Below are 230,686 nucleotides of genomic sequence, written 5' to 3' on the forward strand. Positions count from 1 at the left end.
AGCCATTTATGCTTTAGTAAGAGCCGAAACCGACAGGGATATCGCCATCAGCAACGTCTGGAATGCTTTATTATTAAAAGCTGCCGCGTTGGGTGATTTCACTGTCTTTGAAAACGAATTGTAAGATTAATATCAACTATAATCAAGATTATCTCAATGAATTTAATAAGATTTGCATTAAGAAAACCCATTACGATTTTAGTGATTGTTGCTGGACTGTTTTTCTTCGGAATACGATCAGTCAACTCCATTAAAGTCGATATTTTTCCCAAACTGGATTTACCGGTAATCTATGTTTCCCACCCTTTCAGCGGATACACACCGCAGCAGATGGAAGCGTTTTTTGCCAAACAATACATCAATATTTTCCTTTTCGTTAACGGAATTAAAAGTATTGAAACCAAAAATATCCAGGGACTGACTTTAATGAAAATTAATTTCTATCCCGGAACCAATATGGCGCAAGCCGCCGCAGAACTGAACTCGTTTTCAACCAGAATTCAGGCCGCGTTTCCGCCAGGTTCCAACCCGCCGTTTATCATTCGTTTTGATGCTTCAACTCTTCCGGTCGGACAATTGGTTTTAAGCAGTGATAAAAGATCTAACAACGAATTGCTCGATCTCGCGAACGTATATGTTCGTTCCACATTTACTTCTATTCCCGGAATTGTTTCGTCTCCGCCTTTTGGAGGAAATATTCGTACGGTAGTCATTAATGCCAACCCGGATTTGCTCCGTCAGCATAATATGACGCCGGATCAGCTTGTGGAGGCATTAAGATTAAATAACCAAACCGCACCTTCCGGAAATGTAAGAATCGGAGATAAATACTACATCACTCCGACCAATACGATGATAAAAAATGTAAAAGATTTTGAAAATATTCCTTTGTATAAAGGCAGTGTTCAGAACCTTTATTTAAGAGATGTCGCGACCGTTACCGACGGAGCGGATATGACTTCCGGTTATGCTTTGGTGAATGGCCGTCGTTCGGTTTATTTAAGTATTGCTAAAAGTGCCGATGCTTCAACCTGGGATGTGGTTCAGAATCTGAAAAAACAGTTACCGCAGATTCAGTCCAATCTTCCGGATGATGTGAAAGTCAGTTTTGAATTTGACCAGTCAACTTACGTAATTAATTCCGTTAAAAGTTTATTGAGCGAAGGAACAATCGGAGCTGTCCTCACAGGATTAATGGTCATTTTATTCCTCGGCGACATCAGAGGGGCGTTGATTGTAATTCTCACCATTCCGACTTCCATTATTTCGGCGGTTTTATTTTTAAACCTTTTCGGTCAGACCATTAATATTATGACGTTGAGCGGACTTGCCCTCGCCATAGGAATTCTCGTCGATGAAAGCACCGTTACCATAGAAAATATTCACCAGCATCTGGATATGGGAAAACCCAAATCGATCGCCATCTGGGATGCTTGTAAAGAAATTGCCTTTCCAAAATTGCTGATCTTATTTTGTATTCTGGCAGTTTTTGCTCCGGCATTTACAATGGGCGGAATTCCGGGATCATTATTCTTACCATTGGCTTTAGCAATTGGTTTCAGTATGATTGTCTCTTATTTTCTTGCACAGACTTTCGTTCCTATCATGGCTAACTGGATTATGAAAGTGAAACATCACAAGGGAAAAGACGGTCACAATTTATCAGATTCCGAAGAATTAAAAGCTGCCGGATTGAGTGATGAAAATGACACCTGGAGCCAGAAAGAAATTTTACTTCAGAATGAAGACAGCAACCGCGACGGAAAAGTTAGTTTGTTTGAAAAAATAAGATTCCGTTATCTGAAATTTTTAGACAGAATCATGCCTTATCGTAAAATGGTGGTTTCAGCTTATATTTTATTAATGATAGGAATGATTGCTTTATTTCTAAATAGCATCGGACGAGATGTTTTACCGCAGGTGAACGGAACACAATTCCAAGTAAGAATGAGAGTTCCGGACGGAACCAGAATTGAAAAAACCGAGCTTCAGACTCTAAAATTATTAGACGGAATTGAAGAAATTGTCGGAAAAGACAATGTTTCCATCACCTCTGCATACGTAGGAACACACCCTACTCTTTTCTCGGTAAGCCCGATTTACCTTTGGATGGCAGGTTCTCATGAAACGGTTTTACAGGTGGGTTTAAATGAAGATTATCATACCAATATGGATGATTTAAAGGATAAAATCAGAGAAAAAGCGAAAACCATTAATCCTGATATGAAATTATCCTTCGAGCCGATTGAATTAACTGAAAAAATTCTCAGCCAAGGTTCTCCGACTCCGATTGAGGTGAGATTATCGGGAAGAGATAAAAGCGTAAATGAAAATTATGCTAAAAAAATCGTAGAAGAATTAAAGAAGATTCCTTATTTGAGAGATGTTCAGATTGGTCAGTCTATCAAATATCCAGCCTTAGATATTAATGTTGATCGTGTCCGCGCTGCTCAATTGGGAGTGGATATGTCGGATGTCTCGCGTTCTTTGGTAGCATCAACTTCATCATCAAGATTTACGGAAAAAAATATTTGGACGGATGAAAAAGGTGGTTATAGCTACAATGTTCAGGTTCAGATTCCTGAAAATAAAATGAACAGCAAAGAAGAAATTGCAGGAATTCCATTACAGAAAAATTCCAACAGACCGAATTTGGGAGATGTTGCAACCATCAAAAACAGTTTCACCTATGGAGAAACCGACAACTTGGGAGCAATGCCGACTTTGACAGTGACTGCAAATCTTAATCACACCGATTTAGGAACTGCTTCAAAAGATGTACAAAAAGTAATTGATAATATGGGTGAACTTCCAAGGGGTTTAAATATTCAAATGATTGGTTTAAGCCAGACTTTAAATGAAACCTTAAGCAGTTTACAAAGTAGTTTGATTATCGCGATTGTTGTGATTTTCTTAATGTTGGCCGCGAATTTTCAGTCATTCAAAGTTTCTGCGGTTGTATTGGCAACAGCGCCTGCAGTTTTGGTTGGATCTTTAGCTTTATTAATCATCAGTGGATCAACGCTTAACCTTCAATCTTATATGGGAATCATCATGTCGGTAGGAGTTTCGATTTCGAATGCTGTATTGTTAATTACGAATGCAGAACAATTAAGAAAACATAACGGAAATGCATTACTTTCCGCAAGAGAAGCCGCAGCATTGAGGTTAAGACCTATTGTAATGACCGCATTAGCAATGGTCGTGGGAATGATCCCGATGGCGCTCGGATTGGGAGAAGCCGGAGATCAGGTTTCACCTTTGGGAAGAGCCGTAATCGGAGGGCTTGTAGCTTCTACTTTTGCCGCTCTGTTCATCCTTCCGCTGGCATTTGCCTGGGGACAAGGAAAAGCGACCACTCAAAGTGTTTCTCTTGATCCGGAAGATAAAGAAAGCATTCACTTTATGCCTGAAATTGTAAAATAATAACCTAACTATTAATGATAAAATATGAATCGATTATATAAATATTTAATTCCGACAATATTGGTTTTCAGCTTACAGAGTTGTGGACATGAGGAAAAAAAGGAAGCGAAAAAATCCGCGGAACCTTCTTCACCGGAAATCGAAGCGGTGAATCCAAAGCAGGAAGATTTTGCTTCATCAACAGCAATTCCGGGAGAATTGCAGCCTTATCAGAAAGTTGATGTCTATGCGAAGATCAGCAGTTTTGTTAAAAAATTATACGTTGATGTCGGAAATGAAGTAAAAGCAGGACAATTGTTGGCAACTTTAGAAGCTCCTGAGATCAATTCCCAACAAAGTGCAGCTTCATCAGCCTTAAAATCAAAAGAAGCCTTATATATTGCAAGTAAAGCAAAATATGACCGTTTAAAAGAAACTAGCAAAACACCAGGGACAATATCCGCACTTGATCTGGAACAGGCTTTAGCAGCACAAAAATCAGATTTGGCACAATTGGAAGCAGCAAGAGCATCATATCATGAAGTTGCTGATGTTAAAAATTATTTGCAGATCAGAGCACCATTCAGCGGAAATATTGCGACGAGAAACGTAAGTGCGGGAGCGTATGTTGGTCCCTCAGGAAAAGGTTCAGATTTACCTATGTTCAGTCTGGTCCAGCAAGACAGATTACGCTTGGTAGTGAATGTTCCTGAATCGTACACCGGATTATTGAATAAAAATGGCGATATTAAATTCTCTATTCAATCCATTCCCGGAGAAACGTTTACGGCAAAAGTAGCGAGATTTGCAGGAGCTTTGGACAACAAACTTCGCTCGCAATGGGTAGAAATGGACGTTTATAACAAAGACAAAAGATTATTGCCTGGGATGGTTGCCAATGTGATTTTACCTTTAAGTGAAAACAATAAATCTTTGTCTGTCCCTTCCACAGCCGTTTTAAATTCCACTTTGGGCGTTTTCGTTATTAAAGTTGAAAAGAATATTGCGCATTGGGTTCCAGTAACGGCAGGAATTGCTAACGGAGAAGTCACGACAATTATCGGAAATATTTCTACAAATGATATAATTATTAAGAATGCATCCGAAGAAATTCGTGATGGGCAGAATATTAGAGTTAAACTGCTTAAATAGGCTTGTAATCAATGTTTTATTAACAAAATTTAGGACACTCCTTTCTTTGACATTCATCAGAAAAAATCCTTTGATAGGAATAATCTATAATAATTATGTTAAAGAATCTTAATAAAAAAAACCGCGGACTCGCCTAAAATAGGCGGTTGCGGTTTGTTTTTTTTTAACATACGTAAATAATATGTTAAAATGTGTTAAATAAAGAACCTGACAATTATCATATCAGGAGTCTTTTTATCGGAATCTCTATTTTTGTAATGCTTTTGAAAAATAACGATTCCTTTTAACACGGATAATCAAATATATATGAAGAAAAGAGTTTTGTTTTATTTAGTTGCTGTAGTTTCTACAATGTCTCTACAGTCTTGTGTTACAAATTATGTAGTTTCAAAACCAGCAACTTATACTAAAGAATACAAAACAGATGCCAAACTAGCTTCTTTCGATCCTAAGAAAGCTGAGCTTGATAAGCAAAGATTAATTGATTCTTTCCTTGCTGAAAAAGCGGCATCTATTGCCAGTGCGAAAAACGCGGTTAAAAATTCTGAGATTGCAAAAGCAATCAAACACAATACAACAATTGACAACATTTTATCTGAGGCAGCTACTTATTTAGGGACACCTTACAGATATGGAGGAACAACAAGAAACGGAATTGACTGTTCTGCTTTCGTTCTTTCAGTTTTCGGTGCAGCAGCAGGTCTTAGTTTACCAAGAGTAGCATCTTCTCAGGCACAGGAAGGAGAAAAAGTAGAAAAAGAGAATCTACAGAAAGGAGATTTGATTTTCTTCTCTCACGGCAGAAGAATTTCTCACGTAGGAATTGTTGAAAGTGTTTCCGAAGACGGAGAAGTTAAATTCATCCATGCTGCCACATCAAAAGGAGTAATGGTTTCTTCTCTTAATGATTCCTACTGGGGACCAAAATACAGATTCGCAAAAAGAATCATTAATGAAAACGGAGAGGCTTACAATAATCTGGCAGCAGTAACTCCAGTATCAAACGGAACAAGTTTTTAATTTTAAATAATTGATTTAAATAATGAAAAGCCTTCAAAATTTTGAAGGCTTTTTTTTCTTTGTTCCTGATGAGATTTTATGGAAGCTTGTTTTAACTAGGATTTACTTTACATGAAGTAAAGTTTTAACCTCCTTAACTATTCTTATCTATTTCTATATTCAATTTATATAGAAGACCATGGATTTCAGAAAGTGAAAATTTAGCCTTTTTAAGCCTGTTTTGGGAAGGATCTATCAAATAGTTAACCGATGTCCTCAAATCTGATTTTTCCATGTTGGTATTATCAAAAACAGCTCCGGAAAAGTCACAATTATTAAAGACTGCATTTGAAAGATCACATTCGGTAAAATCAACTTCTATAAGCTTAGAATCTTTAAATACTATTTTCTTTAAGGATGTCTGGTAAAAAACAGAATTATTTAGGGAGCAACCTTCAAATCTAAAAGAAAGCCCGAATTCATTGCAGTCATTGAACTGGAGCCCGAACATTTTACATCCTTTGAAATTCACATCCCGAAAAGCGGTTCCGACGAGTTTTACCATACTTAAATTACAATTTATGAACTCGCAATCATTAAAGTTGAATCCGGAAAGATCCAGGTATTCGAAATTACAATTCCTGAAAGTACAATTTTCGTATTCGCCTTTTTCTAAGGATTTTTGGATAAAGTCTGTGCTCTCAAAATTTTCGTCCGAGATGTATGGGTGCTTCATTGAAATTTTAAAGTAAAGTTATTTTTATTTCACGCAGATTTTTCGGATAGAGCAGATGAAAAAAAGCATGATTATAAATTATTCCTTTCGTCTTCGCTTTTACACCAGACTGTTTTTGTCCGAATAGTTCAGCTTAAAGAAAATAAAAGTCATAATAGAAAAGGCAAGCAATGAGCTTCCTCCGTAACTGAAATACGGCAAAGGAATACCTACAGTCGGGAAAAGCCCCATAACCATTCCTAAATTGATGGTAAAGTGCATTAAAAGGATGGAAGCAAAACAATATCCGAAAACCCTGTTAAATGAGGATTTCTGCTGTTCTGCGAGATAATATATTCTTCCTATGTAAATCATGTAACATAGAATCAAAACAGTACTTCCTACAAAGCCCCATTCTTCCCCTACTGTACAGAAAATATAATCGGTTTCCTGCTCCGGAACAAATTTCCCCTGAGTAACAGATCCTTCACGGTACCCTTTTCCCAAAAGACCTCCTGAACCAATTGCCGTCTTCGAATATAGTAAATTGTATCCGGAAGTATCTCTGAATGCTTTCTCTCCTTTAAAAAGAACCTCAACTCTTTCTCTTTGGTGTTTTGGCAATTTTTCTAAAATATAAGGAGAACCAAAAGCCAGACCACACAAAACAAGAACAGATCCTACAATACTGGAAATTGAAATAACATTCCATGACATTTTATAATAATTCAGTGCAATCCAACCTCCTACAATAACCAATATTGCAATCACTACATAAATAGGAGGAATCGCGAGGGAAATCAAGAAAACTCCTGCAAAAAGAAATCCGACAGCGAATAGCATCCCGCTTAAACCCTCACGATATAATGCAATGAAAAATGCTATAAAAACCAACATGGATCCCACGTCCGGAATGGCCAATACAACAGCTGCAGGAATTCCTATAATAGCTAAAGTGGTGAGTAATGATTTTCTATTATTTAAATTAAATTCTGGTCCTGAAACGTAATTCGACAGCATAAGTGCCGTTCCGATTTTAGCAAACTCCACAGGCTGCATGGTAAAGCTTCCGAATTTGTACCAGTTTTTTTGTCCGAGGATTTCTTTCCCAAACGGAAACAAACCAATAAGGAGCAGAACACCTCCGATATAAATGATTCCTGACATATTTTCGAAGAATTTACTTCTTCCTACAAAAATAATCAGTCCTACAAAGAGAGAGATACAAAAGAAAATAAGCTGTTTCTCGCCCAGCTTTTGATCAACACTGTAAATATTCGCAATGGCAAAAATACAAAGCAGAAAATACAAGCCTAGACCCAGTTTATCTATTCCTTCTGTCCACTTCATTGTTTTACCTTTTTAGTGTTGTTAGTACTCTTTGTTTTTACTTCTGCTTTCTTTTGCAATTTGGCCTTTTGCTCTTTAATTAACTTTAGGCTGTCCTGCATTCTTTTGAGCTTTATGGAATCCGGTTTAGGCTCTTTATACAACCCTTTACGCTTCAAATCAGCAATCCACTGTCTTTTATATTCGGGCATGAAGCTGGAGGTTACCATTTTTTTATACAGATAGTCTCTTTTTATATCTCCGGTCAGATATTTTTCAGCAATTAATGTACAGGCTGGTCCTGCCCATGTAGCACCGAAACCAGCATGCTCCATTACGGCTGCCACAACAATTTTCGGTTTGTCTGCAGGAGCAATTAAAACAAAAATTGAATTATCTTTTCCCTGAGGCACCTGCGCCGTACCTGTTTTAGCTAACTGAGTAAAATCCTGAGATTTCAGACCTGCAGCCGTTCCACGAAGTACAACAGCCTCCATTCCTTTCAAAACGGGTTCAAAATGTTTTTTATCTACTAATGTCTGATGTCTTACCTTAAATCTTGGATCGGGGTTTGGCTTGCCATCAATAGATTTAACAATATGAGGTGTATAATACCAGCCACGGTTGGCAATGGCCGCTACATAATTAGCCAATTGGATTGGAGTTACAAGAACATCTCCCTGCCCCATTCCGTTGTAAATAGCTCCTGTAGGCATTTCGTCCCAATTTTTAAAATCAGTCCTCTGTGATCCACTTGCTTTCATAATGGCTTTAAAACGTCTTTCGTAGAAATCTCCCGAAGGAATCCTTCCTTTTGCTCCAACCGCAAAGTCATTATTTAAGAATTCTCCCACGCCGAAGCTACTCATGATCTTTTTCCATTCATCAACCCCTTTTGAAGGATTTCCCGGATATTTTTTAATAATTGCAATGAATGCATAAGTGAAAAAGCAGTTACTCGAAACCTGAATAGACGGGATAAGCGGATCTGCTCCTCCATGACCTTTAATCCTTTTTCCTCTGTAGAAAAAGCCGCCACCACAAGGGAAAATCGTTTTTTCATCCATCACCCCCATCTGCATGGCAGCTAAAGCTGTAAGTAATTTAAATGTGGATCCGGGAGGATAAGCCGCCTGAAGTGAACGATCAAAAGTAGGTTTATTTTCGTAAATCGTATCTTTCGACAGAGCGTAAAGATTTTTAGATTTGTTAGGACCTGTAAAAAGATTCGGGTCAATATCCGGCCCTGTAGCCGCCACTAAAACCTCCCCATTATTAGGGTCTAATGCAACGATAGCACCATGCTTATTGACCATCATCTCTTCTGCTAATCTTTGAAGATCGTAGTCTATAGTGAGCGTAATATCTTTTCCTGTAACAACTTCTTTATCTAAAGAACCTTGCTTATACGGACCTACATTTCGAAGTTTAATATCTTTTTGGATATACTTCATTCCTTTTACTCCGCGCAATTCTTTTTCATAAGATTTTTCAATTCCCGTTTTTCCGATGAAGTCGCCCGGCAAATAATAAAGAGAATCTTTTTTAATTTCGCGTTCATTGACTTCACTTGTATATCCTAAAAGGTTTCCAGAGGTAGAGACTTCATATTGACGTTGAGGTCTTGATACAATACTGAACGCCGGATATTTAAAAATAATCTCCTGAACTCTCGCAATATCTTCTCTGCTCAAATCTTTCATGAAAGTCATCGGAGTGAGCTTGGAATAATACTTTTCCTTTTTAATTGACTCTATTCTTTTGATAAAATCAGGCTTTGTAATTTTCATTAAACTGCAAAATCCTAAAGTATCAAAATCAGGCTTCATCAATGCCTGTGTAAATGAGATTTCATAGGCAGGCTGATTTCCCACCAAGATCTTCCCATTTCTGTCGAAAATGACTCCTCTTTGAGGAATAACATATTCGATTTTAATAGAAGTATTGGCTGCATTCAGCGCATAACGATCTGTAAACAACTGTAAATAAGAAAGCCTAGCCACGAAAATCAGGGCTATAACTACAAGGACGGAAAAAATCTTTAAATAACGCGTATTCAAACTTTCTGTTTGATTTTAAATATTAATGCATATATAACTATAAATATAAACGAAATTATACTTGTTACCAATACATTAAGTAATATTTCAAAAAATCTGCTCAACTTAAAGAATTCAATATACTGTACTAAAAGCTGATGTAAAAAGATACTCGAAAAAAGAAACAGCAAAAACTGCGCCCATTGAAGGGACTGGAAAGAGAAAAAATCTGTAGAAGTATCTGTAGAAGTTCTGAAAATTAGGGTTCTGAAATAGGCAATCGAAGTGGTTGCAAATGCGTTGATCCCTCCTGTCTGTAAGAAAGTATCGATTGCAAGACCTATTAAAAAACTTAAAGCTAAAAACTGAAATTTATTTCTAAAAAAAGGATAGAACATCACAAACACCGGATACAACACCGGAGTATATTTACCGAATAGCGTAATCCTGTTCAATACAAAAATTTGTAATGCAACCAGAAAAATCATGATTAATATATCCGTAAATAATGTTCTGCTAATCATTTTCCTTTTTTATTACAGCTTGCATTGTATCCTGAATCTTTTGAACCTCAGCTTTTTTCAGGTTTTTAACCACATAGACTTTGCTCAGGGCTCCCATTTTCTCACTTAATTCAACAGAAATGTCCCAAAACCCCGTCTTGTTATCCACTGAATACCCTGCAATAGTTCCTATCATTACTCCTTTAGGGAAAATTGCCGATTTTCCGTCTGTAACTACAGTATCGCCAATCTTTAAGGCAACATATTTGGGAACGTCAGCAAGATGCATTATTCGGGAATTGTCACCGTTCCATGTTAAAGTTCCGAAATATCCTGAGTTTTTTAATGCAGCGTTGATTCTGATTTTATTCACACTTAAAACAGATTGAACCAAAGCATAGCTATCTGTAGAGTTAATCACAATACCTGCAATTCCTTTAGGTGCCATTACTCCCATTTGCGGAAATACACCATCTCTTTTTCCTCTGTTAATGGTAAAATAGTTATTTCTTCGGTTAATACTATTGAAAACAATCTCACCGTCTACGAAAGTATAAATCTGTCCGCCGCCCAAAGTATCGTGAACTTTTCTGAAAACAGGATTTTTTGCTCCCTGCTTCCCGTAAAGCTCCATCATTAAAGATTTGTTCTGAGCAACAAGATCTTCATTGATTTGCTTTAACTTAAGATATGAAACTCCTTCATCGATATACCCGGAAAACCAGGAATTCAATGCGGCTGACTGACCCGCAATCCAGGATCTTTGCATTGCGTTTCTAGAGAATATCAGAACCAGAGCAATAATTTGCAGAAATATAAAGAAGACAAAAAGTGCGTTCTTCGAAAATAATCTCAGCAAAAATCCCATTCAGATGTGTTCGTAAAAAGTTAAAATTATTTTATTAAGAAATTGAATTTATCCATATTCTTAAGCGCAATACCCGTTCCGCGAACAACCGCTCTCAACGGATCTTCTGCTACAAAAACAGGAAGACCAGTCTTTTTATGCAATCTGTCTGCAAGACCTCTTAGTAATGCACCACCACCTGCAAGATAAATACCTGTTTTGTAAATATCCGCTGCCAATTCAGGCGGAGTTAAAGAAAGTGTTTCCATTACAGAATCTTCAATTCTGATGATCGATTTATCCAAAGCTCTTGCAATTTCCTTATATCCAACCATAATTTCTTTTGGCTTACCTGTAATAAGGTCTCTACCCTGAACCGGAATATCTTCAATATCAACTTCCAGATCTTCAACTGCAGAACCCACTTCAATTTTAATTCTTTCAGCAGTTCTTTCTCCAATATAAAGATTGTGATGTGTTCTTAAGTAATAAGCAATATCATTCGTAAAAACGTCGCCTGCAATTTTTACAGATTTGTCACAAACAATACCTCCTAAAGCAACTACAGCAATTTCAGTAGTACCTCCACCTATATCGATAATCATATTACCCTCAGGCTTCTGAACGTCGATTCCAACCCCTATTGCCGCAGCCATTGGCTCATAAATCAAACGTACTTCTTTAGCATTTACTTTTTGAGCAGAATCTCTTACCGCTCTTTTTTCAACCTCAGTAATCCCGGAAGGAATACAGATTACAATTCTCAATGCCGGCTGAATAAATTTACCCTTAATTCCAGGAATCTTTTTAATAAACTCCTTAATCATATGCTCAGAAGCATGAAAATCTGCAATTACCCCATCTTTCAACGGACGAATTGTCTTAATATCCTCATGAGTTTTCCCCTGCATATGTTTTGCCTGCTCTCCTACAGCAATCGGCCTACCCGTAGAACGTTCAATTGCTACAATTGACGGCTGATCTATAACAATTTTATTATTATGGATGATAAGGGTATTAGCTGTACCAAGGTCTATCGCAATTTCTTGCGTAAACATATCGAATAAACTCATATTTTACTTCTGATTTTTTTTAAAGATTTACAAAGATATAAATTTAACACTACCAAAGGAATTCTCCAAGCATATAATTTGGTTAAAATTTTATTAAATTTTCTAACCGCTTATTAACTTTTACTTTAGATATTTACGAACTTTGAACTCAACCAGATTTAAGGTGATTTAGAGTAAGAAAGGGAAAAGACGGAAGCCTCAGTATTTAACATAATAAAAATCTATATCACAAACAATTTCGAGCTATCTTAAAACTTTTAACATTCCGCGTAAATTCTCAGTTTAATTTTTGATTATAAGAAATAGTTTTTTACGATAATTATCATATATACTATCAGAGGATGATTAATTAAAAAAAACGTAAATTTGCTGCGCTTATGTTACAGTATTCCAACATCCATCAAACTGCGAATTTCTCGGTACTTTCCATTAGCTTTGAAAAGGCTGATGTGGAAACCAGGGGAAAGTTTGCCTTCTTTGATGAAAACATCAAAAATTTTGTCACCCGAATTCATGATGAGAACCTAGGGGATGCATTTGTAGTATCCACCTGTAACAGAACCGAAATCTATACCACTTCACCCAATTATCTTTTAATTGCTGAAGAGTATTGCAAAACGATTGGAGTTAACCTGATGGACTTCTTACAATTTGCCAATATTTTAACTAAAGAAGAGGCTTTAACCCACCTGTTCAGGGTTGCAGCAGGTCTAGAAAGCCAAATCATTGGGGATTTCGAAATTATCGGGCAAATCAAAAAAGCGTATAACCGTTTTAAAAAAGAAAGACAAAACTCGAATCCTTTTTTAGAAAGAGCCATAAATTCCGCGATTCAGATTTCTAAAAGAATCAAAAACGAAACCGGAATCTCTAACGGGGCAGCTTCCGTATCTTATGCGGCGGTTCATTATATTTTAAATAATCAAAAGAGAATTGCTGAAAAAAACATTCTGCTTTTAGGAGTAGGTGAAATTGGACAGAATACGGTTGAAAATCTGGTAAAGCACGTTTATCAGCCAAAAATTAAAATTGCTAACCGAACTCAGGAAACAGCCGCAAAAATTTCAGAGAAATACAATATTCCTCATATCGATTATGCTGATTTTGATAAAGAGCTCAGCGGAACCGATATTCTTATCGTAGCAACCGGAGCAAGACATCCGATTGTTAACAAATCTCATTTCCCGAATGGAAAAGAAACTTTAGTTATTGACCTTTCTATTCCCAATAACGTTGATAAAAACGTGATGGAAAATGAAAATGTAACATTAATTGATGTTGATGAGCTTTCGAAACAGATTCAGGAAACCATTCAGCAAAGGGAAAAAGAAATTCCAAAGGCAGAAAAAATTATTAAAGAGCTGACAAAAGATTTCCTTGAATGGGAAAAAAAGAGAAAGCTGGCTCCCAACATTCATCATTTCAAAGCGGTTTTAAAGAATATGGAGCGCAATGAAATGCACAATTTTTACAAGAAGAACAAGTACATAAACATCACGGATATGGAACTTTCCGATAAAATGATTCAGAAAATTACCAACCGTTTTGCAAAATATATCATCGATAATCCTTTAAAAGCCGAAGAAATTAGTAAATTAATGCACGAAATATTAGTTGAACAACCAAACAACGAATTCAATGAAAAGCATTAGAATCGGAACCCGAAACTCCGCATTGGCACTTTGGCAGGCAAGAGAAGTTGCGAGGCATCTTCAAAACAGCAATTATTTAACGGAAATCGTCCCTATTGTCTCTTCAGGCGATAAGAACCTTACTCAGCCGCTTTATTCTTTAGGAATTACGGGTGTTTTCACAAGAGATCTTGATGTTGCATTATTAAATGACGAGATCGATATTGCCGTGCATTCCCTGAAAGATGTTCCTACACAATTACCTCAAAACATTGAGATCGTTGCTTATCTGGAAAGAGATTTCCCACAGGACGTCCTGATCAGAAAAGAATCTGCACGAAATAAAGAATTCCATGAACTGAAATTAGCAACCAGCAGCTTAAGAAGAAGAGCTTTCTGGTTAAAAAACTTTCCTAATGCTGAGTTTTCAGATATCCGCGGAAACATTCAAACCCGTCTTCAGAAATTGGAAGAAGGAGATTTTGACGCCACGATTTTATCCTTAGCCGGAATTAAAAGAATGAAAATGGATATCGATTATGAAATGCTGCCATTTTTAATTCCTGCTCCGTCGCAGGGCGTTATTGCCGTTGCCGGACATTCCGATAAAAAAGACATCAACGATATTTTAAAATCAATCAATCACACTCCTACCCAAATCTGTGTAGAAATGGAAAGAAATTTCCTGAGCACTCTTGAAGGCGGATGTACAGCTCCCATCGGAGCTTTTGCTGAAATTTTTGAGGATCAGATCCGTTTTAAAGGAGCCCTTTGTTCTTTAGACGGCAAAAACTGTATCGCAACAGATGAAAGCTTCATCTATAATGAAGAAGAAAATTTTGGAGAAAAATTTGCAAAAGTTGTTCTCGAAAATGGCGGAAAAGAACTCATGACGGAAATTAAAAGTCAGATTTAATTGATCTTAAATTCCTGAATAATGAGAAAGTATTTCACCATTCTTATCATTATGTTTTGTGTCTTAACTTTAAAAGCACAGAATCAGTTTGCCCAAAAACTTTCTGATGCCGCTTTAAGTTTAACAAAAGACAAAGTCACCTACGATCCCGCTTATTTTACGATCAAATATCCGAATGGAGATATTCCCTCGGATAAAGGAGTATGCACAGATGTTATTATCAGAGCCTACAGAAAATTGGGAATTGATCTTCAGAAAGAGGTGCATGAAGATATGGTGAAAAATTTTTCAAAATATCCTAAAACATGGGGCTTGAAAAAGACCGACACCAATATTGATCATCGCAGAGTTCCTAATTTAAGGGTATTCTTTGCCAGGTTCGGAAAATCAAAATCAATAGAAACCAAACCGGAACTGTATATTCCCGGAGATATTGTAACCTGGATTTTACCCGGAAATTTAACGCACATCGGTATTGTGGTCAACAGAAAATCGGCAGACGGAAAACGATATTTAATTGTTCATAATATCGGAGGAGGACAGGTTATTGAAGACTGTTTATTTAAATTTACCATTACCGGACATTATCAATATCAGAAATAAAGAGTATGAAAAATAGTATTAGCTTTCTATTTATATTGATAATAGGTTTTGCAGCAGGACAGAAAAACGAACTGAAAATCATTAATAAACCGATCAGCTATTCCGAGGAAAGAGTTCGATTAAGTTTAGAATATCTGAAGGAACATCACGGATTGGTTCAAAAAACGCCAACAATAGTTCCTAAAATGATCGTTCTTCATTATACTGCAGGCGGAAATGTAGAAAGTAATTTCAAATATTTTAATAAAACAACTCTGGAAAGCGGAAGAAGTACTTTAAAGAAGCAAAGTACACTAAATGTTTCTTCCCAATTCATTATTGATCGTGACGGGACAATTTATCAGTTAATGGAGCCTACTCAATTCGCAAGACATACCATAGGATTAAATTACTGTGCAATAGGAATTGAAAATATCGGAAGTAAAAAGGAACCGCTTACAGAAAAACAAGTTGTAGCTAATGCACAACTCGTAAGATATTTAACTCAGAAATATAAAATTGAATATCTTATCGGCCATTCGGAGTATGGTATTTTCAGAAACTCAAAACTCTGGAAAGAATCTGATCCCAAATATTTCACGGGAAAAGAAGATCCGGGAAAAGATTTTATGAACAAAGTGAGATTTCAGGTCGCCGATTTACATTTAAAAGATCAACCTTAATGAAGATTTTATTTACCAAAACCATAGATCCAGCTGTTATATCCAAAGAATTAGGAGAGGATATTTTAGTTGACTGTGTCGAGGTAATTAAAACAAATCCTATAAAGGTAAAACCGTTTGATCTGAAAAATTATTCATTGATTTTTACAAGCGCAAAAGGAGTAAATTCCTTTTTTAAAAACGGATTTAAGCCCAACGAAAATTTTACCGCAAAAAACTACAATAAAATTTACTGTGTGGGTGAAAAAACAAAACGTGAATTAAGAAAAAACGGCTTTGGTACTTTTAAAATGCTGAAAAATGCTGACAACCTTTCAAAATTTATTATAGCTCACTGTCAGCATGAAAAATTTTTACACTTCTGTGGAAACATAGCACTGGATGTGCTTGACGAAAATCTTCCTTTACAAAACATCAGCTATAAAAAAGTCATCATTTACAACACAGAGCAAATCAATCCGTTGATAAATGAAAAATATCATGTCACTGTATTTTTTAGTCCGAGCGGAGTTCGTAGTTTTGCAAATCGAAATTCCTTTGATGATACTACTCTTGTTTCAATTGGTGAAACCACGGCCAATGAATTAAGAAAGTATACTTCAAACCCGATTTTAGTTTCAGAAGGAAACAATCTGATGTGTGTTTTGAAACTGATTAAAAAGGAAATTCTAAACAAAAATTGAATATTTAATTGTCTTTTTGGCAATATCAGTCTATTATATTATGATTAAGAACGACCTATACTTAAAAGCACTTCGCGGAGAAACCGTAGAAAGACCACCAGTTTGGATGATGAGACAAGCGGGAAGATATTTACCGGAATTCATTGCGCTGCGTGATCAATATGATTTCTTCACAAGATGTCAGACTCCGGAACTGGCTTCTGAAATTACAGTACAGCCGATCAGAAGGTTTCCGTTGGATGCTGCGATTTTATTTTCTGATATTTTGGTGGTTCCGCAAGCAATGGGAATTGACTTTAAAATGAAAGAATCTGTTGGTCCGTGGCTGGATACTCCGATCAGAACAATGGAGCAGGTTCAGAATGTTGTGGTTCCGGATGTGAATGATACGTTAGGATACGTTTTTGATGCCATTGAACTGACTTTGCAAAAATTAGACAATGAAATTCCATTAATCGGTTTTGCAGGTTCTCCCTGGACAATTCTTTGCTATTGTGTAGAAGGAAAAGGAAGTAAGGCATTTGATATTGCTAAATCTTTCTGTTTCCAGCAACCGGAGGCGGCTCATTTATTACTTCAGAAAATTACGGATACTACCATCGCTTACCTGAAAAGAAAAGTGGAAAAAGGGGTTTCTGCGGTTCAGGTTTTCGATTCTTGGGGAGGAATGCTTTCTCCGGCTGACTACCAGGAATTCTCTTGGAAGTATATCAATCAGATCGTTGAAGCTTTAAGTCCTTTAACTCACGTTGTTGTTTTTGGTAAAGGATGCTGGTTTGCTTTGGAAGATATGACGATGTCTAAAGTTTCGGCTTTAGGAGTTGACTGGACGATTACCCCGGAAATGGCAAGAACAATGACGAACCATACCATGACGCTGCAGGGAAATTTTGATCCTGCAAGATTGCATTCTACACCTGAAACTATTAAAAAGATGGTGACAGAAATGATTAACCGTTTCGGAAAAGACAGATATATCGCGAATTTAGGTCACGGAATTTTACCGAATATTCCTGTAGAAAATGCAGAAGCGTTTATCAGAGCGGTTGTGGATTGGAAACCCAACATTTAATTCTAAAATATTTTCCCACAGATTTCGCAGATCACACTGATTATTTATTCTGTGAAATTTGTGTAATCTGTGGGAAACCCAAATAAAATCCCTTTCAGTAATTGAAAGGGATTCTTCTATGAGTAAAATATTAATTGACTTCTGTAATGAAATCTTCTTTTGATTTTCTCACCTTAGTAAGGTTTACCAACCAGTCGTTTGATGCATCTCTGTAACCTAACGGTAGCAATAGAACGCTTTTTAGCCCTTTTTCTTTTAAATTTAATACTTTATCCACTTCTTCCGGAGAAAAGCCTTCCATTGGTGTAGAATCTACCTCTTCGAACGCCGCAGCGATAATGGCTGCACCAAATGAAATATAAGCCTGTTTCGCGGCATGAGTAAAGTTTTCTTCAGCAGATCTTTGTGGGTATGTACTCAACAGCATCTGTCTGTAGTTTTCCCAGCCTTCGTTCTTAAAGCCTCTGATATCATTTGTCAGATCAAACATTTTATTGATTCTTTCCTCTGTATACGTATCCCAAGCCGCAAAAACCAAAAGATGAGAACAGTCTGTAATCTGTGGCTGATTCCATGCGTGAGGTTTAATCTGTTCCTTGATTTCCTGATTGGTAACCACGATGATTTCAAAAGGCTGAAGTCCGCTTGACGTAGGTGCTAATCTTGCTGCCTCTAATATTTTATCCACTTTTTCCTGTGGCACTTTTTGACCGTTCATTGCTTTAGTTGCAAATCTCCAGTTCAATTTTTCAATTAATTCCATGCATTAAATTTTGACTGAACAAAATTACTCCATGCGACATGATATTCAGATACTAAATTTTAAATTTGTTATATTGTCAACATCTATTATCAATAAATTAATACCATAATAAAATGACAGAAAACACTGAATTTGATATTGAAGAATACAAAAGACAATCTGAAACACAAAGGCAAACTATCAATAATGAAGTATACGATGAAATATTAAAAAGTGCGAAATTCTTTTTACAAAAAAGAAAAAACAATATCGTAAGTGAAGAAATTGTTACTGCACTGGAAAGGATGGAAGAAGCATCCAGAATTCCTAACCTGAATGAAATAACGGACATCTATCTTTTTGAATCTGAATTCGGATTAAACTCCAGAGAGCTTTCCGAAGAGTTTCTTTATATTATTCTTATTATGATCGCTCAGCATTACAAGGATGAGCAAATGCACTATCTTGAAGAAATCATTCTGACCGACGGTAAATTCCGGGGCTCAAATGCACTTCAGTTTTATCTGAAAATAGGAACTTCACATAAAGAAAAAAGGGAATATGTTTTAAACTTCATTGAAAGTAATATAGATAAATTCCCGGAAAGTCATAAAAATATGGTGGCCATGTTTATCAAGGGATTCCTTCAAGGCGACAGACACGCCAAAACTATTTTTGATAAATTAAATATTACAAATCCTGAAGTTCATTTTAGAAACCCTCCAACTCAAACACAAAGAAAGCCTAAACCGGCAAAAGTATATCCTAAATGGTGGGAATTCTGGAAATAGCAAATAAAAAACACCTCCGAAATCAGAGGTGTTTTTTTTATTTTATTTGGAATTAACTTAGCATTCGCTGTGCTTTTTTCACCCCTTCTACGAGCGAATCAATCTCATTGAAAGTATTGTAAACTGCGAAGCTGGCTCTTACCGTTCCTGCGATATTAAAAAAACTCATGATGGGCTGTGTACAATGGTGTCCCGTTCTTACGGCAATTCCCATTTTATCAAGGATCATTCCTACATCAGAAGAAATTCCTACTCCTTCAAGGTTAAAAGAGACAACCCCTGTTCTGTGGGCTTTTTCCCCATATATTTTCACTCCTTCGATTTCCAAAAGCTGTCTTTGCGCATATTCCAACAAAGCATTTTCATGATTCTGGATATTCTCCTGTCCTACTTTTTGAATAAAATCAACTGCTACTCCCAACGCAATATTTCCTCCAACATTCGGAGTTCCCGCTTCAAATTTAAAAGGAAGTCCTGCATAAGTTGTTCCGTCAAAAGAACATGTTGCAATCATCTCTCCTCCTCCGTGAAACGGCGGCAGATCTTCAAGAACCTCCTGCTTTCCGTATAAAATTCCCGTTCCCATCGGAGCGTACATTTTATGACCTGAAAACACAAAGAAATCACAATCTAACTTTTGAACATCAATGGTAAAATGCGGTGCAGACTGAGCCCCGTCAATAACAATATAAGCATTGGAATTTGCTCTTGTTTTAGCAATAATTTCTTCAATAGGATTTACAATTCCCAACGCATTTGAAACCTGATTAACCGAAATCACTTTCGTTTTTTCACTTAAAAATTCATCTAACTTATCTAATTGAAGAATTCCGTTTTCATCGATAGGGATTACTCGTAATTTCGCCCCGGTTCTTTCACAAAGCATTTGCCATGGAACAATATTCGAGTGGTGTTCAAGATAAGAGATGATAATTTCATCATCTTTCTTCAATTTCTGAGTTAAAATATAAGAGACAAGGTTTAATCCTTCTGTTGTTCCTTTTGTAAAAATAACTTCGAAATCATGCTTAGCATTGATGAACTTCTGAATTTTTCTTCTTGAAAGCTCCATTTCTTCTGTTGCTAATTGGCTTAATGTATGAATTCCCCTATGCACATTAGCATTAATCTCTGTGTAATATGTATTCCAAACCTCTAAAACCGAATTAGGTTTTTGAGATGTTGCCGCATTATCTAAGTAAACTAAAGGTTTACCATTCACCTTCTGATCTAATATAGAAAACTGACTTCTGATTTCCTGAATGTCAAACATTTATTAAAATTTTAAATTAAAACGTCCTTATTTAGAACTCTTCAAATTTACGGCTTTTTCTTAATACTTGCTGTTAAACAAAAGCAAAAAGCACTTCTGTTTGAAGTGCTTTTTATATTTCAAATATTGATTAAAATTCAATATCTACTTCTAATTTTTCAGCCAAAAGCTTAGAAATTTTTTCTTTCAGAGGTTCAATATCGATGTTCTGCATCGCATCGTTGGCAAAAGCATATAAAAGCAATGCCTGAGCTTCTTTTTTAGAAATTCCTCTCGCTCTCAGATAGAACAATGCATCTTCATTCAGCTGTCCTACTGTACAACCGTGAGAACACTTCACATCATCCGCAAAAATCTCCAGCTGAGGTTTTGTATCGATCGTTGCTCCTTCGCTTAATAAAACGTTATTATTTTGCTGATAAGCATTCGTTTTCTGAGCAATTTTATCTACAAATACTTTTCCATTGAAAACCCCGTGAGATTTCCCGTCGAAAATACCTTTGTAATTCTGGTAACTTTCACAATTCGGCTGATTATGGTGAACCGCCGTGTGGTGATCGACCAACTGATCTTTCCCGATAATGGTGATCCCGTTCATGAATGAGTTGATATTCGACCCGTTCTGAATGAAATCCAGGTTGTTTCTTACCAATTTACCTCCGAAAGAGAAAGTATTCACAGTCGTTAAACTGTCTTTTTCCTGTTTTGCGAAAGTATTGTCAATTAAATAAGAAGTATCATTATCGTTCTGTAACTTATGCCAATCTGCTTTTGCATTCGGATACGTGAAAATTTCAGTTACAGAATTTGTTAACACATAGGTACTGTCAAAATTATGATGACTTTCAATGATCTCTACTTTTGCACCCTCTTCTACAATTAATAAGTTTCTTGTATTATAGAATGTATTTTCTTCCTGATTCTGAGAAATGTAGAAAACATGAATCGGTTTTTCAATCACTACATTTTTAGGAACTTTCAAGAAGAAACCATACTTACAATAAGCTTGGTTCAAATTGGTAAAAGCTGATTTGTCGCCAGCAATTGTATTGAAATATTTGTCGAAAACATCTTTATGCTTCTCATCATTCAATGCGTAATTGAATGAAAGAAACTCAACATTTTCAATTGAAACTTTTGATAATTCTTTATGAAGTTTACCGTTTACGAAAGTGATCCAGTCAAAATTTTCTTCGCCCAAATGCAACTGATCCAGCTGCTCTTTGGTGATATTGTGACTTTCTTTAGGGAAAAAATTATATTCCTTTTCAGTAATCTCCTTTAAGCTGGTATATTTATATTCTTCGTCTTTTTTTGTCGGAAAACCAACACTCTCGAATCGCTGAAGAGCTGCTTTTCTTTCTTCATCTAAAAATCTGTGATGAAGACTCTCCAAAAATTCATTATGGTTTTCTGTAATCTGTTCTTTTAATGCCATTACTGGTATATCTGTGGTTTGCACCATTTTTCCTTTTATTTGAGCTAAAATATTGTCATTCCGGAGAATGAGGAATCTAATTGTATGATTAGAGATTCTTCATTTCGCTACGCTTCATTCAGAATGACAACGAAAAATTTTTAATCTCTGTGACAGTTGATTTCTTCTTAGTTAAGAAGCCAGTCATACCCTTTTTCTTCAAGTTCCAACGCAAGAGATTTGTCACCGGTTTTGATGATTTTTCCGTTTGCCAGAACATGAACGAAGTCAGGCTGAATATAATTAAGCAATCTCTGATAGTGTGTAATCAAAAGAACTGCGTTTCCTTCATTTTTGAACGCATTTACACCGTCTGCTACGATTCTCAATGCATCAATATCTAATCCTGAATCGGTTTCATCAAGAATAGCCAATTTCGGATCCAGCATCATCATCTGAAAGATCTCATTTCTTTTCTTTTCACCTCCTGAGAATCCCTCATTTAATGATCTTGAAAGGAAATCTTTTTTGATTCCAAGCTTTTCAGATTTTTCGCGGATTAAAGCCAGCATTTCTTTTGCAGGCATTTCTCCCAATCCGTTTGCTTTTCTGTTTTCGTTCATCGCCGCTTTGATGAAGTTCGTTACAGAAACTCCCGGAATTTCTACCGGATATTGGAAAGAAAGGAAAATCCCTTTGTGCGCTCTTTCTTCAGGAGCATCTTCGATGATATCCTCACCTCTGAAGATGATTTCTCCGTCTGTAACCTCATAATCTTCTTTTCCTGCGATCACAGAAGAAAGAGTAGATTTACCGGCTCCGTTCGGCCCCATGATAGCATGAACTTCTCCCGGCTTTATTTCAAGATTGATACCTTTTAAAATTTCTGCGCCATCTTCAATTTTGGCGTGCAAGTTTTTTATATTTAACATACATTCAAATTTATCGCAAGGTCAAACTTTGAGTATATCCTTTGTAACACTAAACCACAATTAACAAAGGCATTAACGCTAGCGAATGAAATATTATTTTATTCTTTTTTTAAACATTAAAATTGAAATCAACCTTAATGTGTTGTTTGTCATTTCGACGAAGGAGAAATCTATTTTTTTAATAAAGATTCTTCACTTCGCTTTGCTTCGTTCAGAATGACAAGACGCCAAACTGTCTGAAATTGAAATTTTATCCTACAGAACCTTCTAAAGAAATCTCAAGTAACTTCTGAGCTTCAATAGCAAACTCCATTGGTAATTTATTTAAAACTTCTTTACTGAAACCATTTACGATCAAAGCAATGGCTCTTTCTGTATCGATACCTCTCTGGTTACAGTAGAAAATCTGGTCTTCCCCGATTTTCGAAGTCGTTGCTTCGTGTTCCAGCTGTGCAGAAGGATCTTTGATCTCGATATAAGGGAAAGTATGTGCTCCACATTCGTTCCCCATCAGCAAAGAGTCACACTGAGAAAAGTTTCTTGCTCCTTTTGCAGTCGGCATTACTTTTACCAACCCTCTGTATGAGTTGTTTGACTTTCCAGCAGAAATCCCTTTAGAAATGATGGTAGACTTTGTATTCTTTCCGATGTGGATCATCTTTGTTCCTGTATCTGCATATTGGTGATTATTGGTCACCGCGATTGAATAAAACTCTCCAACCGAGTTATCTCCTTTCAAAATACAAGAAGGATACTTCCACGTTACTGCAGAACCAGTTTCAACCTGTGTCCAGGAGATTTTTGCATTCTTTTCGCAAAGCCCTCTTTTCGTTACAAAATTGAAAACTCCCCCTTTTCCTTCTTCATTACCCGGATACCAGTTTTGTACGGTTGAATATTTAATTTCAGCATTATCCATTGCGATCAGCTCAACAACAGCTGCGTGAAGCTGATTTTCGTCTCTTGATGGTGCTGTACATCCTTCAAGATAAGAAACATAACTTCCTTCATCCGCAATCACAAGCGTTCTTTCAAACTGGCCTGTTCCTGCCTGATTGATACGGAAATACGTAGACAATTCCATCGGACATCTTACTCCTTTTGGAATATAACAGAAACTTCCGTCAGAGAATACTGCAGAATTCAGTGCCGAATAGAAATTATCTCCTCTCGGAACTACTTTTCCAAGATATTTTCTTACTAAGTCCGGATGATTTTTGATCGCCTCAGAAATAGAACAGAAAATAATTCCTTTTTCCATCAATGTCTCCTGAAAAGTCGTCTTTACCGAAACTGAGTCCATTACAATATCTACAGCAACTCCTGAAAGTCTTTTCTGCTCTTCGATATTGATCCCTAATTTTTCAAAAGTTTTGATCAATTCAGGATCTACTTCATCAAGACTCGCCAATTCTGGTTTTACTTTCGGAGCAGCATAATATTTGATTGCCTGAAAATCAGGTTTCTCATATTTAATATTGGCCCATTCCGGTTCTACCATTTTCAACCAGATTCTGAAAGATTCCAAACGCCATTCTGTCATCCATTCCGGTTCCTCTTTTTTCGCAGAAATCGCACGGATGATATCTTCATTTAAACCAATCGGGAAATCTTCGTAATCGATCTTTGTTTCCCAACCGAATTCATATTTTTTATTTTCTAGATCGACTCTTAGATCGTCTTCAGTGTACTTTGACATTAATTAAATAATTAAAAATTAAATGATTAAAAAATTAGCTTCGTTTTTTAACATCAGTTTTAGAGAGATAATCAATAAATTTTGATAATTGTCTTGAAACCAATTTACAATCATTAATTAAATCTTGTGTGTCCTCCTCATATAAAACCGAGCAAAGATGTAACATATTTCTTACTTCTCCACAACTGCCTTTAGAATATTTTAAAAATCTAATAAACTGGGCATTATTGTTATACTCGCTTCCTTCCGCAATATTATTTGAAATTGACAAAACCGCTCTTTTGATTTGGTTACTCAATTCAAATTCCCTCTTATATTTATCTTGATTTAAAAGATTAAAAACATTTTTTGTAAGATTAACAGCTAATTGATAAACTTCAAATTTTTCGAATTCATCCGCCATTTACTAATTTTTTAATCCTTTAATCTTTTAATAACTATAAGCTGAAAGATTCTCCGCACCCACATGTTCTTGATGCGTTCGGATTGTTAAAAACAAATCCCTTTCCATTCAAACCTCCTGAATATTCCAGAGTGGTACCCGCTAAATAGAGAATTGATTTTTTATCTACAATAATTTTAATGTCATTGTCTTCAAAAACCTGATCTGTGTCTGTTTTTTCGTTGTCGAACTTCAAAACATATTCTAAACCAGAGCATCCTCCGCTTTTCACCCCCACTCTTATATAGTCTTCAAAAGGTTTAAAACCATCTTCTGTCATCAGTTGGATGGCTTTTGCTTTTGCTTGATCTGATACTTTTATCATTGTATTTATTTAGAATGATTTAATAATGCAAAAATACGAACTAATTTCCGCAATCTCAAATTGAAGATATCTATTTTAATGATTCTGTTAGTAATAAGATTATTCTTAACAGCTTGGGTAATGTTAAAAAATATATAATTTTTTCCTTTCAAATCTGCAGATTCCGTTTTTGATTTAACTTTAAACAATATTTTTTATCTATTAAAAAAATTAGCAGTGAAACAGAAACTACTTGTTTTCCTTGTATTGTTTTCAGTAATAAAGTCTTACGGACAGACCACGAGATATATTTATGAAACTTCGGTAAACCCCGATTCGATCAATCTGGTAACGATGAAAACGGAGAGAACTTTCCTGGATGTAAAAGCAAACCGATCATTATTCATTAGCGAAAATAAATTAATACAGGATTCTTTATTTGCATCTTTTAAACCTGAAGAAAACAGAAAAAAAGAAGAGAAAGATCTTTCAAAATCCGAAAAGATAAAAAGACCAGAAGCAACTTTCTTTGAATATTTCATCACGAAAGAAATTCCTGAACAAAAAGTTTATTACCATGACAAAGTAGGTATAAAGCAAATTTATTATCAGGAAGACCGTCCGATACAATGGGAAATCACCAGTGACACTGGAAAGCAGAATGGATATTTGGCTCAAAAAGCGGTTGCGAATTTTGGAGGAAGAGTCTGGACCGCATGGTTTACAAAAGACATTACTATTTCAGACGGACCTTATAAATTTTCGGGCCTGCCCGGACTTATTGTAAAATTAGAAGATGATAAAGGAGATTACAGGTTTGATCTTGTAACGAAAATGATTCTTCAAAATGCCTTTGAAGAACCAATAAGCGCTGATGCGAAACAAAGTACCAGAATTAATTTTAATGGTGACAAGGCTGCCCTGAAATTGGAATTTTCGAAAAACAGAAAAAACATGGCCGGAAATGGAGACGGAATGCAAAATTTCCGAGGTGGAGGACGACGAGGCGGCGGTATGAACGGAAGCGGAATGCCTGGAGGAATGAGTGGAATGCAAGGCGGTATGGGACACCATGGCGGAATGGATGAGGGAATACAACAGATGCCAAGTATGAATTCAAATGGCAACAGTTCTCCAATAATGAGCACAGCCCCTCAAAACCCAATTGAATTAAAATAAAAAATATAAATCAATGAAAAAGTTAGGAATGATAGCTTTAGCGTTATTCATGCAGACAGCTTTTGCACAAACCAACAGATTTGTGTACCAGGTGACCATGAAACCTGATGCTTCCAATAAAAATGATGTGAAGACCGAAAATGCCTACCTGGATATTTCGGCAGAAAAGTCTCTTTTCTATTCTGAAAACAGATTTAAAAGAGATTCTATTATGCAAAAAGCCTTTCAAAGTGGAGGCGGAAGGGGAAGTTTCAACAGAGATCAGATGGAAAGTCTGAGATCGAACATCAACTACTCTATTGAAAAAGATAAGGAAAATCAAAAGACAATTTATAAAGACAGATTAGGTCGGGATATTTATGTATATGAAGAAGACCGTCCGATTAATTGGAAAATTTCTTCTGAAACGACCAAAATCGGAGATTATAAAGTTCAGAAAGCCGAAACAGAGTTCGCAGGGAGAAAATGGACTGCTTGGTTTACTACAGATTTACCGTATCAGGATGGCCCTTATAAATTCAGCGGACTTCCGGGACTTATCGTTAAAGCCGAGGATGACAAAGGGGATTATTCATTTGATTTGATGAAAAACTATAAAATCTCAGAAATTCCTGCTTTAAATCAGTTTGGAAATGTGATTAAAGTAAAAAGAACTGATTTTGTAAAACAACAGGAGAAGTTTAAAACAGATCCGATGTCATTCATGAATCAAGGCGGCGGTGGAGGAATTTCTGCTCCGATGAGAATTGGCGGAGGCGGTGGAAATCAAAACCCCGGTGATATGAGAAAGAGAATGGAAGAAAGAGTAAAAGAAGAAGCTAAAAGAAACAGCAATCCGATAGAACTGCAATAAATAAAAAAATCCTGAAGAAAATCTTCAGGATTTTTTTATTTTTGATTAATTACCTAAAATTTGATTAAAGGTATTCCCCTGTCGTATATCTCCGGTATTATATCCTTTCATAAACCATTCTTTACGCTGAGCGGAAGATCCGTGCGTGAAGCTTTCCTGATTTACATATCCCTGTGATCTTTTCTGGATATTATCATCTCCCACCGCTTCTGCAGCATCTATCGCAGACTGAACATCTCCCGGTTCCAATATATGTTCTCTATTATCCGTTTGTTTTGCCCAAACCCCTGCATAAAAATCTGCCTGGAGTTCTGTAGCAACTGAGACTTTATTCACCTGTGCTTCAGAATAATTTCCGCTTGTTCTTACTTTGTCTGTTTTACCCAGAGTACCCAAAAGATTTTGCACATGGTGTCCCATTTCATGAGCCATCACGTAGGCAATGGAGAATTCCGTTACTTTGGCTCCGAAGCGTTGTTCCAGTTCTTTAAAAAAACTCATATCCATATACACCGTCTGATCTACAGGACAATAAAAAGGTCCCATTGCAGATTGAGCCGTTCCACATCCGGATTGCGTGGTATTTTCAAATAAAACGACTCTTGCAGGAGTATATTTTATTCTGTTTTCAGCGAAAATTTTAGTCCAGGTTTCTTCATTTTCGGCGGTTACCATTTGAACAAATTCTCTCACTTTAAGTTCATTCGCATTAAGTTCCCGTTGCTCTGTCTGTGCTCCTCCATTTCCCATATTTCCTGAAGAAAGAATGGAGGAAGGATCTCCTCCCAAGAAAAATACAATTGCTGCAATGATAAGCGTACCAAGACCTCCTCCTACAATTGCTCCGCCACTGCCAGAACCTCGCCTGTCTTCTACGTTACCGCTTCTATCGTCTGTCCATTTCATATTTTAGTTTTATTTTATATGTAAATTTAAAATAATATCATTACTAAATAATTACTTTTGTGAAAAATTAAAACTAAAGTGAAAAAAAATCTAATTTTCTTTTTGTTATTGGGAATCGTAAGTTTAAACTCATGTAATGAAGAATCTAAGGAAGATGAAGTGAGCAGTATCGACAAAAACGCGTCTATTGAAACAGAACTTTCAGTAAAGCATATCGATACCGCAGATGTTCTCATCACCAAACACAAGATCTGGAAAAATAATAAACTTTTTAAAGAGATTATTAAAACAGATACCATTCCTTCCTTAGGAGACACGCTTGTTACTGCAGAAGACAATGATGGCTATGAGCAAAGTGCGAAAACCAAAAAAGATTACGAATTTTATATAACCGTTCAGTAATGAAAAAATCAAGTTCTATAAAATTGCTTTTTGTAACGGGACTTCTTGCTTCATGTACCCAAAACAAACCTGAAGATCAATGGAAGAATGAGAAAAAAGTATACATGAGATCTGATTCTACGGCCTCCTATACCAGAAGCCACGGCTTTATGCCCGGATATTTTTGGTATCATGCATTCAGACCTTACGGTTCTTTTCACAACGGTTCTTATCAAAGGGCTGGATATTACAGTGATGCCATCAGCTCCAAATCAAATGTAGGCAGAAGTACTTACAAAGGAAATGTGGTAAGAGGCGGATTGGGCAGAAGCGGATTTAGAGCATCTTCATAAGTATGGAAAGAATTACATCGGGTTTCCGGAAAAACTGGGAGCATAAACTTGAGAATTTAGGCTTCGGATATCATTCTTTGGAAGGTCTTTATTGGGATGAAAGCCATTATTATCAATTCTCATCAGAAGAAATCAACACCATAGAAAATGCGACTGCCGAGCTTTGGCAAATGTGTCTTGAAGCGGTGGATTATATTATTGAAAAAAATCTTTGGTACCGGTTCAATATTCCGGACTGGTTTAAAGACTATATCATTACAAGCTGGGAAGAAGATCATCCTTCTATCTATGGCAGATTTGATTTCGGTTTTGATGGCAAGAATCTAAAGCTTTTAGAATTTAATGCAGATACTCCAACATCGCTATATGAAGCATCCGTAGTACAATGGTACTGGCTTCAGGAGATGTTTCCGTACAAAGATCAGTTCAATTCCATTCATGAAAAGCTGGTTGATTACTGGAAGTATCTTAAAAACTATATGAATCCTCATTATATTTATTTCGCATCGCTTACCAATATTGAAGATGTAACCAATGTGGAATATTTAAGGGATTGTGCCACTCAGGCCGGTTTTGATACTGAATTTATCGCGATTCAGGATATCGGATGGGCGGAAGATATTGAGGAATTTATTGCCGGAGATAAAACCATTATGGAATATATTTTTAAATTATATCCTTATGAATGGATTCTTGATGATGGTTTTGGAGAAAAGCTCGTTAAAAACGGTTTCAGATCTCAATGGATAGAACCTGCATGGAAATTACTGCTTTCATGTAAAGCGATCCTTCCCATTCTTTGGGAACTGTATCCGAATCATCCTTATCTCCTTGAATCATATTTTGAGCCAAAGCATCTGAAGGATTTTGTAAAAAAGCCGATATATTCCAGAGAAGGAGCGAATGTCACTTTATTTAAAAATAACATTCCTTTAGAACAAAACAGTGGCATATATGGAAAAGAAGGATATATTTATCAGCAGCTTTTTGATCTTCCTAATTTTGATGAGAACTATCCTATTATCGGAAGCTGGGTCATTGGTCAGGAACCTGCCGGAATTGGAATCAGAGAATCGGTTAATTTAATTACCAATAATCAGAGTCGATTTATTCCCCATCTTATAGATTAAACAATAAAAAAGGAGCTTAAATTAAGCTCCTTTTTCTTTTTATTATCAATTAAGAATGTCCAAATCCGATGTTTCCTTTTTTTCCGGATAAATTCTTCTTAAAATCGATCATTCTCAGCGCAGTAACCGCCGCTTCCACTCCTTTGTTTCCAAGATCTCCTCCACTTCTTGCAATGGACTGCTCTTTTGTATCGTCTGTCAGTACACAGAATATGGTAGGTGTATCGGTAAGAACATTACAATCCTTAATACCCTGAGCTACTGCAGAGCATACAAAATCAAAATGAGGAGTTTCTCCGCGAATCACACATCCAATTGCAATCACTGCATCATATTTTCGTTCTTTACAAAGCTGCATACTCGCATAGTTTAACTCAAATGCTCCGGGAACTGAGAAAAGGCTAATATTCTCTTTTTTCACTCCTTCTTTTTCAAGAATTTCCAGTGCTGCATCACGAAGATTGTACGTTACAAAATCATTCCACTCAGAAAAAACAATGCCGATTGAAAATTCATCGGCATTCGTTATATGAAGTGGCTTGTAATCGGAAAGATTAACTGTTGCCATGTTTTAATAATATTTAGTCATTTCAATATAAGAATCAGACATTCCGTTGTCGTAGTCCTGATATTTTTCGTCAATTGTAGCAAAATACTTTTTAGCTTCAGCATTTTTCTTAAGACCTAATGCTACAATTCCTGCTTTTCTTGTGAAATAATAGCTTGTGTAAGGATCATCAGAGGCAGAAGAAGCTTTATCTAATAAGGTAAGTGCTTCATCATTCTTGTTAAGACCAGATTTTGCATCTGCCATTGCTCCATACTTCATGGCCATCAATGTTTTATTGTCTGAAGAGAATTTATCTAAAAGATCATATGCCTCCTGAAACTTTCCTTCTTTAAATTTCAATAATCCTGCATTGTAAGCAGAAAGTTTTCCTACTTTAGTTCCGGAATAGTTTTCATACGTTCCTAAAAACCCAGGATTAGCAGCAGATTTACCACCAAGAGCTTCTTTATCTTTTCCTTCAGCAGCATATTTCTGTGCAGCAAGGTAACTTTTCACAGCTTCTACGTTCTTTGGAGCTTCTACAAATTGCTTATAGCCAAAAAAACCTAAAACTCCCAAAATCAAAACTCCGAAAACGATTCCTATTTGTTTTGAGTATTTTTCAAGAAATCTTTCAGTGTTTAAAGCTTCTCTGTCAAGATCTTTAAAAAATTCTACTGTTTCTTTACCTTCTTGCTCATTGTGAGCATTCTTTTCCAATTTTGCCATAAGTTTTTAAAAATTGAACTGCAAATTTAATTGTTTCTTAGTGATTTACAAAATACTTTGTGCGTATTATTAATAAAAGTGAATAAATAGTATATGGAGGAAGTAAATTGCTAATCGCCATTTATAAAAAAAGCTTCATAAATCGCGTTTATGAAGCTTTAATTATGTTTTGAAAATTTTTAGTATTCTAAAATATGATAGATTTCTGCGTCGAACTTTTTCAGTTTTTCATCTCCATTCAATCCTTTCAATCCGATCAGGAAACTGAATTGTGAAACCTTTGCACCTTGTTTCTCAACTAATTTCGCAGCGGCTTCTGTAGTTCCGCCTGTTGCTAAAAGGTCATCGTGAATCAAAACTCTTTGTCCGGGCTTTATCTGTCCTTCACGGGTTTCAATGATAGCACTACCGTATTCGAGGTCATATTTTTCTGAAATAATCGGTGGCGGAAGCTTTCCTGCTTTCCGGATTAAGATAAACGGAACTTCCAAAGCAACCGCAATGGCAATCCCGAATAAATACCCGCGGCTTTCAATTCCGCAAACAGCATCTATTTTCCCTTTGCTGAAAGTTACCAAATCCTCTATTACTTCTTCATACAGTTTTGGATTCAGAAATATCGGCGAAATATCTTTAAACTGAATTCCTGGAATGGGAAAATCAGGGATATTTTCAATTGTCCTTTCAAGTTTCTTTATAAGGTCTTGTGAAGCCATTTACGGGTTTATTTTATAGCTGGAAATCTTCCAGTCGCCATTTACATTTTTAAGCCCGAAAGTTACCTTCAATGAAGTTGTTTTTCCGTTTTTATCGGTAACATCGTAGGTTGCATTTACACTTGCCGAATTTGTGCTGGTTCCGTTAGTCGTAATATTTTTAACGCTTACATTTTTCACTGCTCCGAATCCTGAATTCGGATTTGAAAACGATTCATAGCTTCCCCAGCTTGGATTGCTTGATGCATTATAAGCTGCTTTAAGGTTTTGTGAGCTTACATTATTTAAAAAGCTGTTTACTGTAGATCTTGGATCAGCTGTCGGCTGTTTAGGAGCTGCAGGCGTTGCAGGTGTGGCCGCCGGATCAGTAGGCGTTGTCGCTGGTGTTGCTCCAGGATTATTCGGATCTACTACAGCAGGATCCTGATTAACCGCAGTAGAGTCTACTTTAGGAACTTCCGGAACTTTCAATGCTGCAGGATTAACATCCAGTCCGATCTTAGACATCTTGAAGGTCTTAGCAGTTGTTTTTACCGAAACAGTGATGTCAATTTTGCCATCAATTACTTTAGCGGCAGGAATTGATGAAAACTTTAAATTAAATCCTTTAAAATTGTTATCCTGCATCAGGTTTTTAGCCGTTGCCAGCTTCACTCCGTTGCTGAAGACTTCAAGGGTTGCTTCTAAACCTGCTCCTGTAAAAGATACCGGATTTCCAGCATTATCTACCAATCTCGGAACAATTTGCAGAGCAGTCGGCGCTCCGGTTCCGTCATCTCCTGTAGGTCTTGTAAGAATGCTTAATGAGTTTGCTCTTACATCATTCGGATCACTTTCTTTTGCTTTATCATCCCCGAAAATATTCATTTCACCTAAAGAAGGCGGTGCTGTACTTGCCCACTCTATCCCGTTTTTCTGAGCCACTTCATCTGCCATAGCCATAATTTCCGGAACTTTTTTGCCGTTAATTAACTGTCCCAGAGCTTTAAGCTCATTGATATCTCCATCTGCCTCTACTCCAAATGTTTTTAAAATATATAAGGCTTCATTAAATTTAATCTGCTTGATGGTAGGCAGACTTGAAGTCATATCATTAATACTGGACTGTAATGTTTTTGTATTCGTTGCATCTACATGATCTTTTTTACATGCCGTAAACAGCAATAAACTGAGAATTAGTAGGAAAGAAAACTTTTTCATTTTTTTCTGGTTTGCTGCAAATTTAGTAAAACCATTTATTAATGAAGGTTTTATTTTTTATTTTGTTTTTCTTTTAAATCATCTTTAAAAAATGAACTGAAAATGTTCTGCATATTTGGGAATGATACATCCTGCCAGTAATTTGATGAATAGTTGCTGTTGTTTTTATTAAACTTAACTTTTCCTTCCACATCATCATTATCACTAAAATCTAACTCTGTAGGATAAAAGTTTTTATAAGAAATCAGTTGATTATAATCTGGCTCACTTTTATGTTTTAGCTTTAAGTATCCGATTTCATTAGACTCTAAAAAATCTCTGAGTGTTTTTTGCGAGTCTTTTTCATAGGAGTGATTGATAAGCGAACTCATGTCGTACAGTCTGTAACCAAAAAATGCAATCTCTTTTTCTTTAAGTGCGCTTCCACTGATTTCGATTTCGTCCTTTGTATTTCCCTTTAATTCTTTGATAACAGCATTCTTATTTTTATATTCTGTAATATTTCCTACACTCATTAATCTTGGCAAATCTAAAAATGCATTGTAGTCAAGATTTCCTGTTTGTTTTCTGTCGGTGGATGGATTTTCCAATCTGAAAATTCTGTATTGTTGTACGTCTTTGCTTTTCAGCTTTTTGGTTTTGTTATCAAAAACATAGGTTGCAACCCCGTCAACATAACAATTCAGCTTACCGTTGACCGTTACATAAGCATTAAAGTTTCCTTTTATGATGGCGTATTTTGCAGGCTTGTTATTTTTAATAACGACCGCTTCGATATCTTTTACTCTGTCATTAAGCTTCACAACGTCTTTGTTTATCTCATCGAATGAGAGGTTTGCCACAGCAATATTGTCGTAAACAAGCTGAAATTTTGCTTGTTCAGGAGTTATGGAAGATTTCTCAATTTTTCCATCGATGTCGGAAGTTGCCAGAATATTTCCGTCCTTTCCAAAGACAACAACTTTGGGTAATGGCTGTCCTGTTTTTTCAGAAACAAAACTGATAGTTTGAGCATTAAACAAACTGAATAGGATGATAAATAACAGGTTTAATAGAAACGTTTTTTTCATGGGTTTAATTGATTTATAAGTTAGCTCATTAAATCTATTTGTAAGACAACAAAACTTTTAAAATGGTTGCCTGTTTAATTTTAAAAACAGCTAATGCAAAAAAAAAAGACTGATTATAATAATCAGTCTTTTTTGTCTTTATCTTGTTACAAGTTTTCCTTAGAAAGGATACTCATAAATTTCAGATTCGTGTAAGAATGGGTTTCCTGTAGGGATCAATTTCAATTTAGACAATGCTGAAAGCACAGTAAACATAAATAATCCGGCTACGAATAGGATAGCTCCTGCCACTAATAAGAATACTTCAGGAGTGTTCCAGTATGGACCTACCGTTCCCGGCATTACCATGTTGAAGTAATCTAAGATGTGACCACAAATAACTACTACAGCCATTGTTGTAACCACTTTATAGTTTCTCTTGATGCTGCTACTTACTAATACTAATAAAGGTAATAGGAAGTTTACAATAAGCATTGGTAAGAACGTTGGAGAATAGTGTTGGAATCTTCCAAAGAAGTAATTAACCTCTTCCGGAACGTTCGCATACCAGTACAACATGAACTGAGCGAACCATGTATACGTCCAAAGCATACTTGTAGCGAAAAGGAATACTCCTAAATCGTGCAAGTGATTATCATTGAACTGAGGTAAGAAACCATTTTTCTTTAGGTAAACACTTAAAAGGATGATTACTGCGATACCACTTGAAAGGCAGCTAACCATTGAATACCAGATATACATTGTAGAATACCAGTGAGGGTCAATAGACATCAACCAGTCCCAAGCCCAAGCTGCAGAAGCAAATCCGAAGAATGCGATATACCCTACTGCCCATCTGTAAAGCATTTGGTAATCTACTTTAGATTTTGTCTCATCTACTTTCTTAGACTGAGCTTTCAGTTTCCATGCAAAGAAAGATGCTCCCAATACATAGATGAAAGTTCTTACAGCATAGAAAGGTATATTTAAGAATCTTTTCTTTTCAAATAGGATTACGTCGAAGTGAGCAGATTCCGGGTCTGTCAATTCAGGATCCATCCAATGGAATAAGTGACCATTATGAGTGATATTTAAAATCATTAAGATAATTAAAATAGCACCACCCCAAGGAATATAAGAAGCAATAGCTTCCATTACTCTTGTAATAATGATTGGCCATCCTGCGTGTGCAGCGTGCTGAATAGAATAGAAGAATAATACACAGCAGCTAACTCCAAAGAAAAATACAGCTACGAAATGTATTGCTGCTAAAGGCTGGTTGTGAACCTGCAAAGTAGCGTGCTCAAGGTGAGCAGCTTGATCCTGAGGTCCTACCATTTCACTTGAATGTGTAGGTGCAGTATGACCAGAAGCATGAACAGCCTCCATCATTTCTCCTATTTTTTCAGTAGAAAGTCCCTTATTCATAAAGAAACCAATACCAAATAGAACTAAACCTACAACAAGAAGGATTATAGAAGTTGATTTTAATTTTGGTGAAAAACTATACATTTCTTTTCTTATTTTTTAGTTTCGGTAGTCGTTTCAGTTGTTGCCGGTGCCGCTGCTGCCGGTGCTGCCGCTCCTTTTTTGAAAGCACTCATCACATACATAGCTACTCTCCATCTATCTCCTGCGTTCAATTGACCCGCGTAAGATCCCATGTTGTTTCTACCGTTCGTTAACACATAATGAACAGATCCTACAGTAATGTCTCTGTCTGCATAATTTGGTACACCAGAATATGCTCCACTTTGTACGATAGGTCCTTGTCCGTCCCCTCCTACACCGTGACAAGCAGCACAAGTTTTTTCAAATAACAGTTTCCCTCTTTCGATATCTTTTTCTGCATTGGCAGGATTCAAAGGAGAAGATGTTACTGTTTTTGAAGCTTCATAACCCGCGTTGTACTCGTCTGTTGTTTTTGGAAGTAAACTTTCTTCAAAAACTCCGTCTTTATTTTGAGGTACGGATCCTTCTACCGGAGAAAGACCTGTTGCACCATTATTTTTAACAAATGCCGGAATTTCATTTTCATGATCTGAATAAGCATCCTGAGCTTTCATCAATGGATCGTAAGCTACTGGAAAATACATATCAGGGAAATACACCAATGGGGTGTTTTCTTTCGGTCCGCAAGAGTTAAGTAAAACTGTTGTTAAACCTAAAACTGCTGTAATTCTTAATACATTCTTTTTCATTTTAAGCATCTTTAACAGTTATTTCTTCAACTCCAGTTTCAATTAGCAACTGCTTTACAGATTCTACATCTTCAGTTACGAATTCCATCATGAATTTATCATCCGTTGTTCTTGGATCAGGATTTTGTGCAGGAGCTCCAGGATACATTTTATTTCTTACCAAGAAAGTTAATGACATCATGTGAGCAGCACAGAATACCATAAGCTCAAACATTGGAACTACAAATGCAGGCATATTGTGAGCCCAGTCAAAAGCTGGTTTACCACCAATATTTTGAGGCCAGTCATGATTCATCACATACCAAGTTACAGTAGCACCGATGGTAACACCGTAAAGCGCGTAGATGAATGCAGCATCAGAAATTCTTGTTTTCTTTAACCCTAAAGCTTTATCTAGTCCGTGAACCGGGAATGGAGTATAAACTTCGTTTATTTTAATTCCTTTATCATTGAATGCTTTAACGCCGTTCATCAAATCGTCGTCGTCAGCATAAAGTCCGTATACAATTTTAGTGGTGCTCATCTCCTTCTTTTGCTTTATAAGTTTCACCTGAGATTTTCAAAATCGATTTTAATTCAGCCTGTGCAATTACAGGGAATGTTCTTGCATATAATAAGAATAATACAGAGAAGAACCCGATTGTTCCTAAGTATACACCCACATCAATGATCGTTGGCTTAAACATTGTCCAAGATCCTGGTAAGTAGTCTCTAGAAAGGTTGATAACGATGATATCAAAACGCTCGAACCACATACCGATGTTGATGATCAATGCAACGATGAATGTCCAGATAATGTTCGTTCTTAGTCTCTTGAACCAGAAAGAAGCAGGAACAACAAGGTTACAGATGATTAGTGACCAGAAAGCCCACCAGTAAGGACCTACTGCAGCACCCGGAGAAAGATACGTAAAGTCTTCGAATCTAGATCCAGAATACCATCCGATGAAATATTCAGTTGCATAAGCTACAGTTACCATACCACCAGTTAAGATAATTACGATGTTCATAATTTCAATATGATACATTGTAATATACTCTTCTAAGTGACACACTTTTCTAGCTACCAACAATAGTGTTTGTACCATTGCAAATCCTGAGAAGATCGCACCAGCAACGAAGTAAGGAGGATAGATTGTAGAGTGCCACCCTTTAATTACTGAAGTCGCGAAGTCGAAGGATACGGTAGTGTGTACTGAGAATACAAGTGGAGTTGCCAAACCTGCAAGAACCAAAGAAAGTTCTTCGAATCTTTGCCAGTGTTTTGCTTTACCACCCCATCCGAATGCAAGGAATGTATAAATTTTCTTAGTCCAAGGAGTTTTAGCTCTATCTCTGATCATTGCAAAGTCAGGGATTAGTCCCATGAACCAGAATACAGTTGATACTGAGAAATACGTAGAGATCGCAAATACGTCCCAAAGTAGCGGAGAGTTAAAGTTCCCCCAAAGAGAACCGAACTGGTTTGGTAAAGGGAATACCCAATATCCTACCCAAACTCTACCCATGTGAATTACCGGGAAGATTGCCGCCTGTACAACCGCAAAGATCGTCATTGCCTCTGCAGATCTGTTTACAGACATTCTCCATCTCTGTCTAAATAATAATAATACTGCTGAGATTAGGGTTCCGGCGTGACCAATACCTACCCACCATACGAAGTTGGTGATATCCCAACCCCAGTTAATAGTTCTGTTAAGCCCCCATGCTCCAATACCTGTTCCGATAGTATAAGCGATACATCCGAATCCATAGATGAATAGAACCAAGGCTGCATATAATGAGATCCACCATAATTTACCTGCTCTTTCTTCGATAGGTCGTGCAATATCTTCTGTGATATCGTGATAAGTTTTGTGACCAATAATTAGAGGTTCCCTTATCGGAGCTTCGTAATGTCCTGACATTTTTTACCTATTTATTATTTAAACTTTATTTTTCTACTCTGTTTCTTACTTTAGTGTGATAGAACACATTTGGTTTTGTTCCGATCTCTTCAAGTAAATAATATCTTCTGTTGCTAGAGTACAATTCTCTTACTTCAGATTCTTTGTCATTCATGTCTCCAAACGTCATTGCTCCTGTAGAACAAGCCTTAGAACAAGCTGTTTGGAATTCTCCAGCTTTCACTTTTCTTCCTTCTTTCTTCGCTTCAAGAATAGTTGCCTGAGTCATTTGGATACACATAGAGCATTTCTCCATTACCCCTCTCGTTCTTACAACTACATCTGGATTTAATACCATTCTTCCTAAATCGTTGTTCATGTTGAAATCGAACTTGTCGTTTAGGTTGTATGTAAACCAGTTGAAACGTCTTACTTTATATGGACAGTTGTTCGCACAATATCTTGTACCAATACATCTGTTATATGCCATATGATTTTGACCTTGCTTACCGTGTGAAGTAGCCGCAACCGGACATACAGTTTCACATGGAGCGTGGTTACAGTGCTGACACATTACCGGTTGGAAAATTACATCCGGATTTTCAGCAGGATGGTTTAGGGCACCTCCTTCTTTGTTGAATGCAGTTCCATATAATTCAGGAACAGCCAATCCATCTTTTAATCCTTCATAAACTTCCACTTTTTGTTTAGCAGAATAGTAACGATCAATTCTTAACCAGTACATATCTCTAGACATTCTGATCTCATCTTTTCCTACAACAGGAACGTTGTTCTCAGCCTGACAAGCAATAATACATGCTCCACAACCTGTACAAGAATTCAAGTCGATTGATAAGTTAAAGTGAGGTCCGTCTGTATCATCGAAAGCATCCCAAAGATCAATTTTTCTTGCAGGAAGTGCTCCACTGATGGTATGATATTCCAATGGTTTATTCCATCCATTGTGTTCATCATCAAATGCTACGTTTAAGTAATCAGCCAAAGGAACTTCTTTAGCAATTTCATAACGTCCCATTAATGTATTTTGAAGCTGAATACCTGCAAATTCGTGATCTTCTCCTGTTTTTTCAATCTTAGCGTTAGAAACAACTAAGTTAGAACCGTCAAATAAAGGATAAGCGTTTACACCTGTTTCAGCAGTAGCTCCCGAGTTTTTCTTTCCATAACCCAATGCAAGACCTACAGATCCGTCAGCTTGTCCCGGTTGGATGAATACAGGAACGTCTTTTATTGTTACTCCATTTACAGTAAGGTTTACGATAGAACCATCTAACTGCATTCTCGCGTTAAGATCGTTATCAATACCTAATCTTTCTGCATCTTTCGGAGAAATTGTCAAGTAGTTATCCCAAGACATTCTTGTCAGTGGATCCGGTAATTCTTGCAACCAAGGGTTGTTTGCCTGAGTACCATCTCCCATAGAAGTCTTAGTATACAATACCAATTCTAAATCAGAAGCTTTGAAACCATTCAATTCAGCAACGGCCTGAGCAGCGTTTCCTCCTGCATAAGACAAGGTCGTAGCATTTGGAGATACGTTGATCCCATTATATAAAGCTTTGTTGAAAGAAGTTCCTCCTAAAATAGAAGAAGCATTCGCTTTTAAATAATCATAATAATTATTAGCAGCATTGTTTTTACCATTTTTCCAAACCAATAAAGACTCTTCAATCTGTCTTGATTTGTAAATTTTCTGGATTGTTGGCTGCATTAATGAATATACACCTGTCTGAGGCTCTATATCTCCCCAAGACTCTAACCAGTTAGCAACTGGAATAACAGCCTTAGCTGCTTTGTACATTTCATTTTTCTTATCAGCAACTGCGATTACATAAGGAACTTTAGTTAAAGATTTTTTGAAATCTTCTCCTTTATGATAAGAATAAATCGGGTCAACATTGTTAGCGATCAATACACCAACCTGCCCAGCGTTTACCCATCCAAGGAATTCCTGGAATCTTGCTTTATCAAAATCTTTTAGGAAGTTCGCTTTACCTGTGAAAGCAACTGAACCTAATTTTTGGTTAATTAAGTGAGCTAAAACCTGAGCACCTTTAGAACCATCAGCAAAAACAACAGCTTTACTGCCTTTTGCCTGTAATTCTTTAGCGATTTCGTTAGCCGTTTTATCTGATGAACCACCACCAACGATTGCATTGTAAACTTCAACCAAAGTTTTGTTCACTGCGCTTGGCTTTAATCTGATTCTTTCGTCAGCATTAGCACCCGTTAAAGACATGTTAGATTCTACCTGAATGTGTCTTAACATGTTTGGTCCCGGCTTTCTTGCTGCTGCGTAAGAAGTTTCTAAGCTTCCTGCATTATAATCTCCTAAGAAATCAGCGTGGAAACCAACTACCAATTCAGTTCCTTTAAGATCGTAAACAGGTAATGCTCTTGTTCCGAATACTTCCTGAGCTGCGTCTAATGCTGCAGCATAAGGGAAAGCATCATAAGTTACCAATTCTGCTGTAGGATATTTTGCTTTGAATTCAGCAAATAATTTTTTGAAAGTAGGGGATGCAAAAGAATGTGACAATAACACAATTCTTTTACCTGCAGCTTTCGCTTCTTCCAACCCTTTAATTACAAAACTGTCTACTTTATCGAAAGTCTCGTCTTTTCCTTCAAATTTAGGTTGCTTTACTTTATCATTATCATAAAGAGAAAGTACACTCGCCTGAGCTCTTGCATTTGTTTTTCCTAAATCGCCAGCAGCTGGATTCGGCTCAATTTTGATAGGTCTTCCTTCTCTGGTTTTTACTAAAACACTAGCAAAGTCAAAACCGTCGAAATATGTTGAAGCGTAATAATTTGGAACCCCCGGAATAATATCATGTGGTTTTACCACGTAAGGAATCGTTTTAATTACCGGAGCTTCACAGGCAGCCAATGTTACCGCTGCTGTAGAGAAACCTAATAATTTTAAGAAATCTCTTCTTGAAGTACTGGAACCGTTCTGTTCCGCATCTCCAAGGAAATCTTCTACAGGAATTTCTTCCTGGAACTCTTTCTGAGCCAGCTTATTGTTTAAAGCCGGATCTTTAAGTTCGTGAATACTTCTAAATTGTATTTTGTTTGAAGCCATTTATACTTCTAATTTTTAGTTATTAATAATGACATTTACCACACTCAAGACCTCCAATTGCATCTACAGTAATCTTACCACCGTCTTTAGGGTATTGTTTTTTCAATTTGTCATGTAGATTTTTGAAGTATTCTTTATTATAACCGTTGTTCATATCAACCTCAGTAGTTCTGTGACACTCGATACACCATCCCATAGTGAAATCGTTAGCCATCTGAACAACATTCATTGTATCAATCTTACCGTGACAAGCTTTACAAACAACATCAATTTTGTTCGTAGGATTCTTTTTGTTGAAAGAATTGATAATCGCTTGTTCACCTGCTACTACGTGCTGAGAGTGGTTGAAGTAAACAAAGTCTGGCATGTTGTGGATTCTTGTCCATTCAACCGGCTGAGTTTTCCCTGTATATTGTTGTTTTACCGGATCCCAACCTGTTGCAGCATAAATTTTCTGGATTTCTCCGTCATAGAACGCTTTATCTTTTCCAGGCTCCATATAATGTTCCGCGTTGTATTCACCAATTGCTTTGTGGCAGTTCATACAAACGTTCATAGAAGGAATCTCAGATACTTTACCATATTTAGCACTTGAGTGACAAAGCTGACAGTCGATTTTCTGTTCTCCTGCGTGAATTTTGTGAGAGAAGTAAATTGGTTGTTCTGGCTTATATCCTTTATAAACCCCAATCCACATAATCCAGTTCCAAACACCATAAGTAGCCAATAAAGCAAGGATCGCGATCAACCCCTTACCTACATAATGGTATTTTTTATAAACTTCGCTGAAAGATTTTACTCTTGTTTCGTTTAGCCCTGCCAAGTCTTCAGACTGACCTAGTTTCACAAGCTGTCTTAGTTTTACTAAAATCCAAACTAATAAAGCTGCTATTGCTAAAAGGGAAATGATTACAACGTTTGTTGTTGTATTGCTCGCAGGAGCTGCTGTTGCTTCCGCACCTTGTGTTGCTGTTTTTTTATCAGCTGCAGGCTCCGGAGCCGGAGGATTAGTTGTGTATGCTAAGATGTCATCAATATCCTTATCAGAAAGATTTGGAAAGAGCTGCATCTCAGTCTTATTAAATTTTTCAAAAATCTCATTGGCGTATTTATCGCCAGATTCTCTGACTTCCTTGTTGTTTTTGATCCACTTGTGAAGCCACTCTGTATCTTTGCCGCCTTCCGTCTTAACTCGTTCTACCACTCCTTTCAAAGGTGGACCTACAACTTGTTTGTCTAGCGCGTGACATGCAGTACAATTCGCTTTGAAAAGTTTCTCTCCGTTTTTAGGATCGCCGTCTTGCCCGTAAATTGAAGCACTGGTTGATAACAATAAGCCTATTGCAACCAACGTTTGTTTATAATGCTTTCTCCAACTAATCATTTAAATTATCTTATGTTAGTAAAATATTGAACATTCAATCAATTCCGCAAAAATAATATATTTAACAGAAATTTAACGGCATATAGAAAGGGGAAAATATCATTTCAGTTTAATTTGTATTGATTCTAAATAACTCAGTTTGGTATAATTTTTTATTTGTATAAATTTGCTGAAACAACTTTTAAATGAAAAATTTGATCAAATTATTTTCGATATTATCCCTGCTTAGTTTTTATAATATTGATGCACAACAGGTTGTAAAAAAAGATACTTTATCCGGTACAGAGCTTATTATGAGTATGGATCCCAGAGTGAATGATGCATTGACGAACCTGGAAGATAAATGTTCTAAGGTTTCTTACGGTAAATCTTCTAACGTTATAGATGATGATACCCCATCAAGACCAACAAAAATTCTGGTTCCCAACAGGGAACTTACGAATGCTGAAATCTGCAGAAAGAACCCTAGAATTTTAGGGTACAAAATACAAATCACTACCGTAAAAAGTAATGATGAAGCCAACGAAATCAAAACTTATTTCAGAAAGAGATTTCCGAATTTAAAAGTGGAAACAGACGCTTCTTTACGACCTAATTATAAAATTTTAGCCGGAAGTTATTTCAGTAAGCAAAGTGCCGCTTCCGATCTTTCTAAAATAAAAGAATATTTCAAATCTGCCGTTGCTGTACAATACAGAATTTTCTGTGCAGAAGCTAAATAATTAAGTACATGAAAACATAAAAGCTGAGAAATTTCTCAGCTTTTTTTTATTGATAAAATTGATTCAGAAAGTCAAAAAATTCTTCCATTCTTAAATAGTTATTATACCCGAGATAAACCAGCAGTACGCTCATAATTGCCGTAAGCAATGACATCATTTTCGGAGAGGATTTGTAGGCGTAGAAAAGCCATCCCAGCAACAAAACATACACAAAAACAAAATGACCTCCATAGATATAGGAAGTATGGAGTCCAAATCTCATAAAGCAGTGTATGATAATATCTATAACAAAAGAAATTACAATAATCTGAACAAATTTATTTTTAAAATTTTTACAATAACTCCACACCAGAAGTCCCAAAACAGTAAAGACAAATAAATAGGATATCGGGGATGAATACACATCCATAAACAAGCCTTTATAATGAAAACCTTTCATATTATGCTTATCTCTGATGATAAAGCCCGGAAAAAGCATATTACCCCCAAAAAAGAAAGAAACGATCATATCCCAAACTGAAGCAGGCTCAGCATTCGAAAACTTCTCATACTGACTGCTGGTTTTGGAAAAAATATTTTCATATTTAAATTCAATTCTGTTTAGATAAAGCAAAACAAAACAAATCACTGTTACCAAGCCTCTTATAAAAGCATCAAGAAGTTTTTTCCAGCTTTTAAACAAATTCTTTTCAAAAAATACAGGAATAAAAACCTTTACCAGATTCGTGATGGTAAGCCCTCCAATAGTAACACCAGCCGCAACCAATGCCAGTGGAGAGATTTTTCTCTCATTTTTAAGCCTTGTCGCTGCATAATAATTGAAAAGCACTAATAAAAACAGTGTATAGGTAAAGTTTTCAGGAGTAAAAGAGAGCAGAATAGCTGTAGAAAATACAGAAAAGAAAGCAACCAGTAAAAGGTTGATCAATAATGGAAGCTGGATAATATTTTTTAAATATTTAAAAATCTGTACAATGCTCAAGCTCACCATCAGATTGCTCATCCAGGCTAAAACCAATCTGAAAGTGTCATCTTTCTTTCCATCCGAAAAAAGAAAAGCAAGTTCACGCAGCCAATTAAAAAAATAATAGGACAATGGGTGACGTTCAAAGCTTCCCCCTGTCATCACGATAGACCGATTGTCAAAACTAAAATAGGCATCCCAGGGAATTCTGTCATCAAAAATAATGGTATAATTCAACGCTATATAAGATCCTAAAATCCCATAAACACACAGAAAGAAAAGGAAAATACCCAGTTCTGTAAAAGTGGAAGGAAAAACTATTTTAAAAAAACTATAAAGTTTTGATTGTATGGACACTGTTAAAATTTTTGCAAAAATAAAAAAACACAATCTGAATTGGCTAACTATTTTTACATTCTCATCAATTTAAACAATGTAAGCTTATAATCTGAGTCATTAAGAACTGCAGGACAACATAGAACAACCCGACACATCATCATATTTTGTTGGTCTTTTCGCTGAAAATTCGGGGAATTTTTCCTCATAAGGATTTTCCAATGCTATGATTAATTTTTCAAGCAAAGCAGTTTCTCCTTTTTCAATTTCTTCAATACATTCGTAAAGAAGGTAATTTCTCAACGTGAATTTAGGATTGCTTTTTCGCATTAATGCTAAAGACTCATCTCTTGAAATTTTGTTTTTTTGAATTCTCAATTCATATTGGCTGATGAAATTTTTAATTTTTGAAAAAGCTTTATCGTCCAATACAGTATATGAAATTCTTTCAAATTCATCTTTCAGGTCGTAATGTCCTACCTTTTCCAAGAGATTGAAGAAAAGTGTATAATCAAGCTGAAATTCCTGCATCAAGCCCTGCCAATTGATAAGAAACTCTTCATCACTTTCCCATAATTCATCAAATCCAAATTTATTACACAACATCTTGTCGTGTCTCTTCCAAAAGTAATCTCCGAATTTATTCAGGGTACCTTCTAAAAACTTTTCATCTTTTATAGTGGGATGGAGCGCATTGGCCAGCTGCCAAAGATTCCATTGAGCAATCTGCCCTTGTTTTCCAAATGCATATCTTCTTCCCGGAAGATCAGTGGTGTTGGAAGTGAAATTCAGATCATATTCATCCATCATTGAAAACGGGCCATAGTCTATCGTAAGCCCAAGAATTGACATATTATCCGTATTCATTACTCCATGTACGAAACCAACTCTAAACCATTCTACCATAAGGTCTGCGGTTCTTTCCGCTACATTCTCAAAAAAGTCCTTATACTTTTGGTTTCCTTCAGACTGAATTTCAGGAAAATAATTTTTTATGGTAAAATCCAGAAGCTCCTGCAATGTTTTATATTCCTGCTGAGCAGATAATAATTCAAAATGCCCAAACCTTAAAAAACTTTCTGCGGTTCTTATAACTACCGCTCCTTTTTCTTCTTGAGGATTTCCACTATATAAGATATCTCTTACCACATTTTCCCCTGTAAGGCTCAAACTTAGCGCTCTTGTTGTAGGAACACCCAAATGATACATTGCTTCACTCATCAGATATTCACGAACAGAGGATCTGAGTACTGCTCTTCCGTCTGCATGTCTGGAATAAGGTGTTGCACCGGCACCTTTCCATTGTATTTCAGTTTTTTTTCCGGACGGACTTTCAATTTCTCCCGCATAAATTGCTCTGCCATCTCCCAGCTGTCCTGCCCAGTTTCCAAACTGGTGTCCAGCATAAGCCGTTGAGTAGGGTTTAATATTATCTGGTAAATGATTTCCCACCAAAAAGCCGAGATCTTTTTCCTCGTATCTTCCCAATCCTATTTCTTCAGATAGTTTTTCATTAAAAATAATAAGTTTAGGATTTTTAAATTCTACAGGCACAACTGTTGAGAACAACACTTTAGGTGTCATTCTCTGCATCGGATTTCCTGAAAAATCTCCTGGAAAAATCTCTGTAAACGGCTGTTTTATATTGGTAAGATTCATACATCAAAGGTATTAATTTGATTACAAAAAAGCCTCCCATTTCCGGAAGGCTTTATCTAAATTATCTATTTATTATTAAAATCAATTTCTTCTCCTTTATTGAGATTTTCATTTACATTCTCATCTTTCTTTTCAGGATTCTTTTTCGGAGAAGGTTCCGCAGGTCTCGGATTTTTGATTTCATCCAGGGTTTGCAGTCCGCCGTCATCACCGTACCCACTTCCTAATCCTTTAAGGTTAGAACATCCGTCTTTCCATTCTGAAGGTTTTACAAATTTATCCTGAGGAGAAATTCCTAAACTTTTATCCGCCCATACTTTCTTCATATAGATCGCCCAAATAGGGAGTGCCATTTTTGCTCCCTGCCCTTCTCCCGTTCCGAAGAAGTGAGTTGCTCTGTCTTCCCATCCTACCCAAGCTCCTGTTGCCAGTTTCGGAGTGATCCCCATAAACCAACCATCGGAGTTATTCTGGGTTGTCCCTGTTTTTCCCGCAATTTCAACATCTTTCGAAATCCCTTTTCTTCCTAGTTCTCCAGAAGCGGTACCATACTGCGCAACCCCTTTCATCAATTCGATCATTGTATAGGCATATAAAGGATTCATTACTTCTTTTGGCTCTACATTTACTTCTTTGATTACTCTACCGTTTGCATCTTCTATTCTCCAGATCATTTCCGGTTTGTTGTAATTTCCGTAATTCGCGAAAGTACTGTATGCTCCTACCATTTCGTAAATGGTAATATCCGAAGCTCCTAATGCCATTGGTAAGCTGGTTGAGATTTCTTCAGTAACCCCTAAATCTCTTGCCGTTTGTATTACACTTTGTGTCCCTGTCATTTCAGCCAAACGTAGTGCAACCGGGTTTTGAGAATGCGCCAAAGCATCTTTCAAGGTAAGCATCCCTCCTCTTCCCGGAACGTGATAGCTTCCTTTGTTGAAACTTGCATTAGAGATCGTAGAACATGGTGTTAAGCCTAATTTCATGATTGCAGTTGCATATACGAAAGGCTTAAATGTAGACCCAACCTGTCTTTTCCCTTGTTTAATATGGTCATACTGGAAATGTTGCCAATCAATACCTCCTACCCATGCTTTAATTTCTCCGGTTCCAGGAACCACAGACATCAAACCTGCCTGAGCAATCTGTTTGTGCCATTTGATAGAATCCCAAGGAGACATTTCCACTTCTTCTTCTCCAGCCCAGGTAAAACGGGATGTTTTAACAGGTTTTTTAAATTCTGCTATAATGGCCTCATCTGAAAGACCATCTGCTTTCAGCAGTTTATATCTTCCCGTTCTTTTCATCGCCTGAACCATCAAATCATTAATCTGCGTACTATTAAGATAATAGAAAGGCCTGTCTTTTCTTCCTCTTTGTTCAGCATCAAATCTCTTCTGAAGATCCGTTAAGTGTTCTTTAATTGATTCTTCCGCATATTTCTGCATCTTAGAATCAAGCGTCACATATATTTTAAGACCATCTCTGTAAAGATTTAACTTTTTGCCGGTCTCTTTTTCATAATCGTCAAGATACTGATTGATCTCTTTTCTAAGATAATGTTTGTAGTAGGCAGAATATCCTTCTGTAATATCTTTGATAGGATGGAAATCTACGGTAATAGGAGTCTCTATCGCTTTATCATAAGTTTCTTTATCAATATAACCTGTTTCCAGCATCTGAGAAAGTACTACATCTCTTCTTCTCTTTGCTCTTTCAGGATTTTTCATTGGGTTATTTGCTTTTGGTGCTTCTAGCATTGCAACAAAAACAGCAGCTTCCGGAAGTGTAAGTTCAGAAGTTTTTTTATTAAAATAAACTTTTGAAGCCATTTCAATTCCATTGGCATTATATAAAAAGTCAAACTTATTGAAATACAGCGTTACAATCTCTTCTTTAGTATATCTTTTCTCCAAACTTACTGCAACTACCCATTCTTTCAGCTTTTGAACAGCTCTTAGTATAGGATTTCTAGAAGGTTCTTTTGTAAATAGAAGTTTGGCCAACTGTTGAGTAATTGTAGAACCTCCACCTCTGTCACCACCATATCTTATAGCTCTTAAAATAGATTTTAAATCAATTCCGGAGTGTTCTTTAAAACGCTCATCCTCTTTTGCCTGTAATGCATACACCAAAAACGGAGGGAGATCCTTATAAAAAACCGGCTGTGTTTTTTCTTTTTCAAATTTACCTAAAACAACTCCGTCTGAAGAAATAATTTCAGATGCTACATATATGTTAGGATTTTCAAGTTCCTTTACATCCGGCATTTCTCCCAAAAACCCTTGAGATACAGCAAAGAAAAGTCCTGAAATTCCTAAAACAACGACAACTAATCCTATCCAGATTACTTTCACCCACTTTTTCCAAGTAGTGTCTTTCTTTTTTTTAGGTGGAAGAGGAAATGTTTTTCCTTTACTTCCATTGTTTTGTTTATTTTCTTCCATGTATGATTACGGTTTAGCCGTTTCTATTTTCACTCCAAGATCCTCTATTCCAGGGAGATTATCATTTCTCATAGCCTGAATTACTCCAATTTCATATTTCCCTTTTTCCGGAAACTTATAGTTCAGTTTATATTGGAAAAAGATTTCCTTCGTATCACCAAAACCTGTACCAAGCCATTCTCCATTGGGTTTGGCCAGTACATAATTCAACGTATCCACGTCTTTTTTCTTGTTTTGAAGGTTGGTAAAATTCACAATAAATCTGATATTACTGTATGGATACTCATTATTATTCCTTACCACAAAAATAATATTTTTAGGATTTTGCGGATCTGAAATTTCCAGATTAAATTTCTGCTCCTGCTTTTTACCCCATTTATTATTAACAGAATTCATGATAACATCTTCTCCCGAAGAATTACAACTAAACAGAAAAATAAAAGCTAATAATCCTAAAATTTTACGCATTGTTATCTTTTTTGGGAGGAAATTTCTTTTTGAATTTTTTCTTATTCGGGTTCGGCTTTTTCTCTGCATCAGAATTTGGTGCTGCTACTTTTTCCAACTGAGGTTTTGGCTGCTGATTTTTCGGCTGCCTTGGCTGGTTGTTCGCATTAGAATTCTGCTGTCTTTCAGATTTTTCGGAACGATCACGATCTTGTCTTTCAGGCTTATTATTCGGTCTTTTCTGACCCTGCCCTTGCTGATTTTGATTGTTTTGATTGCTAGCGTTTGATCGGTTCTGATTTTTATGCCTGCTGTTCCCCTTATTTTTCTTCTCGAATCGATCTACATTATTTTCCTGAATCAAATCAATACTTTTCATTGAAGTTTCAGGCTGTTTCAGATCTTCAAGCGGCAGTGTTTTTTCGCCTCTTTTATTTTTAGAGATTAATTTCTTTACCAGATCGATATCGAAATCATACCAGGCAATAGAATTTTCAACGTAGGCAAACCACATTTTCTTTTTGAAAACGTCAATTTTAATACAAAACGCTCTCCCTTTCTCTGTATCTAATGTAGTAGATGACGACGGAAAATTGCTTAATGCATCAAGATAGCTGTCTAATTCATAGTTAAGACAACATTTCAGCTTTCCGCATTGCCCTGCTAATTTCTGAGGATTGATACTAAGCTGCTGATATCTGGCAACATTTGTATTTACCGATCTGAAATCAGTAAGCCAGGTCGAACAGCACAGTTCTCTTCCGCACGAGCCAATTCCGCCTACTTTTGCAGCTTCCTGTCTGAAGCCAATCTGCTTCATGTCAATTTTAGTTCTGAAAGCCCCTGCATAATCTTTGATCAACTGCCTAAAATCGACTCTATTATCCGCTGTATAATAAAACGTAACCTTTGAAGCATCTCCCTGATATTCAACGTCTGTAACTTTCATTTCAAGTCCCAGTCTTTGAGCAATCTTTCTTGCTTCTATCTTTACGCTATCTTCTTTTTTTCTTACTTCCTGCCAAACTTCAATATCTTTTTGGTTTGACTGTCTGTATATTTTAAGTGCAGATTCTTCAGAAACTTTTTTCTTTTTCATCTGAATCTTAACCAATTCTCCGGTGAGGCTTACCACACCTATATCGTGTCCGGGACTAGATTCTACTGTGACTACACTACCTATATGTAAAGGGATATTATTTACATTTTTATAAAACGATTTTCTATCATTTTTAAATCTAACTTCAACAAAATCACACCTATTAGATGCCGGGTTCTGTATATTAGATAACCAATCGAAAACACTTAATTTATAACTATTACCACAGGTATTTACATTTTCACAACCATTCGCGGTTTTTTTAGGACCACACGAATGCGCAGAATCGCCGGATGTTTTACATCCACAACTCATATAACAATTATTTATTCTTGCAAATTTATAGATTTTTATTTTTATCCGATTCTAAAAATAGTAAATATTAAAATCAGTATTTGTTTAATTTTAAACTTAATTCAATCTAAAGAATAAAACCATTTACAAAACACTAAAAAGCAAAAGATTACATATCGTTAAGCAGCACATATTATTTTAAACATAGTTTTCTTTTGGCATATTGTTTAAATAATTAAGAAATATTAACAGACGTAAGTAAAATAATTTTATATTTGGGTTATATAATAATAGTCTATGAAAAAAATATTAGTATCAACCGCTTTATTGGCAGGCGTTCTATCCTATGCAGGGGGATTTAGAGTTTCTTTGCAGGGGGTAAAGCAATTGGCCATGGCACACACCAGTGCCCATGCTGAAGATGCAAGTGTTGCATTTTTCAATCCCGCAGGAATGTCTTTCATTCCTTCAAAACTAAGTATAGTTGCCGGAGCATTTGGAGCAAGCAACAAAGTGACTTTTCAAAATCTGAATACATTACAAAGCACGCAAACGGACAACCCGATGGGAACCCCTCTTTATGCTGCTATCACTTACAAACCAATAGAAAAACTGTCCGTAGGCTTTAGTTTCACAACTCCTTTTGGAAGTACTATAGAATGGCCAAATGACTGGGAAGGAAAAGAAATGGTTCAAAAACTTGAACTGAAAAGCTTCTATTTTCAGCCCATGGTTTCGTACAAATTTAACGACTGGTTAGCTTTTGGAGCAAGCTATATTTATGCAAGAGGACAAGTAGACTGGGATAAAGCCATTACACAATTTGGCGGGCAAATTAATATTAAGGATAAAAAAGCAACCGGACACGGTTTCGGATTCGGGTTCTATTTCAGACCTGACCCAAAATTGGACGTAAGTATTGCTTACCGCTCTCCTGTTGATATGAAAGCAAAACACGGAACAGCAACCTTTGAATTCCCATCAGCTTCTATCTATCCTTTACTAGGACTGGATGCTGCAAAAAGAACAGATGGCTTTACAGCAACCTTACCTTTAGTAGAGGAATACACAATCGGTTTAACTTATAAGATCACTCCGAAATGGCTAGTTTCCGCAGATTTCAATTACCACGGATGGGAAAGATACAGCCAGCTGACGTTGGATTTTGCAACAGCTCCAATCGGAAATCAGGCTGACCCAACTGTTTCGGTTTCTCCTAAAAACTTTAGAAATTCCAAAACGTTCAGACTGGGAACTCAGTACGCTTTTACGAATATGATCTACGGTCGTTTGGGTGCATATTATGATGAATCTCCTTATTCTGATGACCACTTCATTCCGGAAACACCATCATTCAACACTTATGTTGTGACAGGTGGGGTTGGATTCAAATTAAAACAATTTGGAGTTGATGTTGCTGGAGGCTATGCAATGCCACAGTCAAGAAATGTAAACAATGCTAATCTTGGCTTCTACGGACAGGCAAAAGCAACCGCATTCTATTTAGGTCTAGGTTTATCTTACAACCCTTTTTAATTGAAAGACTATGAAAAAAATTATAATTTCAACGTTCGCTATTTCCGCACTTCTTTTCACAACAAGCTGCGAAGATGATTTTGATACAGATGTAAAGGATATTCCTGTAACAGCCGGAGAAGCGAATTTCTCTAAATATGTTTCTTTGGGAAATTCATTAACATCAGGATATAGAGATAATGCTTTGTATATTGACGGACAAAATGAATCTTACCCTTCCATGATTGCTCAACAAATGAAATTAGCCGGAGGTGGTGAATTCAAACAGCCTCTAATGGCCGATAATCTTGGAGGAATTCCCTCTGCTGGTATACCTAATAAAAAAATACTTGCAGTAGTTGCCGGCTCATTAGCACCAGTTGATGCTCCAGGTACCGGAACCACTACTTTAGCCAATATATATAGCGCTGGACCATATCAGAATATGGGCGTGCCTGGAGCTAAAGTTGCACATTTATTGGCACCGGGATATGGAAATCCGGCAGGACTACCTGCAACAGCGAATCCTTATTTTGTTAGATTTGCATCTTCCTCTTCCACTTCAGTTGTTGCTGATGCTTTAGCCCAAAATCCAACCTTTTTATCATTGTGGATTGGAAATAATGATGTTTTAGGGTATGCAACCAGCGGAGGTGACGGAAGCAATCCTATAACACCTGTAGACGGAAGTGTTGGAGTAGGCTTTAACTCTACTTATACTGCATTAGTAAATACATTATTCCCAAATGGAACTACAAGAAAGGGGATCGTAGCCAATATTCCAAATGTAACTTCAATTCCGTTTTTTACCCGAGTTCCATACAATCCAATCCCACCAGAAAGATTTAATACAGCACCGACTGGAAGCCCATCTAATCAAAATGCAAATATAGATGCCCTTAATACACAGGTTTTTGGGCCATTAAAACAAATTTTAACAGCATTAGGACAAGGAAGCAGAATCCAGTTATTATCAAAAACTCAAGGTAATCTTGTTCTATTAAAAGACGAGTCTTTAACAAACTTATCGGCACAAATAACTACAGCATTGGTATCTGCAGGAGTTCCCGTCCAACAAGCCGGTCTAATGGGACAATTATATGGCCAGGCAAGACATAGTACTGATCAAGACTTAATCCCCCTTACTACAAGCTCTGTTTTAGGAACTACTCCAAGTTCTCCATTAGCCATTGCGCCTTTTGATAAATATGGGACTACTTATCCTTTAGAAGATAAGCACGTATTAAGAGGTAAGTTTAACGGTGTGAATGGAGAAGTTGAAGAAGTTTTAACAGCTACTGCAGCATTTAACGCCACTATAAAAAGTGTGGCAGATTCCAAAAACTTAGCATTTGTTGACATGAATGCAAAAATGATAGAATTAAATTCTAAATCTGGAATCGTCTGGAACGGTGTTAGATATACTGCAACCTTTGTAACGGGAGGAACCTTCTCATTAGACGGAGTTCACCTTACAGGTAGAGGATACGCCGTTGTTGCAAATGAATTCATCAAAGCTATTAATGCGAAATATAAATCTACTCTTCCACAGGTAGATCCTAACAAATATTCGGGGGTAAAATTCCCATAATAATTGGTAAAATAAAAACTTAGAAACCACAGGAGCAAATCTTGTGGTTTTTTTTTAAATTTGCAAAATCTTTAAAAAGTAAAAATGGCCGATCAGTTAAGTTATCTATTTTGTACAAGGACAAGCAAGGACTTGGCAGAAAAAATTGCCCAACATTATGGGCAGGAATTAGGAAAAATCAACTTTCAGGAGTTCAGCGACGGAGAATTCGAACCTGTTTTGGACGAATCCGTAAGAGGAGGAAGAGTTTTCTTAATCGGATCTACATTCCCTCCAGCAGACAATCTTTTAGAACTTCTTTTGATGATTGATGCCGCGAAAAGAGCCTCTGCCAAAAGCATTACAGTAGTACTTCCTTACTTCGGGCTTGCAAGACAAGACAGAAAAGACAAACCAAGAGCTCCTATCGGTGCCAAATTGGTTGCCAATCTTTTAACCGCTGCAGGAGCAACGAGAGTAATGACAATGGATCTTCATGCAGATCAGATTCAAGGGTTCTTCGAAATTCCGGTAGATCACTTATATGCTTCTACAATTTTCGTAGATTATATCAGAGACCTGAATTTAGAAAATCTTACGATTGCTTCTCCGGATATGGGAGGTGCAAAAAGAGCTAAAAACTACGCCGGACATTTAGGTGCTGAAGTAGTAATTGCTTACAAAGAAAGAAAGAAGGCAAATGTTGTAGAAGAAATGTTCCTTATCGGAGATGTAGAGGGTAAAAACGTTATCCTTATCGACGATATGATCGATACTGCAGGAACACTTTGCAAAGCTGCAGATATCCTTATCGAAAAAGGAGCAAAATCAGTAAGAGCAATGGCAACTCACGGAGTACTTTCAGGAAAGGCTTACGAGAATATTGAAAACTCAAAATTGTTGGAAGTTATTGTAACTGACTCAATTCCTGTAAAAAATAATTTGTCATCCAAAATAAAAGTGCTATCTTGCGCCCCATTATTTGCAGACGTTATGAAGATGGTTCACGAGCACCAATCTATCAGCAGTAAGTTTGTTATTTAATTAACAATCAGACATTTGCAAATTAAAAAAAGAAACAATTTTTTAAATTTTTATAAATGAAATCTATTACAATTCAAGGTACAAAAAGAGAAAGCGTGGGCAAAAAGTCTACAAAAGCTTTACGTGATGCTGAATTAGTTCCTTGTGTTGTTTATGGAGGAACAGCTCCTTTAAACTTCTCTGCTGAAGAGAAAGCTTTCAAAGGTTTAGTTTACACTCCTGAAGCACACACGGTATCTATTGAAGTTGACGGACAGGTAATCCCTGCAGTTCTTCAGGATATTCAGTTCCACCCAATTACTGACAGAATTCTTCACGCTGACTTTTACCAATTAGCTGATGACAAGCCGGTAATTATGGAAGTTCCGGTAAGAATTACTGGTCGTTCAAAAGGTGTTGTAGCTGGTGGTGTTCTACGTCAGTCTTTCAGAAAACTGAAAGTAAAAGCGATCCCTGCAAACTTACCTGATGAGGTAGTTGTAGATGTTACTCCTTTAAGAATCGGTAACAAAATCTATGTAGGAGGTCTTAAGCCTGAAGGATATTCTTTCATGCACCCTGACAACGCAGTTGTTGTAGCTGTTAAGATGTCTAGAAATGCAATGAAAGGTGGTGCAGCAGCTATGGATGATGAAGATGAAGAAGAAGTTGTAGCAGAAGAAGGAGCAGCTCCGGCAGCAGAAGAAACTGCAGCAGAATAAGAATTCCTTATTACGCAAAATATAAAACCTGTCTTTATGACAGGTTTTTTTATTTTATATTACCATTTAATCACTTCTCCAAGAACGATTATCTTTTTTATCTGAGCGCTTTTTTCCCTTTTCAATATTATAGGCAAAACCAATACCCAGAGTTTGCTTTAGCTGTGTTTTTTGAATCTGATTATGATCATACAGCAAATCCAATGTGATATTTGCAGAAATATATTTGTTAATTTTCATACCCAGCACACCGTTATAAGAAAGGACAAGCCTTGTCGGATGATCCAGATAGTTGGAAAAGACAGATCCTGTGCTTACCAAATTAACATTCTCCATGACTTTCAATTTGTAAATCGCCGAACCTAAGAAACCAAACTGAAACAAACACGAATCACCATCATTTTTTAAACCATAAGTACCCGCATACTGAAGATCAGGATCTAAAACGAAGGTCCATCTGGCATTGGTAGGACGAAGTGTTACGGTAAGATCATCATTGGGTCTGTACGTAATACCTGCCCCTAGGTTTACATATCCCGGAGCCATAAAACTTGAAATTTTGGCAGCCGACGGATTATTCCCGTCCTCATACCCAGAAGCAAATTGAGTCTGCAAACTTGCTCCTCCCGAAAAATACCAGTGTTCTGCAAATCCTTTTCCAAAATTGGTAGAAATATTCACGACATCCTGTGTTTTTCTTGTTCCTATTCCTTTTGTGTTATTTTGTCCGAATCCTAAAATAATAATATTCTCCCATAGTACTTTATCTTTTTCATAGGTAATATTATAATTTGCTCCGGCTAACCAGCCTACATTATTGGCTCCTCCGCCTACCCAGTTTGAAAAAGCAGCCTGATTCAGCATTAATGTATTCTGCCCTTGAACCGACCATACTTTTACCGTATCCAAAACCGGTAATTCTTCTTCCTTTACATCTTTTATTTCCTGTGCTGAAATTAAAGCTCCCATTAAAACAGAAATTCCGGACAAAACCTTTCTCATAATAAATACAACATTTCTATCTGCATTACAATAGCAAAAGAAATACCTTTATCCTCAGCACACTCTTCTACTTATTGATTTTTTTTAATAAATAAATGACAAAATTTTTATAAAATTAAAAAACCAGTCTCTTTTGTCAAAATAAAAGGAGATAAATAAAATTTTTCGACAAAATTTCCGAAATTTATTAATGGCTTTTTATTTGAGAGTCATTTAGTATGTTAAAGAATATCATCCACAAAAAAGCAATTATAAATCCCCTACTCATGCTATCCGCAATGTGGTTGGGCTTTCTTTTACAAACTATGGGCTTTTTTTCCAATTGTACCGGAGCCATCATTCCGCTTCTTCCGGAAGGACTTGTCGGAATTATAACCTCTCCTCTACTTCACGGAAATATTGATCATATCGTAGGAAACTCTATTCCTATTGCTATTTTAATGTTCCTGTTATATCAGTTTTATCCTTTAGTAGCTAACAAAGTATTTATTTTAGGTTGGGTTTCTACAGGCTTACTCCTCTGGATCTTACCTCCTATTGATATCTTAACCGGAGATTATATGTACACCTGTACAATCGGAGCCAGCGGCGTTGTTTATGTTTTAGCTTTTTTCCTGTTTTTCAGTGGTGTATTTAAGTGGAACATGAAATTACTAACCATTTCACTTCTTGTGGTTCTGTACTACGGAAGTTTAATTTGGGGAATGGTACCTGAAGAATTATTTTACAATCTTGAGGAGCCCAGTAAAATTTCGTGGCAGGCGCATCTTTCCGGTGCTATTGTAGGAGTGATACTTGCCTACACATTCAAACAAGTGGGTGACAAAAAAAAGAAATACATCTGGGAATTTCCTAATTATTACAACGAAAAAGATGATAAGCTTTGGCAGGAATATAAAGAAAACCATCCTGAAGATTTTTTAGATTTACCCTACAAAAAAAATGATGATATCTGGGAACATTTAGAAGAATTAAGAAAAAAATAGCTCATATTTCGTTACATTTGAATAAAATAACACACAAATGGATACGGAAGAAAATCTTTTTTCTATCGCCCTTAGAGAATGCTCTAATATCGGTGATATTAATTTTCAAAAACTGATCCGGGTTTTTGGCAGTGCAGAAAATGTATGGAAAGCTCCATCAAAAGAACTTCAGAAAATAACAGGAATCGGGAGAAAAACAATTTCAGACATTGGGAATATAAAACATCTTAAATTCGCTGAAAAAGAAATTTCCTTTTGCGAAAACAACAATATACAAATCAACCTCCGTCATCTTGATCAGCTTCCTTTTCTATTAAAAGAATGTGAAGATGCTCCTGCAATACTGTATCAAAAAGGAAAAATTAATCCTGCCCTGCATCCTGTAAGTATTGTGGGTACACGAAAAATAACTTCGTATGGAAAAAGCTTTATTGAGACTTTTTTTGAAGAATCCAGAAAACACAAGTTCATCTCTGTAAGCGGACTGGCATTAGGTACCGATAAAGAGGTTCATGCAGAATCCATCCGCCAAAAAATTCCTACTGTAGCAGTTCTTGCTCATGGCTTTCATACCTTATACCCTTCCAGCCATAGAAACCTTTCTGATAAAATCTTATCGGAAAATGGTGCTCTTTTTACCGAATTCAACTCATCAAGAAAACCAGACAGAGAAAATTTTATCCAGAGAAACCGCATTATTGCAGGAGTATCTCCTTCAACAATTGTTGTAGAAACCGCTTTTGGAGGAGGCTCTATTAGCACAGCGACTTTCGCCAACAATTATAACAGAGATGTTTTTGCTCTTCCCGGAAAAATTACTGACAAATTTAGTCAGGGATGTAATCATCTTATTTTCCAGAATAAAGCAACTGCCATATCTACCATTCAGGATCTGATCAATCAAATAGGCTTTAACTCTTCTAAAGAAAAAATAGAAGAATTATTTCCTAGCACAGAAACGACCATACAACTTTCTGAAAATCAAGAATTAATCTATAAAGCAATTACTTCTCATCCGCAAATTTCTTTGGATGATTTGGCTGATAAAATAAACCAGCCCAGTCATAAAATTTTGACAACTATTTTGGAGTTAGAGCTTTTAGGGAAGGTAAAATCACTTTCCGGGAGACAATTTGTACCGCTTTAAGATTTAATGATTTCTTAATATTGCATTATTTCAGACATAACATTTAATTTTTAATAAAATTTAAACAAGAATTATCATTTTAATAATATTTCGACACATTATTATTAAATTTTTAACAATCTTTAATCAAGGTATTGTGAATCTTGAAAAAAAAATTAAATTTGTTGGCAATAATATTCAACCTTAATATATGGAACAATATAATATTGACCAGAAAATCCAAGAGTTTATTGCTAAGATTGAAGCAAAAAACCCTAATGAACCAGAATTTTTACAAGCTGTAAAAGAAGTCGCTGTAACTGTAATTCCGTTTATTATGACCAAAAAGGAATATACAGGGATGAAGTTGCTAGAGAGAATGGCTGAAGCTGAGAGAATAATCATTTTCAGAGTTCCATGGGTTGATGACAAAGGTGAAATTCAGGTAAACAGAGGTTTCAGAATTCAAATGAACTCTGCGATTGGACCATATAAAGGAGGAATCCGTTTTCACCCGACTGTAAACCTTTCCGTTCTTAAATTCTTAGCTTTTGAGCAGGTATTTAAAAACTCTTTAACTACTCTTCCAATGGGTGGTGGTAAAGGAGGTTCAGACTTCGATCCGCAAGGGAAATCTGATATGGAGGTAATGCGTTTTTGCCAGGCTTTCATGACGGAAATGTGCAAGCATATCGGCCCTGAAACAGATGTTCCTGCAGGAGACATCGGTGTTGGAGCCAGAGAAATCGGATATTTATTCGGACAGTATAAAAAAATCAGAAACGAATTTACAGGAGTTCTTACAGGAAAGGGTCTTGCTTACGGGGGGTCACTGATCCGTCCTGAAGCTACAGGATATGGTGTTGTTTACTTCGCAGAGCAAATGCTTAAAACGATCGGGCAGGATTTCAAAAATAAAATCGTAACGGTTTCAGGTTTCGGAAACGTAGCTTGGGGAGTTATCAAAAAAGTATCTGAACTAGGAGGAAAAGTGGTAACGATTTCCGGACCGGACGGATATATCTATGATAAAGACGGTATCGACGGAGAAAAAATCGATTACTTATTAGAATTAAGATCTTCAGGAAACAACAGAGCTGAAGATTACGCTAAAAAATACCCATCTGCAGAATTCCATGCCGGAAAACGTCCTTGGGAAGTGAAGTGTGATGTTGCTATCCCTTCTGCCACTCAGAACGAACTGGATCTGGAAGATGCTAAAGTATTGGTAGGAAACGGTTGCGTTTGTGTAACTGAAGCAGCTAATATGCCTTCAACTTTGGATGCTATTAACTATTTCTTAGACAACAAAGTATTGTTCTCTCCAGGAAAAGCTTCTAATGCTGGTGGTGTTGCGACTTCTGGTCTTGAAATGACTCAAAACTCAATCCGTCTAAACTGGACATCTGAGGAGGTAGATGCAAGACTGAAAGAAATCATGATTGGAATCCACAAAGCATGTAGAGACTACGGAAAAGAGGAAGATGGCTATGTAAACTACGTAAAAGGTGCCAATATCGCCGGATTCGTGAAAGTTGCAGAGGCAATGTTAGCTCAAGGAGTGGTATAAAAAATATAAAGGTTGGGAATATTCCCGGCCTTTTTTGATATAACCTGTTCCCGGGATTATAAATGGGAAAAAAGTAAAAAGTGAAAGGAGAAAGCGTTGAATTAATCAACGCTTTTTTATTTATGCCTTTATATTTTTCATCATACTTTCTACAAATTCGTAGGCTGCAGGACAAATAATGGTATTTTTCAGCATCAGATTATTGATCTGGTAGATCTTTTTACGATCTGTATGAGGATATTCTCTACATGCTTTTGGCCTCACCTCATAAATAGAACAGGTATTATCATCATTCAGAAAAAAGCAGGGAAGATTCTGTAGCACTTTATCATTATCCTCATCCACACGCAAAAATTTAGCCTCAAAGTCGGCGGTTTTCATCCGGAGATGTTTAGCAATACGTTCAATATCCTTTTCAGTATACAAAGGCCCGGTTGTTTTGCAGCAGTTCGCACATTGCAAACAGTCTATTTTTTCAAAAACTTCATCATGGGTATCCTGAACAATATAATCAAGATTTTTAGGCGGCTTTTTCTTTAATCCGTCTAAGAATTTTTTATGTTCTTTCTGCTTTTGTATTGCCTGTTTTTTATAAAAATCCAAATTCATTATTGTTGTACTTCTATTGCAGAAGGAAGCTCTGTTTTTTGATATTCATTTATTTTATCCAGATCAAGAATCGTTGACAGGTTATCTTTACTTGGAGAATACATCGGAACAAATTTAGCTCCGAAAATGATTTCCTCCGAAACATAAGAAGTCCTTTGCACTACCGTATTGGAAAAAACTTCATCAAAAGCTCTTACCTGAATAATGATCTCAATGTCCGTATTTTTAAAGTCTTCTTCCGTAAAACCATAAAATGGCGAGTTTTCATCAATTTTATGGACAATAGTCCAGTTCAATGCCAATGTATTGATCTTACTCAACTGGATCTCCAACCTGTAAAAATTACTTTTGGGAACGCCATTTTCAATAACTTCAATTGCCGTTGAGACAATTACATCCGCATCCGATAGAGCATTATTCTTGTAAGGAGCAAGCCTGAACATCAAAGCGGTCGTATCCTGAAAAGGGGCAATAACGGCATTGTCTGAAAATCTTAAATATGCCCTAGGTCTTGAAAACCTCCCATAAAACAAACCTGTTGCAATGGCAAAGGTAAGCAACCCTAAAAAAGCTTCAAAAGTAGCTACTAAACTTGCCATAAAGCCTACCGGAGCAATTCTTCCATATCCAACAGTAGTAAAAGTCTGAGAACTGAAAAAAAACACATCAATAAATTCGTTTAGCGGATCACTTTTGTCAATTCCTGTAAGGTGCTCTACTCCAATCAGATAATAAATGAATGCAAAACAAAGATTTACAACAACATAAGCAATCACCAAATAAGACAAGAAACGGAACGATGACAGATTCAGCATAGTGTGATACCAGCTGAGCTTATTAAAAACATTCACTCCTCTTCTTTTGACGTTGGGAAAACCGTCTTTGTTAATGAACCTTCCGGAAGCATTGCTTCCAAAGCCACTGTTTTCCGTATTTTTCTGGCGAATTTTTTGCCTGAATCCTCTTGCCATTGTTTAAATTTAATTTTGTTTACTGATAGCTGTGTTAAAAACCCTCTTCAATTTTGCAAAGATAAAATATTGTTTTCATGAAATTTATCAACTCCCCCAATGAATTTTTCAATTGATTTTAAACTAAATTTGACTTATGAAAAAATTGGAAACCCGAAAAGACATTGAACAGCTTGTCAATTCCTTTTATGCGAAAGTGATTAAAGATGAGAAGATTGCATCATTTTTCACAGACATCGCAAAAGTGGATTGGGATAAGCATCTTCCTAAAATGTATTCGTTCTGGGAATCTATACTTTTCGGTCAGATGACCTATAAAGGGAATCCGATGGGAGCACACTTTCCCATCAACGAGATCAAAGCTATGGAACAGGAACATTTTGACCAATGGCTTAGCTTATGGACACAGACTGTTGAAGAAAACTTTGCGGGAGAAAATGCCGATTTAGCAATTTATAAGGCACAAAACATTGCTAAGCTGATGGCTTTTAAAATGGAACTTGCAAGAAGACTTTAATAAAATTAAGGCACTATTACCGTAAAAATATAAGCCGCAAGGTTTACCAGCAAAACTGTTCCGTAGAGAATATTGGTTTTTCCCCTGCTTAAGGAAAGCATTACAATAAATACCGACAGGGAAAGCAGAATGATATCTTTTTTATCTAATCCTAACACCAAAGGAATATCATACATAATGCAAACTACTGAAACTGCAGGAATCGTTAATCCAATACTTGCCAATGCAGAACCTAAAGCAAGGTTTAAACTTGACTGAATCTGATTACTTTTTGCAGCCCTGATTGCAGCAACCCCTTCAGGAAGCAAAACAACAGCAGCTATAATAACTCCTACCAAAGATTTAGGAGCTCCTAAACTCTGCACCATATTTTCAATGGATGAAGATAAACCTTTTGCCATCATCACCACAATAGCCAAACAGATCACAAGAAAAACAAAGCTAATCAAAGTCTTAGTCAGCGAAGGAATATAATGTTCTTCAGGATGTTCTTCGGGAATGATAAAATAACTCCTGTGCCTTACGGTTTGTACCATTAAAAAAACTCCATAAATAACGAGGCAGGCAACAGAAACAAAAGTAAGCTGGGCATTGTTATAAAAAGGACCATTAACACTTGAAGTAAAATTAGGCAACACCAAGGTAAGCACAAGAATGGAAACAATACTTACAAGATATGTTGTGGCCGAAGTCCTGGCAAAAAACTGTTCATAGTACTTCACTCCTCCAACTAATATACAAATTCCTAAAATTCCATTCAGAATAAGCATTACCGCAGCAAAAACAGTGTCTCTTGCCAAGGTAATAGCCTGATCTCCTCCAGCAACCATTAATGAGATTATTAAAGCCACTTCAATGATGGTGATACAAAGTGCTAAGATAATGGTTCCAAAAGGCTCTCCAACTTTGTGAGCTACCACTTCCGCATGATGTACCGCTGAAAGAACAGCACCAATCAATAAAATCCCCCCAATTGCATCATAAAGAGCTCCTTGCCCCAGCAATCCGGAAAAATAATATCCGACTGCCAGAATGGGGAAAATATAGGTATAATGTAATAGTTCTTTTAGTTTCATAAGTGTCTACAAATTACAAAAAAACAGCAGATTTTGAAATACCGGAATGAAAATATAATAGAGTTTTAATGACACCAGCAATGAAAGTCCTGAAAATCGGTCAGCATATGAAGCAGAAGCCCAATGCCAATAATTCTTATATTTCCTTTAAAAAACAGCATCAGAAAATATACTGCAATCGCATAATAGGAATGCAAAAAATGAAAGCCTATACTGCCTCTGTTCGGATCGAAAATAGGATCTGCAAACAGATGGTCGAGATCCACCAGCATCGTAGCCAGGAAAATCAGATATACCTTCTTCCAGTTTTCCCGATAGAAAACAAAAGCAATAATCCCCGGAAAAATCAGGTGCAAAAAATAATGGGTTAACGTTTTCCAAAAGAAGCAATCCATCAGATTCTGCCTTTTAAATAATCTTGCCTCACATCTTCATCCAATTTTTCAATTGCATACCGGAGACAAGTTCGGGGCATTTCTCTGTAATATTGATCCAGGTAATTAAGCAGTTCCTGTTCATTTTTCTGTCCCATTTCTCTCAATAACCAGCCATTTGCTTTATGCATCAGGTCATGGGGATGTTTTAAATTCAGTGTTACAAATTCTTTTGTAAGCTCATAAGCTCCTTTTTTCACATAATGCATCGTTCCTACCACCGCAATTCTTTTGTGCCACATTTCTTCGGAAACAGCTAGTTTTCTTAATAAATCTTCCTGCTGATTTTCAAACGCATATCTACCGAGAATTTTATAACAGCTTGAATCTACAAGATCCCAATTGTTGACATATTTCAAATGGCTTAAGTAAAACTCAATGATTTCCTCTTTTACCGCTTTATCTTTCGTTTTTTCAAATTTAGAAATCAGCATAAACAAAGCTGTCAGGCGATGCTCATGATATTTTGATGAAAGCAGGGTACTTAGATCCTCTAGTGAAATTTTAGTATAATATTCTTTAGCCACAGATCTCTGATCCGGAACTTTCACTCCTAAAAACAGATCTCCTTCACCATACTCTCCTTTTCCGGTTTTAAAGAACTTTGGAAAAAATTCAACTTTTTCCGGAATGGATAAAACAGCTAGGGCTTCTTCTATTTCTTTTAGCATATTACTCACTTATTTGCAATATATTAATGAGACTCATCTAAAGCAATACTTTCCTGTTCTTTCTCTTCAGACTCTATCTTTTTCGGATTAGCCACTTTTGCAATCGTAAGTCCCTGAACAATAATAGAGAAAACAACGACACAATAAGTGATACTTAAAATAATTTCGCTGTATTCACTTTTGGGAATAGACATCGCCAAAGCAATAGAAACTCCACCGCGAATTCCGCCCCAAACCAATACTTTTACCGTTTGAGGATTGAACCGGGTTCTTAAAGACATAAATTTCGTAGGTCCCCAAATGGAAATAAATCTTGCGATCAGAACAACGATAATAGCCACCAATCCAGGAATCATAAAGTGTTTCAGGTCTTTGATCATTAAAAGCTCGAACCCGATAAATAAGAACAATACCGCGTTCAATATCTCATCAATAAGTTCCCAGAACTTGATCAGATAATCCTGCGTTATGGACTTCATTTTAAATTTCACATTAAAATTCCCCATGAATAATCCTGCAGCGACCATTGTTAAAGGCCCTGAAATATGCATTTGTCTGGCAATAAGATATCCTCCCATTACGACAGAAAGCGTCACCAAAACGGAAATAATATAATCATCAACTTCCCTCATTAATCTGGATGTTACCCAACCCAGCAAAACACCTAAGAGCAATCCACCTCCGGCTTCTTTCATCAATAAAAGTCCAATATTTTCAATCCCTAAATCCACTTCTTTTCCAACCGCCAACTGCAATACAACGGTAAAAACCACAACCGCCATACCATCATTAAAAAGGGATTCTCCCGCAACTTTAGTTTCTAAGGATTTGGAAACATTCGCCTGTTTTAATACACTTAACACTGCTACAGGATCGGTAGGAGAAATCAATGCTCCAAAAACGAGGCAATAGATAAACGGCATCTGCAATCCTACCAAAGGCAGCAGATAAAACATTCCGAAACCAACAATAAATGTTGAAATCACCACTCCTGCCGTAGAAAATATCACAACAGGCCGCAACTGTTCTTTCAGATCATTTATATTAATATGGATTCCTCCTGCAAAAAGAAGGAAATTAAGCATTGCTCCCATCAGAACTTCTGTGAAGTCAATGCTGTTCATAAGATTATTAAGATGTCCGAATGTTCTCGGAAGAAAATTTTCTCCGAAAAATACCAGTATTATAGACACCACAATGGCAATCACCATGATCCCAATTGTACTTGGGAGTTTAAGAAATCTGTAATTAAGATATGCAAATATTGATGCTAAAACGATTAAAGCTGAAAATGAATAATATAACTCCACTAAGCTGTTTTTTAAAATTTTATGTTAATTTCTCAAATAGAGAACTTTGGTATACATTTTATTGTTTTCTTTCTCCCAGATATCCAGCATTCCGCCTTTCACCTCTTTTGAGCTTCTTGTATAATCCATCCCGATATTCATCATGTTCAAAAGAATATATTCATCGCCGACAGAATTGACGTTGTAGGCCGTTTTTTCTGTTTTCCCGTCTCCGGAATTCCTTATTGCATCTGCCAATAATCTGAACTGGCTTAAATGATAAACAAAATTGTTCACATCCTGTTTTGAATCATAAGAACGCAGCAGGATCAGAAGCACATCCAGATTGGTGGGGTCTTTGTAATAAAGCACTTTTCCTAAGCTGACACTGTTCTCCCAATCTTTATTTTTAAAGGCTTCAGCAAGACTTTTAAAGCTTTCATCTTCCGTCGAGATAATATCTCTAAAATTTCTTCCATAATAAAGATGTTGTGCTTCTATGGAATCTATAGATTTTGGGAGTCCCTTAAATTTAAAAATAAGTTTCTCGTAATTATATGGAGACCTAGGATCATTACTGTTTTTCTCAATATTCTTAAAATCAATCTTGAATTTCTGACTAAAACCAGAAACTGAAAAGAGAAAGCAATAAAGGAGAAAAATATATTTCATTAAGGCTGGTTTTCTTCCTCATCATTATCAAAATATTCAAAAAGGAAATCGTTGTAAGGGAATCTTGAGATATGAATTTTCATCACCTCATCGTAGATCATCTTTTTCATTTCCGGGAAGTTTTCCTTCGTTAAAGCCGAAATAAATACCGTAGGATATTTTGATTTTGCCATCCATGTATTTTTCCATTCATCCAGAGAGATATTCTTTTTGGTTGACGGAGTAAGATCATCTTCATCTTTTTTCTCATAGCTGAAATCATCAATTTTATTGAAAACCATGATCATCGGTTTCTGATGCGCATTGATCTCCATTAAAGTCTGATTTACAGATTCTATATGATCTTCAAAGCTTTCGTGAGAAATATCCACGACATGAATCAGCAGATCCGCTTCTCTTACCTCATCCAATGTTGATTTGAATGATTCTACAAGCTGAGTCGGTAATTTTCTGATAAATCCTACTGTATCTGTTAACAAAAACGGCAAATTCCCGATCACCACTTTTCTTACTGTAGTATCAAGAGTTGCAAACAATTTATTTTCAGCAAAAACCTCAGACTTTGACAAGGCATTCATCAAAGTAGATTTTCCGACATTGGTATAGCCTACCAAAGCCGCACGCACAACCTTTCCGCGATTGTTTCGCTGGGTCGCCATTTGCTTGTCGATCGTTTTCAACTTATCTTTTAATAAGGTAATCCTGTCACGAATGATACGTCTGTCGGTTTCGATTTCCGTTTCCCCGGGTCCTCTCATTCCGATCCCCCCTTTCTGACGTTCCAAGTGAGTCCACATTCTGGTCAGTCGAGGCAAAAGATATTGATATTGTGCAAGTTCCACCTGAGTTCTCGCATAGGAAGTTTGTGCTCTCTGAGCAAAAATATCGAGAATAAGGTTGGTTCTGTCTAAAATTTTGACCTCAATTTCTCTTTCCAGGTTTTTAAGCTGTGAGGGAGATAATTCATCATCGAAGATTACCGTTCCTATTCCATTTTCTTTTACGTATTCTTTTATTTCCTGGGCCTTTCCACTTCCAATGAAGGTTTTAGAATCAGGTTGTGTTAATTTTTGAGTAAAGCGTCTGTCTACCGTTCCTCCTGCAGTATAGGCCAAAAACTCCAGCTCATCCATGTATTCCTGTAGTTTTTCTTCATCCTGATGCTGAGTTATCACCCCTACCAAAACTGCTTTTTCGTAATTATGTTCTTTCTTTTCTAACATTAAGTTCTATCTATGTTTATGAGATTTACAAGTTACCATTTTTTAAGAAAAAAAACAAAATGAATCTTCGAATCCTCACTCTTTCACGTACATGTAAAACAAGGATAGTATTGATTTATAGAAAATTACTATCTTTACACTATGATTTTCTGTTCTTACCACAGAATGTGAAATCTATAAAAACTAACACCAAGTATCATGATTACCAATATTAAATGTATGATTATTGATGATAATGAACTGGACAGGCTGTTTCTGTTTCATCATCTGAAACAATATGAAAATATTGAAATTGTAGTCTCTTTTAATTCGGCAGAAAAAGCCATTCCCTATCTTGAGCTCCCTATCGATGTTCTTATCATTGAAGCCAACCTTAAAGGAATGAACGGGCTGGAATTCAGAAAGCTTGCCCACAAAATACCGGCCTGCATTTTCATCAGTTCAAACTCGGAACTTGCCATTGATGCTTTTGAGCTGGACACCTTAGATTTTATCTCCAAACCTCTGAAAACGGAACGCTTTCATTATTCAATACAGAAACTTTTTGATTTTATTAAAATGAAGGAAAAATGTGAATGCTTTGATGCTTTAGTAGGAGAAAACAGCATTAAAATAAAAGAAGGCAGCAATATTTATCAGGTGAATATTACAGACATTCTTTATCTGGAAGCCTTAAAAGATTACACCCGAATTGTCACTTCGGAAAAAAAACACTGCATTCTGGATTCTCTCGGAAATCTGTTACATAAAACCACTTTTGATTCTTTCATCAGAATTCACAGAAGCTTCGCCGTTCCCCGTCATTTAATCCGAAGCAAAAATGCGCATGAAGTGGAACTTACCCATCAGATAAAGCTACCTATTGGCAGGTCTTACAAAGAAAATCTTGCTTTTTTCCATCCTTAGCTTAATTTCCATTTCACTTTTTGTCGTTGGTCGATTATTCTTGTCGTTGGTCGATTTTTTAAATATCCGGTTTTGATATATGGTAATTTAGTCTTCCCAAAAATTTGTTCAGTTTTTGGACAAAATCATTTATTCAATAACCACAAAAACTAATGTATATGGAAAGAACATCTATTCAATGCTTCTTTTTCATACTTCTTCTTGTTCCCATTTTTCTGCTAAAAGCACAATCGGCAGTTTTGGCTACAGGAGCAGATGCAACAGGAGGCAACGGCTCGGTTTCCTATAGTGTGGGACAAATCGATTATCTCATCAAGGGAAGCAATCGGGAAATTTCTGAAGGCGTACAACAGGCTTATGAAATCACCTCACTTTCAACAAATGAAACCCCATCAACCGAAAAAGACATTTTACTTTATCCCAATCCATTCAAAGATTATCTGTACCTAGATTTTACAACAAACAATTTCAAAGGTGCAGAATACCAGATTTTTGATGCTCAAGGAAAATTGATCAAAACCGAGAAAATTATTCAGTCTAAATCTGAATTTAATTTTTCTTTTCTCCCTTCTGCAATGTATATCATCAGAATTAATCAAAACGGAGAAAATATAAGAACATTCAAAATCATAAAAAAATAACACCATGAAAAAAATATTATTTCTGCTTGGAATTGTGTTAGGTTTTCATATAGCCTTTGCACAAGTTCCGGAAAAAATGAGCTACCAAGCCATCATTCGAAATGCTACCGGACAGGTTTTACCCAACCAGAGCATCGCCATTAAGGCGAGTATTTTACAAGGTTCTCCTGCGGGAGCTGCCGTTTACTCCGAAAGACTTACCGGAAACACCAACACAAACGGACTGATTACCTTAGAAATAGGATCCGGAACTGTACTTACAGGAACTTTCAATACCATAAACTGGTCAACAGGGAGTTATTATTTAAAAACAGAAACCGATTTAGCAGGTGGAACAAATTACACGATCATAGGAACAAGCCAATTATTAAGCGTTCCATATGCCATGTTTGCAAAATCAGCAGGAGCTGTGAGTGGCGGAAGCTTTGTAATTCCCTATGTGAATACGTTTAATAATGCAGGAAACCTATTCTCAATTACCAATGATGGTGATGGAACCTCAATAGAAGGTGTTAACAATACAACGACTTCAAATATTGCAGCCATAAGAGGTATTGTAAGCAACATAGCTCCCGGAGGATTTTCTTCAGGTATCCGTGGAATCAACAATGGTACAGGAGGATTAGGAGTCGGAGTTTATGGAAGCCAGGCAGGAAGCGGATGGGGTGTTTACGGGGTGACTCCTAACGGATTAGGAGTCTACGGAAATTCAAGCGCCAATGGGTATGGTGTTTATGCCAACAGTAATACAGGAACGGGGCTAAACGCAACCAGCAATACGGGTATTCCGGCCAATTTTTCAATTTACAACAATGCCAACAACAATAATGTAATCGTAGCCAACTCCGTAGGAAACGGAACAGTTGTGAACGTCAGTACGACAGGAAGTGGAGCTGGAGTGAGAAGCTCTACAGGAGCAGGATTCGCCGTTCACGGCCTTACTTCTACCCTAACTTCCGCAGGCGTTGTCGGAGATAACAATGGTGGTGGCGAAGCCGTGGTAGGTAGAACAACAAGTGATATTGCGGGAGCGGTAGTAGGGAGAAATGACGGCGGAGGTTATGGCGTACGAGGTTTTGTCGCCACTAATACTTCAGGTACAGGAATCGGAGTTTACGGACAAGTTGGATTAAGTAACAGCACAGGACGTGCAGGACGTTTTGAAAATTTAAATGCAACCAATACCATTAATAATACCTTTGAAGTAGAAACAAATGGCAATGGGAATATTCCTGACAACACCCAAGGAAACGCAGCTTCTTTTTTAGTAAACAATACCAATAGCGTCGGAGCAGCAGTAAGAGGTGAAGTTAAAACCATTTTCGGGAATTTTGGAGCTGCCGGAATTTTTGGTAAATCTTCCGGAACTGGAGGTTTTGCCGGGTTATTTCACGCTTCCAATACTTCAGGGAACGGACCAGCTTTGGTTGCCATTACTGACGGTAACGGAAATGCCATTACTGCTAACGCCAGCAAAGGAGGAAACGGTGTGGAAACCAATATTGACGGATCCGGAAATGCTCTTTACGCCTGGGTTCCAAGTTTTGCTACCGGACGAGCAGGAAAATTCAATATTTTCAACGATGCCAATACCAGTGATGTAATTACCGTTACCACTGTTGGAAACGGGATTGCCGGAAACTTTAAGGTTGACAAAACCACAGGAACATCTCCTGCTGTAAGAGGCGAAGTGAATTCAATGTTTGCCAATTTCGGAACAGCAGGTATATACGGGGTTTCCTCAGGAACAGGAGGTTATGCAGGATTATTCCATGCCAGTAACCCTGCCGGAAACGGCCCTGCTTTGATTGCAATTGCTGATGGAAACGGAAACGGAATTACCGCCAATGCATCTAATGGAGGTGATGGTGTAGAAGCTACGGCAGACGGAACAGGAAGTGCAATCTTTGCATGGATTCCTAATTTTGGTACAGGCCGTGCTGCAAGATTTGTCAACTACAATACAGCGAATACAAACCCAGCGCTTACTGTAGAAACCCATAGCGCAGGCTCAATCGCTATATTCAGATCCGGAAATCCGGGATCTGTAAATGTTGCCAGAATCGGGAATGACGGACGAGGTTTTTTTAACGGAGGAACTCAAAACAGTGGCGCCGACGTTGCCGAGGTATTTGATGTGGCAGGAAGCTCTTCTGAGTATGAACCCGGTGATATTTTAGTTATTTCCACAAATTCTGACAGAACAGTAGAAAAATCTTCCAAACCTTATTCAAGTCTCGTGGCGGGAGTTTACGCTACAAAACCGGGAGTACTTTTAACCGAAGAAAATATAGATGCAGATCTGTTCGGAAAAGTACCCATGGGAGTAATTGGAGTAATCCCTACAAAAGTATGCCTTGAAGGAGGAAAAATTAAAAGAGGAGATCTTTTGGTAACTTCATCAAAATCCGGAGTAGCGATGAAAGCCAATCTTAAAAAAGTGAGAATAGGACAGGTTCTTGGCAAAGCACTTCAGGATTATGACCAAAACGGCATCGGAAAAATCAAAGTATTGGTAAACATTAAATAAAACGATCATGAAATCATTATATATCATCTCTTTTTTAGCGTTAAGTATAAACATTTACGCTCAGCAAGAAAAAACTGTTTCGGAAGTACAGGAAGCTCCCTACTACAAAGAGTCCAAAGAACTTGAAGCCAAAATGATGAAAGAGGCTCAGGAAAAAGCTCTTCAAAAGCCTTCGTCAGTAACACTTACATCTGAACAGGGACTGGAAGTAAAAAAGCAGCCTGCTAAACAGGAAACTGCAAACAACTCCGGAAAACTCCTGCCCAATACAGCCAGTTTTGAAGAAATATTAGCAACTATTCCCGGACGACAAGCCCGAAAAACAAATATTCCCAAGAACACAAATAACAATATAAAAGGATTGGTAAGCAGCCCAGATTTAACTTTAGAAGACATCAAAAAGACCATTCCTAAAAACTAATGCCCAATAGATTTTTCAGCAATAAGAAGAAAGCCCGTCAATAGATGGACTTTCTTTTTTATATGGTTTCATTAATCCCAATCTGCTGCTACAAATTTCATGATATTTCCTTTACCATCAGATAATGTCAGAAAATGTCCTTCCACTTTATATTTTGTCATGGTCTCAAATTTTTTCTGAAATTCGTTTTCCAGCTCCATATTCTGACAAGCTTTCATTGTGGAAAGTAATCCTTTAATGTTTACATTTCCATTATTTTTAAACTCAGAATAGAATGATATATTATTACATCCCATAAATGCCGTGGCACGGATTCTTCCTTTTTCCAGTTTTCCGGTCAAATCAATTTTAGCTTTGTAGTTAACCAAATCAGCTTTAGTAAAATGCCCAAAAGAAACCAACATCCATTCTCTCTGAATCTGATAATTTCGAGTGTTCATCTGTGTATTTTCCTTAGTTACAGAAGAACAATTCAACAATATCCCTAAAAATAAAACAGGTAAAACCGAAAATAATATTTTTTTCATAGAAAGCCTCCTCCCATTTTCATACCAATCCGGGACAGAATATCGTAAAAATTAGTAAATTAGCGACACAAAAATTATTTTATAAAATGAAAAGAATACTTCTACTATTCACTTTCTTATTGAGTTTTGCTCAAATGAGGGCCGATGAAGGGATGTGGCTCTTAATGCTCATCAAAAGACTTAATGGTGTTGACATGCAAAAAGAAGGTTTGCATTTGACTCCTGAAGAAATTTATTCCGTTAATAATTCCAGTTTAAAAGACGCTGTCGTAAGTTTTGGTGGTTTCTGTACAGGAGAAATTGTTTCTGATAAGGGTCTTATTTTTACGAATCACCATTGTGGTTATGGAGCCGTTGCCGCTGCTTCTACTCCGGAAAAAGACTATTTAAAAAATGGTTTCTGGGCGATGAAACAGAAAGACGAGTTTAATGCAAAAGATCTATATGTTAGATTTTTGGTTAGAATGGATGATGCTACGCAAAGAATCAATTCTAAGCTTAACAATAAAATGACCGGAGCAGAGAGAAAAGCTGTTATTGATGCTGAGACAAAGGCAATTCAGACGGAAAACTCTGAGAACGGAAAATACACTGTAGTAGTAAGAGATTTCTTCAACGGAAATGAATTCTATTATTTCGTATACCAAGATTATAAAGATATCAGATTAGTAGGCGCACCACCTTCATCATTAGGAAAATTTGGTGGAGATACTGATAACTGGGAATGGCCAAGACATACTGCTGACTTCACTGTTTTCAGGGTATATGCAGACGCTGCAGGAAACCCTGCTGAATTCTCTCCAAACAACGTTCCTTTGAAGCCTAAGCATTTCTTACCGGTTTCTCTTAAAGGTGTTAAGCCTGGTGATTTTTCTATGATTTTAGGGTATCCTGGAAGAACCAACCGTTATTTAACATCTTACGGAATCCAGCAAATGGTAAATAAAGATTATCCGGCTTGGGTAGAAGCTTCTAAATTAGCAATGGATGTTATGAAGAAGTACATGGATAAAGATAAAGCAACCCAGCTAAACTACGCTTCTCAATATGCTTCTGTAGCCAACTACTGGAAAAACAGACAAGGAACTATAGATGCCGTTGACAAAAACGGAACAATCTCTGATAAACAAAATATCGAGAAAACATACAGAGTATGGTCTATGCAGGCTGGAAACGAAGAGTATGACGGAGTTTTAGAGGATATAGACGCTTATTACAAGCAAGTTTCCGACAGAAATGTTGAAAGAAACTATGCAACGCAACTTACAAGAAATGCAAAATACATCAGCTTAGCTTTACAGGTAGGAAGTGTACTTAAAGCATATGCTGCTCAGGATATGGCAGGAAGGCTTGCTATGAAAGCAAAAACAGAAGCTGCTCTCAAAGCCGCTTATGAAAACTTCAACCCTTCTTTGGAAGGAGAAATGCTAAGCTCTATGGTAGCTCTTTACCAGGCAAGAGTAACGAATAAAAATGTTGCTTCTGCAACACTTTTAGGATTGGATGCCAAAAACCTTTCTAACGTAGCTTATTCTTCTATTTTTGCTAATAAAACATCAGCAACCAACTTCTTATTGAATCCTGATGCTTTAAAACTTGATGCTGATCAACTTTGGAAAATTGCAAACGGTGTTGTAGCAGACCAAAAGCTGGTAACAGAAAGCTATTCTAAAGTAGATGAGAATTTTGCGAAAAACAATCGTTTATTCTTAGCTGGTCTTATGAAAGCTATGCCAGGAAAAAAATTCTATCCGGATGCTAACTCTACCATGAGATTAACTTATGGAACAGTAGATAAATTACCAATCAGAACAGACAGAAACTATTTCGGAATAACCGATAACTACTATACTGATATGACAGGTTTAGTAGGGAAATACAAAAAAGGAGATGAAGAGTTTGATCTTCCTCAAAGAGTGATCGATCTTTACAACCTAAAAGATTTCGGACAATATGCAGATGCTAAAGGATATATGCCGGTAAACTTCCTTTCAAACAATGATATTACGGGTGGTAACTCTGGTTCCCCTGTAATTGACGGAGACGGAAACCTTATTGGTATTGCTTTTGACGGAAACAGCGAAGCATTAAGCGGCGATATCGTTTTTGAACCGGAATGGCAAAAAACGATCAACGTAGACGTTCGTTTTGTTCTTTGGACAATTGATAAATATGCCGGAGCAAGAAGACTTATTGACGAATTAAAGCTTGTAAGAGACGAAAATACACCTGCAGATACAAAAACAAAAAACTCAGGAACAACGACTCTTCCTACAAAAACTAAGAAAAAATAATCTTTTTTGATTATAATTTATAAACCGTGAAATATTCATTTCACGGTTTTTTTATTTTTGAATTAAAATTTAGACAATTTTAAATGAAAAATCAGTCTGTACAATTTAATGCAATCATTCAACAAAACGGAGAAATGAATGCCGCTTTTGTAGAATTTCCTTTTTCGACAATAGAACTTTTTGATAAGAAAGGACAAGTAAAAATAAAAGCTCTTTTTGATGATAAGGTAGAATACCGTGGAAGTCTGGTAAAAATGAAATCAGACTGTCATATTTTAGGCTTAACACAAGAAATCAGAAAGCAGTTAAATAAAACATTTGGCGACAATGTATCCGTTTCTTTAATTGAGGATAAAGAAGAACGAACTGTTGAAATAGCTGATGATATTTCTTCGATTTTTAATGAAAACGAAGAAGCCAAAATTCTATTTGACAAAATGAGCTATACCCACAGAAAAGAATATATCCGCTGGATCGAAGAGGCTAAAAAACCCGAAACAAGGGAAAACAGGAAGATAAAAATGATTCAGATGATTCTAAATGGAAAGAAAGGAATATAATTAAATTCATCAAAAAAGTCCGGGGCAACTTCGTTGCCCCGGACTCAAATAAGTATTATGAAATAGAAATTCCAAGATAATTTAAATAAGAGTCCAGCAGGGATTTATCAAAAACCGGTTCTTCTATTCCGGATCCCTCCAGAAATTTAATAACATTCGAGCAATCCCAGATATAGGTATTCTGATAAAGCTCTACTGTTGACAAACCTTCATGCATATTATCTTTAAACAAGCTTGTAAGCGGATACAATCTATTTTTACTGTCATTTTCCCATTGTTTTCTCCAGTCTTTATAGGAAATTCCTTTCATCGTAAACGGATAATACTTTTTAATTAAACCAAAGAAATCTTCTAAAGTAAGATTCGTTTCCGGTCTTGCAATCAGGTTGAATTTTTTTCCTATAGCATCTTTATTCTTGGTAATATGGGCCATTGATTTTGTCATGTAATCAACAGTAATCAGTCCTTCTCTAAGCTCTGTCAGCATTGGATATGACTTAAATTCAATACAGTTTTTCACCAAGCCGGACCACCATTGATAAGGAGCACTTGCCCCTGTTTCACTGTGACACATAGCATAGCCAAGACGATACGTAATTAATGGTAAACCTTGTTTTGCCGCGAGGTCTGCAATAGCTTCCATTACATATTTACTTCTTACATATCCTATATCCTTACTTACCGAAATAATATTCTGTTCAATATCATCGCTTTCAAGCATCACTTTTTTTCCGGTAAAAATATGTCCCCAACTATATACAGAAATAGTCGATAATAAAGCCAGACATTTTGTTTTTTCTGCTCCTGCAAGACGGATGATTTCTCTTAACCCTTCCACATTTGGTGCTTTCATATAAGAGTAAGGTTCTATAAAATTCACAGAACTTCCGGAATGGTAGATAAGATCTAATGCTTCCGCCAATTCTTTGAACTTTTCATCAGAAAGACCTAATGAAGGCTTCGCCAGGTCTCCAATTACAGGGATAATCCTTGAGACCTGCTCCATTTTTCTTGAAATATGAAACTGCTGAAAACATTTATTAATTTTTTCCAAAGCATGGAATTCATCCTGCGCCCTTACCAAACAATAGATATCCGCTTCTGTAGTATCTAAAAGTTCCTGCAGTAAATGAATTCCGACAAATCCCGTTACTCCGGTCAGGAATATAGACTTTGGGTTTTCCAATTGCTTAGGATCAAAAGTACCTTCAAAAACTGTCCCCGGATTGAGATACACATCATTTTGAAGTTCTACATAAGGTTCTACATCTTCCACCGGAATAGCCTCTCTTTCTGCTTTTGCTCTTGCAATTAAAACATTAGCAAAATCCTGCAAAACAGGATGTTGATATACGTCCCGGATATATACTTTTAACCCTAACTTTTCCTCCAATGTCACTGCTGCAATCGCTACCAATAATGAGTTCCCGCCAATATCAAAGAAATTATCTGTAATATTGATTACCGGTCGCTCCAATTCTTCCGCCCAGATATCCGCAATGATTCTCTCCGTTTCATTGGTTGGAGGTTCGTGGGAAATAAGCTCTTTAGCCTCCTTATCTGCCAGTTCTTTTAAAAAATGAGTATCCGTTTTTCCATTTGCGGTTAATGGAATTTTATCAAGAAAAATAATCTGTGCAGGGATCATATAGCCCGGTAATTCTTCCTTCAATTGATTCCTGATGGATGGCATATCTTTTTGAGCCCCTTTATTTAATACTATAAAAGCGACAAGATATTTATTCCCTCCATGATTATCTTTTGTGATCACGCATGCATCTTTTACATCTTCTATTCCAATTAGAGCTCTTTCAATCTCTCCTAACTCAACACGGAAACCTCTAATTTTCACCTGATTATCTATTCTTCCTAAGAACTCAATATCTCCTTCCATAGACCATCTTGCCAAATCTCCCGTACGGTATATTTTTTCGGCCTCATTAAATGGGTTGGTAATAAATTTCGCATTCGTCAATTCCTCATTATTAAGATATCCTTTGGCTAGCAAATTTCCTCCAATGTATAATTCTCCGGTTGCCCCAATAGGTAATAACTCTAAATTCTCATTTAAAATATAAGCCTGAGCATTGGCAATCGGTTTCCCGATGGATGAAATATACTGCCCGTTCATATCTTTCACTTTTTTAAACGTTGCATACACCGTACATTCTGTAGGCCCATAATAATCGACAAGCTCATAATTCAGCTCAGAGGTTAAAACTGGCTTTAGTTTTTCTCCTGCAGTAAAAAGATATTTTAAATTTAAATCATTATAACTTTTTGTTTTTTCCACCACAGAAGGAGCAAGAACAGTCGGTACGAAACCATGCGTAATTTTATTTTTCCGATAATAATTTACCAAAGCCGAAGCTTCTGTACGTTCTTCATTGTCCGCTATAAAAATGGTAGCTCCGGAGGTAAGCGATGACCACATTTCCCATACAGAGATATCAAAAGCCAGCCCTGCAACAAGACTTAGCTTTGAAGTATGATCCACATGAAAATACTGATTATGCCATGTTACCAAATGCTGAATACTGCGATGAGAAACCATCACCCCTTTCGGATTCCCAGTAGAACCCGATGTATAAATCGTATAAGCCAAAGCTTCCTGATGAAGTGTATTATTTGTAGCATCTGTACCCCAGCCAGACAGATCATCCATTGTGTCAAAAACAAAAGTTTCTGTATTTATATCTTTAATTAGAAAATCTGCCAACGAGCTGTTGGTAATTATTAATGGAGCAGAAGTATCGGAAAGTATGAATTCCACCCGTTTTGCAGGATAAGCAGGATCAATCGGGACATAAGCCGCTCCGGTTTTGATGATTCCGAGTATTGCTACAATCCATTCCAGTGACCTGTCGAGCCAGACAGGAACATACATTCCTTCCTTGATTCCTTTGGTTAAAAGGGCATTCGCAATCTGGTTACTTCTTTCATCTAATTCTTGATAGCTAATCTGCTGATCCTGAAATACTCCCGCTACATATTCAGGGAAACGGCTTACCTGTTTTTGGAAAAGAGAAAGCAGTGTTTCTTCTTTTGGATAATCCCAGCCTGTTTGGTTGAAATCGTTTAAAAGTCTTTCTTTGTCTTCCTGTGATAAAGAAATTGCGACACCAGTTCCAAGTGTCTGTGTTGTTGAAAATGTGTTCATGTTTAACAGAATGATTTGGTTAAAATACTATGTCAAAAAGATCTGATAAAAAGTTTATCTGATGAATTAAGGGCGCAAGAAACCTGCACATTTATTCACAAATATGTTTTCATGGTAGTTTTTTATGTTGGGGAAGATAACTAGACGGTAATGATTCTATTAGGGATAGGAAACAAACAATTATTTGTGACTAATTAAACAATAATCCTTGTTTTACTAATTATAAATAATAGATTTTAACTAAAGATTAATAAATTCTTTTTCATAATTGCAATATTTTAAAAATATGATGTTCAAATTTAATATAATAATTGTAACAAACAAGCAATTTTATAAAAATTTTTCCCGAGAAGGAGATTTAACTAATAAAACAAGCAGTTAAAATACAAACACTTACATCTGTTCAACCTATAAACCCTAAGTTTACACATGTTTAAACATTCCAAAATTCTCTGTCCAGGCTTCTGTATTGTATTGCTTCAGAAACATGATGTGACTGAATATTTTTCGAAACCTCAAGATCTGCAATGGTTCTGGCTACCTTCAAAATTCTGTCATAAGCCCTAGCTGAAAGATTCAGCTTTTCCATGGCCATTTTTATTAAACCAAACGAAACCTCATCCAGTTCACAAAATTCTTCTAATTCTTTAGAACCCATTTGAGCATTATAACTGATTTTTAAATCTTTATACCGCTCATTTTGAATTTCGCGCGCTTTGAGTACCCGCTGTCTTATTTCTTCACTTTTTTCACCTTTTCTTTTCTCTGCCAATTGCTCAAATTCCACTTTCTGCACTTCAATATGAATATCAATCCTATCCAATAATGGTCCTGAAAGCTTATTCATATACCGCTGCATTTCAAAAGCAGAAGAGGTATTATTCGGGTCATCAGGAAAAAATCCGCTCGGGCTGGGATTCATTGAAGCAACCAGCATAAAGCTTGAAGGATAGTTTACCGTGAATCTGGCTCTTGAAATCGTTACTTCACGGTCTTCCAAGGGCTGTCTCATAACCTCCAGGACCGTCCGTTTAAATTCGGGCATTTCATCTAAAAACAAAACGCCGTTATGAGCCAATGAAATTTCTCCCGGCTGCGGATAACTTCCGCCACCAACTAAAGCTACATCCGAGATCGTATGATGAGGTGACCTAAAGGGGGCGCACTGTCATTAATGAAGTCTCAGCTCCCATTTTTCCTGCAACAGAGTGTATTTTGGTGGTTTCTAATGCTTCTTTCAGTGTTAGTGGCGGCAAAATACTGGGAACTCTCTTGGCCAGCATGGTTTTACCACTTCCGGGTGGACCAATTAAAATAATATTATGTCCTCCTGCTGCGGCAACTTCCATTGCTCTTTTGGCCGCTTCCTGTCCCTTTACTTCAGAAAAATCAAATGGAAAATGATTGATCTTTTCCTGAAATTCTTTTCGGGTATCCAGAACCGTCTTTTCTAAAATCTTTCCTTCATTAAAAAAATCAATGACTTCCTTAATATTTTCTACGCCATAGACATCCAGATTATTTACGATGGCAGCTTCGCGTGTATTTTGTTTAGGCAATATAATCCCCTTGAAACCCTCTTCTCTTGCCTGAATCGCTATAGGCAGCACTCCTTTTATTGGCTGCAGACTGCCGTCCAGAGACAATTCTCCCATAATAATATAATCCTGAATATTTTCGGCAAGAATCTGGTCCGAAGCGGCTAAAATCCCGACAGCAATACTGAGATCATAAGCAGAACCTTCTTTACGAAGATCTGCGGGAGCCATATTAATGGTAATCTTTTTTCCGGGAATTTTGTATCCTACATTTTTTAAGGCGGCAGAAATTCTGTAGCTGCTTTCTTTAATAGCATTGTCAGGAAGACCTACCAGATGGTATCCTACTCCTCCTGTATCTACATTCACTTCAATGGTAATAGTTTGGGCCGCAACTCCATGAATTGCGCTTCCATAAATTTTAATCAGCATGTTTGTGTTTTAATGTAAAAATAAAAATATTTTCCTGATTTTAAAATATGAATTTTAATTATTTTTTAAACCATCAACCCTATAAGCAGCTTATTATCAGAAACTTGAAATAAAAAAAACGGCACAAAACCTTGTGCCGCATCCAACTAACTATTTGAAAAAAAACCGTCTCTTAAGCTCAGAGCATTTATTTTTTTATAAACTTATTTTTATACGTTTTTCCTTCCACACTTTTAGAAACAATAAGATAAGTACCCGCGGACAAAGCATTCACATCAATCGCCTGAGTGTAGTTATGATCTTTTTTTTGTAATATCAGTCTTCCGGACATATCAATAATGGAAACTTCAGTGTATTTTTCTGATTCTTTTCCTATATATAGAAACTGAGTGGCAGGATTGGGATAAATGCTCAAATTATTTTCTTTAGGTTTTACCTCCCCAGTTCCTAAATTACAGAAGCTCCAGCTTCCGAAATTAAGCTGTATAAATGCCATATCACTTAACATTTCGCACATATTCGGGCAGTATTCCGTACAGGCGTAAAACCCATATTTTCCGGATGCAGTGGCTGTATACGTATCTCCTGTAGCTCCATTAATAATGCACGGATCTGTAGGTGATGGAGGATTACTTCCGGGAACGCATTTAAACCATGTATGGAGACCATACACCGCAGGGAATCCGTTCTCAAAAACCACAGAAGCTCCCGAACACACATTATATTCTCCTGGTGCCACTTCTTCATAAGTTCCGGGGGTAAAATTCGCAATCAGGAATGGAAGACCATACGCATAACCGTCCGCTAAGATCGGATCACTTTCCGCCACACAATCATTCTCTGAAACTTGTACTTTAAAATAATACAGCATATCTGTAGAACCGTTGATGGTCAAGGTTTGCGAGGTTGCACCGGGAATCGCTACCCAAGGATTGGGATTAGGGGTTTGCCAATCCCACATTTGCTTATACCATTGATAGCTTCCATACGTTTGAGTGGTGGATAATGTTTCGGTTTCCGTTGTACAAAACACGACCTTATCCTGGAACATTGCTCCCAATCTCGGGCTTGTAATAGTCGGAGTACATTGTTGTGATTTTACAATGAAAAAAAAGGAAAAAAGTGCTGTTAAAAAGATCAATTTTAATTTCATATGTATAATATTTAATGAGTTTTTATCAATCTTCCCATAAAAAATTAGACGTGTTTATTTAAGAACTATATTTTATAGTTCCTCCGTTTAATATTTTGATATGAGATCGTATTTAGTCTATGATCAGTCTTATTCCGAATTTTACGTTGAAATTCAGAGGCTTTTCTTTATAAATGGTTTGCAATGAGCTGTTATCCTTAAAATGATAGCTTACTCCGGGCTCAGCATAAATTCCAATATTTTTTATCACTTTCAATTGCAGACCGGCCGCTGTATTTACGGATACCTGAACAGGTTTTTCACCAATTTCTTCTTTGGTAACTTCTTTCACCTCTCCATCAACGATATATTTAGTTTTGATATCTCCTGAAGCCGCTTTTTCAATCAACCCTCCTCCTGTAATATAGCCTGTAAATGCTCCTTTCTGAATTACATTATAATTTATCTGCACCGGGATCCCTACATAATGAATATTTTGCTCACTGCTTATAAAATTCGATCCGCTTCCTGAGGTAAGTTCTGCAGAGAGCTTAGTATAATTTATTCCCGTACCTACAGACCATTTTCTACCAATCCTTTTAGAAACAGAAGCTCCAAAGGTAACCGGGGTCTTATGCTTAATTTTGGCATCCACTTTTTTATCCTGATTAGCCAGCAAAATTGCCATTAAAGGATTTTCTTCATATTCCGAAGTCCAGATTTCTGGTAAGCTCAGGGTAGCTCCGTTTAAAGTAGCATATCCTGGAAATTGCTCGGTTGAACTGGAGGCTGTATTTCCTGCAAGCAATCCTATCGCCCAGGATTTTTTGCTGTTCTTGGCAAGTTTTATTTTTTCGGCGTCTTTTAACTTCTGTTTTTTCTCTCTTTCTTCTTTGGTAAGAAGCTCGTACGTTTCGGTTTCTTCGTTTACCGACTTTATTTCAGTATTTTCATTCTGTTTCGGAGAAGAGCTTTGTACATATTGATTAGGGTTTTCCTCCCAATTGTATGTTGGGCTTTCAATGCTCTTCTTTGCTTCTCGTTTTGTCATTTTACCTGAAACCTTATTCAAGTTTTTTAACGCAAAATCATGACTCAAATCACCTGTATCATTTCTCTCTAAAGTTGTTCCGTTTTCCAAAGTATTTCCCTCATATTGACGAGCAGAAGAAGTCTTTTTCGAAGATTTTTCTTTCACCTGAACAACATTTACATCTTCTTTTTTATCATTAAAAACAAGTAGCTTGCCCACAATAAAGAATAAGATAATAGCCGCAGCAGCAGCACAGATACGATAAAGTAGAGATCTATGATGCATTGTTGAAACAGCTTTATCCTGCGCTTTCAGATCATCATTCATTATAACAGGAATAATATTCTCCGTCTTATCTTCCACAAACAATTCGTTTCTGATATCATCCCATAATCCATCCGGAACATCTTCAGCATGATCTTCCATTTTTCTGCGCAAATCATTTAGCCATTCGTTATTACTCATAGTGCGCTGTTTTAGACATTGTATATTCTTTTATTTTCTGGGCAAGCATTGCTTTTGCTCTATGAAATTGTGAGGCGGAAGAATTTTCTGCGATTCCCAATATCTCCGCAATTTCTTTATGACTTTTCTTCTCAAAAACAAAAAGGTTAAAAACCGTTCTGTAACCGTCCGGAAGAGAACGAATCATCGTCATGATGATATCTTGTGAAATTTCTTCCAGGTTGGGATCTTCATCATTTTGTTCATCCGCAATTTCAAAATCATCCGAAACCGTTTTTAAATTTGGGTTCTTTTTTATATGTTTTAAAGATTCCGTAACTACAATTCTGGTAATCCAGGCTTTCAAAGAACCACTTCCTCTGTATTCAAAAGAACCAATCGAACGGAACATCTGTATAAAACTATTCTGAAGCACATCATGAACATCGTCCTTATCAATAATATATCGGGAACAGACATAGGCAAGACCACCTGAATACACTCCGAAAAGTTCTTTCCAGGCCGCTTCTTCCTTCTGCAAAAGGCGGGATACCAAAATCTGCTCCTTATTTTCTTTCATTTACTCATTCAATAGCTGCTCGGTTTACTTATTGATTTTCAGTAAGCAAAAATAGGCAACCTCAGTTCGAGGTTTTGCCTATTTTATAAATTATTCATTCGTTTAATTCTTAATACTAATCGGAACCTCATATTTTATAGTTTCATAAGGAGTGAGCTCAACTCCGTCAACCGTTATTTTTTCTGCTTCCATAGCAAACCTCATCGACCAGTCGTATCCTACGAAAAACCCTTTCTGTTTTGTTACCAGTTTCACTACCGTATTTTTAATTGTTCCATCTACAGGAATCTGCAAAGTCAAACTTTTGGGTTCAAATGTTAATTCCACTACATTCTGATCTGTATTTAACTTTGAGCTATAATTCAGTTTATATTCAATTTTTCCTAAACTGGCGATCGCAGCATCAGCTTTAGCAGGATCTTTCACAACTGACTTCACAATTTCCTTTACCGGAAAATCTTTGAAGGTAATAATGGAATCTTTCGCCGTAAAGTCAATAATTTTTTCATTGAACTTTCCTCCCTGCGAAGTCACCAGTCTCGCCCTGTAACTCCCATTGACATCATTCAAAGTCAGAGGGATCGGCTCATATTTATCGTCATTACAAGACGTTAAAGAAAATCCCAAAAACGCAATGATAGCGATCATTAAAGATTTAAGTACTGTTAATTTCTTCATTCTTTTTAATTTTTTAGCATTACACATTATTCATTGGAGTACTCATTTATATAAATCCGGTTTTTAGGAAATCTTGCGTGAGAATTAGCAAAAACCCAAGCTAAAAACAATAACACGCTGATTTACAGATTATTTATTTCACTGTCTTTTCATTTCCAAGTTTCATTATTTTAATACATTTGTTAAAACATATTTTTTGAGATGGATTTCGAACAGATCAAATTACATTTGAATGCTTATAAAGAAAATGATCAGGTAATTGATGCTGCAAAGTATTTGCTATATTCTTTCGGCCTGGAACATGAAAACTTTGCAGGATTTGGTTTACGGGAAGCAATTCCGAACTTAGTTCTTTTAACGACAGAAGGTGAATTGGGAGAGCCACAAACAGTAATGATTCCTCCTAACTTATTCGATTTTGAGCTGAATCTTATTTTAAATGTAATTGCTCACGAAATGCTCCATGTAAGGCAAAAAGCTCCGGAACAAACTGTGGAGGACAAAAATGAAAGAGAATTTCAGGCGTATTATGAGATGCTTTTCCATAAAAATTTTCCAAAAATTCCGGACGCTTCAGATTTTCATAAAAAGATTTTCGGAGAGAAAGCATTTGAATACTATAAAAGAATGGGAGAAGGCTCCGAACTGCAGAAAAAATATGCCACACAAAAAGCAGAAATAGAACAATTAATCAATGTATTACCATGATCATAAAACCCGAAATTTCCTGGACAGATTTTGAAAAAATAGACATAAGATGCGGAACCATAATTTCAGCGAACGATTTTGAAAAAGCCAGAAACCCTTCTTATCAATTAGAAATCGATTTTGGAGAATTAGGAATAAAAAAATCCTCAGCACAGATTACTACATTATATAAAAAAGAAGATCTGATCGGAAAACAGATTTTAGCAGTTGTCAATTTTCCAAAGAAACAGATTGCCAATTTCTTTAGTGAATGCCTGGTTTTGGGAGTATATGGCGAAAATAAATCGGAAGTAACATTGCTTACAACATCACTTCCGACTAAAAATGGGTTGCAGGTAGGGTAAATCTACTTATTGATGTAAAGTTTTTGTTCCTAAATTGGTAATTTGTCCGAATACGACGGATACATTATTGGTATTTTCATCTACATATCCTGTTGCATTATCTGCATCGTAAGAAACAGTATAAGTTCCTTGCTGCAGTCCGGAAAACATGAAAAATCCGTCAGGATTTGGTATTGCCGTTGCAATCGTATCCGAAGCCACAATAGCATGTACGACAGCATCTGCAGCCTGAGGCTGTACAAAGCCTTTTATCTGTCCGTTTGTTAGTTCTGAAAACGTTCTGATGACCGGTTTCAAAATATAAGATCCGTTTCCGGTTTTTACAACAGATCTTCCCGCATCAAAATCGATCCATACGGTATAAGCACCATTGGCGGCTAATGTCTGATGCCAGTTGAACTTCAGTCCGCTTTGCTGAGCCGAAGGAGTTTGTAACGGGTAATTAACTCCATTCACAACCAAAGAATTATTAGGCCCCAAGATCATTCTCATCTGGGAAACTTCACCCGTGGGCAATACTGCCTGACCTAAAACGGTATCTGTTCCATTTTTAAAATTAAGAAGATTATAAACACCAGGACTAGGAAAATTAAGAGCAGTCCATTCACCGTTATTATTGATTTCTATTCGCTGAATATCAATATTAACAGCATCATACGTCGCGGGACCATCAGTAAGTCTCACATTCACTGTAGCAGTACCACTTCCCTCAGAATCATTGCACGAAGCCAAGAAAAGCAGACCTATACTGCTTCCTATTATCAATAACCTTTTCATAAAATAATATTTTGTTCTATTAAAACGTTTTTGATAATTCATTTATTATGTCTTATCTTTCAGTTTAAAAACAAAAAAATGATACAGAATATCCCTCTGGAAAAAATTTTATTTATTGATATTGAAACCGTTCCAGGGTTCAGCACATGGGAAGATATGCCCGAAACCGAACAAATGCTTTGGGATAAAAAGACCAGGTTTCAGAGAAAGGATGAAGTTTCTGCAGCAGAATTTTATCCTGAAAGAGCTGGAATTATGGCTGAATTTGGAAAAATTGTCTGCATTACCATCGGCATGCTTGAAAAAAATGACACTTTAAAAATAAAAAGCTTTGCAGGTGATGACGAAAAGAAAATACTGCTTGAGTTTGGCGAAATTTTCAACAGCCCGAGGTTGAGAGAGGTTATTCTGTGTGCCCACAATGGTAAAGAGTTTGATTTCCCGTGGATCGCAAGAAGATATTTAATCAACGGAATTCAGCCTCCTACTCCATTTCAGATGTACGGAAAGAAACCTTGGGAAATCCCCCATATCGACACTATGGAACTGTGGAAATTCGGGGACTATAAAAATTTTATTTCGCTTGAATTATTGGCACATCTTTTCGGAATTCCTACTCCAAAAGACGATATCGACGGCTCAATGGTTTCATCAATCTATTACATAGAGAAAGACTTGCAAAGAATAGTTGACTATTGTGAAAAAGATGTCTTAACTTTGGCAAATATTTTCCGGCGTATGCGTCAGGAAGATTTGTTGAAAAGGTATACCAATTTAGATTAAAAAATGAAATTTACAGACGATCAGATTGCTGACATCGGTGAAGAAATCATTAGCGTATTAAAAACAGTATATGACCCTGAAATTCCTGTAGACATCTACGAATTAGGGCTTGTTTACGACGTACAGATTTCTGATGATGCTGATGTAAAAATTATCATGACACTTACGACTCCGAACTGTCCTGTTGCAGAAACGCTTCCACAAGAAGTAAAAGACAAAGTAGCGGAAGTTGAAAACGTGAAGAGTGTCGATTTAGAGCTTACTTTCGAGCCAAGCTGGAACAAGGATATGATGAGTGAGGAAGCGAAATTTGAGCTGGGAATGCTTTAAGTTCGGATAAAAAATAAAACAGGCTGCCAATTTTGACAGCCTTTTATTTTTGTTAATTAATTGTTGATCCCTTTGCCCATTGTCATTCAGAACGGAGTAAAGAATCTATTTAAACAAATAGATTTCTCCTTCGTCGAAATGACAGAGGAACGCTAAATTTCTCTTGCAATCTCTTTACCTTCTCTTCTGCTCCATTCACTCCACGAACCCACATATAAATCCGGAATTTTAAAACCTGCATAATCCAGCGCTAAAATAGTGTGACAGGCCGTCACTCCGGAACCACAGTGAATAATCAGATGTTCAGGCTTCCCTTCGAGTAATTTCAAATATTTTTCCTTCAGAATTTCAGGCTTCAGGAAATTTCCGTTTTCATCCAGGTTTTCAGAAAAAGGAATATTAATCGCTCCCGGAATATGACCCGCCACTAAATCGATGGGCTCAGATTCTCCTTTATAGCGATAAGCATCTCTTACGTCGATTACCGTCGAAGAATGATTTATCAACTCATTTTCAACAACTTCCAGGCTTGAAGTTGGCAGAAGCCAATTCTCTTTTTTGATGAATTGAGCCTTTTCAAAAGCTTCTTCCCCCGAAGAAAATTCTAAACCCTCTTTTTCAGCATGTTGGAATCCACCATCTAAAACCTGGACATTTTCAAACCCAAAAGATTTCAGCATCCACCAAGCTCTTGCCGCAGCATTGGAACCATTTTTATCATCATAAACGATAAGATGGGAACCTTCTGAAACTCCAAGATTAGAAAGTGTTTCTGCAAATTTTTCAACACTGGGGAGAGGATGCCTTCCTCCAAAAGCTGCATCTTCTCCAATATTTGCCAAATCTTTATCCAAATCAATGAATCTCGCTCCTTTGATGTGTTTGTTCAAATAATTTTGATAGACATCTTTTCCTACTCTTGCATCCAGGATTATTAAGTTTTCGGTTGGAAGATTTTTTAATTCTAAAGGAGAAATTATTGGTGACATCGTGTTTGTTTTTGAAGTTTAAAGTTTGTTTTGACTGACAAAGCGGGTTCAAAACCCGCTTTGATTAATTTTTTATTTGAGATCCTTCGGTTTCGCTCAGGATGACATTAAGACTCATGAATATTTAACATTTTAGAAATGAAAAATATCCTTCGCTTTATTATAAGAACTTTCGAAGTTTAGTAAATTCAATTTATGATCTACTTTTTCTACGCTCATGAAGTTGATCACCTGCTCGGTCGGCATATTCCCTACCAGATCATCTTTGGCCATCGGACAACCTCCAATTCCTTTGATCGCACTGTCAAATCTTGTACAACCCTTATCATAAGCCGCTTTTAATTTCGAATAAGAATCTTCATATCGGTTATGAAAATGCCCTCCAAAGTTAATTTCAGGATATTTAGACGGTATTTTTTCAAATAAAAGAGCAATGGTTTCCGGAGTTGCCACTCCTGTGGTGTCAGAAAGTAAGATATCTTTAATCCCAATTTCTGAAAATCGCTGCGCCCAGACGTCTACATCCTGCCATTTCCACATTTCTCCATAGGGATTTCCAAAAGCCATAGAGAAATAGATATTCAGTTGTCTGTTTTCACTTTTTACAAGCTCCAGCATTTTAATAATTTCATTAAAAGCTTCTTCTTGGTTTTTATTGGTATTTCTATGCTGGAACGTTTCAGAAATAGAAAATGGAAACCCGATAATATCTACCGATTGATGCTTTAATGCTTTTTCAGCTCCTCTGTAATTGGCAACAATTGCAGAAACTTTAGTATTGGATCGGGATTTATCGATATTTTCAGCAACCTCATTAGAGTCAGCCATTTGGGGAATTGCTTTTGGAGATACAAAACTCAGACAATCCAATACATCAAAACCAACATCCATTAAAGAGTTGATATAATCTATTTTTTTATCGGTAGGAATAAATTCTCCCCAACCCTGCATTGCATCGCGCGGACATTCAGTAAGAAACATTTTTACGTTAGATTTTCTCAAATATAATAAAACTAAATAATTTGATATAACACACTCACAAATCTAACATTATTTTGATTCTCAAATATTTATATCCGATTTAAAATTTCAATAGCTGATATTCATCCCCAAATAAATTATTCTGAGCATCAAAATTGCTAACTTTGCCGGAAATTTATACTAATAATGAGTACAATAGAATTCAACCAGGTGTGGAAAGAAAAGTTACTGAACCGTTTTCTTAGCTATGTAAAAATATACTCAACCAGTGATGCAGAAAGCGAAACAACCCCTTCTACGGAAAGACAGTGGGATATTGCAAAATACATTACTGAAGAGCTGAAAACGATTGGTCTTGAAGATGTTTCAATTGATGACAATGGTTATATCATGGGATATGTGCCTTCAAACCTTGAAAATGATGACCAACCTACCATTGGATTTATTTCACATTATGATACTTCACCGGATTTCAGCGGAGAAAATGTACAGCCGCAGGTTTGGGAAAATTATGACGGTAATGATTTGATTTTAAATAAGGAAACAGGTTTCAAGCTGTCGCCTTCAAAATTTGAAAGTCTAAAAAAATATATCGGTCAGACCCTGATTACTACAGACGGAACGACCCTTCTTGGAGCAGATGACAAAGCAGGTTGCGCAGAAATCGTTACAGCTGCTGAATATTTAATGGCTCATCCTGAAATCAAGCACGGAAGAATTGCAGTTGGATTTACTCCTGATGAGGAAATCGGAAGAGGGGCACACAAATTTGATGTTGCCAAATTTGGAGCTGAATTTGCGTATACAATGGACGGTGGAGAAGTTGGGGAACTGGAATATGAAAACTTCAACGCAGCAGGAGCGGTTGTGAAAATCCACGGATTGAGTGTTCACCCTGGTTATGCCTATGGAAAAATGATCAATGCGGCTTTATTGGCTTCTGAATTCGCTCAAATGCTTCCTGCCAACGAAACTCCGGCTACAACGAAAGGTTTTGACGGATTCTATCACTTGATGGATTTAAACGCAGATATTTCTGAGGCTAAATTGCAATATATCATCCGTGATCATGATGCAGATAAATTCGAAGCAAGAAAGAAATTCATGGAAGAAAAAGTAGCTGAATTCAATCAGAAACATGGAGAAGGAACTGCTGAAATTGAGATTAAGGAACAATATAGAAACATGAAGCAACAGTTTGAAGGAAAAATGCACATCATCGATCTTGCAGCAGCAGCCATGAAAGAAGCGGGAATTGAGCCTAAAATCAAAGCCATCAGAGGAGGAACCGACGGAGCACAGTTGTCTTATATGGGATTGCCTTGTCCGAATATTTTTGCAGGAGGAATCAATTTCCACGGACCTTACGAATATGTTGCTTTGGAAAGTATGGAAAAAGCAATGGAAGTGATTTTGAATATTGCGAAAGCGTAAAATTTTAATTTAAATAAATTAAAATCCAGCTCAATGAGTTGGATTTTTTATTTAGATGAGGTTATCACTTTTTTATAACAATTTTCTCCTTCATGATAGCCAAAACAAAGTCCCACATTTCCATCAATTTTTTCAAAATATGTTGTAAAAGTCATATCAACATCTTTAACATCATTTGGGAAAGCAACTAAATCTTTATCTAGATTAAAATAGAAACTATCAAAATTAATTGAATTACCATCTAATTTGTATACAGACTCATAACCTAAAAGTTTTATTTTCTTTTTATCATAAATGACCCTCCTATATTTACCTTCTTTTTTAATTATTAACGTATCAAAAGTATTTTTATAAGAAACTGGAGAGTACTTTCCATAAACTTCATTTTGGTCAATTCCTTGACAAGAAATAATGAATAAGAAAAGAGAGTATATAAGTAATTTCATCCAACTAATTTTCATTTACAAATTAATTATTTAAATCAAAAAACCACTACAAAACTGCAGTGGTCTCACAATATTTAAAATTAAATAAAATTTAATCGTTTTGCTGGTTCCCTAAAAAAGCATCCCAACCTTGTGCTGTTAAAGCCACCAGCTGATTAGAACCTCTTGCTACCATAAAATTACCTTCTTCTTTTTCAACGGCATGCCCGATAATGGTAAAATCAGGGTGATTTTTAATTTTGTCAAAATCATTCGGAGAGATAGTAAACAGCAATTCATAATCTTCACCACCACTTAATGCGGCCATTACAGGATTCAAATTAAAATCATCCGCAGTTGAAATTGTAAGATTATCCATAGGAACTTTCTCTTCATACAATCTGAAACCTACTTTTGACTGATCTGAAAGGTGCAGAATTTCTGAAGCTAACCCATCTGAAATATCAATCATAGAAGTTGGTTTGATGTCCAACTGCTCTAAAATCCCTTTTACATCCGTTCTTGCTTCCGGTTTCAGCTGTCTTTCCAGAATATAGTCGTAGCCCTCCATTTCAGGCTGCATATCCGGATTCGCTAAGAAAACAGCATGTTCTCTTTCCAGAATCTGAAGCCCCATATAGGCTCCTCCAAGATCTCCCGTTACAACAAGCAAATCATTAGGTTGTGCATCGCTTCTTTTTACAATATTTTCCTCGCTTTCTAACCCGATTGCCGTGATGCTCATCACAAGACCCGCATTGGAACTTGTAGTGTCACCTCCGATAAGATCAACTTTATATCGTCCGCAAGCTGCCTGAATCCCTGAATAGAGCTCTTCTAAAGCTTCCACCGGAAAACGGTTAGAAACAGCCAGGGAAACCAAAATCTGAGTTGGAACTGCATTCATGGCTGCAATATCACTAAGATTTACAACAACCGCCTTATACCCCAAATGCTTCAAAGGGACATATCCTAAATTAAAGTGTACCCCTTCTGCCAAAACATCTGTTGTAACAACAATTTTTTTATTTCCGGGATTAATAACAGCGGCATCATCTCCCACTCCAAGCTCCGAAGATTCGTTGGATAAAGGGAAATATTCTGTGAGGTGTTTTATCAGCCCGAATTCTCCCAGTTTGGAAATCGGTGTTAATTCCTGTGATTTATCTTCAAACATATTTTTAATTATAAGTAATGAGTAATAGATAATGAGCAATATTGGCTATTGAACTCAAAACCTTAATCTTTTAAACTAATTCTGCCGGATCAATATTATTCGGATGGAAAGGCAGTTTTTTGAAATCCTCTCTTGTCAGAACAACAGTTTCCGGAGATTTATACTTATTCATCGCTTCTACCACATCGTCCGGCGGTGTTGTCATTTTTCTCAGCATCATATCGATCCAGACTCCCGTAGCTTCCGCAGTAGCACAGTGCTGCCCGTCCGGAGTATAAAATTTGTGAAGAAATCTGTAAATAGATGAGTCTTCAGAACATCCATCAATTTCAACACTTACAATCACGGTTTGATCTGCATAGATCTCCTTGAAAAAAGAATATCTTTCATGCAAAATTACAGGCCCGATTCCCCATCTGCTCATTTGTGTCACACCCATTTTTTCTTTGGTCATAAAAGCCATTCTGGCCTGAGCGCAATATTGGACATATGATGAGTTTGCCAAATGTTTGTTGGCGTCAAGATCACTCCAACGCACCTCGAATTTATGGTAAAAAATCATTTAAAAATCAGTTTTAGAATCATTAAATTATATTCTTCAAAATTACTCAAATAAGATGGTTTATAAAAATTGTAGTTTTGTAAAAATAATCTTGCGCATAAGATTAATAAAACTATGAAACGAATTATCATTATCGGAGGCGGTGCAGCAGGATTTTTCTGTGCAGCGAATCTTGACGAAACGCAATATAAAATTACCATTCTCGAACAAAACTCAGATGTTCTTCAGAAAGTAAAGGTTTCAGGAGGAGGAAGATGCAATGTAACCCATGCCTGTTTTGACCCAAGAGAACTTGTTCAGTTCTATCCTCGCGGAAATAAAGAATTACTAAGTGTTTTTACTAAATTCCAACCGGGAGACACGATGGACTGGTTCGATCAACGAAAAATTTCGTTGAAAATAGAAAATGACAACAGAATCTTTCCGGAAAGTAATTCATCGCAAACCATTATCAATACTTTTCTGAATGAAACTCAGAAAAAAAATGTTGAAATAAAAACAAAATGCTCCGTCAAAGAAATTGAAAAACAGGATGAAATATACATCGTTAAAACGAGTTTGGGAGATTTCGAAGCCGATTTTGTCATCTATACAACAGGTAGCTCCCCCAAGTCGCTGAAAATGATAGAAAATCTAGGCCATAAAATTATCGATCTGGTTCCGTCACTTTTTACTTTTAATATTAAGGATCCTTTATTGAAAGATTTAGCCGGAACAAGTTTTGAAATGGCTGAAACCTCTATTCCTAAATTAAAAACACAGGAGAGTGGTCCTTTATTGATTACGCATTGGGGACTTTCCGGGCCGGCAATTTTGAAAATTTCAGCTTGGGAAGCGATTAATTTGGCGAAAATGAAGTATAATTTCGAGATTGAAGTTAATTTTATTTCTAAAGATCCAGAGGATGCTGAAAAACTTTTCCAACAGTTTAAACAGTCAAATCCTAAAAAAACGATTGGACAGTCTAAAATTTTTGAAGTCACCAACAGGTTTTGGCAGAGAATTCTTGAAGTTTCCAATGTTGATCTGAATAAACAGGTTGCCCAAATTTCAGGAAAGGAAATGCAGAAAATCATTGAAAATTTATGTAAAAAGAAATTCAATGTGACCGGAAAATCGACTTTTAAAGATGAATTTGTAACCGCAGGAGGTGTTGATTTAAAGGAAATCAACTTTAAAAATATGTCCTCAAAAATTTTGCCTAACTTTTACGTTGCAGGAGAAGTCCTGAATATTGACGCTGTAACCGGCGGATTTAATTTTCAGGCTTGCTGGAGTGAAGCTTGGCTGATTGCACAAGACCTGAATTTAAAATAATCAAATACAATACTGTCATTCTGAATGAAACAACGTGAAATGAAGAATCTCTATAAAATTAGATTCTTCCTTCGTCAGAATGACAAACTAAATTCATAATTTAGTAAAAACACAAATTGCAAATGCTTTCAGTCAAAAAGAATGTCTTAAGTATTTCTAAAATCCTTTTGATCTTAGGATTCGGATATTTTTTTTGGCTGATGCTGAAAATTACATTAGAATATATTCCTTTTAGAAAAGATGTAAGTTTTTTGATGATCAAACAAACAGAAGTTATTGAAAGACCGGAATACTTATATTTTTTCTATACTCATGTTTACACAAGTATTTTTGTGCTGTTGAGTGGATTTTCAGCTATTCTCAGAAAAGATTTCAGACTAAAAAACTTTCATAAAAATGCAGGAAAGATTTATATTTTTCTGATTTTACTTTTTGCAGCACCGTCTGGAATTTACATGGGAATTTTTGCCAACGGTGGAATTTACTCTAAAATCTCATTCGTTATCTTAGGTTGTCTGTGGTGGTTTTCGACTTTTAAAGCCTATCAATTAGCCCGACAAAAAAACTTTAAAGAGCATAAACAATGGATGTGGCGCAGTTTCGCATTAACCGTTTCTGCGATCACCTTAAGAATGTGGAAAGTAATTATTGTATATTTATTTCACCCCAATCCAATGGATGTTTACCAGATCATTGCCTGGATGGGATGGATTCCCAATATTATTTTAATTGAATATTTAATCACAAAAAAATGCATATGAAAATTTTAAAATTAACTTTAATTTCCCTGTTTACCATAAGTTTGGTAAGCTGCAAAAAAGAAGCAAAAGTAACAGATCATTCAAATGACAGCCTTACTGCAAAGAAAGATTCGGTAGTTGTTCCTGAGATCCATAAAGAGTATTATGGAATTTATATGGGCGATTTTGCCGGAAAAGAGATGATCACTCCGGAAATCGGAGAAGAATATGAAGGCGATGTTTACAAGAAAATCTCCTTAAAAATTAATAGAATAACAAAAGACAGTGTTTACGGCCAAAGTATTGTGAATGGAAACCAGCGCCCTTTCCGTGGAGTCTTTAATGAAGAAACAAAATCGTTTGTTCTGGACGAACCGGGAAATGATAAAACCGATGGGAGATTTGAAGTTAAATTAAACAATGATAGTCTTACCGGAAAATGGAATGCTTTTAATAAATCTGCCGTAAAAGCCCCTTTAAAAACACTGAAACTGATCAAAAAAGAGTTTGTTTACAACCCCAACTTCATGCTGAATGAAGACAGCGATTTAATTGACTGGGAAAACCCGAAAGATTTCGTTGAAAAATATACCGATGAAGAAACAGGAAAAACAGAAACCTACACTGCTTCAAAAAACAGGATTGCTTCTGATGCGGTTTTCAAGATCAATGCCTCCAAGCAAAAGCTCACGGAAAAAGACCTTAAAAATCTTAGAAAGCTGGATATGGAGATCATCAAAAATTCCGTTTTTGCAAGACATGGCTACGCTTTTAAAAAGCAGACCTACAGAAACTTTTTTGAGCAGACAGACTGGTATATCCCGGTTTCCAACAATGTAGACAAAGATCTTTCTCCAATGGAAAAGGATAATGTTGCCTTACTCAACCGCTTCATAAAATATGCGGAGGATAAATATGATAGTTTTGGAAGATAGCTTCTAAGATCCTTCGACTGCGCTCAGGATGACACAAAAAATAATACTCTCCATTTTCAGGGCTAGTATAACGTCTGTCATTCTGAGCGCAGTCGAAGGGTCTCATCTATTGTCAGTCTTATTTTTCTAATTTAACCAAAATATAAAGCAATAAGCATCCGACAGCATAGCATAAAATATCAATCCAGGAAAACGAATTTCCAATAACGATATACATAATGCTTCCGGACCGGAAACCTAATTTTTCCGCAATATTAAAATACTGGGCAAATTCAATAAGACAGGAAAAAACAAGAATCCCAAGAATCAGTTTTTCATTATCTGTAATGTTGAAAAAGCTTTTGATAAGTGTATATAGGAGTATGACAACAATTACATCTCCAAGATAAGCTCTTACAAAGAAAATATCTTTTAATCGGGTTGCAATTAAAACTTCTGTCAGGAAAATTATAACACTAAACAGAAAATATTTTAGATTAAATTTTAATTTCATCATTTTAAATATTGATGATAAAAAATCGGCATTCGAATGAATGCCGATGTATAAATTCCGGTAACAAATATATTATTTCTTCACTTTCACTGTACATCCTATCGCAACAGTTTTTGTCATTTTTATCGGCTCATTTTTAATCAGCGCATTTACTGCATCCTGAACATAGTATTCTGAAACATCATTAGGATTTTCATAATTATTGTCGATAGCGCCAATATACTTTACGATATTTTTCCCATTCTCTTTCTGCAGAAGAAAGACATGAGGGGTTTTTGTGGCTCCATATTGAGGAAAAATCTTCTGTCCTTCATCCACTAAATACGGGAACGTAAATCCTTTTTGCTTTGCTCTCTCAATCATTTGTGTATATCCGTCTTCAGGCTGTACGGAGGGATCATTCGGATTAATAGCGATTACAGGATACCCTTGAGATTTGTATTTTTTATCTAATGCTATAATCCTGTCTTCATATTTTTTTGCGTAAGGACAGTGATTGCAGGTGAAAACAACAATAAATCCTTTTGCCGATTTAAAATCACTCAGAGAAACCATTTTTCCATCAACATTTTTCAGCTTAAAATCGGTTGCTTCATCTCCTACTTCGTACCCTTTTACCAAAGATTTACTTTCTTTTCCGTGTTCCTTTTTACCATGATCTGTTGTGGTAAAGCTTAGGAGTCCTAATCCAACAACAAAAGCTATTATTAAGATGTTTAAGTTTTTCATAGTATTTTGTTCAATTTAAATGTTTAGCAATTGTATTTTCTAAGTCTTCTTTACTCATTTCACCGTCATTAAAATGTACTTTTTCACCATTTTTATAAAAGATCGTTACAGGGATATTTCCGTCCCAGTTCTTTTCAAAACGGGGAATCCAGGTATTCATTCTTTTAATATCGTCCAGTAAAATGACTTCTGCCCCAAGATTTTTATTTTTTATAAATTTTAAAACCCTCTCTTTATCTACAGCTCTGTCTAAAGAGACCAAAAGCATTTTAAATTTCGGGTCATTTTTGTATTTGTTATTCACTTCCATAAAGTAAGGAAGCTCTTTTACACATGGAGCACAAGTAGTCGCCCAAAAGTTTACCACCAGCAATTTATCTCTTTCTGACTGAATTCTCTTTTCGAGTTCTTCATATTTCACAGAGGAAACATCAGTTTGATTTTGCGCAGAATACCAATGTGTGCCCAACAGTAAAATAACAAAGTAAATTATCTTATTCATACTCAAAATTAAGAAAATCAACAAATTAGTCTACAGAGACTTCCTGTTAAATTTTGTTAAGAGTTTTGAGGATATTTTAATTTTCTTCAAAAATAATCACTATATCAGGAAGGATAATTATTTTTGTGGAAAATTATTGTATGAAAAAAAGGATATTGCTGCTGATAACTTTGTGTATGGTTTCTTTTGCTTTTGCACAGGAGACTCCAGAAACAAAAACGACTCCGGCTCCTGCTCCGGCAACTATTATCAATGTGGAGTCACTTCCTCATTATGTAGAACTGAAAAAGAGGATCAACCTTACGGGTGTAGTAATGACCGCAGATAAAGAACCGGAATTTCCTGGTGGAATGGCACTTTTCCGCAGAAAATTTGCTGAAAATATGGAGGTAATCTACGCAAAGGGCAAAAAGATAGATACCCGCGTTTATTTTATCGTTGAAAAAAATGGCTATATCAATAATATTGCCGCCATAAGCAACAATAAAGATCATGCAAAAGCAGCAGAAGCAGCACTAAAGAAAATGCTGGTTCGCTGGAAACCTGCTTTAGTGGCAGATAAACCTGTTCGTTTTCTTTACAGCTTCCCGCTTTCTTTGCAGAAGTATTAAAATGAATCAAATACCTTAATAAAAAAAATGATTGGATTATCCTCCAATCATTTTTTTTATCGAATTAAGCTTCATTAAAGCTTCTATGGGTGTCAAGGTATTGATATCTATTTTGGTCAGTTCCTCACGAATATTCTCTAAAACAGGATCATCCAGCTGAAAGAAAGACAACTGCATATTTTCTTCCGTCACTCTTTTGATGCTTTCTGATGAACTTCCCTGAGTGCGGCTTGCTTCCAGTGTTTTCAGGATTTCATTGGCTCTGTTCACCACTTTTGCGGGCATTCCCGCCAGTTTCGCCACATGAATACCGAAGCTATGCTCACTTCCGCCCGGAATCAGCTTTCTTAAAAAGATAATATTTCCTTTATTTTCCTGAATAGAAACGTGGAAATTTTTCACTCTTTCAAAATTCACGGTCATTTCGTTCAATTCGTGGTAATGTGTTGCAAATAATGTCTTTGCCTGTGTCGGATGCTGATGAAGGTATTCTGCGATGGCCCAGGCAATAGAAACTCCGTCATAGGTAGATGTTCCGCGACCAATTTCATCCAATAAAATCAAACTTCTTTCCGAAATATTGTTCAGGATATTGGCCGCTTCATTCATTTCAACCATGAAAGTGGATTCTCCGGCAGAAATATTATCCGTTGCTCCTACTCTTGTAAAAATCTTATCTAAAATCCCGATTTTCGCATGTTTTGCAGGAACAAAGCTCCCAATCTGAGCCAGCAGGCAAACAATCGCCGTTTGACGAAGAATCGCCGATTTACCTGCCATGTTCGGTCCGGTGACCATAATGATCTGCTGAGAATCTTTATCTAAGAAAATATCGTTCGGGATGTATTTTTCTCCTAAAGGAAGTGCATTTTCAATGATCGGGTGTCTCGCTTCTTTTAAATCGATCGCAAAAGTTTCTGTTAAAACAGGCTTGGTATAACTCTCAGAAACGGCCAGTTCAGACAATCCAACCGCAACATCTAACTGTGCAATAATATTTGAATTTTCCTGAATCTGATCAATATAAATCATGGTTTCGGCGCATACATTTCTGTACAGCTCATTTTCCAGCACTCCTATTTTCTCTTCGGCTCCAAGAATCTGATTTTCATATTCTTTCAGTTCTTCCGTGATGTAGCGCTCGGCATTAACCAATGTCTGTTTTCTCAGCCAATCACCCGGAACTTTATCTTTATGGGTATTTCGAACTTCAATATAATATCCGAAAACATTATTAAAATCTATTTTAAGGCTCGAAATTCCTGTTCTTTCGATTTCTCTCTGACACATTTCGTCTAAGAAACCACGTCCTTTAGACTGCAACCCTCTTAATCGGTCAAGCTCTTCAGAAATCCCTTCCTTAATGACATTTCCTTTTGCTAAATTAACAGGAAGCTCATCATTCAGATGATTTTGAAGGCATTTAATTAATTCATCCTGATCGTACAACGGATCCAGCCAAGCCAGAACATCCGCATGAGGATGAAGCAAAGCTTTGATTTTATGAATATTAATTAAACTCTGGCGAAGATATCCCAATTCTTTAGGTGAAATTTTTTCTGCCGCCAGTTTTCCCATCAGTCGATCCAGGTCAGAAATCGATTTCAACAGTTGAGAAATTTCATATTTAAGTTGATCGTTTTCGTTCAGAAAATCAATTAAAGCAAGCCTTCTGTTGATTTCACTGACTGATTTCAACGGCAAAATAATTCTTCGTCTCAATAGTCTTCCTCCCATCGGAGTAGATGTTTTATCAATGATATCCAACAAAGATTTTCCCTGCGGATTGCTTGGATAAACAATTTCAAGGTTTCTCAATGTAAAATTATCCATCATCAGGTAATCTTCCTGAGGAATCACCTGAATTTTAGTAATGTGGGATAATAAATTGTGATGGGTATCTTCAACAAGGTAAGCAAAAATGGCTCCTGCTGCCGTAATCGCCAACGGCTGGCTTTCAACACCAAAACCTTTTAATGAATTGGTTTTAAAATGATTGGTAAGTTTTTCGTAGGCAAAATTATATTGATATGCCCAATCTTCAAGCTTGAAAGCATTTTTATTTTTAAGCTGTTCAGGAATCTGAACACTTCTCTGGTAAATAATCTCACTCGGGTCAAACGTATTGACAATATGAAGCAGCTTTTCCAGGTTTCCTTCGCTCACCAAAAATTCTCCCGTAGAAATATCCACCAAAGCAATCCCGAACCTCTCCTTTTCCTTATGAAGGGAAAGCAGGAAATTATTCTTTTTTGAATTAAGAACCTGGTCATTGAACGTAACTCCTGGTGTCACCAATTCTGTAACACCACGTTTTACAATTCCTTTAACCATTTTGGGATCTTCCAGCTGATCGCAAATTGCAACCCTCATTCCCGCTCTTACCAATTTTGGCAAGTAAGAGTCTACAGAATGATGTGGAAATCCAGCCAGTTCGATGTGATCTTCACCATTGGCTCTTTTTGTTAAAACAATGCCTAAAATCTGAGACGTTCTCACCGCATCCTGCCCGAAAGTTTCGTAAAAATCCCCCACTCTGAATAGTAAAAGAGCATCAGGATATTTCGCCTTGATGGTGTTATACTGAGTCATTAACGGAGTTTCTTTCTTCGCTGCCTTTGCCATTAAAATCTGTCTTAAAAAATTAGGATGGTAAAAGTAAGAAATAAAATAGTAGAAGGAAAGCTTTTGAAAAACTACATTTATAATCTCCCACAGATTTCACGGATTTGCACAGATGTTTATGTTTTACTTTGTTTTAAAAAAAGAAAAAAATATATGCAATAATCCGTGAAATCTGTGGAAAAAAAAATTATTAAGAATGTCTCGCCAAAGCTTTTGAACTCTTTTTATACGCCCATTTTTGTTTATAATTCACCCATTTAGCTTTAAAAATCTTTCGCATTAATTTATCCGTGTATCTCATAATGAAAACATGATACAGCATATTGGCAAAAACATTCGGTTTATTCGGAAGGGCACGAAGTGACATTGAAAATCCAGGCTCTAAATATCGGTTGAAATGCCAGAAAGCTCCCGGAATAAAAAGAGCGTCTCCATGTTCCATGAAAATTTCAAAACCTTTTGCCTGTTTCAACGCCGGAAATTTTTCATAGTCAGGATTCTCATAATCAACATCGTAGATGGTGTGCACCGATAACGGAACTTTATATAAAAAAGCTGACTGTTTCTGATCGAACAATAAAATTCTCTTCTTACCTTCAAAATGGATATGAAGAAAATCTCCCAAATCTACATCATAATGCATTAAAACATGCGCCTCACTTCCTCCAAAAAACAAAGTAGGAAGTCTTTTAAAAAATTTCATCCCCAAATCCGGGTATGTGAAATTCTTCAATAATTCCGGAAGCCGGTCTGTGATGATATAAAAGAAAATTCTAAGATCCGAAGGCTTGCTTTTTATGGTATCAATATAATCCTTCATTTTCATTTTGGTAACGGGAGCATCGCTGCTTTTATTCGCATCAGCGGGCTTGTTATCATACAAAGGAACTTCCTGTTCACCGGCTTTCTCACGGATAAAATCAAAGTTCCATTTATCAAAAGCATCCCATCGGCTCGCAAAATTTTTAATCAGAAGCGGCTTGTGCTTTTTGAAATAATTTTTCTGAAAATCTTCTTTACTAATATCTGTAACAACATCTACACTTTCGAGAATCATTTGGTGTGGTATTTTTTAATGCGAAATAAAAGTAGTGTTTTTTTGAAACTCAGAAAAATTTCATCATTAATTTTATTTATCATTACCAGCAATAATCCTAGGCTTTTAGCTACAGAAATATAATAATATTGAAATTATTCCTCCAAAAATAATCACAGCACAGCCTTGAGGACTTTTTGATTTTCTTGTATTGCGACCAAATGTACTCACGTAATGTCCACTTACCCATTTTCCATTCCTGAAATATCCTTTTCTGTAATACCCCATTTATATTAATTTTCAACAAAGAAAAAATCTATGCCATGAAAAAAATTATGGTTTTCCGTAAAGTCAAGATAAAACGAAAAATTTATATTTGTAAGAACAACAAAATCTATGAGAGTTTACGACACCAAACATTTTCTAAAAATCCTTTTCAGCCTGCACAAAAGCGATACTTTGAAAATCCTTTTTCCAAGCATGATTATTGTAGGCCTGTATTCGTGGGGAATTGAATATTTAGAAGTCGAATATCTTCATCTTACTTCAAAATCAGGAATCAGTAATGTCGGGATGATTCATTCCTTGCTTGGTTTTGTACTTTCTTTACTATTGGTTTTCAGAACCAATACTGCCTATGACAGATGGTGGGAAGGAAGAAAACTCTGGGGAAAACTGGTAAACGATTCCCGAAATTTTGCTATAAAAATCAATTCCATTCTTGAAAATGACAGAAAAGATGCCGAACAGATTGCAAGGTACTTAAAGTTTTTTCCTCATTTCTTAGCCAAGCATCTTTCTAAAGATTCTACGAGATTGGCTCTGGACGAAGACTATTCGGAGATTGAACGGTCTATAAAGAACCATGGACCTAATGAAATCATTAGCCTTCTGACCTATAAACTGAATCAGCTAAAAAAAGAAGGGAAAATTTCTGATGTGGAAATGCTGTATCTGGATACACAACTCAGCGGTTTCTTAGAAGTTTGCGGTGGATGTGAGAGAATTAAAAACACTCCGATTCCTTATTCTTACTCTTCTTTTGTCAAAAAGTTCATCATTCTGTATGTCATGGCATTACCGGTTGCCTATGTGATCAGCATTGGTCTTTTTATGATCCCACTTACTGTTTTTGTCTATTATGTTTTGATGAGTTTAGAGCTTATTGCCGAAGAAATTGAAGATCCTTTCAATAATGACGAGAATGACATCCCTATGGAAGCACTGGCACAGAATATTGAAAGAAACGTTCATCAGATCATGGGATTAAACAAACTTCCCTAGTTTCAAAAATCGGGTTTAATAAAAAACTGTTATTTTTGATTTTTTAATCTCTACAAAATAATACATTGGTACAAAAATTAAAACTGGAAGAACTCAACAGAATAGATGTGGAAACATTTAAAACGGTTGAAAAAATTCCTTTGGTAGTTGTTTTGGACAACATCAGAAGCATGCACAATGTAGGTGCTACTTTCAGAACTGCAGATGCTTTTTTGATTCAAAAGATCGTTCTTTGCGGTATTACTCCGCAACCTCCTCACCGCGAAATTCATAAAGCGGCACTGGGAGCTACAGAAAGTGTTGACTGGAGCCATGAAAATGATATCAATACTGCCATTAATGATTTAAAATCGCAGGGTTTTGAAATTGTGGGAATTGAGCAAACGACAAGCAGCCAAATGATCACCGATTTCACCATAGATAAGTCTAAAAAATATGCCGTTATCTTAGGAAATGAAGTAGAAGGAATCAGTGATGAAGCCCTTCCTAATATCGATTCTTTCCTGGAAATTCCCCAATTGGGAACAAAGCATTCTTTAAATGTGAGCGTATGCGGAGGAATCGTAATGTGGGAGTTTGCGAAAGCCCTAAAATAAAAAAACTGCATATGCCTAAAAGACAGTGCAGTTTGAAATAAATCTAATAAAAAGTAAAAATGAAAGGCGACAAAGATACTTCTTTTTCCTTTACAAACAAATTTTAACATCACTTTTCAAAAAAAATCATCAAAAAAAAGCGATATACAGAAAAATTTTAGTTTAATTTTTTATAAATTAGCACCATGTTTATCAAGGATTATATCTCAAAAGACTTTCCATGTTTTAGCCTGACTGATTCAATAGAAGCAGCTAGGGATTTATTAGAAGACTTTGGATATACTCATGTTTTCATCAAAAAATCCCATCATTTTTACGGAGCCATTGCCATAGACTTTCTTTATGAAGAAGAAGAGGGTACTTTAAAAGACCTGGAACACCAGATAGAACGTTTTGCGATATCGGAAGACAGCAATATCATGGACAGTATCCGTCTGTTTCATACTTTTAACACTAATGTGGTTCCTGTTATCAATAAAAATGAAAAATATTTAGGATATATAAGCTGTGATGATATTTTCCAGGATTTATCAAAATATCCGCTGTTTTCTGAAACGGGAGCGATCCTTACCATAGAAACTCCGGCGAGAAAATATTCCATGACAGAAATTGCCAATATTATAGAAAGCAACAATTCTAAATTTTACGGAGGATTTATCAGTTTTATGTCGGATGAAGTGATTCATGTGACGATAAAGATCAGCAATGAAAACCTGGCTTCGATAGACGCCACATTCGACCGATATGATTACCGAATTGTGGAAAAATATTATTCGGATGAAAAATCGGACCTGTATAAGGACAGATTCGGCTTTTTCCAAAAATTCATAGAAATCTAAGCATGAAAGCAGCCATATATTCTCAGAAAAAAGATCTTGACACCTTTTTATATCTCAGTAAATTTATTTCAGAGCTGGAAAGCAGAGGTGTAGCATCTGTTCTTTATGACGAAATGGCTGAAGCCCTTCAGTTTTCAAAAATTTTCGAGACTTTTAATTGTAAGCAAGATCTTCTAGAGAAAAAAGTGGATCTTTTTTTCACATTTGGAGGAGACGGAACGATTGTAAACTCTTTAACTTTTATTGAAGATTTAGAAATTCCTGTTGTTGGGGTAAATACCGGAAGACTCGGTTTTCTGGCAAGCTTTACAAAAGAAGAAGCGTTCAGGGAGCTGGATGCCATTTTAAAAGGAGATATTAAAACCAGCCGAAGATCAGTAATTGAAGTAGTTTCTCCCGGCTTAGAAGAAGGTTTTTTCCCTTATGCATTAAATGATGTGACCGTTTCCAGAAAAGAAACGACTTCCATGATTACTGTAGATTCATACATTAATGATGAATTTTTAAATGTATTCTGGGGAGACGGGGTAATTGTTTCGACACCTACAGGTTCTACGGCATATTCATTAAGCTGCGGCGGGCCGATCATTTCTCCCAATAACGAAAATTTTGTCATTACTCCTATTGCACCTCACAATCTTAATGTAAGACCTTTGGTGGTTAATGACAGGGTAGAAATCAAGTTTAGGGTAGAAAGCAGGGTTCCCCAGTATTCTCTTTCTTTAGACTCAAGATTAATACATATAGAAACAGATAAGGAAATTATTATAAAAAAGGCATCTTTCCAGCTTCTTCTGGTGCAGCCCAACAATTTAAGTTTTTACGAAACCATCCGTCAAAAGCTACTTTGGGGCCGAGATAAAAGAAATTAGTTATTGAGCAAAAATGATTACCTTTACAACAATTTTACAAGATCCTAATAATTTATATAAAAAGTAAAACATGAGCAGAATTTTTCCGGCAGGAGTTGCCACAGGTCAATTAGTTACCGATATTTTTCAATATGCTAAAGAAAATAAATTTGCATTACCGGCAGTAAACGTAATTGGTTCCAGCAACATTAATGCAGTTATGGAAACTGCAGCGAAATTAAACTCTCCTGTTATTATTCAGTTTTCAAATGGTGGAGCTGCTTACAACGCAGGAAAAGGATTAAACAACGATGGGCAGAGAGCAGCGATTTTAGGTGCTGTTGCAGGAGCTAAACATATCCATACGCTGGCTGAAGCTTACGGAGCAACTGTAATTCTTCACACAGACCACTGTGCAAAAAAATTATTGCCTTGGATTGACGGATTGATGGATGCTAACGAAGAGCATTACAAACAAACGGGAAAATCTCTTTATTCTTCTCATATGCTTGATCTTTCTGAAGAGCCTTTAGAAGAAAACTTAGAAATTTCTGCTCAATATTTCGAAAGAATGGCTAAACTTCAGATGACTCTTGAAGTGGAAATCGGAGTTACAGGAGGCGAAGAAGATGGTGTTGACAACTCAGATGTTGACAACTCAAAATTATATACTCAGCCTGAAGACATCGCTTACACCTACGAAAAATTGAAGGCGATATCCGACAACTTTACAATTGCAGCCGCATTTGGTAACGTACACGGAGTTTATAAGCCAGGAAACGTAGTTCTTACTCCGAAAATTCTTGACAATTCTCAGAAATATGTTCAGGAGAAATTCGGAACAGCGGCTAAGCCGGTGAACTTCGTATTCCACGGAGGTTCTGGTTCTACTTTGGAAGAAATCAGAGAAGCCATCGACTATGGAGTAATCAAAATGAATATTGACACTGACCTTCAGTTTGCTTATACAGAAGGAATCAGAGATTATATGGTAAACAATATCGAGTATTTGAGAACTCAGATCGGAAACCCTGAAGGAGAAGAGAAACCAAATAAAAAATTCTACGATCCGAGAGTTTGGATGAGAAAAGGTGAAGAAACTTTCTCTACAAGATTGGTTCAGGCATTTGAAGATTTAAATAACGTAAATACTTTAAAATAAAAATTGGTAAGAAGTAAAATGTATAATGTAGTAAGTTCAGCACTTTCTCTTTTATACATTTTACTTTTTTCATTGTACATTAATATATTATAAAATGGCAGCATTCGACTGGTTTAAAAGAAAAGCAAAAAACATTACGACTTCTACTGATGAAAAAAAGGATGTTCCCAAAGGTCTTTGGCACCAAACTCCTTCTGGAAAAGTAGTTGAGCATGAAGAATTAAAAAGAAACAACTATGTTTCTCCTGAGGATGGATTTCATGTAAGAATTGGAAGTGCAGAATTTTTTGATATCCTTTTTGATGAAGGTAAATTCACTGAGTTAGATGCTAACGTTGAAAGTATAGATATCCTTAATTTTAAAGATACGAAGCCTTACGCAGACCGTTTAAAAGAAGTAAAAGCGAAAACAAAGCTTACTGACTCTATCAGAAACGCCGTAGGAACTGTAAAAGGAACTGAAATGGTAGTTTCTTGTATGGATTTTGCTTTTATCGGAGGATCTTTGGGTTCTGTAATGGGAGAAAAAATCAGAAGAGCGGTAGATTATTGTATTCAGCACAAACTTCCTTACATGATTATCTGTCAGTCAGGAGGTGCAAGAATGCAGGAAGCAACGTATTCTCTGATGCAGTTGGCAAAAGTACAGGCAAAATTGGCTCAGCTTTCAGAAGCGGGACTTTTATACATCGCTTACCTTTGTGATCCTACTTTTGGAGGTATTACGGCTTCTTTTGCTATGACAGCGGATATTATCATGGCTGAACCGGGAGCTTTAATCGGTTTTGCAGGACCTAGAGTTATTCGCGAAACAATTGGTAGAGATCTACCGGAAGGATTCCAGACTTCTGAATTCCTGCAGGAAAAAGGATTTGTGGATTTCATCGTGAAAAGAACTGAAATTCAGGACACCGTAGCTAAAACAGTAAATTTATTGGCAGTACGTGCTTAAAATTTGTAACAAAAATACAATCATCTCTCTCTAATTAGGGAGAGATTTTTATTGATGAGAACTTTTAAAATATTCTTTGATACGATCCGGAGTATGAGTTTCAAAAAGATCATGCGTCTTTTGTCACTCGTTCTGCCCCATCCTCTTTTTTCTTTATTAAGTTTTCATGCCACCATACAAGCGTACACCATTGCTCAGAAAAAATTCCCTAAAACCGCTTCTAATAATGGTATCGGAAATGCTTTCAGACATGCTTTGTGGTGCTGCTTTATCATGATGTACTGCTGTAAAGTTTCTTCTCCTCAAAAAGCACTGGAATTCTGTAAAAGAATGACCGATATGCACGAAGAATTATTTCCCAACCAGCCATTGGAAACAAAAATGGATCTTCATAACAATAAAATCGGGATGGATTATTTTATGGAATTACTGCCCGGAATCCACCGTCAGTTCTTTGAAAAAAGCTTTTTCATAGATGGCCTGGAAAAGAAAATGAAGGAGGCAAAAGTCTTAAAAAATCTGGATGATGATTTTGATGGCTTTCTGGTTTATCTTTCTGATGTTAAATCGTAAAGATATTAAATTGTTAGGATGTAAATCTGTACATTTGTTTTTTATAGAACGAAATAAGCAGCTTAACGAATTAACAACTTTACAACTTAACAAAAAATAAAGATGGTTCTCAGCAGAATTTGGTCGGCATTTATCATTGTTGCCATTGCTATTGCAAGTATAAAATACATTTCCTCAAGTCACTACAAAACCATTTTTAACGATATGGTAGTGGGAAAAGGAGGCGATACGGTACAGATTGCAACACAGAAAATAAATACACTTTCTCCGATTGTCCGGGACAGTTTGATGAAAAAGCCCGATTTTGCTGACAACAGAATCCACTATAAAACTGATTCACTAAAACAAAATGTAAAAGTATATCGTGTTCAGGAAGCTGATGGCGTAATCGGAACCTCTGAAACAGCAGTGAAGATATGTTTGGGGTTGATCGGGATTATGACGTTATTCATGGGATTCATGAGTATTGCTGAAAAAGCAGGCGGAATCAATTTATTGAGCAGGTTAATACAGCCCTTTTTCTCAAAACTATTTCCTGAAATCCCTAAAAATCATCCTGCTTTCGGGCATATGCTGATGAATTTCAGTGCCAATCTCTTAGGTTTGGATAATGCAGCAACTCCTTTTGGCTTGAAAGCCATGGAAAGTCTGCAGACTTTAAATCCGAGTAAAGACACGGCAAGTAATTCTCAGATCATGTTTCTTTGCCTTCATGCAGGAGGAATGACGCTGATTCCGGTTTCTATTATTGCTATTCGCGCTTCGATGGGATCAAAAACTCCTACCGACATTTTCCTACCGTGTATGATTGCGACGTTTGCCGCGACTTTAGCTGCAATGATCATAGTTTCGCTCTATCAGAAGATTAATTTATTAAGACCTGTCGTTCTTGCATATGTTGGGGGAATTTCGGCTCTTATCGCTTTACTGGTTTTATATTTAACTCAATTAAGCAAAGACGAGTTGGATGATTTCAGCAAAGTACTCAGCAACGGATTAATTCTTTTCATCTTCCTTGCCATTGTGCTTGGAGCCGTTTATAAAAAAATCAATGTTTTTGATGCCTTTATTGAAGGAGCAAAAGAAGGTTTTACAACCTGTGTAAAGATTATTCCGTATTTGGTAGGGATGTTGATCGCCATCTCCCTGTTAAGAACTTCCGGAGTTTTTGATGTGATTATTGACGGAATGAAATGGGTAGCCAATGCCGCAAACTTTGATCCCCGATTTGTAGACGGTCTTCCAACTGCTTTAATCAAGCCATTATCAGGTTCTGGAGCAAGAGGAATGATGGTTGATACCATGACAACCTTCGGAGCAGACAGCTTTCAGGGAAAATTGGCAGCTGTTCTTCAGGGAAGCTCAGATACGACGTTTTACGTAATTGCTGTGTATTTTGGAGCGGTAGCCATAAAGAATACCAGATACACCGTAATTGCCATGCTTTTGGCGGATCTGGTGGGTGTTATAACTTCTATTGCGCTGGCTTATCTTTTCTTTGCATAAAGTTAATAATGAAAGCCTACATTCAAACTGATACAACAGGGGAATTTTATAATGTGAATGCCTTTATAGCATATGAAGGGTTCAAAAACTTTGGTTATGAAATAGAAAAATTTGTTGATGCAGACGATATTTCAGATAACAATCCGGAAAATATAATTATAGGAGGAATCGGAAATGTAAGAAAGAGGCTTAAAAACCTAAACATAATTCGTCCCGATAAGGAAATTGATTATCCTGAGGAATTAAAACCTTTTTTGAAAAGAAAAATTTGGGAATCAACAATTAATCAAATTTTCTCAGATAAAAACAACTGGAATATTTTCATTAAGCCCAAAACAGAAACAAAATTGTTTGCCGGAAAAGTTATTCAAAATGAAATGGATTTTTTAGGCATTATTAATAAAGAAAAAGACATTGAAGTACTTTGTTCTGAGCTTATTGATTTTAAAACAGAATGGAGATGTTTTATTCGATATAAAGAAATCTTAGACATTCGAAGATACAAAGGAGACTGGGATACAAAAATAGACATAAAAATTGTTGAAGCCGCCATAAATTCATTTACATCACAACCCAATTCATTTGCTTTAGATTTTGGTGTAAATACAAAAGGGGAAACAATATTAGTTGAAGTGAATGATGGACATTCTTTAGGAACTTATGGTCTTTCGTCCATTAATTATGCGAAGTTTCTTTCCGCCAGATGGAGTGAGCTCACCCAAACAGAAGATTATTTAAACTTTTAAAAAAAAAATCAATAATGATTACAGATAAAGAATTTACATTAAGACTAATACGCCAGTTAACTCAAGCATTAGAAAAACTTATTTTGGATAAGCCTGAAGAAAGTTTAATGCAGAAAGAACTGGATTTTGAAACTTTGATGAGGGATATTTTCAAGTTTGATTTTACCACTCTTTCATCAAAAACAAAAGAAGAGATTATTGAAATCGTCAACGAAAGGCAGGAAAGAGATCACAAGGATTATTATGAAATGTTGGGAAATCTTTTCTATTTTAATGGAAAAGCGAATGGAAATAAGGACTTTTTGGACAAGGCAAAAACATTCTACGAGTTGTACCTTCAGACCAGTGGGATTTTTGCTTTGCCAATTATCAACAGAATTAATGAACTTAAGAATTAAAAGCTTTATATAACAACGACTCGGGGCGGCCTTAAAAGGCCGCCCCGAGTCGTTAATTCAACAATTCTAAAATATTCTTCTTTTCCAGAGTAAAGTTTTGATGAGATTCATTTTCAATCGTAATGACTTTAGCCTCATTAAGCATCTTTTTTATTTCACAGAGCATATCTTCATTTGCTTTCGACACATCAAGAGTATTAACCTTGATAATTCTTTCACCCAAATTCAATTCCGATAATTGATTATTTTTCAATTTATTAACAATAATCAGATTGCCTTTATTCACGGTAAAAGAAATTCCGAAAGAATTATATTCGGACTTATTTCCGTTCGGATTCAGAATAATCTTTTTATTGATAAAGTCCAGAACTACTACATAATTTTCCATGAATTTAGTTCCTACTAAGTTGACAGTGTCTAAACTGCTGTCTATAATCTGATTTCCGACGTTTATATTACCAAACTGAACTTCCATTACATCAACCTCTTTTTCTCCCTTGCTTATACTATTTAAAGACTGCGCAAGTAAACCTTCAAAAATCAGAAAATCATGATCTTTTATCTTGTTATAAGATTGCTGATTAAGAGAAAAGCCCATCCCTGAACCCGTATCAAAAACATAGTCTAAAATTTGTCCTCTTATTTTCACTTCAATTTTGGGAACACTTGTAAATTTTTCTTCTGTAAATGGGATATTTACTGAGCCAGAAGACAAATCAGCCTCTGTTTTATCAGATACAGTAAGCGTTTTATTTTTAAAATCAATTTGCCACATCTTATCTTTCATCATATTCGCACCTAAGATCCCACTTATCTTTTTGCAGGCACGAGAGCTTATCCAGCTGATATCAGCAAACGAAAAGTTGACATTTTTAATATTTAAATCTGCTACCTTTAATGTATTAATCATGAAGACATCCATTTTAGATTTCGCATTATTCGCATCTATTGCCTCAAATATAATGTTGCTTTTTTTAGCATTAATTTTATCCTTCAGTTCATCTGAAATAATAGTAAAAGCCCCGGTATCGAATATAAAATGATGTTGATCATTCTTTATCGTTACATTTAAGACAATCTTTCCTTCTATTAATTCAAAAGGGATTACGGTTGCTTTGAAGAAAAACGGACAAAGTAATAATAAGATGATTAAAGAGTTAAATTTCATATTTCTATTGTGATTTATTCATGGTATAAGCAAATATAAGCACTCTCTCTATTTCTCCAAACAAAAAACCGTGGCAAAGGCATTACACTTTAACACGGTATTATAAAAAATTAAATTATTTATTTTCTTAGAAGGTAATCTTATACGTTCCTGTCGAAGAAACATTAGCTTTTTCAGCCTTTACATATTTTTTTACCCAAGCAACTGAAGTGGAAGAAACACAAGGATCTGAAATTCCTCCTGCTCTTCTTGCAGAAACCACATTTCCTGCTTTATCTACGGTATAAGCGATCGTAATGGAACCGCTTGCTGTACAGCCGTGAGAAGGTTGCGCTCCTCCTCTTCCCATCGTTCCCGGAATATATCCTACCAACTTCCTGTCAATTCCCACTTTACTGTCTCCGTTTCCGTCACCACCCAAAGGATCTCCTGCATTTCCTATGCCTGTTCCGTCTCCCTGACTTCCTGCTTTCGTTCCCCTTCCTCTGATTAAATTTCCAATGGCTGCTGTTCCTTTTCCGTCTCCGTTCCCGGTTTTTGAATTTGCTGTAACCGCACCGGATTTTTTAGTATTTTTAGAAGCACTTGTACTTGTAGCAGATTTTTTATTATCCGCCTTTGACTCCTCTTTTTTCGGAACCGTTACTTTAGAATTATTTCCTGTAATAATTTTATCCTTAGCCTCTGATTTTTTGGTTTCAGGTTGTGGTTCAGGCTTTATGATGGTTTTTGTTTCAGGAACTGCCGTTTCTACAGGTTCAGGAGTAACTTCTTCCGTAGCAGCAGCCAGACTTCCCGGCTGATCTGCAGGTTCTTCTACCCCATTTCCGTTTCTGTTATCCCCGAAATTGACCAGCATTGTCGTAACAACCTCCGGTTCCGGATCCAATTCAGGTTTTAATTTATATAAAAAAACAAACAACAAGATCGCAGACCAGATCAGAACAGAAAGCAATGCGCTTTTTATCCGGTCTCTGTTTTCTTCCTGTTTATTTATAGCATAAGTCTTCATCGTAAAATAATCTTTATTCGTGATTATTTATCCTTTACTGTTGCAATTGCAATATTAAATTTGTGTTTTTCCGCAATTTCCATCGCAAATACCACATCTTTATGCATTGTATTTTCATCCGCTCTTATCGTAAAAGATTTGTTTGTTTGACCAGCCAGTTTATCAACAACGATTTGCTCTAGCTGATCTTTATTGACAGGAGTATCGTCTACGAAATAAGAACCGTCAGGTTTTATACTTACCGTTAAAGGATTAGGAATATTGTCTTCTACCGCTCCCGTTTTCGGAAGCTTTACATCTATCGCACTTTGATTGGCCGCCGAAGACGTTACCATAAAAAAGATCAGCATCAGCAGGATAACATCGGTCATCGCTGCCAAACTGAACTCGGGATTCGCTTTATTTCTTCTCTGAATTTTCATCTGGAAAGATTATAAAGGTTTGTTGATAAGATCTAAAAATTCACCAGACATATTCTGAGCCTTCAATACAAACTTATCAATTCTTGTTAATAACAAATTATAGAAGAAGTTAGCCGGAATTGCCACTGCAAGACCTACCGCAGTTTGTCCTAAAGCCGTATAAATTCCTTCAGAAAGTGTTTTCGGAGAGAAAGACCCTGTTGCGTGCGAAAGGTTAAAGAACGCAATAATCATCCCGATTACCGTTCCTAAAAGTCCCAACATAGGAGCAATACTCGGAACTACCGCCAAAAGATTAAGGTTTTTTTCCATATTCGCAACTTCAACCTGAGCCTGAGATTCCATGGCACTCACAATATCAGAAACAGGACGCCCTAATCTTGAAATTCCCTTTTCTAAAATTCTTCCTTCCGGAGAGTTTTGTCTTTTACAATAGTCTGAAGCAGATTCTATTTTGCCTTCTTTAATGAAGTCTTCAATATTATCCATAAAATTGGAATCCGTTTTTGAAGTCAACCTTTTAATAAAGAAAAAACGTTCAAAAAACAGATACACCGAAAACACACCAAGTGTTAGTACGGTCACCATCACTATTTTAGCGAAAGCACCTCCATGAAACATGATCTTCCAAAATGAAAATTCTAAATCTTCTGTGTTCACTGCCGGTGTAGCAATTTGTGCAAATAAAATCTGAGTAAGTTCCGTTAACAGCATTAATATGTAGTTTTATAATGGTTTTAAACGACAAAAATAATAGAATATTATTAATTGATGTCTTAAAAAATGCTTAAAAACAACTTAAAATTAAGTTGCTTTTTACAAACAGCAAAATTCTTTCCAAAAAGTATTGAAAAGAATTTTTAGTATAAAAAATATTAAGATATAAGGATATTAATCCTCGTCTACCTCAATATCATCTTGTTTAAATTCGCATTTAAGTCTGAAAGGTATCGGAGTATCTGAACCCGTGTAAAAATCATCAATTGTTCCTTTCCAGATCACCTGAAGTTCTCCTTCTTCATTCTTTTCAAATTGAAGCTCGTTATCATAGATGAAAGCCTCTTCATCATCAAAAAGATCTACTTCTGTGTAGCTGTCTTCATCAGAATCATTAATTTGAATTGTTTTCCCTTCTATTTCCGCAGATTCGATAGGGAAATCGAAGACCTCAAGCGAAAGTTGTGGAAAATTGTACTGCAGAGAATCATCGTCAACGTGATCCAAACTGTCATCCGTAATAACTTCAACCTCTAAAAAATGTTGTTGGTTGCTATAGACCGCTTTGCAATAAGTATTTCTGATATTGTATTTTAGCGTTTCGTCCGGATGGTAAATTTTTAAAATCCCTTTCATTATTTCTTAAAAAAAGAACTGTAATAGTATGATTGTTAAACGTTTTCAGCAAAGATAAAAAATAGATTGAATGTGAAAAATATTTTGAAAAATATTTTTGCAAAATCCTCCTTCAAAACACCCTTTTTTGTTATTATTAATTACTTTTGTTTTTCAAAGATTCTGAAAATGAAAAACATTGTATTTAAAAGCATCGTCGGTTTGGGATTACTCATGGGTGTGGCCTCTTGTAAGAAGTCGGATTCACCATTAACAAAAGTAACTCCCAGTAATTTAGATTCTATCGCGTCGAACTATTATGAACAATATCTGAAGCTTTACCCTCTTGAAGCGACTTCCCAGGGCGATCTCAGATACAATGACCAATTGCCGATCAATATAGACAAAGATTTTATTTCCGGTGAAGTTTCTTTTTATAATTCAGTACAGAAACAGTTGGAAAATGTTGATTATAAGAATCTTTCTGATGAAGACAAAGTTGTATATGATGTACTTGACTTCATGCTGAAAGACAGAATTGAAGGATATGCCTATCACCCAGAATATATTCCGTTTACCCAGTTTGGAGGTTTACCTTTAAGTTTCCCTCTTTACGGAAGCGGACAGGGAAGCCAGCCTTTCAAAACAGAAAAAGATTATAGCGACTGGCTAAAAAGAATGGAAAAATTTCCGGATTGGATGAATGCTGCCACGGACAATTTCAGAGAAGGAATAAATAATAAAATGGTATTGCCTAAAAAGCTGGTTATTAAAATGATTCCTCAAATGAGAGCGGAAGAGATCATTACCACAGATTTGGATAAAAATATTTTTTACGGACCCATTAAAGACTTCCCGAAAAGCTTCACTAAAGAGCAGAAAGATAAATTTTCAGGGCTTTACAAGGAAACTATTTTAAAGAAGATTATTCCTGCATACACCAAAATGGGTGACTTCTTAGAAAAAGAATACTTACCTAAAGCAAGAGAAACTGATGGATACAACAGTCTTCCAAATGGAAAGGAAATTTATCAGTATTACGCAAAAAGCTGGACAACCACCAACAAATCTCCTGAGGAGATCAACAAAATAGGTCTTCAGCAAGTGGCTATGCTTCGTGCGGAAATGGAAAAAGTAAAGCAACAGGTTGGCTTTACAGGGGCTTTGGAAGAATTCATCAGTTTTGTAAAAACAGATCCTAAAGCAATGCCTTACAAGACTTCCAAAGAAGTTTTAGGTGCATTCAATGGAATTTTGACGAAGATTACCCCGAAGCTTAAAACCATGTTCTCTGTAACTCCAAAAACTAAATTTGAGATCAGACAGACCGAGAAATTCAGAGAAGCCAGTGCAAGCGCAGAATACATTCAGGGAACTCCGGATGGAAAAAGACCCGGTATTTTCTATGTTCCACTTCCTGATCCTTCCAAGTTCAATGTTACTTCAGGAATGGAATCTTTGTTCTTACATGAAGCTATTCCGGGGCACCATTATCAAGTTTCCTTACAACAGGAAAACACCAAGCTTCCCAAATTCATGAGATTCGGATGGTTTGGAGCATACGGAGAAGGATGGGCACATTATTGTGAAACATTAGGCCCTGAATTTGGATTGTACACAGATCCTTATCAAAAAATGGGGTATTTGAGTGATCAGATGTTAAGAGCAGTAAGACTGGTCGTAGATACCGGTTTGCATACGGGAAAAATGACCAGAGAAGAAGCTATTAAATATTTCCTAAGTAATATTTCTTATGATGAAGCCGGAGCAACCGCCGAAGTTGAGAGATATATGGCTATGCCTGGACAGGCTTTAGGATATAAAATAGGCTCGTTAAGAATTCGTGAACTTAGAGAGAAATACCAGAAAGAACTGGGCCCAAAATTCAATTTGGCAAGCTTCCACGATGAAGTTTTAAGCCAAGGATGTCTTCCTTTGGATGTACTGAACAGAAAAATGGAGCTTTGGGCAAAAAAGCAGAAGTAATCCTCATTAAAAATATTAAAGTCACAAATTAATTTTTGTGGCTTTTTTGTTTGATTTATTTCATAAATTCATTCAGCAAAAAATTTAGACGATATTTTAAAGCTTTAATTCAATAGAAAAATGATAACAGAAGGTCTACAATCGCTTTATACAAGAGATTTAAATAAATTAAAACTGGAAATTGAGTCTTATCAAGACGAAGCATCAATTTGGAAAACAGATAAAAACATTTCAAATTCTGCGGGAAACCTGTGCCTTCATTTGGTCGGAAATCTTAATCATTTCATTGGAGCTCAATTAGGGAATTCAGGTTATATCAGAAAGCGTGAGCTTGAATTTTCATTAAAGGATATTCCAAGAACTGAGCTTATTGAAAAAATTGAAGGAACATTGGAAATTGTGGCTTCAACATTCAATACACTGTCTCGCGAAGATCTGGAAAAAGATTTTCCTCTTGAAGCTTTAGGATATAAAATGACCACTGAGTATTTCCTGATCCATTTATTTGGTCATTTAAGCTATCATCTGGGACAGATCAATTACCACAGAAGATTGTTGGATGGGGAATAGTTTTTAACCACCCCGTCAAAAATTCTTCGAATTTTTGACACCCCTCCGAAGGAGGGGAATTTTATGGTAACAATTTATTTCTCTTTTTCTTTAAACATCATTTTGGTAATGAAGTCTTTCTCTCCTTTTCCTCTTGCAGGAGAATATTCTCTTCCGTAAAAAATAATCTGAAGGTGAAGCTTATTCCATACTTCTTCTTTCCAGATACTTTTAGCGTCTTTTTCCGTTTCTACGACGTTTTTCCCGGAGGTAAGCTTCCACTGCGTCATGAGCCGGTGAATGTGTGTATCGACCGGAAAAGCAGGAAATCCGAAGCCCTGACTCATCATCACAGAAGCCGTTTTATGACCAACTCCCGGAAGCGCCTCTAATTCTTCATAAGTTTGAGGTACTACTCCATGATGTCTTTCCAACAGGAGTTCTGCCATTCTTTTCAGGTTTTTGGCTTTTGTATTCGCCAGTCCGATTTCTTTGATCAGTTCTTTGATTTCCGAAACCTCCAATTTTGCCATTTTTTCAGGAGTTCCCGCCACTTTAAACAGGTTTGGAGTTACCTGATTTACTTTTTTATCGGTAGTCTGAGCAGATAACGCTACGGCCACCATCAAAGTATAAGGATCCGTATGATCCAGCGGAATCGGAACTTCAGGATATAGTTTTTCTAATTCGGTCTGAACAAGCTCGGCTCTTTGCTTTTTTGTCATTTAACTATTAAATTTGAACAAAATTAAATCATTATGCTGAAAGTTGGAGATAAACTACCACAATTTGAAGGAATAAATCAGGATGGAGAAACGGTACAATCGGAGAAATTAATCGGAAAAAAATTAGTTATTTTCTTTTATCCTCAGGCAAATACGCCAACCTGTACTGTGGAAGCCTGTAATTTGAGTGATAATTATTCAAAATTGGAAAAGGCAGGATTTCAGTTATTGGGAATAAGCGGAGACTCTGTGAAAAAGCAGAAAAATTTTCACAATAAATTTGCTTTTCCTTATGATCTTATTGCTGATGAAAACCGTGATATTATTGAAAAATTCGGGGTTTGGCAGGAGAAAAAAACGTTTGGTAAAACCTATATGGGAATTGTAAGAACCACCTTTATTTTTGATGAAAAAGGAGTTTGTACGAGAGTCATTGAGAAAGTAACTTCAAAAACAGCGGCTGAGCAGATTTTGGAGGGATAATTTTTGATTCTTTGTCATTCTGAACATAAACTAAAGGTTTACGAACGTAGTTCAGAAGTGGAGGAAGAATCTATAATAGTAACCAGATTCTTCCTCCGTCAGAATGACAAACTCATAGTATGATTATTCTGTTTCGTAATACCTCAACTCCTCATTTTCCCCCGGAAGAGTTACATGTTTCTGGAATTTTAACCCCAGTTTCTCAATTAATTTCTGAGAAGAAAAATTGCCTTTTGAAGTAATTGCAGAGATCTTTTTTAGTCCAAAATCATCCATTCCTATGGATTTGACTTTTGAAGCGGCTTCATACGCATACCCTTTTCCTTCAAACTCATCTAATAAAGAAAATCCGATATCTACCACATCCAAGCCTTCTCTTTCGAAAATTCCTACCCCGCCAATTTTGTGATTTCCTTCTTTGGTCAGTACCAAATAGTTTCCGTAGCCCAATCGTTCAAACTGTGGAAGAAACTTTTCTTTGATATAGTTTTCTGCATCGGCAACCGTTTTTATATGACGATCTCCGATGAACTGAATAAACTTGGGCCTGTTGTAAAGATCAAGAATGAATTCTCCGTCTTCCAAAGACATTGGACGGATGATCAACCTTTCTGTTTCGTAGAAATTATCTGCGTTTGGAGGAATTTGTTTTTTTAGGCTCATCTTTCGGGGGATCTTTTTTTTCTATTTTTAAAAGTCTCGGATTATTCTTACATTTTTTATTATAAAGCTCTATATAAGTTCCGTTGTCTTGTATATTGGCCACTTCACCTGTCGCCTTATTCACAGTGATATTAAAATGCTTTTTCTGGTAAGGGCATTCGTTTGAGGTAAGTTTTCCAACTTCCAGATAATAGTTTTTACCGTCTTCCGCATAATTTCCTGCCAGGTCATTAAACTCTTCATCTACAAAGTATCCTTCATCTGTGAGCTTAATTGCCGCCTCTTCTACATTGTCTATTTTACCTATAAACTTTCTGAGCGAAGGGAGATCTGTTATATATTCTATTTTACCTGCTGAAGAATAAACAACATAAAAGAAGCCGTTTTCATCAGGAAATAAATTAAAACCTGAGGATTGCGGTATGTACTCCTTCTTCGTTCCAACAGCTCTTACTTCCTGGTTTTTGCCATAATTATTATGAACTAAAATCCAGAAATCTGTTTTCTGATTGGGAATAATACTCTGTAAAATATTAGAATAGCCTGTAAAATGTTTTTTCTCCTGAGAATAAGCGTTTATCCCCAACATCAGAAAAGAAAATATACCAAATTTTAAAATTGCTTTTATCATAGCTAAATAACAGACACAAAGTATGCCATCTTAATTACATAAAACGTTCCCCTTTTTTGAAGTTTTTAAGATCTAAAACGTAATCTTTTATCAGCTGATCATGCTCTCTTGGGCAAATTAGCAGCACTTTATCTGTATCTACAACGATATAATCCTTCAATCCGTCTATCACAACCATCTTATTGCTTTTGGCATGAATGATATTGCCTTCTGCATTATACGTTAAAAGGTGTTTTTGATTAACAGAGTTTCTATTTTTATCTTTCTCTGTGTTTTCATACACCGAGGTCCATGTTCCCAGATCACTCCATCCCAAATCTGCAGGAATTACATATACATTCTTTGCTTTTTCGAGAATCCCGTTATCGATGGAAATTTTCTGAACTTTTGGATAAATAAGTTCTATACAGCTCTGTTCATTACCCGCATTATAATCACATGCCATGAAATGCTGTGTCATATCCGGAAGATACATTTCAAAAGCATGGTGAATACTTTTAACATTCCAGATAAAAATTCCCGCATTCCAAAGGAAATCTCCGCTCTCTAAAAAGCTTTGTGCAATTTCCAGAATGGGCTTTTCAGTAAATGTTTTTACTTTAAAATAATCTGCATTTTTCTTTTCTACGAACTGAATATAGCCATATCCTGTATCAGGTCTCGTAGGAGTGATTCCCAATGTTACCAGATACTCATTTTCAGATGCCAACTCAAAAGCAAGCTCTAATTTCTGTAAAAAAATATCTTCTTTAAGAATCAAATGATCGGCTGGTAAAACTACCATGGTCGCATTAGGATTCTTTTCAGCGATTTTGTTAGCCATATAAAGATTACAGGCCGCCGTATTTTTCATCAATGGTTCTCCCACAATATTTTCTTCCGGAATTTCCGGTAATTGCTGATGGGATACACTTACATATTCTTTATTTGTAATGACAAATATATTTTCAGCAGGGATTATTTTACTGATCCTGTCATACGTCTGCTGAATCATTGTTCTTCCCGTTCCTAAAATATCCTGAAACTGTTTGGGGAATTTTTGTGTACTTAAAGGCCAAAATCTGCTTCCGATTCCTCCCGCCATTATCACACAATATTTATCTGACTGTAACATGTTCACATACATTTTTCTACTCTGGCTAAAGGTCTGAAAGAATACTTTCTCCCGGTAGCCAAATTCTTACAAAGATAGTTTTTTTTAATAAGTCCTTCCTGCAGATATTTTTGATTTTGATAAACAAAAAAGCCTCCTTTCTCTATTTCTTCAATATAGCAAAAATTGTCATCTGCATGTCCTGCATGAAAAAACTTTACTAAATCCGGACTTGCCATAAAATTGGCTTTGGGAGATTTTGAAAACTTTATAATAATGGGTTTCAACGCATCCTCATATACTTCAATACTCTCCAAAAGCATTTCTCTAAAAGTGGTTTTCCACTCATTTCCATGAGGTGATATCCTTCTTCCAAACTTTTCAAAAGCAATAAGATGTGCCAGCTCATGAGTAAGCACAAAGAAAAAAAGCTGTGGCGATAATGTGGAATTTATTGTAATTTCATGGGAATTATCATGCAGCTTCCTATAATCTCCCAATTTCGAATTCCGCTCTCTTGTTATCTTTATATGAATATAATAATCTGAGAACCATTTTCTTAAATAAGTCCGTGTATTTTGAGGTAAATATTTTTCTAATGTTTCAATAGACATTCTACAAACTTAGTGGAATTCCGGCATAGAAGTTCAATAATTTTAAACTGAATAAATAATTATATTTTGCCTGAGCTACAGAACCTTGTGCATTCGCATAGTTATTTCTGGCAACATTCAGATCAAAAATAGTTGTTCTTCCGGCGGCATAGCTTTTTTCAGCAAAATCCATAGAAAGTTTTGAGCTTTTTTCCGCTTCTACTGCAGCTAAATAAGCTTCGTAGTTGGCATCAACATCAAACTGTGCCTTCTGAACACTTTGTCTTACCGACTGCTTTTGCTGCTCAAGTGAGTTCTTGGCAACACTTTCATTAATTTTTGACTGCTCTACCTGAAGTTTTGTAATTCCTTTATTAAAAATCGGAATATTAACAGAAAGGCCGGCTTGCTGTCCAAAGTTGTCTTTATACTGCTCAAACAAATTCCTTTCATAAACAATATTTTTTGACTCATCTATTCCAGTGATATCTGTATTAAGAAGGTTGTTGTAGAAAGATCCGATTCCCACACTTGCCGTTACTGTAGGCCAGAAAGCTGTTTTTGAAACTTCAGTCTGAGCTTCCGCAGATTTTATTCTGCTTTCCGCTGCTTTTATCTGAGGCTGAGATTCATAAGCTGTTGTCAAAACCTCATTCACTGATTTTAATTCCGGAGTCAGTTGGTCAGGAACACTTACATCCTCAACATCAAAGTTTTTATAATCCTGCAATTGTAAAAGCTGAGCCAAAGCGAATAAGCTTCGCCCAACATTAATTTCAGCCGTTTTCAGATTTTGTTTTTCTCTTGCCAATGCTGCTTCAGCCTCTGCTAAAACAGTCTGCGCCGTTGTACCTACCGATGTCGTTATTTTCGCCTTGTCATATTGCTTTTTGGCATTCGCAACCGTACTTTCAGAGATTTTTACAATTTCCTTATTCAACAAGGTCGTTAAATATTGCTGTGCGATCTGCAACGAAATATCGTTCTTTATTGTTTCTACATCATATAAGCTTGCTTCCAGATCATACTGGTTTTTTCTGACTGTTTTATCCAGCCTTCCGTTGTTATATACCAAAACTTCAGCTCCTAGATTTGCATTGTTTCGAAAGACATCGTTTCTTAAACTCCCTGTCCCGAAAGAGGTCTGTCCGAAACTAACAGTATTTCCTATACTTCCGGAAACAGAAGGAAGATAATTTTTTTTGGCAATTTTTAGGTTGGCTTCCTGATTTTGTTTCGAGTATTCATTTTGTATTACCTGAAGATTATGTTCTACTGCATAGTTTACACACTCTCTCAGTGACCACCTTTTCTGAGACTTTAGCCCCAAACAACTTAATCCTAAAATGATTACCAAAACTTTTTTCATAATTAATTCAGCTTTTATGACATTAGACGCGAATATGTAAAAAAAGTTACAATTAAAAAAAATTAATGTCCCTTTTTAAAAAACTTTTGAGAATTTTGTATCATGACAAACGAACAATACCAAGAAGCCGTAAACTGGCTTTTCGTGCAAGCTCCTAATTATCAAATCGATGGTCAAAAAGCATATAAACCTGGTCTACAAAATATAGTCAGACTTTGTGATTTCTTTGGAAATCCTCAAGAAAAAATAAAATGTATTCATATCGGAGGAACGAACGGAAAAGGTTCTTCAAGCAATATGCTCGCTTCTGTGCTTCAGGAAGCTGGTTATAAAACCGGACTTTACAATTCTCCGCACCTGATCGATTTTACAGAACGCATCAAGGTAAACGGTGAAAACTGTGATAAAAACTTTGTCTTTGATTTTATTCAAAAACTGAAAAATCTTCCCGAAGATATTAAACCTTCCTTTTTTGAATTTACTACGGTTATGGCTTTTGAATATTTCTATCAGCAGAAAGTTGACTTTGCGATTATCGAAGTTGGATTAGGCGGAAGACTGGACTCAACAAATATTATTAAGCCATTAATTGCCGCCATTACTAATGTTCAGCTCGATCACCAAAACATTCTAGGTGATACCATCGAAGAAATTGCAGCAGAAAAAGCAGGAATTATTAAAAAGCACATCCCTATTATTTCAGGGGACGAAAATAATTTGGTAAAAAACATCATTAAAAGCAAGGCAGATCAAGAAAAAGCACCATTTATTGATGCCACCTTATTAAAGACTGACCTTACTTCAGATCTAAAAGGCAATTATCAGGCTAAAAATATTAAAGTCGTTCTGGCCTTAATAGAAGAACTAAAAAAATTAAATCTATCTATTTCTGATAAAAATATTGAAGACGGTCTTCTACATGTTCATCAAAACACCAATTTTATCGGTCGTTGGTTTGAGTTCTCTAAAACCCCACTGACAATTTGCGATACTGGACACAATCAGGCCGGACTAGAGTATGTTTTTGACCAGTTAAATTCCATAGATAAGCACAAACATATTATTTTAGGCTTCGTCAATGACAAAAAAATCGATGAAGTCACCAAAATTTTACCCGAAAATTCTGAGTTCTATTTTGCCAAACCAGCCATTAACAGAGGAAGAGATCCCAAAGATTATGAAGATCTATTGATTGGCGCAAAAATTTCTTATAAAATTTTCGATTCTGTACAGGAAGCATATCTATCTGCAAAAGAGCAATGTACAAATGAGGAAATGATTTTTATCGGCGGAAGTAACTTTGTAGTGGGAGAATTTTTAGAAAAAAATTTGGAGGTTTCCAAATAAGTCGTATATTTGCACCACTCTAATCGAGGAAACAACGATAAAGAGGGTTCTTAGCTCAGTTGGTTCAGAGCATCTGGTTTACACCCAGAGGGTCGGGGGTTCGAATCCCTCAGGACCCACAGAAAAGGAAACGAAACCTTTAAAAAAAATTCGGGTTCTTAGCTCAGTTGGTTCAGAGCATCTGGTTTACACCCAGAGGGTCGGGGGTTCGAATCCCTCAGGACCCACAGAAAACTCTCTTTTTCAAGGGAGTTTTTTTATTTATATAAATTTTAATGTAAAAAGGCTTTCAGATTTCTTTTATTTAAGTTTATGACCTCCTTTAGAATAATCACTTATTCTGTCCCGGTGCATAGGGTTTTGCCGATTTAGAGCCTGTTACCTTTTTAACCTGTCCGGGAGGTAAACCATGATTACCATTAGACTTGACTGCAACGCAGGATGTAAGAAACATTCCTAATAAAACCATTGCTCCTATTTGTTTCAGTGTTTTCATTATAAATACTTTTTAATAAAGTTATAAAAAATCATGCCATTCATTATAGTATCAGTAATTGTAAAAAGAACAGAAGATTTTGCCCGAATCAAATTTTTTTGACGATTTTTTGTACATCAAGCTCTTCCAGACATGCCCAATCTCCTCGGAAACACTCTTTATCTCCGAAAACAGAACACGGCCTGCACGTTAAATCTTCTATCTGAACAACATCATCTTCACTTTGGCCGAATCCTAAAAAACCCGCATAAGGATGCGTCGATCCCCAAACAGAAATACATCTTGTTCCCATTAGACTTGCCAAATGCATATTGGCAGAATCCATAGAGATCATCAGCTCCAGCTCGGAAATCTTATTCAATTCTTCTGCAAGACTCAGTTTTCCTGATAAACTGTAAGTATTAGGGATTTCCCTCTCCCACTTTTCCAAAGTTTCAGTTTCTTTTTTACCTCCGCCAAAAAAATAAACCTTATGTTTTTGAGCCAAAATCCTTGCTAATTCATAAGATTTTTCTAGTGGAAGCATTTTCCCTTGGTGTTGGGCAAAAGGAGCAAAACCAATTCCTGATTTATTTATTGGGGCCGGTCTCAATTGGTGTGACAATTCAACTTTAAAACCCATTTCGCGGAAAACATCTGCATAACGTTCAACCGTTTTTCTCAGCTGAACTTTATTCAGATTCCAAACGTCTGTTAACCGTTCCTTTTCCTCCTTTCCTTTATTGATTTTGAAGACTTTTAAGCCTTTTCTTATGTAAATTTTATCTAAAACCTTCGTTCTGATAACATCATGAAGATTGGCTATCAAATCAGGCTTAAACTCTTTAATCAGTTCATTCGCCAATCTGTTCAATCCAAAGAAACCTTTATAATCGTCCAGATTGATTCCTTTAAATATAACATTTGGAATGCCGGCAAATAAGTCTTGAAAATTCTGTCGTGAAACCATTATAATTTCCACATCCGGATTTTGCTCTAAAAACTCACGGAAAACGGGAGCTGTCATTGCAACATCACCAAAAGCAGAAAAACGATATGCTAAAATTCTTGTCACAATTAGGATTTCAACTGATAGGCAACTGCGTAAAATTTAATCTGCTTTGTCATCGCCATCAATCCGTTAGCACGAGAAGGAGAAAGAAACTCCTGCAGACCGATTTCAGAGATAAACTCGAAATCAGAATCTAAAATTTCCTGTGTAGAATGACCACTGTAAATGCTCACTAAAAGAGAAACAATTCCTTTCGGCAAAATACCGTCAGAATCAGCATTGAAAAACAATTTCCCATCTTTGAACTCTGCATCAATCCAAACTTTACTTTGACAGCCTTTAATCAGATTTTCGTCAGTTTTTTTATCATCAGAAAGCCCTTTCAGCTCCTTTCCAAGGTCAATGATATATTCATATTTCTGCTCCCAATCTTCAAGAAATGCAAATTCGTCGATAATTTCCTGCTGTTTTTCCTTAATGGTCATTTCTATACTTTCTTTTGTGCAAAGATACTAAATTTAGACTTTTTAAATTTTATGTTAAGTTTGGGACTGAATACATTAAATTATTATCAAATATTTTGATTTATACGGATTTAGTTTTTAAAAACTTTCAGTGGCCTTTTGAAAAACTTCCAGCAATTTTATCTCCTCATTTTCCCAACAAAGTATATTTGCAGCCCTTTCAAGTTCCGGCAGATAGTTTTTTCTTCCTTTATTCAAAACGGTATTTATTGCTTCTGCAATACTTGAAGGCTCATGGTTTTTAATGATCTCTCCCACATCAAACCGATTTTTAATCGTAAGCATTTCAGGAAGACTTGATAAAATTAAAGGAACTCTTGCCTGAATACAATCCAGAACTTTATTTGGTAAAGAATAAAAATAACTTTCTCCCCCATTCTCTTCAATACTCATCCCGCAATCTGCAGTCAGAGTAATTTTTCTTAAATCATCAGGATGTAACTTTCCTAAAAACTGGACTTTATCCTGAAGGTCTTCCTTAATCACCAGTTCTTCATATTCTGTTTTTCTTGGTCCGTCTCCCGCAATCTGAAAAACAACATTTTCTACATCATGCATAGCCAAAATTGCCTTATCAATCCCCCGAAACGGATTAATTGCTCCTTGGTATAAAAGAATTTTAGGATTGTTATCTGAAATCTCCTGATTAAAATTCAATTTCCTTGGCGCATTCTGAACAACAACAGGATTAATTCCATATTGAGCTTTGAACCAGACGGCATATCCTGAACTTGCTGTAATCATCAATTTGATCTTCGGAACAATAGTCTTTTCCAGATATCTCCATAATTTTTGTGACATTTTGCCCTGAATTGCAGGCATTTCGGAAAAAATTTCATGACTGTCAAAAATTAACGGAATATTTAACTTTTTTGCAATCAGATAGTTCGGAAGCAATGCGTCCAGATCATTGGCATAAAGAATAGTATTTTTATTTGCTTTTTTCTTTAGCTGATGGTATAATTTCCAGTTGAATTCTAAATAAGCTGTTTTTAAACTTTTTGATTTTAACTCTATTCTGGAAAATGGATAAGGCCGCGACATCTCTTCAGCTCCGTTCCAGTCGTTTCCAATGAGCTCAATATCGTACCCGTTTTCGTATAACGTTCTGCAAACCTTTTCTATACGCTGATCCGTATATAAGTTGCTGAACGCTGAAGTAATCACTTTTTTATTACTCATTACTTCTTTTTATCCGTCAAAAGATGGTAAATTTGTATAAAGCAAATCAGTCCGTTGGGAATAATCACCGGCCAGAGCATTCCGCTGAAAATGCCATAAATGACAAAACAGATACAACCTATCATATTCACAATTCTGATTTTTCTTATATCTTTCAATATGAAACTCAGCACAATAAAAAGTGAAGCGGAATATCCGATATAAGTAGCAATTTCGGGAATCATGAGAAAAATTTTCAGGATAACAAACTTAATCATTTTCAATAAGATAATAAAATTTTTTCTGCCATAAAGTCATTTATTGATTTTTGGTAAAATATTTGTAATTTAGATAGTGAATAAATGGCAATGTTGCTTTTATTCTAATGAGATATATTATGGATTATAAGTTTTCACAAGGTTTGAGCCAGGTGTTCAAACAAAGCAAGAGCGAAGCTAAAAGGCTCAAAAGTGAATTTCTTAATACAGAACATCTACTTTTAGGTATTATAAAAACGGAAAACTCTGCAAAAGAAATCCTTCAAAACCTTAATGCGGATTTAACACAAATCAGAAGAAAAATTGAAACTTTAAATACAGCAAGTCTTAATCCTATTTCTGAGGAGGTTACCAATATTTCTTTCACGAAGATGGCAGATCACGCCATCAAGCGTGCGGAGTTAGAATGCAGACAATATAAAAGTAATGAAATTAATACCGTTCATTTGCTTTTAGGCATTCTTTATAAATATGAGGACCCTACTTCAAATATTTTAGGAGCTTACGACATCGATTATGAAGGAGTTTCAAGAGAATATCAGACTATGCTTAAAAATTCCGGACAGGCACCACAAATGAGTGCTTATGATGACGACGATGAAAGAGAGGAATTTGAGCAGATGAGAAAGCCTACAGGAAATTTAGGTTCTGCCAAAAGTAAAACTCCTACATTGGATAACTTTGGTAGAGACTTAACTTCTTTGGCAAGAGATGGAAAATTAGACCCTGTAATCGGCCGTGAAAAAGAAATTGAGAGGGTTTCTCAGATCTTATCACGTAGAAAGAAAAACAATCCGCTTCTTATCGGGGAGCCCGGAGTTGGTAAATCTGCGATTGCGGAAGGTTTGGCATTAAGAATTCAACAGAAAAAAGTGTCCAGGGTTCTTTACGGAAAACGTGTGATCACTTTGGATTTGGCAAGTTTAGTTGCCGGAACCAAATATCGTGGTCAGTTTGAAGAAAGAATGAAGGCCATTATGACGGAACTGGAGAAAAACAGAGATGTCATCTTATTCATCGATGAGCTTCATACCATTGTAGGTGCAGGAAGTTCAACAGGAAGTTTAGATGCATCCAATATGTTTAAACCGGCTTTGGCAAGAGGTGAAATTCAATGCATCGGAGCAACAACTCTGGATGAATACCGTCAGTATATTGAAAAAGACGGCGCCTTAGAAAGAAGATTCCAGAAAGTAATGGTGGAACCTACTTCTATTGACGAAACCATTCAGATTCTGAATCAGATCAAAGATAAGTATGAAGAGCATCACAATGTAATTTATACTCCTGAAGCGATTGCAGCGTGTGTCAATTTGACATCAAGATACATTACCGACCGTTTCTTACCGGACAAAGCCATCGATGCGATGGATGAAGCAGGATCCCGTGTTTATATCAAAAACATGAAGGTTCCTACTGAAATCATTGATTTCGAAAAGAAAATTGAAGAAATCAAAGAATTGAAGCAGAAAGCGGTAAAAGCTCAGGATTATCTTGAAGCAAGAAAGCTGAAGGATGAAGAAGAAAGACTTCAGATGGAACTCAATGCTGCCCAGGACAAATGGGACAAAGATGTTAAAGAGAAAAAAGAAACCGTGACAGAAGAAAATGTAGCGGAAGTGGTTTCTATGATGAGCGGAGTTCCTGTAACGAAGGTTGGTAAAAATGAGCTTGATAAATTAGCTCAGATGGATGATAAACTAAACGGAAAAGTAATCGGTCAGGAAGACGCTGTAAAAAAAGTTGTGAAAGCAATTCAAAGAAACAGAGCCGGTCTAAAAGATCCGAACCGTCCGATTGGTACATTTATCTTCCTAGGAACAACCGGAGTCGGTAAAACCGAGTTAGCCAAAGTAATGGCAAGAGAATTATTTGATTCTGACGAAGCATTGATCAGAATTGACATGAGTGAATACATGGAAAAATTCGCGGTTTCAAGATTGGTGGGTGCGCCTCCAGGCTACGTTGGATACGAGGAAGGTGGACAACTAACAGAAGCTGTAAGAAGAAAACCTTATGCTGTGGTTCTTCTGGATGAGATTGAAAAAGCTCACCCTGATGTATTCAACATCTTGCTGCAAATTTTGGATGAAGGTCACGTTACCGACAGTTTAGGAAGAAAAATAGATTTCAGAAATACCATTATCATCCTTACTTCAAACATCGGTACAAGAGATATTAAAGATTTCGGAGACGGTGTAGGATTTGGTACTTCAGCTAAAAAATCAACTTCTGATACAAGAGCAAGAAGCACTATAGAAAATGCCCTTAAAAAAGCATTTGCTCCTGAATTCCTGAACAGAATTGATGATATTATTATCTTTAACTCTCTTGAGCAGACAGATATCAAGAAAATTATCGATCTTGAACTGAGCAAATTGTACGGAAGATTAGAAAAATTAGGTTATAAAGTTGAATTAACTGATGAAGCTAAAGACTTTATTTCTGAAAAAGGCTGGGATAAAGATTTCGGAGCAAGACCATTGAAACGAGCGATCCAGAAATATATTGAAGATTTATTGGCAGAAATGCTTGTGAATAAGCAATTAAGCGAAGGAGAAACTGTAATTCTTGATCTTAACGAAGCAAAAGACGGCTTGATTGGAAAAGCACCAAAAGGAAAAAAATCTTCGGCTGAAAAGTCTTCTCAATCGTAAATAAATAATTTAATCATATTAAAAAAGCTCCAGGATTTCCCCTGGAGCTTTTTCATTTTCAGTAACATAATTAATTTATTTTTTCACTAAATAATGATTAATTAATAAAAATCATTATTTTTATTGAACATAAAATTAATTAATATGAAAATGAGAAAAACATTTTTACTGTTAAGTATTCCATTACTTACCAATTTATCCTGTGCCAATGAAAATGTAGCTACTTCTGCTATACCTGAAATTTCTAAACCCGAAGCGGTTCAAAAATTCAACCTAGCTATCAAAAAAGTAGCCATGGAAAAAGAACCGGCACCTGAAAGACCTAGGACTTCAGCTGAACTGAGTGATTACAAGAAAGACATGCTGATTCCGGCAGCCAAAGATCTTATAGCAAGTACAGGGGTAACTTATTCCGAAATTGAGAAAAGAACAGAAAACGACAGGGAGAAGATTCTAAAATGGGCTGTAGAAGTCTATGGAGAATACAACAAGGAAATCAACCAAAATTACAAATCACAAAACTAAAGCCATGAAAAAACTAATTTTACTTGCCGCATTTTTCTCTTCTTTTTGCATTTCAGCACAAGACCTTTATATTCAAAATTATACGGATACGGTTATTCAATTTGTTGTATGGAGATTGAATCCTTCAAATATCGCAGGAAACTGTAGTCCGAATCTTCAGTCAACGAGTTCCGGAGGCCTGTCTACATTAACCTATGCTCCGGTAGTCAATACAGTTCCTGCTGAAGCTTATTATTACGGGGATATTAATACTTCCAATACATTTAATGCAAGTTATCCATTGACACCTTTAATTGATGCATGGACGTATGACAGTAATTATTCTACTCCTTACACCCTTCCTTCAAATCCTGTTCCTACAGCCTATATTACGGGCTCGCAATGGGGAGGTATTAAACTGGGGGTACAGGATCACTTCGGAAATAATATCGGAGGATATTATTCTTTGGGCCATTTTTGCGGATCAGCAACACCCGTAACAGCTTTTTCAGGAGTAATTCAGGGAAGCTATTTCCAATTTGGCGGTGCAGATTGGGTTGTTCTTTATTAATTTCTACCACAGTCTGATATAATAACATTGAGAGCCTAAATCCTACACAATTTTTAACAATAATTAATATCATGAAAAAAACTTTTTTACTGTTAAGTATTCCATTACTTACTATTTTATCCTGTGCCAACGAAAATATGGCCACTTCTGCAACACCTGAAATTTCTAAACCTGAAGCTGTTCAAAAATTCAACCAGGCCATTAAAAAAGTAGCCATGGAAAAAGAACCGGCACCTGAAAGACCAAGGACTTCAGCTGAACTAAGTGATTATAAGAAAGACATGCTGATTCCGGCTGCCAAAGATCTTATAGCAAGTACAGGAGTAACTTATTCCGAAATTGAAAAAAGAACAGAAAACGACAGAGAAAAAATTCTAAAATGGGCTGTAGAAGTCTATGGTGAATACAACAAGGAAATCAACCAAAATTACAAATCACAAAATTAAGTTTATGAAAAAATTATTTTTACTGGCAGCAGCATTTATATCTTTTTCTCTTTCAGCACAATCATTGCCACCTGTTTATATACAAAACTATACTCCCAATTATGTTGAGTTTACTCTTAATAAATCCAATTTAGGGAATGTTGGAGGGGGATGCACTCCCACCCTGGAATCAAGAGATGCTATCAATGATTTATTAAAGCTAGGATTTACAAATAATCCTTCAGTATCAATTGATGCCAATTATGATGGCAATGTAAACAATACTTTTGCATTCAATACTGCTGTTCCTACCACTCCTCAGGTTGGAAGGTGGATTGTGAATGCTAATTATGCCGCTCCATTTACGGCCCCTTCAGGTGTTCTTACAACCTTCAGTACAGCGACCACATGGACTGGAATTAAATTCGGTATAAAGGATCAATCCGGAGTTAATACCGGAGGATACTATTACCTGGGACAATTTTGTGGAAGTTCAACCGTCATTTCAGATTTAACGGGAAATGTTATTCCTGCAAATATGTCAGGCGGAGCTTTCTTTACCGCAGGCGGAGCAACCTGGATTGTGATTTATTAACGTTTAGAAAAATACAATTAAAAAAATCCCGAAGTAATTTCGGGGTTTTTATATTCAGTTGTATTAAAGTCCAACTACGAATCCAATATTCGGAACTAATCCGCTTGAAAAAATACTTTCATTTTCTTTATAAAGAACATTATACATCAAGCCTAACTGTAGATAAGAATTGTTCCCGATTCTCTGCATATAGCCTCCTCCAAGATACAGTGCATCTTCATTCGTATTCGCTTTATAATCGTAAATCTTATCTTTATAATTGATGAAATAATGCTGATAGTTCGCACTTAAATAAAATGTTCTTGCTACATAGTAATTCAGAAACGGGCCGACTCCGAGCATCGTTGAACTATAAGCATTGGATTTCTGCCACGAAATACTTCCCAAAACTCCGCCTTCAAGATCATTGGTAAGCTTATATCCAACCCTTGGTGTTGCAGAAAGATTAAAATAGCTATTGCTTCCGAAGCCCAATCCGATTCCGCCTCCGAAAGTCCATCTATTATTGCTTTCCGGTGAAGTTCCGACCGCGACTTGAGAAAATACTGAACCCGAAATGAGTAAGAATAAAGGAATAATAAATTTTGTCATATTATATTGTTTTTATCGATGCTTAAAATTATAGTTTTTTTACGAATTTATTTAGTTGTATTTTTGCGGCGTCAAACTAAGAACTCCCGTTAAGAGTTTCGTAAAATTGAAATACAATGAAAGTAGTAGTAGGCCTTTCCGGAGGCGTAGACTCAAGTGTAACAGCTTATTTGTTACAGCAACAGGGCCATGACGTAGTGGCTTTGTTTATGAGAAACTGGAATGATGCATCCGTTACGTTGGAAGACGAATGCCCATGGATCGAAGACAGTAATGATGCTCTAATGGTTGCTCAAAAGCTTGGAATTCCTTTCCAAGTGATTGATATGAGTGATCTTTACAAAGAAAGAATCGTTGATTACATGTTCGATGAATATCAGAAAGGAAGAACTCCGAATCCCGATGTTTTATGCAATAGAGAGGTAAAATTCGATGTTTTTATGAAAACAGCGATGTCTTTGGGTGCAGAAAAGGTAGCAACCGGGCATTACGCAAGAGTTGATTCAACAATTGATGAAAATGGAAAAGAAATTTTTCATTTGTTAGCCGGAAAGGATAATAATAAAGATCAATCTTACTTTTTATGTCAATTAAGTCAGGACCAGTTGTCGAAAGCAATGTTTCCGATCGGAGAACTGACAAAGCCTCAGGTAAGAGAAATTGCAAAAGAAATCGGACTGGTAACGGCTGATAAAAAAGATTCTCAGGGATTATGCTTTATTGGAAAAGTAAGCCTGCCTCAGTTCTTACAACAACAGCTGGTTCCTAAAGAAGGCGAAATTGTAGAAATTTTCAAAGATTCTCCGCTTTTCGCCCAAGAAGCTCCTGAACTTTCTTCAAAACAGGAAGAGCTTGAATATTTAAGCCAGAAAATCAATTATAAAAAATCCGACGGGAAAGTAATCGGAAAGCATCAAGGCGCTCAATTTTTCACGATCGGACAAAGTAAAGGGTTAGGAATCGGCGGACACAAAGAAAGCTGTTTTATCATCTCTAGAGACATGGAAAACAACATCCTTTTCGTAGGAGAAGGACATCAGTTTCCTGGATTGCTAAAAAGAGCTTTAAAGATCGATAATTCTGAATTGCACTGGGTTCGTGAAGAACTGAGACTGAAAAATGGAGAATCGATGGAAGTAATGGCAAGGTTCAGATACAGACAGCCTTTGCAGAAAGCGACCTTACACCAATTTGAGGATGCATTTTATGTTGAATTTGAAGAGCCACAGTCTGCCATTGCAGAAGGACAGTTTGCAGCATGGTATGATGGCGAAGAATTATTGGGAAGCGGTGTGATTGCATAAATTTTATTTGTCTTTCTGATGACAAACTTTATAGATTCAAACGTCATAGGTTTTAAAAACCTATGACGTTTTTTATGACGTCACAAATTCCTAGCCCCGATTGGGCGGCATGTTTGAGTTCTTTTTTGGAATCGGCGGCGGCTTTGCCGCCGCCGATTCCAAAAAGAAAATAACGAAGCGGGATAGCTTCAAATAAATAGTTTATCGTCGTAATGAAACAGCTCTAAAACCTTAAATATTACTATCGTCGATTCAATTTTACCATTCATCTATAAAAAAGACTTATACTTCTATAAGCCTTTACTGATGACTTTTTCAGGCATGTCAATTGTTTATTCTATAGCAAGAAGAACAAAAACAGAATATAAATCTTAAAATTTGATTATTATGAAAAAGTTAGTTTTAGCAGCTGGTTTATTTATCGCATTCGCTGCCAATGCACAATACAGACAAGAAGGATTCAGAAATGATAAAATAGAATATCGTCAAAACGATTTTGGAAGGCTGAAATTATCTCCACGACAGGAAAGAGAGATCTTTGCTTTATCAAAACAAAGACTGACCGCAAGAGAATATGACGCAAAACTGAGAAGAATTCTTTCAAGAGAACAATATGCACAATATCAGAGAAATGATTTTCGCAGAGGAGAGATAGCCTTTAATAAACCTTTCAGAAGATAAGAAAACTGAATTGATAATAAGCCCGAAGCAATGGTTTCGGGTTTTATTTTTTCAAAAATCCTGTAACATATTTTAGAATGTTATACTTACTTAATAGATAACAATTTAAAATATCAATTATGAAAACTACTTTAAGAAACCAACACATTATTGCCAACCAGATTTTGATTGCGTTTGTATCTGCCATTTTTGGATATAATTTGTATCAGGCAATTGTACATCCTGAAAAATCTCAACTTATATTGAGCATTATTTTATTAGCTTTTACTTATTATGCCTGTAAAAAATACGGCTATAGAATCAAGAATAAAAAAGAAAAAATTTAACCTTATTCTAACTTAATATAAATCCCAAAGCATTTTTTGTTTCGGGTTACTTTTTATTAAAGTCAAATAAATTATTTCATTTTATAGTTTAATTTATTTGAATTAACAAACAGTATTACAATTAATTCCAATATTAAAATCATAATTAAAAACCCGACAGGTTTTGCTAATAAAATTCCTTTGATCAATTTTATAACTCCTACAAGGAAAATAGAAATCATAAAGTAAAAAGTGGCTTTTGAAATGCTTTCTCCGAATACTTTTAATGCAAAGACTGAAGCATAAAGTCCGAACACGAGAATTAAATAGAATTTGAGAAAATGGGGTCCTTTCAAAGAAATCGGATCAAAAGTATGGTTAACTGTAAAAAGCCAGATAAAGCTTATAACAACCGGAACGGTGTGAATGATTATTTTTTTCATAATAATTTATTTTGTTTAACCACTGCACCCTCCACATCCACCGCACCCCCCGCCGCATCCGCTACATCCTCCTCCATTTCCACAACCAGATCCACAACCGCTTCCATCCGATTTTGTCATTCTTTTTCCTGGATCCTGAACTAAAGAAATAAAATATGTGACGAAAAAAATAACTCCCAGTATTAATGTTTTGATAAAAACTTCCATAAAATCATCAGAAAAACAAATGATTACAAATCCTACAACTGCTAAAAAAAGAAATTTTAATTTCCGGACTCTTTTTTTCTTTATTTCATCAGGATTCCAGATATCTTCCGGTGGTTTCTGCTGAAAAGTATTTTCGTAATTTTTCAGTGTATCTTCCAGCCAATTCTTATGTTTTATGTTTTCTACGACTCCTCCTGCTGAAGGATGATGATGAAGCTTCTGCTGCAGAATATTCGGACAAAATTCTTCCCAGTAATTCTGAGTATAGATTAAATGCATATGCCAGACTTTGTCTACAATTTCACTGGGTGAGGCTCCGCTTGGGAAAGCGCAACAGAGATAAACAAATTTTTTGTATTCTTCTATCGCTTTTTTCGTAAAGTTTTCCGTCCAGTTCTCTTCTTTTGCTAATTTTTTTGAGAGAGGAAAATCAGCATCGGGATTATCTAACGAAAAACCCTGGAGCCTAATCCAAAGCGGATCATTCTGTAATAAGATTTTTGTTTCCATTGCTTCAACTTTTAGTTTCTACTCAAATTTCTATTAATTTTATAATATAAAAGTCTCACAATAGTCTTTTTTAGTTTTAAAATAATCTTATATTAGTCTTACAAAATATTAAAATGAAAAAAGAAGATATTCAGCATTTAGAGAAATTAATGAATTTCTTGAGCCTGCACTTTTTAAAGAAAAATCATTGGGAGGACGTTTCAAAAACCGAATGGTCGTACATTGTTGCAGAGCTTAATGATTTAATTATTAATGAAAATTCAGAAAAAAATATAAAGAAAAATCCGGATTTGTTGGGATCCAATTATCTTTACGAACATTTGATTATCAATAAATTAAAGAAATATTACCAAAACGAAAATACAATTTTAAGCAAACCCAATCTGGCGAAATTAAGTCTGATTGTCAAAGTTTTAGGTTACTCAAATTATATAGATTTCATTAATTCGAATACAGAATTGTTCAATTTTAATGATCTTAGAATTGATATGAATAATGTAAAGCAGAATACGGAATTGCTGGACAAATTGGTCGGCTGTTGGTACTCTTATAACAGAAACCTTCCGGAAAACCCTTTACAGGCAAAAGAAGACAGAATCTGGCGTTCTGCAACAGAAATCTACAAATCCGAAACTTCCGGCGAGTATTTCATAGAAAGAAGTGGCGGTGACCGTCATAAATATTTTGGAAAAGTGACCGCCTATTCAGATTATGTTTTCATCATTATGAACAGCAATACGTTCATTCGGCAGAGACATTTTATTTCAAGGATAAAAGACATCAATGAAAAGCTGAAGAATCCAGAATATAAGCTCCATGAGTTGCATTTTATAAGTACATGTATTAGTTTTAACCAAGAGCCTATAGCCCTGTTTGAAATATTCCAGAAAGCAGACAGAAAAAACTTCATTCCTGACTCAATAAGTTTCCCTTTTGACAGTGATGAAATCCCGAAATCAATTATAAAACAACTTGAAGATACGGAAGCTAACCGGATAGATTATAAATAGTTATTGGTTGTTAGTTGATGGTAGTTAGTTGATAGTTTTCAAGTGTTTTTATTTAATCATTATTATGTTGCTTTTCAAATTAACTTACCAGCCAATCTTTAAAATCCTTGACACGATCACGGCTGACTGTAATCTCTTCCTGTGGCTGAAATTCCAGTTCAACCTTGTAATTAGGGGAAGTATGAATATTTTTAATGTAATCTGAATTAATAATAAACTGCCTGTTCGCTCGGAAGAATTTCTTCTCATCCAACACATCTTCCAGCTCATCCAGTGTAAAATCTGAAGGAAAGGATCTTTCCTGGGTTTGGAGATAAACTATTTTATTTTCACTGAAAAAGCAGCTTATTTCGTGAGTCTGCACAATTTTCAGGTTGTATCCTATTTTCACCAAAATCCTGGAAAGTGTCGTCTTTTCTTTTTTAATTAACTGCTTAATTTCTTGCGAATTGACAGAGTTATCTGAAGGAATAAATGATTTGTATTTTTCGATTGCTCCGGCTAAGTCTTCATCCAGAATAGGCTTCAGAAGATAGTCTATGCTGTTTAATTTGAAGGCTTTTAAAGTGTATTGATCAAAAGCTGTGGTATAGATGATAAATCCCTTTGTAGGAACTTTCTCAAAAATATCGAACGATAAACCGTCTCCCAAAACAATATCTGAAAATATCAAATGTGGATGCTCATTTTCTGAAAACCATTGAACGCCTTCTTCCACAGATTCTATTTTCCCAATTAATTCAATTTCAGGAAATTCATTAAGCATTCTTTCCAATTTCCTTGAAGCCGGTTTTTCGTCTTCGATAATAACTGTTTTGATCATTGAGCTCCCGATTTTAGTTTAAATTTCCGAAATAAAATTACTTAAAAATACTGGTTTTTAAAACTTAATCGGTTCTTTTGATTTTCTCATCTCCTTTTCGATCACATTTTTTTCCCACTGAGAATCCAACAGAAATAGTTTTACTGCTTTTACTGTTAAGATAATTCCCCAAATTGCCAGAATAATTGATCCGTTCCATTGTGAGATATTGAAAATTCCTTTCTCGAAAATATCATCAAAGTAAATGATAAAAGCAACGATTCCGAACCATAAAATGTTTTTGTAGAATCTTTTTAAATCCTGTACTCTCTGTTGTGACTGATTGTAGTTCATAGTATTCATTTTTAAAAGGTTATTATTTTTAATTAAAGTGATTTTGTTCTGCTTTTTTCTTCTTCCATCAGTTGTTTTATTTTTCTTTCTTCCCAGTCTTTACCGATTCCGAAAGTGTTTACCGCATGAGCTAAAACTCCGATTCCCCAACCTAACATCGGCCAGTAAAACCATAAATGTTCAGGAGACGTAATGATGTTTAAAACAAATAAGAAAGGAATGACAAGACAATAAGAACTGAGATTTCCGTAGAAACTTTTAAGGTCTTTTACTCTTTTTGATGCTTTTTCGTAAGCCAACACTTCTTTTTGATAAGATAAATTTTCCATAATTATAATTTTTAAATGTTTAACTGTTTGTTTTTGTTGATACAAATGTAGGTCTGCAAAACGCCTCAAATCAATTTTATCTTACCGAACCGTAGAAAATGGTTCCTGAATTGTAAAAATCCCGACTCAACGGAGAATCGGGATTTTAATTATCATCTGTTTTTGATTTATTTTGCCTTAATAAATAAAGGGAATCAATCTTTTTGTTTCTTTTCTGTATTGAAGATATTCGTCGCCAAACTGTTCAATCAGAGCCTGTTCTTCTACTTTAATCCTGTAATTGAATGCTAAAAACGGAGGAATAAAAGCTACGGCAAATGAAATCCAGTTGTTCAGAAACAAACCTAGTCCTACAAAAGTCAGCAATGCAAATGTATAAGAAGGATGTCTCATGTATTTGTAAAAGCCTTCTTTCTTAATTTTATGATCTTCCTGGATACTCACATCTACCGTAAAATATTTACCTAAAGATCTGATAATGACCCATCGGAAAAGAATTCCGATTACAATACAGCCTTCACCGAGAAAAAATATCCACTCTCCCTTGCTGATAGGAAATTTGAACATGTTTGAAATAAAAACAGCCAAAAAAATCGATGGAACAATCACCAACCACAGAATATTTAATGTCGATTTATCTTTCTTCTTAGCGTTTTGGGTGGATGTAAATACTTTTTTGTAGTACAACTCACTTAGAAACCAAATTGCCATCGAAATATAAAATATGACCGTAAGCTCTTTCATGTTATTTTTCTTTATCCATGAGTTCTTTTATTTTTTTCTCTTCCCAACTTTTTCCAAGCACAAAAGGCGGTAAAAAAACGCTTAATCCGTGCGCGGCAAGACCAATCCCCCAAAACAAAGGTAACTGAAACATTTTCCAGCTCCATTGTTCCTTATCATCAGTATCAAAAAACTGAAGGGCGATAACAAGCAAATTCGTAAAACAGTATACCATCAAATGGATATAAAATCCTTTGATCTTTTTTACACGTTTCTCCGCTTCTTTGTAGCGAATATCGTTTTCGTCTATATTTATCATCTTTATCTGTTTTTATGTTGGTCTTTTTCTAATATTTCCCGTATTTTTTTCTCTTCCCAGGTTCTTCCGATTGAGAAAACACTTATTGCATGAGCAGCAATCCCTATTCCCCATCCTAACATCGGCCAGTAAAACCATAAACGTTTAGGAGAAGTAATAAGGTTAAGAATTATTAAAAATGTGATTACTATGATATATGAGAAAAGATTACTATAGAAACTTTTAATCTCTTTCACTCTTTTTTGTGCTTTTTCATAGGCCTTATCTCCAGATTCATTTTTTTCACTGACTACATTAGGTTTACTTAAAAGCATCGGAAGTTTTACTTTAAAGTAATCATCTGATTTTTCAATAAAAACATTTCGCTTCGTCAACAAAGAATACCGCTGAACAATATTAGCCAATCCGATTCCTGCGCTTTCTTTCATCTGTTCTCTTACCTGAAGGTTGTTTTCGATACAAAGCGTATCGTTTTCAGAAAATACTTTTATAATCAACGGCTTTGAAGAAGTGGCAAAATTATGCTTGATGCAGTTTTCCAACAACAGCTGTAGAGAAAGCGGAACCACAAACTGTCTTAAATCTTCGGTATCGATATTAAATTCGAAGTCTACGCTGTCCTCAAATCTTGTTTTTAAAAGCTCACAATAAGTTTTCGCAAATTCAATTTCGTCTTCTACCGTTACTAATTCCTTGTCTTTCTGCTCCAGAACATATCGGTAGATCTTTGACATGGAAGCGGTAAATTTCTGTGCCTGCTTCGGGTTTTCATCAATTAAAGAGCTTAGTACATTCAGGGAATTAAATAAAAAATGCGGGTCCAATTGGTTTTTAAGACTTTCAAACTGGGCATTAGCAGATCTTGCAATCAGCTTCTGTTCTACGACTTCTTTTTTTGAGGTCTTTTTCAGTTCCTCCATAAAACTTTTGGCATGGAGAAAAGCCGAAATCAACAGGGCTATATTGATGGTAAACCAGTTGATGAAATTATATTTTCCAGAAAAATATTCCTTGGCCGTAGCCGCTTTTTGAATAACCACAAAATTCAGGTAATTGCAGAAATACACCAGGATAATATTGGCAATCAGGATTGAAATAATACTTATCACCGCTCTTTTTGTTGTCGCTTCAGACCAGGGAAACTTTTTATTGAGAAAGTCATTAATTGCCCAGTTTCCGAAACCTAAAACGAATGAATAGATAAAGGAAATAAGAATGGTAAGAACAAAGTTTTCAATATTTCTCTCGTCTGTAAATACAAAGAAGAAAAACATTGAAGTTGCCAATGATATCCAGAATAACGTTATGATATTTTTACGTTTCATATTTAAAAATTACCTGATTTCGAATCAGTGATATATAAAATTTGGTCCTCTGGAAAGGAAGACCAAAGTACTATTTTTTATCTCCCATACTCAGAAAATATTCTGCCTCAGATTTTCCCCAATTAGGATCCAAGGTCGTTTTTGGCTTATAAGCATTAAATTTTTCTAAAGATACTTTAAAAAGCTCCAGCCCTTTAGCTTTACTTCCGCCGTATTGCTCCGGAGTGAAATATACATCTTCTGCTTTTATTAAAGCCACTCTTGGATTGGCAGGATCAAAATCTTCTGCTTTTTTCAATTCGTTTGCAGCCTGCGTTCCGTAAGTCATATACCTTTGTTGCGGATTGACCATCATTTTCAGAGAAAAGACCATTTTTTGCAGCAAATGGATTTCAGAATTATTTTTTTCTGCGCTTTCCGCAGCATCTATATATTTTTGTGCCTGATCTGCCACCTCATCAAGACTCTCCATTTTACCTTCTCTCATCAACACTCTTCCTTTTTGAATATACGAAAATGCGGTATAATAATTGGGAAGCCATTTTCCTTTTTCTTTATCTCCGATTCGTTGGAAATCATTGGCAAGGTTCTGAAAATCTTCTGCAGATTTGCAGGTCTCGATTTTAGCGATTTTTTCTGTCATAATTTTCTCATAACCTGCCTGAGCAAAAGTGATTAAACTCACACAGCTTAAAGCAGCAGTTAAAATGTATTTTTTCATAGTTTCTAAATTTTTTGAAGATTATTTTTATTTAAATGTAGTTGTTTTTTACAGATTATTGTTAATGGCATCCTGTGTTCTGTCTACTCCAAAGCTAATGAATGCGCCCACAAAAACAAATGTATTTACCGGAGGAACTACAGCAGAGCTTTGATTTCCGTTTCGGGAAAAGTTATAGCCATAGATATTTTTTGATCCCAATATATTGGAAACACTCAATACAAGAACGGTAAAGGCTTTTGAATCTTTTTTTCCAAGGTTCGGAAGATAATTAAAGCTGAAATTCAGGGCACTGTAATCTTTTAATCTGCCTTCATTTCTTATAAAGTTCACTTCTTCACCATTTACTGTTTTTGTAGCAATATCATAATAGGGTCTTCCTTTGGAGTAGCTGTAAGAAAGATTGGTTCCGAATTTCAGTTCAGGAAAAAATCTTTTTGCTACCACGGAAAGAGTATGTTCTGATGCAAAATTGGGTTTTAAACTCATCGGATAATTCATAAAATCTCTTTTTGAATCCAGATAAGAATAGCTTATCCAATAGTCAATATTTTTGAATGTTTTTTTGTCTCTCCAGAAAAGCTCTAATCCTTTTGCAAAACCATATCCGTTATTGTTTACAGCAGTCTGAACAGATTGATATTGCCCGTTTATTTCTCCGATATTCTGAACTTTGACCAATTCATTATATTTTTTATAAAAAGCTTCCAGTCTTAAGCTTCTTCCTTCAGACGCTCTCTGAATCTGGAAAATATAATGCTGAGACTGCTGAAAATCAAGATTTGAAGGTGAATTGATGTACTTGCTTTCAGGATTTTGATAAAACAGACCATAAGCGAGAGAAGTAGTCCAATCTTTTGCTAAGCGGTAAGCTAATGCAAAACGTGGTGCTATGTTGGCTTTACCCAGGAAAGAAGAATATTCTCCTCTTAGTCCGATTTTTGCAGAAAACTGGTTACTGAAACCTAAATCTGTTTCTACAAAAGCTGCCGAGATCAGATCTCTGTAATTTTTTTGAATGTCCTGAAAGTTTAATTGTTCACTGGCATTATTCAGCTCAAAGCCTCCTCTCACTGCACTTATTTTATTAATTTTTCTTTCTAGAACGGCTTTAAGGTTAATATAATTTCCAGCATTCAGAAGCTCCGTTTTTTCAGATTCAAGAGTATTTGTTTCGGTGGAGAAATTAAGGTTTGATCTGTTGTAAGAATAGGAGGTTCCCACATTCAGAAGATATTTTCCGAATTTTTGTCTGAAAGATAAATTATGATAGGTGTTTTTTCCTTTTAAACGAACCAAAGCGAAATCATATTCCGATTCAAGGCTTTCCGTTTTCACCCCCATTTTATTGGTATTATACATCCCGTAATATTTGAAAAGACCTCCGGATTTGGTTTTTATTCTAAAATTGGCATCTCCGTTGAAACCTTGCGGAGCATCTATAAAATCGGTGTTAAAATCAAAGACCTTCTGCATTAAACTTAATAAAGAATATCCTGCACTTGCCCCGTAAGAATACGTTTTTTTATCATCTAATTTTTGGAAACCCGCGTTTAAAAAGATGGGTGAAATTCCGAAGTCATAAGAGCTCTGATCCGGAAGATCCACACTTTCAAGCATCAATGCTCCGGAAAGAGCCTGCCCGTACAACGCAGAATAACCTCCGCTTGAAAATATATTTCCTTTAAAAAGAGAAGTATTAAACTGATCTCTCCCTGCAATTCCCGGAATTGAATTGGAGAAATAATTATTGATCAAACTTCCGTCCATAAAAATCTTAGACTCGGTTCCGGTTCCTCCACGAATAAACAATCCTTCCGACTCTCCTACTTTCTGAACACCCGGAAGATAATTCAACGCTGAAGAAATCTGTCCGTCTGCTCCTGCAGTAGTATAAATATCTATAGGAGTTAAAAGTGCTGTTGCTCTTTTTTTATCGCTTGCTTCAATGGCCCCTGCAGAAACAACAACAGCATCTATTTCGTTGATCTGCTCTTTTAATTCCGCATTCACTACGACATTCTGATCACCGATCTCAATATTTTTATTGACTTCGATATATTTAGGATGGGTAAAACTCAGCACATGATCTCCTTTTTCTGAGGTTTCAAACGAGAAATTACCTTCCGCGTCGGTTGTTGCTCCGTCATAAGTATCTTTTAAAATAACATTCACCTCACTCACTCCTTTATTTTTAAAGCTCACTTTTCCTGAGATTCTGGTTTGGGCAAAACTTAAAGTAAGTGATAAAAAAAAGGCGAGAAATGATAATTTTGTTTTCATAGCTGTTTTTATTTCGATTCAAAAGTAGGATGAATTTTTGAAGTCTATAAATTTTTGTTGCTGAATGGTTGGTTTTTGATTCTGAGTTGTAATTTTAGGTTTAACGCAGATATTTTTTTTGATTTTTGAACAATTTTTATTCAAGGAAGTGAATGAGTCTTTTGTCCTTCTGACGAAGGAAGAATCTCTATTTTGTTCTTTATAGATTCTTCAATACGCTTTGCTGCTTTCAGAATGACAAATCTAATGTGGTAAACTTTAACCACCCCGTCAAAAATTCTTTCGAATTTTCGACCCCCTTCCAAAGGAGGGGAATTTTTATAACTATTTGCTTTACTAATGCCCTTTTTAATGAATAGGAATACAAAAATCTACAAGCATTTTTCCTTCGGGATGTTCTTTGAAATTGGTGTGATAAATTTCGAAAGGGAAGACTTTCCGAACGGCATAATTGTTTTCTTTCATCCATAAAAAGAGAGAAACCCAACATTGTTCGAAGTCATGTAAGGTAACCTCACCACTCCCGATGATGAATTTTCCAGCTTCAATCGTTTCCGGGAAAACTTCACCTTCCTGCTTCTTTAAAGGTTCATCCAACAGCATACAGGCATGAATTCTTACTTTATCCGGTGGCGTGACTTTAAAACTGTCGTGGTAAACGGAAAGCATTTTTACATTCTCTTTGGGAAATAGTCTTTTCGTTTTCGCCCAATCAATCAGAATATTGTAAGAAGGCTCAACATTAGCAATTCCCAGACTCATTACAGCTGCCAAATTCATTTCCTGAAGTTCGGTTACTTTAATTTTTAAATTCATATTTCTCCAATTTAATAGGTTTTCGATATTGCAAATGTATTGGTCGAAAACCGTATCAATTTGTCCGTTCTTGCTTTCTTTATTCTGGATCTTATGAAAATTTTCAGGTGCCAATTTACGGAATTCCGAGGGCGATTTTCCGTAATATTTTTTAAAGGTTTTATTAAATGCCGAATGATTGGAAAAACCGAACTGATGATAAATATCCTTCACAGTCAAATTCTTTCTTAAAGCTAAATAAAAAGCGCTTTTTTCAATTCTTTTCCGGGTAATATAATTCTGAACTGTTTCGTCTGTGATCATCCGGAAAATCCTATGAAAATGAAACGGGGAATACGCTGCAATCTCTGCAACTTTTTCTAAGGAAAGCTCTGTATCAAGATTATTATCAATAAACTGAATGGTTTTTACGATTCTTTTTTTGTATTCTTCCACGTCAAAGTGTTTCCAGCAAAGGTACCAAGATCGGGTGAAAATTATTTGTCATTTATTGCTGGTTGAAAAAAAGAATGAAAGCCATAAAGTGTTTCGGGAAATCTTTTTTAATTTTATAGAAAAATCATTTACAATGAAAATACAAACAATGTCATTATTGCTAGGGAGTGTATTTTTGGCAGCTTCTTGCTGTACTACAAAAACGTACACTATAAACCCTAAAAGTGGAACACAAACCGACGGGACTGCAAAGTTTACCCAGAAAAAAAATGAAGTGGTTATGAAACTGGATGTAAAAAATCTTACTCCTGGAATACACGCTGTACACATTCATGAGAAAGGAGACTGCTCTGCAGCTGACGGAACTTCTACAGGAGGACATTGGAACCCTTCAAAGAACGATCACGGTAAATGGGGAGCTGAGCATTTCCACATGGGAGATATCGGAAATTTAACTGCTAATCAGGACGGAGTGGCAACGCTTACTTTCAAAACTGAAAAATGGTGTTTAGGATGTACTGATGAATCTAAAAATATCATTGGTAAAGGTCTTATCATCCATGCTGCAGCAGATGATTTCCATACCCAGCCTACAGGAAATGCCGGAGGAAGAGTGGGATGCGTAGAGATTAAATAATTGCCTATAATAAGTAAAAAAATAACCGCTAATTTCTTAGCGGTTATTTTTATTTATTGCTTTGTAGTCATATCTGCGAGAATGTTCATTGCTTCCTGAAGGTAAGTATCTTTTCTAAGGTTCTTCACCCATAGTTCAGATTTCTTCTTGAAGGCTTCATCTTTTTTCTCTCTTTCTATTTCTGCAGGGAACATCGTAAATTTAAGTCCGTTATCGAATTTCGTAAGCACTTTGAATTTCTCGATCTGAGCTTTTCTCTGCTTCATCAGTTCATTGAACTTATTGATATTCAATGTGATCGTTTCTTCTTTATCCAATTTCTCTCTCCATTGTGCAGATTCAATCAGCAACTGGTAATTTGAATTTTTTGCCATTCTTGCTGCACTTGCTTTTTCTAAAGCCTGAATATCAAAATAGTTCAGCTTTTCGAATTTCGTAGCAGGAATTTTATCCCAAGCTAAAGCATAATCATCATATCTCTCTCCTATCTCAGCATAGGTAAAGAAGTCTTTCATCTGAATATCAGAAACCACACCTTTTCTTTGCGTTGATTCCCCAGTAATTCTGTAGAACTTCTGAATTGTCAGTTTTAAAGATCCGAAATCGTCTTCTGTATTTAAGAATCTGTTCAGGTCTACAAAAGTCTGAACGGTTCCTTTTCCGAATGACTGTGGAGATCCGATCACTAAAGCTCTTCCGTTATCCTGCATTACTCCCGCAAGGATTTCTGAAGCTGAAGCAGAAAGCTCGTTCTGCATGATCACTAATGACCCTGTCCAGATTGGTGATTCATTTTTATTTTTCAGCGTCTGGATTTTCCCGTTTCCGTCTTTTACCTGAACATATGGACCTGCATTCATGAACAGTCCCATAATATCTCCTACTTCTGTTAAAGATCCTCCCCCGTTATTTCTTAAGTCTAAAACAATCCCTTCGATGTTTTGCTGCTTAAGCTTAATAATTTCGTTCTTGATATCGTCAGAAGCATTTCTTCCTTTATCGTTTTCAAAATCCGCATTGAAGCTTGGCAAGTTGATGAAACCGTACTTTTTACCGTTGGGAGCATTTACTACGATACTTCTTGCAAAAGTGTCCTCTATCGCCACTTCTTCACGGATCATGGTTACATCTTTTATCGTTCCGTCTTTTTTCTGAACCGTTAAAGTAACCGGAGTTCCTTTTTCCCCTCTGATCAGTCTTACCGCTTCATCAGAAAGCATTCCTACCACATTTACAGCATCTTCTTTCGGTTTTGATTTTACTTTTAAGATTTTATCACCTTCCGAAAGCTGTTTTGATTTCCAGGCCGGAGCTCCAATGGTAAGAGCACCTAAATAAAGATTTCCTTTTTTCTCCTGAATAATCGCTCCGATTCCAATTACTTTTCCTGTAAAGTTGGTATCAAAATCTTCTTTATCTTTTGGAGAATAATAGTTGGTATGCGGATCAAAAACTTCTGTATAAGCATTCATGTATACTGAGAACCAGTCCATTTTCTTTCTCTTTTTAAATCTTGTAAAGGTTTCTTTCACAAGATCTTTTACCTCATCTGTAGCCTGCTTTATTTTCATTTCCGGAGAAAGAGGCTTGTATTTGATGGTATCTTTTAAGTTGTATTTCTGAACAGAATCTTTTTTCTCTTTCTGAGCTTCTTCCTTGCTGTTCATCGACTCAACTTCCTGCAGGATGTTGTATTTGATGAATTTTTTCCATTCATTATACTGTTCTTGCTTATTAGCCGGTACTTTCTTTAATTTTGGCTCAAGAGTTAGCGTTTCGTCTTCTTCCAGATTGATTGGCTTACTGAAAATATCCTGAGTGATCTTGTCGATCTCATCTACTCTTTGGTACAATCTGTCAACCGTCAGTTTATAAAATGTTAAATCTCCCTGATTAAGATAATCGTCCAATTTAGTTTCATGCTTACTAAACTCGTCCATATCCGACTGCAAAAAGTATCTTTTCGCAGGATCGATCATCTCAAAATAATGCTTGTACACATCTTTGGAATAAGCATCATTAATGGGTTTCGGGCTGTAATGTAAGTAAGATAGGGTGTTTTTTACACTCACCATTATCGTCTGCATTTTCTCATCATCATTTTTAGGCGAATTGAAGCAAAACATTAGACTTGTCAATGGAATTAGTAGTAAAAATTTATTCAGCTTAAAATTTTTCCACATAAACTGTCTGTTTTTATTAATTTTTTATAAATAGTAGAATGATTAGTAGTAACAAATAATTTTCTGTTACAAACTATCAAATTTAGCACCTTATTTATAAATATCGAATACTTTTAGTTTTTTTTGTTAAAATAGTTATTATTTTAGACTTTCACACCCTGCTTTCCGGTAAAATTATTTTGAATAATAAAGATACCGCCATTATTTATTGGATCACAATACTTTTTGTTCTCACTGTATGAGCTGAAAAATAGCCTAACGCTCCGTTTGTGATATTACTTGGAGGGTTAGCCGGTGTAACGCCTCCTCCGGGTCCACCGGAAAGCTGAAGAAGTGCAGAATAAAAAGTATATACAGGATCGTCTATACACTGCATTTCAACATGAATCGTATCACCTACAACCACTTTTATATCATCTGCATTGGCATCATCGTTAGGAAGAATCAAAGGTCTTTGATTTGGCATTCCATTATTTACATTATCAGAAAACTCCGAAAAGAATTTTTTTGGATTATTATTTACCGTATAAATAAAAAGATAACGGTTTCCAAGTGGAGACGGATCGGTAAAGAGAGGCAAAAGTGTATAACTTGTTTCACCTCCCACCTTGAAAGAGTCCTGTTCCAGACCATCAAATGAAACGGCTTCAGGCATTATACTCTGTGCAGAATATTGTTTTCCTTCAGCATTTATTTTTAAGGTATAAGTTCTTCCTGACTGTCCTACAAAATTAGAAGTTTTATAGGTTCCATTTCCTGCGTACTGCAACGTTTCGGTTTGTCCGGTATTATCACTTAAAACAACCTGCGCATTTTCCACTGCAGGATACTGATTGGCTTCCGTAAAAGCCACTGACTTTGTAATTTTCACAAAATACGGACCTGCCTGATCGGTTACATTTCCTTCGATCACAATTTGGCCACTTTGATCCTCCAAATTAAGATCAATTTCCTTTTCACAAGAAATTACTAAAGAAAGTGACAATATGATTAAAAATATATTTTTCATGAATTAAAATTTGAAATTATACGTGATGTTGGGTACCCAACGGAATAATGATGTCTGCATAGCACGGGTCGTTCCTGGTTTATCCGGATTGTCTTCGAAATTGATAGTATAAGCATTTTCCCGTCCATAAACATTATAAATTCCAAAAGACCAAGAACCTTTGAAACGCTTATTAGATCCTGCACTCGGTTCATATGTTGCACTCAGATCCATTCTGTGATAAGCCGGCATTCTGTCTGCATTTCTGCTGCTGTATTGGAAAACAGTCTGTCCGTTCAGTTCGTATTTTCCGGTCGGGAAAGTCACTGCATTTCCTGTGCTGTATAAAAATAATCCTGAAAAAGACCATTTCGGATTCAACTGATAGGTTGCAACCACCGAAAGATCATGGGTTTTGTCCTGTCTCGCATTATACCAGTCATCATTATTGATCCCGTTGATTTTTCTTTCTGTTTTTGACAAAGTGTAGGAAATCCAGCCCGTTAATTTTCCGCTTTTCTTTTTAGCTATTAATTCTAATCCATAAGCTCTTCCTTTTCCGAATAACAGCTCACTTTCTACATCTGCTGCCGTATCAAATGAAATCTGCGCTCCGTTTTTATAGTCGATCTGATTTTGCATGGATTTGTAATAAATCTCAGCATTTACTTCATAATTATTGTCGTTGAAATTTCGGCTATAGCCTATGCTGACCTGATCTGCAATTTCCGGTTTTACTGTGTAGCTGCTTCCGATCCATTGATCCGTAGGATTTCCGCTTCCGCTGTTGCTTAATAAGTGAAGGTTTTGGGTATTTCTGGAGTATCCTCCTTTTACGCTGCTGACTTCATTAATTCTGTAATTGGCAGTAATTCTCGGTTCAAGATTCACGTAAGTTTTTCCGAATTTTCCTTTTTCTAAAAATTCAGAACCGGTGAGAACTCCATTTTGATAAGTATTAAAGGTATCGCCTCCTAAAACGCTGAACATTGAAAGCCTCGCCCCGTAATTAACCGTTAATTTTTCGGTTGCTTTAAAATCATCATTAATATACAGTGCGTTTTCCCATGAATATCTCGGATTTCTCGGAAAACTGCTCACACTGGTTCCGGAAGCACTGCTTGGTGTAATGGTATGATAAATAGACTGTAAACCAAATTTCACTGAATGTTTATTTCCTGCAAACCATGAAAAATCCTGTTTCAGGTTCCAGTCCTCAATTTGAGAGTCCAGTCCGAAGGTATTATTGTTACTACTTACGCTTACATTATAATTATAGTTACTGTAAATCAATGAAGTATTGGAAAATAATTTACTGCTGATAATGCTGTTCCATCTTAAAGTAGCCGTTGTATTGCCCCAGTCCGTAGAAAAGGTATCGCCTAAACCAAGTACATCTCTTCCGAAATATCCGGATAAATACAACCTGTTGTTTTCATTGATCTGATAATTGGCTTTTAAATTCAAATCATAAAAATACAATTTACTGTCTTTATAGTCATCCGTAGTTTTTAGAAATAAATCGGCATAGGTCCTTCTTCCTGAAACAATAAAAGATGATTTTTCTTTTTGAATCGGTCCTTCAACACTCAATCTGCTACTGATCAATCCAATTCCTCCGTTTACGTTATATTCTTTATTGTTTCCATCTTTCATTTTGACATCCAAAACTGAGGATAGCCTACCTCCATACTGTGCAGGACTGTTTCCTTTAATAATGCTTACATCTTTCAGGGCATCACTGTTGAAAGTACTGAAAAAACCCAATAAATGGGAAGCATTATATACCGCAGCTTCGTCAAGCAAAATAAGATTCTGATCAGTCGCTCCTCCTCTCACGCTGAATCCGCTGCTTCCTTCTCCGTTACTTTTAATACCCGGTAAAAGCTGTATTGTTTTCATCACATCTTTTTCGCCAAACAAAACAGGAAGTTTTTCAATATTTTTAATGCTTAAAGTTTCTGTTCCCATCTGGGCAGAACTCAGGTTTTTATCTTTTTTAATTCCAGAAATAACGACTTCATCAATGGTTTTTACTCTTTCTTCTTCTCCGGCAACCAGCTCAATATCCTGTTTTATATTATCTTCTACAGAAATACTTTGCCGAAAATCTTTAAAACCGGGATTCGAAATCAATAAATGATAAGTTCCTTTGGGGAGAGAAAGAGAATAAAAGCCATATTCGTTAGCAACAACAGAAATATTGGGATTTTCTGCTACTTTTACAGTCACTCCAATAAGCAGTTCCCCGTTTTTCTTATCTTTTATCGTTCCGCTTACTGAATATTGCTGCTGAGCAAAAGCAACTGTACAAAAACAAATTGCCGCCGCCGAAGTAGCTGCCTTTAAAAAGGATATTTGCATTAGTTTATTTTTTGTGAGTATATATTTACACTTATTTTTTTGATTAGTTTTTAAATTGCATGGATTGTTACAATAATCCTGTATTACTGCAATACAAAACGCTTAAATCGTCAAAATATTTCTCTCTTTTTAGATTATTTCAAAAATATACATCCAGAATTAGCCCTTCAAGACTTCATTAAAATTATCATGAATTATGTATTTTAGGTTGTATATTTGTTAAAATTATTTTTTTAATATGGAAAGACCACTTATTCTGGTTACTAATGATGACGGAATTACAGCACCTGGTATCAGAAATCTTGTAAGCTTTATGAACGAAATCGGAGAAGTCGTTGTTGTAGCTCCCAATTCTCCACAAAGCGGTAAAGGTCACGCTATCACCATCAATTCTACCCTAAGTTACGAAGAAGTACATCTGGATGGTCCTCAAAAGGATTTTTCGTGTAGCGGAACTCCTGTAGACTGCGTAAAAATGGCTCTTGATAAAATCTTACCGAGAAGGCCGGATATTGTTGTTTCAGGGATCAATCATGGCGCCAATTCTTCAATCAATGTTATCTATTCAGGGACAATGTCTGCAGCTGTGGAAGCGGGTGTAGAAAATCTTCCTGCAATAGGATTTTCTTTACTGGATTTCAGTTGGGAAGCCGATTTCACTCAGGCAAAAGAATATATTCAGAATATCGTCAGAAAAACATTGGAAAACCCAATGCCAAAAGGAATTGTTTTAAATGTAAACATCCCTAAGCTCTTAAAAGAAGAAATAAAAGGCGTAAAAGTCTGCAAACAGGCCCACGCAAAATGGGAAGAAAGTTTTGATGAAAGGGTAAATCCGCATGGCAAAAAATATTACTGGTTAACAGGATATTTCAACAATATGGATGAATCTCAGGATGCTGATGAGACTGCTTTAGCCAATGGATATATTTCCATTGTTCCGGTAAAATTTGATTTAACCGCTTATGAGTATATGAATACGCTGAGTGAGGTAATGAATTTTGATTAAAATATAAAGGCGTAAATAATTTTACGCCTTATTTTTTGTTTTTTTATGTGCTTTTGTCTTGAAACAAAAGAACGAAAAATTCAAGACTTCGAAACTTCCACTAAAAATTAATTCTGCTCTCTAAAAATTCTAAAACTCGCACGAATTGAAAATTGATCCTCTCTGATTCAATATTTGTCTCGCGCTCAAACAGTAGAATTTTTTTAACGTTCACAGAATTAACTTTCTTAACGCTCCACTTTCCTAGGTCGTTAACATAATCTGTGTAAATCTGAGAAATCTGTGGGAAATTTAAAATAAAACCCTATCCTCTTTTCTCAATTCCTCCAAATATTTGCTTTTATCATCCCTATAGAAAAGATTCATCGTCTCAAAAGGAATTAATTTTAGATCCTTGTTTACAATATGAACGCAGGATTTCTTTACTGCACGGACATCAAAATCATGAGCATCCATAAAGTTCATAATAATGATTCTGAACAGATTATCATAATCCAGATTCGGAGCGGAAACTTCAGGAAGACAACACAATAACTGATTTACTTTAGGCTGCACTTTATCTACAGAAATTCCGGTACTGAAAATATCTAAAAGCTGCATCTGCAATCCCGTATCCTGTTCGTAGACAATCGTATTTCGGGTTTCATTATTCAGTAAATCAGCAGGATTGATGTATCTCGTTAAAGGAATGGTTTCACCTTCCAGTTTTAAAATATATCCCATTGCCAAAGCATCCGGATTGCAGGGAACCGGAATAATATCGTCTGAATTCAGTAAAGGAAACTGGTTCAGAATCTCCTGTCTTACCTCCGTCAATGTAATTTTTTCATGAGCAGAATCTTCCTTGTTTCTACCTGCAATTTCAACAGGCTGGAAAGTAATTCCGCGTACGCATTTCTGTTTTAAAGCAAACTCAATGATCTTACCAATTTCGTCTATATTTTTATCTTTCTGAAGAACGATAACAAGCGTTGTAGAAAGATTTAAAGCATTTAACTTCTCCAAAGCCTTCAATCGAACATCTGTTAAATCTTTTCCTCTAAAATCCTTTAGAACTTCGGGTTTAAAAGAATCAAACTGAAGATAAATTTCAAATTCCGGAGCGTATGTAGCTAATTTTTCTGCAAAACCCGGGTCATTGGCAATTCTTACTCCGTTTGTATTCAGCATTAAATGTTTAATCGGTTTCGACTTCGCAATATCCATGATTTTGAAGAATTCCGGATGAATCGTCGGCTCTCCTCCACTTATCTGTACCACATCCGGTTCTCCTTCATTTTTTACAATGACATCAAACATCGCTTCAATCTCTTCTAGGCTTCTGTGGCTTCCGTAATGTGGTGATGACATGGCATAACAAGTTGGGCAGGTAAGATTACACCGATCTGTCACTTCCACAATAGAAAGACAGCTGTGTTGCTCATGATCTACGCATAGACCGCAATCATAAGGACAACCGTATTCTACATCCGTTCCGAAATGTAAAGGCATTTCAGAAGCTTTATTGTAGTTTCTAATGTTTTTATAATAGTGAACATCCGAAGCGATTTTAGTTTTGAAAAATCCGTGATCAGGACATCTTTTCGTCATAAAAACGGCTTCATCCTCAATGATAATCTTTGCGCCTACTCTTTTCAGGCATTCAGGACAAAGACTGATCGTATAATCGTAATAGGTATAATTTCTTACCGGCATAATTCCTTTTTTTACAAGCTAAAACCACAGATACAGCCTCCAGCAATAAAAGTAAGGATTCCGATGAGGATTCCGATTAAGGGAACTTTAAAACTGTATTTTTTTCCAGTACTCGAAGCAGACATTATTCCTAAAATGACAGCAATTAAAATTGAAATAGCAAATGTGGCGAGACCTATGCAAAGGAAAATTATTCCCATTCCGGCAAGATCTCCTCCTCCAAGATTACCGACTTCTAATAATTTCATGTGTATTTTTTTTCAATAGATAAATATAATAAATGACCACTAATAAACATACGATTTGTATCGTACTCAAATTCAAAATGATATTAAATTTTGGTTTAATGAAATCCAGGATAAATCTGAACGAGAAATAAAAAAGCATAAAAAGCTGGAATAAAACTCCTGATCTGTAGGCATAATTCTTTTGAAAATATTTCAAAAAAATGAAAAGAATCAATAAAAATATCATCTCATATAAGGCAACAGGATGTCTATTGATATGATCTCCCAGATTCATTCCAAATATGGAATCAGTTGGTAATCCGTATGTTTCTTCATAAATTCCTGTACAAAAACAACCTATTCTTCCTATAAACATTGCCACAATTAATGGATAAACCATTTTATCCCCGGTGCTTTCTTTTTTACCTATCATTTTTTTCATCAATTCAACCCCAACAAGACCACCTGATAAACCTCCTACAATGGTATTATTCAGCCAGATATATATCCATAGATTTTGAGCTTTCATTAGATCGTAAGGTCTTTCTAATGAACCAATGAAATGTGAACCAAGCAGTGCCCCAAGAGTTGCAGCAATCAGGATAAGTAATGAATTTACACTACTGAATTTCTCTTTATCTTTTCTTTTTGCAAAAGTATAATACCTCATCCCTATAAAAATCCCTAAAGATTCTGTAATGGGATGCAATAAAACCTCTTTACCCAAAATGTGAAAAGTAAACGGAAAATCCATGGTTCCAAAAATATTGTTTTTAATTAAGACTTTAATACTTTTCTATTGTCGATTCTTATTTTATTTCCCGCAGATTTTCACAAATATTCACGCGAAAATGACTTAGGAAAATGGAGTATTAAGAAAATTAATTCTGTGAACGTTAAAAAAATTCTACTGTTTGAGCGTGAGACAACATTTGAACCGAAGAACAAATACTGAATTCACGCGAGTTTTAGAATTTTTAGAGAACAGAATTAATTTTTAGCGAAAGTTTCCAAGTCTTGAACTTTTGTTTCTTTTGTTTCAAGACAAAAGAAAATTAACTCATAAATTTTATAAAATCTTTCTAAATCAAATTTCAAATCAATCTTTTTCCTAAATTTAAGTAAAATAATTTCCAAATTATGAGAATAGAATATGATATAAAACTGGGTTTTAAAGACGTAATGTTTCGTCCGAAACGTTCTACCTTAAAATCACGCTCAGAAGTTAACTTAGACAGAGAATTTACCTTCAGACATACTAAAAAGAAATGGAAAGGCACTCCCATCATTGCTGCCAATATGGATACGGTGGGAACTTTTGAAATGGCTGTGGAACTGGCAAAAGAAAAGATCATTACTGCCATTCATAAGCACTATACTCCTGAAGAATGGTCCTATTTTCTGAATAGCCAGTCTGAAGAAATTTATCAGTATATCGCACTAAGTACCGGAACCGGGAAAGCTGACGAAGAAAAAATAAAAACGATTCTCGAAAAACACCCAAAAATCGAATTTCTCTGCATAGATGTAGCCAATGGGTATTCTGAGCATTTTGTGGAATTTGTGAAGAAAGCAAGAGCTAACTTTCCTGATAAGATTATTATCGCCGGAAATGTGGTAACCGGAGAAATGGTTGAAGAACTTTTATTGGCAGGTGCAGATGTCATAAAAGTAGGAATCGGTCCCGGTTCTGTATGTACGACGCGTGTAAAAACAGGAGTCGGTTATCCTCAGCTTTCTGCCATTATAGAATGTGCAGACGCAGCGCATGGTCTGAAAGGTCATATCATTGCAGACGGAGGCTGTAAAGTTCCGGGAGATGTTGCCAAAGCATTTGGTGGTGGAGCAGATTTTGTAATGCTCGGAGGAATGTTTGCTGGTCACGATGAAAGTGGTGGTGAAATCGTAGAAGAAAATGGTAAAAAATTCAGGTTATTTTACGGGATGAGCTCTAAAACAGCCATGGACAAGCATTCGGGAGGTGTTGCAGAATATAGAGCTTCGGAAGGAAAAACCGTAAAAGTGGCTTATAAAGGACCTGTTTCGGAAACGGTAAAAGATATTTTGGGAGGAGTCCGCTCTACTTGCACTTATGTAGGTGCATCTACTTTAAAGGAACTGTCTAAAAGAACAACTTTCATCCGAGTTCAGGAGCAGGAAAACCAAGTTTTTAATTAATGTTTTTAAAAAGTAGAGTTATTAATTAGCGCCTGCTTCTAACTAACTGATAATAAAAGAAAAAGATTCTCATGATATTAGTTTTTTTGGCTTTAGTTTACAACAAAGGTAAATCTATCATGAACACAAAAAAATACCTCATGTGAGGTATTTTTTTGTAAAAAGCGACATAAAAGTTGTCTTTTTTGCTATTTTTTTAAGTTAACAGTCCTCCGTCAACATTTAATGTTTGTCCTGTAATATAAGAAGACATTTCACTTCCTAAGAAAACACAAGCATTGGCAATATCTGCAGGTTTTCCTAATTTTTTCATAGGAATTGCTTCATTCCATTTTTGAGTGGCTTTTTCATCTAAGGCTGCCGTCATTTCAGTAGCAATAAATCCAGGAGCAATCGCATTGCAACGAATGTTTCTCGAACCTAACTCCAACGCCACAGATTTTGTAAATCCTATTACTCCTGCTTTAGAAGCCGCATAATTTGCCTGTCCTGCATTTCCGCTGATCCCTACTACAGAGGTCATATTGATGATAGATCCTGACTTTGCCTTCATCATTGGCTTAATAACCGCTTTGGTAAGGTTGAAAACAGAATCCAGGTTTACTTTGATAATGGTATCCCAGTCATCTTTAGACATTCTCAACAACAAGTTGTCTCTGGTAATACCCGCATTGTTAATCAGAATATCAATCTGTCCGAACTCAGCCATTACTTCATCTACTAATGTCTGGGCCGCATCAAAATCTGATGCATCCGACTGATACCCCTTAATTTGAGTTACAGAACTTAAAGTTTCTTCTAATTCTTTCGCTTTGTCTACAGAACCGGCGTAAGTGAATGCAACCTTTGCCCCTTGCTGAGCAAACATTTCAGCGATTCCTCTTCCGATTCCTCTTGTAGCTCCCGTAATTAGCGCTACTTTTCCTTCTAATAGTTTCATATTTATTGACAATTATTTCTTTATTATAACCTATTAGTCTTTATTTTTTGAAAACAGACCAATATGTAATTATTTTACAGAGATAAAATTTAAATGACCGCAAAGATATTATAATTTGTTATTCAATACATTTTATCTCGTCAAATTATAGAAATTTTAAGTCTTTTTATGATTAAATAACTTTATTATAGATTATTATCTGTTTCAGAATCTGTAAAATTCAGATATTCAATAGATTTATCTTTTGTCAGTTTTATACCGTCCTTATCCACTGAAAACTTGTCATATATCACATCTTTCAAAGGTTCATTCTGATAATTGGTAACTCCATATTTTTTTTCTTTCTGTACAACAATTTCATTATCAGGAAGAAAAGCATTGATATCATCATAAATAAAAGGAACAATCTCTTTTCCGTTTTCATCTATGATCCCATATAAATTGTCATAGTTTTTGCAAACAATAGCAGGAAACATATTTTGTGGATAATAAAAAATTCCATTTTCTTTTATGGAAGCCACTTTTTTAAGTTCCTCATATCTTTTATCCGTTACTGAAAACTTATAGAATACCCCTTCTTTTTTCACAATTAAACTATTAGGAAAAATCTTTTCAATCTGATAACCTGGTTCCAGAACATCTTCTAAATTTTTATCCAAAAGCCTTTGCTCATTCCCTTTTATTAGGTAAATAAAATTATTCTCGGCTATTTTAATTCCTTCAATATTGTCATATTCTTTCGGAATAATAATCTCTCCATCAATACGTATCACCGCCATTTTAGGATTTTTAAGACTTTTCTGAGTGCTGAATAAATCGTTAAACAATGATTTTACATAGTCGAAATCTGTAGAATAAATTTTTTTCGCTTCCTTTGAAAAGATGTTTATTTTTTCATTTTTAATGAAATAAATATACCGTGTTCCTAAAAACACTTCATCGTAAATTTCCTCAGCAAGACGATTCTCCTGAGCGTCTATAATTCCGTATTTACCGGTTGCAGGATTTTTTGTGACTAAGAAAGGATAACCTCCGATATTATCTACATTGCTGTTAGATATAGTATTTAATATTACTCCATCGTTATCAATGATTTCTCCTTGTCTTTCACCTGTAGGGATGTAAACCTTATTCTTATAAAAATGAAGATTTTCTTTGAACTCTCTGTCGCTTTTTAATTTTCCTTCGGAATCATAAATCTGCCATATATTATCTTTTTTTACAAAAAAACGGTTGTCTCCTGCAAATTTTATTTTATCAGTATAAGGAATGATTTCTTTTCCTTCGTAGTCATAAATTCCTTCTTTTCCGTTTTTAGATACGATAAGTCTTCTTTTAATACTCCAGGAAGGGTTAATTTTGTGGGTATCAAAGGGAATTAACAGCCTTCCTTTCTCGTCCACTAATGCCATATTCTCTTTCTTCGGATCTTTATCTTTAATTTTTACAACAAATCGGTCTTTATAGAGATGAGATATTTCGTTTTTAGCCGGAGCAGTATAGGTAATCACTCCTGTAGAGTCTACAATACCATATTCTGTGGATTCTGCATTGATAGCTATGCCATATCCGTTTGAGTAAAATTTGACTTCCTTGCCAAGTTTTTTTGATAAAAGTATCTGGGTGTATTGATCTGTTTGCTGTGCTGTACAAACAGTTGATAACAATACAAAAACTAGTGTTTTCAATTAAAATTAAATAGCATTATTTACAATAAGAACAATTTCCCCTTTTAAAGTTTTTGTTTTGGAGAACTCAATTAATTCATTGATCGTCCCTCTTTTAGTTTCTTCGAACTTTTTCGAAATTTCACGGCTTAAACTAACTTTGGTTTCTTCACCAAAGAACTCTTTAATCTGTTCCAAAGTAGTGTTTATCTTATGTGGACTTTCGTACAAAACGATCGTCTTTTTTTCTTCTGCAAGCTGTTTAAGCTTGGTTTGTCTCCCTTTTTTTTGTGGTAGAAAACCGGCAAACAGAAATTCATTATTTGGAAGTCCTGAAACCACCAAAGCCGGTACAAAAGCCGTTGCTCCCGGAAGACAAATCATTTCAATGTTATGATCTGATCCTGCTTTTGCCAATAAATATCCCGGATCTGAAATTCCGGGGGTTCCTGCATCCGTAATAAGAGCGATATTCTGACCGTTTTTAAGGTCTGTAATCACTTTTTCGGTCGCCTGATGCTCATTATGTAAATGATAAGATTTTAAAGGCTTAGAAATCTCGAAATGTTTTAATAAAATTCCTGAAGTTCTAGTGTCTTCACATAAAATATAATCAACCTCTTTCAGTACGTTTACTGCTCTGAAGGTCATATCTTCCAAATTTCCGACGGGTGTCGGAACAAAATAAAGAATACCGCTCAAAATTATAAAAATTTATTTTCTACCAATACCCATAATCTCTGAGCATATTCATCCACCTTTTCCCATTTTTTATCATAGTAAAGATCACTCAGATATTCCTTCGCCTCTTCCAGATTTTTGAAGCTGTTCAGGTCTGCAACCACTTCATTCAGTTCAGATTGGCTTCCTCCGAACAGCATTTTTGAAAAAGCAATCCTGTCATTTAAATCCAGTTTAAATTCAGGTTTTGATTTCTCTTTTTCTTTTTCCATATATTCTGTTGAAACATTCATTTTCAACAGGCTTCCCGTATCTTCTTTTTTTACTTCAACAGGCTTTTGCTGAAAATTTTCCGGTGTTTCCAGATGATCATCATCAAAAAGCGTTTGTACTGCTTTCAATCCTCTGATATTGGCCAACCTTATCTTTTTGTCCTGGTGATATTTTTCCAGGTTTTCAAAACTTTCATCAGACGCAGGCTTTTCTTTTTCCGTTGCAGAAGGAGGTGTTTCAAAATCTACTATTTTGCCTCTTCTGTTGTCTTCTTCAACAACTATTTCTTCTTCTTTCTCCTCTTCTGCTGTCGAATCTTCATGCTTTATCTCTGTCAGAATATTTTCTACATTGGAAGTTTCTGTGATCATTTCACCCTGCTCTATAGCAACATTTGAAACGACAAACTGATCTTCATCCTCTTCAATCAGAATCGCTTCTTCTTCATACATCTCCGTATCAAAAATACTTGGAATGGTTTCTGAAATTTCTGAAGATTCTTTGGTTATTGTTTCTTCAGCGAAATTCTTTTCTTCCTCATCATACTTATTTTCAGATTCCTCGATTTCGTTCAGCTGGTTATTAAAAATAGCTTCTTCCTCAGTAACTTTCTGATGAAACATTTCTTCTGAAATATCATCTGCATTATCAGGTTTTGCTTCGGCAAGAATTCTCTCTTCATCTACAAAATCCAAGGCACTCTCATGATATTCCGAAAGGCTATTTTCTTCTATTTCTTTAAGTTGCTCATCATAAACGGCTTCTTCATTTGTTTTTTGATCATATGCAGAAGCTGAACTCTCATTAGTATTCGCAGGTTCAAGATTCTCACCTACAAAGCTTATTATGTTTTCGTGATACTCATTTTCAGCAATTTCATTCAGCTGATTATTAAAAATAGCCTCTTCTTCCTCAATATTCTCTGCAAAAACCTCTTGTTTTTCATCGATTTCATTCAATTCATTATTGAAAATAGCTTCTTCTTCAATAATTTCATTGTTGTTAAGCTCATTATTTTCTGAAACAGAAGACGTATTTTCTGTAATGAAGTACTCAATATTTTTTTCGAGCAACCTTAAAAATGAAATTCTGTTGGCAAGCTCATCCACAAGATCCTGCTTAGAAAGCAGCTCATCTACGTTATTTATTTTCTCCAAAATATCAATGATATTCTTGGATTCAAAAAAAATTTTTTCCTTTAAATCTTGGATGTTTTGCATATTAAGAATCTTATTAAAATTGCTTACTTTTGATCTTAAAAATATACGGCTAATTTAACAAATGTTTTTAGAAAATACAATTAATCACTCCAAACAAAGCGGTTGGATGGAAGTTATTTGTGGCTCAATGTTTTCCGGAAAAACCGAAGAGTTGATCCGAAGGCTTAGAAGGGCAGAAATGGCGGGGCAAAATGTGGAAATTTTTAAACCAAAACTGGATACTCGTTATTCTGAAGAAGACGTGATTTCTCATAATCAGAATAAAATACGAAGCACACCTGTAGAAAATCCTAACGAAATTCTTTTGTTGGCGTCCAATTGCGATGTCATCGGAATAGATGAAGCCCAGTTTTTCGATCAGGGGATTGTAGATGTTGCCAATCAGTTGGCCAATAGCGGGATCAGGGTTGTTATTGCCGGATTGGATATGGATTTTTTAGGACGTCCGTTTGGACCAATGCCTAATCTTATGGCAACCGCAGAATATGTAACAAAAGTGCATGCTATTTGTAAGAGAACAGGAAATCTGGCCAATTATTCCATGAGGATTTCTCAAGGTAATAATTTAGTTGAATTAGGTGAAACAGAGAGTTATGAAGCAGTAAGCCGACGTGTTTTTATTGATGAAGTACTTTCGAAGAAGAAAAATAGTTAAATTAGACATAAGATTAAATTTTAAATCTTAAAATATATTTTGTTGAACATAACAGTACAAATCAGCTTATAAAATAAGTTGATTATAAATAGATGCTTTATGATTGACAAGCAAAAGCAAACACAAAATACCAGCAGAAAGGGCACCAATGAACTATACAGTAAATCAAATTGCAGACATCACCAATGCTAAAGTAATTGGAGATAAGAGTTTAGTTATCAAAAACATAGCTTTTGATAGCAGAATCATATATTCCACAAAAAATACTGCATTTATTGCCATCAATACCCATAAAAATTCGGGTGAAAAGTTCATTGAATCTGCTATTGACAGAGGAATCAATATTATTATTTCTGAACATGAATATGATCAATTTGAGAATATAACATGGATTATTGTTGAGAATTCTGTCGATTTTCTTCAAAAACTGGCAAAATTTCATTTTGAAAATGCCCATTTAAAATCTATCGGAATTACCGGAAGTAACGGGAAAACGATTTTAAAGGAATGGCTGTATCAATGTCTGTGGAATGAATTTCCAACAGTTAAAAGCCCGAAAAGTTTTAATTCTCAGATCGGACTTCCTCTTTCTCTCCTTCAAATCAATACTTCTCATGAACTGGGAATTTTTGAAGTCGGAATTTCCAAACCAAATGAAATGGATAAGCTGGAAGCTATTTTCCATCCGCAGATTGGTTTATTGACCCATATCGGGACTGCCCATCTTGCCAATTTCCAATCGGAGGAAGAACTTATTGACGAAAAAATAAAACTTTTCAAACACTCTGAAGTCATCATTTACAATGGAGACAATTCACTGGTTGATAAAAAAATAAAGGAATTATATTCAAGTAAAAAATTAATTTCTTACGGTTTTAAAGAAAACAATCAGATTTCTTTTAAAAACAATATTTCAAAAGACGAAAATGTTATTGTGCAATATTTTGGTGAAGAAATCTCTTTTCCGGTTCATCAAAGAGACGAAGCGACGTTAACCAATGCTCTGGCTCTTGTAACTGTCTTAAAGGAGTTAGGGGTCGAAAATCAAAAGATCGTCGAAAAAATCAACGCTCTGAAGGCCGTTGAAATGAGGCTTGAAGCTATTGAAGGAATTAAAGGAAATATTATCATTAATGATTCTTTCAATCTTGATCTGGATTCATTAAAAACGGCACTGCAATTTTTAAACGAATACAATAAGCCGAAGAAATCTTTGGTACTCACCGATATCGTTGGTGTTAATTCCAATTCTAAAGAACTATACGAAGAAGTTTCCGAGTTGGTCAATGAACAGAATTTTGATTCTGTTTTCTTAATCGGGAATGAAATATCAAAATTCAGTGAATTATTTAAATCTAAAACTTTTACTTTCATCAACACTCAGGAATTAATTGAAAGTAAACATATTACTGAAATTGAAAATCAGATCATCCTGTTAAAAGGAGCCAGAAAATTTGAAATTGAAAAGCTTAAAGATATCCTTGAACTGAGAAAGCATGATACGGTTTTAGAAATCAACCTGAATGCTATTTTACATAACATCAATTATCATAAGTCTTTGCTTAAATCCACCACTAAAATGATGGCCATGGTAAAAGCAAACTCTTACGGCTTAGGAAGTTACGAAATTTCTGAATTCTTACAGCACCACCATATTGATTACCTAGGAGTTGCTTTCGTAGATGAGGGTGTAGAACTTCGTAAAAAAGGAATTACGGTGCCTATTGTTGTTATGAACCCAGAACAGCATAGCTACGAAACAGTAATAGAATATAATTTAGAACCTGAAATCTATAGTTTCAGGGTTTTGGAATTATTTTATGAAGCGGTTCAGAAATCGGGTTATGATAAAAAATATCCTATCCATATTAAGCTGGAAACAGGAATGCATCGTCTTGGTTTTAAAGAGTATGAATTGGAGCAGCTAAGTGAAACTTTAAAGCACAAGAATGTTAAGGTTCAAAGTATTTTCAGCCATCTTTCGTCTTCAGATATGCCTGAAGAGAAGGAATTTACTCAGCATCAGCTGGAAAGCTTTGAGAAAAATTCAGGATATTTAATTGAAAAATTGGGCTACACTCCTATTCGACATATATTAAATTCTTCTGGAATAACAAGTTATACTGACCATCAATACGATATGGTTAGAATAGGAATTGGAATGTTAGGAGAATCACCAAATAGTGAAATACAAAAACAACTAAGATCGGTTGTCAGTTTTAAAACAGTAATTTCTCAAATTTCTTCAGTAGAAAGTGGAGAATCAGTTGGTTATAGCAGACGATTTAAAACCGACCATAGAACAAAAATTGCCACCATTCCTGTAGGATATGCAGATGGAATTCCAAGATTAATCGGAAATCAGGTAGGAAATGTGGGAATTAATAAAACTTTAGCCCCTATTGTTGGAAGCATTTGTATGGATATGATGATGATTAATATAGATCATATTCCCAATGTAAAAGAAGGAGATACGGTAACCGTTTTTAATGCCTATCCTAGTCTTAAAGAATTCGCAGGCTACTGCCAAACGATAACCTATGAAGTACTAACCTCTATTTCACCCCGGGTGAAACGGATCTATATAAAAGATTAAGCCTATGCGAAAAATCCTGATCATTTTATTTGCATTTCAGCTGATTTTGTTTCAGTCTCAGATCAAGAAAGATTTAGTGATTCCGAAGAATCCAAGAATTGGACTTTCCCTTGCTGGTGGCGGAGCTAAAGGATTTTCTCATGTGGGAGTACTTAAAGTATTGGATTCTTTGGGAGTAAAAGTAGATTATATTGCCGGAACCAGTATGGGAGCCATTGTAGGAGGACTATACGCTTCCGGATATTCCGGAAAAGAGATTGAAAAGATCGTGATGGATACAGATTTCTATTCATTGATCATGGATCCTAAAGCAAAACGTCAGGAAACTACTTTTTATAACAAATCCGTAGATAAATATCTTTTATCCATTCCTTTAAAAAACGGAAAAATCACTCTTCCGTCTTCCATCAGTACGGGACAAAAAAATGTTTACTTACTGAAAGAACTTTTTAAGAACGTTTCGAATATTGATGATTTTTCCAAACTTCCGATTCCTTTTATGTGTGTTGCCACCAATCTCGAAAGCGGAAATATGCAGATTTTTGAAAAAGGAGATCTCGTACAATCAATAATGGCAAGTTCAGCCTTTCCATCTTTAATGGATCCTGTAAAAATAGGTGACAGCATTTATATAGATGGAGCCATGAGTGTAAACTATCCTTCAAAGCCTTTAAAGGACAAAGGAATCGATATTGTAATCGGCGTGGATCTTAACCAAGATCTATCAAAAAGAGAGGATTTAAACAATATTATAGCGATTTTAAATCAGGTCATCGATTTCGGTATTAAAAAAGATACCAGAAGACAGTATAAATACACGGATATTAATATTAAACCTGATCTGAAAGGAATGACCGCCACAAGCTATGATGATAAGAAAAAAATTCTTGATAGCGGCTATGTGGAAGGACTTAAATATGTAAATATCCTGGATCAATTACCCAAACGTCCATTTGAACGTCTCAGACAGCAAATAAACCCCATTTATTCCAACGTTTATAAGATTGACAGCGTTTCCATAGATGGAGGGAAAATATACGGTAAAAACTATGTTCTGGGAAAAATGGGACTACGGCTCCCCTCTCTGGAAACTTACGGAAGTGTCAACAAAAAAATTGATAAGCTTGTTGCCACCAATAATTACCGTTTCATCAATTATGATATCGTTCCTGAAAACGATGCCAATTATCTTAAGCTATACGTAACAGAAGATGAAAGTCGCCATTTCTTGAAATTCGGACTTCACTATGACGAAATTTTCAAAACAGGATTACTCTTAAATTATTCAGCCAAACGGCTTCTTTTTAAAAACACCAATTTATCATTGGATGTGATTGTAGGAGACCAGCCAAGATATTACTTAAACTATTTTATAGATAACGGCTATATTCCCGGCTTAGGAATTTATTCATCCGGAATGAGCTTCACACTAAGAGATATTAATAATTACGATATAGACAAATGGGAATGGCTCCGAAATGAAATATACATCCAATCAATCTGGAAAGATAAATTCGCGATCGGAGGAGGGTTAAGCCACGATTATTTCGAAGCAGAATCGAATGGTACAAATAAAAGGTATAACCGATTCCTCAATCCTTACATCTTTTTAAAAAGCGATACCCAGAATGATAAAGACTTTCCTACCCGCGGAATTTATATCAACGCCGAAGGTAAAGTTATCGACTTATTAAAATCTGAAGTCGATAAAAGACTGGTTCAGATAAAAGCAGACATCAGACTCAATATCCCTTTAACAAAATATTTCAGTTATCGTCTTAATTTATATGGAGGAATTACAATTGGAGAAAACCTTCCTCAATTCTATCAATACAGATTAGGGGGCATTTTCGAACAAAATGTAGTTAATTTTAAAAGCTTTGCAGGTTTTAATTTTGCTCAGCTGAATACCAATAATTTAATTTTAATTTCCAACGATGTCCAGTTTAAGTTTAATAAAAACTACTTCGTCAGTGGAAATTTCTCTTTTGCAAATCTATCCAATGATATTAGTTTCGAAGACGCTGTAAAGTTAAATTACAGTTCACTGGGAATTACAGCAGGTTATAAATCTCCTTTCGGACAGATAAAAATTAATTTTAGCCATTCACTTAAAAATAATCAAAAAGGCATATTCAGTGTAATTTTGGGACACTGGTTTTAAAAACAATGATACAATTCTTTTACGAAAACTTACCGGAATCTGTAAATACAGATTATAAAAATTGGCTGGAAGACATTATTCTTTCAGAAGGAAAAAAACTTGGCGAAATCAATTATATCTTCTGTGACGACGAATATTTATTGAAAGTAAACCAGGATTATTTACAACATGATTACTATACAGATATCATTACTTTCGACTATGTGAAAGGCAAAACAATAAACGGAGAGATTTTCGTATCTTTGCAGCGCATTTCAGATAACGCTTCTACTCTATCCAAAGATTATGAAGAAGAGCTGAGAAGAGTTTTAGCTCACGGTATACTTCATCTTTGCGGATACAAGGATAAAACTGAAGAAGAAGAAAAAGGAATGCGGGGAAAAGAAGATCATTATTTAGCAAAATACAATTATAAACAAAGCTAAAGAAACCGCAATACAAGCTATTTTAGCGCGTATTTTTAAACAATGTTTCACGTGAAACATTTATAGAGAAGATTAAAATTTAAGGCTTAAAACAAGCAATAAAAAATGATATCAGAAATATATGATGTAATCGTAGTTGGTGCCGGTCACGCAGGATGTGAAGCAGCAGCTGCAGCAGCCAATCTGGGTTCAAAGACTCTGCTTATAACAATGAATATGCAGACAATTGGACAGATGAGCTGCAACCCTGCGATGGGAGGAATCGCAAAAGGACAAATTGTAAGGGAAATCGATGCAATGGGAGGTTATTCAGGGATTGTAGCAGACAAATCTGCCATACAGTTCAAAATGCTAAACCTTTCCAAAGGACCCGCAATGTGGTCCCCAAGAACACAGAACGACAGAATGCTTTTCGCAGAGGAATGGCGTTTAGCATTAGAAAATACTCCAAATCTTGATTTTTTTCAGGATATGGTAAAACAGCTTATTATAGAGAATAACAAGGTAGTAGGAGTTATTACTTCATTAGGAATTGAGATAAAAGGACGCTCAGTAGTACTTACAAACGGTACTTTTCTTAATGGTTTGATCCATGTTGGAGATAAACAGCTAGGAGGTGGAAGAATGGGTGAACCAAGAGCTTTTGGTATTACTGAACAGTTAGTTTCTTTAGGCTTCGAAGCCGGAAGAATGAAGACAGGTACTCCACCGAGAGTAGACGGAAGAAGCCTGGATTATTCTAAAATGGAAGAACAGAAAGGAGATAAAAACCCTCAAAAATTCAGCTATTTAGATACTCCTAAGTTAACCAAACAATTAAGTTGCCATATTGTTTATACAAACGAAACGGTACACGATATTTTACGTGAAGGATTCGACAGAAGCCCTATGTTCAATGGTACTATTCAAAGTTTAGGACCAAGATATTGTCCGAGTATTGAAGATAAAATCAACCGTTTTGCAGAGAGAAACAGACATCAGTTATTCGTAGAACCGGAAGGCTGGAGAACTGTAGAAATCTATGTAAATGGATTCAGTTCATCACTTCCTGAAGATGTACAGATCAAAGCAATGAAACATATTCCGGGATTTGAGAATGTAAAAGTATTCCGTCCTGGCTATGCTATTGAATATGATTACTTCCCTCCTACTCAATTAAAGCATACCTTAGAGACAAAATTGATCGATAATTTATACTTTGCTGGGCAGATTAATGGTACAACTGGATATGAAGAAGCGGCTGGACAAGGTCTTATTGCAGGGATCAATGCTCACAATAAAGTAAAAGAAAAGGATGAGTTTATCCTGAATAGAGATGAAGCTTATATTGGGGTTTTAATTGATGATCTGATTACAAAAGGTACGGAAGAACCTTACAGAATGTTTACCTCAAGAGCTGAATACCGACTTCTTTTAAGACAGGATAATGCAGATATCAGACTTACTCAGAAGGCTTTTGATTTAGGTTTGGCAAAAGAAGACAGATTACAAAGAGTAAACGAAAAAGTAGCTAAAAGTGAGGAACTTGAGAACTTCCTTCGAGAAACTTCTTTAAAACCTGGAGTGATTAATCCTATTCTTGAAAGTATTGAAAGTAGTCCTGTTGATCAGGCTTACAGAGCTGCCCAAATCCTTACAAGACCTAATATGACATTAGAAAAGCTAGATGGAATTGACTTCATCAATGAGGTTTCTTCTACTTATGATGACGAAGTAAGAGAGCAGGCTGAAGTAAATATTAAATACAGAGGTTATATAGAAAAAGAAAAAGAGAATGTAGCCAAACTAAACCGTTTGGAAAACATCAAAATTCCTGAAGATTTTGATTACACAAAAATCTCAAGTTTGTCTGCCGAAGCCAAACAAAAAATGTCAAATGTGAGACCAAAAACTATTGCACAGGCAGGAAGAATCAGTGGGGTTTCACCTGCCGATATAAACGTTTTACTGGTCTATTTAGGACGTTAAATATAAAATGTTTCACGTGAAACATAGATAAAATAAAGGCGAAAATTAAGGTATTTATGAGCATATTATAAACTCTGAATATCTTAATTTTTATATTTAAAGAAAAAAATTCAATGAAAATTAAAGATCATTTTCTTTCACAGGAAATATTTGAAATTAAAGAAACAGAAACAAAAGGGGTATTTAAGACCTCCCCTATTCCATCGAATATTTCAAAATATTATGAAAGCGAAGATTACATTTCCCATCATCAGGATTCAGGAAGCTTAAAAGAAAAGCTATATAAATTTTTACAGTCATTCAATTTACAGTATAAAAAAACAATACTTCTGGACAGAATTAAGAAAGGCTCAAGAGTATTGGATTATGGATGTGGTGCCGGAGAATTTGTAAAATTTATAGAAAATGATTTTGAAACGTTCGGTTTTGAACCAGATTCCGATGCTAGAAAAGCTGCCAAAAATAAGATTTCAAAAGCAACTATCTTCGATAATATTAATACCATCGAAGATCAGAGTTTGGATGCCATTACGCTTTGGCATGTTTTCGAGCACATAGAAAACCAGGATGAAATGCTTGAAATTTTTAATAGTAAATTAAAGGAAAAAGGACTTTTGATTATTGCTGTTCCCAACCCTACTTCTTACGATGCAAAACACTATAAGGAATATTGGGCAGCTTATGATGTACCAAGACACATCTATCATTTCTCAAAAAAAGGAATGGAAAATCTTATCGCTAAGAAAACAAATTGGAAAATGAGAAAAATCAAACCATTGGTTCTCGACTCATACTATATCTCAATGTTGAGCGAAAAATATAAAAAATCACCTCTTTTTTGGTTAAAAGCAACAATCTACGGAACGATTTCTAACGTAAAAGCTCTTTTTTCGAACGAATATTCAAGTTTGATATATATTATCGAAAAAAAGTAGAAAATCGATTTTTGGCCTATTTCTAAAGGTCAATTTTTCATATATTTAGTATAAAAAGTAAAAAACTCAGAAAAATTTCTGAGTTTTTTTATTTTGTTAGCCAATTCCCCTACTCAATCTTCAAATTAAAATTTTTCCAAAAAATATAAAAAATGAAAAACCAAACCCTAATTTCAAAATATGGGTAATATGTTAATAACAGTCTAAATAATGGAAATAGAAAAAATTTCATTTCTATAACTAAGAGCCTGAGAATCGCATAGATTATTTTTGATTAATTTCTATACGATACAGAAGAAAGAAAATAATATAATTTTTAAAAAAAATGTTAAGAATTTTAAATTTTATGCTTTTTCGAAAATTAGGAAGATTATATCTACCTATAATCAAGAGTCTAAACTAAGTCTCTGAGAATCTTACAGATTTTTTTAATTAATAATTGTTCAGTGGAACAGACCCAAAGAATTTAAATATTTTAGTTTTATAGAAAACTTAATTCAATTTAAAAAATGATACTTTCATAAGTCAAACTAAGCCTCTGAGAATCGCATAGATTTATTAAATTAATAATAATACAGTACGACAAACAGAGAAAGTATAAAAATTTTCAAGAATATAATCTTTAGTATAAAGCAAACATCAAAAAGTAAAGACATGCCAAAGAAATTCTGGTAAATTTGGGATAAAAAGCAAAAGTCTGCTATAATAGCAGACTTTCAATAATATATCTTTTTCTTTTTAGTTATTAATTGCAGCAACTCCAGGAAGTTCTAAACCTTCCAAACTTTCAAGCATTGCTCCACCTCCGGTAGAAACATAACTTACTTTGTCACCATAACCAAACTGCTTTACGAAAGCAACACTGTCACCTCCTCCTACTAAAGAAAAAGCTCCCTGTCTCGTAGATTCTGCAATACTATCACCTAGAGCAACTGTGCCTGCTGCAAAGTTTGACATTTCAAAAACTCCGATCGGTCCATTCCACAGAATAGTTCTTGAATTTAAAAGTACATCATTAAACTGATCTCTTGATCTTGGACCTGCATCCAATCCCATCCATCCTTCAGGAATAGCATAGATATCCACTTCTTTTCTTTCAGCATCATTACTGAAACTTTCAGCGATGATAGTATCAGAAGGAAGATATACTTTTACATTATGTTCTTTAGCTTTTCCTAAAATCTCAAGAGCTAAAGGCAATTTATCTTCCTCAACCAGAGAAGTTCCGATCTTACCACCAAGAGCTTTAATGAAAGTAAATGCCATTCCGCCACCGATAATTAAATTATCAACTGCTGGTAAAATATTTTCTATAATTGTAATTTTAGTAGAAACTTTGGATCCACCAAGTATCGCAGTTACAGGGCGTTCACCACTTTTTAATACTTTATCAATTGCCTGAAGCTCTTTAGCCATTAATAAACCGAAAAATTTAGTTGAAGGAAAGAATTTAGCAATTACAGCTGTAGAAGCATGTGCTCTGTGCGCTGTTCCGAAAGCATCATTTACATAAGCATCTCCTAATTTAGAAAGTTGTTCTGCAAACGCTTCATCTCCTTTCTCCTCTTCATTATGAAAACGTAGGTTTTCCAATAAAAGGACCTCTCCAAGTTGAAGCTCTGCGGAAGCTTTTTCAGCTTTCTCTCCTATACATTCGTCCACAAACTTAACTTCCTGTCCTAAAACATTAGAAACTTCATCTACTATATGTTTTAATGAAAATTCATCTTTAACTTCACCTTTTGGTCTTCCCAAGTGAGCCATTAAAATTACAGATCCTCCGTCCTTAAGAATTTTATCAACCGTAGGTTTTACAGCTACTATTCTTGTATTGTCTGTTACTTTCAACTGATCATCCTGAGGAACATTAAAATCTACCCTTACCAGAGCCTTTTTACCATTAAAATTGAAATCATTGATTGTTTTCATATATACTGTTTATTTTCTATAGTTATGATACCTGCATTCCAGAACTTCTCCCGTTCGGGAAATTCTGAAGAGCTGATTTCATAAACAACGTTGAATTTTTCTTTTCACAAATGTAAGATTTTAAAATTCTTGAAAAGCTGCAAGCCGAAAAAAGTTTTCAGAAAAGTTTCCCGCAAACCCGACATTTACTAATCAACAATTTTTTTTCTTTTAAAAAAAAGAATACGCTATTGTTGTTGAGTGATGTGAGTTTAGGGGATAACTTTTTGGCTAAAACTTGATAACATGAAGTTTTTATTCAATTCACATTTTATTTACATTATAATTTCCTGTAAATGTGATTTTTCACTTCGTTACTAACAAATATTAATAACTTTTCCCCAATCCTCTTTATTAATAACCGATTTATGGAAAAACTAAAGATTAGTTAGAAAAAAGTTTTTGAAAATTTAGAGTTAAAATTTTTGAAGCAAATTTCATTACAAATTTTAAAGAACAAAAAAAATATTATTTTTAACAAAGTTATCCACACTTATTCACAATACTTTTAACAGTTAATAAGAATTTAACTAACAAATCGTGAATAAGTTTTGAATTTGATAAATAAAAAATATAAATATGGTGAAAATCAATGTATTGGTTCTTTTTTTAACTGTTTTCATGTGTTTTGGACAGGAAAATTATACTGTAACGACCTCGAAAATAAAAGAGGCAAAAATCTATTACAGTGGCGGAATTGTAAAGCAATCTTTTTCCGCTGATGTATTTCCGGGTAAGAATTATATCATAATTAAAGAGTTTGGAAGAAACTCAGGAATAGACATTTCTTCTTTTAAACCAGATAAGAAAATTACACTGATCCGATATGAATCTTATAATGATAATGCTTATCAATATTCAGATAAAATTGGAAAAAGCAATGATACAGATGCTGTAAATGACAGTATCGAATTTTACAGAAAATCCTATAAAAAGATTGAACAGGACTTGTCTTTAATCAGAAATTCAATAGGAATTGTTCAGAAAAATCAAGGTTTGCAAAGTCCTAATTCTGCTGATATATTAAAAATGATAGAATTTAATCAGAAAACACTTAAAGAATTTTATACTGAAGAAACTTCTTTAAATGCCAAACTTAATGCGACTCAAAGTAAAATCTCTGCTTTAGAAAACAGAAGAAACATTTCTTCGAAAAATTCAGGGCTTTCTAATATTCTTGTTTTGCAGGTGACAAGTGATAAAAAACAACATGTAAATTTTGAAGTAAATCAGAATATTCAGGGTGCAAGTTGGCATCCTTATTATGTAATTAAATCAAACGGAATCCAGTCGCCGTTAAAAATTTTGTACAAAGCGAAAATACAGCAGAATACTGGTCTTGAGCTTAAAAATATACCTATAAAACTGATAAACGGAAGCTTTAGCTCGGAAGATAAACCTTATGAGCTTGATCGTTGGTTTTTAAGAACAGAAAGAGATTATTATATTTCTAATCAGGCATTTCAAAGAGAAAAAAGTTCCGATAATGAAAGAGCAAACTCAATACAGGAAGTTGCTGTTATCGGTAATTCAAGAATTTCTCAGAAAACTATGAAAACTGAAATTAATTTAAATAAAGATACCGTCATTCCTACAGATGTTGAAGTTTCTGAAGATATAAATGAATTTAATGTAACGACAGGCTATAAATATTTTGCGACTCCGAAGCTGGAAAACAAAACATTTCTTTTGGCATATATTAAAGATTATTCAAAATATAATTTTCTTCCGGGAAACGCGGATATTTTTATGGACGACATGTTAATTGGTTCAGTAAATATTGATACCAGTCAGCTTACTAATGAAATGTTGATCAGCCTTGGAAGTGATTCTAATATCCTTACAAAAAGAGAATTGATTAATAAACAAACTAAAGATTTAGGTGAAAAAGAAAAAATTGAAAGCTATTCTTATGAAATTACGGTTAAAAATAATAAAGATACTACCATTAGCCTTGAATTGAAAGATCAGATTCCCCTTTCCACAGCTGAAAATATAAAAATAGAATTAATAAATACTGATAATGCGGCGTACGATAAAAGCTCAGGATTTATTATTTGGAATTTTAACATAAAACCTAATGAAACTAAGAAGATTAAATTCGGATTTAACGTAACTTTGCCAAAAGATTTAATTACGGTAGATATAAAATAAAAGTAAAAATGAAAAGAAAAATTGCTATTGCAGCAGATCATGCAGGTTTTGAATACAAGCAGATCCTTATCAAGCATCTGGAAGAAAACTTTGAAGTTCAGGATTTCGGGACTTTTTCTACAGACAGTGTTGACTACCCAGATTTTGTACATCCTGCTGCCACTTCAGTGGAAAACGGAGAAAATGAACTTGGAATCTTACTTTGTGGAAGTGGAAATGGAGTTCAAATCACTGCTAACAAACATCAGAAAATCCGTTGTGCACTTTGCTGGATGCCGGAAATTGCAGAGTTGGCGAGACAGCATAATGATGCTAATATGATTTCTATCCCAGCAAGATTCATTTCAAAAGAACTAGCGATTGAAATTGCAAATAGATTTCTTTCTACAGATTTTGAAGGGGGAAGACATCAGACCAGAGTTGATAAAATTGCAGTTTGCTAAAACAATAAAGGCTTGTAAATCATATTACAAGCCTTATTTATTTTTTATTTTATATCTTTGCAATGCCCAATAGAATTTACCAGTCTATTATTTCCTACAGAATCCTTTTTAAGTATTAAAGAATATTTAATAGAAGGTTTTCTCCCCTCTTCTCCAATATTTGTAGTAATTTTATACAAATCAAACTTCCATTATAAATGATTGGAAGGAAAATTGATGATGTAGAATTACAGAATAAATTTAAAAATGAATACCAGAATTATCAGAATTGTAATGATAATTTCAAAATAGTTTTAAATGAAAATTAGGACTATCATGAATTAATAAGAAAATTAATATGCCAAAAAAAAGAAAATATATAAGTCAGAAAAATGATCATAAACTACAGGAGATCGGAAGATTAATCCTGCGTTTTATGAATGAAAATTCCACAAAAATCTATAATTACAAGCAGATTGCCGATGGAATAGATTATAAAAACCCAAGACAGAGAGAGCTTGTCATTCAGGCTTTACACAAACTTCAGGCTTCCGAAAGAATCAAAGAAACCGAAAAGGGAAAATATATCGTCAACCTCAATATAAAAGGAACATTAACCGGAATTATCGATTTCAATCAATCCGGAAATGCATATGTAAATGTTGAAGGTTTAGATGACGATATCTTTATCCATTCAAAAAATGTGAAAGATGCGTTGCAGGGTGATAAAGTTTTAATTGTTACTTACACTTATAAAGGTAAAAAGCTTGAAGGCTCTGTACTGGAAGTATTGGAAAGAACAAGAACTGAATTTGTAGGAACTTTACAAGTGGTTCCTCATAAGGATTTTGGGTTTGTGGTTTGTGATAAAAAAACTATTAATACAGATATTTTTATACCGAAAGGAAAATTCGGAGTTGCTGAAGACGGCGATAAAGTGATTGTAAAAATGACAGAATGGAAACCGGGAGATAAAAATCCGGAAGGTGAAATCATTCAGGTTTTGGGAGCTCCCGGAGAGCATGAAACCGAAATTCACTCTATTCTTGCAGAATATGGTTTACCTTATGAATTTCCTGAAGAAGTAGAAAGAGATGCGGATAAAATTGACAGAAGCATCAGCGATGAAGAAGTTGCCAAACGCTGGGATATGCGAGGAATTACAACTTTCACGATTGACCCGAAAGATGCAAAAGATTTTGATGATGCTTTGTCAATCAGAAAATTAGAAAACGGAAATTGGGAAATTGGAGTGCATATTGCAGATGTTTCTCATTACGTTGTTCCGGGAACTATTCTAGATGATGAAGCGTATCAGAGAGCAACTTCGGTGTATTTGGTAGACAGAGTTGTACCGATGCTTCCGGAAGTGTTGAGTAATGATGTTTGCTCGCTTCGTCCACATGAAGATAAATTTACCTTTTCTGCTGTTTTTGAGTTGAATGACAATGCTGAAATTAAAAAGCAGTGGTTTGGAAGAACGGTGATTCATTCCGACAGAAGATTTACATATGAAGAAGCGCAGGAAAGAATTGAAACAAAACAGGGAGATCTGCAGGAAGAAATCAATGTTCTGGATAGGTTGGCAAAAATCATGCGTGCAGAGCGTATCAGAAAAGGAGCAATTACTTTTGACCGAAGTGAAGTCCGATTTAATCTGGATGAAAACAACGAACCGATTGGTGTTTATTTTAAGATAAGTAAAGATTCAAATCACCTGATTGAAGAATTCATGTTGCTGGCTAATAAAAAAGTATCTGAGTTTATTTCTTTAAACAAAAAAGGAGATGTTACTCAGAATACATTTATTTATAGGGTTCACGATGATCCGGATCCGGCAAAACTAGAATCATTAAGAGATTTTGTTTCCACTTTCGGCTATAAAATGAACTTAGCAAATACTAAAAAAGTTGCTGAATCTCTGAATAAATTGTTACATGATGTGAAAGGAAAAGGGGAAGAAAATATGATCGAAACACTGGCGATGCGAAGTATGAGTAAGGCGGTGTACTCTACAGAACCGATTGGCCACTACGGTCTTGGTTTTGAATATTATACCCACTTCACCTCTCCTATCCGTCGTTATCCGGATTTGATTGCCCATAGATTGTTGCAGCATTATCTTGATGGCGGGAAATCTCCAAACAAAGCTGATCTGGAAGAAAAAGCAAAACACTGCAGTTCCATGGAAAGACTGGCAGCAGATGCAGAAAGAGATTCCATCAAGTTTATGCAAGTAAAATTCATGGAAAAACATTTGGGAGAAACTTTCAATGGTGTGATTTCCGGGGTTGCAGAATTTGGTTTCTGGGTAGAGATTCCTGAAAACGGTGCAGAAGGTTTGATCAAATTGAGAGATTTGGTGGATGATTCTTATATGTTTGATGCGAAAACCCATGCTGTTTATGGAATGAGACACGGAAAAAAATACCAGCTGGGAGATCAGGTTCAGATTAAAGTGGTAAAAGCTAATTTGATTCAAAAGCAGTTAGACTTTAAGATAGTTGAATAACATTCAAGTATCTTAAATTATATATCAAAAAAGAAAGATCACAATTTGTGGTCTTTTTGATTTCGTATCTTGTGGAAGTAGTACTGAAGCAGCTTTTTTTGATAAACCTAAAAAGAATGTATTTTTAAAAATGGAAGTTAAAAATGGTCCCATAATTTCTGATTTTGCAGATGGGATTAAAATTAGGGGTTATGACAAAGAGGAATTATTATTACTAAGAGGAAGAAAACTTGTAATCAAAGAATACAAAGAAGTAGGAGGTAAACATTATTTTGAATTAATAGAAAAATAAATATATGGAATCAGATTTTGATAAATTTATAGAAGACATAGAGAATTCTCGACAAAAATTTTGGAACGAAAAATATCCCAAAATGAGTTTGGAAGAAAAGAAAAGATATTGGTTGGCAAGTACTCATAAAGGAATGCGAACACAAGGCGAAGCATTTGGGGATGAGTATTCAGAATTTTCTAAAGAATGGTATGAATTTGCCAAAGAGCACGAGCCTAATTTTGATGAAATATTTGATTATGTAACTCAAAACCTAGGTTTTAAGTTTGATTGGGAAGAATATAACAAACGAATTAAGAAGTAAATTTATATCCTCGTTCTTTAAGTTCGAGGATTTTTCTATATTATTTAGAATGTAAATATTCAAAACGTATTTTCGATATAGAGTAGTACTAAAATTATTGGACTTCAAGATAGTTGAATAATTAAATCATAAAGTTTAAATTTGTATAAAATGAAATGGAAATTTAGTTTTCATTTTAAAAAAATACTGAATGTTTGAACTTATATTATCTGCTGTTGTATTAGGATTCATGTTGAGTCTGGTTTTTATAGGACCTATTTTTTTCCTACTCATAGAAACCAGCTTTTCCAGAGGTCCTAAACATGCTTTAGCACTGGATTTAGGAGTAATCTCTGCAGACTTATTATGTATTTTAGCAGCCTATTATGCGAGCGCAGATATTGTAACCCTGATCGACAAACATCCCGGTTTTTACAGAATTACATCCATTCTTATCTTTGTATACGGAATTGTAATGATGGTTACAAAAACCAAAATGCATATTCCCGGTGAAGAAAAAATCATTAATCAGAATTATTTCAAGACGTTTATTAATGGTTTTTTCTTTAATCTTTTAAATGTAGGAGTTATCCTTTTCTGGCTGGTAACAGTGATTTCGGTAAGAAATCAATATCCGGATACCGGCAATTTTATTTTATACATCGGGATTGTGATCGGCACTTACCTGTTCATAGATCTTATCAAAATATTTTTAGCCAAACAGTTTCACGATAAATTAACCCAGAAACTGGCGAATAAAATCAGAAGAATTGTAGGCGGAATCCTTATTATATTCAGTTTCTTTATTTTTTTACAAAGCTTTAAAAAATTCAATCAGTTCGATAAGCGACTGGAAGAGGCAGAGAAAACTGAAGTAAAATATCAAAAATCCAAATGACAAAAGTGATCTTTCCAAAGTCCCTTAAAAAAGGCGATAGAATAGCTGTAATTTCTCCTGCAGGAGCGGTAGAAGCTCCACAATTGGAGAAAGGAATTGAAATGATTAAAAGTAAAGGGTATGAACCTGTTTTAGGTGAACATCTTTACACCAAATTTTCAAATGGGTACAATTACGCCGGAACGGAACAGGAAAGAATAAAAGATATCAACTGGGCTTTAAATGATAATGAAATAGCGGCAATCTGGGCCTCAAGAGGAGGATATGGTTGTCAGCATCTGATTCAGGGTTTAGATCTTAAAAATTTTACAAAAAATCCGAAATGGTATATTGGTTATTCTGACAACACAGTAATCCAAAGTTATTTGTTAAAGAAAGGTTTTGCTTCTATTCATGGACAAACCATTAAAACGTCAAGCTTTGGAGTAACTGAAGAAAGCTATGATCTGATTTTTGATATTCTAAAAGGAAAGACTCCAAAATATAGCTTAAAAACACATCAATTTAATAAACAAGGAGATATTGAGGGAGAATTGGTTGGGGGTAATTTGGCCCTGATTTATGCGCTTTTGGGAACCAAATATTCTTTTGATTTTAAATATAAAATTCTTTTCATTGAAGATATCGGAGAAAACTTTTATGCGCTCGACAGAATGATCATGAGTCTGGAATTGGCCGGAGTTTTTAATAAGATTTCAGGACTGATTGTTGGGGGAATGACCAATATGGGCGATGAAAAAGAAAACAAACAATATGAAGAAAGTTTTGATGAATTTGCCTATCAGTTGATTTCAGACAGAATTTCAAAATATAGTTTCCCAGTTGTTTTTGGTTTTCCGAATGGGCATATTAAAGACAATCGTCCGTTGATTATTGGGAGCACTATTAAAATGAAAGTTGCTGATAAAGTCAAGATTGAATTTTAATTTCTCTTACTCTCAAATAGAATATGGCAACTCACAACGATTTCGGAAAAAAAGCAGAAGATCTGGCTGTTGAATATCTACAGAAAAACGGCTATAAAATCTTAGTGAGAAATTTCAGGTTTCAGAAAGCGGAAATTGACATTATTGCTGAAAAAGATAATGTAATTATTGTCGCAGAAGTAAAAGCGCGTTCTACGGATGCTTTTATGCTGCCTCAGGAAGCGGTTACTAAAACCAAAATAAAGTTGATTGTTTCCGCAGCCAATCATTATTTAGAAGAATTTAATAGAGATCAGGAAGTGAGATTTGATATTATTTCTGTTCTTCCCGACGAAAAAAGAAATTTAAATATAGAGCATATCGAAAATGCTTTTGAAGCATTCGATGCCAACTAAAAGGATTAAGCATTTTTTATACATTTTACAAAAAAATGAAAACAATATTAGTAACCGGAGCAACTTCCGGAATAGGAAAATCTACAGCAGAGTTATTGGCTAAACAGGGAAACCGAATTATCATTTGTGGAAGAAGATCTGAGGTTTTAGAATCAGTAAAAGCAGAATTATCTGATTTCACCGAAATATTTAGTTTAAAATTTGATGTAAGGAATTTAGAAGAAGTCGAAACAGCAATCAGCTCGCTTCCTGCAGAATGGAAAAACATTGATGTTCTGATTAACAATGCGGGAAATGCTCACGGTTTAGATCCTCTTTCGGCTGGAAAAACTGATGACTGGGATTCTATGATCGACGGAAATGTGAAAGGTCTTTTATATGTTTCCAAAATGATTATTCCGGGAATGAAGGAAAGAAATTCGGGGCATATTGTAAATATAAGCTCTGTAGCTGCCAGACAAACGTATGCTAACGGAGTGGTATATTGTGCAACCAAAAAAGCGGTCGATGTAATTTCTGAAGGAATGAGAATAGAATTAACGGAATTCGGAATTAAAGTGACCAATATTCAGCCGGGAGCTGTAGAAACTGATTTTTCCATGGTAAGATTTAAAGGAGACACTGAAAAAGCGGCAACAGTTTATGCAGGATATGAACCTTTGAAAGCTGAAGATATAGCCGATTCTATTGCGTACTGTGTAAATGCTCCGAAGCATGTGTGTATTTCAGATATGACGATCTATCCGACCGCTCAGGCAGAACCAAGAACGATTTACAGAAAGTAGTCTCAAAATATTGGCTTAAATTTGCAGAAATGTTTAGTGTATAAATCACTGAACAATTAAATTACTATACTGAACAAATGAAAATTTTATATCTAGAAACTTCTTCGAAAAACTGCTCGGTAGCAATCTCAGATGACGAAAAGCTTCTGTGTCTTACGGAGGAAGTTTCCGATAATTATAAACAGTCTGAAAGTCTCCATACTTTTGTGGAATGGGCTTTGGAAGGAGCCGGAATTTCTATGAAAGACATCGAAGCTGTTTCTCTAGGAAAAGGTCCAGGTTCCTATACCGGGCTGAGAATTGGCGCTTCCTCAGCAAAAGGTTTTTGTTATGGACTAAAGGTTCCGTTGGTTGCTGTGAATTCTTTAGAAAGTATGATAGAGCCCTTTTTAGACAAAAACTATGATTTTATTATCCCTTTGATCGATGCCAGAAGAATGGAGGTTTATACGGCCGTTTATGACGGAAAAACAGGAGAAAATATTTCTGAGACGGAAGCCAAAATTTTAGATGAGCAATCTTTTGAAGAATTTAAAGACAAAAAAATAGTATTTGTAGGAGACGGAGCTAAAAAGGCAAAGGAAATTTTACAGCTTTCTAATGCCGATTATAAGGAAGACGTCTACCCTTCTGCTCAATATTTAATAAAAAAGAGCCTCGAGAAAATCAATAAAAAAGAATTTGAAGATATAGCTTACTTTGAACCTTTTTATCTTAAAGATTTTCATGGGGTGAAGAAAAAGAAAAGCGAAGATTAATTTCTTCGCTTTTTTATTTTATTGTGGTTTTGCAGGTACCGGGCTTGTATTGGGAGCCTGCATTCCCGGACGATTATTTGGTTTTTTTGTAGGTTTACTTCCTTCATTCAATGTTCCTATCTGTTGAGGAGCATTGTTAGGTTGCTGAGGAGGAACGTTATTATTTATTTTATTTTGTGGAACCGCATTACCCTTGTTATCCGTAGGCTGAAACTTGATATCACTTTTTAAGTAATTAAGCATTTCCTTTGCTTTAATTCCTTCAGGGGTTTTGGTATAGTTTAAGGCAATTTGCTCCAGTTGAAGAATCATCACCTCTTTTCCATTTGCTTTTCCTGAATTAAAAGCATTCAAAAGATACAGTTTAGGGATCAATGCATCTTTAGGATATTGCTGTATGGCTTGATCTAAAATAGCCTTACTTTCTGCAAATTTTTCGGCTTCATACAGCGCAAATGCTTCTTTATACTTGTTTTCTACATCTTCAGATGATTTTACGAAGGTATTGCTCTTAGGGTTTCTGACAAATTCTGCATAAGAAGTATAAGGATAATCTGTTAAAAGGATTTGTTTTGCTCTTTCGGCTGCCTGCGGATTTTTTTCATAATTCATGGCAAAAATTTCATACAAGGCTTGGAGCATTACTTTTTCTTCAGGTTTCACCTCTACCAGATCATATAATGTTTTTGTAGCTAAAGGAGTATTGGTAAAATAGTTCTGGTACATAATCCCCAATCCCAAGGAAGCAGTATCTCTATCCTTTTTCAATTGACTTATATCACTTGGAATTTGCTCAATATAATAAGCCGTTTCAAAACGTCTCGGGTTAGGTACAGAAGTGGTTCCCAAAGCCTCATTTTTCATATCTTCAAGAGTTGCCATTTTCTTAGAATAACGCCAGTTATCAGAAAGAGCTCTGTCTCCCCAAGTCTGTCTAAACGCTGATGTTCCTTTGCTTACGGTACCAGTATTGGCAAAATAAAAACCTTTAGCGGCAACACCAAAATCCTCAAAAGAATTTGAACTGTTGGCAAAAATAGAAGTAGAGTTATAATCTCCGGTATCAAAGCCTTTATTTCTTTCAGCACGCCTTCTTTCCAGTTCTTCTTTTTCTTCTTTTGCTTTTATTTTAGCAATATATTTTGTGAAAAAATCGGTTTTCTGCTCAGGGCTCATTTTAGCTAAAGCAATGATACTGTCATTTTTCTTGATCAGATAGTAATTTTTAGAGATTTTTTTGATGTAAGACGACTGATCCTGTAAAAGAATTTTTGAAGGCTGGTAAGTCATTACAGCTAGTGCAGAATCATAATAAATCCCTGCTCCAATATAATCGTTTTTATCTAGGTATCCCTTTCCTATTTCGTAATAAGTCAATCCACGAAGCTGTTGATCTGAAACTTTTTCCTTTAAAGATTTTCTGAAAAACTGCTGAGCTTCATCTGTTTTTCCGGCTTTGTTAGCCATTAATCCTAAAGCATAATAAAACTCATTTTTTCTGGAAGCATACGTCCCTTTTTTACTGATGTCTTCAAGATATTTTCTGGCACCGCTGTAATCTCCTTTTCCATTGAAGGTTTTTGCTACTGCAATCTGAGATTTTACTTCAAATTCAAAGTCATTGGCATATTTATAAGCTGCCAGGAAGCTCTCTCTTGCTTTTTCATTTTGTCCCAGATTTTCTAACACCTGTCCTCTCAAATAAGCAATTCTACTTTTCAGTTTCCTGTTGGTATTTACTTCATAAGCAAGGTCTAATTCCTTTACTGCTTCTTCTTTCCTTCCTGCATCCAAAAGAGATTCAGAATGATAAATAGTCAATAATTTCTGATAATCTTTACTGATTTTCTCATCCTTAAGTCTGGCAAAGATCTCATGAGCTTTATTGTAGTTTTTCATCTGCGAATAAGCAACTCCTTGATAGATATAAGCTAAAGGAAGCCTTTTATCGCCTTTCATATTGGAAAAAACATAGTTCAGAGCATCAAGAGCTTCCAAAGACTTATTCTGGTAAATTCTGGATTGTGCAAGAATCATGTAAGCATCAAAAATGGTTTTATTTTTTTCTTCCCCATTTTTAATGACCGAATATTTATTGATAGCTTTTAAAGCTTTTGCTTCAGCAATTTCCAGTGCAGTTGCTCCTTTGGGAGGTGCTTGATTGGGATCTTGCGGGTTTCCAGGTATCCCGGCCATTCCGGGTATTCCCTGAGATTGATTAGGTGCTGTTCTGCTACCTTCTCCTCTCCCATTTATTCCTCCCATTTTCATGGAATTTTCCGCAAATGCGGCAGACTGACCAAGATCACTTCCTAAAGGCTGATCTTCATAGGTAAGAATAGGAATATAAGGAGCATAAAAATTATCTTTATGTGCTTTATCCCGGGTTTCAAACTCTGAATTTAATGCATCTTCAGCATTAAAAAGAGTATTGTAGTATGTGGAAAAACCTTTTAAAAATTTGGATCGTTGTTCCGGCTTCTTGACTTTCATTCCGCAAGAAATTACGATACAGGATGTTAAAAGGAATAAAATTTTCTTTTTCATTATTCAATATAACTCGCTAATCTGCATTTTATTATCAGCAGATTTGATGATTTTGTAAAAATAATAAAATTTTATATTGAAACTCTTTATATTTCTTTCAAAATTTTGTAAACCAAATGAGTAGGAAGTCCCATAATGGTATAAAAGCTGCCATGTATCTTTTTAATTTTTGCCATTCCAAGCCATTCCTGGATTCCATAGCTTCCTGCTTTATCGAAAGGATGGTAATTCTGAATATAATATTTTATCTCATCAGTTGTCAATTCATCAATTTCAACGTCTGCAACATCAGTTTCAGTGATTGTATTATTTAAAGTTTTAATCGTAATTCCGGTATAGACCTGATGTGTTTTCCCGGAAAGTAACTGCAGCATTTTTGTGGCATCCTCTTCATTTTGTGGTTTTCCAAGAAACTGATTATCAATAGCTACAACAGTATCTGCGGTCAATAAAATTTCGTTTTCTTCCAGCTTCCGGAATGCACTTGCCTTTAATTCAGACAGATAACCTGCTGCCTCTCCTACTTTAATATGCTCAGGAACAATTTCTTCACAGTCAATTTTTACCACTTCAAAGTCAAAGCCTAAGTTTGATAAAAGTTCTTTCCTTCTCGGAGATTGTGATGCTAATAATATCTTCATTCTCAGTAATTAAATAGATTGAGTATTATCGTCATGCCATTTCCCCTGAACTTTCATTACCTGCTCAATCACATCCCGTACTGCTCCACTTCCGCCTTTTATAGGAGAAATATAATCTGAAACAGCTTTCACTTCCGGAACAGCATTTTCAGGACAGGCTGCAATGGCAGAATTTTCCATGATATGAATATCGGGTAAATCATCACCCATCGTCAAAATTTCCTCGTTTTTAAGATGATATTTCTTTTTAAAATCTTCAAAATCCTCCAATTTGTTATGAGATTTCGGGTAATAATCTTCAATCCCAAGGTAGTTGATCCTGTGTTTTACCATTTCATCATTCCCTCCTGTGATTACTCCTATTAAATAATTGTTTTTTAGAGCTTTAACGACTGCATATCCATCTAATACATTCATTACCCTGCACATATTTCCTCCGGGCATCAGATACACACTTCCGTCTGTGAAAACGCCGTCTACATCGAAAACAAATGCCTTAATATTTTTTAGTTTTTCTTTATAACTCATTTTATTTTAAGTTGTTGAATCGTTAAGTTGTTGAGATGTTTGGTTGTAAAACGATTATCAACTTGGTATCTCAACAGTTTAACATTTCTATAAATTATACATTTTCTGAATGGAATGATTCATTGTTTTATAAATCTCCAGACTTTCATCCTTTAGTAACTGTTCATGCAGTTCCAGAATTCTTCTATCGTTTCTTACCGCTGGACCGGTTTGTGCAGATTGAGGATCAATTTCATGAATTTTCTGTACCGTTTCATCAATTAAGGGTAAAAAATAATCAAATGGAATTTCCTGGGAATCCGAAATTTCCTTGGCTCTTGAAAAAAGATGATTCACAAAATTGCAGGCAAAAACTGCTGTTAAATGAATATATTTTCTTTTTTCATGGGTGCTTTCCATTACTTTTTGGGAGATTTTAGAAGCCACTTCAAACAAAGTTTTTTTATCTTCTTCATTTTCAGCTTCTACAAAAAACGGAATATTGGAATAGTCCAGTTCTTTAGATTTTGAAAACGTTTGCAACGGATAAAGGCTTGATTTTCTGTACTCCCCTGCTAAAATTTCTTTTGGCAATGATCCTGAAGTATGGGTAACCAGGCAATCTTTTTTAATAATGATTTTAGAGACGGCTTCCACTGAATTATCACTTACACAAATGATATATAAGTCTGCATCTTCCAGAATTTCTGTTGAAAAAGGAACCTTTAATTCTTCAGAAATTTTTTTCAGTTCTGTTTCGTTCCTGCCAAAAATCTGAGCTAATGGAGTGTTATTCAATACAAAAGCTTTTGCCATATGATAGGCTACATTTCCGGAACCAATGATTACAATTTGCATAAAACAAAGATAAGGTTTTAGGTTTAGTTTTAGAAGATAAGGATGTTATAGAAAATTTATTTCCTTTATAAAGGTAATAAACATACCTCTCTGATATTATTTTTGATATTTGGACTAAAAATTGAATAAGTAATTTAACTTTTAGATATTTTTGTAATCCAAAACAGTGAAAGCATCTTATGAAGATTAAAGACGCGGAAATTATTTCGTTGATGCAAGATTCACGAACTCAGGAAAAAGGAGTTCGTGCTCTGATGGATGCTTATCAAAGTAGATTGTATTGGCACATAAGAAGAATTATTGTGGACGGAGATCTTGCTCAGGACACTTTGCAGGAGACTTTTATTAAAGCTTATCAGAATTTTCACCAGTTCAAAAACGATAGCCAATTGTATACTTGGCTGTACAGAATTGCTACCAACGAAGCATTACAGCAGGTAAATAAATTGAAGAAAATGCAGAAATCTGATGAAGATCCTGAATACCATATGCAGAATCTTATTGCTGACAATACAGAAGGAAGCGCAGAAGAAATACAAATATTGCTACAGAATGCTATACAGAGTCTGCCAGAAAAGCAGAAACTGGTATTTATGATGCGGTATTATGATGATTTGCCTTACGAAGAAATATCTAAGATTGTAGATATGTCGGTAGGAACATTAAAAACAAATTATCATTATGCCAAACAAAAAATAGAAGAATATATTAAAGAAAATTACGAAAGATAATTTCTTAAAAAACTGAGATGAAAGACTTTGATCTAGAAAAATTAGAACGTAAAAACATTTATAAAGTCCCTGAAAATTTATTTGAAAATATTCAGGGGAAGGTTTTGAGCGGGATTAATGATTTTGATCTCGAAAAATTAGAACGCAAAAATATTTATACAATTCCTGAAAATCTGTTTGCAAATATTCAGGAGAATGTATTGAATAATATGTCACCTGCTAAAAAAGCACCTGTTTTTAAATTAAATTTAAATTGGGCTTATGCGGCGGCGGCGTCATTAGCATTGATTTTTGGGATGACTTTTGTTTTTAATAATAATGATTCAAAAGAAAAAGAGAATTCCCAGGCAGCATATGCTATGAATAACCAGGAACCTAAAACAGAAAGCGAACTCGCTTATGAAACTCTAAAATCTGATTTAACTTCTGTTGAAAATAATAATCAAATAACTGGAGATCAGAATAATAAAAATTCTTATGTTCAGGATAACAGCAACGGAGATGAAAAAACAAAATCTCAAATCGTAAAGCCTGTTTCGAAACATAATGAAACACAAATGAACGAGTACTTGGAATCATTTACCAATTCTGAAATATCAGAACTGGCAAGTAATTCCACTCAGGATGTTTATTTGGATTTATATAATTAAAAGAAAGGATGAAAAAGATATTATTTACACTTTTTATCATTTATAGTTTTGTCTTAAATGCACAAAGGACAGACTATGACTGGAAAAAAATGGATCCCAAACAGAGGAAGGAAGTTATCAATAATCTTTCTCCTGAAGAAAGAAAAGCACTTCTTACCAAGTTCAGGAATAATATGGTGATGGAAAATCTGAATATTGACCCGAGTGATAAAACCGAATTTACGGAGATTTATAATGAATATCTGGATAGCCAGAGACAGATAAAGAGTCAGTTTAATTCTAATTTTGATCCTGAAGCCTTATCTGATGAGGAAGCGAAAGCTAAACTTCAACAGAGTTTTGAAGTAGGGCAGAAGCTATTGGATAATAGAAAAAAGTATGCAGAAAAAATGCAACAAGTAATTCCTTGCCAAAAAGTTTTGAAATTGTTTCAATCTGAGGGAATGATGAGAGATAAGATGAATGAAAGAAAACCGCACGGAAACGATAATAATTCAAGACCTAAGCAAACCCCATAATAGTTTATTTTTTTAATGTTGGACGACTCTCATAATTTATTTGTGAGGGTCGTTTAATTTTAAAGGAATTTGTAATTTTACTTCTGAAACTTTCTTATGATGAAACAAATTTTATTATTCCTTTTATTTTCAGGGGCATTATTTTCGCAGAAAACAGAAATTATAGATCTTACCAAATCTATTAAAGACAGCAAAAACTCTATCAAAAGTTTTACGGTGATAGATCAAAGAGCTAGCCAGGAAATCGGATCGGTAATGTATCATAAAGACGAAATAAAAGTTGCTTTCGAAAATGATGCAAGTAAAGATATTCAAAATTGGTTTTATAAATATAATCCGGTAAGAGGTAATGACAATATGGTTCTTTTACTGGAGAAATTAAATATTTCTGAAGATAAAAAAGAAAAATATTCAATTGGAAAACTTGAGTTGAGAGCCAGCATTTTCATTAAAAAAGATGATGGATATCATTATGTTTGTAGAAAAGATACAGTTGCAACAACTTCATCCCGTACTACACCATATTTGGGACAAAATCTGGCGAGAAAAACGACTCTTATTTTAACAGATTTATTTAAAGATTCTTATGAAGCAAAACCATGGGATTTTAGTATTCCAGAGAATGAACTTCAAAATTATGCTTCTTTATTAAAAGATAAGCTTGATATTTTAAAGGCAACTGAGCTAACAGATGGAGTTTATAAAGATTATTATAGCTTTTTTACATACAATCCTGATCCCGAATATACATTGCAGACTAATGACAAAGGAATAGTTACAAAAGCAATAAAAGGGGAGGACAAAAAAGCAATCAGATATTTCTATGCTTTTGTATATAAAGGAATTGCATACAAAAATATTCCTTTTGGCTATACTGAAATATTTAAAGATGAGAATGGTCTTTTTATTGAGGTTACAAAGGCAGAATTATTTCCTGAATCCACAACTAGTGGTGCTTCGATTGGAGCTGCAGCGGGGGGAATCATTGGAGGGGTAATTGGTGCTGTTGTAGATGCCAGTATAGGCAGTAAAAAACGTAATACTAATGGCTCTAAAGTTTATCTTGATCCTTTTACAGGACATTATATTTTGCCTGAAAATTTTGGTAAAACTAAATAATAATAAGAGAGACCGAAGTCTCTTTTTTTTTACCTTTATTAATATTGCATAATTTAATAGTTTTAGTATTTAAACATATCAGACAAAATATAATGAAAAGAGAGAATATTGATTCATATTGGCTTATAAATTGATACTAAAACATTATCGTATTTTTAATTCCTCGATGAACAAATCAACTCTAATTTTAGTTTTGTTTTTAAGCTACTTTTCGTGTTTTAATGCCCAAGAAAAGAAAGATTCGCTCTATTACAAGATCGAAGAATTTTCTGATAAAAGAAAAGTTACCAAATTTTTTCATCGTTTCATATTTCGTAGAGAAGCAGATTCTGCTTCTGTTAAAACCACTACAGAAAAATTGTTGCAGGAAACCTATAATGGGAGACACATCAGAACCATCAGAATACAAACAATTGACCCATTCGGTTATGGTTCTGAAGATAAAAAAGAAAAATCAAAATGGTACGATTGGTTTACCAATCATCTTCATGCCAATACCAAAGTCTCTACCGTCAATAATTATTTACTTTTTAAAGAAGGAGAAGAATATAATGCTCAAAAAATTTATGAATCTGAACGTCTGCTTAGAACAATGCCTTTTATAAACAGGGTTAATATCAGTATTTCGGATAGTACTTCCTCCAAAGATTCTATTGATGTTGTGGTAAAAGTTCTCGATTCCTGGAGTCTGAAACCTAGACTAAGTTATTCGGGAAGTAAGATTGGTTTGGGACTTACTGAAGAAAATGTGTTGGGATTAGGGCACGAATTTGATTTTCTTTATAGAAATGATTCCAAAGAAAAACAGAATTACTTGTTGGGAAGCTATACGGCGTATAATCTTTTTGGTTCCTATATTAATGCCCAGATTTTGGGTGAACGTGACTTTTCTAAAAACGAAAGAATCAATTTTAATGTCACAAGAGATTTCTTTTCACCATTAACAAAATGGGCAGGAGGATTGAGTTTTGAATATTTTATGCGGAACGTTTTGCTTCCGACAGAATCAGAAACTACTTTTCCTGAAGCCCAGATCAAAGTCTATAGTCAGGATTTGTGGGGAGGCTATCAGATTCCTGTTTCATCAGATCCAAGTGAAAAAGTATCCAGTAATATTGCTTTTATAGGAAGGTTTCAGAATTATCAATATAAAGACAGTCCGGATATTGACCAGTTTCAGTATTTCAGATCTTACAGCAGTTTTCTGATGTCGGTTGGATATATTCAGCGAAAATTTTCAGTTCAGAAAAATATTTTTCAATATGATTTGCCTGAAGATATTGCTTACGGAAATTCAGTTAATATAACAGCCGGTGCTTTATCAAGAAGCAAGGATGTGATCCCTTATGCCGGAGTTTCTGCCTCTTATGGGGATTTTACAAATATCGGATACTTTACTGTGAAAGCCCAGTTTGGAAGATTCTTTAATGAAAACAAACAAAACCGCGAGTCGTTCCGCTTGGATGGAACTTATTTTTCCCATCTTATGGATTGGAAGTTTGCCAAAGCCAGACATTTCTTTTCCCCAACCTTAGCATTGGGAAATCCGGAGTATAACTATTCTTATAAAGACAGGATCAATCTTTCTTCAGCAGATGAGTTTCCTGTTTATACAGCCGATTATATTGGAACCAAAAAACTTGTTTTAAGGTATCAGCTTCAACTTTTTATTAATAAAACCTGGAAAAATTTTCATTTCAGTCCGTATTTAACGACAGCAGTAGGTTGGCTGGGGATGCCGGATGACAAATTATTGAGAACGACTATGAATACCAAAATAGGAGTGGGGGTTCTCATTAATAATCCTTTTCTGGTATTCAACAGAATACAGGTTTCTTTTATGTATTATCCGCGGGTGCCATTTGATAATAATTCTGTTTTTGACTTTAACAGCAACCGGAATAATCTTTTACCGATGAATTCTTTTGGTGCAGATATCCCGCGTTTTGTGAATTTTGGAAATTAATTTCACCTCATAAATTAAGAATAAGGAATTATCCTGCATTTTATTATCTTTGCAAACTACATAGTTCTTAAATGAAAAACATACGAAATTTTTGCATAATCGCTCATATCGACCATGGTAAAAGTACTTTGGCGGATCGTCTTTTGGAGTATACTAATACAGTATCTCAGAGAGAATTACAGTCTCAGACGCTGGATGATATGGATTTGGAGAAAGAACGTGGGATTACCATTAAGTCTCACGCTATCCAGATGGATTATGAATATAAAGGCGAAAAATTTATATTAAATCTTATTGATACACCGGGACACGTTGACTTTTCTTATGAAGTTTCCCGCTCAATTGCAGCCTGTGAAGGTGCGCTTCTTATTGTAGATGCTGCGCAAAGTATTCAGGCACAAACGATTAGTAATCTGTATTTGGCATTGGAAAATGATTTAACAATCATTCCGATCTTGAATAAAATTGACCTTCCTTCTGCAAATCCTGAAGAAGTAACTGATGAAATCATGAATTTAATTGGTTGCGAATATGAAGATGTATTAAGAGTTTCAGGAAAAACGGGTGAAGGAGTTCATCACTTATTAGAGCAAATTGTGGAGAGAATCCCGGCTCCGGTTGGAGATCCGAACGCTCCGCTTCAGGCTTTGATTTTTGACTCGGTTTACAACCCTTTCAGAGGAATTGAGGCCTACTTTAAAGTAGTAAACGGGAGCATCAGTAAAAATGAAAAGGTAAAATTCTTCGCTACCGGAAAAGAATATGGAGCGGATGAAGTAGGTACCTTAAAGCTGAAGCAGGTTCCAAAAAAAACGATCCAGTGTGGAGACGTTGGATATCTGATTTCAGGGATTAAAGATGCAAGGGAAGTAAAAGTAGGAGATACCATTACCTCTTTTGAAAATCCTGCAGCAGCTCCGATCGAAGGTTTTGAGGAAGTTAAGCCAATGGTTTTCGCGGGTATTTATCCTATTGATTCTGAAGATTTTGAGGAGTTAAGATTCTCTCTTGAAAAATTAAGACTGAATGATGCCTCTCTGGTGTTTGAACCGGAAAGTTCAGCAGCTCTTGGTTTCGGTTTCCGTTGCGGATTCCTGGGAATGCTTCACATGGAAATTGTTCAGGAACGTCTTGACAGAGAGTTTAATATGAACGTGATCACAACGGTTCCTAACGTCTCTTATTTTGGATATTCTAAAAAAGAACCGGAAGTTCCGATCCTGATCAATAACCCGTCTGAAATGATGGATCCTTCAATTATGGATAGAGTGGAAGAACCTTTTATTAAAGCTTCTATCATTACAAAATCTGATTTCGTAGGACCTGTAATGACTTTATGTATAGAAAAAAGAGGAGAAATCGTTAACCAAAGTTATTTAACTTCAGAAAGAGTTGAGTTGGTTTTCAATATGCCTTTAGCTGAAGTCGTTTTTGATTTCTATGACAGACTGAAATCTATTTCCAAAGGTTACGCTTCATTCGACTATCATCCGATTGGATTCAGAGCTTCTAAGCTTGTAAAAATGGACATTCTGATCAATGGTGATATGGTAGATGCTTTATCTTCCTTAATTCACGATTCTAATGCTTATCATATCGGTAAGAAGATGTGTGAAAAACTTCGTGAACTGATCCCAAGACAGCAGTTTGATATTGCAGTTCAGGCGGCATTAGGAACGAAAGTTATTGCCAGAGAAACCATTAAAGCCTTAAGAAAAGACGTTACCGCAAAATGTTATGGAGGAGATATTTCCAGAAAACGTAAGCTTTTGGAAAAGCAGAAAGAAGGGAAGAAGAAAATGAAGCAGATTGGTAGGGTAGAAGTACCACAATCGGCGTTCATGGCTGTGTTAAAGCTTAATGATTAATAAAAGAGCCAAGTAAAAAGGCAAAAGATATAAAAGTAAATCCGCAGATATATTTCTGCGGATTTTTTTTACTTTTTACGGGTAAATATTATTTCCATCGTTTTAAACTCTTTTCCGGTCTTTGAATCCGGGCCGTACATTTCCAGTTTTTGGGTATTGTCATCTACGAAAGTATAAACCTCTCTTACATCACAATCTTTTCCCGGTCTTGCCGGATCGGTCATTTTCCCTTTAAATTCAATAGATTTTGTTGAAACATTCCATTCGCCCTCCATATTCATAATTCCTGTTCCCATATTGTCGATCCAGGTGCTTACGAATTTCTTTTTGGCATTATCATAACCTGTGATACTCATTCCTTCAAAAGGCATTCCCATAAAGTTTCCTTTATGTTCACTTATCTGATAACGTCCATCGAAGATCATTTTATTAGTAGCTTCAGAGGTACTTGTCATTGGTTTTGCACCATTTTCCATCCAGGTCGTATTGGCTCCGTTCCATGCTCCGTCAGATTTAGCCAGCATTTTGTGCATATCTCCCGGGGTTGCAAAATCCATCCATGCTTTGGTTGCCGTTGCAGAGTCTACAGGTTTCCATTCTTCGGTTTTCTCAGTTTTTACATCCATTTTCACTTTATCACAAGCAATAAACAGAAAAGCAGTGCAGGCTGCAAATAATAAATTCTTCATAATGGTTTAGTTTTAAGTTATTTATAAAATTAATTAAAATTATAAAGCAAAGTTTTTTTATTTTATGCTTGATATTGTTTACGCTAAAGTGTAATTTTGTGTATTCACAACGCAAATTAATTCAATGAGTACTCCAAAAAAAATACAGGATATAAAAGTCGCCGTAGATGCCGTTATTTTCGGATATTTTGATAAGAAAGACCTTCAGCTTTTGTTGATTCAGAGGAATATCGAGCCATTTAAAGGCGGTTGGGCTCTTCCCGGCGGACTGGTTTTGGATGACGAAAATCTGGATGATGCCGTAAAAAGAGAATTATACGAAGAAGCGGGTATAAAGCCTGATTTTCTGGAGCAACTCTATACTTTTGGGAATGTGGGTCGCGATCCGAGAAACAGGGTAGTTTCGATAGCTTATTTGGGGCTTGTAAATCCTTCTTATCATGAACTGTTTGCCGATTCTGATGCGGATGATGCACAATGGTTCAGTGTGAATCAGCTTCCTAAATTAGCTTTTGACCATCAAACGATTATTGATCTTGCATTAAAAAGGCTTCGTACCAAAATTCAGTATCAACCGATTGGTTTCAATCTTTTGAATGAAGAATTTGCTTTTTCTGACTTGGAAAATCTTTATAAAACCATTATCGGAAAGGAAATTGACCGCCGAAATTTCCGTAAAAAAATCATGAGCTACGGACTGCTCAATGATACCAATACGTTAAAAAAAGAAGGCAGTGGAAGACCCGGAAAGTTATTTACCTTCAATGAGAAGAAATACAAGGAGCTTGAGGAGCAGGGGTTCTATTTTGAAATCAAATAAATTTAAAAACAAAAACTACATTAACTTGTTGTTCTCTCGCTGTCATTCTGAAAGTAGCGAAGTGGATTAAGAATCTGTAGATTGTAGGTTATATTCTTCCTTCGTCAGAAGGACAAAGGAAGTGAATTAACATTTCGATAGTTTTTCAGCTCATTCAAAAGATTCACATTTGTGTCCATTGTGAAAAAATTTGAGAAATTAGTGTTCCAATAAATTAAATTTTTCATATTGATAATCAATCAATTAAATTAATTAGCGTAAAATTAACACAAATAAATTTGGAGAATAAAATCATATTCTTTTAAATTTGTGTAAAAATAACGCAATAATGAAATATCACTTACAAAATATAATTGAAAGATTCCAGAGAAAGGAAAAGCTGAAGTTTTTATTCTTTTGGGGACATACTGCGAAAGATGAAATTACAAAGTCGTGTTTCAGTCAATGGTTTCCTTTTAAGTTCGAAGAAAACGGAATTGTCTACAAAACAGCTGAACATTATATGATGGCTGGAAAAGCAAGATTATTTAATGATCATGAGACTTTACAGGAAATATTAACTTCAAATTCTCCTAATCAGGCAAAAAGTCTGGGTAGAAAAGTCAAGAATTTTGATCCTAAAATCTGGGATGAGCATAAGTATGATATTGTAAAGCAGGGAAATCTTTTGAAATTTTCACAAAATGAAAAGTTTAAGGAATTTTTGCTTTCAACAAATGATAAGATTTTGGTAGAAGCCAGTCCATACGATAAAATATGGGGAATTGGAATGCTGGAAACAGATACGAGAGCAGAAAATCCATTGTTATGGAATGGTGAAAGTCTCTTAGGATTTGCTTTAATGGAAGTAAGAGACGAATTAAGAAGGTAAAAACACATAACCCAACACAAAGTATTGATTATGAAAAAGAAAGAATTACACCCACAGATTTTTATTATAGAGAATTTTCTGACTGATGAAGAATGTGATCATTATATTGAACTAACGAAAGATAAAGTCTTTGAAGAAGCCAAAATCAATATGGGAGGGCAACAAATGATGAGCAAAGGAATTCGAAATAATGACAGGCTGATGGTTTTCGATAACGATTTAGCTAAAAATCTTTTCGAAAAAGCGGTTGAATTTCTTCCTCAGACTCATGAAGATTACAAAGTTTTAGATTTTAACGAAATGTTCAGAATTTACAAATATTCTTCCGGACAAAGATTCAAAATGCATCGTGACGGAAGCTACATCAGAAATGAAAATGAGAAAAGCTTTTACACTTTTTTAATTTATCTGAATGACGATTTTGAAGGTGGAGAAACCGAATTTGAAAATCTGTTCACTGTGACACCGAAGAAAGGTTCTGCATTGGTTTTTTACCATCCTTTGAGACATGAAGGAAAAACTTTAATCAGTGGTTTAAAATATGTTTTGAGAACGGATGTCATGTACTCTAAAGAATAGTTCGAAAGGAATTATGGCAAAACCATGCAGTTTTTAATTAGCGTAAAATTAACACAAAATAAATGAGTTATGGAAGAAGATTTAAAACCCAGATTCATCGAGTCATTACAAAGAAATAATGACCAGATCAGAGAAGACCGTGCCCGAATTATCGGAGAAGATGCAGAGCTGATTTACAGGCGTAGAGTAGAAGATATCGAACTGAAAATCAAAAGACTGGAAAGAGAACAGGAAGGATTAACGGATGTGAGTCCTTTAGACAAAAACAGTTTGACATTCGCTGATTTTCAGCCGGAAGCATTCGTTCAGAAAGACATAGAATTATCATTAATCATCAGAAATTTAAATATTCAGTTAGAATTAACCAGAACAAGATTTGAATATTTATTTGGCAAAAAAATTTAAGTTATGGGAAGTACAAGATACGACATGGACGCTCGTTTTGACAGAGCAAGGAAAGCAGGATATGCATCAAAATCTGCAAGTGAAATTTTCACGCAGAATGCAAAGAGAAAAGCACATGAATCTATGAACCCGCACGGTATTTCTTTCAGGGAATCAAGAGATTCTGAGGTTCATCCGAATTCGGTTCCTATTATTTTAGGATTAGACGTGACGGGAAGTATGGGACATATTCCTTATGATTTGATCCAGGAAGGTCTTCCAAAATTAATGGGCGGAATTATCCAGGGTGGCGTTCCCGATCCGGCACTTTTATTTTTAGGAATCGGAGATCATGAATGTGACAGTTATCCTTTACAGGTCGGTCAGTTTGAATCCGGAGATGAAGAGCTTGATATGTGGTTGACAAGGACTTACATTGAATCTGGAGGCGGAGGAAATGCAGGTGAAAGCTATTTATTGGCATGGTATTTTGCCGCTTTTCACACGAGAACAGATGCCTTTGAAAAGAGAAACCAAAAAGGGTTGCTATTTACTGTTGGTGATGAACCCTGTTTGAAAACACTTCCTGCTTCAGCGATCAGAGAAATCATGGGAACGGGACAGCAGACTTTCAAACACACGGAATTATTGGCTGAAGCTCAGAAGAAATATGAGGTTTTTCACATCAGTGTCCTGCATTCCGGACAGGCGGTTAATGCCGATAAAGGCTGGAAAGACCTGCTAGGACAAAACTGTTTATCTATTGAAGACTACAGAGATGTTCCGAAAGTAATCAAAGAAGTGGTTTGCAGCAGATTTAAAGATAGCTTTACGAGAACAACGGATTTAAAAGGATTAGATAATATTCAAATGTATTAAAAATGAAAACAGCACAAATAATTATAGGCTTAGGATTTGGGGACGAAGGCAAAGGTATTACCACCGATTTTCTGGCTCAGCAACATCCTGAGTCTGTAGTTATTCGGTTTTCAGGAGGTCAACAGGCGGCGCATACGGTGATGATTGATGATAAAAAACACATTCATTCCAGCTTTGCGAGTGGTGCGCTGCGTGGTTTGCCTTCGTATTTCACGGAACATTGCACGATTCATCCGACGTTTTTATTCAATGAAAGAGAAGAATTAATTCAGAAAAACGGAAATATAGAATTGACTATACATCCGTTAGCAAAAGTAACAACACCTTTTGATGTTTTATACAATAGAAAAAATGTCAAAAATTTAGAACATGGAACCTGCGGAAAAGGAGTAGGTGCAACAATGAAAAGAAATGAAAGTCCGTTTAAATTATTTGCAGTTGATTTAATCGCTCCAAGAGCGATGCTGATTGAAAAATTAAAAGGAATTGCCAATTATTATGGTTTTGAAGAAGGAGAAGAAATTGAAAATGCACTGCAGGATTTTTTAGAAGCCATCGATAAGATTGATTGGAAAATAGAAGGGTATGAGTATTTAAAATCATTTAACCATCTTATTTTTGAAGGAAGCCAGGGAATTTTACTGGATATGGATCACGGTGTTTTCCCAAATGTAACCTATGCAAATACGACTTCAAAGAACGCTTATGAAATCTGCAAAGTATTAAAAATTGAAAATATTGAAATGTTTTATGTGACCAGAAATTATTCAACCCGTCACGGAAGCGGATGGATGAGCAATGAAAAACCATTAAACTTGAAAAATAATGAAGAAGAAACCTGTACTTTTAATGAATATCAAAAAGATCTGCGTTTCGGAGATCTGGATTATGAACTGTTGAATTATGCGTTAAAAGTTGATGAAGCTTATGTTGTTGCCAAAAAGAAAAATCTGGTAGTAACTTGCTTAGATCAGTTGGATGAAACATTTAAAATAGAAAATCTTAAGATGAAATTTGATGCAGTTTTTGGATCTTATTCGCCTTATTCAAAAGATTTTAAAAGAATGAATTGATATAAAGAGATAAAAATAATTAACACAACTATCATATCAATAGGAATGGGCTTTAGCCCATTTTCATAATAAAGCAAAGTCAAAAGGCTTTAGCCAAAACTTAAAATATTAGAAATCATGAAAACAATAACATATTTAAAAGGCGACGCCACAAATCCTCAAAATTTAACATAGTAGAATTTCTTTGTGAGCTTTGTTAAGTGAAACGCCTTTGCGAACTTAAAAATCAGCAGGATTATTGGCAAAAAAACTTTGTGGACTTTGCGTTAAAAAATTAGAAATACTAAAATACAAGCGATGAAAAAAATATATGTATCCGGAAATGGAAATGTGTCGTGGGAAAATTTTCATCAGTTTTATATCGAACCAATAAAAAAATTAAACCTTTCCGAATGTGAATTTATTATCGGCGATTTTTCAGGAACCGATACTTTAATGATGGAATTTTTAAAGGATAAATCTAAAAATGTAACAGTTTTACATGTCGGAAAAAGACCAAGATATTTTGCCAATTCATTTCAGACAAAAGCAAAAAACTGGAAAATAATTGGGGGATTTAATTCTGATAATGAAAGAGATCAGTTTGGAATAGAATTTTGTACTCATTTTTTAGCCATCGATTTTAATAGTGATGAAAAAAGAAAAAGCGGAACTTTAAAAAATATTGAAAAGTGCCTAGTTTAGGTAAAATTAAAATCAAGTAACCATGAAACAAAAACCCTATACAGACCTGTCGGAGAAAAAGAAATGCTTTTAATTATCGAAAGCAATTTCAAAAAATTTCCTCCAAGATTAGAATGGCAACCCATTTTCTATCCCGTTTTAGATGAAGGTTACGCTTCCGAAATCGCTGAAAAATGGAACACAAGAGATGACGCCGGAAATTATCTTGGTTTTGTAACAGAATTTGAAGTATTAGAAGAAGTTGCCAATCAATATCCTGCACAAAATGTTGGAGCTAGAAATCACAATGAACTGTGGGTTCCTTCGGAAGAATTGGATACTTTTAATCAGGCGATTGTAGGAGATATTAAAGTGACGAAAGTATTTATGGGAAAAGATTTTAAAGAACCTGCAAATGCTGATGTAGAAAATTTACTATTAAATATAAAAAAACTGACGATGACCAATAAAGGAATGGCAAAAGATACACTGGAGATCTTGGCCAGGAAATATTATATTAACGAGCACAACGAAAAAGTAAATATAGAAAACGAGCTAGAAGTTTCGACAAAAGAAACAGTTCTGTTTTATCCTGAAGAACTTTCAGAACTCGCAAACAACGAACTTCCTGAAACTAATTTTGAAACTCAGTTTGAAGTCTGGAGATGCAGTTCTTTAAAAGCAATTTTACAATTAGCCGAAGAAGAAAATCAGGAAAAAATAATGTGCCTGAATTTCGCATCGGCAAAAAATCCTGGTGGTGGTTTTATTAACGGAGCCGAGGCACAGGAAGAAAGCTTGGCGAGAACTTCTGGATTGCATGAAAGCTTGCTTCAAGGATGGGACTATTATAAAGTTCATCGCGAAATGGAATCTTGCTTTTATACCGATATGATGATTTACAGTCCAAAAGTTCCGGTTTTCAGAAAGGATAAAGGCGAATTGCTGCCGAAACCGGTTTTATGTAATTTTATCGCGTCTCCCGCGGTAAATGCAGGAGTTGTCAAACGTCAGGAGCCGGAAAGAGCTCACGAAATTTTTGGGGCAATGGATGTAAGAACAGATAAAATGCTGGCTTTGGCTTTACATCAGGGAAATGAAACCTTGATTTTAGGAGCTTGGGGATGCGGTGTTTTTAAAAATGATCCGAAAGAAATTGCTGAATTATTTAAAAAGCATCTTCATGGAAAGTATAAAAATAAATTTAAAAGAGTGGTTTTTGCAATTCTCTCGAAGAAGGAGGAGATGATAAAGCCGTTTGAAGAAATATAATGAGGACAAATAAACTTTTACTTGCTTCAAAATCACTGACTGGTATTTCTATTGGCGACGCTTTTGGAGAAAGTTTTTTCGGAGAAGAAAGTTTGATGAAAAGCTATATTCATCAGAGAATCATTCCTGAAAGCACTTTAGATTTTACAGATGATACGATCATGGCAATTGCTGTTTTCAAATCTTTAGAAAAATTCGGAGAAATTTGTCAGGATTTTCTGGCAGAAGAGTTTACAAAAAACTATTATTTGGATATCAATCGAGGTTATGGACCTTCGATGCATCAATATTTCAGGAAGGTAAAAAGCGGAGAAAACTGGAAAGAGGTTTCTTATTCAAAATTTGAAGGACAAGGCTCGATGGGTAATGGTGGAGCAATGAGAGCGGCGGTCATTGGAGCTTATTTTTATGATGATTTTGACAAACTTAAATTGAATGCAGAACTTTCTTGTGAAGTTACCCATGCGAGCAAAGAAGCAATTGAAGGAACAAAAGCAATTGCTTTGGCTGCAGCTTTTGTGGTTCAGGAAAAATTGGAATTAATAAAACTTAGTCAACAGGAATTTATCCAAAAAATTCAGTCTGAATTAGATGATTCCGATATGAAAAGCAAGTTAAATAAAGCACTTTATTTAGACGGAAATCCGAGTACTGAATTATTAGTCAAAACTTTAGGAAACGGAATTAAAATGACGGCTCAAGACACTGTTCCGATTGTCATCTGGATGCTTTCGAGATACAGAAATAATTTTGAAGAATGTTTTTGGAATACCGTTTCGGCTTTAGGCGACAGGGATACAACCTGTGCAATGGCTGGAGGAATAAGTATTTTATGTTGCGATGAAAATACAATTCCTACTTGGACAAAAAATGTTGAAAACTGGAAAAACAGCAAATTTTATGAAAATTGAATTAATAAAAGGCGACATCACCAAAATACAAGCAGATGCCATCGTAAACGCAGCCAATTCTTCCTTACTTGGCGGTGGCGGTGTCGACGGAGCAATTCATCGTGCAGGAGGAAAACAAATTCTGGATGAATGTATCGAAATCAGAAACCGACAAGGGAAATGCAAAACGGGTGAAGCGGTTGTAACCACAGCCGGAAACCTTCCTGCAAAATATGTGATTCACACAGTCGGTCCGGTTTGGAATGGAGATGAAGAAAAATGTTCAGATTTATTGGTAAATTGTTATCAAAATTCTTTGAAAATTGCGGAAAGTTTGAATGTTAAAACGATTGCTTTTCCTAATATAAGCACGGGAATTTATAGATTTCCAAAAGAATTGGCTGGAAAGATTGCTATTGACGAAGTAAGGAATTTCAAATCAGAGGTCATAGAAAAAGTTATTTTTGTCTGCTTTGATGATGAAAATGAAGAGATTTATAAAAAGCTTTTAGAAATACATTAATGAAATAATTTAAAAATCTTTATGTTCTTTGCTGAGTGAAACGCCCTTGCGAGCCTTGAAGCAGTTAGTAAATAAAATACTTCATGGACTTTGCGTTAAAATTAATTATAAAAACGAAAACAAATGAAAAAACTAACCATATTAACCGGCGCCGGAATCAGTGCCGAAAGCGGAATAAAAACTTTCAGAGATGGAGATGGTCTTTGGGAAAATCATAGTATAACGGATGTGGCAAGTCCGGAAGGATGGCGAAAAGACAGAGCTTTGGTATTGGAATTTTACAATCAGAGACGCCGACAGCTTCATGAAGTGGAACCAAACGATGCACACAGATTATTGGCAGAGCTGGAAAAGCATTTCGATGTTCAGATTATCACACAAAACATCGACGATTTGCATGAAAGAGCGGGCTCTACCAATATCATTCATCTTCACGGAGAGCTGTTCAAATCATGTTCATGCAACAATAAATACCTGATTTACGAACAAAAAAGCGACATCAACATCGGTGATAAAGCTGAAGATGGCGCTCAGTTGCGACCTTTTATCGTTTGGTTTGGAGAAGATGTTCCTTTGATGAGAGAAGCTTCAAAAAAAGCAAAAGAAGCAGATATTTTTCTGGTGATCGGAACCTCTTTGCAGGTGTATCCGGCTGCAGGATTACTGCATGATATCAAGGATGATTGTCTGTTGACTGTGATCAATCCTAATGAAACTGGCTTCGGATACGGACAAAGAGCGGTTGTCATGAAAGAAACAGCAACTCAGGGAATGAAATTATTGTTTGATAAACTCTTAGATCTTGCTTAATGAAAGATTATGTAAAAGCCGGAATCTTTGGTGTTTGCATCGGTGATGCTTTAGGTGTTCCGGTGGAATTTAAGAGTAGAGAAACCTTAAAGAGATTTCCTGTTGAAACCATGCAGGAATTTGGTTCTTGGAATCAGCCGAAAGGAACTTGGAGCGATGATAGCTCATTGACACTTTGCATAGCAGAACAGTTAACCAAAGGATATGATCTGGAGAAGATTGGAGAAAGCTTTGTGAAATGGGTAAAATATGGACATTGGACAGCTCATGGAAGACTTTTCGATATTGGCGGAACAACCCGTCATTCCATTGCAAGATTGATTAAAGGTGAAAGCGCCAGATTTTCAGGAAATATCTTTGAAGAAGACAATGGGAACGGCTCTTTGATGAGAACTCTTCCCTTGGCTTTTTATCTTAAAGACGAAGAAAATATTGAGAAATTATATCAAACTGTAAAGGAAGTTTCATCAATTACTCACGGACATTTTCGTTCAGTTTTTGCATGCTTTATCTATGTGATTTTTGCGATTGAATTAATCAAGGGAAAAAATAAGGAGGAAGCTTATTATCATACCCAAAAAACAGCTTTGGAATTTGCAGGAATTCAAGGTTTTAACCCAAAAGAGATTCAACTTTTTGATAGAGTTTTAAAGAATGATATTTCAAAATATAATGAAGATGCAATTAGTTCTGGAGGTTATGTTCTTCAAAGCTTAGAAGCCTCATTATGGTGTTTTCTGAATTCTGAAAGCTATGCTGAGGCTGTTTTAAAAGCAGTCAATTTAGGAGAAGATACCGACACTACCGGAGCCATCACAGGAGGAATTGCCGGGATTTATTATGGTTTTGAAAATATTCCGGGAGAATGGATTGAGGTATTGGCGAGAAATGAAGATATTGAAAATTTATGTATTAAGCTGGATAATAAATTATTAAAATAAAAAACAAAAGCGATGAACGAACAACAAAAGAAGAGAATAAGTAAATTTCTAAGCCTGATTCTTCGGCATCAGCCTAAAACGATCAATTTAACTTTAGATGAAAATGGTTGGGCGAATGTTGATGAATTAAGAGAAAAATGTTCAAAGCGCAATATAAATTTTACCTTAGAAGAACTTGATGAGGTAGTAGAAACAAATGATAAAAAACGTTTTATTTTTAATGAAGATAAAACCCAAATCCGGGCAAATCAGGGACATTCGATTGATATTGATCTGGCGTTAAAACCACAGCAACCGCCGGAATTTCTGTATCACGGAACGGCTCAAACAAATATAGATTCCATTTTAGAAAAAGGAATTGAAAAGAGAAATCGGCAGCATGTTCATTTAAGTCAGGATAAGGAAACTGCAACTAAAGTCGGAATGCGGCATGGAAAACCGGTTATTTTAACCATCAGAACAGGGAAGATGTTTGAAGACGGAATTTTGTTTTACCTTTCTGAAAATAAGGTTTGGCTGACAGATTTTGTGGCTGCTAAATATATTTCCAATAATAAAGGGTAATCAAAAAGAATTAATATGATTATAAAAAAAAATTACTTTCATATTGAATATTTCATATATTAGTGTATTAATATAGGGGTATCCGAAAAACGTATAGAGTAGGAAAATCAAACAAAATCATTATGAAAAAATTAAACAAAATTTCAAGAGAGAATTTAAAATCAATTAAAGGAGGAATTACGCCAGAATGTGCATCTTGGTGGAATTCAGGCCGCCCATATTACGGTAGTCAGGCCGCCTGCCTTCAATCCCCTCCCAGTGACCCTGGATTTGAAAATATTTGCACTAATCAATGTGGACGTTGGTATGTAGTGAATTACTAATTAAGGAATAGAGTAAAAAGTGCCCCTGTAAAGTATCATCTTTTAGGGGTATTTTTTTGGAAAATCAGATTTGAATTTTAGTAAAGTCAAAAGAGATTTTCATGAGGTATATCAACATAGAAAAAATTAATTTCAGCTTGTCATTCTGAAGGAAGAATCTCTATGAGATTCTTCACTCCACTTCTAAATACGTTCGTAAACCTTTGGTTTATGTTCAGAATGACAACTGTACACAACAAGGCTTCTTTGCTAAGTGAAACGCCTTAGCGAACGAAAAATATTTTCAAACAATTTAAGGAAAAATCTTTGTGACATTTGCGTTAAAAATTACGACATTCTACAAAAACAAAGTAATTTTAAAGCTCGAAATATCACTTCAATGAAACTGAAATACCTATTATTTTCTTTTGCTTCATGCTTAATTATGGCACAAAACAATTTCCAAACACCTTTTGAAAAAGGAAATGGAAATCAGACGGTTACTTATGACGAAATGAATGTGTATTATCAAAATTTAGCCAAAAATTTCAATTCAATTCAATATTTGAAAAAGGGCGAAGATGATAACGGAAAACCAATTTATGTGGTTGTTTTTAATCCTTTTCCGGAAAAAAATCTGAATCAATTAAGAAAAGAAAAAGCCATTTTGTTGATCAACAACGGAATTCATCCCGGTGAACCGGATGGAATTGATGCTACCATGATGCTGATGAGAGATCTGGCTACCAAAAAGATTAAAACACCACAAAATTTCATCGTTGCCGCTATTTCTGCTTACAACGTGAGCGGAATGCTGAATCGCAGTTCGTTTTCCAGAGCCAATCAGAATGGTCCGGAACAATATGGGTTCAGAGGAACTGCCCGGAATTATGACCTGAACAGGGATTTTATTAAAGCTGATACCAAAAATGCGAGAAGTTTTCAGGAGATCTATCAATGGCTGAAACCTGATGTTTTTATTGACAATCATGTAAGCAACGGAGCAGATTATCAGTATACATTCACTTATATTTCTACTTTTAAGGAACGATTGGGCAATGTATTGGGAGACTATTTTTACAACAATTATCAGGCTAAAAACCTTGAAGATTTAAAAAAGTTGGGTTATGAAAGCACTCCTTACGTTAATATTCACGGCGATGTTCCGGAGGTGGGCTTTGCTTCGTTCGAGGACTCTCCGAGGTATTCTACAGGATACACCACATTGTTCAATTCTTTAGGAACCGTTCCGGAAACGCACATGCTGAAACCTTATGACAAAAGAGTAGATGCTACGTACAAATACATGCTTGTAAATCTTCAGAATTTAGATAAGGATTATAAAAAGATCAAGCAGCTCCGGGCTGAAAATTTAAAACAATATCAAGCTGGAAAACAATATGGAATTCGCTGGAAAATTGATTCTACAAAATATTCCACCATGGATTTTAAAGGTTTTGAAGGCAAATATAAGCCAAGTGAAATTTCCGGAAAACCAAGATTGTATTATGACCGAAATAAACCATTTACAAAGAAAATAAAGTTGTTCACAACGGCAGTTCCGACAGGCTATATCACAATCCCGAAATATTACGTGATTCCTCAGTCACAATATCGTGTGCTTGAAGAATTGAAAAGAAACCAGATTCAGATGAAGCCGATTAAAAAAGACAGTCTCATTTCGGTAGAATCTTATAAAATCAATGATTTTAAAACGGTTAAGAATCCTTATGAAGGACACTACCTGCATTTTGAAACTACAGTTGATAAGTCAACTAAAAACCAGAGCTTTTTAGAAGGAGATTATCTTGTTCCCACCAATCAGGAAGGCATAAAATATATTATTGAAACGTTAGAACCGGAAGCATTGGATTCTTTTTTCAACTGGAATTTCTTTGACGGAATTTTAGCCCAGAAAGAATACTATTCTGCTTATATTTTTGAAGATACAGCAGCAGAATTATTAAAAAATGATAAGGATTTAAAACAAAAGTTTGAAGCCAAAAAAGCATCAGACAAAGCTTTTGCGGATGACGGAACGGCTCAGCTGGACTGGATCTACAGAAACTCCCCTTATTTTGAAGAAAAAACGTTCAGACAATATCCGATTTATAGAATCTTATAGATTTTAAATTTTGATTTAATTTATTGATAATCAGTATGTAATTTCCGTATATTTCACATTTATAAATGTTGGTTATACTGATGTTATTTGGTTTTCATCTTCCGAAATTTGCTTTATAAAAACCAATAAAAACTACAATTATGGCAACTAAAAAGCAATTTTTCGTTTCATTGGAAGGTGTTGATCTTTCAGACGAACAGCTAAAAAACATTGACAGAGGTATTCAAAATGTTGTTCTTTCGGAACTTTCAAAAGTTGATAACACACAGGCTTTTGGAGCATACAGAGACTTCAAAGGGCTGATGAAGCCACTCAGAGTAAAAGACTGGTTTCCATGGGGAATCATTATCTTCAAACACGGGATTGATATTCAGGCACAGATTAAAGATATCCAGCACCAGATAAAAAGCTATGGAGGCTGATTTTAATTCTTCAAAAAAGATGTGTCCCAGCTATGTTGGAAAAGCTGGGGCACAGCTTTTTGGAGTCGTCAACAAAGACGGAAGAGTACAATTTATTACCCCTCTTACTGTCACAGAAGAGTTTATTCAACAGAATGATCATCTTGAGCAAAGATTCCGTTTTACAGGAAAATGTGTCGAAAAGGGTTGTGCACAATGGGATAATGAGGAATCAAAATGTTCTCTATCTAAGAAAGTCCAGGAGCTAGATATGGCCAAAAGTACTGAATTAATATTTTGTCCTATCCGTTCGCAATGTCGCTGGTTTTCTCAGGATGGAAATGAAGCCTGCTTTTCTTGTAATGAGGTTACGAGGAATATGGAAGAACTGTTATTAAATTTAGAAAAATAAAAAGACGCTTCAAATAGAAACGTCTTTTATTTTATTTTGGTAAGCCTCTTTTTAAAGCAATTTCTGCTCGTTTAATAGCTAACTTTTCTTTCCAGTCCATATATTTCTTCTTGAAGTTCTTCTTCATGATGTCATCAAACTTACGCTGAACCGTAAGATTCCATAAAGAATGCGCTTTTACAGCCCATGATTTGTCCCAGGCTCTTAAAGAAATGGAGAAACTTCCATCCAGGTATTTCATCCAGTGCCACCAACCGGTCGGCATGAATAAAGTATCTCCGTGTTCCAGGAAACATTCTATACCTTCTACGCCATCTAATGCCGGGAAATTTTTGAAATCAGGATTTTCAATATCATAATCTTCCAGCGCATAGGTTGCATAAGGAATCTGATATAACCTTTCTCTCCATTTATAATCAAAAAGAAGAATATGCTTTCTTCCGTTGAAATGAGTATGGAAAATGTGAGCCATATCAATATCATAGTGAAGGAAAGTTACGGAACCTTTTCCTCCGAAGAACATAGACGGATATTTATCAAGGAAACCTCCCATTAAATCTTTTGGAGAAATATAATCCTGAAGCAGTTTTTTGGCGTGCTTAATGGGATCGAAAAAGAATATTCTCAGGTCGGTAGGCTCCCTTTGGATAAGATCTATATAGTCTGCAAATTTCATTTTGGCAGTCGGAGCATTGATGGGAGCTGCTGGATCGGCCTTTGAACTATCATATAGAGGAACTTCCACATCTCCTACAACCTCTTTCATATATTCCATTGTCCATTTTTGATAAGCAGGCCATTTCTTTGCCATATTTTTAATGACAACAGGCTTTCTCGGCTTTAGATATTTTTCAATGAACTCTTCTTGTGTAATGTCATCTACGATATCTATAGGCTTTAAATTAATTCCCATTTTATAAATTTTATGTTACAAAATTATTAAATAAAAATTTACGATGTATGCTTTAATTTTTTTTTAATCTATGATTCAAATCATTATTTTAAATATCTAGTCTAAATAAAAATTATAAGTTTTAATTCAAAAATAGAAAATATTATCAATAATTATCGCAAATCTCTAAAATATAACTATTTTTGTAGTGATAATTAAATTTAACTTTTAGATTTAAATTACATCCTTATAAAAGTGTAACAAAAATCTATAACCATTAACTAATTACACAAATAATAATTATGAGAAAAAATATTTCTTTATTTCTGATGTTGCTTTTTTCAGTTTTGTCTTTTGCACAGAAGACAGTTTCAGGAAAAATTACTGATGAAGATGGAGTGGCAATCCCAAGTGCAAGTGTGACGGTGGAAGAGCCTGGAAAAGATGCAATCCTGGCATACGGAATTACCAACTCGAAAGGAGAATATAAAGTAACTTTCACAACAGGGGAATCTAATGTTGACCTTAAGGTAAAGGCTTTCAACCAAAGGCCCATCACAAAACAAATCAGCAACAGCGACCAGAATCTGAATTTTAAAATGGAGTCTGAAGCCACTGAAATAAAGGAAGTAAAGCTAAAAACCAAAATGGTAACGGCAAGGGGAGATACCATTTCTTATGATCTCAAAGCTTTTGATAGCAAAAACGACAGAAGTCTTGCAGATGTTTTGAAGAAAATGCCTGGAATTGAAGTCAATGCAGACGGGACGATTCTTTATCAGGGAAATGCCATCAATAAATTTTATGTAGAAGGAAAAGACCTTATGGAAGGAGGTTACGGAACCATTAGTAATTCTCTTCCTAAAGATGCTGTTGCCAAAGTAGAAGTGCTTGAAAACCATCAACCCGTAAAAATCCTACAGAATAAAGTGCCTTCAGATCAGGCAGCAATTAATATAAAGTTAAAAAAATCTGTTACCATGACCGGCCGTGGAGAAGTAGGGACTGGTTTTGGAGATCCTTGGTTGTGGAACGTAAAACTAACTCCGATGTTCTTTAGTAAGAAGAGTCAATGGGTAGCAAACTACAAAACCAATAATATGGGAGAACAGGTGGAAAATGAAGGAAATATTCTGGCTTTCGGAAACAGGTTTGAAGGGAGAAGAATTAATGCTTCTCAAAATGACTGGTTGAATGTAGAAAATGCAAGCACACCTAATCTTCCGGTAAAAAGATACTTAATGAATAATGTTCATTATCTATCAGCAAATTATTTGACCAACATCGATAAGAAAAAAGAATGGGAACTTAAAGCCAACGCAAATTATACAAATAATTCTGTAGAAAGAGAATCTTATACTCAATATGATTTTTTTGCTACAAAAGATAACCCAGCCTATTCAGTCTTCCAAACGACTCATAATAACTTTTATACTGATAAAGCAAAGGGGGAATTAATTTTCACGAAAAATGCCAAGAAAGGATTTTTTAAAAATACAACAAGTTTCTCTCAGTATTGGAATGCAGATAGAGGTATCGTAGATAGAACAACTACAAATAGCACATTACAAAGAAATGGTGCTGAAGCATTAGAATCTCCTACAAGTTCTTTCCAAAACTCATTGAGTACAATCATCCCGTGGAAAGAAAAAATGGTAAATGTATTGTCTTTTATAAGTTATCAGACAGATAAGCAGACTCTTAGTGTTTCTCCATCATCATATTTACAGATACCTGGATTTATGGCAGATTCATCAAGTGATTTTGTAGGGCAAAATTTGAGACTTAAAACTTTTGAGGCAAACCATTCTGCAAATATTGGATTCTCTACAAAAGGATGGACATTTACCCCGGAGGTTGGATTTAATTTTAAATCGACAGATTTAGTTTCAGATTTATTCAATATTAAATCGACTGCTACAACCCAACCTCCAGCTTCACAATATAGCAATGACCTTAGTTATACAACCGCGACTCCTTACGGAAGTTTGGGAGTAAATTATAAGAATGATTCTTGGATGTTGTATGCCAACTTCCCGGTAAATTCTAATAATATTAAAGCAGAAGACCCTTTAAGACTGGTTTCAAGAGAACTAAACAAGGTTACTTTTGAACCAAGTGTTTTTGCACAATATTCCTTTGCTTCTTTCTGGAAAGCTTCCGTAAACGCCAATATCAATAATAACTTTGGAGAAATCAATACGGCTTATTCAGGATTCTTAATGACTTCACCATCGGGGATTAATGTTATGGATCCTAAAAACCCTATTCCACAGAATAATAATAAATCAGCAGGGACTAGATTAGAATATAGAAATCCATTGAATAACTTATTCTTTAATATCAATTACAGATACTCGGATGCCAAAAGAAATTTAATTTCTAATCCGACGATCGTAAATGGATATACAGCAATGAGTTATATAGTGCAGGATAATAATGTGTTAAGTAATGGGTATAGCGCAGAAGTAGGTAAATATTTTCCAAAATTTAAAACAAATGCCTCGCTAAGCTATAGCAACAATACATCAAAGTCTGATGCATTTTTGAATAATGACTCCTATACCAATAAGAATAACGGACAGTCATATGGTGTGAAATTTAATAATACTTATTTTAGTTGGATGAGCTTGGATTATAACGCAAGTTTTACAAGAACTAAACAGACGAGTACAGGTGAGGTTAGTACAAATGCTACAACTACAGGATTCAAGCATAATCTTGGTGTATTCTTTTATCCGATCGAAAACCATACTATTGGATTCAATTGGGATCAGGTCAATTCAACGGCAACGGCAACGGATCAAAAATACCATAACGGATTCTACGATCTTTCCTATCAGTTTACATGGTCTAAAAAGAACATTGATTTTGAATTGAAATGGATGAATATCGCGAATAAAAAAGTATTTGAAAACTATGAAATTAATTCCACATATACTTCTTTTACAAGATATCAGCTCCGCCCAAGCCAGGTCATGTTCACCGTAAAATTCAACTTTAAATAAAAATAAAACCAATCTCATTGAGATTGGTTTTTTGTTGAGATATATTTAAAAGTTATTGAAAGCCCTGATAATCGGCAGAAGGGCCGTAACTTCCCGGCAAAAGAATATCATTCATCCGGTAATACACGCCAAGCTGAGCTCTGTGATGGGTAATCTGATTCAGTCCGTGACGTATAGATCCGTATTTGGTCCATTTTGCAAGTTCCTGGCCATTATGTTTTAGAGCCCACATTTCATTTAGCTTATCTTCATTAGCATTTTCCAGGGCATTCATTCCCTGTTGGTAATTTTCATCTAAGGCTTTTAACAGATCTTCTTTTGTGGTAAATTTTTTGGGTTGATAATCCGTATTGGCAAAATCCAGTTCAGAGGTTTTAAGGATTGTATTCGGCCATTCAAATATTTCTGCAATATGAGTGGCAAGAGGCATCATTTTCATGCTTTTCTCATGAGGAGCAAAATCATTTTGGGTTTCAGGATAGACTTCAAAAAATTTTTTGGTGGTCTGATACTCATTCTGAATTTCATTTTTGAGTTGTGATAAAGTGTCCATATTGTTTTGTTTTTTAGTGAGTTAAAGTTAAAATTTTTACCGGTGAAACTGTTTTAACAAAATCATAAATTTTATTCTTAAAAAAATAATAAATAAAAAACTGTAACAAAAGTTAGTAAACACTAACTAATTAAATAAACATTAGAAAAAATGAAAAAGCTATTTTCAATATTCTTTATCGCTCTTTTTGCTTTTATAAGCGCTCAGAATAATGATTCGAAAGAAACAGCCAACCGCTTTTTTTACGAACTGACTTTTAAGCCGAAAAAGGATTCTACAAAACTCGAAAAAGTCATTATGGCTCTTGATATCGTTAAAAACAAATCTATTTACAGAGACTTTACAGCAGTAGGACAGGATTCTATTATTAAGATCCAGCTCGAACAAATGCAAAAGGCGGGAGTTTTTAAAGATTTATCCAAGACTTTCAAAATGCCGAAGTTCTCAGAGAAAATTGTGAAAAACTATCCGGATATGAAGATGCAGTATATCGAAAGAATTGCAAACGGATTTTCTCCAATGAATATCGGATATAATGAAACCGCAAAGTTCGACTGGAAAATTTCTAACGAAAAAGCAAAAATAGGAGCCTACAATGCTCAGAAAGCAACAACAGAATTCGGTGGAAAAAAATGGACGGCTTGGTTCAGTTCAGAGCTGCCTTTCCAGGATGGTCCTTATAAATTCTCAGGCCTTCCGGGCTTAATTGTAAAGATTGAAGACGAAGGAAAGAATTATTCTTGGGTACTTCAGGGAAACAAGAAAGTTCCGAACTGGGAAGAACTTACCTATATGGAAAAGATTTCAAATGTTGGTCTAAAAGTAACCGAAATGCCGAGAGAGAAATTTGAAAAAACATTCAATGAGTTCAAAAAAGATCCATTTGCTACGGCAAGACCGATGATGACACAGGAAATTATGTCTAAAACAATTCCGGGAATGGAGGGTACCATTGGAGACATGATGAAAAAGCAGGAGAAAATGTACAAAGACTTTTTTAATGCGAACGATAACCCGATAGAACCTCCTTACGAAAAAGTACAGGTAGGAAAAGTAGAAAAGGTAGGAAAAGAAAACTAAACAAGTTTCATATCAACTAAATTATATTGTGAGTCAACCCAAATACAATTTGTATTTGGGTTGATTTTTTTCATGAAGACAGGTTATTTAGATTAAATTTAAATAACGTATATTTGCATCACAAAAAATTGGTTTTGAAACAGACGGATCTACATAAAATGAGCGGATTTCCCAAAAACAAAAAGGGAAAGATTATTGGATATGATAATGACCATCTGAAAATGCCCAATAAAATTATCGAAATGGGACTTCTTCCGGAAACTTTATTCAGGATTTTGTATCAGGCTCCTTTCAATGGACCGATGTATGTGGAATTTGGGGATGAAAAAAGCCGGATTGCTCTTCGTGAAGAAGAAGGGGACTATATCATTGTTGAAGAATTGAATTAATGCAGGATACTCAGAAAAAACAGATACTTTTAGTCGGAAATCCGAATGTTGGGAAGTCAACGGTTTTCAATGCTCTTTGTAATAAAAAGCAGAAGACCGGAAATTATGCAGGGGTTACTGTTGCGAGCCATTCGGGAAATTATACTTATAGGAATGAGGAAGTTGAGGTCATCGACTTGCCCGGTTCATACAGTGTATATCCAAGTTCCGAAGATGAGGCTATTTTTTCTAAATTCCTGATTGATGAACAGGAAAATTATGCAGGAGTTGTTTATATTCTTGAAGCATTAAGCCTAAAAAGAGGACTTCTTTTATTTCAGCAGATTCAGGATCTGGGAATTCCCATGATTTTAGTGGTCAATCAGATCGATCAGGCGGAAAGAAGAGGAATTTCTATTGATATTTCAAAGTTTTCAGAAGCGTTAGGCATTAAAATCATTCAGACTAATGCTAAAGAAAACATAGGGATTGATGATATTAAAGAGGCGGTTTTAAATAACCAGTTTGTAAAAACACAAACGACTTCATTCGAAATACCTGCGGAACATAAAGATTTTATTCAAAAACTAGCGTCTCACAAAGGTTTTGATAATGAATATAAAGCCTGGATGAGCCTTTCCTTGGGAACCAATCTGAAAAAGATTGAATCGGTAATGGAGCTGATCAACGAACCTGACTCCAAAAGTCTGGTTCCGAAAAGGCTGCAGGTTCAGGAGACAGTAAGAAGATATCAGAGTGTTGATAAGATTTTGTCTGATGTAATTTCTAAAAAACCTCAGTTCAAAGAACTTTTAACAGAAAGATTAGACAAAATCCTGGTACATAAATTCTGGGGATATGTGGTTTTCCTGGTTATTTTATTAATCATCTTTCAAAGCGTTTTCTTTTTAGCGGAATATCCAATGAACTGGATTGATAGTTTTTTCTCTTGGCTGACTGCTTTTACATCGGAGCATTTACCGGATGGACCTATCAATTCATTGATTTCAAACGGAATCGTTCCGGGAATCGGAGGAATTGTTGTTTTTGCACCACAGATCGGAATTCTATTATATTTCCTTTATTTGCTGGAAGATTCAGGATATATGGCGAGAGTTGTGTTCCTGATGGACAGGATCTTACGCCCTTTCGGATTAAACGGAAAAAGTATTGTTCCCCTGGTTTCAGGAACGGCATGTGCAATTCCGGCAGTGATCTCAACCCGGAATATTGAAAACGTAAAAGAAAGATTGCTTACGATTCTGGTAACACCTTTTATGACGTGTTCTGCGAGACTTCCAGTATACAGTATCATTATCGGGCTGATTATTTCAGACGGAACATTTTTGGGAATAAAATACAAAGCTTTGGTGCTGATGGGGATGTATTTGCTGGGCTTCTTAGTAGCTTTGTTTTCTGCATCAATTCTTAAAAGATTTATTAAAAATAAAGGAAAAACTTATCTGGTAATGGATTTGCCAACTTATAAAAAGCCACTTTTTGGATATGATTTCAAGATGGTTTTAGGTAAAGTTTGGGATTTTATTACAGGAGCAGGAAAAATTATTTTCATTGTAAGTATCATCATCTGGTTCTTAAGTTACTTCGGACCAAAACAACAACCGGATCAGTTCGTTGCTACAAACGTTCACCTTGATCATTCTTACCTGGCAAAAATGGGAAAAGGAATAGAACCGGTAATTGCTCCTCTTGGATATGACTGGAAAATGGGAGTAGGAATTTTAACCAGTTTCGTGGCAAGAGAAGTTTTTGTAGGAACAATGTCTACTCTATACAGCCTTGAAGATGATGCTCCGGAAGTGAAAGTAATCGATAAAATGAGACGCGATGTAAAACCTAATGGCGAAAAAGTTTTCAGTTTCGCAACAGGGGTTTCGGTACTCTTATTTTATGCATTTGCAATGCAGTGTGTTTCTACACTTGCAGTAGTCTACAGAGAAACCAAAAGCTGGAAATGGACCGGTTTACAGGTGGCTATGATGACAGGTTTGGCATACTTTGTGTCGATGATAGTATATCAGATTTTGAAATAATGGATTCTTCATTAATTGTACAATACGTAATTATTTTACTCATCGTTGCATTTGCTTGTTACTCTTTATTCAGGGTACTTAGGAAAAACTTTGCACCGAAAAAATTCAGCTCCAAAAGAATAAACTGCGATAAGGACTGCGGATGTTCATAACTTTCTGATGGGGTGTAATAAATAATATCTAATTTTGCTTAGCTTTTAAAAAACAATAAATTAGAATTAAAATATAAAAACACCCAGAATGTCATTAATAAAAAGTATTTCAGGAATCCGCGGAACCATAGGAGGAAAAGTAAATGATAACCTGACTCCGCTTGATGTGGTAAAATTCGCTTCGGCTTTCGGAACCTGGCTTCAGAATAATAAAAATAAAAAAGATTTAACCTTAATCATCGGAAGAGATGCCAGAATTTCTGGTCAAATGGTTTCTTCTTTGGTGACGGCAACATTGCAGGGGCTTGGAATCAATGTAGTTGATTTAGGACTTTCCACTACTCCGACTGTTGAAATAATGGTTCCGGAGCTGAAAGCAGATGGAGGGATTATTTTAACCGCTTCGCACAATCCAAAACAATGGAATGCTCTGAAATTATTAAATGATAAAGGAGAATTCATCAGTGGAGAAAATGGGGCAGAAGTCCTGGCTTTGGCTGAAAGTGAAGATTTCAATTATGCAGAAGTAGATGATCTGGGAAAATATGAAACAAGAGACGATGCTTTTGATATTCATATTCAGCAGATCCTTAATTTACCGATGGTAGATGTTGAAGCCATTAAGTCTAAAAAATTCAAAGTTGTTTTGGATGCAGTGAATTCTACGGGAGGAATTGCTATTCCGATGCTGTTGGATAAATTAGGCTGTGAAACCGTGAAATTATACTGTGAACCGACAGGACATTTCCCACACAATCCTGAACCGTTAAAAGAACATTTGGGAGATATCTGCGAACTGGTAAAAAAAGAAGGTGCAGATGTAGGAATCGTGGTAGATCCGGATGTAGACAGATTAGCTTTGATTGATGAAAAAGGTGAAATGTTTGGCGAAGAATACACATTGGTTGCCGTTGCTGATTATCTATTGAAACATAAAAATGGTGTGGCAATTTCCAATCTTTCTTCAAGCCGTGCTTTAAGAGATGTTGCACATACCCACAACTCAGAATATTTTGCAAGTGCAGTAGGAGAAGTGAATGTAGTGACTTTAATGAAGGAGAAAAATGCAGTGATAGGCGGGGAAGGCAACGGAGGAATTATCTATCCTGATTTACATTACGGAAGAGATTCTTTAGTAGGTGTTGCACTATTTTTAACTCATTTGGCAAAGGAAAATAAAACGGTTTCTGAGCTAAGAGCAGGATATCCTAGCTACTTCATGGGTAAAAAGAAAATAGAACTCACGCCGGAAATTAATGTGGATGATATTTTAACTAAAATGGAAAAAGAATATCAAAATGAAGAGGTTTCTACCGTAGACGGAGTGAAAATAGATTTTGAAAATAATTGGGTACATCTTAGAAAATCTAATACAGAACCGATTATCAGAATTTATACAGAGGCTAAATCTCAGGAAGAAGCCGACAAGTTAGGTGATGAAATGATAGCTAAAATCAATAGTTTGATTTAATAAAAATTAACAGTTATTTCATCATTTTAAAAAGAATTATTATTAAATTTATAGTACTAAGATTCTCAGAACCGAGTATTTGTATATCTCATATCTCAAGTCTTAAATCTTAAACTGTTTTATATTGGAAGAATATTTTGGAAATGAACTTGTAAAAAAGTTCGAGGAAATGATGGAAAACAATGACGAATTCTACTTTGATACAGAAGAGTTAGAAGATATCATTGTCTACTACTTGGAGCTGGGAGACTTTAATTATGCAGATACGGCAGTTAATTATGGTCTGAAGCTTCATCCCAATTCTTTAGATATCAAGATCAAAAAGCTTGAAATTTTACTGGAATGGGAAGAGTATACAGCGGCAAAGGAGCTTATTGATGAGTTGAAGGGTTCTTCTATGGAAAACACCGACTTTTTGGTTTGCTATGCCAAGTATTACTCAAATTTAGGAAACCCTAGAAGATCAATCGAAATATGTAAAAAAGCATTGGAACTGAAAGAAGAAGAAAACTTCCTTCATAATTTCATTGCGGATGAATATGTGAATCTGGGAGATCCTTTTAATGCGCTAAAACATTATAAAAAGGCCCTTAAAGAAGACCCTACAGATGAGTACTCATTAGAAAACTGTATGGTTTGCTTTGCCGATTTAAATAAAAGTGAAGAAGCAATCGCTTTCCTTAATGAATATTTGGATGAATTTGCTTATTCAGAAGTGGCGTGGTTCGAATACGGTCAGTTTTACTTCAACAGAAAAAATTACGAAGAAGCCATAAAAGGATACGATTATTTATTGGCGATCAATTCAAGTTCTGTTGGTGTATATGCTAATAAAGCTGCCTGTTATGAAGCTTTAGGGCAATATAAAAAAGCAATCGAAGTGTATGAGGAAATGCTGGAGTTAGAATATACAAAAGCATTTACATTCTATAAAATCGGGCTTTGCTATAAAGCTCTGAAACAGCCGATAATGGCCTTAAATTCTTTTCAGAAATCATTGAGAGAAGATCCGCAGTTCTATCTTGCCATGATGGAGCAATCCTATCTTTACGAAGAAATGGGCGGAATGACAGAAGCATTGCATTTTGCGAAAGAGGCAACTCATCTGAATGAAAATAATCTTGATTACCAGAAAAGATTAGCATTTTTATTTATTGATTCCGGAAAGTTTGAAGAAAGCCTTTCATGCCTGAAGAAATTAGTAGATTCGGAACCTTCGAGATTTTATAACTGGTATGCGTATTCAGAAGTATTGATGCTTTTGGGAGAATATGAAGAAGCTATAATGGTTTTAAATAAAGCATTGAAATCACATCGCAGAGCCGAATTGTATTATCAGTTGAGTAATTGTTATTTCAACCTGAAAGATCAGGAAAAAGGAAGCGAATCACTTCAGAATGCTTTGGAATTGGATCCGTCTTTGGTTACAGATATGCAGAAAAAATATCCGTATATTAAAGATGAGGTTAAAAAAGCCAGGGCTAAAGTAAAGAAGAAAAACTCTGAAGGTTAAACCGTATCATTCTGAACATAAACCAAAGGTTTACGAACGTAGTTCAGAAATGAAGTGAAGAATCTGTTTTAGATTTGAGATCTTTCTCCGGTCGAAATGATATATTAAAATAAAAATCCTGCAGGAATGCAGGATTTATTTTTTTATAACGTTGGGTTTTGCCCTTAAAAAGATCAATCCGGCAATAATGATTCCTGCGCCTACAAATTGCATGATGCTTAATTTTTCACCATCCAAAAAGCCCCAAATGATGGCTACAATCGGCATTAGTAAGGTAACTGTGGAGGCGAATAAAGGAGAAGATACTTTTAGCAGACGATAATTCATCATCATGGCCAATCCGGTTCCGAAAACAGATAACAAGCTTACAAACATCAATCCGGTTAAATTCTTTTCATCAAGACTGAATGTTGAAAAGAACCCTGTAAACGTTAGGGCAATAACTGATGGAAAAAATAACACAAAAGAGAATACAAAAGCAGATAAAACAGTAGAAGAAACCGCCATAAGTTTTGATTTTACTGTTGTGGTGCTCATTGCATAACATAAGGTTGCCAATAATAAAAGCAAAATTGGAATCAATTTAAATTTCCCGCCTTCTCCGTCCCCGCCAAAGGCCAATAAGCAAACCCCAGTAAAGCTGATAAGAGTACCGAAAATTTGCTGTTTTGTAGTTTCAAACTTCCAAACCAGGGCTCCAACGATGATCACGAAAATGGGCATCATGGAATTAATGATACCGGCAATACTGCTGCTTACCTCAGTTTCTGCAATCGGAAATAAAAACATTGGGATAAAATTTCCTGTAAATGCAGCTAAAATCAGCCATTTTAAATGTTTTTTCGGAAATAGTTTATATTTTGAAATCGCAATAGGCATCAAGATAATTCCGGCTATCAAAACTCTTAAAGCTCCTACCTGATACGGGCTGAAATGTTCTAAAGATTTTTTGATTAAAATGAAAGATGATCCCCAAATAATACTTAATATGATGAGAAGGACCCATTTTTCTTTATCTGCGTTCATTGTTTTGGTGTAATATTTTTAAAAACTCTTTTTTAGGAATCATTTTTGCTCCCAGGCTTTCAAGATGTTCGGTATGGGACTGACAGTCAATTAATTCTAGATTCTTGTTCGATTCGATAAAATGAATAAACCCGGCTTTGGAAGCATTGCTCACCTTGGCAAACATACTTTCGCCACAGAACACATTTCCAATCTGAAGGCCATAGAATCCGCCGACTAATTCTCCGTTCTGCCACACTTCAATACTTTTTGCCAACCCATATTCATGCAACTGAATAAAAGTTTCCATCAGCTCATCCGAAAGCCATGTTCCGGTTTGTCCTTTTCTGCTGGTTTGCTGGCAATTTTTAATGACCTCCCTAAAACTCTGATTTTCCGAAAACGTAAAAACATTTCTGTTTAATATTTTCCGCATCGATTTAGAAACCTTCAGGTCTTCCGGATACAGTACAAATCTCGGATCAGGGCACCACCAAAGAATTTCTTCGCCGGGATTGTACCATGGAAAAATTCCCAGCTGATAAGCAAACCAGATTCTTTCTATGGACAGGTCTCCGCCAAAAGCAATAATACCTTCATGTCCGTCGTACATTTCAGGATCGGGAAATGCGATCTCATTTTCGTCTAGTCGAATCATATTCAGGAAAAAAAATCCCACTTAAAAAGCAGGATTAATATTTTCAGTAGTATTTTTAATTAGAAAGGTAAATCATCATCGTCGTCTCCGGCAAAAGGATTTTCATTTGAAACCGGAGAAGCAGAATGAGAAGGTGCAGCCTGTGTGGGCTCAGAAGCGTTATCAAAAACTTTTTCTACTCTCCATCCTGTAATAGAGTTGAAATATTTAGTTTCTCCCTGAGGCGAAACCCATTCTCTTCCTCTGATGTTGATTCCTACCTTTACATTTTCTCCTTCTTTAAGATTATCCAATAAACTGATCTTATCAGACAGAAATTCTATGTTTATAGGCTGTGGATACTGTTCCTGAGTCAAAATAACCATTTCTCTCTTTTGAAACCCGCTCGCAAACGTCTGAGCATCAAAAAGTTTCTTTATCGTTCCTTGTAATTCCATATCATAATAATTAACGGTGTAAAAGTAAGAAAATGAATCGTAATAAAGGCTACGAGAAAAAAAAAATGCAAAATTTTAATTTTTTTGTCTGAAAAGTTTGGAGGTAAAGGAAAATATCCTATCTTTGCACCACTGAAAACGGAAAAAACGAAACAAGTTCTTTAAAAATAAGTTTTCAAATTAAACAACGCGGATGTGGTGTAATTGGTAGCCACGCCAGACTTAGGATCTGGTGCCGAGAGGCGTGGGGGTTCGAGTCCCTTCATCCGCACAGTTTTGCGAAAATAGCTCAGCTGGTAGAGCACAACCTTGCCAAGGTTGGGGTCGCGGGTTCGAATCCCGTTTTTCGCTCCACACCATGCCCTGGTGGTGGAACTGGTAGACACGCAGGACTTAAAATCCTGTGCCTCTTTTGGCGTGCGGGTTCAAGTCCCGCCTGGGGTACATTAAAAATCCGTATTATGCTTATTAATAGCATTTTACGGATTTTTTGTTTTTAATTATCCCGACATAATCCCGAATATTCTATTTTACTATCTTTTCAATTAAGATTTTTGGATAGCTTCTTTAAAATATACATATTTTGATAAATTTGCAATAAATCAAAATTGTAATGAAATTATTAGATAAGTTAATATTTCAATTATCAGAATATAAATGGATATTCTTTTCTCTATTATTTTATTTCTCTTTTCAAGATTTTATTTTGGATTACTATAAGAAGTATTTAGTTGGTAAATTTTTAATGTTTTTTTCTGTTTCTTGGATTACCGAATGTGCTTTCTATTTCATTATCATTCTATTCATTGTTTGGGCTATTAACAAATATCAAAAAGGATTTTATTTTAAACCTAACACGATAGTCTATTCAGTAATTATATTGTTTTTTTATACATACATAAGGTGGTCTTTTGGGAAAGATATGAAATCATTAGAAACAATATCTTTCATAAAATATTTTGACCTAGTTTATTTTATTATTGGAACTGTTGTATTATTACAATTTTTTTTTAAATTGAAAAGAAAAGAAAAGGATATTAGTGAAATAATCCCGTTTTATCCAGATTCTCCAATTCATACATCTTCCGAAGACATCCTTAATAGGAAAGAAAAGGCATTGCAAGTAGCAAGGTTTGTAAAAAGTAATCAATCAGAATCTTCTATTGCTATTGGAATAGTAGGCAAATGGGGGGATGGTAAAACGTCTTTTATGAGTTTAATAGAGGAGTCTTTTACAGGTAATGGTGATTATATTATAATTAAGTTTCGCAGTTGGTTGAACATTTCTGTAAAATCTATTTTTAACGATTTTTTTAACACTGTAGAAAAGGAAATAAAACCATATAGTATAGATATTGCCAAAGAAATAAAAAAATATGGAAAATCAGTTTTGCCTATTTATAAAAGTTCGACAACAGAAATTTTATTAAACTCTTTAGATCTCATATCTGATAAAAGTGTTTCAGAGGATTTTGAAAATTTAGATAACCTTCTTGGTAAATTAGGCAAGAAAGTAGTAATTTTTTAGACGATTTAGATAGATTACAATCCAATGAAGTATTTGAGGTATTGAAGTTAATTAGAAATACTGCATCCTTTAAAACATTTAATTACGTTGTTGGTTACGAAAAAAATTATCTTATTGAGGCACTAAAAACTAATCAGATCCCAAATCCGGAAAAATATTGTGATAAAATTTTTATTAACGAATTTTATTTATTACCAATTCTTACCAATGAGATAGAAGAATATTTAAAGGAGAATTTAAAAAGAATTCTAAAAAATGATGTTTCTAATTTTGATGGTACTTTTGAGAGATATTCTATGTTTTCTAGGTGGGGAGGAGGTAATATTTTCAAATCTATTCATAATCTTAGAGATGCAAAAAGATTTTTGAACGAAATTTTTATTAGCGTTAGAAATGTAAAAGATGAAGTCGATTTAGGTGATTTTATTATTATTAAGTTATTGAAATTTTGTTATAATGATGTCTATTTTCTTATTTATTCTAATCGAAATAAATTTATAGCGAATGATGATAATCTTGGTTATAGACATAACGGAGGAGTTAGGAGAATAAGTTTAAAGAAAGATGATAAAAATTGTTCTTATGATTTTTCTGAATCTATATTAAAAAAATATTTAGAAGAAAAAAAACTATATGATGATATTCAACTCGAAAATTTACGAGTATTATTTCAGGTTCTATTTTTAGAACGTTCAAAAGAACCTTTGGCATTTGGTTTTAATCATAATTTTTATAAATATTTCAATGATGAGATTGATGATTCAGAAATTCCTGTTAAAGAATATCAAAAAGTATTAAATTCTAATTGGAATACAATTATTGAAAGTATCAAAAAATGGCAAGTGCAAGGAAAATTATTTGGTTTATCTGCTCATCTCTATCATACATATATAAGAGACTTCGATACTAAAGATAAATTTGAGAACTACTTAAGACTTTTGTTTTATTTAGGAGCATTGGAAGAGAAAGAACGAAACCTAAATTTTCATTTGGATTTTGATTATGTTGATAGGTGTATTAGCAATTATGAAAGTAGAATTAGTAAAAAGTTTTACGGAGGCAATGTACAAGAATATAGGGTGTTTTTATTAAGTCTTTTTTATTATGCGAAATTTCCATATATCTTCGAAACGAGGATATGCAAATATTTATATAAAGGAGTCTATGACTCAGAAGATGATGCATTAACAAAACAAGATATAAAGGATTTTGTTGTTTATGAATTTAGAAATTTTATTGAAGTGATGGAATATGATAATAATAATTTTTTTGATTTATTTAATAGATCTACACTGCTAGAAAATTATCAACAAGAAATAGGGAGTAATGTATGGTATGAAAGAGAGTTGATCCTTCCAGAAATAAAAGAATTGTCAAAATTAGTAATTACTAGATTTCCAGATCAATTTCTTACAGATATTTTGGATGACGGAGGAAGAAAAAAGTACTCTAAGGATAACCAAAAACAGATAATTGGTATAAATAGTTTTGTTTTAAAAATATTCCCTTCTTATGATGATTTTATAGAATTTATAAGAACAGAAGTAAATGACCAATCAAGTGTTTTCAAAAATGAGTTTCTAGAATTTGCAGATAAACTCCCTACAAAAGATGATTTTATATCTTACGATTTTACTTATCTTCCAATAAAAAATAAATTGATAGAGATTTGGACTAAAAGGAGTGAAATATACCCATAAATCAGAATTTGACCTCATCTTCAAATTTCGTTAAATCTTTTGCTGCTCTATTTTGGCACTTATTTTATATAAAGAAAATCTGTATCCATAAAAATACCAACTTCTGTATCTGTGTCCGGTTGCGAATAGTGTATACATTTGCTTAAGTAAAGCAGATGAATTATGGTAACGGCTCTTCAACAGCAGGATCGGCTTCACTATGCTGAAGTCTATGCATCGGATATTTTAGAACTGAAGAATCTTTTTCTTCAGCAATTCGGATTGGATATGATTGATGAAAACTTTGGGATTCCTTTTCTTTTAAGTAAAAAGGAGAATAGAATTGTGGCATTTGCCAGTCTTATCATTGATAAGGATCATCAGATTGGCTTTAAGATTTACGGGAATTCTGAGGTCGGGGAAATTGAAAAGGAAGATTTTAAGGCAAAGGCTATTCATTATTGTAAAGAAAACCGTTCTGAAAACTTCACGGATCCGGATGAGCTGAAATATAATATCCAAAGAATGGTTAACTGGCTGAATAATTAAAGATCTTTAAATCGTAAATTTACGTTTTATATGGCTAAAGATGTTTTATATCTTAAGATCGCGAAATCTGTTACAGAGCAGATCAAAAGTGAAACTTTGCAATTCGGCGATAGGCTTCCTTCACTGAGAAGTGCTCAAAAACTGTATAATGTAAGCCTCAACACGGTAAAGCAGGCTTATATGGAACTTGAAAGCCGTTCTTTGGTAGAATCCCGTCCGAAATATGGCTATTTTGTGAGTCAGACCTCACAACGGAAACTGGCACTTCCTTCGGTTGCAAAAATAAAGGTTTCAGAATCTCAGAAAGCGCCGGAAGATCTTATTGATAAGGTTTTCGGAACGATTGCCGGAACAGATGTTACCCAGTTTGCCCTGGGAATTCCCGGAAAAAGTTTCCTTCCGTTAGCCAAGCTGAAAAAATCGATGGTCAATGTTATTAAACGTAAAAATGACAGCGGAACAGATTATGAGCCGGTTCAGGGAAGTGAACATCTTCGTCGTGAAATTGCGAAATGGGCTTTGGTTTTGGAAGGAAAAATTACGGAGGATGATCTTGTCATTACTTCAGGGGCTATGAACGCAGTGTATAACTGTCTTATGGCAGTGACTAAACCCGGAGATTGGGTGGCTGTGGAAAGTCCTGTTTATTTTGGGATTTTACAGGCGATTCAACTGTTGGGATTAAAGGTTGTGGAAATTCCGACGCATCCCGTTCTGGGAGTGGATCTGGAAGCGTTAGAAAAAGTGCTTCCGAAATTATCTGCATGCTGTTTTGTGACGAATTTTAATAACCCTTTAGGTTTTCAAATGCCGGATGAAAATAAAAAAGAACTGGTAAGGTTGATTACTGAATATAATGTTCCTTTGATTGAAGATGATATCTATGGGAACGTTTATTTTGGAGCAGAAAGACCAAAACCATGCAAATATTATGATGAAGCAGGGTTGGTTATGTGGATTGGCTCAGTAACTAAAGTTTTGGCTCCGGGTTACCGGATTGGCTGGGTTGCTCCGGGAAAATTCAAAGATAAAATTATTCGTCAGAAGCTGGTTCAGACCGTTTGCAGTCCTTCGTTGTATTCGGATGTGATTGCGGATTTTCTGGAACACGGCCGTTATGACCACCATCTGAGAACATTCAGAAAAAAATTATATTCCAATTATCTTCAGATCCAAAAATCGGTTGCAGCCTATTTTCCCGATAGCACAAAGGTTTCAGATCCGAAAGGAGGATTTATGCTCTGGCTTGAACTGGATAAAAGAATTTGTACGGAAGATCTGTATGATGAAGCTTTTAGCCAGAAGATCAATTTTGCTCCAGGAAGAATGTTTTCGCAGTACAATCAGTATCAGAATTGTTTGCGCCTGAATTATGCCATGGAATGGACAGACCGTGTAGAAAGTGACCTGGAAAAACTGGGAAAAATGATAAAAAACAGATTTTAAATTAAATATAGAACAATGGACGATAATAATAATCAAGTGAAAATTGTTGAATATGATCCGAAGTACCAACAGGATTTCAGGGATTTAAATGAAGAATGGATCAGTAAGTTTTTTAAAATGGAAGCGAGTGATTACAAAATGCTCGATAACCCCGAAGATTACATTATCAATAAAGGAGGGCATATTGTTTTTGCTCTTTTAAATGAAGAGGTTGTAGGAACCTGCGCACTGATAAAAACTTCTGATGAGCCATTGGCTTTTGAGCTGGCAAAAATGGCTGTAAGTCCGAAAGCCCAGGGGAAAAAGATTGGCTATTTAATTGGTAAAAAACTGATTGGTAAAGCTAAAGAATTGAAAGCAAAAGAAATTTTTCTTGAGACCAATTCTTCGCTGGTTCCCGCCATTAAACTTTATGAAAAATTAGGCTTTCAGCATATTACTGTTACCGATTCTCCTTATGAGCGTTGTGATACAAAAATGCTGCTGAAACTCGATTTTTAGATATTTCAATTTTGTTAAAGAGAGAGCATGCTGATTTTTCAGTATGCTTTTTGTTATAAATTTCTCGTCAATTTTCCATTTCTTCCAAAGCCAAAATAAATTTTCTATTTTTGTCTAATTCCTTATTTCAAATGAAAAAAATTATCCTTATCGAAGACGAAACAAGTGTGGTGTCCTTTATAAAAAAAGGACTTCAGGAAAATGGTTATGAAGTTTCTGTGGCTTTTGACGGACGTACCGGTGTACAGCTGGTTCAGGCAAGCGATTTCGATTTGGTGATTCTGGATATTATGTTACCGGAAATGAACGGGCTTGATGTCTGTAAGGAAATCCGAAAAACCAATAAGCATGTCCCTATTTTATTTTTGACGGCGTTGGGAACATCGGAAAATATCGTACTTGGTTTAGAAAGTGGGGGAGATGATTATTTGGTTAAACCATTTAAATTCATTGAGTTAGTAGCACGTGTGAAGTCTTTGCTAAGACGAAGCAATAATGGAAGCGTACCCGAGATTCCTGAGTATGAACCTGATAACGAACACATTTTTCAGTTTTCAGATTTGATCCTGAATGATTACACAAAGAAAGTTACCCGTGGCGGTGAAGAGATTTCGCTCACATCAACAGAGTACAAATTATTGTTATATTTTTTAAATAACCCTGAAAAAGTAATTTCCAGAACCGAAGTTTTGGAAGCGGTTTGGGGAGTGAATTACGAATTGGGAACCAATGTTGTTGATGTTTACGTGAATTATCTGAGAAAAAAACTGGATAATCAAGAAGATAATAAACTGATTCATACGGTTATAGGAATGGGTTATGTATTGAAAAAATCTTAATGAATGTTTAATAGAGTTGTCACAAATCAGACCAAAACGATGGTGCTTCTGATGTTGGTATTCACTGCCATCATCTTGCTGTTCAGTGGTTTGGTGTATTTTTCTATTGTCAATTTTTCGCATCAGAGATTTTATGAATTATTGAAAATCAGGACGACTACGATTGTTCAGATTGAAAAAAGTAAAGACGATCTCGACCTTCCTGAGAATTATATTTTAAACAGTTTAAATGATGAAGAGCTTCCGATGGAACGCGATTATGTTTTTGCAATTCCTACGGACTCTAACTATAAGAAAATCTCGCAGGAAATTCATATTCCCGATTACTTTTTCAAGAATATTGCAAGAAATGGGGAAGCAAATTATAATGACAAGGAGTTCTACTACATCGGTCAGACTTTCAGGCACGATGACAAAAATTATATTGCGATAGCTTCTGCCAAAAATCATTATGTGGTTTATTATTTGGGCTTTTTGAAAAGAACATTAATCACCTGTATCGTGCTTTCTTTGTTCTTTAGTATGATCTTTTCTTTTTATTTATCTAAAACACTTTTCAAACCGATTTTAAAAATTACGGGAAAGGTAAAGGAAATAAGCTCGGAAAATCTTCATCTGCGTCTTGAGCCTCAGCCAGATAATAAAGAATTGAATGAATTGGTGGAAACCTTTAATGATATGCTGAACCGTATCGAAACGTCTTTTGAAACTCAAAATCATCTGATCGGAAATGTTTCCCATGAGCTGAGAACACCTCTTACGTCCATTATGGGGGAAGCGGATGTTGCGCTTTCGATCTCCAGAACCAATGATGAGTATAAGGAAACATTGGGAATTATTCTGGATGAAGCCGAAAAATTAGACAAAAAAATAAAAGCCTTATTAATGATCGCCCAGACCGGTTTTGACGGAAAGATTCAGAAAATGGATAAGGTAAGAATTGATCAGCTGCTTTGGGATGTCATTGAAACGCTGCGAAGAATCGATTCGAGAAACAATATCTATTTAGACATCAGTATGTTACCGGATAATCCCAAGAAATTAAAGGTTCAGGGTAACGAACAATTGCTTCATCTTGCCGTTACGAATATTATTCAAAACGGTTGTAAATATTCTAATTTCCAGCAGGTTAAAGTTTCGTTGGGAGCAACGGATGCAGATGTCTATATTATTATAAAGGATAACGGAATCGGGATTCCTGAAGAGGAAATGAATAAAATTTATGATCCCTTTTTCCGGGCTTCCAATACCAAAAACTACGAGGGATACGGAATTGGCCTTCCTTTGGCAAGAAATATCGTGAGAATGCATCATGGCGAACTGATCGTAAGTTCTCATGAAAATCAAGGGACAACAGTGCAACTGCGTTTTCCTAATTTCTACAGTACGCTGAAGGAAGAGAAGTTGGATTAATGAGAGACTTCATATCTTGTCTAATAATCCCTGTTTAGCTGGAGTTCTGTTTAGTCAATTACTTCATATTAAGATCTCTTAACAATTTTCTAATCTCATTTTAATCTCTTTAATTACATTTTAATTCCATTCCAAAGAGCTTCTAATTTGGTCGTTTTAGTTTTGTATCATCAAAAAAGATAATACGAACCTAAATCTTAAAAATATGACCAAATCAATTTTAATAGCCACAGATTATTCTCTAGAATCTTTAAATATATTAAAAGAGGTTCTGAAAGAAAAAAATGCTTCTGAAGATCAAGATCAATATACTGTTTTTTTGGTTTCAGGCTATGATATGGGAGATTCTATCCGCGATCTTCTCTTTAATACCAAAAGTACAATTTTTAATAAAATCAAACCGCAGGAGTTTAATGATGCTTATGAGATTATTAAAAATAAATATCCGCATCTGATTGATAAGATTATTTGTGATGTTTTTACAGGAAGCTTTCAGAGAACCTTCGATCAGTATATAAAAGCGGAACATATTGAGGAAGCTTATTATAGCTCATCCATAAAAAGCAAAGGAAAAGGAAAGTTTGATCTTATTCCTTATATCAAAAAATGTAAAAATCTTAAGTCTCGGGAAATGGCAATTGAAATCCATGAAAGACTTCCGGAAAGAGGAAGGCTGGCTGAGATTTTTGCCTAATTCTAATTTTCTAAAAAGATAATAAAATGTTAAGAAATTATAGTAACAGCAGAACGTTGGGAGATAATATAAAACTGGGAACGCTGACTGCCTTTACAGCAGGAACTATAAACATTGCTTCTCTATTGATATTTCTCTCATTTACTTCAAATGTAACGGGACACTATGCTATTTTAGCAGCGGAAATAAGTAAAGGAAACTGGACACAGGTAGCGGTAGTTGGAGGATGGATTTTCCTGTTTTTCTTCGGAAGTTTTCTTTCTAATTTTATTGTGATCAACTTTAATAAAAAGAGTAAATATTTTGCTCATGCCATGCCTATTGTCTTAGAGATCGCATGTTTGCTATTTGTTGGAATCTACGGACAGTTCTTCTACCTGAAAACATTGGAGGAAACCGAAGCTTTGGTAGCTTTAATGCTTTTTGCAACAGGGCTTCAGAACGGATTAACGGCAAGTATTTCCAACTTTTCGGTGAAAACAACCCACCTTACCGGAACCACTACCGACCTTGGAATTCTGTTTTCCATGTTTACCCAAAAAAAATACAGAAAGAATCCCGAGCTTACGGCAAGAGCTAAACTGTTGATGAGCATTATGCTGGCTTATGTTTTGGGAGCTGTGTTTTCCGGACTTACGTATTACTATCTTGAATTTAGAGTGTTTTATGTGATAAGCTTCTGTCTTCTTATTGTAATTGGTTATGATGCCTATAAAATTCATGTAAGACATTTTAATACAAAATACAGATATTCAAAGATCTATAAGAGACCGAATCTGTTGGCGTATTTATACGATAAGATCCATGGGATTCCTAAGAGAAAAGAAAAAAGAAAGTTCGTTTTTGAAGACTGATATTAGAAAAATAAAAATACTTCAGTATTAATTTTGTGTAAACTAGCTGTGAATCAATCCTCTAATTGTATAATGCGATTAGGGGATTGTACTTTTAAGAAAACATGATTGTATTGCCAATTTGACTGACATATCAGCCTGGCTAGGTTGTTGATATGTTAATAATTAAATTTTAATTCGCGGATAGAAAGTTTTTATTCCCGTTTTCATTACCTATTTTTGTAAGTTGATTTACATTTTTTATGTCAGATATTATTCAGCTTTTACCGGATCATGTGGCCAATCAAATTGCGGCAGGAGAAGTCGTGCAGCGACCGGCGTCTATTGTGAAAGAACTTTTGGAAAATGCAATAGATGCAGATGCCACTAAAGTGGAAT

225 protein-coding genes, 5 tRNA genes and 2 pseudogenes (2 of these 232 running past the window's edge) are annotated in these 230,686 nt (G+C 35.4%); 125 read left to right on the forward strand and 107 right to left on the reverse strand.

Going from position 1 to position 230,686, the window contains the following annotated elements:
- The 4 genes from CLV73_RS13400 to CLV73_RS13415 form a co-directional block, all read left to right on the forward strand.
- Nucleotides 1-124: the end of a TolC family protein gene (locus tag CLV73_RS13400; RefSeq protein WP_100377387.1), read on the forward strand. It extends 1,268 nt beyond the left edge of the window; 124 of the gene's 1,392 nt are visible here — the last part of the coding sequence; its start codon lies beyond the left edge, outside the window; its stop codon occupies nt 122-124.
- A gap of 32 nt (nt 125-156) precedes the next feature.
- Nucleotides 157-3,426 carry an efflux RND transporter permease subunit gene (locus tag CLV73_RS13405; RefSeq protein ID WP_100377388.1) on the forward strand — a complete coding sequence of 1,090 codons (3,270 nt, stop codon included), beginning with the start codon at nt 157-159 and terminating at the stop codon, nt 3,424-3,426.
- Between the two features lie 24 nt (nt 3,427-3,450).
- On the forward strand, nt 3,451-4,557 hold the full coding sequence (locus CLV73_RS13410; protein WP_100377389.1) for an efflux RND transporter periplasmic adaptor subunit: 1,107 nt from the start codon (nt 3,451-3,453) through the stop codon (nt 4,555-4,557).
- A gap of 306 nt (nt 4,558-4,863) precedes the next feature.
- On the forward strand, nt 4,864-5,577 hold the full coding sequence (locus tag CLV73_RS13415) for a C40 family peptidase (RefSeq protein WP_100377390.1): 714 nt from the start codon (nt 4,864-4,866) through the stop codon (nt 5,575-5,577).
- Nucleotides 5,578-5,710: 133 nt separating this feature from the next.
- Here the strand turns inward: CLV73_RS13415 and CLV73_RS13420 are convergent, their stop codons facing one another.
- From CLV73_RS13420 to CLV73_RS13445, 6 genes are all read right to left on the reverse strand, one after another.
- Nucleotides 5,711-6,292 (reverse strand): pentapeptide repeat-containing protein, encoded by a 582-nt coding sequence (locus CLV73_RS13420; protein ID WP_100377391.1) that lies wholly within the window; start codon nt 6,290-6,292, stop codon nt 5,711-5,713.
- Between the two features lie 99 nt (nt 6,293-6,391).
- Nucleotides 6,392-7,621 (reverse strand): rod shape-determining protein RodA, encoded by a 1,230-nt coding sequence (gene rodA / locus CLV73_RS13425; RefSeq protein ID WP_100377392.1) that lies wholly within the window; start codon nt 7,619-7,621, stop codon nt 6,392-6,394.
- Nucleotides 7,618-9,660, reverse strand: a complete 2,043-nt coding sequence (locus CLV73_RS13430; protein ID WP_100377393.1) for a peptidoglycan D,D-transpeptidase FtsI family protein — start codon at nt 9,658-9,660, stop codon at nt 7,618-7,620. The genes rodA and CLV73_RS13430 overlap by 4 nt, the downstream gene beginning before the upstream one ends.
- Nucleotides 9,657-10,163 carry a rod shape-determining protein MreD gene (locus tag CLV73_RS13435; RefSeq protein ID WP_100377394.1) on the reverse strand — a complete coding sequence of 169 codons (507 nt, stop codon included), beginning with the start codon at nt 10,161-10,163 and terminating at the stop codon, nt 9,657-9,659. Before CLV73_RS13435 ends, CLV73_RS13430 begins: the two co-directional genes overlap by 4 nt.
- A complete protein-coding gene (gene mreC / locus CLV73_RS13440) occupies nt 10,156-11,010 on the reverse strand; it encodes a rod shape-determining protein MreC (protein ID WP_100377395.1) in 855 nt (284 codons plus the stop codon). The genes CLV73_RS13435 and mreC overlap by 8 nt, the downstream gene beginning before the upstream one ends.
- Before the next feature lie 26 nt (nt 11,011-11,036).
- The gene (locus CLV73_RS13445; RefSeq protein WP_100377396.1) at nt 11,037-12,062 is read right to left on the reverse strand and encodes a rod shape-determining protein; all 1,026 of its coding nucleotides are present in this window, start codon (nt 12,060-12,062) and stop codon (nt 11,037-11,039) included.
- A 377-nt stretch (nt 12,063-12,439) separates the two neighbouring features.
- Here CLV73_RS13445 and hemA point away from each other — a divergent pair, with 377 nt between their 5' ends.
- Genes hemA through hemE form a run of 6 tightly spaced genes read left to right on the forward strand, consistent with a single transcriptional unit; the run spans nt 12,440 to nt 17,629 of the window.
- Nucleotides 12,440-13,714 carry a glutamyl-tRNA reductase gene (gene hemA, locus CLV73_RS13450; protein ID WP_100377397.1) on the forward strand — a complete coding sequence of 425 codons (1,275 nt, stop codon included), beginning with the start codon at nt 12,440-12,442 and terminating at the stop codon, nt 13,712-13,714.
- Nucleotides 13,701-14,609, forward strand: a complete 909-nt coding sequence (hemC, locus tag CLV73_RS13455) for a hydroxymethylbilane synthase (RefSeq protein WP_100377398.1) — start codon at nt 13,701-13,703, stop codon at nt 14,607-14,609. Before hemA ends, hemC begins: the two co-directional genes overlap by 14 nt.
- 21 nt (nt 14,610-14,630) lie before the next feature.
- The gene (locus tag CLV73_RS13460) at nt 14,631-15,212 is read left to right on the forward strand and encodes a DUF1287 domain-containing protein (protein WP_100377399.1); all 582 of its coding nucleotides are present in this window, start codon (nt 14,631-14,633) and stop codon (nt 15,210-15,212) included.
- 5 nt (nt 15,213-15,217) lie between these two features.
- The gene (locus CLV73_RS13465) at nt 15,218-15,874 is read left to right on the forward strand and encodes a peptidoglycan recognition protein family protein (RefSeq protein WP_100377400.1); all 657 of its coding nucleotides are present in this window, start codon (nt 15,218-15,220) and stop codon (nt 15,872-15,874) included.
- Nucleotides 15,874-16,557, forward strand: coding sequence for a uroporphyrinogen-III synthase (locus tag CLV73_RS13470; RefSeq protein WP_100377401.1), 684 nt, complete (start codon nt 15,874-15,876; stop codon nt 16,555-16,557). The genes CLV73_RS13465 and CLV73_RS13470 overlap by 1 nt, the downstream gene beginning before the upstream one ends.
- Before the next feature lie 40 nt (nt 16,558-16,597).
- Nucleotides 16,598-17,629, forward strand: coding sequence for a uroporphyrinogen decarboxylase (gene hemE, locus CLV73_RS13475; RefSeq protein WP_100377402.1), 1,032 nt, complete (start codon nt 16,598-16,600; stop codon nt 17,627-17,629).
- Nucleotides 17,630-17,759: 130 nt separating this feature from the next.
- On the opposite strand, the gene CLV73_RS13480 is transcribed toward hemE, so the two are convergent.
- Complete coding sequence (locus CLV73_RS13480; RefSeq protein ID WP_100377403.1) at nt 17,760-18,392, reverse strand: NAD(P)H-dependent oxidoreductase; 633 nt, start codon at nt 18,390-18,392, stop codon at nt 17,760-17,762.
- Nucleotides 18,393-18,505: 113 nt separating this feature from the next.
- Between CLV73_RS13480 and CLV73_RS13485 the strand changes: the two genes are divergently transcribed.
- Nucleotides 18,506-19,162, forward strand: a complete 657-nt coding sequence (locus CLV73_RS13485) for a hypothetical protein (protein ID WP_100377404.1) — start codon at nt 18,506-18,508, stop codon at nt 19,160-19,162.
- A gap of 52 nt (nt 19,163-19,214) precedes the next feature.
- Here CLV73_RS13485 and CLV73_RS13490 read toward each other — a convergent pair whose 3' ends face one another.
- The 6 genes from CLV73_RS13490 to CLV73_RS13515 form a co-directional block, all read right to left on the reverse strand.
- Nucleotides 19,215-20,435, reverse strand: coding sequence for an aminotransferase class V-fold PLP-dependent enzyme (locus tag CLV73_RS13490; RefSeq protein WP_100377405.1), 1,221 nt, complete (start codon nt 20,433-20,435; stop codon nt 19,215-19,217).
- A 130-nt stretch (nt 20,436-20,565) separates the two neighbouring features.
- A complete protein-coding gene (gene sufD / locus CLV73_RS13495) occupies nt 20,566-21,873 on the reverse strand; it encodes a Fe-S cluster assembly protein SufD (protein WP_185116781.1) in 1,308 nt (435 codons plus the stop codon).
- Nucleotides 21,874-22,040: 167 nt separating this feature from the next.
- Nucleotides 22,041-22,784: a Fe-S cluster assembly ATPase SufC gene (gene sufC / locus CLV73_RS13500; RefSeq protein WP_100377406.1), complete on the reverse strand. Its 744-nt coding sequence runs from the start codon at nt 22,782-22,784 to the stop codon at nt 22,041-22,043.
- 250 nt (nt 22,785-23,034) lie between these two features.
- Nucleotides 23,035-24,483: a Fe-S cluster assembly protein SufB gene (gene sufB, locus CLV73_RS13505; protein ID WP_100377407.1), complete on the reverse strand. Its 1,449-nt coding sequence runs from the start codon at nt 24,481-24,483 to the stop codon at nt 23,035-23,037.
- A gap of 34 nt (nt 24,484-24,517) precedes the next feature.
- Nucleotides 24,518-24,886 (reverse strand): four helix bundle protein, encoded by a 369-nt coding sequence (locus CLV73_RS13510; RefSeq protein ID WP_100377408.1) that lies wholly within the window; start codon nt 24,884-24,886, stop codon nt 24,518-24,520.
- Between the two features lie 34 nt (nt 24,887-24,920).
- On the reverse strand, nt 24,921-25,250 hold the full coding sequence (locus tag CLV73_RS13515; protein WP_100377409.1) for a HesB/IscA family protein: 330 nt from the start codon (nt 25,248-25,250) through the stop codon (nt 24,921-24,923).
- 216 nt (nt 25,251-25,466) lie between these two features.
- Between CLV73_RS13515 and CLV73_RS13525 the strand changes: the two genes are divergently transcribed.
- Both CLV73_RS13525 and CLV73_RS13530 read left to right on the forward strand, forming a co-directional pair.
- Nucleotides 25,467-26,408, forward strand: coding sequence for a GLPGLI family protein (locus CLV73_RS13525; RefSeq protein ID WP_157798799.1), 942 nt, complete (start codon nt 25,467-25,469; stop codon nt 26,406-26,408).
- Nucleotides 26,409-26,421: 13 nt separating this feature from the next.
- On the forward strand, nt 26,422-27,261 hold the full coding sequence (locus tag CLV73_RS13530) for a GLPGLI family protein (RefSeq protein WP_100377412.1): 840 nt from the start codon (nt 26,422-26,424) through the stop codon (nt 27,259-27,261).
- Nucleotides 27,262-27,306: 45 nt separating this feature from the next.
- Here CLV73_RS13530 and ypfJ read toward each other — a convergent pair whose 3' ends face one another.
- Nucleotides 27,307-28,167, reverse strand: coding sequence for a KPN_02809 family neutral zinc metallopeptidase (gene ypfJ, locus CLV73_RS13535; RefSeq protein WP_100377413.1), 861 nt, complete (start codon nt 28,165-28,167; stop codon nt 27,307-27,309).
- A gap of 78 nt (nt 28,168-28,245) precedes the next feature.
- Here ypfJ and CLV73_RS13540 point away from each other — a divergent pair, with 78 nt between their 5' ends.
- From CLV73_RS13540 to CLV73_RS13550, 3 genes are read left to right on the forward strand one after another with little or no spacing between them, the layout of a single operon-like run.
- Nucleotides 28,246-28,569 carry a hypothetical protein gene (locus tag CLV73_RS13540; protein WP_100377414.1) on the forward strand — a complete coding sequence of 108 codons (324 nt, stop codon included), beginning with the start codon at nt 28,246-28,248 and terminating at the stop codon, nt 28,567-28,569.
- The gene (locus tag CLV73_RS13545; RefSeq protein ID WP_100377415.1) at nt 28,569-28,901 is read left to right on the forward strand and encodes a hypothetical protein; all 333 of its coding nucleotides are present in this window, start codon (nt 28,569-28,571) and stop codon (nt 28,899-28,901) included. Before CLV73_RS13540 ends, CLV73_RS13545 begins: the two co-directional genes overlap by 1 nt.
- 2 nt (nt 28,902-28,903) lie before the next feature.
- The gene (locus tag CLV73_RS13550; RefSeq protein WP_317044625.1) at nt 28,904-30,031 is read left to right on the forward strand and encodes a glutathionylspermidine synthase family protein; all 1,128 of its coding nucleotides are present in this window, start codon (nt 28,904-28,906) and stop codon (nt 30,029-30,031) included.
- Between the two features lie 49 nt (nt 30,032-30,080).
- Here the strand turns inward: CLV73_RS13550 and ribH are convergent, their stop codons facing one another.
- The 11 genes from ribH to CLV73_RS13605 form a co-directional block, all read right to left on the reverse strand.
- Nucleotides 30,081-30,599 carry a 6,7-dimethyl-8-ribityllumazine synthase gene (ribH, locus tag CLV73_RS13555; protein WP_100377417.1) on the reverse strand — a complete coding sequence of 173 codons (519 nt, stop codon included), beginning with the start codon at nt 30,597-30,599 and terminating at the stop codon, nt 30,081-30,083.
- A 3-nt stretch (nt 30,600-30,602) separates the two neighbouring features.
- Entirely contained in the window at nt 30,603-31,310 is a 708-nt protein-coding gene (locus CLV73_RS13560; protein WP_100377418.1) for a YfgM family protein, read from the reverse strand.
- Nucleotides 31,311-31,489: 179 nt separating this feature from the next.
- Complete coding sequence (locus CLV73_RS13565; RefSeq protein WP_100377419.1) at nt 31,490-32,026, reverse strand: adenine phosphoribosyltransferase; 537 nt, start codon at nt 32,024-32,026, stop codon at nt 31,490-31,492.
- Complete coding sequence (locus tag CLV73_RS13570) at nt 32,027-33,226, reverse strand: hypothetical protein (protein WP_100377420.1); 1,200 nt, start codon at nt 33,224-33,226, stop codon at nt 32,027-32,029. It lies immediately after the preceding gene.
- Between the two features lie 50 nt (nt 33,227-33,276).
- Nucleotides 33,277-34,296 carry a hypothetical protein gene (locus CLV73_RS13575; protein ID WP_100377421.1) on the reverse strand — a complete coding sequence of 340 codons (1,020 nt, stop codon included), beginning with the start codon at nt 34,294-34,296 and terminating at the stop codon, nt 33,277-33,279.
- Nucleotides 34,297-34,455: 159 nt separating this feature from the next.
- On the reverse strand, nt 34,456-35,787 hold the full coding sequence (locus CLV73_RS13580; protein WP_100377422.1) for a quinol:cytochrome C oxidoreductase: 1,332 nt from the start codon (nt 35,785-35,787) through the stop codon (nt 34,456-34,458).
- A gap of 8 nt (nt 35,788-35,795) precedes the next feature.
- On the reverse strand, nt 35,796-36,485 hold the full coding sequence (locus CLV73_RS13585; RefSeq protein WP_100377423.1) for a c-type cytochrome: 690 nt from the start codon (nt 36,483-36,485) through the stop codon (nt 35,796-35,798).
- Nucleotides 36,478-36,999 (reverse strand): DUF3341 domain-containing protein, encoded by a 522-nt coding sequence (locus CLV73_RS13590; protein WP_100377424.1) that lies wholly within the window; start codon nt 36,997-36,999, stop codon nt 36,478-36,480. The genes CLV73_RS13585 and CLV73_RS13590 overlap by 8 nt, the downstream gene beginning before the upstream one ends.
- Nucleotides 36,986-38,383: an NrfD/PsrC family molybdoenzyme membrane anchor subunit gene (nrfD, locus tag CLV73_RS13595; protein ID WP_050021927.1), complete on the reverse strand. Its 1,398-nt coding sequence runs from the start codon at nt 38,381-38,383 to the stop codon at nt 36,986-36,988. The genes CLV73_RS13590 and nrfD overlap by 14 nt, the downstream gene beginning before the upstream one ends.
- 25 nt (nt 38,384-38,408) lie before the next feature.
- Nucleotides 38,409-41,471: a TAT-variant-translocated molybdopterin oxidoreductase gene (locus CLV73_RS13600; RefSeq protein WP_100377425.1), complete on the reverse strand. Its 3,063-nt coding sequence runs from the start codon at nt 41,469-41,471 to the stop codon at nt 38,409-38,411.
- 22 nt (nt 41,472-41,493) lie between these two features.
- A complete protein-coding gene (locus CLV73_RS13605) occupies nt 41,494-42,855 on the reverse strand; it encodes a c-type cytochrome (RefSeq protein ID WP_100377426.1) in 1,362 nt (453 codons plus the stop codon).
- Nucleotides 42,856-43,040: 185 nt separating this feature from the next.
- On the opposite strand from CLV73_RS13605, the gene CLV73_RS13610 reads away from it, so the two are divergent.
- The gene (locus CLV73_RS13610; protein WP_100377427.1) at nt 43,041-43,577 is read left to right on the forward strand and encodes a sporulation protein; all 537 of its coding nucleotides are present in this window, start codon (nt 43,041-43,043) and stop codon (nt 43,575-43,577) included.
- Nucleotides 43,578-43,623: 46 nt separating this feature from the next.
- On the opposite strand, the gene CLV73_RS13615 is transcribed toward CLV73_RS13610, so the two are convergent.
- The 5 genes from CLV73_RS13615 to CLV73_RS13635 all read right to left on the reverse strand — a co-directional run bounded on the left by CLV73_RS13615 (nt 43,624) and on the right by CLV73_RS13635 (nt 50,844).
- On the reverse strand, nt 43,624-44,898 hold the full coding sequence (locus tag CLV73_RS13615; protein WP_228424374.1) for a DUF6080 domain-containing protein: 1,275 nt from the start codon (nt 44,896-44,898) through the stop codon (nt 43,624-43,626).
- Between the two features lie 99 nt (nt 44,899-44,997).
- Nucleotides 44,998-46,536, reverse strand: coding sequence for a protein adenylyltransferase SelO (locus CLV73_RS13620; RefSeq protein ID WP_100377428.1), 1,539 nt, complete (start codon nt 46,534-46,536; stop codon nt 44,998-45,000).
- Nucleotides 46,537-46,601: 65 nt separating this feature from the next.
- The gene (locus tag CLV73_RS13625) at nt 46,602-48,983 is read right to left on the reverse strand and encodes a penicillin-binding protein 1A (protein ID WP_100377429.1); all 2,382 of its coding nucleotides are present in this window, start codon (nt 48,981-48,983) and stop codon (nt 46,602-46,604) included.
- A gap of 6 nt (nt 48,984-48,989) precedes the next feature.
- On the reverse strand, nt 48,990-49,451 hold the full coding sequence (locus CLV73_RS13630; RefSeq protein WP_100377430.1) for a gliding motility lipoprotein GldH: 462 nt from the start codon (nt 49,449-49,451) through the stop codon (nt 48,990-48,992).
- Nucleotides 49,444-50,844: a PSP1 domain-containing protein gene (locus tag CLV73_RS13635; protein ID WP_100377431.1), complete on the reverse strand. Its 1,401-nt coding sequence runs from the start codon at nt 50,842-50,844 to the stop codon at nt 49,444-49,446. Before CLV73_RS13635 ends, CLV73_RS13630 begins: the two co-directional genes overlap by 8 nt.
- Nucleotides 50,845-51,120: 276 nt before the next feature.
- On the opposite strand from CLV73_RS13635, the gene CLV73_RS13640 reads away from it, so the two are divergent.
- From CLV73_RS13640 to CLV73_RS13655, 4 genes are all read left to right on the forward strand, one after another.
- The gene (locus CLV73_RS13640) at nt 51,121-52,359 is read left to right on the forward strand and encodes an OmpP1/FadL family transporter (protein WP_100377432.1); all 1,239 of its coding nucleotides are present in this window, start codon (nt 51,121-51,123) and stop codon (nt 52,357-52,359) included.
- Between the two features lie 10 nt (nt 52,360-52,369).
- Nucleotides 52,370-53,929: an SGNH/GDSL hydrolase family protein gene (locus CLV73_RS13645; RefSeq protein ID WP_100377433.1), complete on the forward strand. Its 1,560-nt coding sequence runs from the start codon at nt 52,370-52,372 to the stop codon at nt 53,927-53,929.
- Nucleotides 53,930-54,013: 84 nt separating this feature from the next.
- Complete coding sequence (locus tag CLV73_RS13650) at nt 54,014-54,952, forward strand: ribose-phosphate pyrophosphokinase (RefSeq protein WP_100377434.1); 939 nt, start codon at nt 54,014-54,016, stop codon at nt 54,950-54,952.
- A 56-nt stretch (nt 54,953-55,008) separates the two neighbouring features.
- The gene (locus CLV73_RS13655) at nt 55,009-55,653 is read left to right on the forward strand and encodes a 50S ribosomal protein L25/general stress protein Ctc (protein WP_100377435.1); all 645 of its coding nucleotides are present in this window, start codon (nt 55,009-55,011) and stop codon (nt 55,651-55,653) included.
- Between the two features lie 66 nt (nt 55,654-55,719).
- On the opposite strand, the gene CLV73_RS13660 is transcribed toward CLV73_RS13655, so the two are convergent.
- Nucleotides 55,720-56,655: a DUF3078 domain-containing protein gene (locus CLV73_RS13660; RefSeq protein ID WP_100377436.1), complete on the reverse strand. Its 936-nt coding sequence runs from the start codon at nt 56,653-56,655 to the stop codon at nt 55,720-55,722.
- A 218-nt stretch (nt 56,656-56,873) separates the two neighbouring features.
- Here CLV73_RS13660 and CLV73_RS13665 point away from each other — a divergent pair, with 218 nt between their 5' ends.
- From CLV73_RS13665 to gdhA, 3 genes are all read left to right on the forward strand, one after another.
- On the forward strand, nt 56,874-57,641 hold the full coding sequence (locus CLV73_RS13665) for a rhomboid family intramembrane serine protease (RefSeq protein WP_100377437.1): 768 nt from the start codon (nt 56,874-56,876) through the stop codon (nt 57,639-57,641).
- Nucleotides 57,642-57,678: 37 nt separating this feature from the next.
- Nucleotides 57,679-58,788, forward strand: coding sequence for a DNA-processing protein DprA (dprA, locus tag CLV73_RS13670; RefSeq protein ID WP_100377438.1), 1,110 nt, complete (start codon nt 57,679-57,681; stop codon nt 58,786-58,788).
- Between the two features lie 190 nt (nt 58,789-58,978).
- Nucleotides 58,979-60,337, forward strand: coding sequence for an NADP-specific glutamate dehydrogenase (gdhA, locus tag CLV73_RS13675; protein ID WP_100377439.1), 1,359 nt, complete (start codon nt 58,979-58,981; stop codon nt 60,335-60,337).
- Nucleotides 60,338-60,457: 120 nt separating this feature from the next.
- Here the strand turns inward: gdhA and CLV73_RS13680 are convergent, their stop codons facing one another.
- Complete coding sequence (locus tag CLV73_RS13680; protein WP_100377440.1) at nt 60,458-60,946, reverse strand: YkgJ family cysteine cluster protein; 489 nt, start codon at nt 60,944-60,946, stop codon at nt 60,458-60,460.
- Nucleotides 60,946-61,917: an ion channel gene (locus tag CLV73_RS13685; protein WP_100377441.1), complete on the reverse strand. Its 972-nt coding sequence runs from the start codon at nt 61,915-61,917 to the stop codon at nt 60,946-60,948. The genes CLV73_RS13680 and CLV73_RS13685 overlap by 1 nt, the downstream gene beginning before the upstream one ends.
- 136 nt (nt 61,918-62,053) lie before the next feature.
- Here CLV73_RS13685 and CLV73_RS13690 point away from each other — a divergent pair, with 136 nt between their 5' ends.
- Nucleotides 62,054-62,434 (forward strand): group III truncated hemoglobin, encoded by a 381-nt coding sequence (locus tag CLV73_RS13690; protein WP_100377442.1) that lies wholly within the window; start codon nt 62,054-62,056, stop codon nt 62,432-62,434.
- Between the two features lie 5 nt (nt 62,435-62,439).
- Here CLV73_RS13690 and CLV73_RS13695 read toward each other — a convergent pair whose 3' ends face one another.
- The 6 genes from CLV73_RS13695 to hflX form a co-directional block, all read right to left on the reverse strand.
- Complete coding sequence (locus tag CLV73_RS13695) at nt 62,440-63,510, reverse strand: calcium:proton antiporter (protein ID WP_100377443.1); 1,071 nt, start codon at nt 63,508-63,510, stop codon at nt 62,440-62,442.
- A gap of 65 nt (nt 63,511-63,575) precedes the next feature.
- On the reverse strand, nt 63,576-63,905 hold the full coding sequence (locus tag CLV73_RS13700; protein WP_100377444.1) for a DUF6122 family protein: 330 nt from the start codon (nt 63,903-63,905) through the stop codon (nt 63,576-63,578).
- Nucleotides 63,905-64,615 (reverse strand): DNA alkylation repair protein, encoded by a 711-nt coding sequence (locus CLV73_RS13705; protein ID WP_100377445.1) that lies wholly within the window; start codon nt 64,613-64,615, stop codon nt 63,905-63,907. Before CLV73_RS13705 ends, CLV73_RS13700 begins: the two co-directional genes overlap by 1 nt.
- A 23-nt stretch (nt 64,616-64,638) precedes the next feature.
- On the reverse strand, nt 64,639-65,925 hold the full coding sequence (locus CLV73_RS13710) for a cation:proton antiporter (RefSeq protein WP_100377446.1): 1,287 nt from the start codon (nt 65,923-65,925) through the stop codon (nt 64,639-64,641).
- 24 nt (nt 65,926-65,949) lie between these two features.
- Nucleotides 65,950-66,576: a DUF4919 domain-containing protein gene (locus CLV73_RS13715; protein ID WP_100377447.1), complete on the reverse strand. Its 627-nt coding sequence runs from the start codon at nt 66,574-66,576 to the stop codon at nt 65,950-65,952.
- Complete coding sequence (hflX, locus tag CLV73_RS13720) at nt 66,576-67,799, reverse strand: GTPase HflX (protein WP_100377448.1); 1,224 nt, start codon at nt 67,797-67,799, stop codon at nt 66,576-66,578. The genes CLV73_RS13715 and hflX overlap by 1 nt, the downstream gene beginning before the upstream one ends.
- Nucleotides 67,800-67,997: 198 nt before the next feature.
- Between hflX and CLV73_RS13725 the strand changes: the two genes are divergently transcribed.
- From CLV73_RS13725 to CLV73_RS13740, 4 genes are all read left to right on the forward strand, one after another.
- Entirely contained in the window at nt 67,998-68,705 is a 708-nt protein-coding gene (locus CLV73_RS13725; RefSeq protein ID WP_100377449.1) for a LytR/AlgR family response regulator transcription factor, read from the forward strand.
- Between the two features lie 158 nt (nt 68,706-68,863).
- Nucleotides 68,864-69,346: a T9SS type A sorting domain-containing protein gene (locus CLV73_RS13730; protein ID WP_100377867.1), complete on the forward strand. Its 483-nt coding sequence runs from the start codon at nt 68,864-68,866 to the stop codon at nt 69,344-69,346.
- Between the two features lie 4 nt (nt 69,347-69,350).
- Nucleotides 69,351-71,876 carry a beta strand repeat-containing protein gene (locus tag CLV73_RS13735; protein WP_100377450.1) on the forward strand — a complete coding sequence of 842 codons (2,526 nt, stop codon included), beginning with the start codon at nt 69,351-69,353 and terminating at the stop codon, nt 71,874-71,876.
- A gap of 7 nt (nt 71,877-71,883) precedes the next feature.
- Complete coding sequence (locus tag CLV73_RS13740; protein ID WP_100377451.1) at nt 71,884-72,297, forward strand: hypothetical protein; 414 nt, start codon at nt 71,884-71,886, stop codon at nt 72,295-72,297.
- 71 nt (nt 72,298-72,368) lie between these two features.
- On the opposite strand, the gene CLV73_RS13745 is transcribed toward CLV73_RS13740, so the two are convergent.
- Nucleotides 72,369-72,824 (reverse strand): META domain-containing protein, encoded by a 456-nt coding sequence (locus tag CLV73_RS13745; protein WP_100377452.1) that lies wholly within the window; start codon nt 72,822-72,824, stop codon nt 72,369-72,371.
- 86 nt (nt 72,825-72,910) lie between these two features.
- On the opposite strand from CLV73_RS13745, the gene CLV73_RS13750 reads away from it, so the two are divergent.
- Nucleotides 72,911-75,118 carry a S46 family peptidase gene (locus CLV73_RS13750; RefSeq protein ID WP_100377453.1) on the forward strand — a complete coding sequence of 736 codons (2,208 nt, stop codon included), beginning with the start codon at nt 72,911-72,913 and terminating at the stop codon, nt 75,116-75,118.
- An 83-nt stretch (nt 75,119-75,201) separates the two neighbouring features.
- A complete protein-coding gene (locus CLV73_RS13755) occupies nt 75,202-75,678 on the forward strand; it encodes a YdeI/OmpD-associated family protein (RefSeq protein ID WP_100377454.1) in 477 nt (158 codons plus the stop codon).
- A 55-nt stretch (nt 75,679-75,733) separates the two neighbouring features.
- Here CLV73_RS13755 and CLV73_RS13760 read toward each other — a convergent pair whose 3' ends face one another.
- The 6 genes and pseudogenes from CLV73_RS13760 to CLV73_RS13785 all read right to left on the reverse strand — a co-directional run bounded on the left by CLV73_RS13760 (nt 75,734) and on the right by CLV73_RS13785 (nt 84,675).
- On the reverse strand, nt 75,734-78,838 hold the full coding sequence (locus tag CLV73_RS13760; RefSeq protein ID WP_100377455.1) for a non-ribosomal peptide synthetase family protein: 3,105 nt from the start codon (nt 78,836-78,838) through the stop codon (nt 75,734-75,736).
- Between the two features lie 433 nt (nt 78,839-79,271).
- Nucleotides 79,272-80,808: pseudogene (locus CLV73_RS13765) on the reverse strand (YifB family Mg chelatase-like AAA ATPase).
- A gap of 187 nt (nt 80,809-80,995) precedes the next feature.
- On the reverse strand, nt 80,996-81,961 hold the full coding sequence (locus CLV73_RS13770; protein ID WP_100377456.1) for a T9SS type A sorting domain-containing protein: 966 nt from the start codon (nt 81,959-81,961) through the stop codon (nt 80,996-80,998).
- 112 nt (nt 81,962-82,073) lie between these two features.
- The gene (locus CLV73_RS13775) at nt 82,074-83,438 is read right to left on the reverse strand and encodes an outer membrane beta-barrel protein (RefSeq protein WP_100377457.1); all 1,365 of its coding nucleotides are present in this window, start codon (nt 83,436-83,438) and stop codon (nt 82,074-82,076) included.
- Nucleotides 83,431-83,997 (reverse strand): RNA polymerase sigma factor, encoded by a 567-nt coding sequence (locus CLV73_RS13780; RefSeq protein ID WP_100377458.1) that lies wholly within the window; start codon nt 83,995-83,997, stop codon nt 83,431-83,433. Before CLV73_RS13780 ends, CLV73_RS13775 begins: the two co-directional genes overlap by 8 nt.
- A gap of 102 nt (nt 83,998-84,099) precedes the next feature.
- On the reverse strand, nt 84,100-84,675 hold the full coding sequence (locus tag CLV73_RS13785) for a DUF4840 domain-containing protein (protein WP_100377868.1): 576 nt from the start codon (nt 84,673-84,675) through the stop codon (nt 84,100-84,102).
- Between the two features lie 201 nt (nt 84,676-84,876).
- On the opposite strand from CLV73_RS13785, the gene CLV73_RS13790 reads away from it, so the two are divergent.
- Both CLV73_RS13790 and CLV73_RS13795 read left to right on the forward strand, forming a co-directional pair.
- Nucleotides 84,877-85,383 (forward strand): hypothetical protein, encoded by a 507-nt coding sequence (locus CLV73_RS13790; protein ID WP_100377459.1) that lies wholly within the window; start codon nt 84,877-84,879, stop codon nt 85,381-85,383.
- On the forward strand, nt 85,380-85,727 hold the full coding sequence (locus CLV73_RS13795; protein WP_100377460.1) for a tRNA-binding protein: 348 nt from the start codon (nt 85,380-85,382) through the stop codon (nt 85,725-85,727). The genes CLV73_RS13790 and CLV73_RS13795 overlap by 4 nt, the downstream gene beginning before the upstream one ends.
- Before the next feature lie 6 nt (nt 85,728-85,733).
- Here the strand turns inward: CLV73_RS13795 and CLV73_RS13800 are convergent, their stop codons facing one another.
- A complete protein-coding gene (locus CLV73_RS13800) occupies nt 85,734-86,504 on the reverse strand; it encodes a DUF4382 domain-containing protein (RefSeq protein WP_157798800.1) in 771 nt (256 codons plus the stop codon).
- 78 nt (nt 86,505-86,582) lie between these two features.
- Here CLV73_RS13800 and CLV73_RS13805 point away from each other — a divergent pair, with 78 nt between their 5' ends.
- Both CLV73_RS13805 and CLV73_RS13810 read left to right on the forward strand, forming a co-directional pair.
- Nucleotides 86,583-87,287 (forward strand): 3'-5' exonuclease, encoded by a 705-nt coding sequence (locus CLV73_RS13805; RefSeq protein ID WP_100377869.1) that lies wholly within the window; start codon nt 86,583-86,585, stop codon nt 87,285-87,287.
- Nucleotides 87,288-87,290: 3 nt separating this feature from the next.
- Complete coding sequence (locus CLV73_RS13810; protein ID WP_039371432.1) at nt 87,291-87,617, forward strand: SUF system Fe-S cluster assembly protein; 327 nt, start codon at nt 87,291-87,293, stop codon at nt 87,615-87,617.
- A 152-nt stretch (nt 87,618-87,769) separates the two neighbouring features.
- Here the strand turns inward: CLV73_RS13810 and CLV73_RS13815 are convergent, their stop codons facing one another.
- Nucleotides 87,770-88,606, reverse strand: coding sequence for a sulfurtransferase (locus CLV73_RS13815; protein WP_100377462.1), 837 nt, complete (start codon nt 88,604-88,606; stop codon nt 87,770-87,772).
- A gap of 132 nt (nt 88,607-88,738) precedes the next feature.
- Nucleotides 88,739-89,587: a hydroxymethylglutaryl-CoA lyase gene (locus CLV73_RS13820; protein ID WP_100377463.1), complete on the reverse strand. Its 849-nt coding sequence runs from the start codon at nt 89,585-89,587 to the stop codon at nt 88,739-88,741.
- Between the two features lie 186 nt (nt 89,588-89,773).
- Between CLV73_RS13820 and pepT the strand changes: the two genes are divergently transcribed.
- A complete protein-coding gene (pepT, locus tag CLV73_RS13825; RefSeq protein WP_100377464.1) occupies nt 89,774-91,021 on the forward strand; it encodes a peptidase T in 1,248 nt (415 codons plus the stop codon).
- Nucleotides 91,022-91,068: 47 nt separating this feature from the next.
- Here pepT and CLV73_RS13830 read toward each other — a convergent pair whose 3' ends face one another.
- The 3 genes from CLV73_RS13830 to CLV73_RS13840 form a co-directional block, all read right to left on the reverse strand.
- Entirely contained in the window at nt 91,069-91,467 is a 399-nt protein-coding gene (locus CLV73_RS13830; protein WP_157798801.1) for a hypothetical protein, read from the reverse strand.
- 91 nt (nt 91,468-91,558) lie between these two features.
- Nucleotides 91,559-92,623, reverse strand: coding sequence for a thiamine-phosphate kinase (thiL, locus tag CLV73_RS13835; RefSeq protein ID WP_100377466.1), 1,065 nt, complete (start codon nt 92,621-92,623; stop codon nt 91,559-91,561).
- Between the two features lie 70 nt (nt 92,624-92,693).
- Complete coding sequence (locus CLV73_RS13840; protein WP_100377467.1) at nt 92,694-93,185, reverse strand: acyl-CoA thioesterase; 492 nt, start codon at nt 93,183-93,185, stop codon at nt 92,694-92,696.
- 114 nt (nt 93,186-93,299) lie between these two features.
- Between CLV73_RS13840 and CLV73_RS13845 the strand changes: the two genes are divergently transcribed.
- The 3 genes from CLV73_RS13845 (at nt 93,300) to CLV73_RS13855 (ending at nt 96,177) form a co-directional block, all read left to right on the forward strand.
- Nucleotides 93,300-94,502 (forward strand): BaiN/RdsA family NAD(P)/FAD-dependent oxidoreductase, encoded by a 1,203-nt coding sequence (locus CLV73_RS13845; RefSeq protein ID WP_185116777.1) that lies wholly within the window; start codon nt 93,300-93,302, stop codon nt 94,500-94,502.
- Between the two features lie 122 nt (nt 94,503-94,624).
- Nucleotides 94,625-95,263 carry a DUF2306 domain-containing protein gene (locus CLV73_RS13850; RefSeq protein WP_100377469.1) on the forward strand — a complete coding sequence of 213 codons (639 nt, stop codon included), beginning with the start codon at nt 94,625-94,627 and terminating at the stop codon, nt 95,261-95,263.
- Nucleotides 95,260-96,177, forward strand: coding sequence for a YARHG domain-containing protein (locus CLV73_RS13855; protein ID WP_100377470.1), 918 nt, complete (start codon nt 95,260-95,262; stop codon nt 96,175-96,177). Before CLV73_RS13850 ends, CLV73_RS13855 begins: the two co-directional genes overlap by 4 nt.
- Before the next feature lie 118 nt (nt 96,178-96,295).
- Here CLV73_RS13855 and CLV73_RS13860 read toward each other — a convergent pair whose 3' ends face one another.
- The 3 genes from CLV73_RS13860 to CLV73_RS13870 form a co-directional block, all read right to left on the reverse strand.
- On the reverse strand, nt 96,296-96,670 hold the full coding sequence (locus CLV73_RS13860; protein WP_185116782.1) for a ribosomal maturation YjgA family protein: 375 nt from the start codon (nt 96,668-96,670) through the stop codon (nt 96,296-96,298).
- 72 nt (nt 96,671-96,742) lie between these two features.
- The gene (locus tag CLV73_RS13865) at nt 96,743-97,399 is read right to left on the reverse strand and encodes a thioredoxin family protein (RefSeq protein ID WP_100377472.1); all 657 of its coding nucleotides are present in this window, start codon (nt 97,397-97,399) and stop codon (nt 96,743-96,745) included.
- Between the two features lie 10 nt (nt 97,400-97,409).
- Nucleotides 97,410-97,901 (reverse strand): TlpA family protein disulfide reductase, encoded by a 492-nt coding sequence (locus CLV73_RS13870; protein WP_100377473.1) that lies wholly within the window; start codon nt 97,899-97,901, stop codon nt 97,410-97,412.
- Between the two features lie 140 nt (nt 97,902-98,041).
- On the opposite strand from CLV73_RS13870, the gene CLV73_RS13875 reads away from it, so the two are divergent.
- On the forward strand, nt 98,042-98,512 hold the full coding sequence (locus CLV73_RS13875; RefSeq protein ID WP_157798802.1) for a hypothetical protein: 471 nt from the start codon (nt 98,042-98,044) through the stop codon (nt 98,510-98,512).
- Nucleotides 98,513-98,548: 36 nt separating this feature from the next.
- On the opposite strand, the gene mutS is transcribed toward CLV73_RS13875, so the two are convergent.
- The 3 genes from mutS to CLV73_RS18940 all read right to left on the reverse strand — a co-directional run bounded on the left by mutS (nt 98,549) and on the right by CLV73_RS18940 (nt 102,461).
- Nucleotides 98,549-101,137 carry a DNA mismatch repair protein MutS gene (gene mutS, locus CLV73_RS13880; protein WP_100377475.1) on the reverse strand — a complete coding sequence of 863 codons (2,589 nt, stop codon included), beginning with the start codon at nt 101,135-101,137 and terminating at the stop codon, nt 98,549-98,551.
- A gap of 190 nt (nt 101,138-101,327) precedes the next feature.
- Nucleotides 101,328-102,194 carry a cupin-like domain-containing protein gene (locus tag CLV73_RS13885; RefSeq protein ID WP_100377476.1) on the reverse strand — a complete coding sequence of 289 codons (867 nt, stop codon included), beginning with the start codon at nt 102,192-102,194 and terminating at the stop codon, nt 101,328-101,330.
- A 105-nt stretch (nt 102,195-102,299) separates the two neighbouring features.
- Nucleotides 102,300-102,461 carry a hypothetical protein gene (locus tag CLV73_RS18940; RefSeq protein ID WP_157798803.1) on the reverse strand — a complete coding sequence of 54 codons (162 nt, stop codon included), beginning with the start codon at nt 102,459-102,461 and terminating at the stop codon, nt 102,300-102,302.
- A 108-nt stretch (nt 102,462-102,569) separates the two neighbouring features.
- On the opposite strand from CLV73_RS18940, the gene CLV73_RS13890 reads away from it, so the two are divergent.
- From CLV73_RS13890 to CLV73_RS13935, 10 genes are all read left to right on the forward strand, one after another.
- Nucleotides 102,570-103,457, forward strand: coding sequence for a bestrophin family protein (locus tag CLV73_RS13890; RefSeq protein WP_100377477.1), 888 nt, complete (start codon nt 102,570-102,572; stop codon nt 103,455-103,457).
- Between the two features lie 65 nt (nt 103,458-103,522).
- Nucleotides 103,523-104,053: an RNA methyltransferase gene (locus CLV73_RS13895; protein WP_100377478.1), complete on the forward strand. Its 531-nt coding sequence runs from the start codon at nt 103,523-103,525 to the stop codon at nt 104,051-104,053.
- 185 nt (nt 104,054-104,238) lie between these two features.
- Entirely contained in the window at nt 104,239-104,892 is a 654-nt protein-coding gene (locus tag CLV73_RS13900; RefSeq protein WP_100377479.1) for a CBS domain-containing protein, read from the forward strand.
- Between the two features lie 2 nt (nt 104,893-104,894).
- Nucleotides 104,895-105,764, forward strand: coding sequence for an NAD kinase (locus tag CLV73_RS13905; protein ID WP_100377480.1), 870 nt, complete (start codon nt 104,895-104,897; stop codon nt 105,762-105,764).
- Between the two features lie 70 nt (nt 105,765-105,834).
- Nucleotides 105,835-106,905 (forward strand): class II fructose-bisphosphate aldolase, encoded by a 1,071-nt coding sequence (gene fbaA / locus CLV73_RS13910; protein ID WP_100377481.1) that lies wholly within the window; start codon nt 105,835-105,837, stop codon nt 106,903-106,905.
- Nucleotides 106,906-106,999: 94 nt separating this feature from the next.
- On the forward strand, nt 107,000-107,857 hold the full coding sequence (accD, locus tag CLV73_RS13915; protein WP_100377482.1) for an acetyl-CoA carboxylase, carboxyltransferase subunit beta: 858 nt from the start codon (nt 107,000-107,002) through the stop codon (nt 107,855-107,857).
- Nucleotides 107,858-107,911: 54 nt separating this feature from the next.
- Nucleotides 107,912-108,430 carry a DUF6973 domain-containing protein gene (locus CLV73_RS13920; RefSeq protein WP_100377483.1) on the forward strand — a complete coding sequence of 173 codons (519 nt, stop codon included), beginning with the start codon at nt 107,912-107,914 and terminating at the stop codon, nt 108,428-108,430.
- A gap of 102 nt (nt 108,431-108,532) precedes the next feature.
- Nucleotides 108,533-109,936 (forward strand): nucleoside recognition domain-containing protein, encoded by a 1,404-nt coding sequence (locus tag CLV73_RS13925; RefSeq protein ID WP_100377484.1) that lies wholly within the window; start codon nt 108,533-108,535, stop codon nt 109,934-109,936.
- Between the two features lie 8 nt (nt 109,937-109,944).
- Entirely contained in the window at nt 109,945-110,682 is a 738-nt protein-coding gene (locus CLV73_RS13930) for an ATP-grasp domain-containing protein (protein ID WP_100377485.1), read from the forward strand.
- A gap of 14 nt (nt 110,683-110,696) precedes the next feature.
- Nucleotides 110,697-111,080 (forward strand): hypothetical protein, encoded by a 384-nt coding sequence (locus CLV73_RS13935; RefSeq protein WP_100377486.1) that lies wholly within the window; start codon nt 110,697-110,699, stop codon nt 111,078-111,080.
- 52 nt (nt 111,081-111,132) lie between these two features.
- Here CLV73_RS13935 and CLV73_RS13940 read toward each other — a convergent pair whose 3' ends face one another.
- From CLV73_RS13940 to CLV73_RS13960, 5 genes are all read right to left on the reverse strand, one after another.
- Complete coding sequence (locus tag CLV73_RS13940) at nt 111,133-112,248, reverse strand: retropepsin-like aspartic protease (RefSeq protein ID WP_100377487.1); 1,116 nt, start codon at nt 112,246-112,248, stop codon at nt 111,133-111,135.
- Nucleotides 112,249-112,375: 127 nt separating this feature from the next.
- Entirely contained in the window at nt 112,376-113,260 is an 885-nt protein-coding gene (locus CLV73_RS13945) for a ferric siderophore ABC transporter substrate-binding protein (protein ID WP_100377488.1), read from the reverse strand.
- A 23-nt stretch (nt 113,261-113,283) separates the two neighbouring features.
- Complete coding sequence (locus CLV73_RS13950; protein ID WP_100377489.1) at nt 113,284-113,682, reverse strand: ExbD/TolR family protein; 399 nt, start codon at nt 113,680-113,682, stop codon at nt 113,284-113,286.
- 9 nt (nt 113,683-113,691) lie between these two features.
- Nucleotides 113,692-114,396: a MotA/TolQ/ExbB proton channel family protein gene (locus CLV73_RS13955; RefSeq protein WP_100377490.1), complete on the reverse strand. Its 705-nt coding sequence runs from the start codon at nt 114,394-114,396 to the stop codon at nt 113,692-113,694.
- 177 nt (nt 114,397-114,573) lie between these two features.
- Complete coding sequence (locus CLV73_RS13960; RefSeq protein WP_100377491.1) at nt 114,574-115,035, reverse strand: hypothetical protein; 462 nt, start codon at nt 115,033-115,035, stop codon at nt 114,574-114,576.
- 168 nt (nt 115,036-115,203) lie between these two features.
- Here CLV73_RS13960 and CLV73_RS13965 point away from each other — a divergent pair, with 168 nt between their 5' ends.
- Together CLV73_RS13965 and CLV73_RS13970 are read left to right on the forward strand one after the other, a co-directional pair.
- Nucleotides 115,204-117,000, forward strand: coding sequence for a DUF885 domain-containing protein (locus CLV73_RS13965; protein ID WP_100377870.1), 1,797 nt, complete (start codon nt 115,204-115,206; stop codon nt 116,998-117,000).
- 120 nt (nt 117,001-117,120) lie between these two features.
- Complete coding sequence (locus tag CLV73_RS13970; protein ID WP_100377492.1) at nt 117,121-117,570, forward strand: DinB family protein; 450 nt, start codon at nt 117,121-117,123, stop codon at nt 117,568-117,570.
- A gap of 74 nt (nt 117,571-117,644) precedes the next feature.
- On the opposite strand, the gene CLV73_RS13975 is transcribed toward CLV73_RS13970, so the two are convergent.
- Nucleotides 117,645-118,274 carry an endonuclease III domain-containing protein gene (locus tag CLV73_RS13975; RefSeq protein ID WP_100377493.1) on the reverse strand — a complete coding sequence of 210 codons (630 nt, stop codon included), beginning with the start codon at nt 118,272-118,274 and terminating at the stop codon, nt 117,645-117,647.
- Between the two features lie 33 nt (nt 118,275-118,307).
- On the opposite strand from CLV73_RS13975, the gene bcp reads away from it, so the two are divergent.
- A complete protein-coding gene (bcp, locus tag CLV73_RS13980) occupies nt 118,308-118,757 on the forward strand; it encodes a thioredoxin-dependent thiol peroxidase (protein ID WP_100377494.1) in 450 nt (149 codons plus the stop codon).
- Nucleotides 118,758-118,880: 123 nt separating this feature from the next.
- On the opposite strand, the gene CLV73_RS13985 is transcribed toward bcp, so the two are convergent.
- Genes CLV73_RS13985 through CLV73_RS14005 form a run of 5 tightly spaced genes read right to left on the reverse strand, consistent with a single transcriptional unit; the run spans nt 118,881 to nt 123,106 of the window.
- Nucleotides 118,881-119,420 (reverse strand): GNAT family N-acetyltransferase, encoded by a 540-nt coding sequence (locus CLV73_RS13985; protein WP_100377495.1) that lies wholly within the window; start codon nt 119,418-119,420, stop codon nt 118,881-118,883.
- Nucleotides 119,383-120,051, reverse strand: coding sequence for a hypothetical protein (locus tag CLV73_RS13990; RefSeq protein ID WP_100377496.1), 669 nt, complete (start codon nt 120,049-120,051; stop codon nt 119,383-119,385). The genes CLV73_RS13985 and CLV73_RS13990 overlap by 38 nt, the downstream gene beginning before the upstream one ends.
- 34 nt (nt 120,052-120,085) lie before the next feature.
- Nucleotides 120,086-121,165 carry a mannose-1-phosphate guanylyltransferase gene (locus tag CLV73_RS13995; protein ID WP_228424376.1) on the reverse strand — a complete coding sequence of 360 codons (1,080 nt, stop codon included), beginning with the start codon at nt 121,163-121,165 and terminating at the stop codon, nt 120,086-120,088.
- A gap of 2 nt (nt 121,166-121,167) precedes the next feature.
- Entirely contained in the window at nt 121,168-121,758 is a 591-nt protein-coding gene (locus CLV73_RS14000) for a SprT-like domain-containing protein (RefSeq protein ID WP_100377497.1), read from the reverse strand.
- A gap of 1 nt (nt 121,759) precedes the next feature.
- Nucleotides 121,760-123,106, reverse strand: coding sequence for a TolC family protein (locus tag CLV73_RS14005; RefSeq protein ID WP_100377498.1), 1,347 nt, complete (start codon nt 123,104-123,106; stop codon nt 121,760-121,762).
- 102 nt (nt 123,107-123,208) lie between these two features.
- On the opposite strand from CLV73_RS14005, the gene CLV73_RS14010 reads away from it, so the two are divergent.
- The 3 genes from CLV73_RS14010 to CLV73_RS14020 all read left to right on the forward strand — a co-directional run bounded on the left by CLV73_RS14010 (nt 123,209) and on the right by CLV73_RS14020 (nt 124,680).
- A complete protein-coding gene (locus tag CLV73_RS14010; RefSeq protein WP_100377499.1) occupies nt 123,209-124,453 on the forward strand; it encodes a bifunctional folylpolyglutamate synthase/dihydrofolate synthase in 1,245 nt (414 codons plus the stop codon).
- 44 nt (nt 124,454-124,497) lie between these two features.
- Nucleotides 124,498-124,572: transfer RNA gene (locus CLV73_RS14015), tRNA-Val, on the forward strand.
- A gap of 33 nt (nt 124,573-124,605) precedes the next feature.
- Nucleotides 124,606-124,680, forward strand: a tRNA-Val gene (locus tag CLV73_RS14020).
- Nucleotides 124,681-124,784: 104 nt separating this feature from the next.
- Here the strand turns inward: CLV73_RS14020 and CLV73_RS19020 are convergent.
- From CLV73_RS19020 to CLV73_RS14040, 5 genes are all read right to left on the reverse strand, one after another.
- Nucleotides 124,785-124,949 (reverse strand): hypothetical protein, encoded by a 165-nt coding sequence (locus CLV73_RS19020; RefSeq protein ID WP_169925767.1) that lies wholly within the window; start codon nt 124,947-124,949, stop codon nt 124,785-124,787.
- A gap of 88 nt (nt 124,950-125,037) precedes the next feature.
- Entirely contained in the window at nt 125,038-126,003 is a 966-nt protein-coding gene (locus CLV73_RS14025; RefSeq protein WP_228424378.1) for a glycosyltransferase family 9 protein, read from the reverse strand.
- 2 nt (nt 126,004-126,005) lie between these two features.
- Nucleotides 126,006-126,425, reverse strand: a complete 420-nt coding sequence (locus CLV73_RS14030; protein WP_100377500.1) for a SufE family protein — start codon at nt 126,423-126,425, stop codon at nt 126,006-126,008.
- Nucleotides 126,426-126,542: 117 nt separating this feature from the next.
- Entirely contained in the window at nt 126,543-127,646 is a 1,104-nt protein-coding gene (locus tag CLV73_RS14035) for a glycosyltransferase (protein ID WP_100377501.1), read from the reverse strand.
- Nucleotides 127,646-127,870: a uroporphyrinogen decarboxylase gene (locus tag CLV73_RS14040; RefSeq protein ID WP_100377502.1), complete on the reverse strand. Its 225-nt coding sequence runs from the start codon at nt 127,868-127,870 to the stop codon at nt 127,646-127,648. The genes CLV73_RS14035 and CLV73_RS14040 overlap by 1 nt, the downstream gene beginning before the upstream one ends.
- Before the next feature lie 152 nt (nt 127,871-128,022).
- Here CLV73_RS14040 and CLV73_RS14045 point away from each other — a divergent pair, with 152 nt between their 5' ends.
- From CLV73_RS14045 to CLV73_RS14065, 5 genes are all read left to right on the forward strand, one after another.
- Nucleotides 128,023-130,560 (forward strand): ATP-dependent Clp protease ATP-binding subunit, encoded by a 2,538-nt coding sequence (locus CLV73_RS14045; RefSeq protein ID WP_100377503.1) that lies wholly within the window; start codon nt 128,023-128,025, stop codon nt 130,558-130,560.
- Nucleotides 130,561-130,710: 150 nt separating this feature from the next.
- Entirely contained in the window at nt 130,711-131,085 is a 375-nt protein-coding gene (locus CLV73_RS14050) for a hypothetical protein (protein WP_169925768.1), read from the forward strand.
- 4 nt (nt 131,086-131,089) lie between these two features.
- A complete protein-coding gene (locus CLV73_RS14055; RefSeq protein WP_157798804.1) occupies nt 131,090-131,635 on the forward strand; it encodes a hypothetical protein in 546 nt (181 codons plus the stop codon).
- Nucleotides 131,636-131,706: 71 nt separating this feature from the next.
- On the forward strand, nt 131,707-132,081 hold the full coding sequence (locus tag CLV73_RS14060; RefSeq protein WP_100377506.1) for a hypothetical protein: 375 nt from the start codon (nt 131,707-131,709) through the stop codon (nt 132,079-132,081).
- A gap of 4 nt (nt 132,082-132,085) precedes the next feature.
- Entirely contained in the window at nt 132,086-132,655 is a 570-nt protein-coding gene (locus tag CLV73_RS14065) for a hypothetical protein (RefSeq protein WP_100377507.1), read from the forward strand.
- Nucleotides 132,656-132,718: 63 nt separating this feature from the next.
- Here the strand turns inward: CLV73_RS14065 and CLV73_RS14070 are convergent, their stop codons facing one another.
- Complete coding sequence (locus CLV73_RS14070; RefSeq protein WP_100377508.1) at nt 132,719-133,246, reverse strand: hypothetical protein; 528 nt, start codon at nt 133,244-133,246, stop codon at nt 132,719-132,721.
- Nucleotides 133,247-133,362: 116 nt separating this feature from the next.
- Here CLV73_RS14070 and mnmA point away from each other — a divergent pair, with 116 nt between their 5' ends.
- From mnmA to CLV73_RS14085, 3 genes are all read left to right on the forward strand, one after another.
- Nucleotides 133,363-134,550 carry a tRNA 2-thiouridine(34) synthase MnmA gene (gene mnmA, locus CLV73_RS14075; protein WP_100377509.1) on the forward strand — a complete coding sequence of 396 codons (1,188 nt, stop codon included), beginning with the start codon at nt 133,363-133,365 and terminating at the stop codon, nt 134,548-134,550.
- A 387-nt stretch (nt 134,551-134,937) separates the two neighbouring features.
- Entirely contained in the window at nt 134,938-135,231 is a 294-nt protein-coding gene (locus CLV73_RS14080; protein ID WP_100377510.1) for a hypothetical protein, read from the forward strand.
- Between the two features lie 119 nt (nt 135,232-135,350).
- Nucleotides 135,351-135,557: a hypothetical protein gene (locus tag CLV73_RS14085; protein ID WP_100377511.1), complete on the forward strand. Its 207-nt coding sequence runs from the start codon at nt 135,351-135,353 to the stop codon at nt 135,555-135,557.
- A 71-nt stretch (nt 135,558-135,628) separates the two neighbouring features.
- Here the strand turns inward: CLV73_RS14085 and CLV73_RS14090 are convergent, their stop codons facing one another.
- Nucleotides 135,629-135,979, reverse strand: coding sequence for a hypothetical protein (locus tag CLV73_RS14090; protein ID WP_100377512.1), 351 nt, complete (start codon nt 135,977-135,979; stop codon nt 135,629-135,631).
- Nucleotides 135,980-135,994: 15 nt separating this feature from the next.
- On the reverse strand, nt 135,995-136,696 hold the full coding sequence (locus tag CLV73_RS14095; RefSeq protein ID WP_100377513.1) for a glycine-rich domain-containing protein: 702 nt from the start codon (nt 136,694-136,696) through the stop codon (nt 135,995-135,997).
- Nucleotides 136,697-136,809: 113 nt separating this feature from the next.
- Between CLV73_RS14095 and CLV73_RS14100 the strand changes: the two genes are divergently transcribed.
- Nucleotides 136,810-137,706 carry a hypothetical protein gene (locus CLV73_RS14100; protein WP_100377514.1) on the forward strand — a complete coding sequence of 299 codons (897 nt, stop codon included), beginning with the start codon at nt 136,810-136,812 and terminating at the stop codon, nt 137,704-137,706.
- Between the two features lie 79 nt (nt 137,707-137,785).
- On the opposite strand, the gene CLV73_RS14105 is transcribed toward CLV73_RS14100, so the two are convergent.
- The 9 genes from CLV73_RS14105 to CLV73_RS14145 form a co-directional block, all read right to left on the reverse strand.
- A complete protein-coding gene (locus CLV73_RS14105; RefSeq protein ID WP_100377515.1) occupies nt 137,786-138,529 on the reverse strand; it encodes a LytR/AlgR family response regulator transcription factor in 744 nt (247 codons plus the stop codon).
- Between the two features lie 57 nt (nt 138,530-138,586).
- Entirely contained in the window at nt 138,587-138,862 is a 276-nt protein-coding gene (locus tag CLV73_RS14110) for a 2TM domain-containing protein (RefSeq protein WP_157798805.1), read from the reverse strand.
- A gap of 32 nt (nt 138,863-138,894) precedes the next feature.
- Nucleotides 138,895-139,191 carry a 2TM domain-containing protein gene (locus tag CLV73_RS14115; RefSeq protein WP_100377517.1) on the reverse strand — a complete coding sequence of 99 codons (297 nt, stop codon included), beginning with the start codon at nt 139,189-139,191 and terminating at the stop codon, nt 138,895-138,897.
- 177 nt (nt 139,192-139,368) lie between these two features.
- Nucleotides 139,369-139,935, reverse strand: coding sequence for a methyltransferase family protein (locus CLV73_RS14120; RefSeq protein WP_100377518.1), 567 nt, complete (start codon nt 139,933-139,935; stop codon nt 139,369-139,371).
- Between the two features lies 1 nt (nt 139,936).
- Nucleotides 139,937-140,233, reverse strand: a complete 297-nt coding sequence (locus CLV73_RS14125) for a 2TM domain-containing protein (protein WP_100377519.1) — start codon at nt 140,231-140,233, stop codon at nt 139,937-139,939.
- A gap of 2 nt (nt 140,234-140,235) precedes the next feature.
- The gene (locus CLV73_RS14130; protein WP_100377520.1) at nt 140,236-141,558 is read right to left on the reverse strand and encodes a 2TM domain-containing protein; all 1,323 of its coding nucleotides are present in this window, start codon (nt 141,556-141,558) and stop codon (nt 140,236-140,238) included.
- A gap of 70 nt (nt 141,559-141,628) precedes the next feature.
- The gene (locus CLV73_RS14135) at nt 141,629-142,279 is read right to left on the reverse strand and encodes a hypothetical protein (RefSeq protein ID WP_100377521.1); all 651 of its coding nucleotides are present in this window, start codon (nt 142,277-142,279) and stop codon (nt 141,629-141,631) included.
- Between the two features lie 48 nt (nt 142,280-142,327).
- Complete coding sequence (locus tag CLV73_RS14140) at nt 142,328-144,562, reverse strand: TonB-dependent receptor (protein ID WP_100377522.1); 2,235 nt, start codon at nt 144,560-144,562, stop codon at nt 142,328-142,330.
- A 348-nt stretch (nt 144,563-144,910) separates the two neighbouring features.
- Entirely contained in the window at nt 144,911-145,813 is a 903-nt protein-coding gene (locus CLV73_RS14145) for an AraC family transcriptional regulator (RefSeq protein WP_100377523.1), read from the reverse strand.
- A gap of 133 nt (nt 145,814-145,946) precedes the next feature.
- Here CLV73_RS14145 and CLV73_RS14150 point away from each other — a divergent pair, with 133 nt between their 5' ends.
- A complete protein-coding gene (locus CLV73_RS14150) occupies nt 145,947-146,450 on the forward strand; it encodes a superoxide dismutase family protein (protein ID WP_100377873.1) in 504 nt (167 codons plus the stop codon).
- A gap of 53 nt (nt 146,451-146,503) precedes the next feature.
- On the opposite strand, the gene CLV73_RS14155 is transcribed toward CLV73_RS14150, so the two are convergent.
- From CLV73_RS14155 to CLV73_RS14165, 3 genes are all read right to left on the reverse strand, one after another.
- On the reverse strand, nt 146,504-148,633 hold the full coding sequence (locus CLV73_RS14155; protein WP_100377524.1) for a carboxy terminal-processing peptidase: 2,130 nt from the start codon (nt 148,631-148,633) through the stop codon (nt 146,504-146,506).
- Nucleotides 148,634-148,838: 205 nt separating this feature from the next.
- Nucleotides 148,839-149,642 (reverse strand): DUF4249 domain-containing protein, encoded by an 804-nt coding sequence (locus tag CLV73_RS14160; RefSeq protein WP_100377525.1) that lies wholly within the window; start codon nt 149,640-149,642, stop codon nt 148,839-148,841.
- Between the two features lie 3 nt (nt 149,643-149,645).
- Nucleotides 149,646-151,985 carry a TonB-dependent receptor gene (locus CLV73_RS14165; RefSeq protein WP_100377526.1) on the reverse strand — a complete coding sequence of 780 codons (2,340 nt, stop codon included), beginning with the start codon at nt 151,983-151,985 and terminating at the stop codon, nt 149,646-149,648.
- A 238-nt stretch (nt 151,986-152,223) separates the two neighbouring features.
- Between CLV73_RS14165 and surE the strand changes: the two genes are divergently transcribed.
- Entirely contained in the window at nt 152,224-152,994 is a 771-nt protein-coding gene (gene surE / locus CLV73_RS14170; RefSeq protein WP_100377527.1) for a 5'/3'-nucleotidase SurE, read from the forward strand.
- A gap of 291 nt (nt 152,995-153,285) precedes the next feature.
- Here surE and CLV73_RS14175 read toward each other — a convergent pair whose 3' ends face one another.
- Genes CLV73_RS14175 through CLV73_RS14185 form a run of 3 tightly spaced genes read right to left on the reverse strand, consistent with a single transcriptional unit; the run spans nt 153,286 to nt 155,670 of the window.
- On the reverse strand, nt 153,286-154,689 hold the full coding sequence (locus CLV73_RS14175; protein WP_100377528.1) for a radical SAM protein: 1,404 nt from the start codon (nt 154,687-154,689) through the stop codon (nt 153,286-153,288).
- 11 nt (nt 154,690-154,700) lie between these two features.
- Nucleotides 154,701-154,937 carry a hypothetical protein gene (locus tag CLV73_RS14180; RefSeq protein ID WP_100377529.1) on the reverse strand — a complete coding sequence of 79 codons (237 nt, stop codon included), beginning with the start codon at nt 154,935-154,937 and terminating at the stop codon, nt 154,701-154,703.
- Nucleotides 154,915-155,670, reverse strand: coding sequence for a prolipoprotein diacylglyceryl transferase family protein (locus tag CLV73_RS14185; RefSeq protein WP_100377530.1), 756 nt, complete (start codon nt 155,668-155,670; stop codon nt 154,915-154,917). The genes CLV73_RS14180 and CLV73_RS14185 overlap by 23 nt, the downstream gene beginning before the upstream one ends.
- Nucleotides 155,671-156,056: 386 nt before the next feature.
- Between CLV73_RS14185 and CLV73_RS14190 the strand changes: the two genes are divergently transcribed.
- Nucleotides 156,057-157,094 carry a GMP reductase gene (locus CLV73_RS14190; protein ID WP_100377531.1) on the forward strand — a complete coding sequence of 346 codons (1,038 nt, stop codon included), beginning with the start codon at nt 156,057-156,059 and terminating at the stop codon, nt 157,092-157,094.
- 196 nt (nt 157,095-157,290) lie between these two features.
- On the opposite strand, the gene fabG is transcribed toward CLV73_RS14190, so the two are convergent.
- The 4 genes from fabG to CLV73_RS14210 form a co-directional block, all read right to left on the reverse strand.
- Entirely contained in the window at nt 157,291-158,034 is a 744-nt protein-coding gene (gene fabG, locus CLV73_RS14195) for a 3-oxoacyl-[acyl-carrier-protein] reductase (RefSeq protein ID WP_100377532.1), read from the reverse strand.
- A 185-nt stretch (nt 158,035-158,219) separates the two neighbouring features.
- Nucleotides 158,220-159,722 (reverse strand): WG repeat-containing protein, encoded by a 1,503-nt coding sequence (locus CLV73_RS14200; protein WP_157798806.1) that lies wholly within the window; start codon nt 159,720-159,722, stop codon nt 158,220-158,222.
- Between the two features lie 6 nt (nt 159,723-159,728).
- Nucleotides 159,729-160,403, reverse strand: coding sequence for a 16S rRNA (cytidine(1402)-2'-O)-methyltransferase (rsmI, locus tag CLV73_RS14205; RefSeq protein ID WP_100377534.1), 675 nt, complete (start codon nt 160,401-160,403; stop codon nt 159,729-159,731).
- Nucleotides 160,404-160,405: 2 nt separating this feature from the next.
- Nucleotides 160,406-161,875, reverse strand: a complete 1,470-nt coding sequence (locus CLV73_RS14210; protein ID WP_100377535.1) for a hypothetical protein — start codon at nt 161,873-161,875, stop codon at nt 160,406-160,408.
- A 61-nt stretch (nt 161,876-161,936) separates the two neighbouring features.
- On the opposite strand from CLV73_RS14210, the gene CLV73_RS14215 reads away from it, so the two are divergent.
- The 6 genes from CLV73_RS14215 (at nt 161,937) to CLV73_RS14240 (ending at nt 170,618) form a co-directional block, all read left to right on the forward strand.
- On the forward strand, nt 161,937-162,530 hold the full coding sequence (locus CLV73_RS14215; RefSeq protein WP_100377536.1) for a thymidine kinase: 594 nt from the start codon (nt 161,937-161,939) through the stop codon (nt 162,528-162,530).
- A gap of 148 nt (nt 162,531-162,678) precedes the next feature.
- On the forward strand, nt 162,679-165,126 hold the full coding sequence (locus CLV73_RS14220) for a bifunctional UDP-N-acetylmuramoyl-tripeptide:D-alanyl-D-alanine ligase/alanine racemase (protein ID WP_100377874.1): 2,448 nt from the start codon (nt 162,679-162,681) through the stop codon (nt 165,124-165,126).
- Between the two features lie 4 nt (nt 165,127-165,130).
- Nucleotides 165,131-167,290, forward strand: coding sequence for a patatin-like phospholipase family protein (locus tag CLV73_RS14225; RefSeq protein ID WP_100377537.1), 2,160 nt, complete (start codon nt 165,131-165,133; stop codon nt 167,288-167,290).
- 5 nt (nt 167,291-167,295) lie between these two features.
- Nucleotides 167,296-167,715 carry an rRNA maturation RNase YbeY gene (gene ybeY / locus CLV73_RS14230; RefSeq protein ID WP_100377538.1) on the forward strand — a complete coding sequence of 140 codons (420 nt, stop codon included), beginning with the start codon at nt 167,296-167,298 and terminating at the stop codon, nt 167,713-167,715.
- Between the two features lie 105 nt (nt 167,716-167,820).
- Nucleotides 167,821-169,683, forward strand: a complete 1,863-nt coding sequence (gene mnmG / locus CLV73_RS14235) for a tRNA uridine-5-carboxymethylaminomethyl(34) synthesis enzyme MnmG (RefSeq protein ID WP_100377539.1) — start codon at nt 167,821-167,823, stop codon at nt 169,681-169,683.
- A 113-nt stretch (nt 169,684-169,796) separates the two neighbouring features.
- Nucleotides 169,797-170,618, forward strand: coding sequence for a class I SAM-dependent methyltransferase (locus CLV73_RS14240; RefSeq protein WP_100377540.1), 822 nt, complete (start codon nt 169,797-169,799; stop codon nt 170,616-170,618).
- A gap of 738 nt (nt 170,619-171,356) precedes the next feature.
- Here CLV73_RS14240 and CLV73_RS14245 read toward each other — a convergent pair.
- A complete protein-coding gene (locus CLV73_RS14245) occupies nt 171,357-172,547 on the reverse strand; it encodes a phosphoglycerate kinase (protein WP_100377541.1) in 1,191 nt (396 codons plus the stop codon).
- A gap of 618 nt (nt 172,548-173,165) precedes the next feature.
- On the opposite strand from CLV73_RS14245, the gene CLV73_RS14250 reads away from it, so the two are divergent.
- The 10 genes from CLV73_RS14250 to tsaB all read left to right on the forward strand — a co-directional run bounded on the left by CLV73_RS14250 (nt 173,166) and on the right by tsaB (nt 182,011).
- A complete protein-coding gene (locus tag CLV73_RS14250; RefSeq protein WP_100377542.1) occupies nt 173,166-174,740 on the forward strand; it encodes a DUF4139 domain-containing protein in 1,575 nt (524 codons plus the stop codon).
- Nucleotides 174,741-174,748: 8 nt separating this feature from the next.
- The gene (gene rpiB, locus CLV73_RS14255) at nt 174,749-175,183 is read left to right on the forward strand and encodes a ribose 5-phosphate isomerase B (RefSeq protein WP_100377543.1); all 435 of its coding nucleotides are present in this window, start codon (nt 174,749-174,751) and stop codon (nt 175,181-175,183) included.
- 337 nt (nt 175,184-175,520) lie between these two features.
- Nucleotides 175,521-177,674, forward strand: coding sequence for a ribonuclease R (gene rnr / locus CLV73_RS14260; RefSeq protein WP_100377544.1), 2,154 nt, complete (start codon nt 175,521-175,523; stop codon nt 177,672-177,674).
- A gap of 130 nt (nt 177,675-177,804) precedes the next feature.
- A complete protein-coding gene (locus CLV73_RS18945; RefSeq protein WP_157798807.1) occupies nt 177,805-177,966 on the forward strand; it encodes a hypothetical protein in 162 nt (53 codons plus the stop codon).
- Nucleotides 177,967-177,970: 4 nt separating this feature from the next.
- Nucleotides 177,971-178,270, forward strand: a complete 300-nt coding sequence (locus CLV73_RS14265; protein WP_100377545.1) for a hypothetical protein — start codon at nt 177,971-177,973, stop codon at nt 178,268-178,270.
- 190 nt (nt 178,271-178,460) lie between these two features.
- Nucleotides 178,461-179,147 (forward strand): LysE family translocator, encoded by a 687-nt coding sequence (locus CLV73_RS14270; protein ID WP_100377546.1) that lies wholly within the window; start codon nt 178,461-178,463, stop codon nt 179,145-179,147.
- Nucleotides 179,144-180,073 (forward strand): S66 peptidase family protein, encoded by a 930-nt coding sequence (locus CLV73_RS14275; RefSeq protein WP_100377547.1) that lies wholly within the window; start codon nt 179,144-179,146, stop codon nt 180,071-180,073. Before CLV73_RS14270 ends, CLV73_RS14275 begins: the two co-directional genes overlap by 4 nt.
- Nucleotides 180,074-180,096: 23 nt before the next feature.
- Nucleotides 180,097-180,468 (forward strand): YraN family protein, encoded by a 372-nt coding sequence (locus CLV73_RS14280; protein WP_100377548.1) that lies wholly within the window; start codon nt 180,097-180,099, stop codon nt 180,466-180,468.
- 35 nt (nt 180,469-180,503) lie between these two features.
- On the forward strand, nt 180,504-181,253 hold the full coding sequence (locus tag CLV73_RS14285) for an SDR family NAD(P)-dependent oxidoreductase (protein ID WP_100377549.1): 750 nt from the start codon (nt 180,504-180,506) through the stop codon (nt 181,251-181,253).
- A gap of 77 nt (nt 181,254-181,330) precedes the next feature.
- Nucleotides 181,331-182,011: a tRNA (adenosine(37)-N6)-threonylcarbamoyltransferase complex dimerization subunit type 1 TsaB gene (gene tsaB, locus CLV73_RS14290; RefSeq protein ID WP_100377550.1), complete on the forward strand. Its 681-nt coding sequence runs from the start codon at nt 181,331-181,333 to the stop codon at nt 182,009-182,011.
- Nucleotides 182,012-182,029: 18 nt separating this feature from the next.
- Here the strand turns inward: tsaB and porW are convergent, their stop codons facing one another.
- The 4 genes from porW to CLV73_RS14310 all read right to left on the reverse strand — a co-directional run bounded on the left by porW (nt 182,030) and on the right by CLV73_RS14310 (nt 186,564).
- Entirely contained in the window at nt 182,030-184,558 is a 2,529-nt protein-coding gene (gene porW, locus CLV73_RS14295; protein WP_228424380.1) for a type IX secretion system periplasmic lipoprotein PorW/SprE, read from the reverse strand.
- Between the two features lie 86 nt (nt 184,559-184,644).
- Nucleotides 184,645-185,199 carry a Maf family protein gene (locus tag CLV73_RS14300; RefSeq protein WP_100377551.1) on the reverse strand — a complete coding sequence of 185 codons (555 nt, stop codon included), beginning with the start codon at nt 185,197-185,199 and terminating at the stop codon, nt 184,645-184,647.
- Nucleotides 185,200-185,208: 9 nt separating this feature from the next.
- Nucleotides 185,209-185,727: a KdsC family phosphatase gene (locus CLV73_RS14305; protein WP_100377552.1), complete on the reverse strand. Its 519-nt coding sequence runs from the start codon at nt 185,725-185,727 to the stop codon at nt 185,209-185,211.
- Nucleotides 185,728-185,814: 87 nt separating this feature from the next.
- Nucleotides 185,815-186,564, reverse strand: a complete 750-nt coding sequence (locus CLV73_RS14310; protein ID WP_100377553.1) for a Rossmann-like and DUF2520 domain-containing protein — start codon at nt 186,562-186,564, stop codon at nt 185,815-185,817.
- 179 nt (nt 186,565-186,743) lie between these two features.
- On the opposite strand from CLV73_RS14310, the gene CLV73_RS14315 reads away from it, so the two are divergent.
- The 6 genes from CLV73_RS14315 to lepA all read left to right on the forward strand — a co-directional run bounded on the left by CLV73_RS14315 (nt 186,744) and on the right by lepA (nt 193,416).
- Nucleotides 186,744-187,295 carry an RNA polymerase sigma factor gene (locus tag CLV73_RS14315; protein WP_100377554.1) on the forward strand — a complete coding sequence of 184 codons (552 nt, stop codon included), beginning with the start codon at nt 186,744-186,746 and terminating at the stop codon, nt 187,293-187,295.
- 17 nt (nt 187,296-187,312) lie between these two features.
- The gene (locus CLV73_RS14320) at nt 187,313-187,945 is read left to right on the forward strand and encodes a hypothetical protein (protein WP_228424382.1); all 633 of its coding nucleotides are present in this window, start codon (nt 187,313-187,315) and stop codon (nt 187,943-187,945) included.
- Nucleotides 187,946-187,953: 8 nt separating this feature from the next.
- The gene (locus CLV73_RS14325; protein ID WP_100377555.1) at nt 187,954-188,463 is read left to right on the forward strand and encodes a hypothetical protein; all 510 of its coding nucleotides are present in this window, start codon (nt 187,954-187,956) and stop codon (nt 188,461-188,463) included.
- Between the two features lie 96 nt (nt 188,464-188,559).
- Nucleotides 188,560-189,582 (forward strand): YajG family lipoprotein, encoded by a 1,023-nt coding sequence (locus CLV73_RS14330; protein WP_157798808.1) that lies wholly within the window; start codon nt 188,560-188,562, stop codon nt 189,580-189,582.
- 166 nt (nt 189,583-189,748) lie between these two features.
- Entirely contained in the window at nt 189,749-191,548 is a 1,800-nt protein-coding gene (locus CLV73_RS14335) for a BamA/TamA family outer membrane protein (protein ID WP_100377557.1), read from the forward strand.
- Nucleotides 191,549-191,619: 71 nt separating this feature from the next.
- The gene (lepA, locus tag CLV73_RS14340; RefSeq protein ID WP_100377558.1) at nt 191,620-193,416 is read left to right on the forward strand and encodes a translation elongation factor 4; all 1,797 of its coding nucleotides are present in this window, start codon (nt 191,620-191,622) and stop codon (nt 193,414-193,416) included.
- 68 nt (nt 193,417-193,484) lie between these two features.
- Here the strand turns inward: lepA and CLV73_RS14345 are convergent, their stop codons facing one another.
- Nucleotides 193,485-194,105 carry a DUF1579 domain-containing protein gene (locus tag CLV73_RS14345; RefSeq protein ID WP_100377559.1) on the reverse strand — a complete coding sequence of 207 codons (621 nt, stop codon included), beginning with the start codon at nt 194,103-194,105 and terminating at the stop codon, nt 193,485-193,487.
- A gap of 142 nt (nt 194,106-194,247) precedes the next feature.
- Here CLV73_RS14345 and CLV73_RS14350 point away from each other — a divergent pair, with 142 nt between their 5' ends.
- From CLV73_RS14350 to CLV73_RS14430, 17 genes are all read left to right on the forward strand, one after another.
- Nucleotides 194,248-194,925 (forward strand): NUDIX hydrolase, encoded by a 678-nt coding sequence (locus CLV73_RS14350; RefSeq protein ID WP_100377876.1) that lies wholly within the window; start codon nt 194,248-194,250, stop codon nt 194,923-194,925.
- A gap of 328 nt (nt 194,926-195,253) precedes the next feature.
- Nucleotides 195,254-195,796 (forward strand): NADAR family protein, encoded by a 543-nt coding sequence (locus CLV73_RS14355; protein ID WP_100377560.1) that lies wholly within the window; start codon nt 195,254-195,256, stop codon nt 195,794-195,796.
- Between the two features lie 30 nt (nt 195,797-195,826).
- Nucleotides 195,827-196,375 carry a 2OG-Fe(II) oxygenase gene (locus CLV73_RS14360; protein WP_100377561.1) on the forward strand — a complete coding sequence of 183 codons (549 nt, stop codon included), beginning with the start codon at nt 195,827-195,829 and terminating at the stop codon, nt 196,373-196,375.
- A gap of 69 nt (nt 196,376-196,444) precedes the next feature.
- Nucleotides 196,445-196,780, forward strand: a complete 336-nt coding sequence (locus CLV73_RS14365; protein ID WP_100377562.1) for a hypothetical protein — start codon at nt 196,445-196,447, stop codon at nt 196,778-196,780.
- Between the two features lie 3 nt (nt 196,781-196,783).
- On the forward strand, nt 196,784-197,638 hold the full coding sequence (locus tag CLV73_RS14370; RefSeq protein ID WP_100377563.1) for a hypothetical protein: 855 nt from the start codon (nt 196,784-196,786) through the stop codon (nt 197,636-197,638).
- A gap of 2 nt (nt 197,639-197,640) precedes the next feature.
- Complete coding sequence (locus tag CLV73_RS14375) at nt 197,641-198,711, forward strand: adenylosuccinate synthetase (protein ID WP_100377564.1); 1,071 nt, start codon at nt 197,641-197,643, stop codon at nt 198,709-198,711.
- 297 nt (nt 198,712-199,008) lie between these two features.
- A complete protein-coding gene (locus tag CLV73_RS14380) occupies nt 199,009-199,395 on the forward strand; it encodes a hypothetical protein (protein WP_100377565.1) in 387 nt (128 codons plus the stop codon).
- 63 nt (nt 199,396-199,458) lie between these two features.
- Nucleotides 199,459-200,646 (forward strand): TIGR02452 family protein, encoded by a 1,188-nt coding sequence (locus CLV73_RS14390; protein ID WP_228424384.1) that lies wholly within the window; start codon nt 199,459-199,461, stop codon nt 200,644-200,646.
- Nucleotides 200,646-201,557 (forward strand): ADP-ribosylglycohydrolase family protein, encoded by a 912-nt coding sequence (locus CLV73_RS14395; protein ID WP_100377566.1) that lies wholly within the window; start codon nt 200,646-200,648, stop codon nt 201,555-201,557. Before CLV73_RS14390 ends, CLV73_RS14395 begins: the two co-directional genes overlap by 1 nt.
- A complete protein-coding gene (locus CLV73_RS14400; RefSeq protein WP_100377878.1) occupies nt 201,547-202,059 on the forward strand; it encodes an O-acetyl-ADP-ribose deacetylase in 513 nt (170 codons plus the stop codon). The genes CLV73_RS14395 and CLV73_RS14400 overlap by 11 nt, the downstream gene beginning before the upstream one ends.
- Before the next feature lie 123 nt (nt 202,060-202,182).
- A complete protein-coding gene (locus tag CLV73_RS14405) occupies nt 202,183-202,869 on the forward strand; it encodes an SIR2 family NAD-dependent protein deacylase (protein ID WP_100377567.1) in 687 nt (228 codons plus the stop codon).
- Nucleotides 202,869-203,810 (forward strand): ADP-ribosylglycohydrolase family protein, encoded by a 942-nt coding sequence (locus CLV73_RS14410; RefSeq protein ID WP_100377568.1) that lies wholly within the window; start codon nt 202,869-202,871, stop codon nt 203,808-203,810. The genes CLV73_RS14405 and CLV73_RS14410 overlap by 1 nt, the downstream gene beginning before the upstream one ends.
- 12 nt (nt 203,811-203,822) lie before the next feature.
- On the forward strand, nt 203,823-204,374 hold the full coding sequence (locus tag CLV73_RS14415) for an RNA 2'-phosphotransferase (protein WP_100377569.1): 552 nt from the start codon (nt 203,823-203,825) through the stop codon (nt 204,372-204,374).
- A 122-nt stretch (nt 204,375-204,496) separates the two neighbouring features.
- Nucleotides 204,497-204,697, forward strand: coding sequence for a hypothetical protein (locus CLV73_RS18950; protein WP_157798809.1), 201 nt, complete (start codon nt 204,497-204,499; stop codon nt 204,695-204,697).
- 379 nt (nt 204,698-205,076) lie between these two features.
- Complete coding sequence (locus CLV73_RS14420) at nt 205,077-206,801, forward strand: M14 family metallopeptidase (RefSeq protein ID WP_100377570.1); 1,725 nt, start codon at nt 205,077-205,079, stop codon at nt 206,799-206,801.
- A gap of 140 nt (nt 206,802-206,941) precedes the next feature.
- Nucleotides 206,942-207,223: a hypothetical protein gene (locus CLV73_RS14425; protein ID WP_100377571.1), complete on the forward strand. Its 282-nt coding sequence runs from the start codon at nt 206,942-206,944 to the stop codon at nt 207,221-207,223.
- A 19-nt stretch (nt 207,224-207,242) separates the two neighbouring features.
- Nucleotides 207,243-207,614 carry a hypothetical protein gene (locus tag CLV73_RS14430; protein WP_169925769.1) on the forward strand — a complete coding sequence of 124 codons (372 nt, stop codon included), beginning with the start codon at nt 207,243-207,245 and terminating at the stop codon, nt 207,612-207,614.
- Between the two features lie 31 nt (nt 207,615-207,645).
- On the opposite strand, the gene CLV73_RS14435 is transcribed toward CLV73_RS14430, so the two are convergent.
- A complete protein-coding gene (locus CLV73_RS14435; protein ID WP_100377573.1) occupies nt 207,646-208,527 on the reverse strand; it encodes a cupin-like domain-containing protein in 882 nt (293 codons plus the stop codon).
- Between the two features lie 281 nt (nt 208,528-208,808).
- Here CLV73_RS14435 and CLV73_RS14440 point away from each other — a divergent pair, with 281 nt between their 5' ends.
- Nucleotides 208,809-211,514 (forward strand): TonB-dependent receptor, encoded by a 2,706-nt coding sequence (locus CLV73_RS14440; protein ID WP_100377574.1) that lies wholly within the window; start codon nt 208,809-208,811, stop codon nt 211,512-211,514.
- Between the two features lie 52 nt (nt 211,515-211,566).
- Here CLV73_RS14440 and CLV73_RS14445 read toward each other — a convergent pair whose 3' ends face one another.
- Nucleotides 211,567-212,067: a DinB family protein gene (locus CLV73_RS14445; RefSeq protein ID WP_100377575.1), complete on the reverse strand. Its 501-nt coding sequence runs from the start codon at nt 212,065-212,067 to the stop codon at nt 211,567-211,569.
- 150 nt (nt 212,068-212,217) lie between these two features.
- Here CLV73_RS14445 and CLV73_RS14450 point away from each other — a divergent pair, with 150 nt between their 5' ends.
- From CLV73_RS14450 to CLV73_RS14470, 5 genes are all read left to right on the forward strand, one after another.
- Nucleotides 212,218-213,147, forward strand: a complete 930-nt coding sequence (locus tag CLV73_RS14450; protein ID WP_100377576.1) for a GLPGLI family protein — start codon at nt 212,218-212,220, stop codon at nt 213,145-213,147.
- 134 nt (nt 213,148-213,281) lie between these two features.
- Nucleotides 213,282-213,536: a FeoA family protein gene (locus tag CLV73_RS14455; RefSeq protein WP_394336978.1), complete on the forward strand. Its 255-nt coding sequence runs from the start codon at nt 213,282-213,284 to the stop codon at nt 213,534-213,536.
- The gene (feoB, locus tag CLV73_RS14460) at nt 213,536-215,569 is read left to right on the forward strand and encodes a ferrous iron transport protein B (RefSeq protein ID WP_100377578.1); all 2,034 of its coding nucleotides are present in this window, start codon (nt 213,536-213,538) and stop codon (nt 215,567-215,569) included. The genes CLV73_RS14455 and feoB overlap by 1 nt, the downstream gene beginning before the upstream one ends.
- A gap of 240 nt (nt 215,570-215,809) precedes the next feature.
- Nucleotides 215,810-217,192 carry a phosphoglucosamine mutase gene (gene glmM, locus CLV73_RS14465; protein WP_100377579.1) on the forward strand — a complete coding sequence of 461 codons (1,383 nt, stop codon included), beginning with the start codon at nt 215,810-215,812 and terminating at the stop codon, nt 217,190-217,192.
- Nucleotides 217,193-217,316: 124 nt separating this feature from the next.
- On the forward strand, nt 217,317-218,705 hold the full coding sequence (locus CLV73_RS14470) for a tetratricopeptide repeat protein (RefSeq protein WP_100377580.1): 1,389 nt from the start codon (nt 217,317-217,319) through the stop codon (nt 218,703-218,705).
- Nucleotides 218,706-218,840: 135 nt separating this feature from the next.
- Here the strand turns inward: CLV73_RS14470 and CLV73_RS14475 are convergent, their stop codons facing one another.
- The 3 genes from CLV73_RS14475 to CLV73_RS14485 are packed head-to-tail and all read right to left on the reverse strand — an operon-like array spanning nt 218,841 to nt 220,805.
- A complete protein-coding gene (locus tag CLV73_RS14475; RefSeq protein WP_100377581.1) occupies nt 218,841-219,731 on the reverse strand; it encodes a DMT family transporter in 891 nt (296 codons plus the stop codon).
- The gene (aat, locus tag CLV73_RS14480; protein WP_100377582.1) at nt 219,718-220,368 is read right to left on the reverse strand and encodes a leucyl/phenylalanyl-tRNA--protein transferase; all 651 of its coding nucleotides are present in this window, start codon (nt 220,366-220,368) and stop codon (nt 219,718-219,720) included. The genes CLV73_RS14475 and aat overlap by 14 nt, the downstream gene beginning before the upstream one ends.
- 59 nt (nt 220,369-220,427) lie before the next feature.
- Nucleotides 220,428-220,805 carry a DUF3127 domain-containing protein gene (locus tag CLV73_RS14485; protein WP_100377583.1) on the reverse strand — a complete coding sequence of 126 codons (378 nt, stop codon included), beginning with the start codon at nt 220,803-220,805 and terminating at the stop codon, nt 220,428-220,430.
- A 189-nt stretch (nt 220,806-220,994) separates the two neighbouring features.
- Here CLV73_RS14485 and CLV73_RS14490 point away from each other — a divergent pair.
- The 12 genes and pseudogenes from CLV73_RS14490 to mutL all read left to right on the forward strand — a co-directional run.
- Nucleotides 220,995-221,076, forward strand: a tRNA-Leu gene (locus CLV73_RS14490).
- Nucleotides 221,077-221,083: 7 nt separating this feature from the next.
- Nucleotides 221,084-221,159 (forward strand) — tRNA-Gly (locus tag CLV73_RS14495).
- Between the two features lie 6 nt (nt 221,160-221,165).
- Nucleotides 221,166-221,249 (forward strand) — tRNA-Leu (locus CLV73_RS14500).
- Nucleotides 221,250-221,727: 478 nt separating this feature from the next.
- Nucleotides 221,728-224,033: pseudogene (locus CLV73_RS14510) on the forward strand (KAP family P-loop NTPase fold protein).
- A 162-nt stretch (nt 224,034-224,195) separates the two neighbouring features.
- Complete coding sequence (locus CLV73_RS14515) at nt 224,196-224,561, forward strand: hypothetical protein (protein WP_100377586.1); 366 nt, start codon at nt 224,196-224,198, stop codon at nt 224,559-224,561.
- Between the two features lie 30 nt (nt 224,562-224,591).
- Nucleotides 224,592-226,007: an aminotransferase-like domain-containing protein gene (locus tag CLV73_RS14520; RefSeq protein WP_100377587.1), complete on the forward strand. Its 1,416-nt coding sequence runs from the start codon at nt 224,592-224,594 to the stop codon at nt 226,005-226,007.
- Nucleotides 226,008-226,022: 15 nt separating this feature from the next.
- A complete protein-coding gene (locus tag CLV73_RS14525; RefSeq protein ID WP_100377588.1) occupies nt 226,023-226,508 on the forward strand; it encodes a GNAT family N-acetyltransferase in 486 nt (161 codons plus the stop codon).
- A 131-nt stretch (nt 226,509-226,639) separates the two neighbouring features.
- Nucleotides 226,640-227,347, forward strand: a complete 708-nt coding sequence (locus tag CLV73_RS14530; protein ID WP_100377589.1) for a response regulator transcription factor — start codon at nt 226,640-226,642, stop codon at nt 227,345-227,347.
- A 3-nt stretch (nt 227,348-227,350) separates the two neighbouring features.
- Nucleotides 227,351-228,760: a sensor histidine kinase gene (locus CLV73_RS14535; protein WP_100377590.1), complete on the forward strand. Its 1,410-nt coding sequence runs from the start codon at nt 227,351-227,353 to the stop codon at nt 228,758-228,760.
- 205 nt (nt 228,761-228,965) lie between these two features.
- Nucleotides 228,966-229,454, forward strand: coding sequence for a hypothetical protein (locus tag CLV73_RS14540; protein WP_100377591.1), 489 nt, complete (start codon nt 228,966-228,968; stop codon nt 229,452-229,454).
- 26 nt (nt 229,455-229,480) lie between these two features.
- Nucleotides 229,481-230,308 carry a YoaK family protein gene (locus CLV73_RS14545; RefSeq protein WP_100377592.1) on the forward strand — a complete coding sequence of 276 codons (828 nt, stop codon included), beginning with the start codon at nt 229,481-229,483 and terminating at the stop codon, nt 230,306-230,308.
- A gap of 242 nt (nt 230,309-230,550) precedes the next feature.
- Nucleotides 230,551-230,686, forward strand: partial view of a DNA mismatch repair endonuclease MutL gene (mutL, locus tag CLV73_RS14550; protein WP_100377593.1) — the 5' end (the start) only. Its footprint extends 1,658 nt past the window's final position; 136 of the gene's 1,794 nt are visible here — the first part of the coding sequence; it begins with the start codon at nt 230,551-230,553; the stop codon falls past the right edge of the window.

Origin of the sequence: Chryseobacterium geocarposphaerae, assembly GCF_002797535.1 — a bacterium.
GTDB lineage: Bacteria > Bacteroidota > Bacteroidia > Flavobacteriales > Weeksellaceae > Chryseobacterium > Chryseobacterium geocarposphaerae.

Excerpts from the sequence above, each read along its gene's own strand:
- CLV73_RS13405 (WP_100377388.1), top strand. The coding sequence starts at position 157 with ATGAATTTAATAAGATTTGCATTAAGAAAACCCATTACGATTTTAGTG.
- CLV73_RS13410 (WP_100377389.1), top strand. The coding sequence starts at position 3,451 with ATGAATCGATTATATAAATATTTAATTCCGACAATATTGGTTTTCAGC.
- CLV73_RS13415 (WP_100377390.1), top strand. The coding sequence starts at position 4,864 with ATGAAGAAAAGAGTTTTGTTTTATTTAGTTGCTGTAGTTTCTACAATG.
- CLV73_RS13420 (WP_100377391.1), bottom strand. The coding sequence starts at position 6,292 with ATGAAGCACCCATACATCTCGGACGAAAATTTTGAGAGCACAGACTTT.
- rodA (WP_100377392.1), bottom strand. The coding sequence starts at position 7,621 with ATGAAGTGGACAGAAGGAATAGATAAACTGGGTCTAGGCTTGTATTTT.
- CLV73_RS13435 (WP_100377394.1), bottom strand. The coding sequence starts at position 10,163 with ATGATTAGCAGAACATTATTTACGGATATATTAATCATGATTTTTCTG.
- mreC (WP_100377395.1), bottom strand. The coding sequence starts at position 11,010 with ATGGGATTTTTGCTGAGATTATTTTCGAAGAACGCACTTTTTGTCTTC.
- CLV73_RS13445 (WP_100377396.1), bottom strand. The coding sequence starts at position 12,062 with ATGAGTTTATTCGATATGTTTACGCAAGAAATTGCGATAGACCTTGGT.
- hemA (WP_100377397.1), top strand. The coding sequence starts at position 12,440 with ATGTTACAGTATTCCAACATCCATCAAACTGCGAATTTCTCGGTACTT.
- hemC (WP_100377398.1), top strand. The coding sequence starts at position 13,701 with ATGAAAAGCATTAGAATCGGAACCCGAAACTCCGCATTGGCACTTTGG.
- CLV73_RS13460 (WP_100377399.1), top strand. The coding sequence starts at position 14,631 with ATGAGAAAGTATTTCACCATTCTTATCATTATGTTTTGTGTCTTAACT.
- CLV73_RS13465 (WP_100377400.1), top strand. The coding sequence starts at position 15,218 with ATGAAAAATAGTATTAGCTTTCTATTTATATTGATAATAGGTTTTGCA.
- CLV73_RS13470 (WP_100377401.1), top strand. The coding sequence starts at position 15,874 with ATGAAGATTTTATTTACCAAAACCATAGATCCAGCTGTTATATCCAAA.
- hemE (WP_100377402.1), top strand. The coding sequence starts at position 16,598 with ATGATTAAGAACGACCTATACTTAAAAGCACTTCGCGGAGAAACCGTA.
- CLV73_RS13480 (WP_100377403.1), bottom strand. The coding sequence starts at position 18,392 with ATGGAATTAATTGAAAAATTGAACTGGAGATTTGCAACTAAAGCAATG.
- CLV73_RS13485 (WP_100377404.1), top strand. The coding sequence starts at position 18,506 with ATGACAGAAAACACTGAATTTGATATTGAAGAATACAAAAGACAATCT.
- CLV73_RS13490 (WP_100377405.1), bottom strand. The coding sequence starts at position 20,435 with ATGTTTGACATTCAGGAAATCAGAAGTCAGTTTTCTATATTAGATCAG.
- sufD (WP_185116781.1), bottom strand. The coding sequence starts at position 21,873 with ATGGCATTAAAAGAACAGATTACAGAAAACCATAATGAATTTTTGGAG.
- sufC (WP_100377406.1), bottom strand. The coding sequence starts at position 22,784 with ATGTTAAATATAAAAAACTTGCACGCCAAAATTGAAGATGGCGCAGAA.
- sufB (WP_100377407.1), bottom strand. The coding sequence starts at position 24,483 with ATGTCAAAGTACACTGAAGACGATCTAAGAGTCGATCTAGAAAATAAA.
- CLV73_RS13510 (WP_100377408.1), bottom strand. The coding sequence starts at position 24,886 with ATGGCGGATGAATTCGAAAAATTTGAAGTTTATCAATTAGCTGTTAAT.
- CLV73_RS13515 (WP_100377409.1), bottom strand. The coding sequence starts at position 25,250 with ATGATAAAAGTATCAGATCAAGCAAAAGCAAAAGCCATCCAACTGATG.
- CLV73_RS13530 (WP_100377412.1), top strand. The coding sequence starts at position 26,422 with ATGAAAAAGTTAGGAATGATAGCTTTAGCGTTATTCATGCAGACAGCT.
- ypfJ (WP_100377413.1), bottom strand. The coding sequence starts at position 28,167 with ATGAAATGGACAGACGATAGAAGCGGTAACGTAGAAGACAGGCGAGGT.
- CLV73_RS13545 (WP_100377415.1), top strand. The coding sequence starts at position 28,569 with ATGAAAAAATCAAGTTCTATAAAATTGCTTTTTGTAACGGGACTTCTT.
- CLV73_RS13550 (WP_317044625.1), top strand. The coding sequence starts at position 28,904 with ATGGAAAGAATTACATCGGGTTTCCGGAAAAACTGGGAGCATAAACTT.
- ribH (WP_100377417.1), bottom strand. The coding sequence starts at position 30,599 with ATGGCAACAGTTAATCTTTCCGATTACAAGCCACTTCATATAACGAAT.
- CLV73_RS13560 (WP_100377418.1), bottom strand. The coding sequence starts at position 31,310 with ATGGCAAAATTGGAAAAGAATGCTCACAATGAGCAAGAAGGTAAAGAA.
- CLV73_RS13565 (WP_100377419.1), bottom strand. The coding sequence starts at position 32,026 with ATGGCTTCACAAGACCTTATAAAGAAACTTGAAAGGACAATTGAAAAT.
- CLV73_RS13570 (WP_100377420.1), bottom strand. The coding sequence starts at position 33,226 with ATGAAAAAGTTTTCTTTCCTACTAATTCTCAGTTTATTGCTGTTTACG.
- CLV73_RS13575 (WP_100377421.1), bottom strand. The coding sequence starts at position 34,296 with ATGAAAAAAACGTTTCTATTAAACCTGTTATTTATCATCCTATTCAGT.
- CLV73_RS13580 (WP_100377422.1), bottom strand. The coding sequence starts at position 35,787 with ATGTATAGTTTTTCACCAAAATTAAAATCAACTTCTATAATCCTTCTT.
- CLV73_RS13585 (WP_100377423.1), bottom strand. The coding sequence starts at position 36,485 with ATGCTTAAAATGAAAAAGAATGTATTAAGAATTACAGCAGTTTTAGGT.
- CLV73_RS13590 (WP_100377424.1), bottom strand. The coding sequence starts at position 36,999 with ATGAGCACCACTAAAATTGTATACGGACTTTATGCTGACGACGACGAT.
- nrfD (WP_050021927.1), bottom strand. The coding sequence starts at position 38,383 with ATGTCAGGACATTACGAAGCTCCGATAAGGGAACCTCTAATTATTGGT.
- CLV73_RS13600 (WP_100377425.1), bottom strand. The coding sequence starts at position 41,471 with ATGGCTTCAAACAAAATACAATTTAGAAGTATTCACGAACTTAAAGAT.
- CLV73_RS13605 (WP_100377426.1), bottom strand. The coding sequence starts at position 42,855 with ATGATTAGTTGGAGAAAGCATTATAAACAAACGTTGGTTGCAATAGGC.
- CLV73_RS13610 (WP_100377427.1), top strand. The coding sequence starts at position 43,041 with ATGAAAAATTTGATCAAATTATTTTCGATATTATCCCTGCTTAGTTTT.
- CLV73_RS13620 (WP_100377428.1), bottom strand. The coding sequence starts at position 46,536 with ATGAATCTTACCAATATAAAACAGCCGTTTACAGAGATTTTTCCAGGA.
- CLV73_RS13625 (WP_100377429.1), bottom strand. The coding sequence starts at position 48,983 with ATGGAAGAAAATAAACAAAACAATGGAAGTAAAGGAAAAACATTTCCT.
- CLV73_RS13630 (WP_100377430.1), bottom strand. The coding sequence starts at position 49,451 with ATGCGTAAAATTTTAGGATTATTAGCTTTTATTTTTCTGTTTAGTTGT.
- CLV73_RS13635 (WP_100377431.1), bottom strand. The coding sequence starts at position 50,844 with ATGAGTTGTGGATGTAAAACATCCGGCGATTCTGCGCATTCGTGTGGT.
- CLV73_RS13640 (WP_100377432.1), top strand. The coding sequence starts at position 51,121 with ATGAAAAAAATATTAGTATCAACCGCTTTATTGGCAGGCGTTCTATCC.
- CLV73_RS13645 (WP_100377433.1), top strand. The coding sequence starts at position 52,370 with ATGAAAAAAATTATAATTTCAACGTTCGCTATTTCCGCACTTCTTTTC.
- CLV73_RS13650 (WP_100377434.1), top strand. The coding sequence starts at position 54,014 with ATGGCCGATCAGTTAAGTTATCTATTTTGTACAAGGACAAGCAAGGAC.
- CLV73_RS13655 (WP_100377435.1), top strand. The coding sequence starts at position 55,009 with ATGAAATCTATTACAATTCAAGGTACAAAAAGAGAAAGCGTGGGCAAA.
- CLV73_RS13660 (WP_100377436.1), bottom strand. The coding sequence starts at position 56,655 with ATGAGAAAGGTTTTGTCCGGAATTTCTGTTTTAATGGGAGCTTTAATT.
- CLV73_RS13665 (WP_100377437.1), top strand. The coding sequence starts at position 56,874 with ATGTTAAAGAATATCATCCACAAAAAAGCAATTATAAATCCCCTACTC.
- dprA (WP_100377438.1), top strand. The coding sequence starts at position 57,679 with ATGGATACGGAAGAAAATCTTTTTTCTATCGCCCTTAGAGAATGCTCT.
- gdhA (WP_100377439.1), top strand. The coding sequence starts at position 58,979 with ATGGAACAATATAATATTGACCAGAAAATCCAAGAGTTTATTGCTAAG.
- CLV73_RS13680 (WP_100377440.1), bottom strand. The coding sequence starts at position 60,946 with ATGAATTTGGATTTTTATAAAAAACAGGCAATACAAAAGCAGAAAGAA.
- CLV73_RS13685 (WP_100377441.1), bottom strand. The coding sequence starts at position 61,917 with ATGGCAAGAGGATTCAGGCAAAAAATTCGCCAGAAAAATACGGAAAAC.
- CLV73_RS13690 (WP_100377442.1), top strand. The coding sequence starts at position 62,054 with ATGAAAAAATTGGAAACCCGAAAAGACATTGAACAGCTTGTCAATTCC.
- CLV73_RS13695 (WP_100377443.1), bottom strand. The coding sequence starts at position 63,510 with ATGAAACTAAAAGAACTATTACATTATACCTATATTTTCCCCATTCTG.
- CLV73_RS13700 (WP_100377444.1), bottom strand. The coding sequence starts at position 63,905 with ATGGATTGCTTCTTTTGGAAAACGTTAACCCATTATTTTTTGCACCTG.
- CLV73_RS13705 (WP_100377445.1), bottom strand. The coding sequence starts at position 64,615 with ATGCTAAAAGAAATAGAAGAAGCCCTAGCTGTTTTATCCATTCCGGAA.
- CLV73_RS13715 (WP_100377447.1), bottom strand. The coding sequence starts at position 66,576 with ATGAAATATATTTTTCTCCTTTATTGCTTTCTCTTTTCAGTTTCTGGT.
- hflX (WP_100377448.1), bottom strand. The coding sequence starts at position 67,799 with ATGTTAGAAAAGAAAGAACATAATTACGAAAAAGCAGTTTTGGTAGGG.
- CLV73_RS13725 (WP_100377449.1), top strand. The coding sequence starts at position 67,998 with ATGATTACCAATATTAAATGTATGATTATTGATGATAATGAACTGGAC.
- CLV73_RS13730 (WP_100377867.1), top strand. The coding sequence starts at position 68,864 with ATGGAAAGAACATCTATTCAATGCTTCTTTTTCATACTTCTTCTTGTT.
- CLV73_RS13735 (WP_100377450.1), top strand. The coding sequence starts at position 69,351 with ATGAAAAAAATATTATTTCTGCTTGGAATTGTGTTAGGTTTTCATATA.
- CLV73_RS13740 (WP_100377451.1), top strand. The coding sequence starts at position 71,884 with ATGAAATCATTATATATCATCTCTTTTTTAGCGTTAAGTATAAACATT.
- CLV73_RS13745 (WP_100377452.1), bottom strand. The coding sequence starts at position 72,824 with ATGAAAAAAATATTATTTTCGGTTTTACCTGTTTTATTTTTAGGGATA.
- CLV73_RS13750 (WP_100377453.1), top strand. The coding sequence starts at position 72,911 with ATGAAAAGAATACTTCTACTATTCACTTTCTTATTGAGTTTTGCTCAA.
- CLV73_RS13755 (WP_100377454.1), top strand. The coding sequence starts at position 75,202 with ATGAAAAATCAGTCTGTACAATTTAATGCAATCATTCAACAAAACGGA.
- CLV73_RS13760 (WP_100377455.1), bottom strand. The coding sequence starts at position 78,838 with ATGAACACATTTTCAACAACACAGACACTTGGAACTGGTGTCGCAATT.
- CLV73_RS13770 (WP_100377456.1), bottom strand. The coding sequence starts at position 81,961 with ATGAAATTAAAATTGATCTTTTTAACAGCACTTTTTTCCTTTTTTTTC.
- CLV73_RS13775 (WP_100377457.1), bottom strand. The coding sequence starts at position 83,438 with ATGAGTAATAACGAATGGCTAAATGATTTGCGCAGAAAAATGGAAGAT.
- CLV73_RS13780 (WP_100377458.1), bottom strand. The coding sequence starts at position 83,997 with ATGAAAGAAAATAAGGAGCAGATTTTGGTATCCCGCCTTTTGCAGAAG.
- CLV73_RS13785 (WP_100377868.1), bottom strand. The coding sequence starts at position 84,675 with ATGAAGAAATTAACAGTACTTAAATCTTTAATGATCGCTATCATTGCG.
- CLV73_RS13790 (WP_100377459.1), top strand. The coding sequence starts at position 84,877 with ATGGATTTCGAACAGATCAAATTACATTTGAATGCTTATAAAGAAAAT.
- CLV73_RS13795 (WP_100377460.1), top strand. The coding sequence starts at position 85,380 with ATGATCATAAAACCCGAAATTTCCTGGACAGATTTTGAAAAAATAGAC.
- CLV73_RS13800 (WP_157798800.1), bottom strand. The coding sequence starts at position 86,504 with ATGAAAAGGTTATTGATAATAGGAAGCAGTATAGGTCTGCTTTTCTTG.
- CLV73_RS13805 (WP_100377869.1), top strand. The coding sequence starts at position 86,583 with ATGATACAGAATATCCCTCTGGAAAAAATTTTATTTATTGATATTGAA.
- CLV73_RS13810 (WP_039371432.1), top strand. The coding sequence starts at position 87,291 with ATGAAATTTACAGACGATCAGATTGCTGACATCGGTGAAGAAATCATT.
- CLV73_RS13815 (WP_100377462.1), bottom strand. The coding sequence starts at position 88,606 with ATGTCACCAATAATTTCTCCTTTAGAATTAAAAAATCTTCCAACCGAA.
- CLV73_RS13820 (WP_100377463.1), bottom strand. The coding sequence starts at position 89,587 with ATGTTTCTTACTGAATGTCCGCGCGATGCAATGCAGGGTTGGGGAGAA.
- pepT (WP_100377464.1), top strand. The coding sequence starts at position 89,774 with ATGAGTACAATAGAATTCAACCAGGTGTGGAAAGAAAAGTTACTGAAC.
- CLV73_RS13830 (WP_157798801.1), bottom strand. The coding sequence starts at position 91,467 with ATGAAATTACTTATATACTCTCTTTTCTTATTCATTATTTCTTGTCAA.
- thiL (WP_100377466.1), bottom strand. The coding sequence starts at position 92,623 with ATGTTTGAAGATAAATCACAGGAATTAACACCGATTTCCAAACTGGGA.
- CLV73_RS13840 (WP_100377467.1), bottom strand. The coding sequence starts at position 93,185 with ATGATTTTTTACCATAAATTCGAGGTGCGTTGGAGTGATCTTGACGCC.
- CLV73_RS13845 (WP_185116777.1), top strand. The coding sequence starts at position 93,300 with ATGAAACGAATTATCATTATCGGAGGCGGTGCAGCAGGATTTTTCTGT.
- CLV73_RS13850 (WP_100377469.1), top strand. The coding sequence starts at position 94,625 with ATGCTTTCAGTCAAAAAGAATGTCTTAAGTATTTCTAAAATCCTTTTG.
- CLV73_RS13855 (WP_100377470.1), top strand. The coding sequence starts at position 95,260 with ATGAAAATTTTAAAATTAACTTTAATTTCCCTGTTTACCATAAGTTTG.
- CLV73_RS13860 (WP_185116782.1), bottom strand. The coding sequence starts at position 96,670 with ATGAAATTAAAATTTAATCTAAAATATTTTCTGTTTAGTGTTATAATT.
- CLV73_RS13865 (WP_100377472.1), bottom strand. The coding sequence starts at position 97,399 with ATGAAAAACTTAAACATCTTAATAATAGCTTTTGTTGTTGGATTAGGA.
- CLV73_RS13870 (WP_100377473.1), bottom strand. The coding sequence starts at position 97,901 with ATGAATAAGATAATTTACTTTGTTATTTTACTGTTGGGCACACATTGG.
- CLV73_RS13875 (WP_157798802.1), top strand. The coding sequence starts at position 98,042 with ATGAAAAAAAGGATATTGCTGCTGATAACTTTGTGTATGGTTTCTTTT.
- mutS (WP_100377475.1), bottom strand. The coding sequence starts at position 101,137 with ATGGCAAAGGCAGCGAAGAAAGAAACTCCGTTAATGACTCAGTATAAC.
- CLV73_RS13885 (WP_100377476.1), bottom strand. The coding sequence starts at position 102,194 with ATGATTCTCGAAAGTGTAGATGTTGTTACAGATATTAGTAAAGAAGAT.
- CLV73_RS18940 (WP_157798803.1), bottom strand. The coding sequence starts at position 102,461 with ATGGGGTATTACAGAAAAGGATATTTCAGGAATGGAAAATGGGTAAGT.
- CLV73_RS13890 (WP_100377477.1), top strand. The coding sequence starts at position 102,570 with ATGAGAGTTTACGACACCAAACATTTTCTAAAAATCCTTTTCAGCCTG.
- CLV73_RS13900 (WP_100377479.1), top strand. The coding sequence starts at position 104,239 with ATGTTTATCAAGGATTATATCTCAAAAGACTTTCCATGTTTTAGCCTG.
- CLV73_RS13905 (WP_100377480.1), top strand. The coding sequence starts at position 104,895 with ATGAAAGCAGCCATATATTCTCAGAAAAAAGATCTTGACACCTTTTTA.
- fbaA (WP_100377481.1), top strand. The coding sequence starts at position 105,835 with ATGAGCAGAATTTTTCCGGCAGGAGTTGCCACAGGTCAATTAGTTACC.
- accD (WP_100377482.1), top strand. The coding sequence starts at position 107,000 with ATGGCAGCATTCGACTGGTTTAAAAGAAAAGCAAAAAACATTACGACT.
- CLV73_RS13920 (WP_100377483.1), top strand. The coding sequence starts at position 107,912 with ATGAGAACTTTTAAAATATTCTTTGATACGATCCGGAGTATGAGTTTC.
- CLV73_RS13925 (WP_100377484.1), top strand. The coding sequence starts at position 108,533 with ATGGTTCTCAGCAGAATTTGGTCGGCATTTATCATTGTTGCCATTGCT.
- CLV73_RS13930 (WP_100377485.1), top strand. The coding sequence starts at position 109,945 with ATGAAAGCCTACATTCAAACTGATACAACAGGGGAATTTTATAATGTG.
- CLV73_RS13935 (WP_100377486.1), top strand. The coding sequence starts at position 110,697 with ATGATTACAGATAAAGAATTTACATTAAGACTAATACGCCAGTTAACT.
- CLV73_RS13940 (WP_100377487.1), bottom strand. The coding sequence starts at position 112,248 with ATGAAATTTAACTCTTTAATCATCTTATTATTACTTTGTCCGTTTTTC.
- CLV73_RS13945 (WP_100377488.1), bottom strand. The coding sequence starts at position 113,260 with ATGAAGACTTATGCTATAAATAAACAGGAAGAAAACAGAGACCGGATA.
- CLV73_RS13950 (WP_100377489.1), bottom strand. The coding sequence starts at position 113,682 with ATGAAAATTCAGAGAAGAAATAAAGCGAATCCCGAGTTCAGTTTGGCA.
- CLV73_RS13955 (WP_100377490.1), bottom strand. The coding sequence starts at position 114,396 with ATGCTGTTAACGGAACTTACTCAGATTTTATTTGCACAAATTGCTACA.
- CLV73_RS13960 (WP_100377491.1), bottom strand. The coding sequence starts at position 115,035 with ATGAAAGGGATTTTAAAAATTTACCATCCGGACGAAACGCTAAAATAC.
- CLV73_RS13965 (WP_100377870.1), top strand. The coding sequence starts at position 115,204 with ATGAAAAACATTGTATTTAAAAGCATCGTCGGTTTGGGATTACTCATG.
- CLV73_RS13970 (WP_100377492.1), top strand. The coding sequence starts at position 117,121 with ATGATAACAGAAGGTCTACAATCGCTTTATACAAGAGATTTAAATAAA.
- CLV73_RS13975 (WP_100377493.1), bottom strand. The coding sequence starts at position 118,274 with ATGACAAAAAAGCAAAGAGCCGAGCTTGTTCAGACCGAATTAGAAAAA.
- bcp (WP_100377494.1), top strand. The coding sequence starts at position 118,308 with ATGCTGAAAGTTGGAGATAAACTACCACAATTTGAAGGAATAAATCAG.
- CLV73_RS13985 (WP_100377495.1), bottom strand. The coding sequence starts at position 119,420 with ATGAGCCTAAAAAAACAAATTCCTCCAAACGCAGATAATTTCTACGAA.
- CLV73_RS13990 (WP_100377496.1), bottom strand. The coding sequence starts at position 120,051 with ATGATAAAAGCAATTTTAAAATTTGGTATATTTTCTTTTCTGATGTTG.
- CLV73_RS13995 (WP_228424376.1), bottom strand. The coding sequence starts at position 121,165 with ATGTTACAGTCAGATAAATATTGTGTGATAATGGCGGGAGGAATCGGA.
- CLV73_RS14000 (WP_100377497.1), bottom strand. The coding sequence starts at position 121,758 with ATGTCTATTGAAACATTAGAAAAATATTTACCTCAAAATACACGGACT.
- CLV73_RS14005 (WP_100377498.1), bottom strand. The coding sequence starts at position 123,106 with ATGAAAAAAGTTTTGGTAATCATTTTAGGATTAAGTTGTTTGGGGCTA.
- CLV73_RS14010 (WP_100377499.1), top strand. The coding sequence starts at position 123,209 with ATGACAAACGAACAATACCAAGAAGCCGTAAACTGGCTTTTCGTGCAA.
- CLV73_RS19020 (WP_169925767.1), bottom strand. The coding sequence starts at position 124,949 with ATGAAAACACTGAAACAAATAGGAGCAATGGTTTTATTAGGAATGTTT.
- CLV73_RS14030 (WP_100377500.1), bottom strand. The coding sequence starts at position 126,425 with ATGACCATTAAGGAAAAACAGCAGGAAATTATCGACGAATTTGCATTT.
- CLV73_RS14035 (WP_100377501.1), bottom strand. The coding sequence starts at position 127,646 with ATGAGTAATAAAAAAGTGATTACTTCAGCGTTCAGCAACTTATATACG.
- CLV73_RS14040 (WP_100377502.1), bottom strand. The coding sequence starts at position 127,870 with ATGATTCCCGAAATTGCTACTTATATCGGATATTCCGCTTCACTTTTT.
- CLV73_RS14045 (WP_100377503.1), top strand. The coding sequence starts at position 128,023 with ATGGATTATAAGTTTTCACAAGGTTTGAGCCAGGTGTTCAAACAAAGC.
- CLV73_RS14050 (WP_169925768.1), top strand. The coding sequence starts at position 130,711 with ATGAGAAAAACATTTTTACTGTTAAGTATTCCATTACTTACCAATTTA.
- CLV73_RS14055 (WP_157798804.1), top strand. The coding sequence starts at position 131,090 with ATGAAAAAACTAATTTTACTTGCCGCATTTTTCTCTTCTTTTTGCATT.
- CLV73_RS14060 (WP_100377506.1), top strand. The coding sequence starts at position 131,707 with ATGAAAAAAACTTTTTTACTGTTAAGTATTCCATTACTTACTATTTTA.
- CLV73_RS14065 (WP_100377507.1), top strand. The coding sequence starts at position 132,086 with ATGAAAAAATTATTTTTACTGGCAGCAGCATTTATATCTTTTTCTCTT.
- CLV73_RS14070 (WP_100377508.1), bottom strand. The coding sequence starts at position 133,246 with ATGACAAAATTTATTATTCCTTTATTCTTACTCATTTCGGGTTCAGTA.
- mnmA (WP_100377509.1), top strand. The coding sequence starts at position 133,363 with ATGAAAGTAGTAGTAGGCCTTTCCGGAGGCGTAGACTCAAGTGTAACA.
- CLV73_RS14080 (WP_100377510.1), top strand. The coding sequence starts at position 134,938 with ATGAAAAAGTTAGTTTTAGCAGCTGGTTTATTTATCGCATTCGCTGCC.
- CLV73_RS14085 (WP_100377511.1), top strand. The coding sequence starts at position 135,351 with ATGAAAACTACTTTAAGAAACCAACACATTATTGCCAACCAGATTTTG.
- CLV73_RS14090 (WP_100377512.1), bottom strand. The coding sequence starts at position 135,979 with ATGAAAAAAATAATCATTCACACCGTTCCGGTTGTTATAAGCTTTATC.
- CLV73_RS14095 (WP_100377513.1), bottom strand. The coding sequence starts at position 136,696 with ATGGAAACAAAAATCTTATTACAGAATGATCCGCTTTGGATTAGGCTC.
- CLV73_RS14100 (WP_100377514.1), top strand. The coding sequence starts at position 136,810 with ATGAAAAAAGAAGATATTCAGCATTTAGAGAAATTAATGAATTTCTTG.
- CLV73_RS14105 (WP_100377515.1), bottom strand. The coding sequence starts at position 138,529 with ATGATCAAAACAGTTATTATCGAAGACGAAAAACCGGCTTCAAGGAAA.
- CLV73_RS14110 (WP_157798805.1), bottom strand. The coding sequence starts at position 138,862 with ATGAACTACAATCAGTCACAACAGAGAGTACAGGATTTAAAAAGATTC.
- CLV73_RS14115 (WP_100377517.1), bottom strand. The coding sequence starts at position 139,191 with ATGGAAAATTTATCTTATCAAAAAGAAGTGTTGGCTTACGAAAAAGCA.
- CLV73_RS14120 (WP_100377518.1), bottom strand. The coding sequence starts at position 139,935 with ATGAAAGAGCTTACGGTCATATTTTATATTTCGATGGCAATTTGGTTT.
- CLV73_RS14125 (WP_100377519.1), bottom strand. The coding sequence starts at position 140,233 with ATGATAAATATAGACGAAAACGATATTCGCTACAAAGAAGCGGAGAAA.
- CLV73_RS14130 (WP_100377520.1), bottom strand. The coding sequence starts at position 141,558 with ATGAAACGTAAAAATATCATAACGTTATTCTGGATATCATTGGCAACT.
- CLV73_RS14135 (WP_100377521.1), bottom strand. The coding sequence starts at position 142,279 with ATGAAAAAATACATTTTAACTGCTGCTTTAAGCTGTGTGAGTTTAATC.
- CLV73_RS14140 (WP_100377522.1), bottom strand. The coding sequence starts at position 144,562 with ATGAAAACAAAATTATCATTTCTCGCCTTTTTTTTATCACTTACTTTA.
- CLV73_RS14150 (WP_100377873.1), top strand. The coding sequence starts at position 145,947 with ATGAAAATACAAACAATGTCATTATTGCTAGGGAGTGTATTTTTGGCA.
- CLV73_RS14155 (WP_100377524.1), bottom strand. The coding sequence starts at position 148,633 with ATGTGGAAAAATTTTAAGCTGAATAAATTTTTACTACTAATTCCATTG.
- CLV73_RS14160 (WP_100377525.1), bottom strand. The coding sequence starts at position 149,642 with ATGAAAAATATATTTTTAATCATATTGTCACTTTCTTTAGTAATTTCT.
- CLV73_RS14165 (WP_100377526.1), bottom strand. The coding sequence starts at position 151,985 with ATGCAAATATCCTTTTTAAAGGCAGCTACTTCGGCGGCGGCAATTTGT.
- surE (WP_100377527.1), top strand. The coding sequence starts at position 152,224 with ATGGAAAGACCACTTATTCTGGTTACTAATGATGACGGAATTACAGCA.
- CLV73_RS14175 (WP_100377528.1), bottom strand. The coding sequence starts at position 154,689 with ATGCCGGTAAGAAATTATACCTATTACGATTATACGATCAGTCTTTGT.
- CLV73_RS14180 (WP_100377529.1), bottom strand. The coding sequence starts at position 154,937 with ATGAAATTATTAGAAGTCGGTAATCTTGGAGGAGGAGATCTTGCCGGA.
- CLV73_RS14185 (WP_100377530.1), bottom strand. The coding sequence starts at position 155,670 with ATGGATTTTCCGTTTACTTTTCACATTTTGGGTAAAGAGGTTTTATTG.
- CLV73_RS14190 (WP_100377531.1), top strand. The coding sequence starts at position 156,057 with ATGAGAATAGAATATGATATAAAACTGGGTTTTAAAGACGTAATGTTT.
- fabG (WP_100377532.1), bottom strand. The coding sequence starts at position 158,034 with ATGAAACTATTAGAAGGAAAAGTAGCGCTAATTACGGGAGCTACAAGA.
- CLV73_RS14210 (WP_100377535.1), bottom strand. The coding sequence starts at position 161,875 with ATGCAAAACATCCAAGATTTAAAGGAAAAAATTTTTTTTGAATCCAAG.
- CLV73_RS14215 (WP_100377536.1), top strand. The coding sequence starts at position 161,937 with ATGTTTTTAGAAAATACAATTAATCACTCCAAACAAAGCGGTTGGATG.
- CLV73_RS14220 (WP_100377874.1), top strand. The coding sequence starts at position 162,679 with ATGAACTATACAGTAAATCAAATTGCAGACATCACCAATGCTAAAGTA.
- CLV73_RS14225 (WP_100377537.1), top strand. The coding sequence starts at position 165,131 with ATGCGAAAAATCCTGATCATTTTATTTGCATTTCAGCTGATTTTGTTT.
- ybeY (WP_100377538.1), top strand. The coding sequence starts at position 167,296 with ATGATACAATTCTTTTACGAAAACTTACCGGAATCTGTAAATACAGAT.
- mnmG (WP_100377539.1), top strand. The coding sequence starts at position 167,821 with ATGATATCAGAAATATATGATGTAATCGTAGTTGGTGCCGGTCACGCA.
- CLV73_RS14240 (WP_100377540.1), top strand. The coding sequence starts at position 169,797 with ATGAAAATTAAAGATCATTTTCTTTCACAGGAAATATTTGAAATTAAA.
- CLV73_RS14245 (WP_100377541.1), bottom strand. The coding sequence starts at position 172,547 with ATGAAAACAATCAATGATTTCAATTTTAATGGTAAAAAGGCTCTGGTA.
- CLV73_RS14250 (WP_100377542.1), top strand. The coding sequence starts at position 173,166 with ATGGTGAAAATCAATGTATTGGTTCTTTTTTTAACTGTTTTCATGTGT.
- rpiB (WP_100377543.1), top strand. The coding sequence starts at position 174,749 with ATGAAAAGAAAAATTGCTATTGCAGCAGATCATGCAGGTTTTGAATAC.
- rnr (WP_100377544.1), top strand. The coding sequence starts at position 175,521 with ATGCCAAAAAAAAGAAAATATATAAGTCAGAAAAATGATCATAAACTA.
- CLV73_RS18945 (WP_157798807.1), top strand. The coding sequence starts at position 177,805 with ATGGAAGTTAAAAATGGTCCCATAATTTCTGATTTTGCAGATGGGATT.
- CLV73_RS14265 (WP_100377545.1), top strand. The coding sequence starts at position 177,971 with ATGGAATCAGATTTTGATAAATTTATAGAAGACATAGAGAATTCTCGA.
- CLV73_RS14270 (WP_100377546.1), top strand. The coding sequence starts at position 178,461 with ATGTTTGAACTTATATTATCTGCTGTTGTATTAGGATTCATGTTGAGT.
- CLV73_RS14275 (WP_100377547.1), top strand. The coding sequence starts at position 179,144 with ATGACAAAAGTGATCTTTCCAAAGTCCCTTAAAAAAGGCGATAGAATA.
- CLV73_RS14280 (WP_100377548.1), top strand. The coding sequence starts at position 180,097 with ATGGCAACTCACAACGATTTCGGAAAAAAAGCAGAAGATCTGGCTGTT.
- CLV73_RS14285 (WP_100377549.1), top strand. The coding sequence starts at position 180,504 with ATGAAAACAATATTAGTAACCGGAGCAACTTCCGGAATAGGAAAATCT.
- tsaB (WP_100377550.1), top strand. The coding sequence starts at position 181,331 with ATGAAAATTTTATATCTAGAAACTTCTTCGAAAAACTGCTCGGTAGCA.
- porW (WP_228424380.1), bottom strand. The coding sequence starts at position 184,558 with ATGAAAAAGAAAATTTTATTCCTTTTAACATCCTGTATCGTAATTTCT.
- CLV73_RS14300 (WP_100377551.1), bottom strand. The coding sequence starts at position 185,199 with ATGAAGATATTATTAGCATCACAATCTCCGAGAAGGAAAGAACTTTTA.
- CLV73_RS14305 (WP_100377552.1), bottom strand. The coding sequence starts at position 185,727 with ATGAGTTATAAAGAAAAACTAAAAAATATTAAGGCATTTGTTTTCGAT.
- CLV73_RS14310 (WP_100377553.1), bottom strand. The coding sequence starts at position 186,564 with ATGCAAATTGTAATCATTGGTTCCGGAAATGTAGCCTATCATATGGCA.
- CLV73_RS14315 (WP_100377554.1), top strand. The coding sequence starts at position 186,744 with ATGAAGATTAAAGACGCGGAAATTATTTCGTTGATGCAAGATTCACGA.
- CLV73_RS14320 (WP_228424382.1), top strand. The coding sequence starts at position 187,313 with ATGAAAGACTTTGATCTAGAAAAATTAGAACGTAAAAACATTTATAAA.
- CLV73_RS14325 (WP_100377555.1), top strand. The coding sequence starts at position 187,954 with ATGAAAAAGATATTATTTACACTTTTTATCATTTATAGTTTTGTCTTA.
- CLV73_RS14330 (WP_157798808.1), top strand. The coding sequence starts at position 188,560 with ATGATGAAACAAATTTTATTATTCCTTTTATTTTCAGGGGCATTATTT.
- CLV73_RS14335 (WP_100377557.1), top strand. The coding sequence starts at position 189,749 with ATGAACAAATCAACTCTAATTTTAGTTTTGTTTTTAAGCTACTTTTCG.
- lepA (WP_100377558.1), top strand. The coding sequence starts at position 191,620 with ATGAAAAACATACGAAATTTTTGCATAATCGCTCATATCGACCATGGT.
- CLV73_RS14345 (WP_100377559.1), bottom strand. The coding sequence starts at position 194,105 with ATGAAGAATTTATTATTTGCAGCCTGCACTGCTTTTCTGTTTATTGCT.
- CLV73_RS14355 (WP_100377560.1), top strand. The coding sequence starts at position 195,254 with ATGAAATATCACTTACAAAATATAATTGAAAGATTCCAGAGAAAGGAA.
- CLV73_RS14360 (WP_100377561.1), top strand. The coding sequence starts at position 195,827 with ATGAAAAAGAAAGAATTACACCCACAGATTTTTATTATAGAGAATTTT.
- CLV73_RS14365 (WP_100377562.1), top strand. The coding sequence starts at position 196,445 with ATGGAAGAAGATTTAAAACCCAGATTCATCGAGTCATTACAAAGAAAT.
- CLV73_RS14370 (WP_100377563.1), top strand. The coding sequence starts at position 196,784 with ATGGGAAGTACAAGATACGACATGGACGCTCGTTTTGACAGAGCAAGG.
- CLV73_RS14375 (WP_100377564.1), top strand. The coding sequence starts at position 197,641 with ATGAAAACAGCACAAATAATTATAGGCTTAGGATTTGGGGACGAAGGC.
- CLV73_RS14380 (WP_100377565.1), top strand. The coding sequence starts at position 199,009 with ATGAAAAAAATATATGTATCCGGAAATGGAAATGTGTCGTGGGAAAAT.
- CLV73_RS14390 (WP_228424384.1), top strand. The coding sequence starts at position 199,459 with ATGCTTTTAATTATCGAAAGCAATTTCAAAAAATTTCCTCCAAGATTA.
- CLV73_RS14395 (WP_100377566.1), top strand. The coding sequence starts at position 200,646 with ATGAGGACAAATAAACTTTTACTTGCTTCAAAATCACTGACTGGTATT.
- CLV73_RS14400 (WP_100377878.1), top strand. The coding sequence starts at position 201,547 with ATGAAAATTGAATTAATAAAAGGCGACATCACCAAAATACAAGCAGAT.
- CLV73_RS14405 (WP_100377567.1), top strand. The coding sequence starts at position 202,183 with ATGAAAAAACTAACCATATTAACCGGCGCCGGAATCAGTGCCGAAAGC.
- CLV73_RS14410 (WP_100377568.1), top strand. The coding sequence starts at position 202,869 with ATGAAAGATTATGTAAAAGCCGGAATCTTTGGTGTTTGCATCGGTGAT.
- CLV73_RS14415 (WP_100377569.1), top strand. The coding sequence starts at position 203,823 with ATGAACGAACAACAAAAGAAGAGAATAAGTAAATTTCTAAGCCTGATT.
- CLV73_RS18950 (WP_157798809.1), top strand. The coding sequence starts at position 204,497 with ATGAAAAAATTAAACAAAATTTCAAGAGAGAATTTAAAATCAATTAAA.
- CLV73_RS14420 (WP_100377570.1), top strand. The coding sequence starts at position 205,077 with ATGAAACTGAAATACCTATTATTTTCTTTTGCTTCATGCTTAATTATG.
- CLV73_RS14425 (WP_100377571.1), top strand. The coding sequence starts at position 206,942 with ATGGCAACTAAAAAGCAATTTTTCGTTTCATTGGAAGGTGTTGATCTT.
- CLV73_RS14430 (WP_169925769.1), top strand. The coding sequence starts at position 207,243 with ATGTGTCCCAGCTATGTTGGAAAAGCTGGGGCACAGCTTTTTGGAGTC.
- CLV73_RS14435 (WP_100377573.1), bottom strand. The coding sequence starts at position 208,527 with ATGGGAATTAATTTAAAGCCTATAGATATCGTAGATGACATTACACAA.
- CLV73_RS14440 (WP_100377574.1), top strand. The coding sequence starts at position 208,809 with ATGAGAAAAAATATTTCTTTATTTCTGATGTTGCTTTTTTCAGTTTTG.
- CLV73_RS14445 (WP_100377575.1), bottom strand. The coding sequence starts at position 212,067 with ATGGACACTTTATCACAACTCAAAAATGAAATTCAGAATGAGTATCAG.
- CLV73_RS14450 (WP_100377576.1), top strand. The coding sequence starts at position 212,218 with ATGAAAAAGCTATTTTCAATATTCTTTATCGCTCTTTTTGCTTTTATA.
- feoB (WP_100377578.1), top strand. The coding sequence starts at position 213,536 with ATGCAGGATACTCAGAAAAAACAGATACTTTTAGTCGGAAATCCGAAT.
- glmM (WP_100377579.1), top strand. The coding sequence starts at position 215,810 with ATGTCATTAATAAAAAGTATTTCAGGAATCCGCGGAACCATAGGAGGA.
- CLV73_RS14475 (WP_100377581.1), bottom strand. The coding sequence starts at position 219,731 with ATGAACGCAGATAAAGAAAAATGGGTCCTTCTCATCATATTAAGTATT.
- aat (WP_100377582.1), bottom strand. The coding sequence starts at position 220,368 with ATGATTCGACTAGACGAAAATGAGATCGCATTTCCCGATCCTGAAATG.
- CLV73_RS14485 (WP_100377583.1), bottom strand. The coding sequence starts at position 220,805 with ATGGAATTACAAGGAACGATAAAGAAACTTTTTGATGCTCAGACGTTT.
- CLV73_RS14515 (WP_100377586.1), top strand. The coding sequence starts at position 224,196 with ATGGTAACGGCTCTTCAACAGCAGGATCGGCTTCACTATGCTGAAGTC.
- CLV73_RS14520 (WP_100377587.1), top strand. The coding sequence starts at position 224,592 with ATGGCTAAAGATGTTTTATATCTTAAGATCGCGAAATCTGTTACAGAG.
- CLV73_RS14525 (WP_100377588.1), top strand. The coding sequence starts at position 226,023 with ATGGACGATAATAATAATCAAGTGAAAATTGTTGAATATGATCCGAAG.
- CLV73_RS14530 (WP_100377589.1), top strand. The coding sequence starts at position 226,640 with ATGAAAAAAATTATCCTTATCGAAGACGAAACAAGTGTGGTGTCCTTT.
- CLV73_RS14535 (WP_100377590.1), top strand. The coding sequence starts at position 227,351 with ATGTTTAATAGAGTTGTCACAAATCAGACCAAAACGATGGTGCTTCTG.
- CLV73_RS14540 (WP_100377591.1), top strand. The coding sequence starts at position 228,966 with ATGACCAAATCAATTTTAATAGCCACAGATTATTCTCTAGAATCTTTA.
- CLV73_RS14545 (WP_100377592.1), top strand. The coding sequence starts at position 229,481 with ATGTTAAGAAATTATAGTAACAGCAGAACGTTGGGAGATAATATAAAA.